The sequence below is a fragment of the Bradyrhizobium sp. HKCCYLRH1030 genome, from assembly GCF_051168395.1.
In the GTDB taxonomy this organism is placed as follows: domain Bacteria; phylum Pseudomonadota; class Alphaproteobacteria; order Rhizobiales; family Xanthobacteraceae; genus Bradyrhizobium.
Genome location: NZ_JBNPUY010000001.1, coordinates 627,340 through 850,082, shown reverse-complemented (window position 1 = coordinate 850,082; position 222,743 = coordinate 627,340). Strand labels below are relative to the sequence as shown.

Genomic DNA, 222,743 nt, shown 5'->3' with positions numbered 1-222,743 from the left:
CTCGATCAGGGCTTCCTTGCTGGGGAAGTGCCGGTAGATCACCGAATGCGCGATGCCCATGCGCTTGGCGAGCTCCCGCGTCTGGCCTTCGAAGCCGCGCTCGGCGAAAAAGCGGATCGCTTCATCCACGATCACGCGCTCGCGGTCGGCGGCGCGCATGTTGCGGCGCCTCGCCTGAGGACGGTTCTCGGACCTGCGCGGGCGTCCATCAACTCGGCCTGTTGTCTCAGCGCTCGCTGTCTTCGGGGTCCTAGCCATGGTCTCTATCGATTGCGGCGACAGCCTGCTTGATAGCCGAAAGCTGATTTGTGACCAATCGTTCGTTTCTGGTTGACCGCGGTGCCGCTGCGTGCAACTCTTTTGAGACCAGATGGTCACAAATTTGGGAATCCGGGCTGGCGAGCCCTGGCGGTGAGGAAACGGATGAAAGCGAGGGCTTTCAGCTATTTTCGTGCACACACGATCGGCGAGGCGCTCGAAGCTCATGCGGGCGCGGGCGACGATGTGCGCTTCATTGCTGGGGGGCAGAGTCTGGTTCCGGCACTGGCGTTGCGTCTTCAGGCCCCGCGAATTCTGATCGATATCAACCACATTGCAGAGCTGCGCGGCATCACGCGGGACGGCGAATGGTTGCGGATCGGCGCCTTGACCCGGCACTGCGAGATGCTGACCGATCCGCTGATCGCTGAGTTTGCGCCGCTGTTGCGCGCCGCAGCGCCGTTCGTTGCGCATCCTGCCATCCGCAATCGCGGGACCTTTGGCGGCAGTGTCGCGCTGGCCGACCCAGCCTCCGAGTTTCCGGCGATGGTGTTGGCGCTCGACGCCGAGATTGAGATTGCCGGCGCGTCCGGCCGGCGCCGCGTCAAAGCCGATGACTTCTTCATCGATCTTTTCGAGACGGCGATCGCGCCCGGCGAGATCCTCGTCGCGGTTCATGTTCCTCTCTTCCAAGCCGGCCAGCGCATTGCGTTCGATGAGCTGGCCCGCCGGCGCGGCGACTATGCACTGGTCGGTTGCGGCCTGCTCGCGACCTGCCAGGGCGATCTGATCGAGCGCATAGGCATTTCATTCTTTTCGGTCGGCGACGTCCCGACCCGTGCGAGGCATGCGGAGACAGCGCTCACCGGCAACCGGATCGATGCTGCACGGATTGCGGCGGCGCAGGCGGCGCTCGACGCCGATCTCGCGCCCGCTGACAGCGACGATGTTCCGGCGGCGATGCGTCTGCATCTGGCGCGCGTTCTGCTCGGCCGGCTGCTGGGACGGATCGGAGAAGCCGCATGAGCCCGCCGGTCGACATCGAGACCGAGGAGCAGGTCCGCATTCGCCTCATCGTCAACGGCCGCAAGGTGGCGTGTGACGTCGCGCCTCGCGACACGCTGGTGGATTGTCTTCGCCAGCAGCTCGAGCTGACCGGCACGCATGCCGGTTGCGAGATGGGGGCCTGCGGCGCCTGCCTGGTTCAGCTCGACGGCGCTGCCGTGCATGGCTGCCTGATGTTCGCCGTGCAGGCCGATGGCGCGCGGATCGATACGATCGAGGGGCTCTCGGAGAGCGGCGTGATCGCCGACCTGCAAGCCGAGTTTCATCGGCGCAATGCGCTGCAATGCGGGTTCTGCACGCCGGGCATGCTGATCACCGCTCATGAGCTGCTGACCCACGTGGCACGGCCGAGTCGCGAGACCATTCGCGACGCGCTCTCGGGCAATTTCTGCCGCTGCACCGGATATGAAGCGATCGTCGACGCCATCGCCGCGGTCGCCGCGGCACGGGCAGCAACGGCATCGCAGGGCGCGGAGGGCTCGTCGCCATGAGCCCGCCGCTGACGTCGCTGGACCGCCCGAATTCCTATATCGGCCGCTCCGTGCCGCGACCGAATGCGAAGCGGCTGCTCGCCGGACGCGGGCGCTATGTGACCGACATTCGCCTGCCGCGCATGCTGTATGCCGCCTTCCTGCGCACCCCGTATGCTCATGCACGGATCACCGGCATCGAGGTCGATGCGGCGCGGGCGCTTGCGGGCGTGCATCTGGTTGCGACCGGCGCCGATCTGGCGAAGATCTGCACACCGTGGACCGGGACGCTCGATCATTTCAAGGGCATGATGTCCGAGCCGCAGCTGCCGTTGCCATTGGATCGCGTCGTCTGGGCTGGGCAGGCCGTGATTGCCGTGGTCGCCGAGAGCAGGGCGATCGCGGAGGATGCGCTGGAGCTGATCTCGGTCGACTACGAGGAGCTGCCGGCGGTGGTCGATCTCGACGCCGCGCGTCGGCCGGGGATGCCGCTGGTCAATCCGGTTGCGGCGTCCAACATCTGTTTCCGCACGCAGCTCGACAGCGGCCGCGTCGATGAGGCCTTCGCGTCGGCCGCGCATGTGATCGAGGAAGAATTCAGCTTCGGCCGTCATACCCCGGTCACGCTCGAGCCGCGGGCCATCGTCGCGGACTATGATTCCGAGAGCGGCGCGCTGACGGTGCACCACGCCACGCAGACGCCCTACCAGTTCCAGGATCTGTACGCTCGCCACTACGGCATCCCGGAAGCCAGCGTGCGCGTGATCGCGCCCGATATCGGCGGGTCGTTCGGCATGAAGCTGCATGTCTACCACGAGGACATGGCGGTTGTCGGGCTGTCGATCCTGCTCGGGCGCCCGGTCAAATACGTCGCCGATCGCATCGAGTCCTTCGTGTCGGATATTCATGCCCGCGATCACCACGTCCGCGCGCGCATGGCCGTCGACGCCGACGGCAAGATCCTTGCCATGGACGTCCACGATGCCACGGCGATCGGCGCGTTCTCGACCTATCCGCGCACCAGCGTCGTCGAAGGCAATCAGGTCATCCGCCTGATCGGTGCGCCGTATGATTTCAAATCCTACCGCGCCGCGCTCGAGGTCGTGTTCCAGAACAAGGTGCAGACCAGCCAGTATCGCGCGGTTGGACATCCCATCGCCTGCGCGGTCACCGAGCGCATGGTGGATCTCGCTGCTGCCCGCGTCGGGCTCGATCCATTCGCGATGCGCGCCAGGAACGTGATTGTCGACAGCGCCTATCCGACGGCATCGCCGACCGGCTACAGGTTCGAGGCGCTGTCGCACGAAGTCTGCCTGCGGCGGCTGCGCGGGATCATGGACTATGACGCGCTCCGCGCCGAGCAGGCCGAGCTGCGTCGGCGCGGCATCTATCGCGGCATCGGCATTGCGACCTTCGTCGAGATCACCAATCCGAGCCCTGCGTTCTACGGCGTCGGCGGCGCGCGCATTTCCTCGCAGGATGGCGCGACCGTCAGCCTGACGCCGTCGGGCGAGGTGCGCTGCGCGATCTCCGTGACGGAGCAGGGACAGGGCACCGAGGCGATCATCGGCCAGATCGTCGCCGACCAGCTCGGCCTCGCCCAGGAGCACGTCAAGATCATCACCGGCGATACCGAGGTCACGCCACATGGTGGTGCGACCTGGGCCTGCCGCGGTGCGGGCATCGGTGGCGAAACGGCACTGCAGGCCGCGCGGAAGCTCAAGGCGAACATTCTGGAGATTGCCGCGCTGGTGCTGCAGGAGCAGCCCGCCGCGCTCGACGTCGTCGACGGCCAGATCACCTCTGTCGCGACGGGGCAGCCGCGTATCCCAGTCGCCGAGATCGCGCGCATCGCCTATTTCCGGTCCGACACCTTGCCACCGGGCACTCAGGCGCAGCTGACTGTCAGCCATCATTTCGCGCCCCAGGGCTACCCCTTTGCCTTCACCAACGGCATCCAGGGCTGCTACCTCGAAGTCGATGTCGAGACCGGCTTCATCAAGCTGCTGAAGCACTATGTCGTCGAGGATTGCGGCCGGATCATCAACCCGATGCTGGTCGACGAGCAGTTGCGCGGCGGTGTCGTGCAGGGTCTTGGCGCTGCGCTGTTCGAGGAGTGCCGTTACGGTGAGACCGGCCAGTTGCTCAACGGGTCGATGGCCGACTATCTGGTGCCGATGGCGATGGAGATGCCAGACATTACCATCGATCACGTCGAGACGCCGACGGCGGACACCATTCTCGGCGCAAAGGGCTGCGGTGAGGCTGGCACCGCGGCCGCGTCGGCCTGTGTGCTGAATGCGGTCAATGATGCGCTGATGCCCTTCGGCGCTTCCATCAACACCATTCCCGTCACGCCTGCGCGCGTGCTCAAGGCGCTCAACCGGTTCTAAGAAAAACGAATGAGGGAGGAGATCATGCCAAACTACGAGACAAGGCTGCGACGCACAGGAATATCCCGCCGTACGGCGCTGATGGGGATGTCGGCAGGTGTCGCCGCGCTCGCGATGCCGCGCCTGGGACGCGCCGCTGATGACACCATCCGGATCGGCTTTCCGACGCCGCTGACCGGTCCGTTCGCCGCCGAGGCGCGTGACCAGGTCAAGTGCGCCGAACTCGCCGTCAAGCTGGTCAACGACAAGGGCGGCGTCGCCGGCCGCAAGGTCGAGCTGCTTGTGCGCGACGACAAGCTCAACGCCGGCGAGGCGGCGACACGGACGCTCGAGCTGATCGAGAAGGACAAGGTGCATGCTATCGTCGGCGCGCTCTCCAGCGCCGTCCAGCTTGCCGTCAACGAGGTGACGCGCGCCCGCGGCGTGATCTACGTGTCGATCAGCCAGTCCGACACCATCAACGAGGCCAAGGATTTCAGCAAATATACCTTCCACGAGGCGCTGAACCCGCACATGACCACGGCCGCCGTGGCGCGGCAGACCATCAAGAAGGGCATGAAGGTCGCCCACCTCGTGGCCGACTATGCCTATGGCCATGAGATGCTGCGCGGCTTCAAGCGGGCGCAGACGGCGATCGGTGCCGAGAGCGTCGGCGAGATCCTGCATCCGTTCGGTGCGGCCGACTATTCGACCTTCATGCCGCGGCTGATGTCGCTGCGGCCGGACGTGCTGTGCATCAGCAATTTCGGCCGCGACCAGGCCAACGCGATCAAGCAGGCGGTGGATTTCGGCATCAAGCAGCAGATGAAGATCGTGGTGCCGGTGATCCTGCACAATCAGCGCCTCGCCGTCGGGCCCGACGTGTTCGAGGACGTCGTCGGCGGCGCCAACTATTATTGGGGTCTTGAGACACAGAACAAGACCGCGGCCGAGTTCAACAAGGCGTTCCGGGCCGCCAATGGCGGCGCGATCCCGACCGACTACGGCGCCTATGGCTACTCCGGCGTCGGCTCGCTGCTGCAGGCGATGCAGGCCGCCGGTGGCACCGACACCGATAAGGTCGTCGCGGTGCTGGAGGGGCTGCAATACGATATGACCAAGGGCCCGCAGCATTACCGCAAATGCGACCACCAGTCGGTGCAGTCGGTGCTTGTGCTGGAATCCAAGAAGAAGTCGGCGATGGCGAGCGAGAACGACCTGTTCGCGATCGTGGCCAGCGATCCCGGGGCGGACGAGATGCTGCGCAGCTGCGGCGAACTCGGCCACGCCACCTGATCCTGATCGCATGGACCTCTCGCTGATCATCATGCAGCTGTTTTCCGGCATCGCCCTTGGGGCGGTGCTGGTCATCACTGCGCTCGGCCTGACCATCGTGTTCGGCATGCTCGGCGTGGTCAATTTCGCCCATGGGGCGCTGTTCATGATCGGGGCCTATGCCGGTCTGTATCTGGCATCGCTGACCGGCAGCTTCTGGTGGGGCTTGCTGCTCGCCCCAATTCTGGTCGGCGCGTTCGGCATGCTGATCGAACTCGTCCTGGTCCGGCGCCTGTATGGCCGGTCGATCGATGATCCATTGCTGCTCACCTTCGGTCTCAGCTACATCCTGGTCGAGGGGGTGCGCATCGTGTTCGGCAGCGACGGTATTCCGTTTCCGACACCGTCCCAATTGATCGGCGTCGTCGATCTCGGCGTCGGCTTCTTCCCCAAATATCGTCTGTTCGTGATCGCGCTGGTCGCCGTCGTGCTGCTGGTGCTCTGGCTGATGCTGGAGAAGACCCGGGTCGGCCTGATCGTGCGGGCCGGCGCCCGTGATCCCCTGATCATGCGGGTGCTCGGGGTCGACATCGGCAAGGCGTGGCTCGCGATCTTCGGCCTGGGCGTCGGCCTTGCCGCGCTCGGCGGGGTGCTGGCGGGACCCATGCGCAGCGTCAATCCCGAGATGGGAACGCTGGTGCTGGCGGAGGCCTTCGTCGTCACCGTGATCGGCGGCCTCGGCTCGATCGTCGGCGCCGTGGTCGCGGGGCTGATGGTCGGCATCTGCATCAGCATGGTCGCGCTGTTTGCGCCCGAGATGGCGACGATCGTGATGTTCGCGCTCATGGCCGCGGTCCTGCTGATCCGGCCACAGGGTCTGTTCGGCCTCAAGGGGAGAGCGTGATGACGGTGCATTCGACCGGCGAAGCACCGCCGCTTCCTCAGGCGCAGCGCCTCTTCGCGCTTCTCGCGGATCACCGCGTGCTGGTCTCGCTGGTCGCGCTGGCGCTGCTGCCCTGGCTGCTGCCGTCGAAGGCGCTCGCCGTGAACGTCCTGATCTACGGCGTCGTGGTGATGGGCTACAACCTCCTGTTCGGCTACACCGGGCTGCTGTCGTTCGGCCACGCCGCCTTCTTCGGCACCGGCGCGTATCTGACCGGCATCGCCATCGGCCGCTGGGGCCTGCCGTGGTTTGCCGCAGTGCCGCTGGCGATCGCGGCGAGCATGGCGCTCGCCGCATTGATCGGAACGATCTCGACGCGCACCCGCGGCATCTATTTCTCCATGGTCACGCTCGCGCTGGCGCAACTCGTCTACTACGTGGCGCTGCAGGCCTCCTCCTTCACCGGCGGCGAGAACGGGCTGCGCGGCTTCACGGTCGACCACATCGGTCTGTTCGGCGCGCAGATCAACTTCCTCGATCCGGTGAACAAATATTACGTGCTGATGGTGCTCGCGGCGATCGCGATCTGGGTGCAGTCGCGCATCCTCAACTCGCCATTCGGCGCGGTCATCGAGGCGATCCGCGAGAACGAGCAGCGCGCGCGGGCCTGCGGCTACGACGTCGAGCGCTGCAAGCTGATCGTGTTCATGCTGTCGGGCGCCATCTCCGCCGTCGGCGGCTGCATGTCGGCCCTGCATTTGTCCATCGTTCCGCTCGACATCCTGCACTACCAGACCTCCGGCATGATCGTGATGATGGTGCTGCTCGGCGGCGCACGCAGCTTCTTCGGGCCGTTCGTCGGGGCCGCGGTCTTCCTGATCCTGGAGGACGTCGTGTCGTTGTGGACGCCGCACTGGCAGATCGTGGTCGGCGCCATCTTTGTCGTGTTCGTGCTGTTCCTGCCCAAGGGCATCTGGGGCACGTTCCTCGATGTGCTGCCGATCGCGAGGCAACGCCGATGAGCACCGAGCTGCTGCGCGCCGACGGGATCGGCCGTCGTTTCGGCGGCTTCGTCGCGCTCGAAGGCATCTCGGTCGCGTTCGCGGCCGGTGAGCTGACCTCGATCATCGGCCCGAACGGGGCAGGCAAGAGCACCTTCTTCAACATTCTCTCCGGCACGCTGTCGCCGAGCAGCGGCACCCTGCGGTTCAAGGGCCGCGAGCTGAACGGCCTGCCACAGCATCGCTTCGTGCATCAGGGCATCTCGCGCTCGTACCAGATCACCAACATCTTTCCCGACTTGTCGGTGCACGAGAATGTCCGGGTCGCCGCCCAGGCGATGCGGGTAAGCTACGACATCTGGCGCAAGCGCGCCGATCTTGCCGAACTCGGCGAACGCGCCGATGCGGCCCTGATGGCTGTCGGCCTGATCGGCAGGCGCGGCGAACTCGCGAAGTATCTCGCCCATGGCCAGCAGCGCGCGCTGGAGATCGCCATTGCGCTGGTCTCCGAACCGGAGCTCCTGCTGCTCGATGAGCCGACCGCGGGCATGGGGCCGGAAGAGACCAAGGAGATGGTGGCGCTGCTGGAGCGGCTGGCGGAGAAGCGCACGGTGCTGCTGGTCGAGCACAAGATGAAGATGGTGCTCGGCCTGAGCCAGCGGGTGCTGGTGCTGCATCACGGCCGGCTGCTCGCCGACGGTCGTCCTGAGGACATCCGATCCAACCCCGACGTGCGCCGGGTCTATCTGGGACAGAGTGAAGGCTATGGCTGAGACCGCGTTGCTCGAGCTCGACGGCCTCCAGGCCTGGTATGGCGCCAGCCACGTCCTGCACGGCATCTCGCTGCGCGTGAGCGAGGGCGAGGTGGTCGCGCTCGTCGGCCGCAACGGCGCCGGCAAGACCACGACGTTGCGCACCGTCATGGGGCTGATGCCCCGGGCCGCGGGGCGCGTGCGCTTTGCCGGCCATGATCTGCTGCCGCTTGCGGCCCACAAGCGCTTTCATCTCGGGCTCGCTTATGTTCCGGAGGAGCGCCGCATCGTGCCGGGCCTGTCGGTGCGCGAGAACCTGCGGCTTGGGCTGGTCGCCGCCAGCGCCGATATCGAGGAGCGCGCGGCGTTCGCCGAGGTTGCGGAGACCTTTCCACGATTGAACGAGCGGCTGGATCAGGAGGGCGTCACGCTGTCGGGTGGCGAGCAGCAGATGCTGGCGATCGCGCGGGCCTTGATCGCGCGGCCGCGCATGGTTCTGCTCGACGAGCCGTCCGAAGGCATCATGCCGGTGCTCGTCGAAGAGATGGGCGTGCTGTTCCGGCGATTGCGCGACCAGGGCAAGACGCTGCTGTTGGTCGAGCAGAACGTCGAATGGGCGCTGCGGCTCGCCGATCGCGCCGTCATCATCGACCAGGGCGAGGTCGTGCATGAGAGCAGCGCCGCGGCGCTGCTGGCCGACAAGGATATCCAGGACCGCTATTGCGCGGTGTGATGTTTCGGACTGCGCCGGCATCATGACGCGCCATCTCCATCCGGCGCCGGCAGCTGCGGCAGCCGGGCGAGGCTGACGCCGGCGGCCTGGTGGAGGAACATGCGCTGGATCAGTTCGGCCGCCTGGCTCGCCGCATCCGCCGGTGCGAGGCCGCCCTGGCGGACGTTGGAGATGCAGTTGCGTTCGGCATCGACGCGGCCCCGGCGCGGCATCCAGGTGAGATAGAGGCCAAGGGAATCGGCCGCGCTCAGGCCCGGGCGCTCGCCGATCAGGATGATCGAGGCCGACGCGCCGAACAGCTCGCCAACATGATCGGCGAGCGCGACGCGGCCCTGCGAAGCAACGATCACCGGCGACAGCCGTCGGCCGGTTGCAGCCAGGCGCGGCATCAGCGCATCGAGCACGGGCAGGGCGTTGACCTGCACCGCGCGGCTGCTCAGGCCATCGGCGACCACCAGCACGATGTCGGCCGGCGCGCGTGGCTCCGACAGCACCGCTTCCGACGCGGGCGAGAGCAGGCGGCCTGCGTCGGGGCGCTGCAAATAGGTCGCGCGATCGGCAGCGCGGCTGTGCACGGCAAGGGCCGGCCAGCCATGCGCGGTCGCCTCGGCGGCAAAGCGCTCGGCGTCGAACGGCTTCAGCACGGCATCGCGCGCTTCGGCGTGGGCAGCCTGGAAGGCGAGATGTGCCGATGTCGGCAGGCCAGGACCGCAGCGTCCCAACGCGATCCGCGCTTCGGTATAGCGTGACAGCCAGCGCCAATCGTCCGATGACGACGTTGCCGGCGAGTCGCTCTTGTCGGAGCCGCCCATCACTTGGCCTCCAGCAGCGGCAGCGCCGGCATCAGCCGCGCCGGCTCGAAGCGCAGCTCGCCTCCGGCATCGCTGAGGCCGGTGGCCGCGAGCCAGGTCTCGAACTCCGGCGCCGCGCGCTTGCCGAGCACCTTGCGCACATAGAGCGCGTCATGGAACGAGGTGCTTTGATAGTTCAGCATGATGTCGTCAGCGCCCGGCACACCCATGATGTAGGTGCAGCCGGCGACGCCAAGCAGGGTCAGCAGCGCATCCATGTCGTCCTGGTCGGCTTCTGCGTGGTTGGTGTAGCAGACGTCGCAGCCCATCGGCAGCCCCAGCAGCTTGCCGCAGAAATGATCCTCCAGGCCCGCGCGTATGATCTGCTTTCCGTCGTAGAGATATTCCGGACCGATGAATCCGACCACGGTGTTCACGAGCAGCGGCCGATAGCGCCGCGCGACCGCGTAGCAGCGTGCCTCCAAGGTCTGCTGGTCGACCCCGCAATGGCCGCCGGAGGAGAGCTCGCTGCCCTGTCCGGTCTCGAAATACATCACGTTGCCCCCGACGGGGCAGCGCTGCAGGCCTTCGGCCGCGGCGAGCGCCTCGTCGAGCAGCGACAGCGTGATGCCGAAGCCGCGATTGGCCTCCTCGCTGCCGGCCAGCGACTGGAACACGAGATCGACCGGCGCGCGGCGCTCGATCGCCTTCAGCGCGGTCGTAACATGGGCCAGCACGCAGGACTGGATCGGTGCATGCGAGGCAAGCCGCAAGGTCTCGATCAAGTCGAGCAGCCGCACCATCGTCTCGACGTCGTCGCTCGCCGGGTTGATGCCGATCGTCGCGTCGCCGACGCCGTACATCAGCCCGTCGAGGATCGAGGCCGCGACGCCCTTGGGATCGTCGAGCGGATGGTTGGGCTGCAGCCGTGTCGACATCCGGCCCGGCAGGCCGATGGTGCAGCGGAAGCGCGTCACGACCTCGCATTTCGCCGCGACCGTCACCAGGTCCTGCAGCCGCATGATCTTGCAGACCGCAGCAACCATCTCCGGCGTCAGCCCTGGCGATACGCCGCTGAGTGCATCTGCGTCGGCCGCATCCGACAGCAGCCATTCGCGGAAGTCGCCGACCGTGAGGCTTGCGACGGGAGCGAACGCCTTGCCGTCATGCTGGTCGACGATCAGCCGCGTGACCTCGTCGGTCTCGTAGGGGATGACGGCCTCGTTGAGGAAATGGCGCAGCGGCAGCTCGGCGAGCGCCATCCGTGCCGCCACGCGTTCGGCGACATCCTCCGCGGCGAGGCCCGCCAGCACGTCGCCCGAGCGCAACGGCGTTGCCTTCGCAAGCAAGGTTCTGAGGTCGTCGAACCGGTAGCGCGCGCCGCCCAGCGTGTGTGAAAAACCCATTGGCGTTCTCCTTCAATGTTCCTCGTGGTCAGCCATGCCAGCCGGATCCGGCCGATGGATCGCCATCACGGGAAAGACGGGGAGGAACATCATTCGAAGACCTTGTTCTCAGGTTCGTCCAGCGCATCATCTTGCACGATATATGTCGGCATCAGATGACCATTTTCTGTGGCGGGGGCGCTTGATGTCCACCCGGCTTGCGTCGGCCGCGCCGTTGGCTAAGGTCGCATGGCGTACGAGGCAAGCAACCGAGGGAAACACGACATGGCGCGCGTCCGCTGTATCACCGAGATGGGCATGGGCGTCGACGTCCACGGCCGCGACGCCACCAAGGCGGCCAAGCGCGCGGTGTCGGACGCGATCCGCCATTCCAGCCTCGGCTTCTTCCGCATGGTCGGCAAGACGCCGCAGGACATGTTCGTGGACGTCACCATCGGCGTGCCGAACCCGGAGGCTGTCGACACCGCTGCAGTGGCCAAGGAGCTGCCCTATGGCACGGTGACCGTGACCGCGGTCAAAGGCGGGCTGGAGATTGCGGCCGAGGCCGGCAGCGACGCCATCATCATCGCCAACGCGGCGGTGCTGGTCCATCTCGACGACGGCAAGTGACGCTCACGTGCAGGGGTCATGCGCGTGGCGTTCTGATATGAATGTCAAACAGCATGTCATCGCGATCCCGCGGCGCGTTGCGCGCCCGGGTGATGATCGTACGGTGTCCCTCTTTGAACAGAGGGCGCAGGGAAGGCCGGGTATCCGCTGATACCCGCGGCCCCCGTGCGTGAAGAAGTGCACGGGGCAGGAACCACAGGCTCAGCCGGACGATCCCGGCCTTCCCTGCGCAACGGTTTTCCGGCTTATACGTGCTCTCCTCGGGGACCGGGCTTTGTTGCCCCCGTCGCCGGCCGATCATCATCTCAGCCGGCTTGACCTCAGCATCGGGAGGCCAGGACCACACGATTTCGCCGGCGCATCCTGCCGTTCGTCCGCACGGCAAGGCCATGCTGCGGCAGAGCTGCGCCCATCGCATCCCGCCTCCACGTTCGTGACGATCGCGAAGCGCCCCTCATGGCGAGGCGGGACGGGCGGAGTATTTCACAGAATTCGGAAAAACAAAAGCGAAATTTTCGTGGACCAGGCGTGCGAACCGCGATCGCATTGCAGGGGCTGTTGAAACGAGTGTTTCGCCGCGCGCCTTTTCCCGCCGGCGGTGCGCTGCCCTGAGGTCGCGGCCACGGCCGCGGACTGATTCATTGTCACCATGGGATCAGGCGGGTGCCGACCTTCTGCGTTTGGCGCCGAAGATCGCATCGTCTCGGCGCAGACAATCTTGCCCGGGCCTGGCCCGATCGCTGTGAAAGTTGCCGGCTGGCTTGCACCCGGAACGGGGCCAGGCCAGCCGATGCGCATGTTCAGCGTCTTGGGCCTTTGCCTCGGCCGGGTCCCGTGGTGTCGAGGGCCTGGCGGCAATCCGCCGAGACTTTCTCGCGGTTGGTCTCGAGGCAGGCGCGAACCTGGCCTGCGCCGTGCTGCTTGCCGGTGCAGAAGCTCTGGATGTCAGCGGCGCATTGCGTTGCCACCGGCCCGGTTCCCTGAGCGAAAGCGGGCATGGCCACGGTGGCGGCGATGACGATGGCGAGTTGCACGGACGTCCTCATTCAAGCCTCCTTGGGGAGTGGTGTAGGCACGGTGGCGGGGTAGCGTGTGTCGTGCGTCCGTTCGTTGCGCAGGATCAAGCCGAAGGGGGAGTCCATGGCCGCGTGGGGCTGGTCTGGTGCGTCGCTGGATGTGGAACTCGAAGCTGGCTGGCATGGACAGTGCGGACCAGGGTGAGTTCATCGCGCAGGAGGAAGGACTGCACGTTCTGAGGAACGGTGCCTGGCGAACGGCGTCACTGTCGGGAAGCTGCTGCAAGATGATGATATCGTATGCCGACATCGAGAGGCAGCAGCAATACCTGCTGCGTCAGCAGCATGACCGCGATGGCTTCGATCTCCTCGAAGGCAACCGGCACATCGGTGACGATGTCAGCGGCCGGCGGAGACCAGCGCCGCCTCGCAGCGGCTTTCGCTGGCCTCGGGATAGAAGATCAGCGCCTTGCCATAGGTGAGCGCGAGCTCGCGCGGCCGCTCCGGATGCTTGTTGAGCAGGTAGCCGAGATCGGTGGCGGGCTGATGGGTGGTGGCGATGGACAGGTACATGAGGTCACTTAAACCAATGTGTGTCGTGTGATCCACTGAATGTGGAAGAAGACCCGGGCGCATCTGTGACGCGTCGGGGTCCGTTGTTGTCGGTGCAGGGTGGCGCCTCGCAGGCTCTCCTCCCGCGCCGCGATCCAGGCGATCACGGCCTCGGAGAAGCCGTCGACCCGCGTCAAACGTCGAAAATCGAGTCGTTTGATACGACGCAAGCTTTAAATGAGGGGCCGGAGCGTGGCCGAGACTTTCGACCAAACGTAAGGAGCGCTATTGGCCCGCATTGCTCTTATTCACTTGATCGATACTGCGACGAATAGACCATCGTCTTGCACTGGCTTCCTCGGCAATAGACAGAATTCTCGACCATTCTGGAGGCCTGCGCCAACCTTCACCCCAATCGCTATCGAGAAGCTGGTCCAGAGCTTCACAAGCGCCAAGTTCACGATCGCTGAGCGAGTAGAAGGCCTCTTCAGCAAGCCTCAGCTTTACTAATAAAGGATACGTGAAGGCTGCAATTATCAAGTGTTGCGGACTTGACCAATTCTGGCTGAATTTAGAATTCCTTCCTTTATGAACAATAGAACTCCGCAGTTCGTATAGTTCTTTTGCCCATTTTCGGTGAAGCGGCCAGTTCGCTTGTTCGTGTGCATAGTTCGGATCTGGCTTTACCCGCTTTGCTGCTGAGATCGTTTTTCCACAAAATGGATACCAGTGTTGGCTGACTGCTTGAGCTAGGCTCTGTGCTCCGCTATTCGGTTGAAGCATTCTTTCAAATGAAATTGCGGAAAGCATCACGCAGCTATCCGTATCTAGGTCCACAGCCTCGGCATTAGCCAGCAAGAATGGATCTAGAGATGATACGATCGCATCAGCTGCTACCGATTTCGACTCGCGTGCCGTTTGCAGTGCCTTTAGCAAGGTCTCGTTGGTGTAGCCACATTGAGTACCTTCAATCTGAGTAGGACGCTGAAAAAAGATGTCTTTGTGGCGCAGTCCGCCGATCTTAAGAGTTCCACTACGGCGAGGAAATATAGGCGAGATCTGATCGGACCCCTCGATGATCCCTTGGCCGACGATTCGAAACATCGTCGAATTCATGTGCGGACTAAAATGTCCTTCAAAGAACCGTTGTTCGGATAAGGTCGACAAAGCTAGCAGCTTTGAGGCGTCTGTCGCATGTTTCCAGTGATCACGCGGGATGTTCCATGCTTCGTTGTGTCGAGCTCGTAGCAACATCGTGCACGACTCGATCGGCTTGCCATTTCTGCCAATATAGCAGCTGAGAGCGCTTCGGACTTCTGTGACCATCTTGTCCGCGACTATTGTGTCCAATTGTTCGACATTGATGGGGCTGAAACGAAAGCGACCGACCTTAACGGCCTTCGGCAAGGTGACCCAAGGCATAAAAATGACGAAAGCCTCTCTCGGAGCGGTCATGACCTTGTGTCCGTGATTCGAAATTGGAGCTACTCTTGTTGAGCTTAGCAACGTCGTTCGGGTCCGGGCTAGTAGCGCCAAATAATCAATGCGAGCCGTAGAAGACCCGGGCGCGTCTGTGACGCGTCCGGGTCTGTTGTCGTCAGTGCAGGGTCGCGCCGCGCAGAGTCTCCTCATGCGCCGCGATCCAGGCGATCACGGCCTCGGAGAAGCCGTCGACCCGCGTCCAGGGTCCGTAGCCGACCCCGTGCTGGTACGACGCCACGTTGACCATGGTCCCGCGCGCCTTGGGCGCCGGCACCGCATCGTGACTCTGCTCGTCGGTGAAGACGATCAGGCGGTCTCCCTTGCGGTCGACCTCGCCCACCGCACGCCCGAGATAGGTCCCGGAATGCGGCTGCGATCCGAGGATCGCGTCGCGCAGCGCAAAGCCACGCCGCGGCGGCACCTTCACGACCTCATTGCTGAACGTGAAGATCTCCACCTCGTCGCAGACCTCGCGGGCCAGGATCGCCAGCCCGCACGCCGCGTCCGCGCGCGTCATCTCCGACTTCGCCGACAGCGATGCGAACATCGAGCCGGAGACGTCGATCAGCAGCCGCGTGCGGCCCGGAAGCCGCGCGTAGCCCTTGATCGACCGGAGCATCGCGGCCTCGAGCTCGGGCTCGAAGTCCGGCGCGTGCCGGGCCGCCGTGATGAACCGATACGGCAGGATCCTGTCCGTCCGCATCGTCTCGATCGCGGCCGCGATAGTCGCCCGCGACACCCCGGCCTGTTGCATCAGGCGCAGGTTGCGCAGCAACGCCAGCGCTCCGAGCCGCTTCTCTGAGAGCAGCCGCTCGAAGCTCGCACGCTTGTCCGCACCGGCCGAGAGCGCGACCTCCCAGGTGTCGGGCGACGGCAGCCCGCCATCGGCGAGCTGCTTCCACACCGCCTCCTGTGCGGCGTCCCTGGGCCGGGCGTGCACCAGGAACAGCACGTCGCGAAGCCGCACCGGTCCCTCGCGGTCATACTTCGCGAGCTGATAGGCGTCGAACTTGGCGAACGCCTTCGCCAGCCCCTTCTTGACCTGCGCCGAGACCGGCTGCCGCTTGCGCTGCTGCTGCGGACCCAGAGAATCCGCCCAGTAGATCGCCAGCAGCTCGGTCATCTCGTCCGGCCGCTGGATGATGCGCGACAGCGTCTCGGCGACCAGCGCACGGTGCGTGGGCAGCCGCGCCATCTCGCGGGCGACGAGCAGCGGCGCATGCCGCAGCTTCATCTCCTCGCGTGCACGGACCGCGAGCTGAGCCACCTCGCGCGGCTCGACCAGCGGCACCAGCGCCTTGATGCGCTCGGCGACCGCGATCCCGTCCTCGTAGAACTGGTCCTCCCACAGCAGGCAGCTCATCAGCGTGCGCTGCAGCGCCTGCTCGGGCGCGAGCTGCCGGGACGGCGCACCCTCATGGGTGAAGGCGCGCAGGAACTTGTTGAGCCTGACCATGATGGCCTCCTCTCTGGGTTGATGATGGATGGAATGGCCGGAGCTCCGGCCGTCACGCATGATCTCGTCTCGGAGACCATGCGCGGCAGGGGACCACGCGCGGGGAACGGGCGAATGCTGAGTTCCGCTCCACTCGCATGGAGCGGATAGTGCTCTGCCGCTGAGCTACCGGCGCACGGAACGCCGGATGGGAGTCGAACCCACGACCTCTCGATCCGCAATCGAAGTATCAGCACTCTTCACCACGGCGCGTGGAAGAAGGCGGCGCAGCAGGTAGCTGCGCCGTAACGACGTGACCGCCTGTTCGATGAGGGTCACCGGTTGAGACGGATCACGAGCCGGGAACAGGCGACGACTGAGACCCGGTCGCTGAGAGACCGGACAGCGCTCTGACCTCTGAGCTACCGGCAGGACACCGGGCGGGAGTCGAACCCGCGACCTCTGGCGTGCAAGGCGAAGTAACAGTCGTCTTCACCACGGCTCGTGGATACGTTCGGCGGGGAGTAGGCGATGCTGTCGCTGCCCCAATGGGGCGCTCGGTTTCAACGAAGTAACAGACATCTTCACCACCGCCTTGGCCGCCCGGCGGTCACCGAGTGGCGTTGATGGCATGCTGGGGAACGGGCGGTCTCGGCGATCAATGACGCCAACGCAGGTCATCCGAAAGAAGAACAACCGCAACCCGCGACTCGACGGCCCTCGCATGGCCGACTCCACGGTACGTGACGCCATAGGCGGGATTCGAACCCGCATCACCAATGGTACGAAGGAGCCGACACCTTCACCACCAGCAGCTCCCGGCCGCAAGCGGCCGGGAATTCAAATAGCTTGTCTGCGGCGCTCTTCGGCGCCGCATGTTGCGAGCTCCTTGAAGCTCGCTCTGCCATCGGTGTCCGGCGTTGCCGCCTCGTTCCCTCCGACAGGCCCCGCGCGCTCGGGCACGCGCATCACCTGCGCGAGCCCCGGGATCCGGGTCTCCCGTTCCGGCTGACAGCCGGGACTTCCGTTGGTTTCGCCGTGCAGCCGGTTCGCCCGAGGGCAACAAAAAACCCTCCGGAGCGGCTGGCTCGGGAGGGTCCGTGTGATGCGGACTGTTGATCTTGCCTCAAGCAAGATCGCTCCCCCGAGCATGGCGTGCGCCATCCACCGGCATGACGCCGTTGGACGTGCGGATGAAGTGTTCGTAGCCGAAGGACATCGTCTTGCTCATGTTTGAGCGCGGGCGCAGTCGCTCGCGAGGCCGCGGGACATACGCCGCTTTGTTGGTGCTGTCAACAGCATGGAGTCGATGTTCTTGCCGGCTGCCGCGGCCTTGATCTGCAACAACGCGCCGATGCGGAGCATGCTTATCGTGAGGACATCGAGGTCGCGGCGAGAATTGTGAGCGCATGGCCATGAACCGACGGCAGGTCCTGATAGGCAGCGGCGGCGCGCTTGCGGCGGCCGCGCTCGGCGCCGGCACCTGGCGCGCCGCGACCGGCACGATGCGCGCCTATGACGACTATATCGCCCGGTTGCGCGCACCGCTGTCGCCCGAGATCACCGATGTCATCCGTTACGCGACACTCGCAGCCAACGGTCACAACACGCAGCCATGGCGCTTTCGCGTGACGCAGGATGCGATCGAGATCATGCCCGATCCGTCACGGCGCACGCCGGTGGTCGATCCGGACGACCATCATCTGTTCGTCAGCCTGGGCTGCGCCGCCACCAATCTCGCGATCGCGGCGGCTGCAAGCGGCCGAAGGGGCGAGGTTGCCATCGATGGGCAGACGGTGCACTACAGCTTTATGAACGCCGAGCCGCATGACGATCCGCTATTGCCTGCGATCGTCCGCAGACAGTCGACACGTGCCGACTACGACGGACGCGCCGTGCCGTCAGGCGATCTTGCGGCGTTGCAGGTGGCAGCAGCCACGCGAGGCGTCGATCTCATACTCATTACGGATCGTACTGTGATTGCGGCCATCCGCGACCTCGTCGTCGCCGGCAATGACGCCCAGATGCGCGACGTCGCGTTCATGCGCGAGCTGAAGTCCTGGCTGCGCTTCAATCCGCGCAGCGCGATGGCAACGGGTGACGGCCTGTTTGCACCCGCGAGCGGCAATCCGTCGTTGCCGACCGCGCTCGGCGGCATCGCGTTCGACCACCTCTTCGATGCGGCGGCAGAGAACGACAAATATGCGCGCCAGATCGGCTCATCTGCCGGTCTTGCCGTGTTCGCAGCCGAGAACGCCGATCCCTCGCACTGGATCAGGGTCGGGCAGGCGTGCCAGCGCTTTGCGCTCGAGGCGACGCGCCTAGGCCTCAAGCTCGCCTTCATCAACCAGCCGGTAGAGGTGGCTGCGCTGCGTCCCGAACTGGCGCGCGTGATCGGAACGACGCGGCGGCCGGATCTCGTGTTGCGTTTCGGCTATGGTCCTACGCTGCCGTTCGCGCCGCGGCGGCCGGTCGCAGACGTGCTCGGTTCATGAGTCGTTCCTGTCAATCTTGACGGATTTGCGACTCGGTGCATTGCTTCGCTGCATGTTCGAGAACACCCGATTGGCACGCATGAGCGACGGGCATTATTGCCTGGTGCGCGACCTTGGCCTGGTCAAGGGCGGCAAGGGCATGCGCCATCACGAGGTGGTGGTGGATTTCAGCTATCGCGGCATGAAGCTGTTTGCCAGGCAGGGCGCGTCGTCGCTGATGCGCAGGGTCGCGGCGAAGCTCGCGCAGCATGATGCCACCTCGAAACTGCCGGCGCTGCTGCGCGTGCGCCTGCGCGAGCCGCAGTAGCGTCAGCGCTTCCACCGAATCTCACCGCGCTGCGGCGTAATCGGTCGTTTCGGGTCGTAGGGGCTGTCCGGATTGACGTCGAGCTCGACGTCGGCGACGCAGTGTTGCGGCTGGCGATGGCTGCCCCCGGAATGCCAGCGCCCCTGGCGCAGCTCGACCTCGCTGATGTCAGCGACATCGAAGCACTTCCATTGGCCGCCCGGCGGCAGGCCGCTGCTCGCGCCGCCCGCGAACTGGAACGCGAGCACGCGCTCGCGGCCGGCGGTGTGGCCGAGGATGATCGGGCAGATCGCGCGGGCGAAGCCGCCATACAGGCACAGCACCGGCTGGCGCGTGATCATCGCCTGCATGATCAACTGGTAGGTCGGGCTCGGCATGCTGGCTTTCTGCACGATGCAGCAACATAAGACCGTCGGCCGCATGCGGTTCCGCATCGAACCTTGCAGCGGCGGCTCACGGGCTTAGATTGAGGCCTCAGCGACAAAGCGAGCAAGAGCCACGATGTCCGATCTCTCCAGCTTTCCGATCACCACGCGCTGGCCGGCGCAGCATCCCGACCGCATCCAGCTCTATTCACTGCCGACCCCGAACGGCGTGAAGGTCTCGATCATGCTGGAGGAGACCGGCCTGGCCTACGAGCCGCACACGATCGATTTCGGCAAGGACGACCAGAAGACCCCTGAATTCCTCTCGCTCAATCCGAACGGCAAGATTCCCGCGATCATCGATCCCGACGGTCCCGGCGGCCAGCCGCTCGGCCTGTTCGAATCCGGCGCGATCCTGCAGTACCTTGCCGAGAAGACCGGAAAATTCCTGCCGAACGATCCGGCGCGGCGCTGGCAGACGATCCAGTGGGTGCATTTCCAGATGGGCGGCATCGGTCCCATGTTCGGGCAGCTCGGCTTCTTCCACAAATTCGCCGGCCGCGAGTACGAGGACAAGCGGCCGTTGCAGCGCTATGTCGCGGAGAGCAGGCGGCTGCTCGGCGTGCTCGAGGCGCGGCTCGATGGCCGGCAGTGGATCATGGACGCCGACTACACGATTGCCGATATCGCGACGCTTGGCTGGGTGCGCAACCTGATCGGGTTCTACGGCGCGCGCGACATCGTCGCCTTTGATGAGCTGAAGCACGTGCCGGCCTGGCTCGAACGCGGGCTGGCGCGGCCGGCGGTACAGCGCGGGCTGGAGATCCCGCAGCGGCCGTGATCGTCAGCGATGCCGATTTCGAACGGTGCTTGGCCGAGGTGCTGTCCGCGCCGGCCACGCCGGGCGATGCCGTGCTGCCGTCCGACAGCGTGATGTGGCGCGTGCATCGCGAGGCCGCGCTGTTTCTCGGCGCTGGCCGCGCGCTGCTTTTGCAGCTCGCCCATCCCTGGGTGGCGGCGGGCATTGCCGAGCAGTCCAAGGTGTTTGCCGACCCGCTCGGCCGTTTCCACCGCACCTTCAGCATCGTCTACACCATGGTGTTCGGCACGCGCGCGCAGGCGGTCGCGGTGGCGCGGCGGCTGTATCGGCGGCACGCCGCGGTCGACGGCGTGATGCCGGAGACGGTCGGACCGTTTACGGCCGGCTCGCGCTATCGCGCCAATGACGTCGACGCGCTGCGCTGGGTCCATGCCACCCTGGTCGAGACTGCGATGATGTCCTACGGCCTGCTGTGCCGCCCGCTCGACGATGCCGAGCGCGAGCAATATTGGCGCGAGGCGACGCGGTTCGCGGGCCTGTTCGGAATTCCACACGAGGCCATGCCGCCGGACTGGGCGTCGTTCAAGGCCTATACGGCCGAGATGATGGCGTCGGAGACGCTCACGGTCGGCCCGGCGGCGCGCGAGATCGCGCAGCGTATCTTCTCCGGCGAGGCGACCCTTATCGGACCGCCGCGCTGGTTCACGGCGTTGACGGCCGAGATGCTGCCGGAGCGGCTGCGGCTTGCGTTCGCGCTGCCCTATGGCGAGCGCGAACGCCGCAGCGCGGCGCGCGCCAGGCGGTTTCTGCCGCGCGCCTATGCGATGCTGCCGGAGAGATTGCGTACCGTCGGCCCCTATCAGGAGGCGATGGCGCGTATCGAGGGGACGACGTGTCCGCCGTTCACGCGGCTGCTCAACCGCGTCTGGATCGGACAGCCCAGCATGGCGAGCCCGTTCGAGCAGCGCGCAGAACGTGCACGGAGCGGGACGGTCTGAGTCCGGCGCGCTTGCGGCGCAGACGACGGATCATGGCCGCGGAGCAAGCCTGAGCGTGATGCCGCGAACCTCCTGCGGCGTCGGCGCGCGGCTGCCGCCGGGTTGGCTGATGCTGAGACGGATCGACAGCCGTCCACTCTTGATCGCCTCCTTCGGCACCGGAAGCGCGTAGGTGCCGGCCTCCGCACCAGTGCGAAGGCCGAATGGCGAGATGGTCCCGAGCGGCATCCCGGACGCCGTCGTCACCGTCACCTCCTGGCCTCGCCCCAGTGCGCCCAGGCTGATCTCGACGACGGGAGCCTTGCTCGCATCCAATGGCCGCGGCACGACCAGATCGACGGCTCTGAACGGCTCCGCGGCCAAGGACGAGGCCGGCCGCAGCACGGCACAGAGCAGCACGGCGCAGCTCCGCAGCGCGGCGCGCCTGCCGTTCATCGGCGCAGCGGTCCGACCGAGAGCGCTTTCAGCGTCGGCGCGGTGCCGACGCCGCCCGAGGGCACGACGCGGATGCTCAGCGGTTGGTTGGGCGCGGCCCGCAGGGCGGAGAAGGCCTCCTGCCTCGTCGGCAGCGGCACCGCGAAACTCGCATCCGTGGTCATGGCCATGCCCGGCATCATCGATCCGAAAAAGGCGATGGTGCCTGCATAATAGGGGCTGTCAGCCGTGACCTTGCTGACGTTGGCGGGCGCGTTGACCAGGACGTCGAATTCGCGCACGGTCGAATAGCCGCTCGGGCGAGGCAGCGTGATCTGCGCCATCAGCGGCTGCGGCCGCGCTGCCGCCAGATGCGCTTCGAGCGCATCGCCAGGGATCCTCACCGTGCCCACATTGGCCTTGACCGAGCCCTGCTGCGGCTTGGCCTGCGGCGCCGCGGCGACCGCGGGCGGATTGACGATGTCCTCGCCGAAGCCTGGCGCATAGTCGTAGTCGAAGCGGTCGGTCGAGATGTAGTCGCCGGCCTTGCTGGGGCCGACATAGCCGCCCTTGCCGTCGGCATAGAACAGGAACGGCTCGTCAGAGAACGTCTTCAGGTCGACGCCCTGCGGCAGATAGGGCAGCTTGAGCCGCTGCTGCTTGCGCGTCCAGACATCCCAGAGCCGGTCCATGTTCGAATGGTGCAGGAAGAAGATCGGATCGACCGGCGACAGGAAGTTGGTCATGTTGCCGTAGGGGCCGGGATCGAGCGGGCCGACGCCGCCGATGTAGTTGTGGACCTTGTTGTGCGGCAGGCCTTCCAGGGTCGAGAACTTGGTCGCGCCATTCGGCTGGGTGTTGTGCGAGGCGGTCTTCGAGCTGGTGAAGCTCAGATAGTTGTCGGGGTTGTAGAAGTCGGTCGGCAGCAGGCCCGCCATGATCACGAAGGGCGAGACGTCGTAGGTGGTCTTGGCGTCGAGCTTCGGATTGTCGCGTGACAGATAGCGTGAGGCGCAGGTGGTGGCGAAGGCCTCATTGCCGGAGATGCCGGCATTGGCGGACGGCGAGAAGCCGGTGACGTCGTTCCAGAGATCGTCGATCGACTTGTAGCCGCGGATCTCGAGCTGGCCGCGCTGATCCTTCGACAGGCTGTTCCAGTAATCCGTCAGCGCCGGCTTGATGAACGAGGTGAAGACCGCGAGATTCCCGGTGAACGGCTGATACGCCCGGTCGGTCGGTGTCAGTACGGCGTCGAACATGCCGGCGGGAATCTCCGGCAGCTCGGTCCAGTCCCAATAGGGCAGCGCGAAATTGTCGTCGCCACTGAGGGCGCGGATCGATTGCTCGAAATAGCCGAGATAGCCGCGATGCCAGACATAGAACCACCAATTGCCGTGCGGGCAGTCCATCAGGTGGATGAACGCGTTGCGGAACCAGTTCTGCGGATGGTTTGCGGGGAGCTGGAGCATGGCGGCGACGCCTTTCGCGTAGCTCGCCAGCATCTTCTGGCCTTCCGCGCTGGTGACGTTGTGGCGGCGATATTTCGCGGCGGCGCGGCTCGGCCTCGGCGAGATGACGGTGGAGGCTGCCGCCATCGCGGCCTTCGCCAGGAATGTCCGGCGGGTCTGTCGCAATCCCATGCTCATCTGAAATGAATCCTGGTTGGAAAAGCGCCATGATGCGGTCTCGCGATTGCAATCTCAAGTAGCAATTGCGTGTGATGGATGTATGATGCCACCTGAGAGGTTTGCCGATGAACGCGCTGACGCTGCTGATCATCCGCCATGCCGAGAAGCCCGACGGCGACGCGACAGGCCCGGGCCTGACCCACGAGGGCAAGCCGGACTCGAAGTCGCTGGTGATCTTCGGCTGGGAGCGGGCAGGGGCCTGGACGGCGCTGTTCGGCAGCGGACTGGGCGGCACGGATTATCCGACACCGCAGGCGGTCTATGCCGCCGATCCCGACAGCACCGAGGACGGCTCCGACCCGAGCCGCCGGCCCTATGAGACGGTGCTCGATTTGGCTGCGCGCGTCGGCCTCGACAAGCCGAACACGTCCTTTGCGAAGGGGCAGGAGGCGGCGCTGGTCGAAACCCTGCTATCGCTGTCCGGCACCGTGCTGGTGGCGTGGGAGCACAAGGCGATCATCTCCGACATCCTGCCGCGGTTGCCGGTGAGCAATGAAAGCCAGTTACCGACCCACTGGTCCGGCAAACGCTTCGATGTGGTGCTGCGGTTCGATCGCGCCGATGGCGGAGCGGAATTCACGTTCGGCGAACTCTATCCCTGCCTGATGCCGGGGGATTCCGACAAGCCGCTGAAGAGCGATCCGATGGACGGGTGAACCACCAAGCCGGAGATAGTATCCCCAGGGAAGAGGGTGCGGCGCGATGCTGCCGCCCGGATCGTGGTAAATGGGTCTGTCGAACGCGCGATCGCGTTCGCCGGATTACAATGCATGCCGCTTCCTTTCAAAAGACCCCAGGCCATCCGGTCCTTCTTCAGCCACGCCGCCTTTCAGAAGGCCGAGCATATTCAGCTTCGCGGAGCGGTTCTCGATCTCGACATCAGCGATGACGGCCGGGAGCTGGCGGCCTCGGTGCAGGGATCGCAATCCTGGCCCTATGAGGTCGAGATCAGGCTGGAGCGGGACCAGCACGGGCGCTTGGACGTATCCGGCACATGCACGTGCCCGATGCAGCACAATTGCAAGCACGTTGCGGCGGTTCTGCTCGAAGCCATCGAGCCGTCGGAGAACGACCTGGATCAGGGGACTCCGCCAAGGGCGGCGGGAAAGACAGCAGGGCAGGCGGGCACGGTGGTGCTGCCGCCAGAGATCAGCGCGTGGCTCAATAAGATCGGCGCGGTCAGCCGTGGCGATAGCTATCCTCCCGCGGTGAGGCAGAGGTTGATCTATGGCGTGCAGCCCCATTCCGAGCCGGGAGGTGCACCTTTTCCGGTCGTCCGTCTGTGGTCGGTCCGGCTGGGCAAGGACGATAGCTTTGCCTCCGCGTTCGCGAAGGTCGATCAACTGCGGACAAGTGCCGCGCATGCGCCGGCGTTCTATCGCGACATCGACATCGCGATCGCGGCGTGGCTTGGACATCAAGTCTATCTCGACGGACAATGGGCGTTCCGGATCGGCTCTGCCGCGCTGCTGAAGCGCATCGTCGAGACCGGCCGGGCGTATTGGCGCGATCATACCGGGCCGCTGCTGCGCTGGGGCGACATCCGCGGCGGCCGCATCGAATGGCAGCCGGTCGGCCTGCGAGGCATCGGCGCAAGGCTCGTGGTCGATGGTCTGACGGCCCTGCATGCCGAGCCGCCCATCTATGCCGACGAGAACAGCGGCGTCGTCGGCGAGGCCGATCCCGGTATAGATCCGCGAACCGCGCATCACCTGCTGAGCGCGCCGACGTTGCCGAAGGCGCTGATCGGCGAAGTGTCCCGGCATCTCAGCCAGCGGCTGCCCGCGCTCGATCGCGCCCTGCTGCCGTCGCCGCCGAGCGAGGTCGTCAAGATCGAGGCCAAGCCGGTGCCTGTTCTGCGCCTGCGACGCGGACCTTATCCCGGCTATGGCTTCCGCGGCGTCCACACCAGCGGGCTTCCACTCGGCGTGATCCGCCTGGCCTTTCGTTACGGTCCGATCGAAATCGAGACCAAGAGCAGCGACAACGGGATGGAGGTGTTCCACGACGGACGGGTGCACCTCGTCACGCGGGCCAAGGCGGACGAGCGAAAGACGTCCAAGCGGCTGAGCGATCTCGGCCTCGTTCCGCTCAAGAAAGTCCAGACCTACAGCTTCGGTGGCCACGGTGACGATCTGACCTTCCCCGACGAAGGTCGCTGGCTGCAGTTCATGCATCGCGAGCTCGAGGCATTGCGGGCGGAGGGATTCGAGATACGGATCGATGATGCCTTCCCGTTCCGGATGGCCGAGTCCTCCGGCCTCATCGACATGGAGATCGAAGGGAGCGGGATCGACTGGTTCGAGTTCGGCTTCAAGATCGACATCGACGGCAAGCCGCATGATCTCGCCGAGCTGCTGGCGCGGCTGCTCGCGCAGCCCGGGATCGTTGACGCGCTGGCCGACGCCGACTCCACCGAGAAGCACATGTATGTGCCGCTGCCCGATGGCCGACACCTGGCGCTCGCGGCCGGCCGCTTCCTGCCGGTTCTGCTGGCGCTGCAGACGATGCGGCTGAGCGGCGGCGGCTTGGATGCGTCGGGCAGGCTCAAGCTGTCTCGTGCGCAACTTGTGCCGCTACTGGCGCACGATCCGGGCGCATTCAAGGGGCCCGATGATCTACGCCGGCTCGCGGATCTGGTGCGGCAGCATCGGCCGGATGAATTGAAGCTGCCGGCCGGCTTCACCGCCACGTTGCGCCCCTACCAGCGACAGGGCGTCGCCTGGCTCGATCTTCTGCGGCAGGCCAACCTCGGCGGCGTGCTGGCGGACGACATGGGCCTTGGCAAGACCGTACAGGTGCTGGCACTGCTGGCGCTGGAAAAGGCGCGCGGCGAGCTGACGGCGCCGGTGCTGATCGTGGCGCCGACCAGCCTGATGACCAACTGGTGCAACGAGGCCGCCAAATTCGTTCCCGATCTGAAGGTGCTGGTGTTCCACGGCGCCGCTCGCAAGGAGCTGATCGCGCAGATTTCGGAGCACGACGTCGTGCTCACCACCTATCCGCTGATCGCGCGCGACCATGAGCTCATCCTGGGACGGGACTGGCACATGGCCATTCTCGATGAGGCGCAGACCATCAAGAATCCCAATGCCGCGACGACGCGCTGGCTCAATGCGATCAAGGCCAGCCACCGCTTCTGCCTGACCGGCACGCCGATGGAGAACCATCTCGGCGAACTCTGGTCGATCATGAGCTTCGTCAACCCGGGCTATCTCGGCGACAAGACTGCGTTCACGCGCAACTGGCGCACGCCCATCGAGAAGGAAGGCAATACGATGCGAGCGGCGGCGCTGACCCGCCGCGTCAAGCCGTTCCTGCTGCGGCGGACCAAGGAGGAGGTCGCGTCCGAGCTGCCGGCCAAGGTCGACATCGTGGAGACCATCGCGATCGACGGCAAGCAGCGCGACCTCTATGATTCGATCCGCGCGGCGATGGCGAAGAAGGTGCGCAAGGCGCTGGATGAGCGCGGCCTTGCCCGCAGCCACATCATCGTGCTCGAGGCGTTGCTGCGGCTGCGCCAGGTCTGCTGCGATCCGCGGCTGGTGAAGCTCGACGACAAGGTCGAGCGCCCCTCGGCCAAGTTGGACCGGCTGATGGAGATGGTCGAGGAACTGCTCAGCGAGGGGCGCAAGATCATCATCTTCTCGCAGTTCACCTCGATGCTCTCCCTGATCGAGGAGCGTTTCGAGACAGCTGATATCGACTACGAGCTGCTCACGGGCGACACCCGCGATCGCAAGCGGGCGATCGAGGCGTTTCAGAGGGGGGACAGCCCGGTGTTCCTGATCAGCCTGAAGGCCGGCGGAGTCGGCCTGAACCTGACGGCGGCCGATACCGTCATCATCTACGATCCCTGGTGGAATCCCGCCGTCGAGGCGCAGGCGATCGACCGCGCGCATCGCATCGGCCAGGACAAGAAGGTCTTCGTCTATCGCCTGGTGACGGCCGGGACGATCGAGGAGAAGATCGGTGAACTCAAGCTGCGCAAGCATGCGCTGGCCGATTCACTGTTCGATCGCGAGGGCAATGTCGGCAAGGCGCTGACGGAGGAGGATATCGCCGCTCTGCTGTCCTGACGACGTGTGGAGATGCGTTGCGCGTGGCATCCGTTATTTTGTGTGCGGTCAAGCCAGTGCAATGCGCTCGCGCGTCTCCTCGACCCAGGCATGGGCGGCGAACCATTCATGGTAGATGCGGCAGTGCGGGCAGTAGGCGCGCGAGAAGAACACGGGCATGCGCTGAAAGCGCGCGGCGTCCATTTCCATCCCTGTCTCGATGCTGCGGCCGGTCTGCGGACAACGGACCATGATCTTGCCCATTCGCGGTCTCCTGTTCGTGGGCCAGATACGCCGGGGATGCGAAGAAAATGTAATGCTCAGCCGACAGTTTCGTGGCAAAGGTCGGAGTGAATTCCGACCGCGGAACGCGCGGCGTCGCTGCATCAAAAGCGGGTGAATCCCGCTGCAAAATGCACGGCCGATTGTCGCAACGCGGGACATCCGCCGCGGTCGGACACGATTGTTTGAGGACGCGTGGCATGAGCATCACGATCTACGGAATCAAGAACTGCGACACGATGAAGAAGGCGCGCGCCTGGCTCGACGATCACGGCGTCGCTTACGAATTCCACGACTACAAGACCGCCGGAATCGACAAGGCTAAACTCAAGGCATGGAGCGACGAGCTCGGCTGGGAGGTGCTGCTCAATCGCGCCGGGACGACGTTCAAGAAGTTGCCCGACGCGGACAAGAACGGACTCACCGAGAGCAAGGCGATCGCGCTCATGCTGGCGCAGCCTTCGATGATCAAACGCCCGGTGCTCGATCTCGGCGGCCGCCGCGTGGTGGGTTTCAAGCCGGATCTCTACGCAAAGGACGTGAAGGCTGCGAAGTAGTTGGAGCCGCGATCGCCGCGCGCGTGCAGGAAAATGCCGGTGGTATGATTTTCTATGTCAGCGGGAAATACCGGCCGATTTCAACGCAAGGTCCGCCGGCCGCCTTGCGACGTCGTTGCCCAGCTTTCCGCCTTGCCTAACTCCCTCGATTGACGGCATATTCCGGCGCGAAGCGGTCGCGGGTGGCGACGAGGAATCGTCCAGCCGTCCGGCAGAGCCGCCGTACAGGAAGAAGCGAGGGCCAGGCGCTGAAGGCGCCGGCTTGGGGGGAATCTTTGGCTGACGAGTTCATTCTCGAGACCCACGGATTGACGAAGGAATTCGCGGGATTTTTTGCCGTTCGCGATGTTTCGCTCAAGATCCGCCGGGGCACCATTCACGCGCTGATCGGCCCGAACGGGGCCGGCAAGACCACGTGCTTCAACCTGCTGACGAAGTTCCTGACGCCGTCGGCCGGCAAGATTCTCTATAAGGGTCAGGATATTACGGCGACCGCGCCGGCCGACGTGGCGCGGCTTGGCCTGGTCCGCTCGTTCCAGATCTCGGCGGTGTTTCCGCATATGACGGCGCTGGAAAACGTCCGCGTCGCCCTGCAGCGCCAGCATGGCTCGTCGTTCGATTTCTGGCGCTCCAAGAGCGTTCTGAACCGCTTCAACAGCCGGGCGCTCGAGCTGCTCGACGACGTCGGCCTCAGCGAGTTCGCCAATATTCCGGCAGTCGAAATGCCCTATGGGCGCAAGCGTGCGCTGGAGATCGCGACCACGCTGGCGCTCGATCCGGAGATGATGCTGCTGGACGAGCCGATGGCCGGCATGGGCCACGAGGACATCGACAAGATCGCCGCGCTGATCAAGCGCATCTCCGCCAAATACACGATCCTGATGGTCGAGCATAATCTCAGCGTCGTCGCCAACCTCTCCGACACCATCACCGTGCTGACGCGCGGGCAGGTGCTGACGGAAGGGCCGTATTCTGAGCTCTCCAAGGACGAGCGCGTCAAGGAAGCCTATCTGGGAGCCGGACATGCCTGAGGTGATGACGGCCACGAAGCCAGGGCAGGCGGCTGCGACCAGCACCATTCTCGACGTCAACAACCTCGAGAGCTGGTACGGCGAATCCCACATTCTCCACGGCATGAACTTCAACGTGAATGCCGGCGAGGTCGTCACCCTGCTCGGGCGCAACGGCGCCGGCAAGACCACGACTCTGAAATCGATCATGGGGATCATCGGCAAGCGCACCGGCTCGGTTCAGTTCAACGGCCAGCAGCTGATCCGCATGACCTCCGACAAGATCGCGCGGCTCGGCATCGCGCTGTGCCCGGAGGAGCGCGGCATCTTCGCGAGCCTCGACGTGCGCGAGAACCTGCTGTTGCCGCCGGTGGTGCGGCCGGGCGGGCTGACGCTCGACCAGATCTTCGAGCTGTTTCCGAATCTGAAGGAGCGGCTGAAGAGCCAGGGCACCAAGCTTTCCGGCGGCGAGCAGCAGATGCTGGCGATCGCGCGCATCCTGCGCACCGGTGCCAGCTTCCTGATGCTGGACGAGCCGACCGAGGGTCTCGCGCCCGTGATCATCCAGCAGATCGGCCACACCATCGCGCGGCTGAAGAAGGAAGGCTTCACGATTCTCCTCGTCGAGCAGAACTTCCGTTTCGCCTCGACGGTCGCTGATCGCTACTACGTCGTCGAGCACGGCAAGGTCATCGACGGCTTCGCCAATGCCGATCTGTCGGCCAACATGGACAAGCTGCATACTTATCTCGGCGTCTGACCAGCGCTAGCGGCGCTGACCTGGCAGTTCCTTCCGCGGTTTTCTCGCGGTTTTCTAGGTAGAATCTCTTGGCAGTTCTCTTGGCAGTTTTCTTGGAAAGTTCTGGAAGTTGGAAATGAAGAGCAAATTCATCGCGTCGCTGCTGCTGGGAACGGCACTCACTCTCGCCGCTGGCAGCGTCGCTTCGGCCGGCGACAAGACCGTCAAGATCGGCGCGCTGTCCGATCAGTCGGGTCTTTATGCCGATCTCGGCGGTCTCGGCTCGACGCTCGCAGCGCAGCTGGCGATCGAGGATTCCGGCCTCACCGCGAAGGGCTGGAAGATCGACGTCATCTCCGGCGATCACCAGAACAAGCCGGATATTGGCACCTCGATCGCGCGGCAGTGGTTCGACGTCGACAAGGTCGACGTCATCGTCGACGTGCCGAACTCGGGCGTGGCGCTGGCGGTGAACAACGTCGTCAAGGAAAAGAACGGCGTCTACATCAATTCGGGCGCTGCGACCTCGGATCTCACCAACGCGCAGTGCTCGCCCAACACGGTGCACTGGACCTACGACACCTACATGCTCGCGCACACCACTGGCCAGGCGCTGGTCAAGGCGGGCGGCTCGACCTGGTTCTTCCTGACGGCAGACTACGCCTTCGGCGCCGCGCTGGAGCGCGATACCACGGCGGTCGTGACCGCCAATGGCGGCAAGGTGATCGGCGGCGTCAAGCATCCGCTCAACACCTCCGACTTCTCGTCCTTCCTGCTGCAGGCGCAGTCGTCGAACGCCAAGGTCATCGGCCTCGCCAATGCCGGCGGCGATACCACCAATACGATCAAGCAGGCGGCCGAGTTCGGCATCAATAAGGGCGGCCAGAAGCTTGCCGCGCTGTTGCTGTTCCTGACCGACGTCAAGTCGATCGGGCTCGACATCGCGCAGGGCCTCAACTTCACCGAGACCTTCTACTGGGACATGAACGACCAGACCCGCGCCTTCTCCGAGCGCTTCGCCAAGCGCATGAAGAACGGCGCGCCGCCGACCATGGTGCAGGCGGGCGTCTATGCCGGCTTGATGCATTACTTCAAGGCGCTGGAGGCGCTCGGCGAGAACCCGCATGACGGCGTCAAGATCGTCGACAGGATGAAGTCGATCCCGACCGACGATGCGCTGTTCGGCAAGGGCGAGATCCAGCCGAACGGCCGCACCATCCACACCGCCTATCTGTTCGAGGTCAAGAAGCCCTCGGAGTCCAAGGGCCCGTGGGATCTCTACAAGCTGGTCGGCTCGGTACCGGGCGACCAGGCCTTCACGCCGCTCGACAAGAGCGCGTGCGCCTTGTTGAAGAAATGAACCGCTGTGGCTCCGGCGGCTGAACGTCGCCGGGGCCGCCATCTTCTGGGAAACGCCGAGAGAAAACAGAAACAAGACGATGCAGGCCCTCTACGCACAGCTCCTGGTCGGACTGATCAACGGCTCGTTCTACGCGCTGCTCAGTCTCGGGCTTGCCGTCATCTTCGGCATGCTCAACATCATCAATTTCGCCCATGGCGCGCTCTACATGATGGGCGCGTTCTGCGCCTATTTCCTGCTGAACCTCGGCGGCATCAATTATTGGTGGGCGCTGCTGCTGGCGCCGATCATCGTCGGCATCTTCGGCATGGTCCTCGAGCGCACCATGCTGCAATGGATTGCCGGGCTCGACCATCTCTACGGACTGCTTCTGACGTTCGGATTGGCGCTGATCATCCAGGGCGTGTTCCAGAACTTCTTCGGCTCGTCCGGCCTGCCTTATGCGATCCCGGATCAGCTCCGCGGCGGCATGAACCTCGGCTTCATGTATCTGCCGGTCTATCGCGGCTGGGTCGTCATATTCTCCCTGGTCGTCTGTCTGGCGACCTGGTTCCTGATCGAGCGGACCCGGCTCGGCGCCTACCTGCGCGCCGCCACCGAGAATCCGACCTTGGTGCGGGCGTTCGGCATCAACGTGCCGCGCATGATCACGCTGACCTACGGCCTCGGCGTCGGGCTCGCGGCGCTGGCCGGCGTGTTGTCGGCGCCGATCAACCAGGTGCGGCCGCTGATGGGCGAGCACATCATCATCGTGGTGTTCGCGGTGGTCGTGATCGGCGGCATGGGCTCGATCATGGGCTCGATCATCACCGGCTTCCTGCTCGGCGTGATTGAGGGACTGACCAAATATTTCTATCCCGAGGCTTCCAACACCGTGGTCTTCGTTCTGATGGTCCTGGTGCTGCTGGTGAAGCCGACGGGTCTGACCGGACGGGCGGCCTGACATGACATCCATCACCGACGCAACCCTGCCGATCACCCCGCGCGCGATGCGCGATGAGATGATCGTGTTCGTCATCATGACAGCGCTGCTGGCGATCGTGCCGTGGACCGGGCTGTACCCGTTCTTCGTCATGCAGGCGCTGTGCTTCGCGCTGCTGGCCTGCGCCTTCAACCTCCTGATCGGCTATGGCGGCCTGCTGTCGTTCGGCCATGCGATGTTCCTGGGAACGGCCGGCTATTGCAGTGCCCACGCGCTGAAGGTGTGGGGGCTGCCGCCCGAGCTCGGCATCCTGACGGGCGTCGCCGGATCGTTCGTCCTGTCGGTGATCACCGGCTACATCTCGATCCGACGCCAGGGCATCTATTTCGCGATGATCACCCTGGCGCTGTCGCAGCTCCTGTACTTCATCTATCTGCAGGCGCCGTTCACCCATGGCGAGGACGGCATCCAGGGCATTCCGCAGGGCCGGATGTTCGGCATCCTCGACCTGTCCAAGCCGACGGTGCTCTATTACGTCGTGCTGGTCGGCTTCCTCGCCGGCTTCCTGCTGATCTTCCGCACCATCAACTCGCCGTTCGGCGAGGTGCTGAAATCGATCCGTGAGAACGAGCAGCGCGCGATCTCGCTGGGCTACAAGACCGACCATTACAAGCTGCTCGCCTTCATCCTGTCGGGGACGCTGGCGGGCCTCGCCGGTGCGCTGAAGGTGTTCGTCGCCCAGAATGCCTCGCTGACCGACGTCGAGGTCGGGATGTCCGGCCAGATCGTGCTCATGACCCTGGTCGGTGGGCTCGGCACCGTGTTCGGCCCCGTCGTCGGCGCGTTCGTGATCGTCGGCATGCAGCAATATCTGTCCGGGTTCGGCCAGTGGGTGACGGTGATCCAGGGCGTGATCTTCGTCGCCTGCGTGCTCACCTTCCGCCGCGGCGTCGTCGGGGAAATCGCCCATCTGTTCAAGCGATCCCTCTAAGCCATTGATCTGAAAAGAGATCGTCGAAAGGGCAGAAAGCGGTGGATGATCCGGCCACCGCTTCTGCTGGTGCGCGATCCGGAGTATGACAGTTCTGTGACGGGCCGGCCCTGGCCCGTTTCGGAATGGATGGATCTCGTCCCATGCTGCACTGGTTTCGCGCCGTCCTCCCGCGGGAGGAGCGGTTTTTCGATTTGTTCGCCCGCCACAACAAGGTGGTGATTCAAGGCGCCCATGCGCTGCAGGACATGCTGCAGGGCGGCGACGACATCCTCAGGCATTGCCAGCGCGTCAGCCAGCTCGAGAACGAGGCCGACAACATCACCCGCGAAGTGCTGACCGCTGTCCGCCGCACTTTCATCACCCCATTCGACCGCGGCGACATCAAGAACCTGATCACCTCGATGGACGACGCCATCGACCAGATGCAGCAGACCGCCAAGGCCGTGGTGCTGTTCGAGGTCAAGGAGTTCGAGCCGACCATGCGCGAGATGGGCACCTTGCTGGTCGACTGCGCCAACCTGATCGGAAAGGCGTTGCCGCTGTTGCAGGCGATCGGTCAGAACGTGCCGATGATCACCGCGATCACCGAGGAGATGACCAAGCTCGAGGGACGGGTCGACGATCTCCACGACATCGGGCTGAAGGAGCTGTTCCTCAAGCACCGCAACGCCAACACGATGGATTTCATCGTCGGCGCCGAGATCTATGACCATCTGGAGAAGGTCGCCGACCGCTTCGACGACGTCGCCAACGAGATCAATTCGATCATGATCGAACAGGTCTAGGGTAGGGCCGCGCCGTGGACGCTCAACTCGGCCTTCCGATCCTGGTCGGCCTCATCGCCGTCGCACTCGCCTTCGATTTCCTCAACGGCCTGCACGACGCCGCCAACTCGATCGCGACCATCGTTTCGACCCGCGTGCTGCGGCCGCAATATGCGGTGTTCTGGGCCGCATTCTTCAACTTCGTGGCGTTTGGCGTGTTCGGCCTCCACGTCGCCCAGACCATCGGCACCGGCATCATCGATCCCGCCATCGTCGACGCGCAGGTGATCTTCGCTGCCCTGGTCGGCGCCATCGTCTGGAACCTGGTCACCTGGGCCGCCGGCATTCCGTCGTCGAGCTCGCATGCGCTGATCGGCGGGCTGGTCGGGGCAGGGGTCGCCAAGGCCGGCATCTCGGCCACCGTGTGGAGCGGCCTGTCCAAGACCGTGCTGGCGATCGTGCTGTCGCCGCTGGTCGGGCTGGTGCTGGCGATGATCCTGGTCGCGATCGTGTCCTGGGCCTCGGTACGCTCGACGCCGTTCGCGGTCGACCGCGCCTTCCGCATCCTGCAATTCGCCTCGGCCTCGCTCTATTCGCTCGGCCATGGCGGCAACGACGCGCAGAAGACGATGGGCATCATCGCCGTGCTGTTGTACTCGCAGGGCCGTCTCGGCGAGCAGTTCACGGTGCCGTTCTGGGTCGTGCTGTCGTGCCAGGCCGCGATGGCGCTTGGCACCCTGATGGGCGGCTGGCGCATCGTCCGCACCATGGGCCTGCGCATCACCAAGCTCAACCCGATGCAGGGCTTCTGCGCCGAGACCGGCGGCGCCATCACGCTGTTCCTGGCGACGTTCCTCGGCGTGCCGGTGTCGACCACCCACACCATCACCGGCGCGATCGTCGGCGTCGGCGCCGCCCGCCGCGCCTCGGCGGTGCGCTGGAACGTGGCCGGATCGATCGTCTACGCCTGGATCTTCACGATTCCGGCCTCTGCCATCGTCTCGGCGCTGACGTTCTGGCTGGTGTCGGTGCTCCGGCACTGATCCGGGGCGGGCGAGGGGGCAACTCGCCGGTTGGAGTTGCGGTGCAAAACGCCTATATGGAGGGCGCGCGGCGGCCGTGATCCCGCGCCTTTCCCATCAAATCGCCCGCTCTCTGGCCCCGAAACGACGTCCGCCGCCTCATGTCCGATACAAGTTTGACGACCGAACAGCCGTCCCGCTCCGCGCTCTCCGACGAGGTCGCGCGCCGGCGCACCTTCGCCATCATCTCGCACCCGGACGCCGGCAAGACGACGCTGACCGAGAAGCTGCTGCTGTTCGGCGGCGCCATCAACCTCGCCGGTCAGGTCAAGGCCAAGGGCGAGCGCCGCAACACCCGCTCGGACTGGATGAAGATCGAGCGCGAGCGCGGCATCTCGGTCGTCACCTCGGTGATGACCTTCGAGTTCGAAGGGCTGGTGTTCAACCTGCTGGACACGCCGGGCCACGAGGACTTTTCCGAAGACACCTATCGCACGCTGACCGCGGTCGACTCGGCCGTCATGGTGATCGACGCCGCCAAGGGCATTGAGGCGCGCACGCGCAAGCTGTTCGAGGTCTGCCGCCTCCGCGACATCCCGATCATCACCTTCATCAACAAGATGGACCGCGAGAGCCGCGACACCTTCGATCTCCTGGACGAGATCGAGAAGACGCTGGCGCTCGACACCACGCCGATGACCTGGCCCGTGGGGCGCGGCCGCGACTTCATCGGCACCTATGACATCCGCGACGGCGGCGTGCGCCTGCTCGAAGGCGGCGGCGCCAAGACCGGCGCGGCGCAGCAGATCGACATCGCCGAGCTCGGCAAGATCAACGCCAATCTCGACATGAGCCAGATCACCGACGAGCTGGAGCTGGTCAAGGAGGCCTGCAAGCCGTTCGACCTCGAGGCATTTCGCGAGGGCCACCTGACGCCGGTGTATTTCGGTAGCGCGCTGCGCAATTTCGGCGTCGGCGATCTGCTCGAAGGCCTCGGCCGCTACGCGCCGTCGCCGCGCGCGCAGGAGTCGAACCTGCGCAAGGTCGACGCCGCCGAGCCGCGCATGAGCGCCTTCGTGTTCAAGATCCAGGCGAATATGGACCCCAACCACCGCGACCGCATCGCGTTCGCGCGGCTGTGCTCGGGCAAGCTCAACCGCGGCATGAAGGCGAAGCTGGTACGCACCGGCAAGACCATGCCGCTGTCGAGCCCGCAATTCTTCTTCGCCCAGGACCGCTCGGTCGCGGACGAAGCCTTTGCGGGTGACGTCGTCGGCATTCCCAACCACGGCTCGCTTCGTATCGGCGACACCCTGACCGAGGGCGAGGATCTCACCTTCGTCGGCGTGCCGAGCTTTGCCCCGGAAATCGTCCGCCGCGTCCGCCTCACCGATGCGATGAAGGCCAAGAAGCTGAAGGAAGCCTTGCAGCAGATGTCGGAGGAGGGCGTCGTGCAGGTGTTCCGCCCGCGTGACGGTGCGCCGGCGCTGGTCGGCGTGGTGGGACCGCTGCAGCTCGACGTGCTCAAGGCGCGGCTCGATGCCGAGTACTCGCTGCCGGTCGAATTCGAGATCTCCGAGTTCTCGCTGGCGCGCTGGATCTCGTGCGACGACAAGAAGAAGCTCGAGGCGTTCATCGCCGCCAACAATTCCGGCGTCGCCGACGACGTCGACGGCGATCCGGTGTTCCTGGCCAAGAACGAGTTCTATCTCGGCTACACCAAGGAACGCGCCGAAGGCATCGTGTTCTCCAACGTCAAGGACGTGAAGAAGAAGGCCTGACGCTGCTGCTCTCCGGTCATTCCGGGGCATCGCGAAGCGATGAGCCCGGAATCCATTTTGCCTCTTGTTCTGTCGCTCAATGGATTCCGGGCTCGCCCTGCGGGCGCCCCGGAATGACGCGTAGAGAGAAACAGGACTCTTCCACAGTCGACTTGGCGCATGCTGCGTGATGAGACCCGTAGCGCCGCGCGCTTTTCACCAGACGACTGGTGAGCTACGCTTCCTCTCACACCAAGCGGGGGGGAAAAGAAAATGCCAGCGGGATCTTTGGGCCGCCTTGTCCGGCGCCAGATGGTGGCACTGTTAGCTGTGTGTGGCTTGGCGTTCGCGGCGATCGGAGCGGCAGACGCCGCCGAGGTGGTCGCGCTGGGCGCCAGCAACACCTATGGCAAGGGCGTCAATCGCGGCGAGGATTTTCCGGCCCAGCTCGAGGCCATGCTCCACGGCAAGGGCGTTCGGGTCAGCGTCGCCAACGCCGGCATCAACGGTGATACCACAGCCGGGATGCTGTCCCGCTTCGACAGCGCGGTCGATGGATCAACCCGCGTGCTGGTGCTGCAGCCCGGCGGTAACGACGCCCGCAAAGGGGTCGGCGACCAGCGCGCCAGCAGCATCAGCGCCATGTTGGCCAAGGCCGCGCAGCGCCGCATCAAGGTCGTGATGGTCGAGAACGGCATGTTCCGTGGCCTGCCGCATCAGGTCGACGGTGTGCATCTGACCCCGGAGGGCTATCGCATGCTGGCCGCATCGCTGCTGCCCCGCGTGATGAGCGGCTTGCGGAAGTAGCTCGCCGCGAGGACGTGAAGCGCGCCGCGCCGGCCTGCGGTCTCACAGCTCGATGATCCCGCGCCGCGCCGCATGCGCCACCGCATCGGTCCGGCCCGTTGCATCGAGCTTGTCGAGCAGCGAGCCGACGTGGAACTTCGCCGTATGTACGGAGATGCCGAGGCTGCGCGCGATCTCCTTGTTGGAGCAGCCCTCGGCCATCAGCGCCAGGACGTCGCGCTCGCGCGCGGTGAGCTGAAAATCATCGATCGCCTGGCCGTCGATCCTGTCGTCGCCGCTGCGCGCCTCATCACTGCCATGCAACGGCGCGACGGCGACGTCGGCGCTCTCGCCGGGCGCGACCAGCGTCAGGCCCGTGACATCGCCGAGCAGCGCCGCCAGCCGGTCGGCCAGCTCGGCATCGTCGACCGCGATCGCGATCCTGATCGGCGCGCGCGCCTCCTCGCTCACGCCGGCCTCTCGCCGATGGTCAGGGCGAACTGCACCGGCTCGCCGGCACGCAGCGCTGCGACCTCGACGACGGCGCCGACGCTGTCCGGACCGAGTTCGCGCATCATCGCGCGCATGCCCCTGAACGGCTCCTTGTTGAGAGCGGTGATGACGTCACCCTGGCGCAGGCCGGCGGCCGCGGCCGGGCCGCTCTTGTCGAGGCTCATGATCATCGCACCGAGTCCATCGTCGAGCCGGACCGGCTGCAGGCCGGCGCCGAGATAGCCGCGAGCGATGCGACCATGCGTCTCGAGCTTGCTGGCGACCCGTTCGATCGTGGCCGCGGGTATCACGAGCGTCCGGCGCGGGCCGCGCACGGCCATTCCGATCGCGTGGCCCGCAGCGTCGAGCACGAGACCGCCTTCGGCGCTGTGCCGCAGCCTGGTGTCGAGCTCGATGCGCGCATCGATGTCGCCGCCGCGCAGGCTGCGCCAGGCGCCCGCCGATTGCGAGACCATCGCCAACGCCGCGGCCGGCTTGCCCTGATCGGCGGCGACGAGGATGGCCAGAGCGCCGAGCGGCGGCACGCCGCCGGCAAGCGAGGCGGCCGCGACATCCTTGCCTTGGAAGCGGAGCAGGGCAATGTCGGTGGTGTGATCACGCCCGGCGATCGTGACGGGGCGGCTCGTGCCGTCGGCGAAGGCGAGCACGATCTCGCCCTCCTCGGCGAGGGTCTCGTCCGCCGTGACGACGAGGCCCGGCTTCCAGACGAAGCCGGTGGCGCGCGAGCGGTGCGAATGGACCGAGACCAGTGATGGCGCTGCGGCGGCAACAGCGGCGGCCAGCGCGGAGGACAGTGAGGAGAGGGCGGACATATCGGGCATCGACGGCTCCATGGGTTGATCCCAATGTGGCGCGTCGATGGTCGTTGCGGAACTCCCCAGGTGGGCAGGCTACGCTCATCCGGGCTACAGGTTGAAGTCAGAGCGTCGTCCGCGCCTTCGGCAGCGGGAAGGCGAGGTCGCCGTGCTTCGAGGTCTTCAGCCCCAGCCCGACCAGCGCCTCGGCGAAGCGCACCGCTGCGGCGACGCCGTCGATCACGGGAATTCCGAGCTCGGTGGAGAGGTCGTGCGCGAGATCGGCCATGCCGGCGCAGCCGAGCACGATGGCGCCGATACCGTCCTCGCGCAGCGCCGCCCGGCATTCGCCGAGCAGCGTGCCGCGGACATTGGCTTCGGGCTTGTCGAGGTCGAGCACGGCAACGTCGACGGCGCGCACCCTGCGGCAATGCTGCTCCATGCCGTAATTGCGCACGAGGTGCTCGGCGATCACCTTGGTGCGCGACAGCGTCGTGACGATGCTGAAATGGGTGGCGACGAAGCTCGCCGCATGCATCGCAGCTTCCGCGATGCCGAGCACCGGCACAGCCGACAATTCGCGCGCGGCGAGCAGGCCGGGATCACCGAAGCAGGCGATCACATGGGCGTGGCAGCCTTCTGCGTCTCCGGCCTCGACCTCCTTGAGCATGCCGACCGCGGCAATCGCCTCGTCGTAATGGCCCTCGATCGAGGCGGCGCCGAACCGCGCGGTGCGGCCGACGATCCGCGTCGACGGGCTTGCGCTGGCCTGGGCCGCCTTGGCGATCAATTCGGTCATCGTCGCCGTCATGTTCGGGTTGATGACGTTGATCACGGTCTCGCTGTGGCGGCTCATCGTCGCGTCCGTCTGCTGTCGCATCCTGCCGTGTTCTAGCCGAGTTCCGCTGTTACGGTCGAGAGCCGTTCGCGGCGCCGAACGCGCAGACGTGAACGGGATTGAGCTTGCGAATTCTGCGATCGGATCCAGCTTGGAGTCCATCCCAGCCCGAGAGTCCCATGCTCCGTGTCGTCGTGCTCCTCCTGCTGATGGTGGCCGCTCCGGTCGCCGCCGACGCGCGCCGCCAGCAGATCAATCCGGTGCCGTTCGCGCACACGCCGTGCAGCGTGCTCGACGAGCAGCCGTGCACGCCGTCGTTCTGCAGCGTCTTCGGGCCGTGGCCGTGTATTCCCGAGATGAACTATCCCTATGGCCAGAACCTGCAACTCACGATCGAGAGCCGGCCCGCCAGGGATCAGGAAGCCAAATATCAGAAGCCGGATCACGATCTCGACACGATCGGCGATCTGTTCTCAGCGCTGCGCGCGTGCTGGACGCCGCCGCCGGAGGACAGCGCCCGCGCCGGGATGCAGATGACGGTGCGCTTCAGCTTCAAGCGGACCGGCGAGATGATCGCGCCGCCACGCGTGACCTTCGTGACCTCAGGCGCCCCGGCCGACACGCGTGCGACCTATCTGAAGACGATCAATTCCTCGCTCGACGGCTGCCTGCCGCTGAAGTTCACAAAGGGGCTCGGCGGTGCGCTCGCCGGCCGGCCGATCGCGATCCGCTATGTCGAGAATCGCGATCTGAAGAACACGTCGGAACGGTGATGGCGTCGTCCGCTGTGCTCCATCTCCCGACCGCATAGCCCGTCATGCCACTTCGGCTTTTCGAGCCGGCCCGGAACGACGGCGAGCGGGCGGGAGTGCCTGACGTTGAAATGCGCCACGTTGCGAGGCGGCCCCCGGAAATGATACCGATGCGCACGCACAGGTCGCGTGCAAGCGAAGGGGGACGCCGTGGGACTTCTGGTGATGGTGGTGGGGCTGGTGCTGTTTCTCGGCGCCCATGTGTTCACGACCCGGCGCGAGGCGCGCGCGAAGGTCATCGCGCGGCTGGGCGAGGGCACGTATAAGCTCGTCTATACTGTCGTGGCCCTTGCCGGCCTCGCCCTGATCGTCTGGGGTTTTGCCGCGTACCGCCACGACGGCGGCTGGATCCAGGTCTGGACGCCGCCGAAGGCGCTCAAAATCAATCTCGCCTTGATGCTGCCGGCGGTGATCATGATCGTCGCCGCCTACATCCGCGGCCGCATCTACACCGTGCTGAAGCATCCGATGCTGGCCGGCGTGAAGCTGTGGGCGTTCGGGCATCTGCTCGCCAATGGCGATCTCGGCGGCATCATCCTGTTCGGCTCGATCCTGGCATGGGCGGTGTTCGACCGCATCTCGCTGAAGCGCCGCGCCGACGCCGGCGGCCCGCCGATCCCGGTCGGCGGCGTTGGCAATGACGTGATCGCGGTGGTGGTCGGCATCGTCGTCTATCTGGCGCTGGCCTTCGCGTTCCATCCTGTCGTGCTCGGCATTCCCGTCATCGGGGGGTAGCGATGTCGGTGCAATCGACCGTCCGCCGCAAGACGGCTCCCGAGATTCGCGCCCGCAAGGGCGGCGAGCCGATCGTGATGCTGACGTCCTACCACGCCCATACCGCGGCGCTGGTGGATCGCCATTGCGATGTGATCCTGGTCGGCGATTCCCTCGGGAATGTGATGCACGGCTTCGAGACCACCGTGCCGGTGACCCTGGAGATGATGATCCTGCAGGGCTGCGCCGTGATGCGCGGCTCGCGCCAGGCGCTGGTGGTGGTCGACATGCCGTTCGGCTGCTACGAGGCCACGAAGGAGCAGGCGTTTCATGCGGCGGTGCGGATCCTCAAGGAGACGCAATGCGGAGCGGTCAAGCTCGAGGGCGGGGCGCGGATGGCCGAGACGGTCGCCTTCCTCAGCGAGCGCGGCATCCCGGTGATGGGCCATGTCGGCCTGACGCCGCAATCGATCAACACGCTCGGCTCGTTCCGGGCGCAGGGCCGCGACGAGGCGGATTGGGCCGCGATCGAGAACGACGCTGCGGCGATCGCACAGGCCGGTGCGTTCTCGGTGGTGATCGAGGCCGTGGCCGAGCCGCTGGCGCGCAAGATCACGCAGCAGATCGCGATCCCCACCATCGGCATCGGCGCCAGCGCCGCCTGCGACGGTCAGGTGCTGGTTTTGGAGGACATGCTCGGCCTGTCGCCGCGGGCTCCGAAATTCGTCCGTCGCTACGGCAATCTCGGTCCGGCGATCGACGAGGCGATCGAACGCTACGCGGCCGACGTGCGTACCCGTGCGTTTCCGGCGGCGGAACATGTTTACGGAATGAAGTCAAAGACCTGACGGGCGCCTCTCGCTTGATCGGCCCGTTGGCGTCGTGGTGCGCGCGGCGTCACGGGATGAATCTCCGGCGCTGGCGGAGATAGCCAAGCGCGTCATCCCTTGGTTATGTTTCAGGCTGGTCCGCGTCGCGGCGAACAACGACAAGAAGCCAAGCTCGGGGAAACTCCATGGACTGGTCGACCTATGTAACGCCGCCGATGCGGCGCGAAGCCCGTTTCGGCGATCGCGTGGTTCCGTTGTTCACGGAGCGGCCCGCGAACCTCTGGGCCATGGTCGAAGAAGCGGTGGAGCGCAACGGCGACGGCGAGGCGCTGGTCTGCGGGGCCGTGCGGCTGTCGTGGCGCGAGGTCGCCGCGACCGCCGCGCGGATCGCCGGCGGGCTGCAGGCGAGGGGCTTGCGCAAGGGCGACCGGCTGGCGCTGCTGCTCGGCAACCGCATCGAATTCGTGCTCACGTTGTTTGCCGCAGCCAAGCTCGGGCTGATCACGGTGCTCCTGTCGACGCGACAGCAGACGCCGGAAATCGCCTATGTGCTGAAGGATTGCGGCGCCCGGCTGCTGCTGCACGAGGCTGCGTTGGCGGACCGGTTGCCGGCCGCTGCGGAAACGCCGGAGCTGGCGGGGCGCATTGCCGTCGACGATCGTCCGGCGCGGTCGGATTTTGCAGCGCTGGCCGATCATGCCGCGCACGAAAATCACGTCGAGGTGGCCGAAGAGGACACCGCGATGATCCTCTACACCTCCGGAACCACCGGCCGGCCGAAAGGCGCGATGCTCGCCCATTGCAACATCATCCACTCCTCGATGGTCTACGAGACCTGCCTGGGGCTGACGCGGGCCGACCGCTCGATCGCCGCCGTGCCGCTCGGCCATGTCACCGGCGTCGTCGCCAACATCACCAGCATGGCGCGCTGCGCCGGCACCTTGATCATCATGCCGGAGTTCAAGGCCGGCGAATATCTGAAGCTCGCCGCGCGCGAGCGCGTGACCTACACGGTCATGGTCCCCGCGATGTACAATCTCTGCCTGTTGCAGCGCGACTTCGACAGTCATGATCTCTCATGCTGGCGGATCGGCGGCTTCGGCGGCGCGCCGATGCCGGTCGCCACCATCGAGCGGCTGGCCGCCAAGATCCCTGGCCTCCGGCTGGTCAACGCCTATGGCTCGACTGAGACCACCTCGCCGGCGACGTTGATGCCCTCGGATCTGACCGCGCGCCATATCGACAGCGTCGGGCTGCCGTGTCCGGGCGCCAGCATCCTGGTGATGGACGGGCAGGGGCGGGAGCTGCCGCGCGGTGAGATCGGCGAGATCTGGATCGGCGGCGGCCAGGTCATCAAGGGCTACTGGAACAATCCCAAGGCCACCGGCGAGAGCTTCACCGCCGGCTATTGGCATTCCGGCGACCTCGGCTCCGTCGATGCCGACAATTTCGTCCGGGTGTTCGACCGGCAGAAGGACATGATCAACCGCGGCGGGCTGAAGATCTACTCGGCCGAGGTCGAATCGGTGCTGGCGAGCCACCCGGCGGTGGTCGAGAGCGCGATCATCGCCCGGCCATGTCCGGTGCTCGGCGAGCGCGTGCATGCGGTGGTCGTGACCCGCGAGCCGATGAGCGCCGAAGCGCTGCGCAGCTGGTGTGCCGAGCGGGTCTCGGATTACAAGGTTCCGGAAACCCTGACCGTGACCGCGGACCCCCTGCCGCGCAACGCCAACGGCAAGGTGATGAAACGGCAGTTGCGCGAAGCCTTGACGGCGTGATAGCCGCGTTCGGACCCTGTGGCAGAACCGGGGAGTAACGCCTTGATTCGGCTGGACTCGCCTTGCCACCGCCATGCCGATGCGGTATCGGCGCCGGCGCGCGGGCAACGGGCCGCTCGCGCGGCACTTCAAACGCATGCGCGCGCGCTCGCAGCGAACCTGACGGGATGTCCTTAGGTGTCTGAATTTATTGATGAAGTAGATGAGGAGGTCCGTCGGGAACAGCTCAAGAAGCTGTGGGACCGCTACTCGATCTTTATCATCGCCCTTGCCGTGCTGATCATCGCCGGCGTCGGCGGCTGGCGCGGCTACCAGTATCTCGAAGGCCAGAAGGCGGCCGAGGCGGGCTCAGCCTTCAACAAGGCCCTCGAACTCTCCGAGCAGAACAAGCATGCCGATGCGGAGAAGGCCTTTGCCGATGTCGCGGCCAGGGCCCCATCGGGATACCGCATGCTGGCCCGCTTCCACCAGGCTGCCGAGGCCGCCATGCGCGACAAGGCGGCTGCCGTGAAGATCTACGACGAGCTTGCTGCGGACCGCAGCATCGGGGCCGAGCCGCAGTCGATGGCGCGGCTGCGCGCGGCAGGCCTGCTGGCCGATACGGCGCCTTACGCCGACCTCAGGCAGCGCCTCGAAGGCGAAACGGCGCCTGGCGCGCCGTTCCGCCACGCCGCCCGCGAATTGCTGGCGCTGTCGGCGTGGAAGGCCAACGATGCCGCGGCGGCCCGTCAATGGCTCGACATGATTGCGCTGGATGGTGAGACCCCGCCGGGCCTGCGCTCGCGCGCCGAAGCGCTGCAGGCGCTATTGCCTGCAGTCGCCAAGAGCTGATCGCGAACCTCGCGACGGCGAACCGAGTTGATTGGAACGACGATCATGCGCCGCCCCCAACGTGTCATTGCCCTCACGGTCCTCGTTGCGCTTTCCGGCGTGCTGGGCGGCTGCGCGAGCGGGGGAAGTTTCGACCCCTCGGACATGCTCGACTTCCTGGACACCAAGAAGAAGCTGCCGGGTGACCGCAAGCCGGTGTTCCCGGAGGGCGTGCCGGGTCTCGAGCAGGGCGTGCCGAAGGAACTCTACAAGGGTGCCCAGCAGCAGCCGGTGACCGACCCAGGCGCTCAGGCGGCTACGCCGCCGGCGCCTCCGGTGGAGGAGCCCAAGGGTAAAAAGGGCCGGCGGCAGGCGGCCGTGAGCAACCCGACGACGGCCGATCCGCAGGATGGCGAGGCTGCCGCGGTCGAGGAGGGCGCTGCCGCCGTTCCGCCGGCACCGAAGCCCAAGAAGATCGTGCGCCGCCGCACCACGGCACCACCGCCGGATGATGCTGCCCCGGCGCAGCAGCCGGCGGCCCAGCGATCCGGCGGCGGCTTCCCGGCGCCGATGCCGAGCGGCTCCTTCAGCCGTTAATCTCACCTGCGAATCGGCGGATCGCCCGTTCGGTTTTGCGGCCGAATGCGCTAAAGCTGCGCGCTCACGCGCACGGATCATCATGCCCTTCACCATCGCCATCATCGGCCGGCCCAACGTCGGCAAGTCGACCCTGTTCAACCGTCTGGTCGGGCAGAAGCTGGCGCTCGTCGACGACATGCCGGGCGTCACGCGCGACCGCCGCGAGGGCGAAGCGAAGCTGTTCGATCTCAACTTCACGATCATCGACACCGCCGGCCTCGACGAGGGGCCGAAGGGCTCGCTGACCGCGCGCATGCAGGAGCAGACGGAAACCGCGATCGCGCTCGCCGACGCGCTGTTCTTCGTCATCGATGCCCGCATCGGCCTGACGCCCGCCGACCGCGCCTTCGCCGATTTCGCCCGCCGCGCGGACAAGCCGGTGCTGCTGCTCGCCAACAAGAGCGAGGGCAAGCATGGCGAGCTCGGCGCCATGGAGTCGTATGCGCTGGGTCTCGGTGATCCCATCCAGATCTCGGCCGAGCACGGCGAGGGCATGGGCGAGCTCTATGACGCCGTCAGCAAGCTCGTGCCGCCCACGGACGATGAGGAGGACGAGCACGAGGAGACCGACGAGGAGCGCGCCAACAGGCCGATCCGGGTCGCGATCGTCGGCCGTCCCAACGCCGGCAAGTCGACCCTGATCAACCATCTGCTCGGCGAGGAGCGGCTGCTCACGAGTCCCGAGGCCGGGACGACGCGCGATTCGATCGCGGTCGAAATCGAGTGGAAGGGCCGCGGCTTCCGCATCTTCGACACCGCAGGTCTGCGCCGGCGCTCGCGCATCGAGGAGAAGCTGGAGAAGCTGTCGGTGGCGGACGCGCTGCGCGCGGTGCGCTTCGCCGAGGTGGTCGTGCTGATGATGGATGCGCAGAACCGCTTCGAGGAGCAGGATCTGCGCATCGCCGACCTGATCGAGCGCGAGGGGCGTGCCCTGGTCATCGCCGTCAACAAATGGGACCTGATGGACGGCAACCCCGGCCAGATCTCGATGCTCCGCCGCGATGCCGACCACTGGCTGCCGCAGGTCGCGGGCGCGCCGATCGTGGCGGTGTCGGGCCTGATGGGCGAGGGCATCGACCGGCTGATGCAGGCGATCGTCGAAGCCTACGCGGTCTGGAACCGGCGCGTGCCGACGGCGGCGCTGAACCGCTGGTTCGAGGGGGCGATCGCCGACAATCCGCCGCCGGCGGTGTCGGGCCGCCGGCTCAAGCTGAACTACATCACCCAAACCAAGGCGCGGCCGCCGAGTTTCGTGCTGTTCTGCTCGCGTGCCGACGCGATCCCGCAATCCTACTTGCGCTATCTCACCAACTCGATGCGCGAGACCTTCGAGCTGCCCGGCACGCCGGTGCGCATCACTCTGCGCGAGAAGGCCAATCCGTTCGCGCACAAGCGCAAGCGGCCGAACTGATCAGTTGCGGTAGCGGAAGCGGTCCGGCCATGGAAGCAAGTCCGCCGAGCGTCGCGACCGAAAATGCGCCGGCCCCGCGCCGCGGCGCGGTCGCCTTCATCTTCGTCACCATCCTGCTCGACATGCTCGCGCTCGGGCTGATCATGCCGATCCTGCCGAAGCTGATCGAGAGCTTCGTCGGCAACGACACCGCGCGGGCGGCCCGCATCTTCGGCCTGTTCGGCACCGCCTGGGCGCTGATGCAGTTCGTGTTCTCGCCGGTGCTCGGCAGCCTGTCCGATCGCTTCGGCCGACGACCGGTGATCCTGCTGTCGAACTTCGGCCTCGCCGCCGACTACGTGCTGATGGCGCTGGCGCCGTCGCTCGCCTGGCTGTTCGTTGGGCGCCTGGTCTCCGGCGTCACCTCGGCCAGCATCTCCACCGCCTTTGCCTACATCGCCGATCTGACGCCGCCGGATCGGCGGGCCGCGATCTTCGGCCGCATCGGCGCAGCGTTCGGTGCGGGGTTCGTGCTCGGTCCCGCCACCGGCGGACTGTTGGGTGACATCGATCCGCGGCTGCCGTTCTGGGCGGCTGCGGGGCTCAGCTTCGCCAACGCGCTCTATGGCTTCCTGGTGCTGCCGGAGTCGCTGAAGCCGGAACGGCGCAGTCCATTCCGGTGGCGGACGGCGAACCCGCTCGGTGCGCTGCGGCTGCTGGCATCGGACCGCATCCTGGCGGGGCTGTCGACCGTGAACTTCATCACCCAGCTTGCCCATGTCGTGCTGCCGTCGACCTTCGTGCTGTATGCGACCTACCGCTACGGCTGGGACACCCGCACCGTCGGCCTCACATTGGCGATGGTCGGCGTCTGCGCGATGATCGTGCAGGGCGGCGCGGTCGGGCTGATCGTCCGCCTGTTCGGCGAGCGCGGCGCGTTGATGCTCGGCCTGTCGGCGGGCATGGTCGGCTTCTTCATTTTCGGCGTGGCGCCGACGGGACCGCTGAGCTGGCTCGGCATCCCCGTGATGGCGCTATGGGGCGTGTCGGGCGCGGCCATGCAGGCTTTGATGACCCGCCTCGTCCCACCGGACAAGCAGGGCCAGCTACAGGGCGCAACGTCGAGCGTGCAGAGCGTGGCCCAGCTCGCGGGTCCCTTCCTGTTCACGCTGACCTTTGCCTATTTCATCGGAGCGGCCGCGCCGGCGCATCTGCCCGGCGCGCCGTTCCTGCTGGCGTCGGCGTTGCTGATCGTCGCTCTCCTGATTGCGGTGCGGACGCTGTCCTCGACAAAGAACAGCTAGACTAGCGCGCCGGCCTGAAGGTTCTCATCCGCTGACCCCACCGATGAAGCTCTCGCGCTCTCGCGCGGACGGGGATTGCACACGCTTCATAATAGGTCAATAATGCTGACATAAATATCCGGATCAGGGGAGGAATATTGGTGAGCTGGAAGCCCGTCTACGCGCGCCGCGCGGATCGCATGAAGGCATCGGAGATTCGCGAGCTGCTCAAGGTGCTGGAGCGGCCCGGCATGATTTCGTTCGCCGGCGGCATCCCCGATCCCGCGCTGTTTCCTGCAGCAGCGGCGGCGCAGGTCTATGCCGATGCGCTGGCATCGCCCAACGTGGCTTCCGCTGCTCTGCAATATGCCGTCAGCGAGGGCTACGGTCCGCTTCGCCAGTGGATCGCCGAGCACATGACCGCTCAGGGCATAGCGGCCTCGCCAGACAACATCCTCGTCACCGCGGGATCGCAACAGGCGCTCGATTTTCTCGGCAAGCTGCTGCTCACGCCCGCGGATACGGCGCTCGTCACCGTTCCCACCTATCTTGGCGCGCTGCAGGCCTTTTCGGCCTACGAGCCGCGTTACGATTCGATCGGTCCACGCGCTGCGAACCGCACCCCGGCCTCCTACGCGGACGAAGCCGCGAAAGAAGCTGCGGGGGCGCGCGTGAAGTTCGTCTATGTCGTGCCGGACTTTGCCAATCCGACCGGTGAGACGCTGTCGCGTTCGGCGCGCGCCGAAGTCCTGGATCTCGCCGGCGAGCTGGACGTGCCGGTGTTGGAGGACAGCGCCTATTCTGCCTTGCGTTTCGACGGCGACGAGATGCCGTCGCTGCAGTCGTTGGACGTCCGTCGCCGCGGCTCGCTCGATGCTTCCCGCGTCATCCATCTCGGAACGTTCTCGAAGACGGTCGCGCCGGGCCTGCGCATCGGCTGGGTTTGTGCCTCGCGCGCCATCATCAGCCGTCTCGTCCTCATCAAGCAGGCGAGCGACCTCAACGTGTCAGCGATCAATCAGATCGTGATGCACAGGCTCGTGAAAGACGGAGGGCATGCCGGGCTGATTGCACGGGCGCGCGCGCATTATCGGCTCAAGCGCGATGCGATGCTGAGGGCACTTGAGGCACAGATGCCGTCAGAAGCGAGGTGGACGCGGCCCGACGGCGGGTTCTTCGTCTGGCTCACCTTGCCGGACGGCGTGTCCGGTGCCGCCTTGCTCGACCGGGCCATGAATCAGGCCCAGGTGGCGTTCGTTCCCGGGGCAGCTTTCTTCCACGACGGCAGCGGCACCAACACGATCCGCCTGTCTTATTCGCTGCCCGAGGAGGCCGTGATCGAGGAAGGCATCGGCCGCCTCGCGAGCCTGCTGCGCTGACGATGACGTGATTCTGCGCAGCGAACGTCGCATCGTCTGCGCAGCGGCACTGGCGGGACGCGATGCTAATCCACCGCATCCCGCATCGGAGCTATCGGCTTACTTCTTCACCAGCGGACAGTCGCTGGCCTCGAGCGGCTTGGCGGCATCCTCAGGCGCGATCTTGGCGATCAGCTTGTAGTAGTCCCACGGGTATTTGGACTCTTCGGGCTTCTTGACCTCGAACAGATAGGCCGGGATCAGGCGGCGTCCGTCGGCGCGCAGCGGGCCCTTGCCGAACAGCGGATCGTCGGTCGGGATCTCCTTCATCTTGGCCACGACCTTGGCGCCGTCATGCGGATTGCCGCCGAGCGCTTCCAGCGTCTTGAGGTAATGCAGCGTGCCGGCGTAGTTGCCCGCCACCGTCATCGACGGCATCGTGCCCTTCGGCGACAGCTTCTGGAAACGCTTGGACCATTCGCGGGTCTGGTCGTTCAGATCCCAGTAGAACGACTCGGTGAAGGTCAGGCCCTGCGCCACCTTCAGCCCCAGCGCATGCACGTCGTTGACGAACAGCAGGAGTGCGGCGAGCTTCTGGCCGCCCTGGACGATGCCGAATTCCGAGGCCTGCTTGATCGAGTTGGTGGTGTCGCCGCCGGCATTGGCAAGCCCGATGACCTTCGCCTTCGACGACTGCGCCTGCAGCAGGAAGGACGAGAAGTCGGCGGTGTTGAGCGGGTGCTTCACCGAGCCCAGCACCTTGCCGCCGCTGCTGGTCACCACGGCCGAGGTGTCGCGCTCGAGTGCGTGACCGAAGGCATAGTCGGCGGTCAGGAAGAACCAGGTGTCGCCGCCGGCCTTGGTCAGCGCCTTGCCGGTGCCGTTCGCGAGCATGTAGGTGTCGTAGGTGAAGGAGATGGTGTTTGCGTTGCACGCTTTGCCAGTCAGGTCCGCCGTGGCGGCACCGGAGTTCAACAGGATCGAGTTCTTTTCCTTGACCAGGTTGGAGACGGCCAGCGCCACGCCCGAGTTCGGCGTGTCCATGATCACGTCGACCTTCTGCGTGTCGATCCACTGCCGGCCGATATTGACGCCGACGTCGGGCTTGTTCTGGTGGTCGCCGCTGATGACCTCGATGGTCCAGCCCTTGGCCTTCAGGCCGGAATCCTCGACCGCCATGTTGACGGCTGCGACCGAGTTGGGACCGCCGATGTCGGCGTAGAGGCTGGACATGTCGTTGAGCACGCCGATCTTGACGACCTTGTCGTCGGCGAAGGCGGAGCCGGCAAAGCTGAGCGTGGTGGCGGCAAGCAGCGCAGCCATCCGCCGCGCATGAGACGTCGTCATCAAAGTCCTCCCTGGTGTCGTGTCACGGCGGGGCTTCTTGGGCGCCCTTTGCCGTCGGATTCCCTGGATAGCCGGTCTTGTGAGTTGCGGCAATGCGCCAAAAGGCGCGAGACGCGCCCAAGGTTTGTGCGTTTCGCTTGAGCGTTAACGCAGGGCGTCCGAGGTCAGCCGGAATTTCTGGATGCGCTTACCGGTGTCGACCTCGGCGGTATAAACGTTGCCCTGCCGGTCGACAGCCATCGCGTGCACCCAATGGAATTGGCCGGCATTGCGGCCATTGTGGCCGAAGCTGCCGACCACGCTGCCGTCATCCCGCCTGATGATGCGGATCTCGTTGTTCTCGCCATCGGCAGACAGCAGGTAGGTCTGCTTCGGATCCGGCCAGATCGCGATGTCCCACACCGCGCCATTGCCGAGCGTGTTCTTTTCGAAGAACCATTCGGTCACGAATGTCCCGTCCTTCCTGAACACCTGGATGCGGTCGTTGATGCGGTCGCAGACATAGACGAGACCATCGTCGGCGATCTTCACGCAGTGCACGGGATTGCCGAACTGCTGGGCGACCGGTGCATTGGGATCATACGGTGGCTGCTTGGCATCGTCAGGGACATGGCCATAGGCGCCCCAATGCCGCTTGTAGGCGAGGGTGGTGGCATCGAACACGATGACGCGGCGGTTGCCGTAGCCGTCGGCGACGTAGATCTCGTTCGCCTCCTTGTCGATCGCTGTCTCCGCGGGCTTGCCGAGCTGGGTGGTGTCGTTGGAGCCCTTGCTCGGCGCCATCGTTCCGATCTGAGCGACGAACTTGCCATCGAGCGTGAACTTCAGGATGGCGTTGTCATTGTCGGCATTGCCGCCGATCCAGACGAAGCCGCGTTCGTCGACCTCGATGCCATGCTCGCGGCCGACCCATTCATAGCCCGGGCCCGGGCCGCCCCAGGCGCGCAAGAGATTGCCGTCGGTATCGAATTCGAGCACCGGCGGCGCCGGAATGCAGCATTTCGATCGCGGCGGATTGAGCGTAGCGCCTTTCTCGTCGTCGGTCAGCGAGCGCGGCCGGTGAATGACCCAGATGTGGCCCTGGTGATCAACCGTGATGCCGCCGACCTGGCCGAGGATCCAGTTGTTGGGGAGCTGCTTCGGCCAGGACGGCTCGACGGCGAACGCGGGCACCTCCGCTGCGGCGCTGGTGCTGCGAGAGAAGAGGACGTTGCCGGCCGCAACGGCGAACAGCAGAACGACCAGGGCAGGCATTGTCGCGCGTCCGCATCGTGCTCGCGTCATGCCGTCCTCCCCGATATATGCTGCGGTCATCCGCTTATGAGCGCAGTCAATCGCGGGCATGGCGGAGTGTCAATCGCGCGGGGGACGCCGATCGGCAGGCTCAGACCGGCGCCTGCTCCACCGCTTTCTTTTTCGGCGGCGTCCGCAACGTGGGCGGCCGCAGAAAGCGCGTCAGCATGAGCCGCAGATGCTCGCTGCTCTGCTTGACGTCGACGTTCGGATTGCGGATCGGCAGCGCGCGTGCGCCGTCGACGATCACGAACAGGATGTTCGCGGTCGCCTCCGGATCGAGGCCGGGATCGACCTCGCCGCGGCCCTGTGCCTTGGTCAGGAAGTCGACCAGCAGCGCCCGCATCGCGCGCGCATGGGCGTGGACGATGGCTGCAAAGTCGGCATTGCGGCAGGCCTCAGCCAAAGCCTCGGCGCTGAGGACCTGGGCCTGCGGCTGGTGAATGCTGGTGCTCTCGAGCTCCTGCACCAGGGCGTCGATCACGTCGGGCGAGGCCAGGATTGCCTGGAGGCGCGATGCAGCGTGGCTCAGATTCTGCTCGACCAGCGCCTGGATCATCGCCTCCTTGCTGGGGAAGTAATGGTAGAGGTGCCCCGGGCTGATCTTGGCGGCGGCGCAGATGTCGGTGGTGCTGGCGCCGTGAAATCCGTTCCTGACGAAGCACGACAGGGCGGCCTGGAGAATCTCCCGGCGCTTCTGCTCGTGCTTGACCGGATCGACCTTTCTCATCGCGTGTCCTGCCGGGCCAACTCTCGCCACATTCGTCGTTTCCGCCAACCGCTTGTAATATAAAATAATATTTCTCGCCGCTCTAATCTAGAGAATTTGATCTAGTTTCGTTGGACAAGCGCTACGGCTTGTGAGACTTAATTAGAGTGAGTTGTCTATCAATGGGTCTGACCGTTTCGATGCGTCTCGCTCCGCTGAAGTCGATGACCCTGGTTTCCCTGGCGCTGGCAACGGCCGGCTGCGCCACCGCTCCGCTCGAGCGGGCGGGCTCGCTCAAGAACTACGATCATCTCGCCGAAGCCAACGGCCTGGTGACGCGCGCGCAGATCAAGGCCAACAAGAAAGAGCTGCTCGAGGCCAAGACGATCCGGATCGAGCCGACCGCGTTTCCGCCGCGTCCCGACATCGCCCTCGACGACAGCGAGCGCAAGCTGGTGGCCAACGTCATCAGCCGGGAAATGTGCCTGCGGCTGAGCGAGCGATTCCAGATCGTCGGACCCCGCGAGGAGGCCGATCTGACGGTCAAGGCAACCGTCACCCATGCCACGGCGACCAACGCGACCGCCTCGGCCGCCTCGCAGGTGGCGTCGATCGCCAAGAGCGTCGCGCTGCCGGGCGTCCCGGCGCCGGTGCCGCGGCTGCCGGTCGGGCTTGGCACGCTGTCCGTCGAGGCCGAGGCGCGCGATTTCGCAGGGTTCCAGAAGGCCGCAATGGTGTGGGCGCGCGGCGCCAACTCGGTCTCGACTGCCCGCATGGCCAATGACGGCGACGCCTACGACCTCGCTTCCGAGTTCGGCGCCGACTTCGCGAAGCTGGTGTCGACCGGCGAGTCGCCGTTCTCAGGCGTCCCGTCGCTGGCCTCGCTGCCTTCGGTGTCGAGCGTGCCGGCCAAGCTCGGCGCCGCTCCCAAATATGCCGCATGTGAGCAGTACGGACGTTTCCCCGGCCTGAAGGGCTTCGTCGGTGCCGGTCTGGGCCTGCCGCCGGGCTGGACCGACAAGGGCGCCGAGGAAGCCAGGCCGGACGCGCCGCAGCCGTCGCCGGAGATCGCAAGCGTGGAGCAGCAAGCGTCGCGATGAAGTCCGCCGCCTCCTTCCGCGTGCTTGTCCCGCGTGTCCTGCTCGCGTGCGCCGCGTCGCTGCTGCTGGCGGCGTGCGCAGCCGTCATGCCACGCAACGCGTTGCCGGAGGCGGCGGCTGTCAGCGCCGACCCGGTCGGCTTCCGCAACGTCCGCTACTGGGGTGACGAGCCGGCGCCGCGCTTTGCCGAGGCCGCGATGTCACGCGCGTCGGCCGAACTCCCGATCTCGCGTCCGCTGAATTTCCTCGCGATCTCCGGTGGCGCCGAGAACGGTGCGTTCGGCGCCGGGCTGCTGGCCGGCTGGGGCGAGGCCGGCAACCGGCCGTCGTTCGACATGGTGACGGGCGTCAGCTCCGGCGCGCTGATCGCGCCGTTCGTCTTCCTGGGGCGCGAGCACGATGACAAGCTGCGCGAGATCTTCACCGCCTATGAGCGCAAGGACATCTTCACGGTCAACATTCCCGGCCTGCTGCAGGGCTCGGCGCTGGCCGACAACACGCCGCTGTCGCGGCTGATCGAGAAGTATGTCGATCGCGAGTTTCTCCGCGACGTCGCGCGCGAGAGCAGCAAGGGCCGGGTGCTTCTGGTTGGCACCACCAATCTCGATGCGCAGCGTCCGGTGCTGTGGGACATGGGCCGCATCGCAGCCGCCGATACGCCCGAGGCGATCGCGCTGTTCCGCCAGGTGCTGCTGGCGTCCGCGACCGTGCCGGGCGCCTTCGCTCCGGTTCGCATCAAGGTGCGGATCGGCGACAAGGACTACGACGAGCTCCATGTCGACGGCGGCGTGACGCGGCAGGTGTTCATCGGTCCATCGGTGCTGCGTCTCGTCTCCGGCCGCGGCCCGCGCCGGAGCGTGAGCGGCGCGCATCTCTACGTCATCCGCAACGCCCGCATCGATCCGCAATGGGACAGCGTCGGCGCCGACGTGCTCTCGGTGACGCAACGCTCGCTGTCGACCCTGATCAAGAACCAGGGCATCGGCGATATCTACCGCATCTACTCGGTGGCGAAGTTCAACGGCATCGACTTCAACCTCGCCAGCGTGCCGGCCGATTTCCAGGCCAAGGCCGATGGGCCGTTCGACCGCAGCTACATGACCGCGCTGTTCGATCGCGGCCACGACATGGGGCGCCGCGGCTATCCCTGGGTGAAGAGCCTGCCGGGGCTGCAAGCCAACGAGCACGGCATCACCGCGCAGATCCCGGCGCGCACGATGGCGGCTGCCGCGCGATGATCTGGCGAAGCTGCAGGTCTGTCGTGAGCTCCGCTGCGCGCGCCGTGCTGCTGATACCATTGCTGCTCGGCGGCTGCGCGACGTCGTCCACGCCGCCGCCCGACGCCACCACGCAGTTCCACAACACCTACAACTATCTCCCCGTCAACGACGTGCCGCATGACGACCAGCGTCCGGTGTTGTCGGTCGAGCAGCAGGAGAAGCTGCGTAAGGAGCTGATGGCGGTGCGCGATCGCCAGGCGCCGGCTGTGGCGAAGGCGGCTGCGGGCAAGTCGGCAGCCGCCAAACCCGCCGCGGCAGATCCTGCCGGACCGAGATAGGCGCCGGCCGCGGGCGGAGCGGCGCTGTCCGGCCCGGATCATTCACCCCGGAGAATGCGAGCCTCAACGGGGCGCCCGGCGATCAGGACGCGTCGGCCGTCTAACGTGGCCCCGCCGCATCGGGCGCGGCCGCAACGACGGACCAATCGGAGATCGCACATGGACCATCTGACCTTGCCGCGAACCGGCGCATCCGGCGAGATCGCGACCTTCGGGCCGGTGCATCTGGAGGTCACGCATCTCGAGCGCGCGATCGATTTCTGGTGCGAGACCGCAGGCCTGCGCCTGCGCAAGCGCAACGGCGCGGCCGAGCTCGGCACGGCGGGCGAGACGCTCGTGGTGCTGCATCCCGGTGCGAAACGCCCGGCGCTGCGCGGCTTCTCCGGCCTCTATCATATCGCCATCCATGTGCCCGACCAGGCGGAATTCTCGCGGATGCTGCGCCGGCTGATCGCCAGCCGCACGCCGATCTCGCCGGTCGATCACGTGATGTCCAAGGCGATCTATCTCAACGATCCTGACGGGCTCGGCATCGAGTTCACGCTGGAGACGCCGGAGCGGTTCGGCGGCTACGGCACGTTCGAGACCGATTTCACCGTGTTCGATGCCGAAGGCCGGCCCTGCAGTGGCAGGAGCCCGCTCGACGTGCGCCATGAGCTGGCGCAGGCGAAAGGACCGCCGCTGTCGGCGCCGCTCGCCGACGCCGCGCGGATCGGCCATCTGCATCTGCACGTCCCGCGCATCGAGGCTGCGCGCACGTTCTACACGCGGCTTGGCTTCCTGCCCGGCGCATTCGCGCCACAGCTGGGGTTTGCCGATCTCGGCGCCGGCGGCGCCTACACCCACCGTATCGCATTGAACGTCTGGCAGGGGATCGATGCGCCGCCAGCACCCGCAGGCGTGGCGCGGCTGCGCGGCTTCTCGATCCGCTTCGACACCCGCGCGCGCCTCGACGCCGCGCTGCGCGGCCACGACGAGGTGATCGTGCGGGGCGATCAGTACGTGCTGCGCGATCCCGCCGGCACCACGCTGATGCTGACCGCCGAAGCCTGATTCATCCGCCCATGGAGCCGACAGCGTGACCGACCAGACCGAGCCGACACCACCGCTCTCGAAGCGCACCAAGGCTGCCAAGGTGCGCAAGGCCGCGCAGCATCCGAAACGTCCGGGCGCCGGCTGCAAGGCCGAGCCGGGCAGCTTCGTGCCGGTCGTCGACCGCAACCGATGCGAGGCCAAGGGCGACTGCGTCGAGGTGTGCCCCTACAACGTGTTCGACGTTGCGCCGATCAGCGGCGACGATTTCCGAGCGCTGTCCTTCCTCGGCAGGATGCGCGTGCGCTTTCACGGCATGAAGACGGCCTACACGCCGAAGAGCTATCTCTGCCTTGCCTGCGGCCTGTGCGTGGTGGCTTGCCCGGAGCGCGCCATCGATCTCGTGGAGGTCGCGGCGGGTGACAGCGCGACGTAGGAGTGGAGCCTGCGACCGCCCTGGTGCCGTCGACGCGATAGTCTACGCCGGTGGCTGAAAGCTCTTCAGCGCGCGGGTCTTGTACTCGTAGAGCTTGCCGGTCTCTGTCCACGACGGCAGGCACATCGGCACGATCAATTCGGCGACCTGCTCGGGTGTCTCGAGCGTCATCGGGTCTTCACCTGGGAACACCGTGGCGCGCATGCGGGTGCGGATCGGGCCCGGGCTGAACAGGTTGACGCGCAGCGCCGTGCGCTCGGTCTCGTGCGCCCATACCCGAGCCAGGGTCTCCAGCGCCGCCTTGGTGACGGCGTAGGGGCCGAGATAGGCCTGCGCCTTGTGAGCGGCGCCTGAGGTGAGGAACACCGCGCGGCCGGCGTCGGAGGCCTTCAGCAGCGGCTCCATGCAGCGGATCAGCTGGAAGTTGGCGGTGAGGTTGACCGCGACGACGTCGTTCCACGGCTTGAGGTCGATATGGCCGAGCGGTGAGGAGGGGCCGGGCACGGCGGCATTGCCGACGAGGATGTCGAGCTTGCCATGGCGCTCATGCAGCGCGGCGCCGAGCCGGGCGATGCCGTCGCTGTCGGTCATGCTGAGCGGCACCAGGGTGGCGCCGCTGCCGGTCTCTTTCCGGATCTCGTCGTCGAGTTCCTCCAGCCCGCCCTGGGTGCGGGCGACGGCGACGACATGCGCACCGGCGCGCGCGAGCGCGCGGGCGGTCGCATGGCCGATGCCGCGCGAGGCGCCGGTGACGAGGGCGATACGATTGGCGAGGGGAAGGGTCATCACGATAGTCTCTCAGCCGTCGTCCCGGCGAACGCCGGGATCCATATTCCGCGGCGGTTATGATGGAGTTGGGTGGCTGTGGCTAGTCCTGCCCGACAAACGACGGCCGGTGGTCAGGGCCTCCGGCATGTGCCGGGACGACGGCCGATCGAACGCCGTCGTTCCGGGGCGAGGCCGTTAGGCCTCGAACCCGGAATCTAGAGGTCAGGCGCACAAAACAATTTCGAGATTCCGGGTTCGATGCTGCGCATCACCCCAGAATGACACCATGTGGAAAGAGCCTCAGCTCGCCTCCGCCAGGAGCGACAATTGCTGCTGGGTCGGCTCGACCAGCGACTGGTCGGTGAGGTGGGTCGGATAGCTGCCGGTGAAGCAGTGGTCGGCGTATTTCGGCGCGGCGGGGTCGCGGGCCGGCTCGCCCATGGCGCGGTACATGCCGTCGATCGACAGGAACGCCAGCGAGTCGGCGCCGATCAGCTCGCGCATCTCCTCGAGCGAATGCGTCGCCGCCAAGAGGCCGCCACGGTCCGGCAGGTCGATGCCGTAATAGTCGGGGTAGAGGATCGGCGGCGAGGCGAGGCGGAAATGCACCTCCGTGGCGCCGGCGTCGCGCATCATGCGCACGATCTTGCGCGAGGTGGTACCGCGCACCAGCGAGTCGTCGATCAGGATGATGCGCTTGCCTTCGATCGCGGCGCGGTTGGCCGAGTGCTTCATGCGCACGCCGGATTCGCGGATCGCCTGCGTCGGCTGGATGAAGGTGCGGCCGACATAGTGATTGCGGATGATGCCGAGCTCGAACGGCACGCCCGAATGCTGGCTGTAGCCGATCGCCGCCGGCACGCCGGAATCAGGCACCGGCACGACGACGTCGACGTCGGGATGGCTCTCGCGCGCGAGCTGCGCGCCGAATGCCTTGCGGACCTCGTAGACCGAGCGGCCGCCGACCACTGAGTCGGGCCGGGCGAAGTAGATGTATTCGAAGACGCAGGGACGCGCCGGCTTCGGCGGGAACGGCTTGTGGCTGTGGGCGCCGTTTTCATCGAAGATCACGACCTCGCCCGGCTCGATGTCGCGGATGTAGCGCGCGCCGATCATGTCGAGCGCGCAGGTCTCCGAGGCCAGGATCGGGCAGCCCTCGAGCTCGCCATACACCAGCGGGCGGATGCCGAGGGGATCGCGGGCGCCGATCAGCTTCTTGTTGGTCATGCAGACCAGCGAGTAGGCGCCTTCGAGCGCGCGCAGCGCCTCGATGAAGCGGTCGATGAAATTGGTGCGGCGGGAATGCGCGACCAGATGCAGGATCACCTCGGTGTCGGTGGTCGACTGCATGATGGCGCCGGCGCGCACCAGCTCGCGGCGGAGCGTGAGCCCGTTGGTGAGGTTGCCGTTGTGGCCGACAGCGAAGCCGCCGGCATTGAGCTCGGCGAACAGCGGCTGCACGTTGCGCAGGATCGTGGCGCCGGTGGTCGCGTAGCGCACGTGACCGATCGCGGCATTGCCGGGCAGGCGCTCGATCACCTCGCGGCGGGAGAAGGTGTCGCCGACGAGGCCCAGGCGGCGCTCGCTGTGGAAGCGCGTGCCGTCATAGGAGACGATGCCGGCGGCTTCCTGGCCGCGATGCTGGAGCGCGTGGAGGCCGAGCGCGGTGATCGCGGCGGCATCATTGTGCCCATAAATGCCGAACACGCCGCACTCTTCGCGCAGCGTGTCTCCGTCAAGGTCTGGGTCTCTGAGGTAGGCTTGAGGTCCGAAGTCCAGATCCGCGTGAGTATCCGCTTGGGCTTCGCCGGAAGAATCGTGGTGCAGGTCCATCGCGCCTCTCTTCTGGGCTGAGCTCACTTGGCCGCGGGTTTCTCGATCAGCTTCTTCAAGCTGTCGCGGGCAGGCTTGCTATACCCATCGCCGCCCGCTCCGGGCGACTCGGTGTCAGTCTGGTCGTCGTCCGGCTTGTTCTTCTTGAATTTCTTTAAAATGGTGTTCTCGGGATCATCAGGCAAGAGCGACATCAGCCAATCCCCGGTTCCCTGCAGGACCACGCGGGATTTGGCACCGGTGACCCAGTCCGGGCGCTGCTTGTCCGGCACCAGCCAGCTGAAGAACAGGAAGGCGACGACCACGATCAGCAGGCCGCGGCCCAGTCCGAACAGGAATCCGAGGGTGCGGTCGAGCGCGCCGATGCGCGAATCGAGAATCATGTCGGAGATTTTGACCGTGATCACCGAGACGATCAGCAGGGTGCCCACGAAAGTACCGGCGACGACGACCACGCTCGCGACGGTATCGTTGTTGAAATAGGTCTTGGCGGTCGGCAGCAGCTTGGAGAATGAATAAAGCGTGACCAGGGCGGCCGCGCCCCAGGCCGCGATCGACAGCACCTCGCGCATGAAGCCCCGGACCATCGCGAGCAGCCCCGACACCAGCATCACGCCGAGCAGGATGAGATCGAGGATCGTTATCGGCATCGGCTGCTCAGGTCCGCTTCACAGGTCCAAGGTTCGCTTCGAATCGACGGAGGACCGCCCCTCCGGGAGGAGGACAGCGAGGTTCCCCGGCAAGTCCGGACGGCTGCACGATCCCGTGTGGGCGACCGGTTGCGGCGTTGTATAGCGGCGAGTCACGCGAACGTCACGGTCCGGCTAGCCGTCCTGGCGGCGGAATCTCGCTGGTGTGGCATTTTTTTCGGCATGGCTGGGGCCGCGGCGGCCCTGGTCGCCGTCTTCGCGGCTGCTGTCGTGTCGGGCACGAGGCGTGCCGCGCGCGGCGATGTCGGCCACCAGGCTGGTCAATCCGCCGACGGTATTGAGGCTGAGCCCGGCGTCGCCGCCGGCCTCGCCGCGGGCGCGCTCCGGCAGTACCACGCGGCCGAAGCCGAGCTTGGCAGCCTCCTTCAGCCGAGCCGAGGTCTGCGCCACCGGTCGGACCGCGCCCGACAGCGAGATTTCGCCGAAATAGACCGCATCGGGCGGCAGCGGGGCGTTGACCAGCGAGGAGACCAGAGCTGCGGCCGCGGCGAGATCCGCCGCAGGCTCGTTGATGCGCAGGCCGCCGGCAACGTTGAGATAGACGTCGTGGCCCGACAGCTTGACGCCGCAATGCGCCTCCAGCACGGCCAGCACCATCGACAGCCGGCTCGGATCCCAGCCGACCACGGCGCGGCGCGGCGTGCCGAGCGAGGTCGGCGCCACCAGGGCCTGGATTTCGACCAGCACGGGGCGCGTGCCCTCGATCCCGGCAAAGACCGCCGTGCCGGGGCTGCCGAGATCGCGCTCGGACAGGAACAGCTCGGAGGGGTTGGTGACCTCGCGCAGACCCAATCCGGTCATTTCGAACACGCCGATCTCGTCGGTCGGGCCGAACCGGTTCTTGACCGCGCGCAGGATGCGGAACTGCTGCGAGCCCTCGCCCTCGAACGACAGCACCGCGTCGACCATGTGTTCGACGACGCGGGGCCCGGCGATCTGGCCGTCCTTGGTGACGTGGCCGACCAGGATGATCGCGGCGCCGGATTTCTTGGCGAACCTGATCAGCTTCTGCGCCGAGGCGCGCACTTGCGTCACCGTGCCCGGCGCCGATTCGACGGTGTCGGTCCACATCGTCTGGATCGAATCGATCACGATCAGTCGCGGCACGCCGCCTTCGGACAGGGTCGCGATGATGTCCTCCACCGACGTCTCAGCCGCCAGTTGTACCGGCGCATCCGCAAGCCCGAGGCGCTCGGCGCGCAGCCGCACCTGGGCGACAGCTTCCTCGCCGGAAATGTAGACCGCGCGATGGCCGGCGCGCGCCAGCATCGAGGTCGCCTGGGTCAGCAACGTCGATTTGCCGATGCCGGGATCGCCGCCGACCAAGAGCACCGAGCCGCGGACGAAGCCGCCGCCGGTGACGCGGTCGAGCTCGGTCATGCCCGACGACAGCCGCGGCGCGTCGATGGTCTTGCCGGTCAGCGATTCCAACTGGAAGGTGCGGCCCTTGCGCTTGGAGCGCAGCGAGACCGGCGCGGAGGTCGCGCCCGTCGTGTCTTCCTCGGCCAGCGTGTTCCACTCGCCGCAGGCCTCGCACTTGCCCTGCCAGCGCGAATAGGCCGCGCCGCAGTTCTGGCAGACGAAGGAGAGCGTGGTCTTGGCCATGAGGTGAGAATCGGTGCGGTCAGGAGTGGGTGGCGTTCCATAACATACTTAGGCCCGCGGCCAGCATGATGCCATCCATCACCACGCGGAACACATCGGGCTTCATGTGCAGCACGAAGCGCTTGGCGACGAAGGCGCCAGCCATCAGCGAGCCGCCGGCGATCAGGCCCTTGAGCAGAATGTCCGGCGTCAGCGCGCCGAAGCGCTGGAAGGTGATGGATTTCGAGACATAGAGCCCGAGCGAGCTCGCGGCCTCGGTGGCGAGGAAGGCGCCTTTCGACAGGCCATAGAACAGGAACAGCGGCACGCTCAGCGGTCCGGTCGAGACCACGATGCCGGTGAGGAAACCGATGATCGCGCCGCCGAGCGCGAGATGCCAGAGGTTGGCCTTGAGGTCGTGCCGCGTCAGCCAATGCCGTACCGGCACCATCGCCATCAGGAACAGCCCGATCGTGATATCGACCGCCTGCGACGGCAGGATCAGCAAGGTGCGCGCGCCGAGTGCGGCGGCCGGAATGCCGGTGACCGAATAGGCCGCGCAGGCGCGCCAGTCGACCTCGCGCCACCACGCCAGGATGCGCGACAGGTTCGCCATGACCGCAGCGACCGCCATGATCGGCACGGCCTCCTTCGGGCCGTACTCGTAGGCCAGCACCGGCATCAGCATGATCGACGAGCCGGTGCCGACGATGCCGGACAAGGTGCCGGCCACGAGGCCGAAGAGGAAGCCCAAGATTTTCGCGCCTTCGTGATGGCGGGCAAGATCTCTCTCCCGTCATTGCGAGCGAAGCGAAGCAATCCAGAGTCGCGCGCATGACTCTGGATTGCTTCGTCGCTTCGCTCCTCGCAATGACGGATGAGAGAAGCAGGGCCCAGGTGGTTAACGGGTGGTTCGAGCCGACTCGAAATCGGCGATGATTGTGCGTCCGCATCATTAAAAGTTGAAGCGTATTCCTCGCACGTCCGCCGATGTTCTCGGACGATGACGATGAGCAAAACGCCAATGTCCTTGCAGATGCGGCCGTCCATGACGGCAACCGCCGAGGCGGAGTTCCCCTGGTTCGCGGCCGCGATGCTGGCCATGGAAGCCGGCGAGGTCATCCGGCTCCGGCTGGAAAAATTCGCGCGCGGCGAAGCCGATGCGGGCGAGGAGGCGGAGCTGATGGTCAGCGAAAAGCTCGCCGCAGCCCTGGAGGCGACGGCGAAGCTGATGGCCGGCGCCAGCCCGGCGGCGGTCGTCGATCTCTATCGGGATTATGTCGCGGCCAACGCCGAGCGGCTGTCGGCGTAAGCCCCGCGCAGTCCGATTGCGTTGGACTGCGGATGTCGAGCAACCGTGCGCGGACGATCTGGTCGAAACGCCGCCGACTGGGCGGTTTCATGCGTTCAGGTGCGGTGTTGCCATCGCGATGAAGATCGGACACCTTCCCGAAGACACCGACTGCTGTTCACTTCCTTTCGCCGGACCGATCCAGTGCGACTGCTCATACGCCTCATGCAACGCGTGCTGGTCGCCGGGCTGGGGATCTTCACGGTCTGGCTGATCGTCTTCGTGGTGTTCGAGACCGCGAACCGCAGGCTGCCCTGGATTGTCGCAGTCGGCGTCAGCTACGCGTTCGCGGCCTATGTCGTTCTGCCACGCGTCATCCGGTTGAGTCTGAGGATTCTTCAGAAGCGGCGAGTGCCCAGCTACACGATCACGGGTGATGGATTGCCCGGCGACCCCGTCAATCTCGCCCTGGTCGGGACGCTCCAACAGCTTCGCGCAAGCTTTGCTGCGGTGGGGTGGTCTGAAGCGGACCGATTGGACCTGACGAGCTCCTGGGCCATGATCCGCGCCTTCGTCCTCGATACGCCTTACCCCACCGCTCCGTTCAGCACGCTCTATCTGTTCGGACGCGGCCAGGATATCGGCTTTCAGAAAGCCATCGGCAACAGCCCGCGACAGCGCCATCACGTCAGGTTCTGGGCTGTTGGCCTGGCACACGCAGAGCAAACCTGGAATGCAGGCGATTTCTGGTCCAACGCCGATCGGCCGGCGGTCGATGAATCCGCTCTGTGGGTCGGAGCCGGCACGAAGGACACCGGCCTATCGTTCACTCGATTGACGTTTCAGGTCACGCACGCCACCGACCCGGATGTCAACGCCGAGCGGGACTACATCATGGCCGAACTGATCAGGACACGATCGATCGAGATCGTGGAGCTGTACAAAGCCGGTCAGAGCCTCCCTGAGCGGGTCAATCACTACGTGACGGACGGTGACATTGCGTTGGCGAGCATGTTGGTCTCCACCACGGACGACGGCACATGATTGCCGTCGTCTGTCTAATGGACATGCTGACGAGCCTCTTTCGATGTCGTTCGCTCTGCTCGGGGCCGGACCAGGAAGGCGGTGCCGAGCAGGACGACCATCGCAACGCAGACGACCGTCAGGAACGCCTGATCGAAGGCGCGGTGAGCGTGCGAGGTGACGATGGCAGCGAGTTCGGTTGGCAGCCGCTCGGCGGCGATCAGCGCCTCGTCGATGCTGTCGCGCGCAACGGCGGGAATGCCGAGGCCGTCGGGCAGAACCATGAACGCCGTATAGACTCCGGACAGGATGCTCCCGAAAATGCTGATGCCGATCGTGCCGCCGAGCTCGAACGACACCTCCTCGATTGACGCGGCCATGCCTTCGCGGCCTTCAGGCGCGTGATTCATCACGGAGTTGGAGGCGGCGGCAATGGATGCTCCGAGCCCGAGCCCGTTGATCGCGATGCAGACCAATTGCAGGGCCAGATTGGCGTTGTAGCAGAGCAGGTAGCCGGCCGCGCCGATGCCGGCGATCAACAGCGCGCCGGACATCGTGGTGGCGGCGCCCACGCGACGGAGCATGAGGCTCGCGAGCGGCCCGCCGATGAATGCACCGAGCGGGGCCGGCAGGATGTACAATGCCGCCTGCAGCGGCGAGTAGCCGAGGACGAGTTGCAGGCGCTGGCTGATCGCGAGCTCCGTCCCCGCAATGGCAAGTGAAGCCACGATCGCGGTGATCACGCTGAGCGTGAACTCGACGTTTCGGAACAGGGTGAAGTCGAGCAAAGGATCCTCGAGACGCAATTGACGGCGTACGAACACCGTCAACATGATGACCGTCGCGACAGCCGTGCCGGCAAGGACGACATAGGAAGACTGGCGACTGCCGAGCTCCTCGACGACGTAGGCGAAGCCGATCAGCCCGGCCATCACCTGCACTGAACCGAGGAGGTCCCAGTCGCGCTCAGCACGATCGGCCGGTGCAGGAATCAGCAGCAGGCCGGCGACCAGCGCCAGGACGACGAGCGGCACGTTGATCAGAAAGACCGAGCCCCACCAGAAATATTCCAGCAGGACACCGCCGACCAAGGGGCCGACTGCCGCCCCGCTGGAGGCAACGGCTCCCCAGATCGCGATGGCGAGCGCCCGTTCGTGGTCATCGGAGAAGGTGATGCGAATGATCGACAGCGTCGCCGGCATCATCAGCGCGGCGCCGATCGCGAGCAGGACGCGTCCGCCAACCAGGATGGTGGCGGTCGGCGAATAGGCGGCGACGACCGAGGCCAGTCCGAAGACGATGAGGCCGGCGACGAATGTCCTCTTGTGCCCGACGCGATCGCCGAGCGAGCCGAAGCCCGGAAGCAGGCCGGCGACGACGAGCCCGTAGGCCATGACGATCCACAATTTCTCCGAGGCGGTTGCTCCGAGCTCATGGGTCAGGCTGGGCAGCGCGGTATAGAGCACCGTCATGTCGATGACGACGAGCGCCAGCGCGCTGGAGACAGTCAGGAGGATCAGCCAGCGATTACGTTTCGACATCGGCGAATCCGCCGGCGCAAGATTCTGTTCAGTCCGTGCATTCGCCATCTCGTGCACCGTCCTCATTCCCATTCAGAGTCTGTCGCGATGCGTGATCCGGCCGTTCATCATCGTCAGCTGAACGTTCACCTTGCCGATCTCGTGCGGCCCGACATCGAACAGGTTCTTCTCCAGCACGATCAGATCGGCCAGCTTCCCGACCTTGATGGTGCCGATCTTATCCTCCATGCGCATCTGGTAAGCTCCATTGATTGTGTAGCCTCGAATGAGCTGCGGCAGGCTCAGGCGTTCGGCGGCGGGCGGATGGACCAGGCCGTCGGGCTTGCCGGGCTCCTGGCGCGTATGGCCGGCCTGCACCGCCTCGAGCGGCTTGACCACGACCTTGGAGCCGGTCGCCAGGGCATCCATTCCGAACGACACCGTGACGCCTTGGTCGATGAACGTCTTGAAGCTGTACATGCGGCTCCAGCGCTCTTCGCCGTAGATCTCGCGGATGCGACGCTGGCTCGTATCCGGCACGCCCCACTGGATCTGGGTGTTCGCAATCAGGCCGAGCTTTCTGAAGCGCGCAATGTCCGAGGGCGCGGTGAGGAACGCGTGGCAGATGGTATGGCGGCGGTTGCCGGGGCCCTGCCTGCCGAACGCGGCTTCGTATCCATCCAGGCTCATGCGAACTGCGGCGTCGCCGACGGCGTGAAGGTGCGTATCGATTCCCTCCGCATGGGCTTCGCGCAGGATTCGATTCAACACGGGCGACGGCAACAATGGTTCGCCGCGCCAATCCTGGCGTCCGGCATAGGGATCCAGCAGGTAGGCGGTGCGGCTCAGCTCGGTGCCATCGACGATCAGCTTGAGCACCTCGGCCTTGACCAGCGGAGTGCGATAGCGCTTCCGATAGGCCCGAATGATCGGCAGCGGATCGACGTTGGGGTCGTTGTGATAGAGGCTGCCGATCACGCGTTGCAGCAGCTTGCCGCGGCTCTCGAGGTCGACCAGCATGTCGAAACCGTGATGCTGCTCGGTCGGCCAGGCGCTGAAGCCGGCATCGAAGAGGGTGGTGATGCCGGCGGCTGCGAGCTTGGGCTGCCATTCCTCGATGGCGGCGGCGGCCGACTTGAGGCCGAACGGTTCGATGCCGTGCTTTTCGAGCGTCTTCAGTACCGCGAACAGCGCGGGTACTTCCGAAATGAAGCCAGTCGGCTCTCCATTGGGATCCTTTTCGTACCAGGAGGAGCCGGGCACGACGTCGCGTGGGGTGTCCTTCGTGATGCCGGCCATCTCCAGCAGCTTGGAATTGACCCAGTAGCTGTGCAGATCGCAACTGACGAGCAGGACCGGCCGGTCAGGGAAGATCGCGTCCAGCGGTTCCTTGCGGGGACCCGAGGCGGGAAACGCGCCCGCGATCCATCCGAAGCCGAGAATGAACTTCTCGTCGGAATGCGTCTTGGCGTAATCGCGCAGGATCTCGGAGATGCGCTCAGGATCTTCCTCGTTGACCCAGGCGCCGCGGGCAAATGCCAGAGTGCAAAGATGCCAATGCGCCTCGACGAAGCCCGGCATCAGCATGCGGCCCTTGAGGTCGATGACCTCAGCCCCCCGTCTGGCAAACTTCATCGCTCCGGCATCGTCGCCGACATAGACGATCTTGTCGCCCTCGACGACGACGGCCGCCGCCCAGGGCTGCGAGTCTTCCACCGTGTAGACGCGCCCGCCGCGAAACACGGTCGTGCGATTGGGGGCGGCAAAAGCCGGAGCCGAGCCCGCGGCCGCGAATGCTGCGGCGGCAGCCGTTGTTGCAACCATCTGGCGACGGGTCAGTCCGCCGCCCTCCGGCTTCGACGCCGCGAACAGCGAACCGATGGCTGAGCCGCATGCGATGCACATTGTCCTGCTCCGAAAAGCCCGCGTTCCGCGTCAGCCGCATTATTCCCTGATCGAACGCTAAACTACGTTCCTCCGCGCCCGCCAGGATTGACCGCGATCAACTCGGCCTCAAAGGCGTCGAGCGTCCGCACGCAGACTGACGCTCTGGATGCTTGCTGATGGTGAAAATTCAAATCGAATGCCTTCAGACAGGATTGCAGACCGGATTGCTGCTCACGGCCACGGAGGCCGCTCGTTCCGAGCAGCGTCATTTTGGAAACAGGAAAGCCAGGCTGGCGCGAAACTGCCAATGCGATGCCTGGTCCGGCTTCAGCAGATTGTAGTACGCGCCCACCTCGGCATTGATCGGCTGCTTGTCGACCATGAAGAGCTTGCCCACGCCGACGCCGATCGGGACGACCCAGCGATCATTGCCCTTCGCGAGCCAGTTCGCCGTGATGATGGGACTCGAGCTGATGTAGGATCCGTCGGAGAAGTTGTAGGTCACGAAGTACTGCAGCATCATCTGGTTCACCGGCGCGCGGTCGCTCGGACCTGCAAACGACCAGATGTTGTTGGCGAGCACCCCGAGCACCCATGGACCCGGCATGGTCAGCGCGACAATGGTCGGACCTGCGCTCCATTTTCCCGAACCGAGGGCGGGATCGGTCGCCGACGGATAGGAAAAGGTCGGGCCGACACCCCAGATGAGGGCGTCCGAATGGGACGGGGTGAGCGCGAAGATCTGGTTGATGTCGCCGACCCCGCCGATCCGGCCCTGCTCGGGGGAAAAGCGGATCTGGGCGATGCCGGGAATGGTCGTGCGCGTCACCAGATTCCAGTCGGCATTGAGCTGGAACGGGATGACCGGCTCGATCTTGAAGACGTCGGCCGTCTGCCGGTACGGGCCCGTATTCGGCATGGCGATATTCTCAAGGCCGACGCTGATCGTGTCCGCGATCGGGTTCTGCGCCGCCTTGGCCAGATCTTCGAGCGACGGCGTCTTGGCCTGCTGTGCCAGGGCGCCGGAGTCATGGCAGAGTGCCGAGATCAGGAGCAACAGAACCACGTGTCGGAAGGCTCTCGGCGTCGTTGACCTCGCTGTCGAAGCGCCGCTCTTGCAGCCACTGTCTCGCGTCCACACCGCGTGGCGCCGCTGCATCAGGTGAAGGTCGGAAAACGCTCGCCCGCGAACAGGGACCGCCGGAGACGGGACCAGTTGGACGCGAACTGGAACGTGTCGAGATCGGTGTAGGTCTGGCCGATCACCTGCATGCCCGAGGGCATGCGGTCCTCGACCAAGCCGAGCGGGACATCGACGACCGGATAGCGGTTGAGCAGATTCCAGTGCCACGTCAGCGCCAAGCCCAGACCGGTGCCTACCCACGGGTCCACCTTGTTTTCCTTGCTCTTGAACATGTCGGCCCCGACAAGAGGCGTTGCCATGGTCGGCATGAGCAGGATGCGGTACCCCTTGCCGAACACGCGCTGCTGGACCTGGCGGTGCAGCCGCTGCAGCAGCTCTTCGGCTTCTTCGGCCTGGCGCGGTCCGACCGGGCCGACCTGGTCGAGCATTTCGGTCATGTAGGGCGAGAGCTGATCGCGATGCGCATTCGAGATCTCGATCGCAGTGCCGATGGACGTCGACATCAGCCCGCGGATGAAGACCATCTTGTGGGCCTTCGTGAAGCCGCAATCGACCTCGTCCACCGTGCAACCCGCGGCGCGCAGCGCCTCGATGCCTCTCAGCATCGCGGCCTTCACGGACGGTATGACGTCCGCAATGCCGGTGCCCCAATCCACGGCGATGCGCCACCCGGAAAGGCGCGGATAACGGGTGGGATAGTCGAGGCGAGGGCGCATCGCGGCCATCATCCGCTCGGACGGACCGACGATCGCGTTCTGGAGGCGGACGAGGTCGTCGAAGCGCCGCGCCATCGGGCCCGAGGTCGCGAACGGGATTTCCCCACCGGCCACGCGTCCGAACGGCGGCCTGAAGCCATAGAGACCACATTGCGAGGCGGGAATTCGGATCGAGCCGCCCATGTCCGAGCCCATGGCGAGCGTCGTGAAGCCTGCGGCCAGCGCCGCGCCCGATCCCGCCGACGACCCGCCCGGAGAGAATTCGAGATTCCATGGATTGCGTGTCGTGCCCCAGGCGCGGGTGGACGCGCCGAGGAAGAGGTAGAATTCCGGCACGGTCGTCTGGAACGGCATGACGGCGCCGGCTGCCTCGAGCAAGTCGGTGATGGCCGAGTTTTCCGTTGCCGGCGGCGAGTCCTTGTAGATGAGCGAGCCCTGTGTGGTCCGCCAGCCCGGCCTGGAGAATTCGTCCTTGATGGCCACCGTGATCCCTTCGAGCGGCCTCGGGTTGCCGCGCCGATAACGGTCCTCGGACAGCTTGGCCTCTTTCATCGCCTGGTCGAAGTGCTCGTAGGTGATGCAATTGACCTTCGGGTTGAAGGCTTCGATCCGCTTGATCTGCGCCTTCAAGAGATCGACCGGCGACGCCTTGCGGGCCCGGAACATGGCGGTGAGATCGGCGACCGACGCGTAGCAGAGCGGATCGGCGGACTCGGCGCGCGCGGTCGGCAAGCCGAGTTCGGACGCGACCAACGCCGCTCCCGCGCCTTTGATGAGCATTCTTCTGTCGATCATATACGCCTCCGCATGTCCGGGAATCGGTCTGAGTATGTCGATGTGGCCCTGAATGTGACGGTCCGAGACGTCGCTGGATTCAGCTTCGCTGTTCGTGCCTGACCTGACCGTTCATGACGGTCATCAGCACCTTTGTGTTGTGGATGTCGTGCGGGGCGACTTCGAACAGGTTTCTTTCAAGCACGATCAGATCGGCGAGCTTGCCGACCTCGATCGAACCGACCTTCTGGTCGAGCCCGAGCTGATAGGCCGGGCCCATGGTGGCGGCGCGGATCGCCTCTTCGAGGCTGATCCGCTCGTCGAGCGGCACCAAAGCCGGCTGATCCGGCTTGTTCAACTCGCGCCGCGTGGTCGCGATCTCGATCGCATCCAGCGGCTTGTAGGTGCTGTAATAGCCGGCGGCCGGCCAATCGGTGCCGAGCGAGATGTTGGCGCCATGACGCAGGATCGAGCCGGTGCGAAACGCCTGCTCGGCGCGCGCGCCGACGCGCGGCCGCATCACGCCCTGCCAATAGGCATCCGCCACCGACCATTGGGCGGAGAACTGCGCGGTGACGCCGAGCTTGGCGAAGCGCGGCAGATCGTCAGGTGAAACAAATATGAGATGCGCCAGCGTGTGCCGGCGATCGCGCGGCGGATTGGCCTTGATCGCGGCTTCGAACGCGTCCAGCGACAGGCGGTTGGCGCGATCACCGTAGGAATGGATGTGAATATTGAGGCCCGCCCTGTCGGCGCGGCGGATGATGTCCTTGAACTGCTCCGGCGGGACCAGCGTCTCGCCGCTCGTGCTCGGATCGTCGCTATAGGGGGCCAGCAATGCGGCGGTCCGTTGGGCTTCGCCGCCGTCGATGTTGAGCTTGAGAACGGGCGCCTGCACCAGTTCGGAATTGAAGCGTCGACGCAGGACCTTCGCGATCGGCACGGGGTCGATCGCCGGATTGTTGTGGTAGGTCGATCCGACCACACGGAACGGCAGTTTTCCTTTGCGCTCCAGATCCTGATAGAGTTCGTAGCCTGTCTCCTCGGGCAGAACGAGCAGTCCGGCATCGAACACGCTGGTGATGCCGGCCGCCGACGCCTTCGGCAGCCACTGTGCGAGCGAGTCCGCAATATAGCCGGTCGTGAACGGCGAGATCGCGTTGAGGACCGGAAACATCGCCGGTGGCTCGACCAGATAGCCGGTCGGCTCTCCCGAGGCCGGGTCCCGCTCGAAGTAGCTGTAGCCGGGCAACGGATCCTTGGTCGCCTTGGTCACCTTGGCAATCGCCAGCGTCTTGGAATTGACCCAGGCGGAATGGCCATCGATCCCGACGAGAAAGACGGGCGTGTCCGGCCAGATCTGATCGAGATCCTCCTTGCGAGGGCCGGTCGGCGGAAAAGCGTTATAGCGCCAGCCGAAGCCGCGGACGATGCCGGCCTGGCCCAGCTTGGCGCGATAGGCCTTCAGGGCGTCGAGCATCTCCTCCCTTGTGTCGTACTGAAGATCGACACCCCGAGTCACGACAGCGCCCGCTATCGGATGGATGTGTCCTTCCACGAAGCCGGGCAGCAGCATCCTGCCGGCGAGATCGACGACGCGGGTCTTCGGGCCGATGAAGGACCGGACGCCCGCGTCATCGCCGACATAGACGATGTGCTTTTGCTTGACGGCGACCGCGCGGGCCCATTCCCGGCCGCCGTTCACGGTGTAGACCGGGCCGTTGCGAAACACGATGTCGGCCTTGCCGCCGCCGGTTCGCGCCTCGGCGTTCGTCGGAGCGGACACCGAGGCAACGCCGGCTGCGGCGAACGCCGCGCCTGCCTGCAGGAGCCTGCGTCGTGACGGCTCGGCCTCGTTGACGGAGCCAAAATCAAGCTGGAGCAAACCACGGAATCTTGCCCAGTTGCATGCGATGCACATGCATTCACCCTTACACGCTCTGCGGGAAACGCATTCTTATTGATTCCGCGGATCATATGAACTCGGGGGAACTACGTAGCCCTTCGCGTGCGAAGTGTTCGCATGAGCCGTGCGTGTTCGAGACGATTAGATTCGAATGACTGTCATTTCGGGAGGAAGTACGCGACGTCCGAAGCGGAATGGCCAATTCGAAGCAAGCAGGGGCCGCATCACCTTGTCATAGACGCCGGCCTGCGCCAGTTTGCGCGTGGGTTGCGAACTCATCCGATGTGCAGAGTTCAGCTCATGGCAACGAAATCGATGTAACCTGCAAGCGTGCGATTCGTGTGGCTCTGCGAGCAAGACCCCTGATCTGGCTGCTTCCGTGTAGCAACTGGCGGTCTCGCTTCGCTCGGCAATGTGTTCTCATGATCTTGCTGCTGGCCGTGATGCTCCAGCTGAGGGGTGACGGCAGACCGACGGAGTGAAGAATGTTCACACTGGCACATGCAGGGACTTGGCTCGTCGTCGGCTTGATTGGTGGCGGCCTTGCCGGAATCCTGGTGAAGCGCCGCCGAGCCGGTTTCGGGCTCCTCACCAACATCGGATTGGGATGCGTCGGCGCCCTCATCGGTGGTGTCTTGTTCAACCTGTTCGGGTTGTTTCCAGGCATGGGCAGCATCGTCATTTCGCTGCGCGATGTCGTCGCGGCGTTCGTCGGCTCGCTGGTCCTGCTGGCGGCAATCTGGTTGTGGGGCGCAGCCCGCGAACGGAGTCCGCGCTGACCGCAGGCGGTGGTCAGCCGGAGTGACGCGCGGTCTCCGCGCGCCAGTCGCGCGGGCGCATGCCGAAGCGCTGCTTGAAGCGGCGCGTGAAGTGCGACAGATCTGAAAAGCCCCAGTCGAAGGCGATGCGGCCGATGTCGCGGCCGCATCGGGCGGGATCGCGCAGATCGCGCGCTGCGCCATCGAGCCGGCGTTCCATCACCAGGTCGGAGAAGCTGGTGCCGGCGCGGGCCAGCAGCTTGTGCACATAGCGCTCGCTGATCCCGACGACAGATGCGATGGTCGCCACCGTCAGGCCGGGCTCGCGCACCCGCTCGTGAATGGCGCGGCGTAGCGCCAAGGTCGTCGCATCGGCAAATGAGGTGGTCGCGTGCGTCTCGCGGCGGCCGCGGCGCGCCAGGCTCAGCGCCACCAGATCGAGCAGCACGCCGAACAGCGCCGACGCATCGTCCGGCGCGAGCCGCAGCGCATTGGCGTTGAGGGAGCGCGCCGTCTCCACGATCAGTGCGCCGACGCATGGATCGTCGGACAGCCGCGTCGGCGCGATGTCCGGCTCCGCCGGCAGGCGGCTGTACAGCGCATCGGCGGGGACGCGGAACGAGATCACGCCGAGCGACGGCCCGCGATCGTGCTGCAGCACGAAGGTGCGATCGCTGTCGAAGATGCCGACCTGACCGGCGGACAGGCTGACATCGCATTCGTCCTGCAGGATGGTGCAGCGGCCGGCGAGCTTGAGGTTGAGATAGAAGCAGCGCTGGGTGGAAGCGGCGATGTCCGTGCGCGAGCGGCGTACGATGTGCTCGGGAAAGCTGACGCGGTTGATGGCGCCGCTCCCAAGGCTGATGCTTTGCACCTCCGCAGCGAATCCGATGCCGCGCGCCGGCTCCGGTGTCAAGTTCATGAAGGCCTGGCAGATCGCCTCGCGGTAATACGAGAACTGCTCCTCCGGCCGCACCGCCGCCGTATTCCAGCTCCGCTGCCGTTCCGGCTCGGCGCCCATCGGTTCACTCCGAGACCAATCGGGTTCAGTTGCAGCCAAGCGCCGCGGGCGCGGTCCGGCCCATAGTCCTTGCACCGCCTTCCATCGTGCAAAGGAACGTGATCATGTCAACCTACGTCCTGGTCCATGGCGCCTGGCATACCGGCGCCGAGCTCGAGCCGGTCGCCGCGCATATTCGCTCCGCCGGCCACACCGTCCATCTGCCGACCATCCGCGGCAACCGCCCCGGCGACGCAAGGACCACCGGACTCGACGAGGCGATCGCCTCGATCTGCGACTACTTCACCGAGCATGACATCACCGACGCCGTGCTGATGGGGCACTCCTATGGCGGCATGGTCATCACCGGCGTCGCCGACCGCATCGCTCAGCGCATCCGCCGCCTGGTCTACTGGAATGCGTTCGTGCCCAACGACGGCGAGTGCCTCAACGACATGGTGCCACCGCACTATGTTGCGCTGTTCGACGCGGTCGCTGCGGAGCGCGGCGACGGTTCGGTGGTGCTGCCGTTCCCGGTCTGGCGCGAGGCCTTCATCAACGACGCCGATCTCGCCACCGCGACGCGCACCTATGAGATGCTCAATCCGCATCCCAACAAGACCTTCACCGACAAGATCAAGCTGCGCGCCAATCCCGCCGAGATGGCAATCGCGAAATCCTACATCAACTGCACCGAGGACACGGCGCTGCCGCACAGCCTGCCATGGCATCCGCGGCTGTCCGGCAAGCTCGGCCTGTTCCGGCTGGTCCAGGTGCCCGGCAGCCATGAGCTGTGCTTCTCCGATCCCGGCCGGCTCGCGCAGGCGATCATGGATGCGGGACGCGATTGACGGCGCGTGTCGCCACGCGCTCCCGGTGTGGCGCCGGGCGGTCATCATTCCAGGTTGTGATCGGCGTCACATTCGCCGGGAGCGCGATCGGCCAGACTGATCTCCGATGAATGCAGCCCGGCGGGGCATCCATCCTCGCCGCACCATCGGAGAACGCGTCATGGCCCAGCTCCATCTGACGTCCCCTCGCGGACTTGCATCCAAGGTGTCCGCCGCGAATGCGCCCGCGCGCCCGGCCGCGACCAAGGCCGGCTGGCTCGCGATGGCCGCCGGCGCGATCACGACCGTGTTCGCCGCGATCGGCGCGGTGAACAGCGTCCTTCCCGCGGCGTCGAACGTCGGCGCGGCCGTGCTCGAGGCGCTGAACGTGCCGGCCTGCCTGTCCTATGCCGATCGCTATGACGGCACGCAGAGCAGCTTCCGCAAGGAAGGCCAGCTCTGGCGCGAATATCCGCGCGGCTCGGAGACGTATAGTTATGAGTTCAAGGAGATCCGCCGCACGCGCCAGGAGATCATGCTGTGGAACGTGACGCCGCGTCCGAACGTGCCGGATGCCGCGAGCCTCGTCGTGCATCTGCCGGTGTGCGGCGGCATGGCGGTGCTGACCGAGGGCCTGCCCGAGCGCGCGACCAATCTGCAGCAGACCTGGCCCGACCGCGGCTGAGGCTCCGACGCGGACAGGCGAGTTCGGATTATTGCAGCACGATCCAGGCCGGCGCGTGGTCGCTGGCGCCGTCCTCGCCGCGGATGGCGCGGTCGACGCCGGCCTTGGCAAGGCGCGGCGCGAGTTGCGGGCTCAGCAGCAGATGATCGAGCCGCAGGCCGGCATCGCGCGGCCAGCGGTTGCGCTTGTAGTCCCAGAACGTGAACATCGGCGCGTCCGGATGCAGCATCCGGATCGCGTCGCACCAGCCTTGATCGACCAGCGCCTTGAAGGCGGCGCGGCTCTTCGGCTGGATCAGCGCGTCCTTGTCCCAGGATCGCGTCGGATAGATGTCGAGCGTAGCAGGCGCCACATTGTAGTCGCCGGCGAGCACGGCCGGCAGGTCGTCCTTGATGAAATCAGCCGCGTGTTTCTGCAGGCGTTTGAACCAGGCGAGCTTATAGTCGAATTTCGGCCCCGGCTGCGGATTGCCGTTCGGCAAATAGAGGCAGCCGACGACGAGGCCGCGCACCGCGGCCTCGATGTAGCGCGCCTCCTGGTCTCTGGGATTGCCGGGCAGGGCGGTGCGGGTCAGCACCGGCTCGGCCTTGCGCGCAAGGATCGCGACGCCGTTCCAGGTCTTCTGTCCCTGCCACACCGCGCCATAGCCGGCCTTGGCGATCGCATCGACGGGGAAATCGGCCTGGGTGCATTTCAGCTCCTGCAGGCAGACGATGTCGGGCCTGGCCGCGCGCAGCCAGCGCAGCAGATTGGGGAGCCGCCGCCGGACATTGTTGATGTTGAAGGTCGCGATCTTCATGATGCCCGTCGCCGTGGGGATGGTCCGGATGACCAAGCTCGCAATCGGCTTTTTGTTCACGCTGCAGCGTCGATGCAGCCAAGGCTGCCTACGAAAGCCCGGCCTGTCAGGCAACCCGCGTGCTTCTCGGCGGCGCGAGTCGAGAGGGCACTCGCACCTACTTCGGTCGCGACGTCACCAGCGCACGGATCTTGTCGGCATCCTCCGGCGTCGCGGGATTGTAGATCACCATGGTGAGGTCGGGCCGGCCATCGACGGCGAAGCCCGAAAATTCCATCGAGAGCGATCCGGCGACGGGATGCTGCAGGGTCTTCACGCCGTCACCGTGCCGCCCTTGCACATCGTTGTCGCGCCACATCGCCGCGAATTCCGGGCTCGTCGCGCAGAGCTCGTCGACCAGCGATTGGACATTGCGGGCCGCGCCGGCGCGGGCCACGTCGGCGCGGAAGGACGCGACCACATAGCGCGCCACGGCCTGCCAGTTGGGCTGTGCGGCGCGGACACGGCTGTCGTGGAACATCATGCGCAGAACATTGCGCTGGCCCTCCGGCAGGGTGCTGTAGTCGGTGAGGACGGCCGCAGCCGCCCTGTTCCAGGCGAGGATGTCCCATGTCGCCGTGCGAACGAAGGCGGGACTGTATTCCAGCGTATCGAGCACGCGTTGGAGTCGGGGTGAGATGCCGTCGATCGCGTGATAGCGGGCTTCGGGTGGCCGGCCGAGACCGAGCAGGAACAGATGCTCGCGCTCGGCGTCGGTCAGCATCATGGCGCGAGCAATGCGGTCCAGCACGTCGGCGGAGGGCGCGCCGCCGCGCCCTTGCTCGAGCCAGGTGTACCAGGTGGCGCTCACATTGGCGCGTTGCGCCACCTCTTCGCGCCGAAGCCCCGGCGTTCGCCGCCGCTGCAGCGGCAGGCCGAAGGCGGTCGGATCGAGCTTGGCGCGGCGATCCCTGAGATAGGTCCCGAGAGGGTTGGCGTCCGTCATCCTGTTAGCGATTATACCCGTATAAAGTCACGACTTTACCCGCATGAGCAGCCTAGCAATATCCCGGCGGTCTGAACAGGGAGTGTGTCTCATGCGCGTATTCGTCACCGGCGCCGCCGGATTCATCGGCTCCGAAACCACCAGGGAGCTGATCGCCGCCGGGCATCAGGTCATCGGCCTCGCGCGCTCCGCCGAGAACGTCCGCACGCTCGAGCAACTGGGCGCGCAGGTTCATCGCGGCTCGCTGCAGGACCTCGACAGCCTGAAGCGCGGCGCGAGGGATGCCGACGGCGTGATCCATCTCGCCTTCATCCACGACTTCGCGAAATTCGCGGAGAACGGCGCCATCGACAAGGCCGCCATCGACGCCATGGGCGAGGTGCTGGTGGGCACGAACAAGCCGTTCATCGTCACCTCCGGAACGGGGCTCGTTGCGGCCAATGTGGTGGTCACCGAAGACATGCGGCGCGAGTCGTCAGCGCATGTCCCGCGCGTGTCCGAGCAGACGGGTCTCGCCTATGCGTCGCGCGGCGTGCGCGCAATGGTGATCCGCCTGCCGCAGGTTCACGGCGCCCCCGGAAGGGCCGGGCTGATCTCCTATCTGGTGGAGCTCGCGCGACAGAAGGGCCGCGCCGCCTATGTCGGCGAAGGCACCGAGCGCTGGGCCGCGGCGCATCGATCGGATGTCGCCCGCCTCTACCGGCTCGCCCTGGAGAAGGGCATTGCAGACGCGATCTACCACGCCGTCGGCGAGGAGGGCGTCCCCATGCGCGAGGTCATCGAGGTGATCGGCCGCGCGCTGAACGTGCCGGTCGTGTCGATCAGCAAGGAGGAGGCGGGCGACTACTACGGTCCACTGGCGATGTTCGCAGGGCTGGACATGCCGGCCTCCAGCGTCCTGACACAGCAGCGCCTGGGCTGGAGACCGGACGGGATCGGTTTGATCGCCGACATTGGCCAGCCGGACTACTTCAAGGCGTGAGCGCCGGCCGCGACCGACCCGCAGCGCCCATCTTGATCGAATGATGGCGCTCTTGCGCGACCAGCCCCGCAGCCCGGATGAGCGCGGCGACATCCGGGTTTTCCGATACGGCACGTGAGACCCCCGGATATCGCTGCGCTCATCCGGGCTACAGCAGCGGGCGCTGTCGCAGCCGTGTGCCGATATCCATCAGCCCGTCATTGCGAGCGCAGCGAAGCAATCCAGGGTGGCATGTGGGATTCTGGATTGCGTCGCTTCGCCGCTGCGCTCGTAATGACGATGTGGCGCGCGCTCGGGCGCCTGAGGCGGAGGCGCTTCCTCTCACCAAAGTATGGCCCCTAGCTACATGTGCTCATTGTGCAGATTCTCGTTGTCATCCAGCCGACTTTTTAATGATTAAGATCATAGCCTCGCCCCTGGTCCGCCGAGCGGAGACCATGCGTGGAGGTTGGGTGTGAATGACGATGTGCCTTGGTACGTAAGTCTGATCATAGCCTGGTTGCCACTGATCATGTTCGTCTTGGCCGTTGCATGGAGCACCCGTCGGATTCAGACGTCTCTGACGGCCGGCGATGGTCGCTCGCTGGCGCAGATCGTCGGTGATCTGGCGGATGAGATGAAGCGGGCGAATGACAGAAGATTGTAGCCGGTCGCGCGACTCATCTGAACGAGCCGGGCGGTCTCGTAGATATTTGCAGGGAAGAAGCTGGGTATGACTAATGATGTTCCATGGTATGTAAGCCTGATTGTCTCCTGGCTTCCCTTCATCATATTCGTTGCCGCAATTCTCTGGAGTTCGCGGCAGCTGCGGAAGTCGCTCACTGCGAGTGATGGCCGCTCCCTGGCGCAGGTTGTCGACGATCTGGCGCGAGAGATGAAGCGCGCCAACGACATCCGTCATGACCAGGCACCCTAGCCAGCGTAGCTTGGCCCTAACGGGCGCGCCGAAACGCGGAATTCATCAACGATCTCAACGCGACTCACCCTGTCCAGTCCTTCCGCGAAAAATATTGTACTTCCGTTTATCAGAAAAACATGCTTCACTCCCTCCGTCCCGCCTCGGCACGAGGGGCGTATCGCGATCGTCATGACACGCGGGGTGGGATGTGGTGGGCGCTTGGGGTCGCAGCATGGCTTGAGGCCGTGCGGACGAACGGCACGAGGCGCACGTCGAAGACGTATGGTCCTGGCATCTCGACGCTGATGCTACGCTGGCGGTGATGATCCGCCGGTCACGGGGGCAAGACAGCCGATCCCCGGGGAGAGTACGCATAAGGCGTAAAGCCATCGCGCGGGGAATGCCGGTTGACCGGCTGAACCTGTGGTGACTGCCGCCTGCTTTTTTTCTGCAGGCGGGCCATGGGTGAGGCCTTCACCCGGCATTCCCTGCGCCCTCGTCTTTCGAAGAGGGTGAAAAAGAGATGCAAGCCTCGGGCGTTGTATGCCGCGAGACCGATGGCTCATGTCAGTTCACCATCATTGCGAGCGCAGCGACTTGTCCGCCGTAGCTCGAAGAGCGAAGGCGGAAGCAATGCAGGGTGGTGTGCGGGACTCTGGATTGCTGCGCTCGCAATGACGATGTGGAAGCAGCTGTATGCACGTCAGACAGAGAGCGTTGCTGCGCGCGATCAGCTTTCCGCGGCCGCCGCACCGCCCTTGTAGATGCGATGATAGCGCCGGCCGAGATTGGTCAGGACTTCGTAGCCGATGGTGCCGAAATGATGCGCGAGCTCGTCGACGGTGATGCCTTCGCCGAGCAGGGTTGCGAAGTGGCCGCGGCGGGCGGCCTTCGGCGGCAGGTCGGTGACGTCGACGGCGATCAGGTCCATCGAGATGCGCCCTGCGATCGGGCAGCGCTGGCCGGCGATGATGACGTCGGCGCCGCGGGTGCCGTCGTTGGAAGAGGCGGCGCGGAAGTAGCCGTCGGCATAGCCGGCGGAGAGGATCGCGATTTTCGTCGGCCGGCGCGCGCTCCAGGTGCCGCCATAGCCGACCGTGTCGCCGCGCGCGAGGTCGCGCAACTGCACGATGCGCGCCTTGATCTCGGCGACCGGCTGCATCGGATTGTCGGCCTCCGGCGTCGGATTGACGCCGTAGAGCGCCGCGCCGGGACGCACCATGTCGAACTGGAAGGCGGCACCGAGGAAGATGCCGGAGGAGGCGGCAAGCGCGGCGGGCACGCCGGTGAACACGCTGGCGACCTCGCGGAACGTCGCGAGCTGGCGCGCGTTCGACGGGCTGTTGATCTGCTCGGCGGAGGCCAGATGGCTCATCACCAGCGTGATGCCATGGTCGCCGCCCTGGATGCGCGGGATCATGCCCTGCGCATCGATCGGGCTGAGGCCGAGCCGGTTCATGCCGGTGTCGACATGGATGGCCGCGCCGCCCTTCCAGCCGGTGCGGCGGCAGAACATGTCCCATTCGGCGAGCTCGTTGAGGTCGCCGATGACAGGACGGCAGTTGATCGCCGCGTAGTCTTCGCCGGTGTTCTGGAAGAAGCCGTCGAGCACGTAGAGCGCGGCGCTGTCCGGCAGGGCGGCGCGGGCGACTTTTGCCTCCGCGAGCGTCGCGACGAAGAAGGTCTTGCAGCCGGCCGCGGCGAGCGTGCGCGCCACCTGGGGAATGCCGCAGCCATAGGCGTCGGCCTTGATCACCCCGGCGCATTCGGCCGGCACTGCGGTCTTTTCCAGTTTGCGCCAATTGGCGGCGAGCGCATCGAGATCGATGGTCAGCACGCCGGTGGCGCTGGCCGGGACAGCGTCGTCGACCGCCGAGACAGGTTGCTCGGCGGGTTTCTGTTCGGGAACACTCATGTGGCGCTTTTACGCGCCGCGGCGTCACGGTTCAACCGCGTCAGGTCAATAGTCGTGGTGCTGCGGCGGCAGGCCGTCATGGGCGAGGTCGCCGAAGCGGGTGACCGAGGCGTCGAAGTGCAGCTCGACCGTGCCGGTCGGGCCGTGGCGCTGCTTGCCGATGATCACCTCGGCCTTGCCGAGCGCCAGATCCATTTCCATCTGCCACTTCTGGTGCTCCTCGGTGCCGGGACGCGGCTCCTTGGCGGCCAAATAGTACTCACCGCGATACACGAACAGCACCACGTCGGCGTCCTGCTCGATCGAGCCGGATTCACGCAGGTCCGACAGTTGCGGCCGCTTGTCCTCGCGATTCTCGACCTGGCGCGACAGCTGCGACAGCGCGATGATGGGAACGCTGAGCTCCTTCGCCAGCGCCTTCAGGCTGGTGGTGATCTCGGTGATTTCCTGGACGCGGTTGTCGTTGCCGCGCTTGCCCGAGCCCGACAGCAACTGGATGTAGTCGATCACCAGCAGGTCGAGGCCCTTCTGCCGCTTCAGGCGGCGGGCGCGCGCCATCACCTGCGCGATCGAGATGCCGCCGGTCTCGTCGACATAGAACGGCAGCGACTGCAGCTCGATCGAGCATTCGCGCAGCTTCTCGAAATCGGCCTCGGTGATGCCGCCACGGCGGATGTGGCTGGAGGGAATGCCGGAGCGCTCGGCGATGATACGGGTGGCGAGCTGCTCGCCGCTCATTTCGCAGGAGAAGAACCCGACCACGCCGCCCTGGGCGGCGCGATAGGTGCCGTCCGGCTGCAATTCGGGAACATAGGCCTGGGCGACGTTGTAAGCGATGTTGGTCGCGAGCGAGGTCTTGCCCATGCCGGGACGGCCGGCGAGGATGATCAGGTCCGAGTGCTGCAGGCCGCCCATCTTGGCGTCGAGATCGCGCAGGCCCGTGGAGATGCCGGACAGCTTGCCGTCGCGCTGAAAGGCCTTGGCGGCCATGTCGAGCGCGGTCGTCAGCGCCTGGGAGAATTTCTGGAACCCGCCGTCGTAGCGTCCGGACTCCGCGAGCTCGTACAGCCGGCGCTCGGCGTCCTCGATCTGGTTGCGCGGCGCGAAGTCCACCGGCGCGTCATAGGCGACGTTGACCATGTCCTCGCCGATGCCGATCAGGTCGCGGCGCAACGACAGGTCGTAGATGGTGCGGCCATAGTCCTGGGCGTTGATGATCGTGGTCGCTTCGGCCGCGAGCCGTGCCAGATACTGCCCGACGGTCATGCCGCCGATGTCGACGTCGGCCGGCAGGAACGTCTTCAAGGTCACGGGCGTCGCGACCTTGCCCATCCGGATCAGGCTGGACGCGGTCTCGAACACGGTCTGGTGCAGCGGCTCGAAGAAATGCTTCGGCTCGAGGAAGTCCGACACGCGATAGAACGCGTCGTTGTTGACCAGGATCGCGCCGAGCAGACCCTGTTCCGCCTCGATGTTGTGAGGAGCGCTGCGATAGGCCGGCGTTGCTGCGTCAGCCGACGCCAGCTTGTGAACGTTCGAATCGGTAAGTGCCATGACCGCGTGTTTAGCAGCTTTGAAGGGGAGGGGATAAAGCGCCAGTCGCGCGCGAAGCGGAAGCGAAAGCTGAGCGCAATTCACCGTCTGGTAAATCTGGTGGATGAATCCGGACTCGCCAGATGCCGCGCTTGACGGAACCGACAGGACTCAACGCCTCGCGAGCGCGAGCGACACGCCGGTGCAATCAACCGGCGCGATCGTTCGACACGTCGGCGAGGCGGGAACGAGAGCCGGTACGGCAGGGCGTGCCAGGGCCGCGCGTGGATCCGCGCCCGGCGTCAGACCAGCAGCAGATACAGGAGGGCGATCAGGGATGCTCCCACGCCCGCGGCGATCAGCGCGTAGTCGGTGCTGAAGTCGGTCTGGGGTTCCAACATGGCTCTGGCGGGGCTCGGGGACATGCCAGGACACTACGGCCGGGCTTCCCCGGGGTCTGTGAGCCAGTTCACAGACCGCACGATTTGTTTGAAAATTTGAGTCGGATGGGCATGATCTCGCGTTTGGGATGCAAGCCGTCCACCGAGCATCTCAGAATTGAAGTCGAGACCGGCGCGGCGCAGCCGAGGGAATGCGGCCGTCCGTCTCTGCAGGACCATTGCACTGGCGCCGCCCTCCGCTGTCGTCGCGGGCCGCGCGCGCTACTCACCCGCCATCTGCAGCGCCGGGCGGCTGCCGCGCTCGCGCGCCCGCAGCCGCGTCTCCTCACGGTGGACGTAGTCGCGCGTCATCGGCACGACGCCCTGGCGCTTCGTCAGCTGGATCTGGACATTCATCAGGTTCTGCTTGCGGAACCCCATTTCCGCGGCCGCCAGGTAGAACTCCCACATCCGCGCGAAGCGCTCGTCATAGAGCTGCACGGCCTCGTCGCGCCGGGCCATGAAGCGTTCGCGCCACGCCTTCAGGGTCTCCGCGTAGTGCAGGCGCAGGATCTCGATGTCGCAGACGAGGAGCCCGGCGCGCTCGATCGCCGGCAGAACCTCCGAGAGGGCTGGGACGTAGCCGCCGGGGAAGATGTATTTGGCGATCCAGGGATTGGTCGCATCAGGGCCCACGGAGCGTGCGATCGAATGCAGCAGCATGACACCGTCGTCCGCGAGCAGCTCGGCGCTGCGGCGAAAGAAGGAGTCGTAGAAGGCGACCCCGACATGCTCGAACATGCCGACCGAGACGATGCGATCGAACGTGCCGGGCACGTCGCGATAATCCTGCAGCAGGAAGCGGGCGGAGGCGGAGAGGTGCCGTTCGGCCGCGCGGGCCTCGGCAACCTGCAACTGCTCGGCCGACAAGGTCACGCCGGTCACGTCGGCATCACACATCTCGGCCAGGTAAAGTCCAAGCCCGCCCCAGCCGCAGCCGATGTCGAGGACGCGATGGCGGCGGCCGATCAGCAGCTTGGCCGCGAGATGACGTTTCTTGGCGAGCTGGGCATCGTCCAGCGTCGCGTCCGGCGTCTCGAAATAGGCGCAGGAATATTGCCGGTCGGCATCGAGGAACAGCGAATACAGCCGCCCATCGAGATCGTAATGATGGGCGACGTTGCGGCGCGCGCGTGCCCGGATATTGAGCTGGCGCAGGTGCCGGATCAGATAGCGCAGCCACCATTGCGGCCTGGCCCAGTCGGGCACCACGGCCGGCTGGCTCATCACGATCGACAGCAGGTCCGCGATCGTTCCTCGTTCGACCACGAACGAGCCGTCCATATAGACCTCGCCGAGCGCGAGCTCGGGGTTGGCCAGAATCCGGCGCTCGGCTTCACGAGTCAGAAATCGTGCCGCCACGGGGACGCCGGTTCCATCCCCGCAGCTGAACGACGTGCCGCTGGCGGTCGTAAAGCTGATCGAGCCACGGCGAATGAAGCTACTCAACAGACTTCGCAGCAAACGGTCCATCCACACCACCCAACGAGCTATTCCCGTGAGTTGCTGACTTTCCCGGCCGTCGCACTCGACGCGTTGAGAACCGATTGGTTCCCTATCATCACGTTGTTATGTTACCCGGCGGGCACAAGCCGACGCCACTGCCATGAACACAACGCCGATATTCCGAACCGTCATTGATCGATGGACATCTCGGCGCAGGAACATCTGTGCGCTTTCATTCGCTCCGCAATCCGTTAAAAAGGCCGCGGCCGCCGGCCTTTTGGCCGGTGTCCGGCATCTGACCGCCGGACGAGGTCTGAAGGGATCGCCGTCGAAGGCGTGGAGCGACCGCAATGTCCGCTGTCACGTTCGGCTGATAGCGAGAGGAAACACGGCAGCGGATGTCGCGCGGGGCGGCGCCGTGTGGGCGAAACCATAGCTGGAGAATGAGAATGGTGGGCCGAGCGCTCAATTTGGCGACGGTGGTGGCGGTGTTCTGCATGGGCTTTGCGGGAGCCGCCGTTGCGCAGGAAAATCTCGATGCGGGCAAGAGTCCTGCGCAGATCTACAACGGGACCTGCGTGGTCTGCCACAAGTCGCCGCGCGGCCTGGCCAAGAACACCTCGGCCAGCTCGCTGCCCGGGTTTCTGCGCCAGCATTACACGACGAGCCCCGAGATGGCCGGCGTGCTCGCCAACTACCTGATTGCGAACGGCGCTGCGGATGCGCGATCAACGGGCCATTCCGGCAAGGAGACGCGATCCGAGCGCCGCGCCCGGTCGGCCGCCACCGAGCCGCCCGAGGCGAAACCGGCCGCCGCGGATGCTGCTGCGAGCCCAGGCGAGCCGCGCCGCCGTTCGGGTCATCACTCCAAGCGCTCCGCGCCGGCCGAGGCGAGGCCCGACGCGGCAGCAGATCCAGCCGCTGCGCCGGCCGACGGCGAGGGCAGCGCGCCCGCGAAGAAGGGCCGGCTCGGCAAGCGCAAGAAGCCGGCCCAGGAGGGCTCGGCTGCGGAGGAGACGCGCGGCGAGCCGACCGGTGCGACCCGCCCGTCGGCGTCGCGCGAGGACAGCGCTGCCGGCTCCGAGCCGCCGCGGGTCGAGCCGGCAAGATCGAGCGAGGCCGCGCCGGCGCTGCGCGCCGACCCGGTCCCGCCGGTGACGCCGGCGCCGGCCACGACCCAGTCGGTGCCGTCGGATCCCTCGGTTCCGTCCTCGCCCTCGCGGTGAGACGACAATGAAAAAGCCCGGCTAGGGGAGCCGGGCTTTTCCGCAAATGGGCTGGCGCGCTTACTGCTGCGCAGGCTCGCCGGCAGCGCCCTCGTCCTGGGCCTCCGGATCGAAGAACTCGCCGGCGGCCGCGATCGCTTCGGCGGCGGCGTCACGGTCCTCCTGGCGGGTCGAGATGTCCTCGCCGCGCTTGATGCGCTCGGCCTCGTCGGCGCTGCGGGCGACCGTCACGGTCACCGAGGTCTCGACCTCCGGGTGGATTGCGATGGTAATCGTCTGCTTGCCGATCGTCTTGATCGGGGCGTCGAGCCAGACCTGCGGCCGGCTCACGGTGATGCCGTCGGCGGCGAGGGCGGCGACGATGTCGCGCACCGAGACCGAGCCGAACAGCTGGCCGGATTCGGAGGCCTGGCGGATGATGACGATGTCGCGGCCGTCGATCTTCTCGGCGACCTTGGCCGCCTCGCCCTTGGCCTTGATGTTGTTGGCCTCGAGCTCGGCCTTCATGCCCTCATACTTGGCCTTGTTCTCGGCGGTGGCCCGCAGCGCCTTCTTGCGCTTCAGCAGGAAGTTGCGGGCGAACCCGTCCTTGACCTTCACGATCTCGCCCATCTGGCCGAGCTTGGCGACACGTTCCAGCAGAATGACTTCCATCGATGTTCTCCTTGTGATGTTCGGAAGCGGTTGGTGTGAGGTTGAGCTTTTACGGCACCGGCAAAGGCGGCGGCTGCCGCGGGCCGTAACGGTGACGGAGGTCGAAGGCGGCGTCGGCGAGGCCGAGGACGATCATCGCCAGCATGGGGATCGGCCAGATGAACGTCAGCATCAGCGCGTAGGCGAGGCCGAGCCAAAGCGGCCGGGTGCGCAGCGGCAAGGTCAGCGTATGCAGGACCGCGAAGCCGGTGAGCGCATAGGCGGTCAGCAGCGCTGCGGCGGCGATTCGCGCCAGCATGCCGATCAGCCCGCCCGGGAAGCAGAACGCGATGATCGCAAACAGCGCCGGCAGCGTCATCAGCGGCAGCTTGGTGTCGCGCAGGCGCGGCCATGGGCGCATCAGCCGGCCGCTGATCGCCGTGATCTTTGCGGCCGCCAGGACGTTGAGCGACAGGATCGTGGTCATGATCACCGCGGCCATCGGCGGCGCCATGAAGACCAGGATCTCGACCAGCCGGGGAATGTCGACCGCATCGGTCGACGTGACGGTATTGCTGAGCACGCGCGACAGCAGCCGCCTGAGACCCTGATTGGTGGCCGTCATGTCGGTGCCGAAGGAGAACGTGGCAATCAGCGCTGCGATCACCGCGATCCACAGCAGGATGTTGCCGGGCGGATACCATTCGATGCCATCCTGGCCGGACGGGCTGGTCGTCGGACGGCCGAGCAGGACGAGGTGGCCGAGCCACCAGGCCGGCAGCGTCACGGAGACGGCAAAGGCGAGAGCGCGATCGAAGCCGAAGATGGCCAGCACGCAAGCGGTTGCTACGAGACCGCCGATGACGGCGCAAAGCCGGCCCCAGGCGATTGCAGCGACGAGCAGCGGCACGGGCGCGAGCAGCGCAAGCACGAGCGCCGTCATCACGCCCGATCCGGTCGAGGCGAACATGACCGCGGAGGCAGCGCCTGCCGCGAGCGCGATGAGAAGCGTTCCGATCATCAGCTGTCCCGCTCCCTTCGAGCGGTTAGAGGCGCCTTCGCCCCAACCATCGGCGACCGGACGACCCGGAAGCCTTATGAGAATTCACAGAAGGAGCCGGCGGCGCGGGGCCGCCGGTCCGAGGTCCGCAATCAGCGGATGACGTAGGGCAGCAGGCCGAGGAAGCGGGCGCGCTTGATGGCGCGCGCGAGTTCGCGCTGCTTCTTGGCGGACACGGCCGTGATGCGGCTCGGCACGATCTTGCCGCGCTCAGAGACGTAGCGCATCAGCAGCTTGGAGTCCTTGTAGTCGATCTTCGGCGCGTTCGGCCCGGAGAACGGGCAGGTCTTGCGGCGGCGGAAGAACGGGCGACGTGCGGGGGCTTCAGCCATTGATCTTACTCCTCGTCCGCAGTTTCTTCGTCACGGGGCCGGCGCGGGCCGCGATCGCCACGGTCACCGCGATCGCCACGGAAGCCGCCGCCATCGCGCTCACCACGGAAGCCACCGCCGCGGTCGTCGCGCTCACGGTCGCGATCGGCCTTGCGCATCATCGCCGACGGGCCTTCCTCGAGCTCGTCGACGCGGACGCTGAGGTAGCGGATCACGTCTTCGCTGATCCGCTCCTGGCGCTCGATCTCGGCGATCGCCGCGGACGGCGCGTCGATGTTGAGCAGCACGAAGTGGGCCTTGCGGTTCTTGTTCATGCGGTAGGTGAGGGAGCGAACGCCCCAATTCTCGGACTTCGTGACCTTACCGCCGAGACCTTCGACGATACCGGTCATCTGAGCCGTCAGTTCTTCCACCTGCTGGGTGCTCGCGTCCTGACGCGCGAGGAATACATGCTCGTAAAGCGGCATGGCTGTCCTTTCCAAGTTGGCGCAAATCCCGGCGTCAAGCCCTTCGAGACCTTGTGGAAAGGACTCGCAGACGTCAGCTCAGAAGGCGGGAACACGGGACGACGGGCCGACTGGCCCTGCCACATCAAAGTCGCCTGGACAGCTTGGAGAGGTTAAATCCCCAAGGTTGAGCAAGGTGATTTGCTGGGACCGTCCGTTCAGCTCCCGGCTCGGGATCCACGGATGGCGCGCCTTATACCGATTTTCGGGGCCAAGGCAAGGGAAAGTGGTCGAATTGCGCCCGTCACGTGCTTGACATCACAGGGCCGGCCAGTGTCTTTCCGGCCAAAGTTACTCAATTCCAGGGATTTTGGAACGTTCAGGGGGCGGCCATGACGGCAGCATTCACTTTTCCGGGGCAGGGGTCCCAGGCCGTCGGCATGGGCAAGGCGCTCGCGGACTCCTTCCCGGTGGCTCGCTCGGTGTTCGAGGAGGTCGATGCCGCCCTCGGTGAGAAGCTGACGACCATCATTTGGGAAGGTCCGGCCGAGAGCCTGCAGCTGACCGAAAATGCCCAACCCGCTCTGATGGCGGTCTCGATGGCAACCTTGCGGGTACTGGAAACCGAGGCCGGATTCTCGGTCGGACGCGACGCCGCCTTCGTCGCAGGTCACTCATTGGGCGAATACTCGGCGCTGGCCGCCGCCGGCAGCCTGACGATTGCGGATACTACCCGCCTGCTGCGCACCCGTGGGCTTGCCATGCAGAAGGCCGTTCCGGTGGGCGTCGGCGCCATGGCCGCGCTGCTCGGGATGGATTATGAGGCGGCTGTCGCGGTCGCCGAAGAGGCGGCCCAGGGCGAGGTCTGCCAGGCTGCCAACGACAATGGCGGCGGCCAGGTGGTGGTGTCCGGCAACAAGGCCGCCGTCGATCGCGCCGTCGAGATCGCCCGCGGCAAGGGCGCCAAGCGCGCCATGCTGCTGCCGGTCTCCGCGCCGTTCCATTGCAAGCTCATGCAGCCGGCGGCGGACGTCATGGCGGAGGCGCTGTCCAGGGTCACCATCAAGGCGCCGGCCTCGCCCCTGGTCTCGAACGTACTCGCGGCGCCGATCAGCGATCCCAACGAGATTCGCCGTCGCCTGGTCGAGCAGGTCACGGGTACGGTGCGCTGGCGCGAATCGATCGCATATATGGCGGGCCAGGGCGTGACACGGTTCTTCGAGATCGGCGCCGGCAAGGTGCTCAGCGGCCTGGTCAAGCGGATCGCGGATGGTGCGGTCGGCGTCGCCGTCGGCGGCCCGTCGGATATCGTGGCCGCGAAGGATGCGCTGGCCGCGGCGAAAACGTCGTAAGTGGCCGCCTGGAAGCGGCATTGAGGAGAGTTGGATGTTCGATCTGAGTGGCAGGACCGCGCTGGTGACCGGCGCGACCGGCGGCATCGGCAACGCGATCGCGAAGGCCTTGCATGCCCAGGGGGCGACCGTTGCCGTTTCCGGCACCCGGCGCGAGGTGCTCGAGACCCTCGCCGGCGAGCTGGGCAGCCGTGTGCATGTGCTGCCTTGCAACCTGTCCGACGCGGCCGAGGTCGAGGCGCTGGTGCCGGCTGCCGAGCAGGCGATGGGGCAGGTCGACATTCTCGTCGCCAACGCCGGCATCACCCGCGACAACCTGTTCGTGCAGCTCCGCGACGAGGATTGGGACGAGGTGATCAAGGTCAACCTGACCGCGACATTCCGTCTCTCGCGTGCCGCCACCAAGCTGATGATGCGCAAGCGCTTCGGCCGCATCATCGCGATCACCTCGATCGTCGGCATCACCGGCAATCCGGGGCAGGGCAATTACACGGCGTCCAAGGCCGGCATCATCGGCATGATCAAGACGCTCGGCGCCGAATATGCCAAACGCGGCGTGACCGCCAACTGCATCGCACCCGGCTTCATCAAGACACCGATGACCGACGCTCTGAACGAGAAGCAGCGCGAGTCGATCCTCGCCAAGGTGCCGGCGGCGCGGTTGGGCACGCCGGAGGACATTGCTGCAGCTGCGGTGTACCTCGCCTCCAACGAGGCGGCGTATGTCACGGGGCAGACCATCCACGTCAATGGCGGCATGGCCATGATCTAGGCTCTGCCGCGGCTCGGAATGCGGCGAAAAGACGTCGCGACCACTATACCGGGCCGTGTGGTCAATGATTCGCGTGTATGGTAACCGGGCGGCTGATGGGGGCACGAAGAACGCCATTGCAGGATTTCCAAACCCTGTATATTGGCGGGGCGAGCTGCCATCGTTCGCCGGGCCTCCGTCGGCTGGTGCTGCTGATCCGGGTTCCTGTTTGAGCGCTCTGGATCGGAGGCGTACCGGCCTCATGGAGAGTGTGGATTGGAGTTTGTGAGTGGCCCCGTTTCCGAAGTTTTCGGACCGCAAGTCGTCCGCCAAATTTCGGTAAAGGGGCGCTGCGGGGCAAATCTGGTTTTGCGCGATCGCGAAGGAAGTTTAGCGGCCGGGGTGATGCGGATCATCCGGGGGTCGGGTCTTAAAGGAACAAGCACGAGGTTTGAACGATGAGTGAGATTGGCGAGCGGGTTAAGAAGATCGTGGTCGAACACCTTGGTGTCGAGCCCGAGAAAGTGGTCGACAACGCGAGCTTCATTGACGACCTCGGTGCTGACAGCCTCGATACGGTCGAGCTCGTCATGGCCTTCGAGGAAGAGTTCGGTTGCGAGATTCCGGACGATGCCGCGGAGACGATCCTGACCGTCGGCGACGCCACCAAGTTCCTCGAGAAGAACGCCAAGAGCTGACGCTCCGGCGAGAGTTGCGCGAAACCGGCCGATCCGTCTTGTGCGGTCGACCGGTTTCTTGCTGTTGGCGGCGTCGTGATGAGCCGTCATCTGGCGGCTGGCGATGGACGATTCGGACGCGCTGCCCGGCCAGAACATGTTACTCGAACAATTGACCCGAGGTGCGGCGACGGCCGTCAGCCGATGCACAAGCGCTCAAGGTCGGGTCTGGAGAAACGAACATGAGGCGGGTTGTCGTCACTGGCCTTGGCATGGTTTCGCCGCTTGGCTGTGGTGTGGAAACGACCTGGCAGCGCATCCTTCAGGGCAAGAGCGGTGCGCGCTTGATCGAGTCGTTCGAGGTCTCCGATCTTCCCGCCAAGGTGGCCTGTCAGGTGCCGCGCGGCGATGGCTCCGACGGCACCTTCAATGCCGACCAGTGGATGGAGCCGAAGGACCAGCGCAAGGTCGACGATTTCATCATTTTCGCGATGGCTGCGGCGCGTCAGGCGCTCGATGACGCCAACTGGCATCCTGCGACGGAAGAGGACCGCTGTGCCACCGGCACGCTGATCGGGTCCGGCATCGGGGGCCTCTCGGGCATTGCCGACACTGCGATCCTCCTGAAGGAGCGCGGTCCGCGCAAAGTGTCGCCCTTCTTCATTCCCGGACGTCTGATCAATCTCGCCTCGGGCTATGTCTCGATCGAGCACGGGCTCAAGGGTCCCAATCATTCGGTCGTCACTGCGTGCTCGACCGGCGCGCATGCGATCGGCGACGCCAGCCGCCTGATCGCGCTCGGCGATGCCGATGTCATGGTCGCCGGCGGCACCGAATCGCCGATTTGCCGAATTGGCATGGCCGGGTTCTGCGCGGCGCGCGCGCTGTCGACCGGATTCAACGAGACGCCCGAGCGCGCGTCGCGCCCTTACGACAAGGACCGCGACGGCTTCGTGATGGGCGAGGGCGCCGGCGTGGTCGTGCTCGAGGAGTATGAGCACGCCAAAGCACGTGGCGCGCGGATCTACGCCGAGGTCTCCGGCTACGGACTCTCCGGAGATGCCTATCACATCACCTCGCCATCTCCGGACGGCGACGGCGGTTTTCGCAGCATGAGTGCGGCGCTGAAGCGCGCCGGCATCACGGCCGCCGACCTCGACTACATCAACGCGCACGGCACCTCGACTCAAGTCGGCGACGAGATCGAACTCGGCGCGGTCGAGCGCCTGCTTGGCAATGCCGCTTCGAAGATCTCGATGTCGTCGACCAAATCGTCGATCGGACATCTGCTCGGCGCGGCCGGCGCCGTCGAAGCCATCTTCAGCATTCTCGCGATTCGGGATAACATCGCCCCGCCGACGATCAATCTGGAGAACCCGTCGGTGGAAACCGCGATCGATCTCGTGCCGCATGCACCTCGCAAACGCGAGATCAACGTGGCACTGTCGAACTCGTTTGGTTTCGGCGGCACCAACGCGTCGGTGGTTTTACGGCGCGTGGTGACCTAGTGCGGAAGGACGGATGCCGCGCGGGCCGATTGTCGCTTGGTCACGCGGATATCCGACTGCAGCCACACTAGAACCCAAGACTTCGCGTGTCTTTCGCAGGTCGGCCTTCGGCGCCGATGCGGTAAGTGGATGCGCATGGCGGTGAGGCCCGGCGAAAACACCTTTTCGCCGTATTCGATGACGAGATGACGAATCGTTAAATGGGCGTGGACTTCAGGTCGCTTGCGTTGGGGAGCGCACGGCCACGACGAGAGCGACAGGACTGAAGGTTGCATCGATGAGTGAACGGCCGCCCATCTCGCCCCGCAGCCCGCGCGCAGCGCTGGAGCCGGAACGCGTGCCGCCGCCGCCGCGCCGCTCCGACCGCGCCCGCAATCCGTTCGTGGTCGTCGGCAACGCGATCATCACCTTGCTCATCCTGGCCATGCTCGGCGTGGGCGCGGCCTACTATTATGGACGGCAGATCCTGGAAGCGGCAGGACCGCTGCAGGAGGACAAGGTCGTCAACATCCCGCAGCGCGCGGGCAAACGCGATATTGCCGACGTGCTCGCGCGTGAAGGTGTGATCGACGTCAATCCGTGGATCTTCATCGGTGGAGTCTATGCCCTGAAGGCCAGTTCCGACCTCAAGCCGGGCGAGTATGCGTTCCAGAAGAATGCATCGTTGCGCGACGTGATCGGCGTCATCGTCGAAGGCAAGGTCGTGCAGCATTCGGTGACCGTGCCCGAGGGCCTGACGTCAGAGCAGATCGTGGCCCGCCTGTCCGAGAACGAGATCTTCACCGGCAGCGTCCGCGAGATTCCGCGCGAAGGCACGTTGTTGCCGGAGACCTACAAGTTTCCGCGCGGCACCAGCCGCGATCAGGTCGTGCAACGCATGCAGCAGGCGCAGAAGCGCGTGTTGGCCGAGATCTGGGAACGGCGTAGTCCGGATCTGCCGGTCAGGACGCCGGAGCAGCTGGTGACGCTGGCTTCGATCGTCGAGAAGGAGACCGGCAAGCCCGACGAGCGCAGCCGGGTGGCCGCAGTATTCGTCAACCGGCTGAAGCAGAGGATCAAGCTGCAGTCCGATCCGACCATCATCTATGGTCTGGTCGGCGGCAAGGGCACGCTGGGCCGTCCGATCAAGCGCAGCGAGATCACCCAGCCGTCGCCCTACAACACCTATGTGATCGAGGGCCTGCCGCCGGGACCGATCTCCAACCCCGGCCGCGCCTCGCTGGAGGCGACAGCCAATCCGGCGCGCACGCGCGATCTCTATTTCGTCGCCGACGGCACCGGCGGCCATGCTTTCACCGAAACCTACGACCTGCACCAGAAGAACGTCGCCAAGCTCAGGGCGATGGAGCGGCAGACCCAGAACGACACCGTCGAGCCCGACGAGGCGCCGCCTGCCGTCGCGGGTGGCGCGGCCGATCCGGCGGCCGGAGCGACCCCACGGGCGCCCGCAGCGGCAAAGAAGCCGCCGGCCAACCGCGCCACCGGCGGAGTTGCACCGGGGGCCGCACCTGGCAACGGCGCCCGTCAGGGGGCGGCGCAGCCGAGCCCGCCGGTCGTTCAGCAATAATTTCCCACGCATGTCGGCCGCGCAGAACCGGGCTTAACATTTGCCCAAAAGGCCGTAAGGTTCGCGCACTTTCGGCGGGGGTTGAGTCTGTCCCCGTTCCCAATGTGCCGGAGACATGGACGAAATGGCGCTGTCGAGCATGACCGGCTTTGCCCGTAGCCACGGGGCAAGCGGTCCCTACTCGTTCGAGTGGGAGTTGAAGTCGGTCAACGCCAAGGGATTGGACGTCCGGGTGCGATTGCCGCAGGGCTGGGACGAGGTCGAGGCCTTCGCCAAGAAGCGCGCAACGGAAGTCCTGTCGCGTGGCACGGTCTATGCGAATCTCACCGTCAAGCGCACCGAGACCGGGTCGACGGTGCGAATCAACGAGGACGTGCTGGCTGCGGTGGTGAAGATGGCGAGCTCGCTCGCCGGCAGGATTGACGCGGTCGCACCGAGCATTGACGGGCTGCTGTCGATCAAGGGCGTGATCGAGGTGGCCGAGCCGGAGAGTGACGAGGCCGAGGACAAGGCCGCCAAAGAGGCGGCGATTGCAGGCTTCGACACCGCTCTGAAACATCTCGTCGAGATGCGCCGGCGCGAGGGCGACACGCTCGGTCAGATCCTCAATCAGCGCGTCGACGAAATCGAGGCGTTGGCGAAAAGGGCGGAGGCGTCGCCGGGCCGCAAGCCCGAGGCGATCAAGGCGCGGCTGGCCGAACAGGTGGCAGCCCTGCTCGAAACCTCCGACCGCTTCGATCCCGATCGCCTGGCGCAGGAGGCGCTGCTGATCGCGGCCAAGGCCGACGTGCGCGAGGAACTCGATCGCATCGCCTCGCACATCGCGCAGGCGCGCGAGATGCTCGGCAAGGGCGGGCCCGTCGGCCGCCGGCTCGACTTCCTCGCCCAGGAATTCCATCGCGAGGTCAACACCACCTGCTCGAAGTCGAACGACATCGAGCTGACGAACATCGGCCTGGAGATGAAGACCGTGGTCGAGCAGTTTCGCGAACAGGTTCAGAATCTGGAGTGATCCATGGCGGCTCACGACGGAAGCTTCGATGGGGTCGAGCGGCGCGGGCTGATGTTCGTGCTGTCATCGCCTTCGGGGGCAGGCAAGACGACGCTGTCGCGCCTGCTGATCGAGCGCATGTCGGGCCTGCGGATGTCGGTCTCCGCGACGACGCGTCCGATGCGGCCTGGTGAGGTCGACGGCCGCGACTATCACTTCGTCGACCGGGCGCGCTTCGAGGACATGGCCAAGCGCAACGAGCTGCTCGAATGGGCCACCGTGTTCGACAATCGCTATGGCACGCCGCGCGCGCCGGTCGAAGCGGCGCTGTCGGCGGGCCAGGACGTGCTGTTCGACATCGACTGGCAGGGCACGCAGCAACTGCGCGAGAAGGCGCGGCAGGACGTCGTCAGCGTGTTCATCCTGCCGCCGTCCGCCGCCGATCTGGAGAAGCGTCTCCACACGCGCGCGCAGGACTCTGATGAGGTCATTCGCGGGCGCATGAGCCGCGCCAGCCACGAGATGAGCCACTGGGCGGAGTACGACTACATCGTCATCAACCGCAACGTGGACGATGCGTTCGCCGAGGTGCAGTCGATCCTCAAGGCCGAGCGCCTGAAGCGCGAGCGCCGGACCGGATTGACGACCTTCGTGCGCGAGCTGCAGCGCCAGCTCGAGAGCTGAAACGCCTTCCGTCTACGCCCGCCGGCCGAGGCGCGCCAGGATGTCCTGGATGCCGTCGAGCTCATCATCCTGCTGAATGTTGCGCGGCCGCGGCCGCAGCGCCGGAGGCCGCGGAATGAAGTCGAGCGGCGGGGTCGCCGGATCCTCGAACGGCGTCGGCACGAACAGGGGACGCTGCTGCGACGGGCGCTGTGGCTGCTGCGGCGCCTGCGGTCTGTCGATGGGTGGCGCGGCGGGGATCGACGACCGCGATTCCAGGAGACTCATCAGTCGGGCCGCGGGATCATCATGCATGTGCGCGACGTCCTGCTGAGCCTCGACGGAGAACTCCTCCTCCTGCGGCTCTGCCTCCAGCTCGTCTTCGGGCAATGAAAAGCGCGACTGCAGGAGGTTGATCAGCGCCGCCGCAGGATCGTCGAGCTCATCGTCTTCGGCGGGGGCCTCCGACATCATCGCGGGTCCGCCCACGGCGATGTCATCGTCAGGCTGAGGGGCCGGTTGTCGTGCCGCATGCGCGCGAAGCGTCTCGATCAGTGCGGCCGCTGGATCGGCTGGTGCCGTTGACGGCGCGCGCGGGGAGGCAGGCTGATCGGGCGTCCCGGGAACGGGCTGAGCGACGGGCTGGCCGCCACGCGGATGGTTCGTCAGGTGTTGCGACGCCTGCGTGGTCCGGGGTGCAGCGTCCGCCTGCGTTGGCGGAGCCGTCTCAGCGAGGGCCGCTGCAGCCGGATCATCGCTAGCCTCGCCGGGTTGCGTGGCGTGCCGCTTGGCCGCGCGCGACACCAGCAGCGCGGCAATCACCTTGGCGGCGTCGATCGGAGCGCCGGCAGAGGGGGACGTGACATCGCTGCTTCGGGCCTTGCGCAGCGCCGACACGATTTCGCTGACGTCGACAGGGGCAGGTGGGGCGGCGGTCGCGGCAGCCTGCGCCGGTGGCAGGGCGGCTGGCGGCATTGCTGCGGCTGCCTGGATGCGGGTGGGATTCGCTGGTTCAACCCGCTGCGCCGCCGGCCAGGGCTCGGCGGGCGCGGTCGGTGCCGCGTAGGTCGGCGAGCGCGGCGAGGCGGCTGCAGCGGCGGCGCTCGCCTGGGCTGCTGCAATCTTGGCGGCAGCGGCCTGCGCGGCGGCCATCTGGGCAGCCGTCAGTTGTGCCTGCGCCGGAGCAGCAGGCGATGCGGCAGTTGCGGCAACCGGCGATGGCGGCGCGTTGGTCGCAGCGATCTGTGCCCCGGAAGGCTCGGCCCGGCGCACTGCTGCGCGATCCACCAAATCATCGACCGCCTGCCATACTGCGTCGGTGGACTGTGATCGTTGCATCTCCGCAGCCGCGTCCCGGTCGCGTCGGCGTGCGGCCACGGCCGGGTGATCCTGATGCTGGGGAGACGGCGCCGGTCGCTGCGCACGGGGGTCGATCTGGTCCGTTGAAGCGGACAGCCGCGCGCTGGCGAGGTCGAGCGCCGAAGCCGGCTGGGAGCCGCGGCCGCCGCCTGGATGGGATGGTGCCGCCGGCATGCTGCCGCGGCTCGCACGCATCCCGCCCTGCGGCGCCTTGGACCGTGGTTTGATGCGACTGCGGCGCATCCGTACTGCGTCCGCGTGCCAGCTGCCGTTGCGCCGTTGCCGCCGTCCCATCCGGCTGAGCCGATAGAGCGCGCTCGCCAGCAGTCCTGAAATCGCGAGTGCGCCGATCACCACGAGCATGAGCACGTGGATCGGCGCTTCGGGCTTGCTCGGCTTGGGTGCGATGATCGGCCCGTCGGCAGTCGGCGCCGCATTCGCGTCCGGCTCCGCATTGCCGTCGTCGGCCATTGCCGGTGGTGGCGCATCGGCCGCGATCGGGTCCGCCTGTTGCGGCGGGGCTGAGGGCCAGGGCGAACTATCGAGGCTGCGCGGCAGGCTGGTGTCCGATGCCGTCAGCGTCGTCGGCGTGGCGAGATTCTGCGGCTTCGGCGTGCCCCGCACGGCGAGATCGGCACGCAGCCGCGGCTGCGGCGCTTCGGCGAGGGCGTCGCTGGTGCGAGCGACCGGGCCATCGGTGCGTCTCGGCGTCAGTTTGGGTGGAGCGGGCTGGGCGAAGTCCCAGGGAGTCGGCTGCTGCGCGGCCCGCATCGGTGCCGCGGCGTCACGGGTATTGCCGTTGGCGTCTTTCAGATACCAGCAACGCCGATTGGTGCCACGATCGAAACGATAGTACCAGCGTTGCGCGTCAGACTTCTCTCCCGTCGGCTCGGTCAGACATTCCTCCGCCGCCAACACGACGCGCGGCAGCACGAGCACGACGGTGCCAGCGATTCCGGCTGCAATGGCAAACGCAACTCCTGCCGTTCGGCTTGCCATTGAAGACTCCGGATACGCTTACGCAACGGCGCGTTCTCGGAGAGAAGTTGGGTAGCAATGAGCCGCAATTCCGGATTAATTCTGTCGCGATCCTTTCGTGCCCGAGTGCGGCTTTTTTCCCACAAAAGGATCCGCATCCCGGCTCGATTTTGGCCGCGCTAGCGCGCCAAATCGGTCACATCCGTGAAGATGGACCTGACTTTTCACCCTCAGGGATCCGAGGCGCGGCGCCGACAACCTCTACGTTTGTGGACAAATGATTGGCCACGGCGGCAGCGGTGCAGCACCGCCACCGCGTGCGATGTCGCAACGGACGAGGGATCAGTTCGTCAGCACCACACGTCCGACCACATGGCCGGCGCGCAGTGCATCGATCCACTTCTGTACGTCAGCCATCGGCTCCTCGCGCATCGGCGGCGGCTTGATCTTGCCGGCGCGCGCGAGCGCCATCAACTCGTGCGCCTCAGTCAGCGTGCCGACCATGAAGCCCTCGATGGTCATGCGCTTGTACACCCATTGAACCATCGGCAGGGTGAACTGGCCGCCCATCAGTCCGGAGACGACGATCTTGCCGCCGCGTGCAACGACGGACACCGCAAAGGCCATCGACTTCTCGTTGCCGGCGAAATCGACGACCTCGTCGAAGCCGCCCTCGGTCTCCTTGAGGATGCGCTTGATCACATCCGGCTCGGCCGGATCGTAGGCCGTCGCGGCGCCATTCTTCAGTGCGGTCTCGCGCGCGGCCGCCGAGAGGTCGGCCACCGAGATCGGTTGCGTGAACATCGCCTGCGCGAACGACAGGCCCATCATGCCGACGCCGCCGAGTCCGATCAGCAGCAGATTGCGCTGGCGCGGCCGATCCACGAGGCGCTTGAGCGCGCCATAGGCCGTTACGCCGGAGCACATCAGCGTCGCGGCCTGGTTGACCGGCAGCGGATCGTATTCCAGCAGATACTTCGCATCCGGCACCAGCACGTGGGTGGCGAAGCCGCCGTCGATCGAGACGCCGAGGAAGCGCTGCTTGGCGCACAAATTCTCGTCGCCATTGGCGCAATCGCGGCATCGGCCGCAGCCGATCCACGGAAACACTGCGCGGCGCGCGCCGATCAGTTCCTTCGGCACGTCGGGTCCGACTTCGTCGACGACGCCGGCAATCTCGTGTCCGAGCGTGAAGGGCAGGGTCATGCCGCGCGTGGTGTCCAGGCGCTTGCCGCCGCCGAGATCGGCATAGCCGTCCTGGATATGCAGGTCGGAGTGGCACAGGCCGCAGCGCTCGATGCGAACCAGAACTTCCCGGCCTTGCGGCTTCGGCGTCTCGACGATGGTTTCGCACAGCGGTGCGTCGAACTTGACGAGCGACTGACGGCGCATCAACGCCATGATGAAACTCCCTGAAATGCTTGTTGATTAAGACTTGTTCGCGTCGCGACTATTGGTCAATTCGCGGGCCATGGCAACAAAGCCCGACACCGGAATGGTCTCGGCGCGGCGGGTGGGATCGACGCCTGCGGCGGCCGCGAGCCGCGCGGGATCCGCCGGCAGCGACTTCAGGCTCTGCCGCAGCATCTTGCGGCGCTGGCCGAAGGCGGCGGCGGCGACCTGCTCGAGCGCGCGGCGGTCGCAGGGTTCGGGCGACGGGCGCGGCACCAGCCGCACCACGGACGACGTGACCTTCGGCGGCGGCACGAAGGCGGATGGCGAGATGTCGAACAGGATCTTGGTCTCGCAGCGCCAGTTGGCGAGCACGCCGAGCCGGCCATAGGCGTCCTCGTTCTCGCGCGCGACGATGCGCTCGGCGACCTCGCGCTGAAACATCAGCACCATCATGTCGTACCAGGGCGGCCACGGCTCTGCGGAAAGCCAGCCGATCAGGAGATGCGTCGCGATGTTGTAGGGCAGGTTGGCGACGATCTTTGCCTTGGTGCTGCCGAGGTAGGGCCGGACGTCGAAGGTGCGGGCGTCGGTGCAGACGATTTCGAGCCGCCCCGGATAGCGCGCGGCGATCGCCTGCAGCGCCGGGATCGCGCGCTCGTCGTGCTCGACCGCGATCACGTGGCGCGCGCCGAGCGCGAGCAGCGCCCGCGTCAGGCCTCCCGGACCGGGGCCGATCTCCACCACGGTGGCGTCCTCCAGCGGGCCGGCGGCGCGCGCGATCCGCGCGGTGAGATTGAGATCGAGCAGGAAGTTCTGGCCGAGCGCCTTGCGAGCCGACAGCTGATGATCGCGAATGACCTCGCGCAGCGGCGGGAGGTCGTCGATCGCGCTCATGACGACTGGCTGGCCATGCGCGCCGCGAGCTCGAGCGCCGCGATCAGGCTCGCCGGATTGGCGGTGCCCTTGCCGGCAATGTCGAACGCCGTGCCGTGGTCGGGCGAGGTGCGGATGAAGGGCAGGCCGAGCGTCACGTTGACGCCGTCGTCGAACGCCAGCGTCTTGATCGGGATCAGTGCCTGATCGTGGTACATGCAGATGGCGCAGTCATAGCTCTTGCGCGCGGCTTCATGAAACATCGTGTCTGCCGGCAGCGGTCCCTGCACGTCGAGGCCGGCATTGCGCAAGGTTGCGATCGCGGGCGCGATGATCGTGTCCTCTTCGGTGCCGAGCGTGCCGTCCTCGCCCGCATGCGGATTGAGGCCCGACATCGCAATGCGCGGCCGCGATACGCCGAAATAGCGGTGCAGGCTCGCCGCGACGATTCGCGTCGTCGACGTGATCAGCGGGCTCGTCAGCTGGTCGATCGCATCGCGCAACGCGACGTGGATCGTCACAGGCACCACGGCGAGAACAGGCGACCACAGCATCATGACCGGCTGTGGCGTGGCTCCGCCATCCGCGGCGAGCTCGGCGAGAAATTCGGTATGGCCGGGATGCGAGAAGCCGGCACGGTAGAGCACGGCCTTGGCGATCGGGTTGGTCACGACGGCGCTCGCGCGTCCGGCCCTCACGTCGGCCACGGCCTCCCGGATCGAGCCGATGGCCGCCTCGGCACTCGTCGTGTCCGGGCGGCCCGGCAGGGCCGTCACGGCGTGCCCGGTGGGGACCACGGGCAGCGCGGTCGCAAACGCCTGCGCAGCTTGTTCGGGACGAACCTCGTCAACAGTGACGGGGAGGTCGAGCAGCTTGGCGCGCTGAGCCAGGAAGGCAGGATCACCGCGCACGTAGAAGGCGGGGAGGCCGAGCTCGGTGCGGCGCAGCCACGCCTGCAGGGTGATGTCGGGGCCAATGCCTGCCGGTTCCCCCAGGGTCAGCGCGAGCGGCTTCGTCATCAGCGATATTCGATCATCGCCGCCTTGCGGACTTCCTGCAGATAGGCCTTGGAGGTGGCCTCGTATTTCTTGGTATACATCTGCTCCTTGATCTCGCGCTTCTTCGGCGTGTCGATCGTGGTCGGAGTCCGCGAGCAGAGCGCCACCATCTGAATGCCCTGCCGCGTCGCTTCCGGCGGAGTCAGGTGGCCGATCGGCGTGTCATCGAGCAGCTTGCGCAGATTCGGCGGGATGTCGGCGGACGTCTTGACGACGATCTCCTTGATGACCGCGTTCGCCGTCGTCTTGAAGATGTTGTTGGCTTCGGCGCAGGTCTGCACCCGTGAGCGCAGCGCCTCCGCCTCCTTGTGACGTGCTTCCATCAAGCCCTGGTTCGAGGAGTTCGACACGATCAGCACGATCGGCTGCATCTTGTACTCGAACGCCTGGCCCTGCTGATCGCCGTCGCCGCCGGCGGCGGCGACGGCCGCGGCGACGTCCTTGTCGGAGACGAGCAGGCGCTCCTTGTAGCGGCCGCGCACCAGGCTGCTCCAGACGATCTCGGCCTTGATGCGGGCCTTCAGCGTCTCCGGCCGCACGCCCTGGCTCTCCAGCGATTTGGTCAACTGTTCCGGGTTGAGCCGCATGCGAGAGCCCATGCCGGCAAACGATTGGTCGACGTCGGAGGCGGTCGGCTCGACGCCGAACTTCTTGCCTTCCTTGATCTTCACCTTGTCGTCGATCAGCTCGTCGATGATCTCCTGGCGGGACTGATGCTTGCGCGTGCTCAGGAAGTTCAGCTTGGTGCGCTGCTCGATGTCATAGTCGGTGATGGGATCGCCATTGACCATGACGACGATGCTCTGGGCGCGAGCCGACATCGTTCCGATGCCGCAGGCGAGTGCGGCAAGAGTGCAGATGGCCAGGGCCCGAAGGCGAGGAGAGAACGCGATCGTCATGACCAAGCTTCGCTGTCGCTATTGATCCAACTGGAAGCCGCGCCACGGCTCCCGACGAGGGACTTTCGAACCCCACGGAGCGGCCCGTCGGAGACTGGCGCGCACTACTGAAGGCCGCCAGCCCCGGTTCCCGTCGACGAGGTCGTGGCAAGCGTCCGAAGCCCGATCTGGAGCATATAGGCATGGCTCAGAACGGGTGGAGTGGTGCCTGCCGTATAATTATACGACGTTACATAGTTGGCGGCCAGCACGAAACAGTCGTCCACATAGCCCGCGCCGATCACATACTGGTTGATCTTGTTGGCAGCGAGGTCCCACCGCGCGGCGCCCGTCACGACCCAGTTCGGTGCCACCTTGACCGAGCCGCTGCCCAGGATGCCCTCACGACGGGTGAGGTAACCGATCGCCGGATCGGCAGCATAGTTGCCGTAGGTCAGGGCCACCGACCAGCGGTCGAAGTTCGCCTTGGCTTCCGCCTCGAAGCGCTGGATGTTCAGGGTCTGCTGGTCGAACCGGCTGCGCATGCTGAACGTGTAGGTGCGGTTGGGCGAGTAGTCGACCCGCGCCACGTAGTCCGAGACGTTCTTGTCCAGGCCGGAGCCGATGGCGGTGTTGTTGGCGTCCTGCACCGCGAACGAGTTCATCCCGAACAGGTGATAGGACTGGCCGAATAGCACGTTGATGGTGCCGCCGCGGTCGAACTGCGTGGTCGCCTGGACGCCGACATTGGCGCGCCCGCCGCCCTCGACGCGGTCGTAGCCGGAGAACTTGTCGACACTGAACAGGTTGCTGGCGTCGAACACCATGCTCTGGGCGTCCTCGTTCGGCAGCCGGCCGGCATAGGTCTCGTTCGGCCGGATGATCACTTGCGCGATCGGCTCGATCGTCGTCGTGCCCCACGGCTGAACGTTGATGAACGGGTAGCGATATTCCAGGCCGACCGTCGGCATCAGCCGCAGCGCCTGGGTGTCGCCGGTCTGCAGGAAGTTGCCCACACCCGGCTGGTTCGAGACGTTGGCGTTGATCGCATCCGCGCGCAGGATCGCGAACGGCGTCCAGATCTGGCCGTAGGGATCCGTGAACGACCGCCGCCACTCCGCCTGCGCAGTCAGGCGGGTGTAGGTGCCGGGCGTGGCGCGCAGCAGGCACTGCGTCGGCAGGCGCGCAAGCGGGTCAGCCGATGTCGTCGTGCACAGGCCGTTGGTGTTGGCCGTGGTGGTGATCGGATCGAACACCGCCGTCTGGCGGCTCAGATTGACGAAGTTGGTCTTGTAGCTGAACTCGCCGCCGAACACGGGATAGTTCAGCACGTTCGAGTAATCCAGCACCGGATAGACAACCGGCACGGTCTGCTGGTTGCCCGAGAAGCTCAGATAGTGGATCGCCCTGACGTCGAAGAAGCTGCGGCTGCCAACGCCGGTCAAATACAGCTGCGAGATCGCCTCGGTCGGCAGGCTCATGAACGAGTTGAACGGGTCGCGGTACTGCGCCAGCCGGTAATCCGACAGGAACATGTAATCGGACAGCAGGATGCCGTCCCAGCCCCAGACCCACTTGTCGTTGAGCGCGAACTGGCCCTTGGTGTCGACACCGCCGCGGAACTGGCGGTCGCCCGGCTGGCCGGCGAAGGCGTTGCGGTCGAGCTGATCGATGCCGTACAGGCGCACCTGATAGCCGCCATTGCTGAGGCGCTGGCGGAACTCGGTCTGCAGCAGCACGCCCTGCTTGGAGGTGATGCGCGGCGTGAAGGTCGCGTCGTAATCCGGCGCGATCGCCCAGTAATAGGGGATGTCGACGCCGAAGCCGTAGCCGCCGGTCTGGGTGACGCCGGGCATCAGGAAGCCGCTCTTGCGCTTCACGGTCGGATCGGGCGTCGAGAAGTAGGGGATGTAGGCCAGAGGAACGCCGAAGAATTCGAGCTGGGCGTTCTCGAAATACAGCATCTTCTCGGTCTGGTCGTGGATGATGCGCGCACCCTTGACCTGCCACAGCGGCGGCTTCTTCGGATCGTCCTTGCACGGTGCGCAGGCGGTGTACACGCCGTTCTCGAAGACGGTGTAATTGCCCTTGGAGCGGTCAGCGCGGGTCGCCGCCATCCGCGTCTGATCCTCGGTCTCGACGCGCAGCGAATCGACAAAGCCGTCACGATAGTCGTCCGACAGATCGAGGCTGTTGGCGTAGGTGATCTTGCCGTCGGCGTCGGTCATGCGGATGTTGCCTTCCGCATGCAGGCGCTTGGTCTTCTGGTCGTAGATCACCCGGTCGGCCTCGACCGAGGTGCCGTTGTAGAACAGTTGCACGTTGCCGACCGCCGACACGCGCGAGTTGTTGTAGTCGTAATCGACCTCGGTCGCCTGCACCAGCATCTGGTTGTCGTTGGCGACGCGCGGCGGCGGCGCCTTGGGCGGGCGCGGATTGTAGGTGAAGCCCTGCGCGACGGCAGGGGTCGGCGCCACGACCGCGGTCGCAGCAGCGACCATCAGGCCGAGCCCGCAGGCCAAAACGAATCCAAGTACGCCAGACCCGGCGCGACGCACGCGCGCGCAACCGACGCGCGCAACGGCATGCTGCCGAAGCGCGGCGAGCGCTGTCTGACGGACGGCAACGAACGACACTAGCCGTCCTCCTGGTAGAGCAAGGCCATGAAGCCCGTGAGGCCGCCGACGAACACCGGCAGCCACGCCGCAGCGATCGGATTCATCAACTCAGCCTTGCTCAAATCTTCAGTTACTTTCGACAGAACGTAGAGCAGAAACCCGGCGCCCACGCCACTCAAAACCATTTTCTGTACGCCACCCATTCGGAAGAACCTGAGCGACACGGACGCAGCCAGCATGACCATCGCAGCCAGCAAAAACGGCTGCGCGATCAGCTTATGATACTGCAGTTTGTACCCCGCGGTCGCGAAGCCCGAGCTCTCCGACGAGCGGATGTATGTCGGAAGTTGCCAAAACGACACAGTTTCGGGGGTGGAGAAGCTGTTTCGGACCTGTGCCGGCGTCAGGCTGGTCGGAAGAATGTACGTCGGTTCGTCGACCGGCGGCGCATCGAGGGAGAATCGGCGCACGGACCGGAAGACCCACCGGCCTTCTTCCAGGGTCGCCTCGCGCGCTTCGATTCGTTCCTTGAAGTGCTTGTCCGTATCAAAACGGAACAGGGTCAGTCCGGTCAGGCGGACGCCCTGCTGCTCGCTGCGCGCGGCATTGATGATGACAGAGCCGTCGGGGTTGATCTGGTTGAGCCAGAAGCCGGCCGCGTCCTGCACGCCGCCGCCCGGGGCGGCGCCGAACAGCTCGGCCTCCATGCGCTTGGAGAGCTCGCGCAGATTTGCCGACATCGGGTTGTAGAGGGTCGTCGCCATCAGCCCGAGCACGATGGCGCTTGCCAGCGCCGGCGCGATGAACTGCCAGGCGGAGACCCCGGCCGCGCGTGCCACCACGAGTTCGAGTCGGCGCGACAGCGCGAGATAGCAGGTCATGGCGCCGATCAGGACGCAGAACGGCATCATCTTCTCGAGCAATTGCGGCACCCGGAACAGCGACGTCTCCGCCACCATCAGCGCCGAGGCCGAGGCGAGCCCGGAGGTCTTGCGTACCATCTCGATGTAGTCGACGAGCACGAGCAGGATGAAGATGCTCGCGAACACGCCGACCGCCGAGACCAGGAAGCGGCCGGCGAAATAGCGCCCGAGCGTGTTGGTGACCATGCTCATGCGGTGGCCGGCCTTCCGAACAGGCGTGCGATCCGCGCGTTCGACCGGTTGATGGCTTCCATCAGCCGCGCCGGCGGCTCGACCACCACGCCGCCGATGATGATCCAGATGCTGAGGCCGAGCACGCCGAACAGCATGAGGTACTGCACCAGCGCCGCCATCGGCGTCTTCACGGTCATGACCGAGCAGGCGAAGCCCGCCATGCGGACGCCGAACACGGCGAGAATGGCGCTGCCGAACGAGAAGTTGCGGCTCTGGCGTGTGGTCCGCGGCGCGCCCAGGAATGCGAAGGTGAGGGCAGCGAAGGCGAACGGATAGATCGGCGCCAGGAAGCGGTCGTGCAATTCCTGGCGGAATTGTCCCGGGATCTGCTTGTAGATCGGATCGTTTTCGGCGGGCGCCATCAGTTCCCACAGATAGCGCTCGCGGATGCCGAGCGTGACGTCGCGGCCCTGGTTCGAAAACTTCGACATGTCGAAGGCGTAGCGGGCGAACGCGACCATCGCCGGCTCGCGCTTGCCGAGCTCGAAGCGTTCCAGATTGCCGTCCTCCAGCACCAGGAACGAGCCGTCGGCATTCTTCACGACGGTGCCCTTCTCGGCGATGATCGTGATTCGCTCCTTGGGGTCGCGGCGGTCGTCGATCAGGATGCCGGACAGCTCACCGCCGGGCTGGCGCTCGCGGATCCGGATGGTCAGGTTCTGGTCGAGCTGCGCGAACCGCCCGGGCTGTAGGATGTTGGCGAGCACGTCGGCGGTGATCTCGGCATCCCACTGCTTGATCCGGCGCAGGCCGTCGGGGGCGAAGAAGGCGGCGATCACCGTCACCAGCACGGCTACCGCGCAGGTGGCATAGGCGAACGGCACGAACAGCCGGATCGGCGACATGCCGGCGGCGTTCATGACGATGATCTCCGAATCGGTCGCCAGCTTGTTCAGCGTGTGCGAGACCGCGATCATCAGCGCGATCGGCGCGATGACGCCGAGCAGGGAGGGAATCACGAGCCCGGTGATGCCAAGGAAGGTCAGGATCGTCTGGCCCTGGCTGGTCATCAGGTCGATGCCGCGCAACGCCTGCGTAATCCAGATCACGCCGGTGAGGCTGACCAACACCAGCGCGAACGACGCCAGCGTCGTGCGAAAGATGTACCTGTCGATGGACCCCATCGTCTGCGCTCGATCCCCAATCAGCAGTCCCGGAACGAGCGCTGCAGCCCCCCTTGAAACGGGTCCCCCAAGGCCGCTGTCGCCGTGACGTTCCAAGAGCAGTGAATATCATTACCATCTCGTTGATCCGTCGACAAAATGGCTGTGGCGTGGCGCCCCGAAAATACGGTCAAAATTTCATGATTGTGACTGGCCCGCCACGCGGCGCTTGGCAGCCGCGGTCCGGGCAGGCCATACTGCTGTCAAGTTGGGTTCCGAACTGCCGCCATCCGCGTCTGGCCCTTGAGGTTTTCGGTCGAACGTGGCGGCTCATCACGTCGAAATTTGGAGGATTGCTTGATGTCCGACGCCGTCAAGGTCGGCTTCGTCCCGCTGTCGACCGCCCCGCGTGGCATCGTGGTGGCGTTCTGCGATGACACCCTGCGTCTTGGAGTCGCGACCGAGAAGGCGCTCGGGGGAGCCTCGGACCTGATCAAGCGCGCGGCCGGGGCAGCCCGGTTCAAGGGCAAGGATGGCGCGGTGTTGGATCTGCTGGCTCCTGAGGGAATCAAGATTCAGCGCTTGATCGTCATCGGCATCGGCAAGGGATCGGACCTCAAGGACAAGGATTTCCTCAAATACGGCGGGACTTTAGCCGGAAAGCTGAACGCCGGAACTGAAGCGGTGGCGGTGCTCGCCGAGCTGCCTTCGGGACCGCTGTTGCCGGATCAGGTCAGCTCGCTGGCCGCCGGGATCCGGCTGCGGGCCTATCGGTTCGACCGTTACAAGACCAAGAAGAAGGACGAGGAGGGCGCCGTCAGCGCCAATGTCTCGATCGCCGTGGCGGACGTCGCGGCGGCCAAGAAGGCCTTCGCGCCGCGATCCCACGTGACCGACGGGGTGATACTGGCGCGCGATCTCGTCAACGAGCCGCCGAACGTGCTCTACCCGGAAGAGTTCGCCAAACGCGCTGCCGCCTTGCGCAAGCTCGGCGTCACCGTCGAGATCCTCGACGTGCCCGCGATGAAGAAACTCGGCATGGGCGCGCTGCTCGGCGTCGGCCAGGGCTCGGCACGGCCGAGCCGCACCGTCGTGATGCACTACAATGGCGGCAAGCGCGGCGAGCAGCCGGTCGCCTTCATCGGCAAGGGCGTGTGCTTCGACACCGGCGGCATCTCGATCAAGCCGGCCGGCTCGATGGAGGACATGAAGGGCGACATGGGCGGCGCGGCCTGCGTGGTCGGCCTGATGCATGCACTCGCCGCACGCAAGGCCAAGGCCAACGTGATCGGCGCCATCGGCCTGGTCGAGAACATGCCGGACGGCAACGCCCAGCGTCCGGGCGACATCGTCACCTCGATGTCGGGCCAGACCATCGAGATCATCAACACCGATGCGGAGGGACGCCTCGTGCTCGCCGACGTGCTGTGGTACGTCGCGACCAAGTTCAAGCCGAAATTCATGATCGACCTGGCGACCTTGACCGGCGCGATCATGGTCGCGCTCGGCACCGAGCATGCCGGTCTCTTCACCAACAATGATGATCTCGCCGACAAGCTGTTCAAGGCGGGGCAGGAGACGGGTGAGAAGGTGTGGCGCATGCCGCTCGGCCACGAATACGACAAGCTGATCGATTCGCAGTTCGCCGACATGAAGAATACCGGCGGACGCCATGGCGGCTCGATCACCGCCGCGCAATTCCTGCAGCGCTTCGTCAACGACACGCCGTGGGCGCATCTCGACATCGCCGGCACCGCGATGGGCGCGCCGAAATCGGAGATCAACCAGAGCTGGGGATCGGGCTATGGCGTCCGGCTGCTCGATCGGCTGGTGTGGGACTCCTACGAATCCAGATCCGACACCAAAGCTGAAGCCAAATCCAGCGCCAAGGCGTGACGCGGGGCGATGACCGAAGTCCTGTTCTACCACCTGCAGAACATGACCGTGGAAGGCGTGCTGCCGCCGCTGCTCGAGAAGTCGCTCGAGCGCGGTTGGCGCGTCGTGGTGCAGTCGACATCGGAGGAGCGCGCGGATGCGCTCGATGCGCATCTGTGGACCTATCGCGACGATTCGTTTCTGCCGCACGCCACCTGGCGGGTGGCCGATGTGGCCGACCAGCCGATCGTGCTCGCGGTGGAAGAAAGCAATCCCAACGGCGCGAACGTCCGTTTCCTGGTGGATAACGCGGCGCTGCCATCGGACTCGCACAGCTACGAGCGCATGGTGCTCGTGTTCAACGGCGATGATGCGGACGCGCTCGCGGCTGCGAGATCGGCGTGGACCGATTGCAAATCGCGGGGATTCGAGGTCACCTACTGGCAGGCGGATGAACGGGGGCGCTGGCAGCGCCGACAATGATACGGAGGCCCGTGAAGCGCCGATGATGGCAGCGCCACGTGATTAATGATAATCTGCCGATTTACCGGCAGAGCGTTGGCAAAGTCACGAACGTGCCGCAAAGTGATGTTGGGACAACACGTTAGAGTGTCCACAGGTTGCAATTCAGCAAGGTTCATCGTGCGAGACCACACCAAACAGCTGACGCGCGCTCTGGCGTTCCTTGTGCTTGCCCCGGTCGTCGCCGGATGCTCGAGCACGCCCGATTTCCTGTCCAAGGACGCCGAGTGGTTCAACCGGCCGCAGCGCCTGTTCATCAGAAACATCTCGATCGACGCGCCGCCGCTGACGCCGGACAAGCCGGTCACGGCTGAGGATCTTGTGAGCGCCGAAGGCGCATGCCCGGGCATGGCGCCTGCGGCCGATGCTGCGGGCGCGAACGCGCTGGCGAATGATCCCGCCGCCGCGACGCCGGCTGCCGGCGGCACCGTCGCACTCGGCCACACCGAATGCGACGTGGTGCGCGGCATCGGTGCACCCGACAACGTCAACATCTCGAGCAATGGCGGCGAGCGCGTGGCCACGGTGACCTGGCTGCGCGGCGCACGCGCCGGCGTCTACACGTTCAGCTCCGGCCGCCTGACCTCGGTCGAGCGCGCGCCCGATCCGGGACCGGCGCCGAAGGTGGCGAAGCCGAAGGCGAAGAAGCGGACGAGCTGACGGCGGGAGGCGGCCATGCAAATAACCGGCCTCCGTCGCGAGTTGGAGGAGGCCGGGTATGCGGTGCGCCGTGATTTTCTTCCTCGCGAATTGTTGGAGGCCGGCAATCGAATCAAGTCTCGGGCCAGTCGTGAGGCGAGAGCGGAGCCCCATCTCGGGCTTGTTGTCTCGGTCAACTTTTCGGTCGATTTCGCGCCGATCATTCTCTTCGATGCACAATATGAATTGTTGGAGCGCGCCGGATACCGGGATGCGCGCTTCTTTGCTGGATTTCTGATCTCCAAGCCGGCCGGATGTCCGAGGCTGCACTGGCACCAGGATTGGTGGGGCTGGTCGAGCGCCGTGAGTTACGGCGCCACGCCTCCAATTCTCTATTTCATGTACTATTTGACCGACACGAGTGCCGCAAACGGATGCTTGCGCGTGCTTCCCGGCAGTCATCGGCGCAAGAACGATCTACATGCATTGATCGAGGGCAGGCCGACACATCCCGATCGGGTTCTGCATGTCGACGACGTGCTGGTTTCCACAAGGCCAGACGAAGTTGATGTTGCTGTTCGGAAGGGGGATCTCATCGTTCGCGACGGCAGGCTCCTTCACGCATCCCATGCGAACAATTCGAGCGAAGACCGAGCCCTGATCGTGTTGTCCTTCGTGCCGTTCTGGTCGGATCTCCCGGAGGGGCTGCAATGCGCCTTCGACAGAAAGCGGCCCAAGATCGAAAGATCCTGGCCGTCCGCCGAGGCCGAGCGCGTGCTGGATCGAGCGACGGTCTACAACGGCGCGTCGTCGCCGATCCATCTGCAGAGGACTCCGAACTTCGGCGACGATTAAGCTGCCGCGTCCTCCGCATCCAGCTCCATCACGACATCGGTCGCGTTCAACGTATCGCCCGCTTTGCGCCTGACCTGACTGATTGTCCCGGAGTAGGGAGCTTTCACCGACAGTTGTGATTTGGCCGCCTCGATGACGTAGAGGACCTCACCGGTCTTCACCTTTTGACCGGCCTTGACGCAGACGTCGTAGAGCAAGCCGTCAAGTCGAGCGTAAAGCTGCTTGTTCATGTTTCGTCCTCCTGAATCGCCTCAATCGAACCTCAAACATCAACGTCAGCTACCAAAAGTAGAGCAATTTTGATTCTGCTACAATGGCGCTTTCAATCTTATGGATGTATGTAGTCATCGTTGCTACCTCTAGCTCTGGGCATAGCGAGGCGCGCCATGAAGTGGTTCTTCAGCAAGTATCTTTTCGCAGGCATGATTGTCGTGGTTTCGTCGATTGCTGCGCGTGCCGACGTCCTGCCGGCGCCGTCGAGATGGACCAATCAACGAGGCTCGGTTCTCGAGATCTGGTCAGTCACCGATGGGCAGGTGCGAGGGCAATTCACCAACAACGCATCTGGGTTCGCGTGCCAGGGTATTCCCTATCCGGTATCCGGCAGATCCGCCGGCAGCGCCGTTATGCTGGTCGTGACTTTTGCCCAGTGCAATTCCATCACGCGTTGGAGAGGCCAAGTCGGCGGCAATCAACTTCGGGCGAATTGGAATCTCTTCTACATTCAGCCCAACGGTGATCTCGGCAATCTGCCGGGTGCCGACCTGTTCCAGCGAACCAATTGATCCGGTCGCTCGCTCCGATCCCGCATTCAGCCGTGTTAGCCGCCGACCGCGAAGGCTTTCGACTTGGAAGCAGCTGAAAGCCGAGCTATCGGCGACTTTCGGCCGAATGCCGATCCGAGGCTCGGGGCGCTTCAGCTCCCCGCCTCGTCATGCAGCGTGCTGGCTTCCAGCCACTGCTCCTCGGCGCGCGCCAGCGCGTCGGCGGCATTGGCCCGCGCCTTCGACAATTGCGCGGCCTGCTTTGGGTCGCGCGTGAAGATGTCGGGCAGCGACAGCGCGCCGTCGATCTTGGCGATGATCTCGGTGATGCGGGCGATCTCGGCTTCGGCTGCCGCAATCTTCTGCTTCAGCCCGCTGCGCTTGTTATCGCTGCGGGGCCGCTCGGTCTTCTCGGCGACCTGAGAGCGCTCGTTGTCGCGGGCCGGCGTGCTGCGCGTCGACAAGACCATGCGCCTGTAGTCATCGAGGTCGCCATCATAGGTCTTCACGGTGCGGTCGGCGACGACCCAGAGGCGGTCGGCGCAGGCCTCGATCAGATAGCGATCGTGCGACACCATGATCACGGCGCCGGGAAATTCGTTGATCGCTTCGGCCAGCGCGGCGCGGCTGTCGATGTCGAGATGGTTGGTCGGCTCGTCCAGGATGATCATGTTGGGGCCGAAGAAGGTCGCGAGCCCGAGCAGCAGCCGCGCCTTCTCGCCGCCCGACAGGCTCTTCACCAGCGTGTCGGTGGCCTTGCCGGAAAATCCGATCGCGCCGGCGCGCGCGCGCACTTTCGATTCCGGCGCATCGCCCATCAGCTTGCGCACGTGACTATACGGCGATCCAGTCTCGTCCAGCTCATCGAGCTGGTGCTGGGCGAAATAGGCGATCGACAGCTTGTCGGCGCGCGTGACCTTGCCGGAAAACGGTGTGAGCCGGCCGGCGAGCAGCTTCACCAGCGTGGACTTGCCATTGCCGTTGGCGCCGAGCAATGCGACGCGGTCGTCATTGTCGATGCGTAAGGTGACTCTGTTGAGCACCGGTTGCGCGGGATCGTAGCCGACCGAGGCGTTGTCGACCGCGATGATCGGCGGCGACAGCAGTCGCTCCGGTGCGGGGAAGGTGATCTCGTGCACGTCCTGGGTGACGAGCGCGGTGATCGGCTTCATCCGCTCCAGCATCTTGACGCGGGACTGCGCCTGGCGCGCCTTCGAGGCCTTGGCCTTGAAGCGCTCGACGAAGGCCTGCAGCCGCGCGCGCTCCGCTTCCTGGCGCTTGACCGCCTTGGCATCGAGCATCTCGCGGGTGGCGCGCTGTTCCTCGTAGGAGGAGTAGCTGCCGCGATATAGTGTGAGCTTGCAACGGTCGAGATGCAGGATCTGGTCGACGGAGGTTTCCAGGAGATCGCGGTCGTGGCTGATCACGATCACCGTGCGCGGATAATGCGCCAGATGATCCTCGAGCCACAGCGTGCCCTCGAGGTCGAGATAGTTTGTCGGCTCGTCCAGCAGGAGCAGGTCGGGCGCGGCGAACAGCGTTGCCGCAAGGGCGACCCGCATGCGCCAGCCGCCGGAGAACTCGGCGCAGGCTCGCGCCTGATCCGCGGCGGAAAATCCAAGGCCGCTGAGAATAGCGGCCGCGCGCGCCGGGGCGGAATGCGCGTCGATGTCGACGAGCCGGGTCTGGATCTCGGCGATGCGGTGTGCGTCATGGGCGGTCTCGGCCTCCTGCAGCAGCGCATGCCGCTCGAGGTCGGCCCGGAGAACCACCTCGATCAGGCTTTCGGGCCCGCTCGGGGCTTCCTGGGCCAGGCTGCCGATGCGCCACCGCGGCGGCACGGTGATGCTGCCGGTCTCCAGCGACAGTTCGCCGCGGATCGCCTTGAACAGGGTCGACTTGCCGGTGCCGTTGCGGCCGACCAGTCCGACGCGCGCGCCGGGCGGAATCTGCACTGAGCTCTGGTCGATGAGAAGCCGTCCGGCGAGGCGGATGGAGATGTCGGTGATGGAAAGCATGCGCGCCTTGTCACCGCGCGCGCGGCCAAAGGCAACCGCTTTGTCGCGGTCTCAGCGGCCGGAGAGGCTCATCCCGGTCTCGTCGCGCTTGCGCAACTCGTTCATCAGGTCCGCAAGCTGAGCCGGCAGACGAGAGCCGTCCGGCGGCAGGCTGCGTTGCAGGCGTTCGCCGACGGCCTCGCAGATCGACCGGCTGGTCTTGCGATCGAGCGCCTCGCTGAAATCGGCGGTGCGGCCAGACATGAGGGAGTTCCACGAGCAGTTGCAGGACGATGCCGTAACAAGTCGTGACCGCTCGATTTGTTTCCCGCTCCCGACCGGAAGACCCCGAAATGAGGTTGAAAATGCACAAAAAAAGCCCCGGCGTGGGGGAGACGCCGGGGCGATGCGAGTTCGGTGCGGCGGGGGGCGGGTGCCGCGCCGAGGCTCGTATCAATAGCAGCGGTTGATCCACCGCCAGCGCGGTCCCCACGGGGTCGGAACCACGCGGCGCACGTAGCAGCCGCCATAGCCGTAGCTGTAGACCGGGCCACCGACGAAGAAGCGCGGGCCGTAGAACGGACGGTGCCATCCGCCGTAGCCTCCGTGCCAACCGCCCCCATGCCAGCCGCCATGCCAGTGAGCCGAGGCGGCAGTCGGGGCGAGGGCGGCTGCGCCGAGGGCAACGGTGGCCGCCGCGATGAGGGAGAGTTTGCGCAACATGATCGTCTCCTGGATGACAGCGCTGGTGGCGCCGAAATTGTCCGACGGATGAGGCTGGGAGAGGGCGGCCACCGGTCGTATTGCTGGCTCGTCCTCGCCCGATGCGAACACCCTAGGAGCTTCGAGCTGAACACGGGTGGCACGGAGCCTTCAGACTATGTTCAGAATTGTGAAATTGTCGTAAGGCGTCGCGCTCCGGCAGGGGCCCCGGTCGCTTGCCGTCGGCCGATCGCGTCGATATAAGCCCGCAACTCACCGAAATCCCGCACCTCCAAGGACGATATCATGGCGATTGAGCGCACCTTTTCGATCATCAAGCCCGACGCGACCGAGCGTAATCTCACCGGCGCGATCAACGCGCTGATCGAGAAGGCCGGCCTGCGGATCGTGGCCCAGAAGCGCATCCGCATGACCCGCGATCAGGCCGAGACCTTCTATGCCGTGCACAAGGCGCGGCCATTCTTCGGCGAACTGGTCGATTTCATGATCTCCGGCCCGGTCGTGGTCCAGGTGCTGGAGGGCGAGGGCGCCATCCTGAAGTACCGCGACGTGATGGGCGCCACCGACCCGTCGAAGGCGGCCGACGGTACCATCCGCAAGCTGCATGCGAAGTCGATCGGCGAGAACTCGGTGCACGGTTCCGACGCGGCGGAAACGGCAGCGATCGAGATCGCGCAGTTCTTCTCCGGCAACGAGATCGTCGGTTGATCGATCCTCGTGCGGCTGAGGGCCCCCTCAGCCGCACGACCTTCGTGCTCTGCGCTGAACTTATCTGAAAGGCCCGGCCGTGAACTGGCTATCGCAACTCGCCGATTCCGCCAGCTTCGGCCATGTGCTCGCTCAATTCGAGGCCGACCTGCAGAGCCCGGGCTTCTGGCTCGCGCTCGGCAAGATCGTCTGGATCAATGTGCTGTTGTCGGGCGACAATGCGCTGGTCATCGCGCTCGCCTGCCGCGGCCTGCACGGCAAGCATCGCTTCTGGGGCATGGTGGCCGGCTCCGGCATTGCCGTCGCACTGCGCATCGCCTTTACCGGCATCGTCGCCACCCTGATGGCGCTGCCATACCTGAAATTGATCGGCGGGCTGGCACTGATCGTGATCGCCGCCAAGCTGCTGGTGCCCGAGGACGAGAACGACGAGATCGCGGCCGGCACGACGCTGTGGCATGCGGTCCGCATCGTCGCGCTCGCCGACCTCGTGATGAGCCTCGACAACGTGATCGCGGTGGCTGCGGCCGCCAACGGCCAGGCGTCCCTGCTGATCATCGGCCTTGCCATGAGCATCCCGCTGATCATCGCGGGTGCCGCGCTGATCATGCTGGTGCTCGATCGGGTCCCGCTGCTGGTCTGGCTCGGCGCGATGCTGCTCGGCTGGGTGGCCGGCGAGGTGATCGCGACCGATCCCGCGATCGAGCCGATGCTGCACCATCTGCTCGACGGCACCGTCCTCATCAACATCGAGGCGACCTCGGCGCTGTTCGCCGGCAAGACCAATCTCGCGAGCCATGTCGATGTCATGGAGACGCTGATGTCGCTGATCGGCGCCGGTGTGGTGCTGATCGCCGGCTCGATCTGGCGCGGCCGCGCGCTGCAGCGTCAGGCCGAGAGCGAGCTGCAGCCGGTGCCGGCGCGCGGCGTCGATCTGCCGTAGCTGATCGTCAGGACGCGCCGCATCCGACCGGGCGGCGTCAGGACTCCGCATCCAGCCGATCGAGGAATTCGCGAACGGTGTGGACCGATCCCGTGGCGGCTGGCTGGTAGCCGGGCAGGGCAGCGACGGCGCGATGGAATTCGTCGCCCTTCATCACCTCGAGCACCCGCCGCATCGGGTCGGTTTCCAGAAACGATTTATGGCAGGCGAAAAAATAATCCTCGGTGAGGATACGGATGAAGTCGAGCCCGAACTGCCGCGCGGCGGCCTCGACGCCGAAGCAGACGTCGGCCATGCCGCTCGCGACATAGGCGGCGACGGCGGCATGGGTGAACTCGATCTGCTGCGCGCCATTGATGCTGGTTTCGTCGATGCCTTGTGACGCGAGCAACTGATCGAACAACAGGCGGGTGCCGGAATCATGATCGCGATTGACGAAGCGCGCCCTGCCGTCGGCAAGATCGGCCAATGAGCGGATGGACAGCGGATTGCCGCGCTTGACCATCAGCCCCATCTCGCGGGTCACGAAGCTGATGACGCAGTCCTGCTTGGGATCGAGCCAATCCCGGCAGGCCTGGATGTTCTGGGCACGCAGCTCGCCGCGCGGCAGATGCAGTCCCGACAGGTCGCATTCGCCTTGCGCCAGCGAGGCCAGCGAATGCTGGCTGCTGACATAGCGGACATCGACCCCGACGCCTGACTCGCGATCCAACAGCTCGCGCAGCTTGGCGACGGCAAAGCCGTGGCTGGCGTGAACGCGGATCACGCCAGGATGCGACTGCAGGAACGGCTTGATCTCGGTCACCAGCTCCTGCGCCAGATTGTCGAGCTGCGGGCCGAGGCGAGCCTGCATGCGCTCGCCGGCCCAGACCAGCTTGTCGCCGAACGCCGTGAGCTTCGATCCTTTGCCGCGCTGGGTCTCGACCAGCGGCACGCCGAAGAATTCAGACCACTGCTCGATCAGATTCCAGACGTGACGATAGGACAGATGCGCGTCACTGGCCGCGCTGGTGATCTTGCCCGTCCTCCCGATTTCACTGAGCACGCGGAGCATCACGACGATGCTCTGCGGGCCGTCGTCCTTGTAGAAGCGCCAGACAGGTTCGATCGCGATCCGCAACATCAGTGCCCGCTTGTGAAGTCGGCTTCATATGACCGCCGGCCATAGGCAACAGATATCATATTTACGAACAGATATTTGTTCTTACCTTCATTGGTATACAACAAACGGAGGAAATATGATGTCGATTGCATATGATTACGAGCGCGGCTCGAGGGGGACGTCCTATCTGACGAAGCCGTTCCAGCTCCTGATCGGCGGCAGGCATGTTCCCTCGGTTTCGGGACGCACCTTCACGTCGCTCAATCCTGCAACCGAGCAGGCGATTGCGACGGTCGCCGAGGGCAATGCCGAGGATGTCGATCTCGCAGTCGCCGCGGCCCGCAAGGCCTTCGAAGGGCCGTGGCGAACGATGCGTGCGGCGGAGCGCGGCGCGATCCTTCTGAAATGGGCGCAGCTGTTGCGCGACCATGCCGACGAGATCATCGAGCTCGAAAGCCTCGATGCCGGCAAGCCGGTGTCGGCGATCCTGCGCCAGGATCTTCCCGCCGCCATCGATACGCTCACCTATTACGCCGGATGGGCCGACAAGATCAGCGGTGAAGTCGTCTCCACGCGCGATGATGCGCTGACCTATACGGTGCGCGAGCCGGTCGGCGTGGTCGCGGCGATCGTGCCGTGGAATTTCCCGCTGATGATCGGGATGTGGAAGCTCGCGCCGGCGCTGGCCTGCGGCTGCACCGTCGTGATGAAGCCCGCCGAGCTGACGTCGCTGTCGGCGCTGCGGATCGGGGAGCTCGCGCTCGAAGCCGGACTGCCGCCCGGTGTTCTCAACATCGTGACCGGCCCCGGGCGCACCGTCGGCGAGGCACTGGTCAACCACCCCGACGTCGACAAGGTCACGTTCACCGGCTCGCCCGGCGTCGGCCGCGGCATCATGAAGGCGGCGGCCGGCAACTTCAAACGCGTCTCGCTCGAGCTCGGCGGCAAGTCGGCCAACATCATCTTCGACGATGCGAACATCGAGGCCGCCGCGAAGGCTGCGGCCAGCGGCATCTTCTTCAACACCGGGCAGGTGTGCTCGGCCGGATCGCGGGTGCTGGTGCACGAGCGCGTGTATGACGAGGTGGTCGAGCGCCTGACCGAGCGCGCACGGGCGCTGCGGATCGGCGATCCGCTCGATCGCGCAACCTCGCTCGGACCGGTCATCTCCGAACGGCAGATGAAGACGATCCTCGACTATGTCGACATCGGACGCAACGAAGGCGCCACGCTCGTCACCGGCGGCCAGCGCGCGGCCGCCCGCGGCTATTTCGTCAGCCCCGCCGTCTTCGCCGGCGTCACGCACGACATGCGGATCTCGCAGGAAGAGATCTTCGGACCCGTGGTCAGCGTGATCAAGTTCAGGGACGAGGCCGAGGCGCTGCGGATGGCGAACGGCACGGCCTACAGCCTGGCCGCCGGCGTCTGGAGCCGCGACATGGGGCGCGTCCATCGCTTCGCCAAGCGCCTGCGCGCTGGCACCGTGTGGATCAACACCTATGGCTACACCGATGTGCGGCTGCCTTGGGGTGGCGATCGTGACTCCGGACTGGGCCGCGAGCACGGCACGGCCGCGCTGGACAACTTCACGGAGCCGAAATCCGTCTGGATGAACCTCGCGGTGTGAGCCAGGCGTCGGCTGACGCGGACGGCCGCCATTCGCATCGGCGGCCGTCTGCGCGATCCAACGGATCAGTCGGCCTTGGCGCCGGTCGGCGGCTGGCGTGTCGGCGTCCTCCGATGGCCTGTGAGAAGCACGATGGCCGTCGTGTTTGTTGCCGTTACCGTCTTCGATCACTGAGTCGGCCAGCCATCGTCGCGGCAGGATCACAAGCCAATCGACAGCGATGCGGCACGGTGCCGCGCCTTTGCCAGGTACCGCAGGGCGCGGTCCTCTGTTTCTTATAATCTTGAACCCGTTCGCGCCGCCGCGACACCACCACGTCGAGCTCCACTGATCGGGCCATGATTGGAATTGTTTCGAATTGGACTTGCGCATGCTGACTGCAGATGAGATTGCGCACGTCAAGTCGTCGTTCGACTTGGTATTTGCCAATGCTACACAGATGACGACGACGTTCTATGACCGCGTCTTCGAGCTCGCGCCGGAATGTCGGGCGATGTTTCCCGCCGACATGGACGTGCTGAAACGGGACTTCATCGCGACCCTGGCGGTCCTCGTCGGCAGCCTCGATCAGACGACTGGTCTGTTGTCGAGCACCGACATCCTCGGCCGCAATCATGCGCGCTATGGAGTCCGGCCTGAGCACTATCCGGTGGTCGGCGAAGCACTATTGTGGAGCCTCGCCAAAGGACTTGGTCCGCATTGGAATGATGAGGTCGAGCAGGCCTGGCGCAAAGTCTATGGCGTCATCGCCAAGCGCATGATCGCAATTTCGGTCGGCGCTCGGCGGCCCTGATCCGGATCTAGCTGCGCACGATCGAGCCGGAGCGGCCGACGAGACGCGCGAGCTGCTTGAAGCGCCCGCCGACACGATCGGCGACGAGGTCGACCATCTGGTGCTCGAACACCAGCATCAGCTTGCGATCCTGGGTGCGGAAATGCGTTGCGGGCAGCACGCCGGGCCGCGCCGCCGAGATCAGATGCGCGACCCGAAACGCGGTGCCGAGCAGGCGCGCACGATCGATCTGGGCCGGGCTCAGCTGCTCGGTGAGGGCAGGCGCCGCCGCCTCGTCGCGCAGGCCCTCGTAGCGGAAGAACACCGACAGCGCGACGAAGATGCGGCCCTCGTGGTTGATCGAGCCGAAATTGCCGTTCAGAACGATGCCGTAGGTCTGCTCGCCGCGATGGTCCGGATGCATGCGCCAGCCGATATCGGACAGCAGGCAGGCGGCGTGCCGCAGCCGGCGCTCGTCCTCGGTCTCGCGCATGTGCATCACGCGGAACAGGCGGTCGGTCCAGTCGATCAGCTCGCGGGCATGCTGGGCCGAGCGCGACAACAGCTCGTTGAGGCCCTGCGCCGCGCAGAGCAGCCCGTCCTTGGCGCGCTCGGCGTCTGGAAGCTTGGAGTAGAGCAGGCCCTCGCGCACGCCGAAGGTCGAGAACACGACAGTCGTCGGCCTGGCGACGCGGATGATGTGCTCGAGCACCAGCGCAGCATAGGCAAGCAGCGGGCGCCGCGCCTCGGCGATCGCTTCGATGTCGGCCAGCATGTCGGCGGCGACGAGACGACGCAGCCGGCGCACGAAGGCCAGCGCATCGGCCGCCGGAATCGCATAGCCGTGCATCACCCCGAGCGGATAGCCGCTCTGGATGATGTGGATGCGCGCCAGCGCGCGCCAGGTGCCGCCGACCGCATAGAAGGTGCGGTTCTGGCCGGCCAGCAGTTGCGGCAGGTCGGTCAGCGCCTCGCTCGCGATCCGCTGCGCCTTCTTCAGCGATTTCTCGGCGAGATCCTGCAGCGCCAGGCTGCCGAGCGGCAGGGTGACGCCGCTGCGGACCTGGTGCCCGCGCACGTCGATCAGCTCAAGTGAGCCGCCGCCGAGATCACCGACGATGCCGTCGGGCTTGTGAATGCCGGAGATGACACCGAGCGCCGAATAGCGCGCCTCTTCGGGGCCGGTGAGGATCTGGATCGGGACGCCGCAGATCTTCTCGGCCTTGGCGATGAAATCAGCGCCGTTCGAAGCATCGCGGCAGGCGGCGGTCGCGATGGCATGCACTTGCCCCACCCGCTGCACCTTGCACAACGCGCGGAAGCGCTTCAGCGCGGTCAGCGCCTTGTCGACGGCATCGGCCGCGAGCAGGCCGGTGGTCTGGACCTCGCGACCGAGCCCGCACAGCGCCTTCTCGTTGAACACGGTCACGAGGCTGCGTTCCATCGCCTGGTAGACGACGAGACGGACCGAATTCGAGCCGATGTCGATGACACCGACGCTGGCGGACCTCGTGCCGGGCCGCTTCACCACGGCATGTCCCGTTGCAGAAGGCCCCGGTGCAGACAGCCCCTATGAAGGAGGGCGTTCATTCCGGCGCGTGAGCCGGCGCGGCGATGATTCCTTGAGCGACTTTCCACGGCCGGACAGACTCGGATTCGTCATGAAGTAATTGTGCAGGTTGAACGGCTCCTCGCCCTTCGCGGCCTTCATACGCGTTGACGACCCGTCCGGCAACAATTGCCAGCTCTGCTCGGTATCCTTCAGGTTTGCGACCATGATCTGTTCCAGGACCTGCTGATGGACGGTGGGGTTCTGAAGCGGGCACAGCACCTCGACGCGGCGGTCGAGATTGCGCGGCATCATGTCGGCCGAGGAGATGTAGACGGCGGCCTTGGCGCTCGGCAGGCCCTGACCCATACCAAAGCAGTAGATGCGGCCATGCTCGAGGAAGCGGCCGATCACCGATTTGACGCGAATGTTCTCCGACAGTCCGGGGAGGCCGGGACGCAGGCAGCAGATGCCGCGCACGATCAGCTCGATCGAGACGCCGGCCTGCGAGGCCTCATACATCGCGTCGATGATGTCTGGATCGACCAGCGAGTTCATCTTCATCCAGATCACGGCCGGCTTGCCCTGGCGGGCGAAGCTGGTCTCGCCGTGGATGTGCTCGATCATGCGCTTGCGAAGCGTGAGCGGCGACACCGCCATCTTCTCGATGTCGATCGGCTCGGCATAGCCGGTGATGTAGTTGAACACCCGCGTGACGTCGCGGCCGATCACCGGGTCCGATGTGAAGTAGGACAGGTCGGTGTAGATGCGCGCCGTCACCGGATGATAGTTGCCGGTGCCGGTGTGGACATAGGTGGTGAGGCTGCCGCCCTCGCGGCGCACGACCATCGACAGTTTGGCATGCGTCTTCAGCTCCAGGAAGCCGTAGACGACCTGCACGCCGGCGCGCTCCAGATCGCGGGCCCAGCGGATGTTGGCCTCCTCGTCGAAACGCGCCTTGAGCTCGACCAGCGCTGTCACCGACTTGCCGGCTTCGGCAGCTTCCACCAGCGTGCGCACGATCGGCGAGTTGTTGGAGGTGCGGTACAGCGTCTGCTTGATCGCGACGACGTCCGGGTCGCGCGCCGCCTGCTGCAGGAACTGCACGACGACGTCGAACGACTCGTAAGGGTGATGGACGATCAGGTCCTTCTGCCGGATGGCGGCGAAGATGTCGCCGCCATGGTCGCGGACACGCTCGGGATGGCGCGGCACATAGGGCGCGAATTCGAGGTCGGGCCGGTCGACGCGCGTCAGTTGCGACAGCTCGTTCATCGCCAGCACGCCGTCGACCAGGAACACCTCGTCATCGGTGGTCGAGAGCGCATTCTGCACGAAGCGGCGCAGCTCCTCCGGCATGTTGGCCTCGATCTCGAGCCGGATCACCGAGCCGCGACGGCGCCGCTTCAGCGCGGTTTCGAACAGCCGCACCAGGTCTTCGGCCTCTTCCTCGATCTCGATCTCGCTGTCGCGGATGATCCGGAAGGCGCCCTGGCCCTTTACGGTGTAGCCGGGAAACAGCCGGCCGATGAACAGGCCGGTCGCCTGTTCCAGGGTGATCAGGCGGATCACGCCATCCTTGGAGCCGGGGAAGCGGATGAAGCGGTCGATCTTGCCGGGCATGCGGATGAGGGCGTTCATCGGGCGCCCGTCGGCGGAGCGGATCAATTGCAGCGCCACCGTGAAGCCGAGGCTCGGGATGAATGGGAACGGATGCGCCGGATCGATCGCGAGTGGCGTCAGCAGCGGGAAGATGTTGGCGAGGAAGTGGTCCTCGATCCAGGCGCGCTCGCTCTTGGTGACGTCCTGACCGTCGACGAGCACGATGCCGAGCTCGCCGAGAAACTTGCGCAGGTCGCGCCAGATCGCCTGCTGGTCGATCGCGAGCTGCGACACCGTCTCGTTGATCAGCTTCAGCTGCTCGGTCGGCGTCAGCCCGTCGGGGCTGCGCTCGGCGATGCCCTCGCGGACCTGGGCGCGGATGCCGGCGACGCGCACCATGAAGAATTCATCAAGGTTGTTGGCGGAAATCGACAGAAAGCGCACCCGCTCCAGGGCGGGATGCCGCGGATTGACCGATTCCTCCAGAACGCGGCGGTTGAAGTGAAGCCAGGACAATTCCCGATTGATGAATCGCTCGGGGCTCGAGGCAATCTCGATGGACGGCGCGGCGACCGGTTCTTTCTCTGAGATTTCAGTAACTTGCTCGGTATCCATCGGAATTCGATCCATATCCATCCAGTCGCGAACCAGTCGCGAACGGTCGACCGTAGCCCAATCTGGGTAACCAGGGGATGACGTTGCCGGCACCATTGGGGTTCCGTGCCCGTCCGCCGTCAAGATGGCCGCGGGTCACAGCGGGCGGAGCAGCTCCGCCGCCAGCGCCCGGGTGACCGGCCGTCCGAGCCGCAGGGACTCGTCGTCCAGCAGTGCGACGGTCTGGCGGGCGGCCGCGTAGGACCGTTCGATGTGGCTTGCGAGATAGCTGACCACGGTCTCGTCGATCGCCAGTTGCCGGTCCGCGGCCAGCTTGACGATCAAGGCGCGGAACAGCTGGTCGTCGGGCGGCAGCAGCGTGACGATCGGGACGGCGCGCAGCCGCGACCTCAGATCGGCCAGGGCGATGGGCAGGGCCGCCGGGGCCTCGCGCGCCGTGATCAGCACGAACGCCTCGTCCTGGCGGGCCAGGTTCAGCAGGTGAAACAGCGCCCGTTCGTCGAGATCGGTTGCCGTCAGATCCTCCAGCACCAGCGCGCCGGTGGCGAGCGCCCCAGGGACCACGCTCGCCTCGAGGGCATGGGCGGACAGCGATCGGGCGCCAGCCCGCTCGGCCCAGATCGCGGCGAGGTGGCTCTTGCCAGAGCCGTCGGGGCCGACCAGGAACATGGTCCGCGCCGGCCATTCCGGCCAGGCGTCGACCAGAGCGAGCCCGGCCGCGTTGCCTGGACCTTCGAAGAAATTGTCCCGCGTCAGGCTCTCCGCATGCGGCAGCGCGAAGGCCAGCTGACGAGGGGGGATATGGCCGGCCAAGATCGAATTGCTCCGTATCGTGTGGTGCGTGAGGTCGGGACGGGCCCTCCGCGGAGGATCACCGGACCTCGATGGTGCTCATGTGGCGCACCCAGTCGACGAGATACAGCCCGACCGACACGAGGGTAAAGACGGTGACCAGCACCATCAGCACCACATCGTAGGGCTGGGGCTCGAAGCCGAAGCTGAGCGAGGCCAGCACGAGCGCCGCGAATCCCACCTGGGCGACCGTGTTCAGCTTGGACACCATCAATGGCTTCATCGCGACCGGCCGGTCGAACAGCCAGGACACGATCACCGCCGAGACGATCATGATGTCGCGCGAGACCACCAGGATCACGATCCAGCGCGGGATCGCGCCCCAGATGCCAAGCGTGACGAAGATCGAGACCAGCAGCGCCTTGTCGGCGAGAGGATCGAGCAGCGCTCCCAACTCGGACCGCAGGTTGAAGCGCTTGGCCAGGAAGCCGTCCACGGCGTCGCTCACCCCCGCGACCACGAAGACCAGAAATGCGATCTCCATCTGGCCGGCCGCAATGGCCCAGACGACGATCGGAACCAGCAGGATTCGACCCAGCGTGATCAGATTGGGGATACTGTGGGGAATGGTCACGCAGCGGGTCCCGACGACGACTCGATCAAAAGACAATCCGATTCCGAAACAGGGCGAACCGGTCCGTTCCTAGATAGTATGGGGACGAGCCCCTTGCGAGCCATTGCGCGCGGCCGGATTCCGACGTAACCAGCGGCCAGATTAGGGGTTTTTACCATGACCGAGCGCAAGAACGGGCTCACTTATGCAGATTCGGGCGTCGATATCGATGCCGGAAACCGTCTGGTCGATCTGATCAAGCCCATGGTGCGCGCAACCGCCCGCGCCGGCGCGGATGCCGAGATCGGCGGCTTTGGCGGCCTGTTCGACCTCAAGGCCGCCGGATTCAAGGATCCGGTGCTGGTCGCGGCAACCGACGGCGTCGGCACCAAGGTGAAGATCGCGATCGAGACCGGGCTGCATGGCGGCATCGGCATCGACCTGGTCGCCATGTCGGTCAACGATCTCGTCGTGCAGGGCGCCGAGCCGCTGTTCTTCCTCGACTACTTTGCGTGCGGCAAGCTCGACCCGGAGGCGACGGCGTCGATCGTCGCCGGTGTCGCCGAAGGCTGCCGGGAATCCGGCTGCGCGCTGATCGGCGGTGAGACCGCGGAAATGCCGGGCCTCTACAAGGACGGCGACTACGATCTTGCCGGTTTCGCGGTCGGCGCGGCGGAACGTGGGACGCTGCTGCCGTCTCCCGACATCGCGGCCGGTGACGTGGTGCTGGGGCTCGCATCCTCCGGCGTCCACTCCAACGGCTATTCGCTGGTGCGTAAGATCGTCGCCCAGTCCGGCCTCGGCTTCGATGCGCCGGCCCCGTTCGCGCCGGTCCTGACTCTCGGCGCGGCGCTGCTGACGCCGACCCGGCTCTATGTGAAGTCGTGCCTTCGCGCCATCCGCGAGACCGGTGCGGTGAAGGGGCTCGCACACATCACGGGCGGCGGCTTCACCGACAACATTCCGCGCGTGCTGCCGAAGCATCTCGGCGTCTCGATTGACCTGACGGGCCTGCCGGTGCTGCCGGTCTTCAAATGGCTGGCGGAGCAGGGTGGCATTGCAGAGCGCGAGCTCTTGCGTACCTTCAATTGCGGGATCGGCATGATCGCGATCGTCAAGGCCGAGGCCGTCGATGCCGTCATCGAGGTGTTCACCGCGAATGGCGAGCACGTCGCACGGCTCGGCGAGGTCGTTGCTGCGACAGGCGACGAGCGGGTGATCTACACCGGCGCCCTCGATCTGGCTCTGTGAGACGGGTGAGCCGATGAAGCGCCGCGTCGCCATCCTGATCTCGGGCCGTGGGTCGAACATGGCCGCGCTGATCCACGCGGCGTCGCAGCCGGATTTTCCGGCCGAGGTCGCCATCGTGATCTCCAACCGAGCCGATGCGGCCGGACTGCAGAAAGCGCAGGAAAGCGGCGTCGCGATCGAAATCATCGAGAGCAAGCCGTTCGGCAAGGACCGCGCAGGGTTCGAAGCCAGACTGCAGCAGGCGCTCGATGCACGCGGCATCGAGATCATCTGCCTGGCCGGATTCATGCGCCTGTTCACGGCGGAGTTCGTGCAGCGCTGGTATGGCAGGATGCTGAACATTCATCCGTCGCTGCTGCCGTCGTTCCCCGGCCTTGATCCGCATGGTCAGGCGCTGCGTGCCGGCGTCAAGCTGTCAGGCGCCACCGTGCATTTCGTCATTCCGGAGACGGATGCTGGTCCGATCGTGATGCAGGGCGCGGTCGTGGTCAGGGACGACGATACGCCGGACACGCTGTCGACGCGCATTCTCGGCGTCGAGCATCGCATCTATCCTGAGGCGCTGAAGTTGCTGGCCAAGGGCCTGGTGCGGCTCGAAGGCGATCTCTGCCGGACGTCGTCCGTGGAGCAGGGCGATCACGCGCTGATCTGGCCCGTCGTCCGGTAGCTGTCGCCGGACGAAAAAAATCCCCGGCGGGGCCGGGGCACATCAAGGCTGACGAAGTCTGATCATCCGCGGCGAGCGCTCGTGACGCGGAGCTCGTGAGTTGGTTTACGGACCCGCGCTGTGGCGCCCTCCGCCGGAACGATGCTCACGAGAGCTTCAGGTTCTCTGCCGACGTCTTGCCGCGGCTCTCCACCAGATCATATTCGATCGTCTGGTTCTCGTTGAGCGTGGTCAGTCCAGCACGCTCCACCGCCGAGATGTGGACGAACACGTCCTTGTCTCCGCCAGCCGGTTTGATGAAGCCATATCCCTTGGTCGGGTTGAACCACTTCACGCTGCCCTTGTAGGTCGGCATCGCTGTCTCCTCGTCTAGACGAAAAAAAAGACGCGGCCACGCTCGCGCGTGCCACGCCACAAACGGGCTTCCCGGGATCTGCTCAATTTCCGAAGTCGCGAAACGCACAGTCGAACGGCCAATCCGATTGTACGGGAGATTGCAACACGATTTTCCGCCGATATCAAGTTTGGCGGACTGATGAGAACGCGTCGCGGCGTCGCGGCGCCGGCTGCTGCAACTGCGTGGCTTGTGGCGCTGGAACCACAAATCCCTGCAGGGCACCCGCGGCATGGCAATCCTCATTGACCGCGATCGGGAACTGCGGGCAGAACATCGCTGCAATATTGAAGCGAATTTGAGCGGGCGGCGAACGGGGCATCGATGCGCGGGGCGTCTCAGGCCAGGCTGGGTTGGCGAATGCGCAGCGGCGCATGCGGGGCGATGCTGCTCATCGGCGGGCTCGGTTTGGCCGCCGCTTCTTCGCCGTGTGCCGCGCAGGCCAGCATGCCGAGCATCGCCGCAAGCCCGACACCAACGCCGAGCCCGCTGCCCAGTCCGGCACCGGGCGCGATCAGTTCCGAACGCTCGGCCGGCCGAACCGTGCTCGATCTCGGCTCGAGCTTCCTCGAACGGCTCGGTACTCAGGTCACGCAGGGCGCCACCCGGCTGCCGCGGAGCAATCCCGGCGGCGGCGGCGCGCCGGAGGCTTCGGAACAGCCTCGGTTCCGGACCTGGGGCGAGATGTATGGCGTAACCGTCCGCAGCAATGCGCAAGGCGACTTCGCCGGCGACAAGAGGACGACTTGGGGCGGCGTCGCCGGTATCGGCATGCGTCTCGTGCCGGGCGTGAATGTCGGACTATCCGTCGACCAGAGCCGGACCTGGGTCGATGTGCCGCTGGCGCTGCAAGCGGCGACGCTCGATCTCACACAGTTCGGGTTCAACGCCTCGGTCGACCAGGGACCCTGGACCTGGGCGATCGCGGTGGTCCATGGCTTCGGCGGGATCAGTGCGCGGCGCGACACCAGCCTCGGTACGGCGACGTCGGTCTACGGCGCCCACATCACGGGCGTGCTGAGCGAGCTTGACTACTACTGGAGCATCGGTGAGAGCCGGATCGTTCCGAAGCTTGCCTTCGAATACACGCGCGCCACGACGGCGGCATTCCAGGAGGCGGGCGGGCTCGATCCGCTGTCGGTCAGCGGTACCTCGCTGGAGCGCGCCCGCGTTCTCGTCGGCGCCGAGTTCGGCCGCTACTTCATTGTCGACGGCAAGATCCTCGACGTCTCGGCCTATGGCAAGCTGGTCGACAATTTCAGCCAGAATCTCGGCGCGGTGACCGTCAGCCTCGGTCCGCAGAGCATCACGCTGCAGGGCCTTGGCGAGGGCCGCTACGGCGCCGACGCCGGCGCGGCACTGTCGCTATCCCTGAATCGAACGGCACGCCTCTATCTCAACTACGATGCGAAGCTTCGCTCGGTGCTGCAATCGCATCAGGGCACGCTCGGCGTCGAGCTCAAATGGTAGCTCGTCATACGGGTTTCGGCGCGACGTAGCCGTTGAAGCCGACGACATCCCGCGCGGGCGCCATCAGCGGCACGAGATTCAGCGGATGGATGAACTCGTCCCGGAAGCAGGCATGGACCTTCGGATCGAAGATGCGCTTCAACCAGTCGATGACGACCTTGTGCCGGTCGGAGTTGCGAAACTCCTTGTGATAGGTCAGCCACAGATCCATGTGGTAGTTGATGCCGAGATCGACAGGAACGAGCGGCGCCCCGAGCGCGACCGCCGAGGTCGGCAGAAAGCCGATGCCGGCGCCGCGCTCGACCGCGTAAAGCACGGCAACGCTCGAATTGGTTGAGATGCCGACGATGCCTTCGAGGGACTCCAAGCCGAGGATGCGCGCATAGCCGGTCTCGTCGAGCTGCACGCCGTGCTGCTTGATGATGCGATGATCCTTGAGCTCCGCCAGCGATGTCGGCAGTCCATGCGCGTCGCGATAGGCTTCCGACACGAAGCCGTAGATGTGCAGACGGCCGAGCTTTGCAACGATCACGTCAGGGTTGGTCGGCCGTTCGAACTGGATCGAGATGTCAGCCTCCAGCCGCGACACGTCGGCCTGCTGCATCGCGCAGCTCAGATCGACGGTGATCCTGCGATAGGTCTTCTGGAAATCGATCAGTCGCGGCAGGATCCAGAAATTGCCGGGGCCTTCGGTCACGGCGACGCGCACCGACCCCTGAGTGTCGGTCGACAGCGAAGCGCGCCGGAAGATGTTGAAGCTCAGCCGCTCCATCTGCTCGACGTCGAACAGCAACGATCGTCCCTCGTCACTGAGCGACAAGCCGGATTGATCACGGATGAAGAGCTTGCATCCGAGCTCTTCCTCGAGCCGGTCGATCTTGCGCATCAGGGTTGTGCCGGTCAGTCCGAGAACATCCGCCGCGTTTCGGAAGCTGCGGTGACGCGTACAGAGCAGAAATGCTCTCAAATCCTCCCATGAGGGGTTAAGCGTTTCGTCAGACTTCCTGCGCTGCGTGGATGCAGCACCCCGATGCAAATGTTGCCGCATACACTCCAGCTCCGACAAGTATGATGACGTCATCAAAGCCAAGCTGGAAACATAGATGCAGAACCCTCACCGCGGAAGCACAGAATTCACGCTGCGACATCAGCTCGACGCGCTGCCGCGGACGGATCGGGTCGCGGCTCAGGCGGTCACGCCCGATCGGCTCGGCGAGCTCACGGCGCTCGCACGCCGGGAAATACCGGGCGTTCGTGCCTCAGAACACGAGCTTGCGGAGTTCTTGCGGCACGATCCGGACTCGATCTTCGCGCTCTACCGCGGCAGGAACCTGCTCGGCGGCATCGCCTTCCTCTATCTCAACTGCTCAGGCCTCGATGCGTTGCTCCTGGATGAGTTCAATTTGAATGATCCGCCGCGCAGATTTCTGGCGCGGCCGGACGAAGACGTAGCCGCCATCTATGTCTGGGCGCTCGTCGCGCAAGGGCGAGGAGCGATCGGTCTCGGCAATGTCGCGCAGGCGCTGCAAGGCGCGAGATTTCGCGCCGCCGATTACTATGCGCAACCATCGAGTCCGGAAGGGCGCGCGTTTCTCGGCGCGCTCGGCTTCACGCCGGTGCCGAGCTTTCAGCCCGATCTCTGGTGGTATCAGCGGCCGTGGAACCGGATGCCCGAGATGATCGCGCCTTCGATCCAGTCGATGAAGGGTTTCGAACAAGGGAGCATTGCGGATGCACAGCATTAGTTCGGCCAGGGCGGCAAAGACAAATCCCCGCGCGATCACGGTGCGCATCGCGCGCGATCCGAATGACCTCATGCTCGTTACCGCGATCCGCTCGGCGGTCTACCTGACCGAGCAGGATTGTCCCATGGAGGAGGAGTTCGACGGCAACGATCTGGTTGCAGCCCACTTCCTCGGTTTCGTCGGCAAGGAGCCGGCGGGATGCGTACGCGTGCGCTTCTTCGGCGACTTCGCCAAGGTCGAGCGGCTGGCGGTGCGCCATCAGTACCGGCGTTCGCGGCTGTCGTTCAAGCTGGTTCGCGAGGCTCTCGACTATTGCAGGCGAAAGGGCTTCAAGAAGGCCTATGGCCACGCGCAGGATCGTCTCGTCGATTTCTGGGCGCATTTCGGCGCCAAGCCGCTCGGCCATAATCGCAAGCTTACATTCTCCGACTTCTCCTACACGGAGATGGTGCTGGACCTCGAGCCGTGCGACGATGCGATCACGCTCGACAGCGATCCCTACATGATCATTCGTCCGGAAGGCGACTGGGATCGGCCGGGTGTGCTCGATCTCTCGGCCGGCCGGCCGGCATCGTCGCCCTTGCACGACTTCGCCGCAGCGAGACCGTGATGACGGGCCGAGATCTGTTCGGTGCCACCGAGGCGGATCCGCCTGTTCTCGTCTGCGCCGATCTGCAGTGCGAATATCTCGCCGAGGGACGCAGGCATCTGATCGCCGATGGCGACGTCGTCATGGCGCTGTGCCGGCAGTTGATCGCGCTCTGGCGCGACAACCTGTGGCCGGTCGTCCATCTCAAGCGGATCGCACAGGCAGCCTGGTTCAACCCGGCCTCCAACCTGACGAACTGGCTTCCGGACTTCAAGCCAACGCCGGGGGAGCTCGCGTTCGAGCATCCACTGCCCTCGGCCTATAGCTCGGCCCGGTTCGCCGAGTACATGGCGAACATGCGCAGCATGCGCTGCGTGCTGCTCGGCTTCTCGCTGGACGAGACGATCCTCTCGACGGTGGTGGACGGCTTTCACCGCAGTCACCGCTATCAGGTGATCGGAGACGCCGTCGCCTGCCGGCAGGCCTGCGCCGGCGACGCCGCGTTGTACAAGCTGGTTGTAACCAAGGTGATCGGCAATTTTGCCGGCGTCCTCGACAGCGCCGAGCTTATCGGCGCCGGCGGCCGGCTCGCGGTGTGACCGCGGCGGCTATTGGCGGTATCATCCTGAGGCGAGTCGTTCGGCCAGATCGATAATCATACGGCGATCGGCCGGATCGCTGATCTTGTTGAACGCGACGACGAGGCGAAGGGCCTCGACGACGTGCAGGTCGACCGGATTCTCGCTGAGCAGCCGCAGCAGCCTCTGTTCCGGCGGTTCGCAATCGTCTTTGCTCACGCGGCAGCTCCAGGACCGAGACCACGACATGACCCGAGAGGAAGAGCTCAAAGAGCTGGCGAGCAGCCTCCGGGCAGCCATCGCAAAGGCGCGCCAGCTCAATCTGCCGACCAGCGCCTACATCCTTTCGATGGCTCTGGTTGAGGTGTCCCAGACAATCGAGGCGGAGTTGAGGGGGCAGACCAGCGCCGAATGATGGGCGGCATCATGACCACCCGTGCCGCCTGCTGCAATCAACTTGGCAGACTCGGGAAGACGCAGCCGGCCAGAGCCGCTGCGACGCCGATCAGGCCCGGTCGACCCGGACGACGCGGCCCTTCTCGATGGCGAGTGCGAGCTTGCCGTGCTTTAGCGCGAGCGCGGCCTCGCCGAACAGCTCGCGGCGCCAGCCCTGCAGCGCAGCAACGTCGGCATTGTCATCGGCGGCGATCTGCTCGAGATCGTCGACGGTGGCGATGACTTTGCTCGCCACGGCGTGGCGTTCCGAGGTCATGCGCAGCAGGACCTTGAGCAGCTCGACGATCGCAGCACCGTTGGAGTTGTTGCGCGGCTTTTCCAGCTTGGGCAGGGCGGCGAGATCGCGCGCTAGGCCGCGCTGCACGGCGGCAACGATGTCGGAGCCCCATTTGGAGCGCTCGAAGCCCTTGGGCAGCGAGCGCAGATTGCCGAGCTTCTCGATCGTTGTCGGGGCATGGGTGGCGATGTCGCCGACCGCGTCGTCCTTCATCACGCGGCTGCGCGGCACGTCGCGGCTCTGCGCCTCCTGCTCGCGCCAGGCCGCGACCTCGATCAACACGGCCAATTCCTTCGGCTTGCGGACGCGGGTCTTCAGCCGCTCCCAGGCGCGCTCGGGGTGGAAGTCGTAGGTCTTCGGCGAGGTCAGGATCTCCATCTCCTCGCTGACCCAGTCACTGCGCCCGCGCTTCTTCAGATCGGCATCGAGCGCGGCGAACACGTCGCGCAGATGGGTGACGTCGGCCTCGGCGTAGTGCGCCTGCTCCTTGGTCAGCGGCCGGCGCGACCAGTCGGTGAAGCGGTGGGTCTTGTCGGGGCGATGGCCGGTGATGCGTTCGACCAGTTGGTCATAGGCGATGCTGTCGCCATACCCCAGCACCATCGCGGCGACCTGGGTGTCGAAGATCGGATGCGGCACGATGCCGGCGCGGTGCCAGATGATCTCGATGTCCTGGCGGGCGGCGTGGAAGACCTTGAGGACCTTTTCGTTCGCCATCAGCTCGAAGAAGGCTTTGAGATCGATGCCCTCGGCCAGCGCATCGATCACCACGGCCTCGTCCGGGCTCGCCATCTGCACGACGCAGAGCAGGGGATAGTAGGTGGTTTCCCGCAGGAACTCGGTATCGACGGTGACGACCGGGTGGCGGGCGAGGCGGGCGCAGGCGGCTGCGAGGTCCGCGGTGGTGGTGATCAAGTCCATGAACGATCCATGACGAGGCTCTTACGCCGTCGTCCGAAAACGCTGACAAGTCAAGGGTGTCGGCAAAGGGTACGGGACGAATTCGTGTCCGCTTGTCGGCCCAATCCGCCCCGAACGCAAGCACCGCGACGCGAGCTGATCGCTCTATGGTTGATGATAGGGCGCGTCCGGCGCCGGTCAGCGATGCCGGACGCGGCCCGCAGGCCGGCGCGCCGAGGGCACCGCGAGCACGATCAGGCACAAGGCGATCATCGCCAGACCCATGAATTCGAACACCAGCGCGTCCACGTCTCAGACCTCCCCGACTTGTTGGTTCAACTTGTCGGGGCTGCGTTGATCGTTTCTTAAGGGCCTGGGCGCTGTCAGGGCGATGGTGGACGCGAGGTTAAGACCGCGTGTCAGGTGCCGCAGAAGGTCTGCAACACCTGCTCCTCCGGCTGCGGCGGATCGGCATAATCAGCCCGGTCCGGCTGGTCGTCATAGGGCCGGGCCAGCACCGCATGCAGCTCCTCGAACGGCGCGTAGTCGTCGTTCTCGACCGCTGCCGTGATCACCGCCTCGATGCGGTGGTTGCGCGGGATGAAGGCGGGATTGACCTTGCGCATGGCCGCGCTCCGCTCCGCCGCCGTCTGCGGTTCCTCCGCCAGGCGCTGGCGCCAGCGCTGGGCCCACTCGTCGAAGCCGGTGGGATCCTCGAACAGGACGCGGACCTCGCTGAGATCGCCGCTGCCGGCGGCGTCGCTGAGACGGCGGAACGTCAGCGTGAAATCGGCTCGGGCCGCCGCCATCGCGTCGAACAATGCCTGCGCCAGCGGCTGGTCGCCCTCGGCTCGCGTGAACAGGCCGAGCTTGCGGCGCAGGCCCGCCTGGTGCGCGTCGGTAAACTGGGTGGCGAAGCCGTCGAGCGCAGCCTCGGCCTCCTTGATCGCCTGGTCCTTGTCGTCGCCGAACAGCGGCAACAGGCACTCGGCAAGCCGGGTCAGGTTCCACATCGCGATGCGCGGCTGGTTCGCGAAGGCGTAGCGGCCGAACTCGTCGATCGAGGAGAACACCTGCTTGGGATCGTAGGCGTCCATGAAGGCGCAGGGGCCGTAGTCGATGGTTTCGCCGGACACCGAGGTATTGTCGGTGTTCATGACGCCATGGATGAAGCCGACCAGCAGCCACTCGGCGATCAGCTTGGCCTGGCGGGCGATCACGGCATCCAGCAGGGCGTGGTAGGGGCGCTCGGTACCGGCGAGATCCGGATAGTGCCGGTGGATGACGTGGTCGGCGAGCCGGCGCACGGCGTCCACGTCCTGGCGCGCGGCGAAATACTGGAACGTGCCGACCCGGATGTGGCTGGTGGCGACACGGGTCAGCACCGCGCCGGGCAGGGCGGTGCCGCGATAGACCTGCTCGCCGGTCACGACCGCAGCGAGCGAGCGCGTCGTCGGAATGCCCAGGGCCGCCATCGCCTCGCTGACGATGTATTCGCGCAAGACCGGCCCCAGCGCCGCGCGACCATCGCCGCGGCGCGAAAATGGCGTCGGGCCGGAGCCCTTCAGCTGGATGTCGCGGCGGACGCCGTTGCGGTCGACGACCTCGCCGAGCAGGACCGCCCGGCCGTCGCCGAGCTGCGGCACGAAATGCCCGAACTGGTGGCCGGCATAGGCCATCGCGATCGGCTCGGCGCCCTCGGGCACGGTCTTGCCCGCCAGGATCTCGGCGCCCTCCGGCGTTTCCAGCTCGGCGGGGTTCAGCCCCAGCTCCGCGGCGAGAGGCCGGTTCAGCTTGATCAGACGAGGCGCTGCGACGGGGGTCGGCGCCACCCGGGCAAAGAAATTGTCCGGCAGCGTGGCGTAGGAGTTCTGGAAGGGGAAATGCACGGTCATGGCTCCAAGATAGCCGCGGGGCGGCCGTTTTTCGAGCCCAAACGGCCGTCGGATGAGCGTTTCGGCGCCAGCTCAATTCGGCATCGGCGCCGACGTTGCGGTGAGGCCCAGGGCGGGCGGCCTTTTCCGGCGCGAAGCCGAAAAGGCCCGTTCCTGCGGTTGCCGCGCCGGGGCGGCTCGGCTAAACCCTGCGCGCATTCGGAGCGCGCCCCTGCGGCTGCGCCGATTCCTTCTCCTCACGACGACCATTCAGGACGACCATGCATCGCTACCGGACCCACACCTGCGGCGCGCTCCGCGAGAGCAACATCGGAGAGACGGTCCGGCTGTCCGGCTGGTGCCATCGCATCCGCGACCATGGCGGCGTCCTGTTCGTCGACCTGCGCGACCATTACGGCATCACCCAATGCGTGGTCGATCCGGACTCGCCGGCGTTCAGCCTGGCCGAGAAGCTGCGCTCGGAATGGGTCGTGCGCATGGAGGGCAAGGTGCGCCGCCGCCCGGCCGGCGCCGACAACAAGAGCACCGACAATGACGATCTGCCGACCGGCAAGATCGAGCTGTACGTCTCCGACATCGAGGTGCTCGGCCCCGCGGACGAGCTGCCGCTGCCGGTGTTCGGCGAGCAGGAGTACCCGGAGGACATCCGGCTGAAATATCGCTTCCTCGATCTGCGCCGCGAGAAGCTGCACCAGAACATCATGACGCGCGGCGCGATCATCGATTCGATGCGCCGGCGCATGAAGGAGCAGGGCTTCTTCGAATTCCAGACCCCGATCCTGACCGCGTCGTCGCCGGAGGGCGCGCGCGACTTCCTGGTGCCGTCGCGCATCCATCCCGGCAAGTTCTACGCGCTGCCGCAGGCGCCGCAGCAGTACAAGCAGCTGCTGATGATGTCGGGCTTCGACCGCTACTTCCAGATCGCGCCGTGCTTCCGCGACGAGGACCCGCGCGCCGACCGCCTGCCCGGCGAGTTCTACCAGCTCGACGTCGAGATGAGCTTCGTCGAGCAGGAGGACGTGTTCGCGGCGATGGAGCCGGTCATCACCGGCGTGTTCGAGGATTTCGCCAAGGGCAAGCCAGTGACCAAGGGCTGGCCGCGCATCCCGTTCGCCGAGGCGATCCGCAAATACGGCTCCGACAAGCCCGACCTGCGCAACCCGATCGAGATGGCCGACGTCTCCGAGCACTTCCGCGGCTCCGGCTTCAAGGTGTTCGCGCGCATGCTCGAGGACCCCAAGAACCAGGTCTGGGCGATCCCGGCGCCATCCGGCGGCAGCCGCGCGTTCTGCGACCGCATGAACTCGTGGGCGCAGGGCGAGGGCCAGCCCGGCCTCGGCTACATCATGTGGCGCGAGGGCGGCGAGGGCGCAGGTCCCCTGGCGAACAACATCGGTCCGGAGCGCACGGCTGCGATTCGCAGCCAGCTCGGCACCAAGGAGGGCGACGCTGCCTTCTTCGTCGCCGGCGATCCCGACAAGTTCTGGAAGTTCGCAGGCCTCGCCCGCAACAAGGTCGCCGATGAGCTGAACCTGTCCGACAAGGATCAGTTCAAGCTGGCCTGGATCGTCGACTTCCCGATGTACGAGTACAATGAGGACGACAAGAAGGTCGACTTCTCGCACAACCCGTTCTCCATGCCGCAGGGCGGCCTGGAGGCGCTGCAGACGCAGGACCCGCTGACCATCAAGGCGTTCCAGTACGACATCACCTGCAACGGCTACGAGATCGCCTCCGGCGGCATCCGCAACCACAAGCCGGCCGCGATGGTGAAGGCGTTCGAGATCGCCGGTTACGGCGAGCAGGAGGTGGTCGACCGCTTCGGCGGCATGTACCGCGCCTTCCAGTACGGCGCCCCGCCGCATGGCGGCATGGCCGCCGGCGTCGACCGCATCGTGATGCTGCTCTGTGGCACCACGAACCTGCGCGAGATCTCGCTGTTCCCGATGAACCAGCAGGCCATGGACCTGCTGATGGGCGCGCCGTCGGAGGCCAGCACGAAGCAGCTGCGCGAGCTGCACATCAGGACGAATCTGCCGAACAAGTAGTTCGGCGGACTGAGGGTGATGCACGAATCTTCGTCATTGCGAGCGCAGCGAAGCAGTCCAGGGTGGCACGAGGACTCTGGATTGCTTCGTCGCCTGCGGCTCCTCGCAATGACGATCGTGTGGGGATCGCAGAGCGGTCGTCACGGGTCGCGCATCGTTCGCGCGGCCGATTGGCCCAGCCGCATCCGCGTCAGGATGCTGTCGCTGCGAATGGCGTGATGCAACAGCGCGGCGGTGGCGACCTGCAGGGGCCGCCACGATCCACGCGATCCATTTGCCGAGAACATCGTGGATCGCGTGAACGACCGGCTCCAGCGCCTCCCAGGTGTTCCCCGAGCGCGTCTCGACCCAGCCGAACAGCGCAATCCGTCTCGGCTCGTCGTCATCGGATCCCGAACTGCGGCATGTCGTCGCCCGGCGCGTTGTAACTCCCCGCGCAAGATGACCCGGCCTTGAAGGCGTCGCTCTGCATTTGATGTTCTCGCGTTAATGCTGGTTAAGACTGCGAACAACTTCATCCGGGTCTCCGGTCGCGTCCAGGCAGCGCCGGATGCATCGGCAGCATCGCGCTGACGTGGTCGAGCGGCCGGCCAGAGCGGTCATCGTGCCCCTACGGCAAACCGTTGATTCTGAGAACTAATCGTTCGTGCCGCTTGTTAGTTCGGCACCTTGCGCGACGCGGTGCGAAACGCGATCGAGCGGCGTGGCCCCGCTATGAGTTCCAGGCGGCACCGATCAGTCAAATGGCGGTTGCGGTGTCATGCAACCTGTCCTTAATAGAAGCCTGTCTGACTCATGTAGTGAACTTAGCCAACCAATCACAAGAAGACGGATAGTTCAAAATGACCGTTCGCTGGTGTGCGCTCCTTCTCGGAACCTGCTTCTTCGTCCCTGCCGCCTCCGCTGCTCCCATTTCCCCCGATGTCGTTCGTGATCTCGCCTCCCGTGTCGGTCCGGTCGTCGGCCAGGCCGCGACGTGCCGTGAGATCGCCCAGGGGCGCGTCCAGACCATCATCGATCAGTTCAGCGAAGTGATCCGCCAGGGCTCTTCGAACGGCGGCGAGCGCGATGGGCTCATCCGCACCTTCAACAGCTATATCGCCGAGGGTCGCGGCCGGGTCGCGTCCTCGCAGGTGACCTGTCAGACCGCAGAGCGCCAGTTGGCAGAGCTTGAGCGGTCACTCAGCCAGCAGCAGTCGGCGGCTCCCTCGCTGTCCTTCGCGCTGGCGCCGTCGACCGCGGCCGCGTCGACGCAGCCCACGGCCAACCTGCCGCCTCCGCTTCCGCACGGCGTCAGCGACACCGAGATCCGGTTCGGCACCGTCATCCCGTTCTCCGGAGTCCGCAAGGAGTCCGCGCGCCAGATGAAGCTCGGCATTGAGACCGCGTTCGCCCGCGCCAACGATGCCGGCGGCATCAACGGCCGCAAGCTGCGGCTGATCGCTGCCGACGATGGTTATGATCCCACGCGGACGCTCGGCGCCATGACGCAGCTGTACGAGAAGGACCAGGTGTTCGGCTATATCGGCAACATGGGCACGGCCAACAACGCGGTGGCGATTCCCTACGCGCTGGAGCGCCGGGCGCTGTTCTTTGCGCCCTACAGCGGCTCCGCCGTCGTCCGCCGCGATCCGCCCGACCGCTACGTCTTCAACTATCGTGCGAGCTACGCCGAAGAGACCGCCGCGATCGTGCGCTATCTGATGAAGGTCAAGCGCATCCCGGCGAAGCAGATCGCCGTATTCGCGCAGAACGACGCCTATGGCGACGACGGCGCCAACGGTGTCGCCAAGGCATTCCGCGCGAACGGCATCACCGATCCGATCATCCGCTACGGCTTCCCGCGCGGCACGCTGGATGTCGATGAGGCCGTCGGCAAGCTGAAGGCGCAGACCAAGCCTCCGATCAAGGCCGTGATCATGATCGCGACCGACCGCGCGGCGGCGAAATTCATCGAGAAGACCCACGAGGCGGTTCCAGGGCTGATCTATGCCAACATCTCGGCGGTCGGATCGTCGTCGCTCGCGGCCGAACTGAAGCTGCTCGGCTCGAAATACACCAACGGCGTCATCGTCACGCAGGGCGTTCCCTCGGTCGCCGGTTATTCGAGCCTAGTGCTCGACTACAAGACCGCGCTGGAAAAGTACTTCCCCGGCGAAGCGCCGGATTACACCTCGCTCGAGGGCTTCATCTCGGCAAGCATCCTGGTCCAGGCCCTGAAGCAGACGACGCCGCTCGAGACCGAGCGGCTGGTCGACACGCTGGAGTCGATGCAGAGCATCGACCTCGGCCTTGGCAGCAAGCTGTCGTTCGGACGCGCCGAGCACCAGGCCTCGCACAAGATCTGGGGCACCGCGCTCGACGAGACCGGCACCTACCAGGCGATCGAGCTGGAATGACGGGCGGGGGGACGCAGCCGAACTTGCCGTCCCCCGTCAACGCCGCAGTGCAAACAACGTCCCCCGGCCGCCTTGCGGGCGGCCGGGCGACACGGATCCGACCTCGAGATCATGCCGGAACTGTTCGACGGATGCTTCATTGACTTGCAGGCGCAACAACCGTGAGCGACCGCAATGTCCATGCGAACACAGATTTCGGCGATGGTCTTCATGATGGTTCAGGCCGTGCTGTTCGGTGCGGGAGTTCTGACGATTCTTCTCACGCCGCTCAGCAATCACGCGATGCTCGCAATGCCGGTCATGATTGCCCTGAGCGTGGTGCTGTCAGCCATTGTCTCGTGGCAGATCGCACCGCGGCTCCGTGCGCGATATTGGCGCCGGCGTGGAATCAAACACGACCTGATCTCGGGCTGACGCCAGAGAGCAGCCGGCGACCGCCCCGGCTCGGCACCCCCAGCTCGCTTCCGCGTCCGGCTGTCATCTGTGCGGCGCAGCACCGAAACAGGCGATGTCGTTTGAACCAACGCTGACCCGCACGGTTAGACAGCATTCCCTTGGAGGAAGAATCATGCGCGTTCCAGCAGCAGCGACCGTCGTGTTACTATCCTCTTGTCTCCTCTCCGCAGGCGCGTGGGCCCAGCAGGCCGACAGCACGCCGGGAACCAGCCAGACCCAGGCTGTTCCCGTGCAGCCGGAACGCACGCCCCAGCAGTCGGACCAGGCCCGTGAACGCGAGCGCCAGAGTGCCGAAGACACGCGGGTGAACCGCGACTGGACGGCACAACAGCGCGACGACGACCGCATGGGCATGGATCGCATGGACATGGATCGGATGCGCCAGCACCGCATGGGCCGCATGATGGACCAGGACATGGATCATCGCACCACCGGCCGAAACGCGCGAATGCAACGTGATGATGACGACATGGATCGTCGTTCGCGCAGTTCCGACGGGGAACGGCCCTACCGGCGCGTCAAGATCTGCTACGAATACGAAAATGGCGACGAGTTCTGCCGCTATCGCGACTAGCTCAGCGGGGGTGGTCGCAAAGCAGCATCGGCTCGTGCGCGCCGGCATAGCGCTGCCGGCACGCCGCGGAAATGTGCTTATGAACGTGACGACTTGGCGCCAGTCCGGTCGTCAGCTCGTGCGCCGCGCCAGCAACAGCGCGCCGCCAAGGCTGCACATGACGGCGCCAGATGACTGCCGCATCCGCGTCACGAGGCTTGGTCGGTGGGCGAGACGATGCCGCGCCTTGGCGGCCCAGAACGTCACGACCAGGTCGACGCTGGTGTTGAGCGTCACCGAGATCAGCCCGAGTACGACGAACTGCGCGGCGACGTCGCCGGCGGGATTGACGAATTGCGGGATGAAGGCGAGGAAGAACGCCGCCGTCTTCGGGTTGAGCGCCTCGACGATGATGCCGTCGCGAAACGCGCGCCGGCTGCCGGTCGTCGTCACCTCGGCCGGCTGGTCGACCCGGGCCTCCCGCCACGTCTTCACGCCGAGCCAGATCAGATAGAACGCGCCAGCGATCTTCACCACCGTGAACGCCTCCGCGCTCGCCATCACCAGCGCCGACAGCCCGAGCGCACCGGCGACGACGTGCAGGAGGCCACCGAGCCCGAGGCCGACGCTGGAGGCCAGTCCCTCGCTTCGCCCGCCGGCCAGCGTGCGCGCGACGATGTAGAAGATGCCGGGGCCGGGCGTGAACGCGACGACGAGGGCGGCGGAGAGGAATAGAAGGAAGGTGGGGAGGTTGGGCATGGGCTTTCAGGGATCATGACGCTCGTCGGCCAGCCCCGAGGATAGCAATGTGATTCGGTCTGTGTGACAGATGCTATAGGATGCGGCTGGCGCTAATGCGCCAGCCTCTGCGTGGTCTCCGGCTTGTGATGCGTGCCGAACCGTTCGACCATGGTCGCGCTCGCCTCGTTCAAGCCGACGACCTCGACCTCGGCGCCATGGCGGCGCAGTTTGAGCACGATGGCGTCAAGCGCGCCGATTGCCGTGATGTCCCAGAAATGCGCGGCGCTGACGTCGATGGTGACGCGCGGCGGCACGTCCTGATAGTCGAAGGCGTCGACCAGGCTGTTGGACGAGGCGAAGAAGACCTGGCCTGTGACGAAATAAGTCATCGCGCCGCCGTCCTCGGATCGCTGCGTTTCGATCCCCAGCAGGCGGGCGACCTTGGCCGCGAAGAACACGCCGCTCAGCACGACCCCTGTCAGCACGCCCATCGAAAGGTCACCGGTCGCCACCACGATGATGACGGTCGCGAGCATCACGACGCTCGAGCTCAGCGGATGCGCGCGCAGGTTGACGATCGACGACCAGTTGAAGGTGCTGATCGAGACCATGATCATCACGGCGACGAGGGCCGCCATGGGGATCTGCTTCACCCAATCGCCGAGCACTACGATCAGGAACAGCAGGAACACGCCGGCCAGAAAAGTCGACAGGCGCGTCCGCGCGCCCGCCGTGACGTTGATGACGGACTGCCCGATCATGGCACACCCGCCCATCGCGCCGAAGAAGCCGGTGATGAAGTTCGCGACGCCCTGGCCGACGCATTCGCGGTTCTTGTTGCTGCCGGTGTCCGTCATGTCGTCGACGATCGTGGCCGTCAGCAGCGATTCCAGCAGGCCCACCGCGGCCATCGTCAGGGAGTAGGGCAGGATGATCCGCAGCGTCTCCAGATTGAACGGCACCTGCGGCAGCGCGAACACCGGCAGGGCTGACGGCAACTCGCCCATGTCGCCGACGGTGCGCAGCTTGAGGCCGGAGATGATGGTGAAGGCGGTCAGCGCGATGATGCTCACCAGTGCCGAGGGCACGACCTTCGTCAGGAACGGAAAGCCGTAGATGATGGCGAGCCCGGCGAGCACCATTGCATAGGTTTCCCAACCGACATGCACGAGCTGCGGCAGCTGCGCCGTGAAGATCAGGATCGCGAGCGCATTGACGAAGCCGGTCATCACCGAGCGCGACACGAACTTCATCAGAAGACCGAGCCGCAGCGCGCCGGCGATAATCTGGACGATGCCCATCAGCACGGTCGCGGCGAATAGATATTGCAGGCCATGGTCGCGCACGAGGGTGATCATCAGCACCGCCGTGGAGGCGGTAGCAGCCGAGATCATCGCAGGCCGGCCGCCCACGATGGCAGTGACGCAGGCGATCGAGAACGAGGCGTAGAGGCCGACCTTCGGATCGACGCCGGCCACGATGGAAAAGCCGATCGCCTCGGGGATGAGCGCCAGGGCGACCAGCAGGCCGGACAGCATTTCGGTGGGGATGTTCGCCAGCCATTCGCGGCGAAGCGTCTGCAGGAACCTCATGATTGGAAACCAGGGATTGGCCAGCGCAGCGACGGGCAATGCCCCTTGAGGCCTCGACGTCAGGCACAGTCGCATTGCTGAGGGGTTTCCCGGGGATAGGCGCCGGGCCGAGCCACCCGATCAAATCGGGTCCGATGAAAGCCGGATGATGCCTTCGTTGCGATGCAACATCAAGAGGGAATGCACGAGGCTCAGACCGTCACATGAGGGGCGCCTTGAAATGAGGGCCCGGCGCGGCGATCGCCGGAGCTCGGGAACCGAACTTTAGCGAACGACCTGGACGCCTGTTGGCGGCAGCCGAAGCTGACGCCGCAACCGATCAGACCACCGGCAATTTGAAGCCTGCTTCTTTGAGTTGCAGCGCTTCTGCTCCGAGATGGAAGAACGAGTCCGGATCCTTTTTCAGGCACCGTCGGGTCTTCGAAATCAGCCTTTCGGACCATTTGAGGAATCCTTCGTCTTTTCTCGCAATCTGTCCATCTTGATCGAAGTAGCTATTCACGACGTAGAATCGGCCACGGCTGAGGCGCTGATCGTCCATGTAGCATCGATTGAATTCAATCACGGGGGAGCGGATCACGTCGACGCTTGAGAAATCTCCGACGTCGTTGAAAGATATTGCGTCGAGATCATCGGCTCGCACAATATAGATTGTGAGCGCCTCCTTCCCCATCTGCCGTACGGTAGACGTTTGCAGAATATCAAGCCCGCCGTCCTTGCAGCGCCACGCGACATACACGAATTGACCGGCAGGATCGAGCTTGCTCAGCAGCTCCGCTTGGTCTCTCGGCGTCAGAAAGAAGTTGACTTGGCGGCTTCGCATCGGGCTGGGCGGGACGGAGGAGCGGTTGCGGAAGGGTGGCGCTTCACGGCTGCGCGGGACCGGTCCGATGGCAAAGAACCTGACGAGCTTTGCGAGATTGACCTCCATCGTCAAGCTTCATTGTCGTTTGGTGCAAGCCCGGCCGGGTTCGCCTGGACGACAGCACTGAGGAAGAACAAGTTCGCATGTCCAGCAATCAATCTACTCCTGACAGATATCTGTTGCCGGGAACGGCGGTCCGTTACGACGGTGTCGAAAATGGTGTCCCTGAATATGGCGTCGTCGTGCACTGCTGGTTGGAGGAGATCGGTCGCTACGATTGTTATGTTGCGTTCTTCGGCTCACAGCGACCGGTGGGGAGGCTGGCCCATAAGCCCTCCATCTTGCGATACGCGTCGACATCTCTCACGCTTGTCACATGATCGCAGTCGTAACGTTGCAGCTCTGCTCGACGGGCAATTGCTGCAACTCCATCATACGCTAATTGCCCGTCGTGTTAGTTTGCCGCAGTTTTGCCCCTTGCATCGTCGGGCAAATCACCTTCACATTTCCGGCCATCCCGCCTCGATGAAGAGGGACGGTTCGCGGTCGTCACGAGACGTGAGGCGGGGAGGCGGTGGCCGCAGTCGGTCGCAACGCGTGTAAGCGCGCGGACGAACGGCGGGTTGCGGGCGGTCAAGTCGCGTGGTCCTGACACCCCGATGCTGGTGTCAAGTTCGCGTCGATGCCTTCGGGCATCGCGCGGATGACGGGGGCAAACAAGCCGGTCCCCGAGGAGAGCGCGAAGCAGCCGAAAAGCCCATCGCGCAGGGAATGCCGGATGATCGGCAGCACCTGTGGTACCTGCCGCCTGCATTTTTTTCCGCAGGCGGGCCATGGGTTGCGGCCAGCACCCGGCATTCCCTGCGCCCTCTTCGAATGAGAGGGCCGAACGATCGGACAAACTCGGGCGATCGCGCCGCGGGCTTGAGGACGCGCGTCTTGGGGTGAAGGGGACTTGCCGTGTTCATCGATGGCGTAGCGCGAGTCCCAGTGCGCAGCATCGGCGGTTACGAGCACGCTCCCTCCGCGAGTCATTCCGGGGCGCGCGCAGCGCGAGCCCGGAATCCATAACCACGACCGTGCGAGAAGGATCGAGATGCCTGCACCGTCGACTCGTTCGCCAATCATTGTCGGGAGTATGGATTCCGGGCTCGCGCTGTGCGCGCCCCGGAATGACGGAGGAGAGGAGTGCGGACTCTCTTCTCTCTCTCTCTCTCTAGATCAGGAAAGACATCACGGCGCGGTCTGCGCCTCGATCTTGAACTGCGCCAGCGCGCTCGGCGGGTCGATCGCGATGAGCTGGGCGAGCTGCAGGGCCGGCACCTTGGCGCGCGGCGAGAGCTTCAGCGTAAGGGTCTGGCGTGGCTTCTCGACGAAGCGGCTGATCGCATCGACCGCACCGGCAACATCGATGTTGTCGGCCGCGACCTGGGCGCCGATCGCCTTGATGCTGTCGACCAGGGCCTTGCGCGCGGCATCGCGCGCGATCGCATGACCGCGCGCGTAGTTGGCGACGAGCAGGTCGACCGCGCCGAGATCGCGCAGGGTCAATTCCAGCCCGGAAGCCTCGATCTGTGCGGCTGCGGTTGTCGCCTGCTGCAGATCGATGGTGAAGACGTCGCGCGGCACCTGCGACAGCGAGACGCTGGCGGAGGCCGCGATGAGGTTGCTGACCTCGAGCTTGAAGGGCTGGAGCGCGAACGCGCCGGAGCTCTCGGTCCAGCCGAGGCCGAGATCGGCATCGAACGCGGCGGTGTCGATGCCGGCGATCAGGAGCGGCAGCAAGGCCGGGTTGGACGCATCGAGCGGGCCGGCCATCTTCGCGACGAGGCGCGCCTGGGTCGGGATGGGACCGACGAACTGGCCCCAGTCGAGGCTGAAATTGTCGATCTGGACCGGCTTGGTGCTCGCCTTGTAGGAGGTCGTCAGTCCCTTCAGCTCGATACCGCCGATCAGCTTGAACAGCGCCAGCGCCTCCGCCGGACTGGGCTTGGCTCCGGGGACCGCGAATTTGGCGGTGTGGCGCAGCAGGCCGCCCATGTCGAAGCGCTTGACCGCGAAGCGGCCGAGCTTGACCGGTCCGTTCGGGGTCCGTCCGTCGAAGCCCTCGAACGCGACGTCGCCCTTGCCGTCGTCGAGGTCGAACCGCGTCAGCGCGACCTTGACCGGGCCGTCGGGCGTCTCGACCGCGAGGCCTCGGACCTCGACGTTCTTGAACAGCACGCCGTCATAGATGCTCGCGACCTTGTCGATGAGATCGGGCGTCATGGTACTCGTTCGCGGCGAGGTCGGCGTCAGGGCGGCGACCAGCGCCGGCAGTTGGATGCGCGACGGCCGTACGCCGAACTCGTCCATCGTGAGGCTGTCGATGCGCATGCGCATGCCGAGATCGGACGTAATCTCGTAGAGACCTGCCCCGGCGACGCCGCTCAGGCGCACGACACGATCGTCATGGGTGGACTCGGGCGCGAACAGGGCGGCGATGGCGTTGACGTCGATGTCCTTGGTCACGATGTCGAGCATGCGGCCGCGCACCGTCTCGACCTTGCCGTTCGGCGGTTGCGCCGCCGTGCTGAAGGTGACCTCCTGGATCTTGTAGTTACCGATGCGGCCGTCCTTGATGTCGTCCACCACCAGCCCGGAATAGCCGAACTCGGTCGGCCCGACCGAGGGGCCGCCTTCCATCGTGCCGGTGACCCGCGGCACCGTGGCCGAGGTGGCGCTGATGGTGGCGAGCTGTTGGGCAAGCGCGCGGGTGGTCTCGAGTGCACCCGCACCGGCCGGGATCGCGGCGAGCCGCGCGGGGCCGGCGTAATCCTTCACCACCAGTTGCGGCAGCTTGTAGTTCAGACGGAGCGGCGAGGGGCCGGGGATCTGGCCGGCCATGGCGATGTCGCTGATCTCGATGCTGGCGGCCGTGACATGCTCGGAATCATGCTGGCTCAGCCCGGTCGCGGTGATGGTGCCGAACGTGACGCTGGCCGGCGGCTGCGCGGCCGACTCGAGCTTGACATCGGCGATTGTCAACTTGCGGCTCCACAGGTCGAACGCGATCTTGCCATGGGTTGCCGTGGCGCCGCTCTGTCGGATCTGGGCAAAGCTTGCCTCGACCTCGCGCTCGGCGCGGCCCTGGGCGTACCAGGGCACGCCGACGAAGCCGGCGACGGCCAGCGCGACCGCCGTGACAATTCCAATCAGGATACGGGTCATTTGATGTGCTCCGCCCAAGGCTTAGGCAGCAAGTGGTGATGGTCTCAATGAAATCGATGGAGTAGGGATGTGCTTCTGCGAACTGGAGAATCGCTGGCCCGGGATGCCGGCGAGCATGGTTTCGGATGTTGCATGAAAGCCGCCCAACGTGCATCACATGCGCTTCCACCGGCCGGAAAAACCGACGTCTGACCGAGACTCAAGAGACCAAAAATCCGGGTCGGAAACGCTGGAGCACGTATGTCGTCGTCCTATTCTGAAGATCTTCGTTCCGCAGCCCTGGCCTATCACCGCCTGCCGCGGCCCGGCAAGCTGGAGATCCAGGCCACCAAGCCGCTCGCCAACCAGCGCGACCTGGCGCTGGCCTATTCTCCCGGCGTTGCCGCTGCGTGCACCGAGATCGCCGGCAACCCGGCCGAGGCCGCCTCACTGACCGCGCGGGCCAACCTGGTGGCCGTCGTCTCCAACGGGACCGCCGTGCTCGGGCTCGGCAATATTGGCCCGCTGGCCTCCAAGCCGGTGATGGAGGGCAAGGCGGTCCTGTTCAAGAAATTCGCCGGGATCGACGTGTTCGACATCGAGATTGCGGCCGACACGATCGACCGGGTGGTCGAGACGGTCGCGGCGCTGGAGCCGACCTTCGGCGGCATCAACCTCGAGGACATCAAGGGACCGGAATGCTTCGAGATCGAGGCGCGGCTCAAGGAGCGCATGAAGATCCCGGTCTTCCATGACGACCAGCACGGCACCGCGATCATCGTCGGCGCTGCGATCAAGAATGCGCTGTCCCTGGCGGGCAAGCAGCTCTCCGAGGTCAAGATCGTGACCTCCGGCGCGGGCGCCGCTGCCATCGCCTGCCTCAACCTGCTGGTGTCGATGGGCGCGCAGCGCAAGAACATCTGGGTCTGCGACATCGACGGTGTCGTCCATGAGGGCCGCAACACGCTGATGGATCCCTGGAAGGCGGTCTATGCGCAGAAGACCGACAAGCGGACCCTGGCCGAGGTGATCGGCGGCGCGGACATCTTCCTCGGGCTGTCCGCCGGCGGCGTGCTGAAGCCGGAGCTGCTCAAGCAGATGGCCGAGAAGCCGCTGATCATGGCGCTCGCCAATCCCAACCCCGAGATCATGCCGGAGGAGGCGCGCGCGGCACGGCCGGACGCGATGATCTGCACGGGGCGTTCGGACTTCCCGAACCAAGTCAACAACGTGCTCTGCTTCCCGTTCATCTTCCGCGGCGCGCTCGACGTCGGCGCCACCGCGATCAACGAGGCGATGAAGCAGGCCGCGGTCGATGCGATCGCGCAGCTCGCCCAGGACCCGCCGTCGGACGCGGTGTCCCGCGGCTTCGATACCGGCGAGACCCAGGGCTTTGGTCCGGGCTCGTTGATCCCCTCGCCATTCGATCCGCGCCTGATCCTGCGCATTGCGCCGGCGGTGGCGAGGGCGGCGATGGAGTCCGGCGTCGCCACGCGGCCGATCACCAATTTCGACGAGTACACTGCGCTGCTGGAGCGTTTCGCGTTCCGCTCCGGCCTGGTGATGAAGCCGGTGTTCGCCAAGGCAAAGACGCAGCCGGTCCGCGTGATCTATGCCGAGGGCGAGGACGAGCGCGTGTTGCGCGCCACCCAGGTAGTACTGGAGGAGAAGCTGGCGAGGCCGATCCTGGTCGGCCGTCCTTCCGTGGTCGAGGCCCGCATCAAGCGCTTCGGCCTGTCGATCAAGGCCGGGCGTGATTTCGACCTGATCAACCCCGAGGACGATCCGCGCTACCGCTCCTATGTGCAGAGCTATATCGAGGTCGCGGGACGGCGCGGCGTGACGCCGGATGCGGCGCGCACGGTGGTGCGCACGAATGCCACCGTGATTGCGGCGCTCGCTGTCGTCAGGGGCGAGGCGGATGCGATGATCTGCGGCGTCGAGGGACGCTATATGAGCCATCTGCGCCACGTCCGTGAGATCATCGGATTCATGCCGGGGGTCAGCGACTACGCGGCGCTGGCGCTCACCATCACCAGCAAGGGCGCCTATTTCATCGGCGACACCCAGGTGCGGCCGGATCCCACGGCCGAGGAACTCGCAGAGATGGCCTCGCTGGCGGCCAACCACGTCACGCGTTTCAACATCAAGCCGAAGATCGCCTTCGTCTCGCACTCGGATTTCGGCGGCTACGACACGGATTCGTCGCGCAAGATGCGGCAGGCGACGGCATTGCTGAAGCAGCATCGTCCCGACCTCGAGGCCGACGGCGAGATGCAGGGCGACACCGCGCTGTCGGCGACCGCGCGCAAGGCGATTTTGCCGCATTCGGATCTCGAAGGCTCGGCCAACGTCCTGATCATGCCGAATCTCGACGCCGCCAACGTCGCCTATCAGATGATCAAGGTGCTGGCGGATGCGGTGCCGGTGGGGCCGATCCTGATCGGTCCGGCGCGGCCGGCGCATATCCTGACGCCGTCGGTGACGGCGCGCGGCATTCTCAACATGACAGCGGTGGCCGCGGTCGAAGCCCAGGAACGGGCGGGGAGGGCGCAGCCGACGCTGTTCGCGTGACGCTGCTGGCGTGATCGAAGTGTGGCGGAATTCGTCCGGTTTCGGTCGTATTCCGCCCGCCTTTATTGTTGAAAAGCGTTCGCGACGTCACATATCCGGCCCGGTGGGCCGGCGACACAACGTTTGAAGTTGATCCGTGAGGGCGAGAATGCCGGGTTTCATTACATTCGGGCGCGTTCTGTTCGCCGTGATCTTCATCTACACGGGCGCGACCAAGCTGTTCGGCATTCCCGCCACCGCCGATCTCATCGCCGCCAAGGTCACGATTCCCACGATGCTCGCGCCCTATGCGGCGCAGCTCGAGGCCGCTGCCAAGATGCCGATGCCGCAGATCCTGGCGATCGCGGCCGGCGCGTTCGAGGTGCTCGCCGGCGTGATGATCGCGCTCAACCTTCTCGGACGTTTCTTCGCGGCTCTGATGATCGTGTTCGTCGGCGCGACCATCTTCTACTTCCATGACTTCTGGAACCAGGCCCCGCCCGACAACGCCAAGACCCTGATCGACGCGCTGAAGAACCTGTCGATCATCGGCGCGCTGTTCATGATCTTCGGCTATGGCAAGGGTCCGAAAGCGCCCGAGCAGAGCGCGTATGGAGACATCTAGAGGGAGCTCTAAGCGGTGCGTTTCCAGGCGGTCACGCTGACGTCGTGGGCAGGATCGAGCATCAGCTGATTGGCGGGCGTGTAGCCGTGGGCCGTCAGCACCTGCTGCGGCGAACGGTCGGGACCGACGCCGGGAAAGCACGGTGCGCCGCCGGGCAGGGAGACGTGGGGGGCCATTGACAGGAAGAAGGTGTCGTAGCGGTCCATGAACATCTCGAACACGACGGGACCGCCGATCACCGCCACCGTGCCAGAGCTGACGCCCGCGGCTTCACAGGCGGCTTCGAAGGAGGTCCCCGCCGGATTCCAAAGGGTGGAGAGCGGCTTTTCCGGATCCGGCGCCAGTCCCGCCACCTTCCCGGTCACGACGATGCGCCGGCGCTTCGGCGAGTTCGGCTGGTCCTCATAGGAGTTGCGGCCGTGGACGATCAGATCGGCGCCATCGAGAGCCTGGGAAAAGAATGCGGCGTCGCCGGGAAATTTCAGGGCGGGCGGCATCGCATTGCTCGCGTCGGCCAACATCCCGTCGGCCGACACGATCACGTAACCTTCGATACGAAGCTTGGTCACTGACGAAAGGAATCCCGTCTCATTCGGACACTGTCGTCACAACGCTCGACACCGGCCTTTGGCTCACCGTCGGAAGCTTCGCGACCTTGGCGAGCTGCTCGTCATATTGCGGCAGCGACTGCACCGGCGCCTTGGCGCGCATCGCGACCACCTTGTAGCCGCCGGCCTTCAGGCGGCGCAGCATCTCGGGCAGGGCCTCGGCGGTATGCTTGTGGAAGTCGTGCATCAGGATGATGCCCTTGCCGAGCTTGTCGAGCTTCTTGAAGGTGACGTCGATCACCGCCTGGGCATTGCGCGCCTTGAAGTCGAACGAGTCGAGATCGCAGGAGAAGATGCCGATGTTGCGGGTGCCGAGATAGGTCACGATCTCCGGCGGATGCTGCAATGCCGGGAAGCGGAAGAACGGCGCCGGGGAATTGCCGCCGAGCGCCCACTTCACGGCGCTGATGCCGAGTTCGATCTCTTCCTTGCGCTGATCCTCGGTCAGCTTCTTGTTGGTCAGCGTCGCATGCGACCAGGTGTGCGTGCCGACCGTATGGCCGGCATTGTAGACCTGCTTCAGGATCTCCGGATAATAGGTCGCATGCTTGCCGATGATGAAGAAGATGCCGGTGGTGCACTGGTCGGCAAGCGCCTTGAGCACGCTGGGCGTGTTCTCCGGCCACGGACCGTCATCGAAGGTCAGCACGACCTCGTGATCCTTCAGGAAGTCGAGGTCCTTGAAGTGCTCGAAGCCGAATCCCGGACCTCCGGTCGTATCGATCTCGACGGTGCGGCCGACGCCGAGCGCATCGGGGTTCATGCAGGGCGCGCGCGGCGGCTGCGTCTGGGCGGCGACGGCGGGAACAGGGGCCGGTGCGGGAGCAGCAGCGGCCGGGGTCGGCGCCGCCGCCGTGCGCTGCGCCTGGGACCAGGCCGCGCCAGACGTCAACAGCGAAGCCGCCAAAGAGCTTGCGAACACCAATCCTGCTGCAATCCGCATCGTGTTTCCTCGGGGTTGTTGCAACGGGAGCGCCAGCGTCGAGAGTCGCTCCGTCATCCGGCCGGGATACTAGCCCAGCAGCCGGAGTGGCGCCAAAAGGAAACAAGGCAAAAACACGGGGAAGTTGCCAGCTTCCGCCGCATTCCTGCCGAGTGTTGCTCAGCCGTTCGCCAGCAACCGGGCAACTGCGGTCTTGACCCGCGTATCCGTCGGCTCAACCGAGGAGGCAAACACGTCGGCGATGTAGCCGTCACGGCCGATCAGATATTTGTGAAAGTTCCAGCGCGGCGTCTCCTTGGGCCGCGCCTCGGCGGCCCAGCGGTAGAATGGGTGGGCGTTGGAACCGGTGACCACCGCTTTTGCGGTCATCGGGAAGGTCACGCCATAGTCTTTGTTGGCCTGCTCGGCGATGTCGCCGGCGATCCCAGGCTCCTGGTTGAAGTCGTTGGACGGCACGGCGATGATCGTCAGCCCGCGCTCATGGAACTCGCTCCACAGCTTCTGGAGCCCGGTGTACTGCGGGGTGTAGCCGCACTGGGAGGCCGTGTTGACGACCAGCACCGGTTTGCCCGCGAAATCGGCGAGCCGAATCGGCTCACCGGCCAGCGCCGGGAAGGAGAAGCGATAGGCGGTCATCTTGCTCGCTGCATTGTCGGCACGAGCAGCCTGCGGCGTGAGCGTCGCACCCGACAACGAGGCGCCAATGCCGAGAACAACCATCCTGCGATCGATCATGTGAATCTCCCTGAGCAGAGCCAGCCCCGTCAGCATGAATGTGCCCGCGCTCGACCGGCCGCTGCTTCAACGGCCGCCACGTTGCGCTGGATCAGACTGCGTTCCGGCACGGGGATACCCCTGCCGTGGGGCGGAAAGAGGGACGTCGTCGGTCGTCAGCGCAGCGAAAGGATGAACTCGGTGCCCTCGCCGGTTTCGCCCTGATTGATGCCTTGATCGGACACGATCAGCGAACTTCCGGTCGACAGGGCTTCGCCGAGCCACGCCATGACGTCGGCGGGAATGGTGATGCGATCGAGCGCCTCGGCCGCGCTGCTCAGCTGAACGACCTGTTTCGGCTCGGCATCGGCTCCCGCGGACTTCTTACCCCGCCGGACCGCCTTGGCAGCGCCATCGTTCGCCGCGGTGCTCCGCGCCGAGGAGGGCAGCGAGATGACCGACCAGCGCATCGTCGCCGGGTCGGCCTTGTCAGCCGTCGCGGTGAACACGTGGGTGCCGAGCGGCTTGTCGCCCGGTGCGATGGTGACCGGGGTGTTGAACACCGGAGCGAAGTTCTGCCGCACGTACAGCTTCGAATCCTTGCGGCTGATGAAGATCGCGATCTGGCTGTTGCGCTTCAATTCGGGCTTGGGCGCAATCGGCTTGTCCGGTGCGGCAACACGCGACTGATCCTTGGCGAGATCGTTGGGATCGACCGGCTTCGCCGGTGCCTCTGCCGCCGGTGTGGGCGGCGACGCAGGCTGCTCCGCGATCGGGGCGTCGGCAGGCTTGGACTCTACCGACTTGGATTCAGCAGGCTTGAGTTCGGTCGAACCGGTGGCTTCGGCATTCGCCGATGCCTCAGCCGGCTTCTCGAGAGCCGGAGCGGCCACCTGCGCAACATTCGTGGGCTCGCTCGCCGGAGCCACGTCGCCGGGGGCAGACCTTGCCTCTGCGTCGGCGGTCGCGGGCTCAATCTTGATCTCGGCGACACTGGGCTTCAGATCGGCAGTATCGCTTTGAACCTCCATCGGGAGCGAGCGCGATGGTTCGGCGCTTGGGGAAGCGTCCGAGACCATCGGAGGGAGTCCGTTGGCGTTGCTGGCATCGGCGGTCCGCACCTGGCGCGACGCGGCGGGCGATCCTTCGCCGGAGCGCGGGCTCTCGGCATGACCGATCGTGGCGCGCAGATCCGTCGTCGCGACTGTGATCGCGGTGGTGACGGCGGCGCCCTTGTCCGACTTGATCGCTGCCGGCGCAGTCGCGTCGGGTTGCACCGATGCGCTCGGCTGCGGTGCCTTCAGGGCAGCGAGCATCGGATGCGAGAAACTCGCAGGAGCCACTTCGCTCGGCGTGACCAGGACCCGGGATCCCATGCGCGTCCAGCCATAGAAGCGGGTTGCAAAGCTTGCCGGCATGCGGATGCAGCCATGCGAGGCTGGGTAGCCGGGCAGCACGCCCGCATGGAGCGCGACGCCCGACCAGGTGATGCGCTGCATGAACGGCATCGGGGCGCCGCTATAGATGTTGGAGCGATGGAATTTCTGCTTCTGAATGACGCTGAACACGCCCAACGGCGTGGAATGTCCCTTCATGCCGGTCGAGACCGGTGCTTCCGCGAACAGACCGTTTGCGTCGTAGACCTTGAGCTGCTGCTTGTTGATCGACACCGCGATCGTGACCGGTCCTTGCGGCTTGGCAGCCTCCTTCTCGGTCTTTGTCAGCTTGTCGAGGTGGCGCGCCTTGGGCTTGCGCGGCATGGCCGGGCGTATGGTCGGAGCAATGGTGACGGGCTGAGCGTCGTTCCAGTAGTAATATGACGCTGCGTCAGCCTGTGAGGTCGCTGCTATGGCAAGCGGAACTGAAACGATTGCTGCACAATAGAACCGCCCCCTGGCGGCTGCACGAACGCAGAGCATTCCGGCAAATCCTCAAGAACCATCTGGTATTTAGTGTCGCAGACGGAGTCTGCGTTCACCAGCTTGGGGCTTCTGCCCTGCGTGATTTCGTTCCAATCGTAGCAGAAAAGCCTCACATCCCGTTAAACGGGTAGTGGAAGGTCACGGGCTGGAGCGCCTTCCTTGCAGGCATTTGTGTCCCTACATGGGCGGTATGCCGAGCATCGGCGGTATAACGGAGACCGACATGTCGTTCAGAGCCACCAAACGGTTTGATCTGTGGCTGAAAACCCTCGCTTGCCTGCTGCTTATCGGATTGTCCTCGCCTGTGATCTCAGCATACGCCGCGGACGAGCCGGATCTGATCTTCCGTCGGTCGACCGTGTTCAAATTGCTCAGCCCGAATGACAAGCTCGCGACCTATGGCGTTGATGATCCAGAGGTCGAGGGCGTTGCCTGCCACTTCACGGTGCCGCAGAAGGGCGGCTATGTCGGTTGGCTGGGCCTGGCCGAGGAGGTCTCCGACATCTCGCTCGCATGCCGGCAGATCGGCCCGATCAGGTTCAAGCGCAAGCTCGAACAGGCCGACGACATGTTCCGGCAGCGGCGGTCGCTGTTCTTCAAGAAGATGCAGATCGTTCGTGGCTGCGATGCCAAGCGCAACGTGCTGGTCTACATGGTTTACTCGGACAGGCTGATCGAGGGCTCACCGAAGAACTCGACCTCCTCCGTCCCGATCATGCCTTGGGGCAAATCCGATGACGGCGCAGTCCAGAAGTGCGGTGATTTCATTCAATAAGGGACCTGCCAAGGGACGATCGGCTGCCGAAAACCTCGCTGGGCAATTTGTGCTTGGCAGGATCGTGGCAGCCGATCAGCCGGACCAGGCTCTGTGGCGTCGAGCCGGCATAGCCCTCGGTTCGCTGCTGCGCCATCGGCGTAGCCGGCGAGCTGCGGCGAGATACCTTCGGTTTGGGTGTGTGCAAGCGCCTGCCCATGGTGACCCTGCGGAGCAACGTCGGCCCCCAAACGCGCCGCGCTGCTGGGTCGCCGTAGCGATCTGGGAGGTTCTCCCTGCCGGCCACGGTTAACGCCAGGTCGTTAAGAAGCTCTCCATCGACAGATTGACGGTCGCCCCGGATCGCGCTGGCTCGGCCAAAGCAGGTGGCGCTTTAGATCACTCTCGTTTTGATTGTATTTTGTGTCGTCGGGTGGGTTGCGATGAAACGGAGCGGCGGGCCCATGAAACCATTTTGTGCCCGTGCCGCAGGCCGCTTGAAACGTGAAGCGGGTATGAAAGCGTGGGCGGCATGCGAATCGTGTCGTCGCGGCCTGCGTGGATGACATGACGAAAAACAAACACCAGCGGTCCACCATGCGTTTTCGACTGGATGCTGCGGCGCTTGCCGTGCTGCCGTGCCTCTTCTGGTCCTTCGTCGAGGCGCGGACGACGACCCGATTGCCAGATCTGCGCGGCGAGTTCGTACGGCAATGTGCGCCTCATATGCTCGACCGGTGGACGCGTCCTGAAGCTGTCTGCTCCTGCCTGCATGACCATGCGGCCGCGATGGTGGAGGATGCCGACTTGCGTGAGGCGCTGCTGCGCGGGATCAGTGAGACCGGCGTGCCGACCATCGAGATCGATTGGGTGCCCGCACCGAAGCGAGCGGAGATCGGGCCCACGTTCACCAAGATCGCGAAGCCCGCGCTGCAGTGCATGTTCGATCCGGCCAACTGATCGGCTGTCTGAACCGATGTCGATCAGCGTCCATCGTCCGCGGTGCTCGTCGTCAATCCAGGCCATATTGCGACATCAATGACTGCACGTCCGGCCGGCGCATGATGCGCGAGATCCGGGTACTGATGGCATCCTCGTCGCTGTGTCTCGACGATCTCGCAGTAGGCTTGGGCGCAGGGCGGGCCGCTGCCGCGCTTGCACGGGTTGGCTGATGTCCCGCAGGAGCGGGCTTTTCGGCGGACGACGAGGCGGCCGGTTGCGTCCCCGTGGTCTGGGTGGCCGCCGCGGCCGGCAGGCCAGACTGGGGCGGCGCGGCAACGGGAGCGGTCGCGGGGACGAGGGCCGGTGAAGCTGCGGCCGTGACGGGCGGCGTCGCGGCCGGTGCCATCGGGCGTGTTTCGGTGGTGGCGGCCACGGGCGGTGTCGCGAGCATTGGATTCGACGTCTTGGCAGCTTCAGCAACGGGGGCGGCGGCCGTGAGCGAGTTGGTACGCGTCTGCGACGAAGCTGCCTCAGGCGCCGGGACGGGCGCAGCCAGTGCGGTGAGCGCTGGGGCTGGCGGCGAGATCGGCGCCGGCGGTTCGATCGCCGGAAGCGGGGCGGCGATGGCTGCATTGCCTGCGGAGGCGGCCTCGCTGGTGATCTTTTCGCTGCGGTCCAGCTCGGGCTTCCTGATATCGCTGGGGACATTGAGGGCTTGAGTTTGCGCGTGGGCCAGCATCTGCCGCGCGGTCATCGGCGTCTCCGCCGAAGCCGAGATCGGCAATAGGACGGCGGTCGCGAAGGCCAGCTGCAGGGTCCTCGTAGAAGATGTGAACTTGATCATGGCCGGCTCCTTGCGGTGTGAGATCTGCACTGGGTTCGTTCAGGCCGCCGCGCTGGCCGTCGCCCGGTCGTGGGCGACGACGACACGCTGGCCGCGCATCTTGGCGATCACCTCGTCGCGCGGGCCGAATGCCAGCGTCTTGCCGAAGGCCATCACCATGATGCGGTCAACATGCGCCAGAAGCTGCGGGCGGTGCGTGACGACGATCACGGTTCGGCCGGCGGCCTTCGCCTGGGCCATGGCCTGCGCCAGCGCCCGCTCGCCGTCCTCGTCGAGGTTCGAGTTCGGCTCGTCGAGGATCAGGAGCCGCGGATTGCCGTAGAGCGCGCGGGCGAGGCCGACGCGCTGTCGCATGCCGCCGGACAATGCCACGCCGCCTTCACCAATCGGCGTGTCGTAGCCGTTGGGCAGGCGCAGGATCACCTCATGCGCGCCGGCGGCCTTGGCGGCAGCGACAACGGCGGCCTCGTCGACCTTCGCAAGCCGGGCGATGTTGTCGGCGACGGTGCCCGAGAACAGTTCGATGTCCTGCGGTAGGTAGCCGATATGCTTGCCGAGCCGGTTTGGGTCCCATTGGCTGTAGGCGGCGCCGTCGATGCGGATCACGCCTTCGCGCAGCGGCCAGACGCCGGCCATGGCGCGCGCCATGCTCGACTTGCCGCTGGCGGAGGCGCCGACGATCGCGAGACTCTCGCCGGCCCTGAGCGAAAAGCTGACGCCCTTGACCGAGGGGCGGCCGGCCGCCGGCGGCCACACCACCGCGTTCTCGACGTCGATGTCGCCGCGCGGCGTCGGCAGCGCCGTCGGTGCAGCCGTGACCGGCAAGGCCTGGAACAGCTCCTCCAGCCTGCGGTAGGCCGAGCGGAATGCGATGATGCGCTTCCACTGCCCGACGACCTGCTCGACCGGGGCCAGCGCGCGGCCCATGATGATCGACGTCGCCATCATCGCGCCGGGCGAGATCTGCTGCTCGATCGCGAGCCAGGCGCCGATGCACAGCAGCGAGGTCTGCACCGCCATGCGCGCGAACTTGGTGACGGAATGCATCGCCGCGCCCCGCTCGACGAGGGTGCTGTGGGCATCGACCATCGCCGACTGCCGGCAGCTCCAGCGGTCCATGACAATGTCGCCCATGCCGAGGCCGCGCACGACCTCGCCATTGCGCAGCGCCGCCGCGACGAAGCGCGAGGCCTCGTTGGCCAGCGCGTTGGTGCGCTCGACGCTGGCGCGCGTGTAGAATTCGGTGAGCAGCGCCAGCGAGAACAGCACGATCGCGCCGAGCAGCGAGAGGATGCCGAGATAGGCATGCTGCAGAAAGCACAGCGCGACGAACACCGGCGTCCACGGCAGATCGCAGGCGATGGCGGCGGTGCCGCTGGAGATGCAGTCGCGGATGGTCTCGGCGTCACGGATGATCTGCTGGCCGAAGCGATGCCGCGGCGACAGCTCCGCCTTCATCATCGTCTCGAACAGCGGGTGGCGCAGCGTGCCTTCGAACTGCACGCCGGCCCGGGCCAAAACGCCGGAACGGGCGAATTCGAGGACGCCATACAACACCAGGAAGACACCGACGATGAGCGTCAGCATGACCAGCGTGCCGAGATTGCGGCTGGTGAGGACGCGGTCGTAGACCTGCATGGAATAGAGGGGCGAGGCGAGCATGCTCGCATTGATGAAGAGGCTGAGCACGAAGGTCGCGGTGAGCGCGGGAAAGCAGGCGCGGAGCGCGGTTCCCAGCGGGCTTCGGGTGGTGCGCATGTCGGATCCCCTTGCGATGGTGCTGGGGAGCTTCGCCTGGGGCACCCGTCGTCGACCGTGACTGACCTCACATAGCTCGAGGCTGATCTGCCGGCGCTTGAGTTGGCCGGTGGCAGCCGCTACCGGATGGTTCAGTCGTGCTCAGATTTCGCAGCTTGCCTGAATCACAGTGAGCTCATGCCTGCCGTAACGTCCCAGAACATCCGGCTCATGTCCGGCCTCGTCCTGTTTGCGTTCGCCGCGACGCATTTTTTCAACCATGCGGTGGGTCTGTTCAGCCTCGAGGCGATGGACGAGGTGCAGGAATGGCGACTGGTCGTCACCCGATCGTGGCCGGGAATGATCGGGCTGTCGGCGGCATTGCTCGCGCATGTCGTGCTGGTCTTCGCCAAGACGGTTCAGCGCGGCACGTGGCGGCTGTCCTCGTGGGAGTTTGTTCAGATCGCCACCGGATTTGCGATCCCGCTACTGTTGCTGCCGCATGTCATCGAGACCCACATGGCTCATGCGCTGTTCGGCGTTCAGGATGGCTACCTCTATGCGCTGGCGTTGCTGTGGCCCAAGGCTGCCTGGATTCAGACCGCGCTGCTGCTGCTGGTCTGGATCCACGGCTGCGTCGGCCTGCATCATTGGCTGAAATTCCGGAGCTGGTACCGCCTCGTCCAGCCGCTGCTGGTTGTTCTCGCTGTCGCGGTGCCGATGGCGGCGCTGATGGGGTTCGTGGTGTCCGGACGCGCCGTCGCCGCGTTGCTCGGCAATCCCGGCATGGCCGAGCAGATGCGCCAGGTCACCCATTGGCCGAGCGAACTCGACGGAAAGTGGATCGCCCTGCTGCAGGTTTCGGCGCAGATCGCGGTCGTCGCGCTGCTCGTTGCAGGCGTGACGATCATCGTGTTCCGTCACGTCGCGTCCCTCGCGGCGCCGAAGATCGCCATTGCTTTCACGGGTGGTGCGACGGTGCGGGCCGCGGTCGGTCCGACGCTGCTGGAGATCATCGGCAGCAACGATCTTTCGCAGCGATCCGACTGCGGCGGCCGTGCCCGCTGCGGTCTTTGTCGCGTCCGCGTTGATGAAGGTGCGGAGACGCTGGCACCGCCCGGCCACGCGGAGCGCGTCATGCTCGCCGACTTGGCGGCACCGGCGAATGTGCGCCTGGCCTGCCAGATCCGTCCGGCGGCGCCGCTGACGATCACGCGTCTCCTCGGCGGCGATCAAGCGGAGAGGGCGCCCCTCGTCGACCACCTTCCCGCCGAGCGCCGTGCGGTATGCCTGGTCCACGTCCGCGTCCGTCCGCTTGCGGCCATTGCGCGCGACCGGCTGCCCTCCGACCTCGGGTTCATGATGAACGAGATCTTCGGCGCTATTGGCAGGGCGATCGAAGCTCATTCCGGGCGCATCGATCGCTTTCTCGGCAATGGCGTGCTCGCCGTCTTCGGCGAGGAGCAGGGAGCAGAACAAGGCTGCCGCGATGCGCTGCAGGCGATCGGCGCCATGGACGTGGTCATGGACCGCGTCAACGAAAAGATCGCCGCGGAGATCGGTCGGCCCGTCGAGCTGGCGATTGGTGCTCACCTTGGCGACATCGTTGTCGGGCAACTGACCCTTGGACGCACGTCGCGGGTGGCTGTGCTCGGGCTCGGGACGGAGTGGCCGGCGCTTCTGGCTGAATTGGCGGACACCAGAGGTTGGCAGCTCGCGATGTCCGGGGGCGTGGCGACAGCAGCCGGCCTTGCTGATCTGGATGGAGCGATACGTGAGAGGCTTGCCGATCCGGAACAGGGCAGCGAGCTGGACGCCATCGGCGTGCGGCGTGCCCGCGACCTTGCTGTCGTCGCGGGCGCGCCACCGGTGCCGTCGGCATAGGTGTCTCGGCTCATTTCTCCCGGAACGTCTTGGCGAGCGTGTTGAGCAGCGGGCCGACCAGATATTCGAGCACGGTGCGCTCTCCCGTGGAGATGATGACGTCGGCCTGCATGCCCGGCAGGATCTTCTCGGCGATCTCGGGCGGGATGGTCGAATAGTCGATCACGACGCGCGCCGAATAGTAGCTCTGCTTGGTCGCCTCGTCCGACATCGCGTCCGCCGAGACGCTCGAGACCTTGCCGAAGATCGTCGGCGTCGTGCGCGAGGAGAAATTGGAGAAACGCACCTCGGCCCTCTGGCCGATGGCGACGCTCTCGATGTCGCGCGGCGAGACGTGCGCCATCACGTCGACGCCTTCGCCGACCGGAACGATCTCGGCGAGCGTATCGCCGGGCTTCACGACGGCGCCGACGGTGTGGACTTTCATGTTCATGACGATGCCGTCGCGCTCGGCGCGGATGTCGACCCGGCGCAGCACGTCCTCGGCGATGACCAGCTTCTCGCGCAGGTCCGACAGCTTGGCCCGGGTGCCGTCGAGCTGCTGGCCGACTTCGGTCAGATATTTCTGCAGCGTCTGATCGATCTGCAGGCGCGTCTGCGCGGCCGTCTGCGTCAGCCGCGCGACGTCGGCTTGCGCCTGGCCGAGATCGCCTTCGACGCGGGCGCGCTCGCGTTCCAGCTCAAGGAACTTGTTGCGCGGATAATAGCCTGCGGCGACCGCCGGGCGCACGTTGTTCATCTGCGTCTCGAAGCTCGCGAGCTGCGCGGAGAGCGCGGCGCGCTGGCGGTCACGGCCGGCGAACTCCTGCTGCTGCTGGGCGATCTGCGAGTTGAGGATGTTGATCTGGCTGATCAGGCCATTGCGGCGCTCGACGAACAGCCGCTGCTGGTCGGCGATGGCAAGCGCCGCCTCCGGCACGTTCTGGCGGTTGAGCAACGTGTCGGGAAACGTGATCATCCGCACATTGCCGCGCTCGGCGAGCAGGCGCGCCTCCTCGGCCAGCGCCGCGTCCATCTGCTTGCGCAGGAGGTCGGTGTTGGCCTGGGCCTCGGTCGGCTGCAGCCGAAACAGCAGGTCGCCGCGATGCACGGCGTGAGTGTCCTTGGCCAGGATCTCCCTGACGATTCCGCCCTCACGGTGCTGAACCACCTTGTGATCGCCGGAGACGGACACGGTGCCCGGCGCGATCGCCGCGCGATCGAGCGGCGCATAGGCCGCCCACACGCCGAAGCCGCCGAACACCAGCGCGATCGACAGATAGCCGAGCAGGGCGTAACGGCTGAAATCGGCCTTGACCGGCTGCGGCCGGTCGGCCGCTTCGAAGAAGCCGTGATCCTGCACCGCTGACATCGACATGCTGCGTCCCCGCTTATCCACGGGCAGGAGCATCGTCGATGCGCGGCTGTGGGACTGTGCGGAAGGTCACGCGCCGGAGGTCGGCGGCGAGAGCCGCATCGAACGAGGTCAGCTACTTCTTCTTCGGCCCGAAGCGCGGCACGCATTTCGTGGTGCGGACAATACCGGTTTCAGCCATCTTGGAGCCGGAGACCTCCTTCACCTGGCCGGCGGGGCAGGTGCCGTCATCGACCAGCACGCGCTGGCCGAGCCGGAGATCGGTGATGTCCTGCTCGCGCCCGACATATTGCGCCTGCGCGGGTGCGGCAACCAAAAGCAGGACACCGAGGACGCCGAGAGGGCGCGCTGCGACATTCGCGAACGAGGAGATTTGAGAACGCATCACTTTCCTTCGATCTTCAGTCCGTTTGGCCCGATATTGATCTGGACACCCTCCGGCTGCTTCTTGGCCTGATAGAAATTGTAGCCGAGCACGATGATCGCCGCGCTGAGAATGCCGAGGAGGAAATAAAGGATATTGCGGTGATCCGACATGTTAAATTCCAAAGTATGTTGCGGCCATTTTCGTATGCGCGAATGTACGGGCGGCCTTGCGATTCTGAAAGCAGCGGCGAATCCGGTGCAACTCTGCATGAGATTGTGATTTGCTGCAGTCATCGGCAATTGGAACCTCGACAGGCATGATCACCCAGGACATTACGCAGCGCATCGTCGACGCCGTCGATGCCGACTTCGACCGGCAGCTTGCGACCACGAGCGACTTCGTCGCCATCCCCTCGACCCGCGGCGCCGAAGGTCCGTGCCAGGACATGTTCAGCGATCTCCTGCGCGCGCGCGGTTACGAGGTCGACGACTGGCACATCGATCTCGACGATCTCAAGGAGATGCGCGGCTACGGCCCGATCGAGCACGACTTCTCGAGAGCACGCAGCGTGGTCGGAACCTACCGGCCGGCGACGTCGGCCGGGCGATCGCTGATCCTGCAGGGCCATTGCGACGTGGTGCCGGCCGGTCCGCTCGACATGTGGGAGACGCCGCCGTTCTCGCCGGTGATCCGCGACGGTCGGATGTATGGCCGCGGCGCCTGCGACATGAAGTCCGGTACCATCGGCGCGCTCTATGCGCTCGATGCCATCAAGGCTGCCGGCTTCAAGCCGACGGCGCGCATTCACATCCAATCCGTCATCGAGGAGGAGAGCACCGGCGTCGGCGCGCTGTCGACCCTGCAGCGCGGCTACCGCGCGGATGCCTGCTTCATCCCGGAGCCGACCAGCGGCAAGATGGTGCGTTCTCAGGTGGGCGTGATCTGGTTCCGCCTGAAGGTGCGCGGCTTCCCGGCGCATGTGTTCGAGGCCGGCGTCGGCGCCAATGCGATCCAGGCGAGCTATCATCTGATCCATGCGCTGGAGAAGCTCGAGGCGGACTGGAACGAGCGCGCCAAGAGCGATCGTCATTTCAGGACGCTCACGCATCCGATCAACTTCAATCCGGGCATCATCAAAGGCGGCGACTGGGCCTCGAGCGTGCCGGCCTGGTGCGACGTCGATTGCCGCATCGCCATCCTGCCGGGCTGGTCGGTCAAGGACTGCCAGAACGAGATCCTCGCCTGCGTCGCCGCGGCTTCGCGTGATCATCGTTTTCTCTCCAACAATCCGCCGGTCGTCGAGTGGTCGGGCTTCCTGTCCGAAGGCTACGAGTTGACCAATTCGGCCGAGCCGGAGGCGGCGTTCGGCAAGGCCTTCACCGCCGTCTACGGCGGCGAGGTCCAGGATCTCGTCTTCACGGCGCTCACGGATACCCGCTTCTACGGGCTCAACTACAACATCCCCAGCCTCTGCTTCGGCGCGACCGGCGCCGCCATGCACGGCTTCAACGAATATGTCGAGCTCGACTCGCTGCGCCAGGTGACCAAGACCATGGCGCTGTTCATCGCGGAGTGGTGCGGGATCGAGAAGGTCTGAGCGGCGGCACGATCGGACCGAAGCAATGACCTCTCAGGTCATTGCTTCGGGTTCGAAGCCGGGCGCATCCAGATGCGGCGCTGACCCGCGAAGACGGGTCGTCCGATCAACGGGGGAGGGAAGGCATGACGCCACTCGACAAGATCAATGCGATGAAGATGCCGTTCGCGGAATTGAAGGGTGTGACCTTCACCGAGGCCAGTGCCGATCGCGTCGTGGCGCAGATGCAGGTGCGGCCGGATCTCTGCACCCTGCATCACACCATTCATGGCGGCGCCGTCATGGCGCTGGCGGATTCGGTCGGCGCGGCCGCAACCGTGATCAACCTGCCGCAGGACGCCAAGGGCACCACGACGATCGAGAGCAAGACCAACTTCATCGGCGGCGCCAAGGAGGGGACGGTGGTGACGGCAACCGCCACGCCCGTGCATCGCGGCCGCCGCACCCAGGTGTGGCAAACCCGGATCGAGACCGACGACGGCAGGCTGGTCGCACTCGTGACCCAGACTCAGCTCGTGCTGTGATGATTCGTACACAAACGAATCGTTAACTCACGCGATCCTTGCATGGCCGCATGTTCTCTCCGTAGAGCGCGGGGCTTGCAATGAATGTTGCGATGCACAATATAGCTCTTGTCTAGGGAAAGACGTCTGTGTGCGAGGGCTCTCGAGAGGAGTCTCAGGCAGTGTCACAGGTAGATACTTTTCGTCCCCGGCCGGGCTTCGGCTATGTGCGGACCCTCAGCCAGCACGAAGAACTGCCGTTGCTGCGCGATCATCTGTTGCGGCTCGATGCGGAAAGCCGGCACGATCGATTCAACGGCTTCCTCGATGACAGTTTCATCGAACGCTATGCGGCCCGCTGTGCGGCCGATGGCACGATCGTCGTCGCCTACATGGAAAATGGCATGGTGCGCGGCGCCGCCGAGCTGCATCCGCCGGAGCAGTCCGAGGACGGGCTTCCGGAGATTGCGTTCAGCGTGGAGGCTTGCGTGCGTCGCCGCGGGGTCGGCAGCCTGCTGTTCCAGCGCGTGATCTCGGAGGCGCGGTGGAAGGGCTATCGCAAGCTCCGCGTCACGACGGGATCGCAGAACCATGCGATGCGGGCGCTGGCGGCCAAGTTCGGTGCGCATCTGGCGTTCCGTCACGGCGAATCGACCGGCACGATCGATCTGACCGAGCAGCCCCAGGATGAGCTGGCGAAGCTCGTGATCGATGCGCCGATCGCGGCAGCGCGGGCGTTCTTCACCCTCAATCGCGCCTGCTGGAAGCTCGTGACCCGGATGTACGGCGACAAGCGCGCCGCCTGAGCCGAGCCGTTGCTGCGACGATAAAGGCGCGACAGCGATCACCGCTGCCGCGCCTTTTCGTTTGATTGCATTGCCGATGCGCCCCGGAGGGCGGCGTTCAGGTGCCGGTGCGCTTGTCGAAATTGAAGCGGCGCACGGTGCGGCGCTCGACCACGACGGCACGCTGCTGCGTGCCCTGGTCGGCCGTGATGACGCGCGTGTTGGTGCGCGCGGCAACGCGGACTGCCTTCTTCACCTCGGGGAGCACCTGCTCGAGCGGCAGACCCATCAGCGCCGACGCGATCTCGGCCTGAGCCTGCACGTCGTCGGTGATGCCTGACGCAGCGAAGATCGCTTCTTCCAGTGTCGGGGGATCACGCCTGACGCGACGCGGACCGTACTTGGTGTTCCAATCTTCGCTCATGGGGGCCTCGTGAATCGTCCGGGATACCTAGAAGCAGAATTGTTGCATTGCAATATATATTCCGCGGGACAGCCCAGCTATGCGTTCACCATGTCGCGATTGGGCAACGCTGCCTGCGTCATGTGGATATCCTGGGGCCAGCGGCGCAAGGCCGCGAGCCCGGCTTTCGTGAGGACATAGACGCCGCGCTCGGCGCGGTCGAACCAACCATAGACGTTACGCTGCAAGATCTTCGGCGCATCCGGAATGTCCGCTCGGAGGTCGCGGACGCGTTTCGGCCCGCCCGACAGCGCCGAGGCGCAGGCCAGCGCCTGCTGCCGATAGGCCGTCATGATGGGAGCACGGGTCGAGCCGCCAGCGACGGGGTCGCCCTTGCGCCGCTGATGCTCGATCACGAGACGCGAACGTTTCTTGGGGTTCTTGCGCGGCGCCGTAGTGGGCGGCTGCACCAGCACTTCGATGTCTCCGGCTGAGGTCACGGCCAGCATGCCGAAGCCGAGCCGGCGGCACAGATTGCGGTAGCGGGAGTCGCTTTCGCGGCCCTTGCCGCGTGCCGACAGGTTCGCCGCAACCCACACCTCGTCACAGGCACCGGCCCGATCGACTGCCTGCAGCAGCAGTTCCAGGTTGAAGACCTGCTTCAGCTCGCAGACGACGACTACCGGCGGGTCGTCGCCCTTGAGCGCCACCACGTCGCAACCGCCGATTTCCCCTTTGACCGAGAAGCCGAGGTTTTCGAGGAAGCGTTTGACGGGAAGGTAGAGCGCGGTTTCCAAGGGGCCGTCCGATGTGTGCGACTCAGAGCGCGCGCGAGTCTAGCCCGCCGAGTCCGGTGATGTCAGCGCCAAGTCGGGGTGAACGGCTGGCTTCGCTACACCCGGCCGACAACCGGTAGCAGCGCGCCGGTCACGCCGCTCGCGGCGTCGCTGGCTAGAAACAGAATGACCTCCGCGAGTTCCTGCGGCGTCACCCATTTGTCGAAATCGGCCTTGGGCATGCTGGCGCGGTTGGCCGGCGTATCGATCGTCGACGGCAGGACGGCGTTGACGGTGATCTTGCCCTTCCATTCGGCCGCGAGTGCTTCCGTCAGGCGATGCACTCCCGACTTGGAGGCCGCATACGGGCCCATGCCGGCACTGGCCTGGAGCGCGCCCATGGCGCCGATGTTGACGATGCGGCCCGTGCTGGAGCGGACGAGATGCGGAATCGCCGCGCGCGATGCGTGCAGCGCGGTCATCAGGTTTCGCGCATGCATCGTCTCCCAGACGGAATCGTCGCCGTCGGCAGTCGTCTCGAACGCGAACGCGCCGGCGATGTTGATCAGCGCATCCAGAGTGCCGAAGTGGGCGGCGACGGAGTCGATCGCGACCTTTGCCTGCTCGGGGTCGGAGAGATCGACGCCTCCGAGCTCGATGCGGTCGTCACTCGCCGGGATTTCGGCCTGGGCATGATCGATCCCGGCCACATGCGCGCCCCGTGCGAGCGCGAGATCGGCCACGCTGCGTCCGAGCGCCCCTTGCGCACCCGTAATGACAATCACTGCTCCGTTCATTCCGTCCCTGGTCTCCGTTGACGCGCCCCACAGCGCCGCTCGTTATACTATGGCCCTGCCGATGAGTTGCAATGGCCGGGCGGCCGGGGCATGCAATTGCAATCAGAAAGCGTGGTTCGTCAGAGGTGACCATGACCGCGACAGGCTCTCTCGAATTTCCCGACGTTTCCACCGGTTTTCCTCGTCCGATCAGACGGTTCAGGGAGAGTCTGGATGCGCAGCGCAAGACCCGGATCGTGGCGCTTGGCTCATCTTCCACCGCCGGCACCAACGGAATTGTCGCTTTTCCGGCCCGGATCGAGCAGTCGCTGCGCAAGACCAATTTCGGCTGCCTGATCGACGTCCTCAATCGGGGTGTGGGCGGACAGGAATCCCCGGAGGAGCTCTCGCGTTTCGAATGCGACGTGATTGCGGAGCAGCCCTCGCTCGTCATCTGGCAGGTCGGCACCAACGCCGCCTACAGGCCCGAGGTCTACAGTCCCGATGACGTCGAGGCGGCGCTGCGCGTCGGCCTTCGATGGCTGGCGGGGCTGGCCATCGATGCCATCGTGATGGACCTGCAATATACGGCTGCCATCGTGACGGTGCCCAGCAGGCTGGCGCGTGCCGAGGACATTCAGCGGCGCATCGAGAAGGTCACGTCTGCGGCCGACGTCAATGTCTTCAGGCGCTGGAATCTGATGAAGAGCTGGCATGAGGCCGGCCAGATTCCGTTGTCGGCGCTCGACGACGGGCACGGCGACCGCTTGCATGTGAGCGAAGCCGCCACTGCGAAGATCAGCGACGTTTTGGCCAGCGCCATCATGGCGGCACCGGTCGCGCTGGCCTGATCGATAAAATTAGCCGGACTTTCGTAAGTGGATTGCCAGCGCGGCTCGCTAGCCTGTCTCTATGCCGCTTGAGGGGCGTTGGAGCTTTGACATGATGAGACATCTGCCGGACCATGGTTTGCCGCTGGTGCAACTGAAGGAGCAGCGGCGGGATCTGGTGGTCGCCTTGCAGAACCGTGCAGGTCCGGTGACCGGCTGGGAATTGATGCAGATCGCGGCGGTTCAACAGGCGATTTCCGCATTCGAGGAGGTGATTGCCGATCTCGACGCGATGGAAGCCGCCGAGACAGCCGATATCGAAGCGGCCTGATCGCTCAAGCGTATTCGGGCCGCCCAGGCTCACAGCGTGAGATAGCGCTCCTGTATCGTCTTCCGTGCCGCGCCGTCGATGCCGAGACCGTCGCGCAGGTAGGTGTCGACGTCGCCGAAATCATCACGCATGGCGTCGAACGCAGCTGCCAGGAACGAGGCCTGGACTGTCCCGATCGTCTGGACGACATCAGCGGGAAGATCCGGGTGAGCTGCAGTCTCGCGACGATAGAGCTGGTTCGTGAGCAGGTAATCTTCCAAGATGGCGTCATCCGGAACCTCGAGCGCGTGCAAGACCAGCGCGCAGGCCACACCGGTGCGATCCTTGCCGGCCGTGCAATGGATCACCAACGGGGCGTCCTCATTGAGAACATGCTGGAATAGCGCGCGGAAGCGCGGCGTGTAGCTGCGGACGTAGTTGCGGTAGGACTCGCGCATCAGCTCCAAGGCATGGTCGGTTGTGAGCTGTCCTCGTGTCGCCAGAGCCCGCAGCGCCGGCACCACGCTCGGCTCGATCGGCACGGAATGCACGGTGATCTCGGCGATGGTGCAGAGACCGGCAGCGCGCTCGTTGCGACCGCGGAAATCGAACGCCGTCCGAACGCCAAGCTCCCGCAGGACCGCGACGTCGGGCTCGGTCAGCTGTCCGAGATGGTTCGACCGAAACAGCTGCCGCCATCGCACGTGCCGGCCGTCCCTGCTGGGATATCCGCCGAGATCTCTGAAATTGCTGGCACCGTGAAGGCCGAGATGGCGGAGCGGATGGGCAGACATCAACCCATTCTAGGGGATGCGGGCTTCGATGTGAAACGCCGTTTCATCGACGCGACGCGTATGCGTAGCCTTCGACAGGATAGGGAAGACCATGAAACGGGTCACGACGGCGGCCTGTTTGACCCTGGCACGTCGAGCCCGCCGGCGGCCGTCAGCAGCGGCGAGAGACATGCAGACAGCGGCGCAAGAAAAAAGGGCCGGAACCTTGTCGGTCCGACCCTTCAGCAAAGGCGTGCTGGCGTCACGGTACAGTCTGACATCAGCGGTCCCACACCGGCTTGGCTTCCTGGATCGCCTCGTCATGATACCAGCTCGCGCTGTAGATCGTCGGCTGGATCGACGGCGCGATCGGCCGCTCAGGCGGCGATCCGGATTGGCGAGGTGCAAGACCCGCTCGCCCTCCGCGCGGAAATTGGTAGATCCTTGCGGATCCCTCGTCCACATTGGTGCCCATTCCTCATTCTCCTTCCGTCGGCCACACATCAGGTTGCGCCCGACTCGTTCCGTTGTGGTTACCAGCGTCGATATCAGTGCTGCCCGGAGGGAATGCAACATGATCAAAACGAAATCACATGTTGCGCGTTTTGCAGGCATTTCTGCATGTGCTCCCCCAGCAGCAATGTTCATCTGACCAACACTTGGGCTGGACCAAAGGTTGCGGACAGAGCTCCAACTCTTTTCGAAAATGTCCCGTAACTGCTGACGGCTTGTTCGGCCTCTCTTGCGCGTCGCCGCAAATGCCAAGGAATCAAGCGGGTTTTCGACAAGCTCTCCGCTCCGCCATGCGCTCCGTGCAATCCCGGTCGCGCTGCTTTGCCGCACCCCTGACGTGCAAAACCGGCCGGCAGCTCGGCCCCGATCGGTCTTCGTCCATGCGACGGGACGTCGCGGGACTTGGCACATTCCATGCTTAAGAGTGCGCTGGCCGATCGTGGCCGGGTAAGCGGGGAGCCTTCGATTGCTGGGCTCCCACCTTTCGATAAGACAGAGAGGCTCAATGACGAAATACAAGCTCGAGTACATCTGGCTCGACGGCTACAAGCCGGTGCCGAATTTGCGCGGCAAGACACAGATCAAGGAATTTTCCTCTTTTCCGACCCTGGAACAGCTGCCTCTTTGGGGCTTCGACGGCTCGTCGACGATGCAGGCCGAAGGCCATAGCTCCGACTGCGTGTTGAAGCCGGTCGCCGTGTATCCCGACGCCGCCCGCACCAACGGTGTGCTGGTGATGTGCGAAGTGATGATGCCGGACGGCAAGACCCCGCATCCGTCGAACGCCCGCGCCACCATCCTGGACGATCCAGACGCGTGGTTCGGCTTCGAGCAGGAGTACTTCTTCTACAAGGACGGCCGTCCGCTCGGCTTCCCGGAATACGGCTATCCGGCGCCGCAGGGCCCGTACTACACGGGCGTCGGCTTCAAGAACGTCGGCGACGTCGCCCGCAAGATCGTCGAAGAGCATCTCGACCTCTGCCTCGCGGCCGGCATCAACCACGAAGGCATCAACGCCGAGGTGGCGAAGGGCCAGTGGGAATTCCAGGTGTTCGGCAAGGGCTCGCGCACGGCTGCTGACCAGATGTGGATGGCCCGCTACCTGATGCTGCGCCTGACCGAAAAGTATGGCATCGACATCGAGTTCCACTGCAAGCCGCTCGGCGACACCGACTGGAACGGCTCGGGCATGCACTGCAACTTCTCGACCAAGTACATGCGCGAAGTCGGCGGCAAGGAGTATTTCGAGAAGCTGATGGACGCCTTCAAGGAAGCTCGCGCCGACCACATCGCCGTGTATGGTCCGGACAACCACATGCGCCTGACCGGCAAGCACGAGACCGCTTCGATCGACACCTTCAGCTGGGGTGTGGCCGACCGTGGCGCCTCGATCCGGGTGCCGCATTCCTTCGTGAACAATGCCTACAAGGGCTATCTGGAGGACCGCCGTCCGAACTCCCAGGGCGACCCCTACCAGATCGCGTCTCAGGTCCTGAAGACGATCGCGATGGTTCCGACCGGCGCGAAAGCCGCAGCCTAAGACGCCGACCACAATACCCCGGGGCCGGGGGCTGATATGATGATCCGCCGGAGCAGCCGCTTCGGCGGATCATTCGTTTGGCGGGCTCGAACGATCGGAGGCGGCCATGGCCTTGATCAATCGCAAGTCCGGTTTCGATCGCAGCGGTATGTCTTTCCGTAGCGGTTTGTTTGGAAGCGGGGCATGGAATGAGCTATCGCAAGTGGGTTTCAGGCGTTCTGATCGCCTGTTCGGCCATCTCCCTGGCTGCAGGGCAGTCGCAGTCCAGTGCAGAACAATATCTGCCGCGGCTCGGCGACATCATGAATCTGATTCAGGTCAGACACGCGAAGCTCTGGTTCGCGGGACAGTCCAAGAATTGGGATCTCGCGTCCTATGAGCTCGCCCAGTTGAGGCAGAGCCTGACTGACGCCGCGGTCTTCTATTCGGGCCTGCCGGTGAACAATGTCACCACGCTCGGCCAGCCGATCCAGTCGATCTCGGACGCCATCGCCGCCAAGGATGGCAAGCGTTTCGCTTCCGCCGTGACCGAGCTGACGTCGGGATGCAACGCCTGCCACGCGACCATGGATCGGGGCTACGTCGCGATCCGCATCCCGACCGACAAACCGTTCGGCAACCAGGATTTTCGGCCTCCAGGCCGCTGACCGGCGCGGGGCGGACGGTGCGGGGAGGGCGCCCAAATTGCGCCTTCCACCGGCGCCGCGCATCGACTAAGAGCGGCGGCAACCTGTCCACCGCCTGAGCCCTCATGATCCGCCTCGATAACGTCAGCAAGCAAGTCGGCCACCAGATTCTCTTCATCGAAGCCTCCGCCGCGCTCCAGCGCGGCGAAAAGATCGGCTTGGTCGGCCCCAACGGGGCCGGCAAGACGACGCTGTTCCGGATGATCTCAGGCCGCGAGCAGCCCGACGAGGGGCAGGTCTCGATCGATCGCGGCGTCTCGATCGGTTATTTCAACCAGGATGTCGGTGAGATGTCCGGCCGCAGCGCGGTGGCGGAGGTGATGGACGGCGCCGGGCCGGTGTCGTCGGTCGCCGCCGAGCTCAAGGAGCTCGAGGCCGCCATGGCCGATCCGGACCGCGCCGACGAGATGGACGACATCATCGCGCGCTATGGCGAGGTGCTGGCGCGGTTCGAGGAGCTCGACGGCTACGCGCTCGACAGCCGCGCCCGCGAGGCGCTGGCCGGCCTCGGCTTCTCCGAGGAGATGATGGACAAGGACGTCGGCCTGCTGTCCGGCGGCTGGAAGATGCGCGTCGCGCTGGCGCGCATCCTCCTGATGCGTCCCGACGTGATGCTGCTCGACGAGCCGTCCAACCATCTCGATCTCGAGAGCCTGATCTGGCTGGAGCATTTCCTCAAGGGCTATGAGGGCGCGCTGCTGATGACCTCGCACGACCGCGAATTCATCAACCGCATCATCAACAAGGTGATCGAGATCGACGCCGGCCAGCTCACGACCTATTCCGGCGACTACGATTTCTATGAGCAGCAGCGGGCGTTGAACGAGAAGCAGCAGCAGGCGCAATATGAGCGCCAGCAGGCGATGCTCGCCAAGGAGATCAAGTTCATCGAGCGTTTCAAGGCGCGGGCCTCGCACGCGGCGCAGGTGCAGAGCCGGGTCAAGAAGCTCGACAAGATCGAGCGGGTCGAGCCGCCGAAGCGGCGCCAGACCGTGGCGTTCGACTTTCTGCCCGCGCCGCGCTCGGGCGAGGATGTGGTAGCGCTGAAGAGCGTGTCCAAGAGCTACGGCAGCCGCCGCATCTACGACGGGCTGGACTTCATGATCCGGCGCCGCGAGCGCTGGTGCGTGATGGGCGTCAATGGCGCTGGCAAGTCGACCCTGTTGAAGCTCGTCGCCGGTAGCGCGGAGCCCGATGACGGTTCGGTGACGATCGGCGGCAGCGTCAAGATGGGCTACTTCGCGCAGCATGCGATGGACCTGCTGGACGGCGACGAGACCGTGTTCGAGTCGCTCGAGCATTCGTTCCCGCAAGCCGGTCAAGGCTCGTTGCGGGCACTGGCGGGCTGCTTCGGCTTCTCCGGCGACGACGTCGAGAAAAGATGCCGGGTGCTGTCGGGGGGCGAGAAGGCGCGGCTCGTGATGGCCAAGATGCTCTACGATCCGCCGAACTTCCTGGTGCTGGACGAGCCGACCAACCATCTGGACATGGCGACCAAGGAGATGCTGATCGCGGCCCTGTCGAACTTCGAGGGCACCATGCTGTTCGTCTCGCACGATCGTCATTTCCTCGCCGCGCTCTCCAACCGCGTGCTCGAGCTGACCCCTGACGGTCTCCATCAGTATGGCGGCGGCTATACCGAGTATGTCGCCCGCAGCGGCCACGAAGCGCCAGGCCTGCGCAGCTGACGACGCGGCCATACTCGTCGTTCGTGCTCTGCTTGCGCTTTGTTCGCATCATCCCCGGCTAGCTCATCTGGACGTGGGTGAAGACGAACAGGAACAGCGCGCCGATCGCGATCAGGAAGATGCCGGCCCAGAGCGGCGCCGCGACGCCGCTCTTGTTTGTGGGATCGAGCACGGCCGTCTCGGGTTGTAGCGGATCGTAGTAGACGGTGACGTCGGTGTTGACCGGGTATTTGGCGGCGACGGCTTCAGCGCTCGACCTGTCGGAATGCAGCGCGGTCCAGCCCCAATTCCAATGCGTGCTGTGGAAAGAGCGACCATCCACCGTGTAGCTGTATTCGATCGTGACCCGGAAGCGCTCCTCTTCCGTTTCTCGTCCGCGATCGTCCTCACGTCGTGTGATCTCCATCGTCACGCCGGAGCGCGTGATGCGTCCCGGCGCAGTCGGCCAGGAGCGGCTCGCCAGGCGCTCCTGCCGCAGCTTCCAGTAGGAGGCGAGTGCGACGGCTCCGAAGCCGAACAGGGCGAACGGCATCAGGAAGGCGAACAGCGGCACGCCAGCCTCGGTCGTGAGCACCTTGCCGGCGAGCGAATGCGCCACCAAAACGGCGGTCACGGCCGACAGCACGACGAACAGCGCCACAAGCGCCGCCGTCCCGCTGGCATTGGTAGGCTCGAGCACCGATTGCGAGGGGCGTTTCGGATCGTAAAAAACGCGGACCTTCGCGCCTTGCGGATATTTGCCGGTGAGCTCGTCGGCTTGCAGGCGCGTGACGCGGCTCGGGCTGCCGAAACGGATGCGGCGACCTTCGTAGCTCTTGCCCGACACCTCGTAGCGGTAGCGGATGTCAGGCTTGGCATCGGTGTCATCTGCCGACCGATGCGTCGTCGCGACAGACACCGCCGAGGCCACGATCTCCCCCTCGACGACCGGCCAGGCGCGGCCGCCGCTGGTCTTCTTGCGCTGAAGCCAGAGTCCGTAGCCGGAATTGAGGGCGAGAAAGCCGAAGATGCCGGCGGCGACACGGGTCCAGAGCAGGGCGGATGCGGTGAGCATGTTGATCTCGCATGGGCCCGCCAGGGCGGGCGACATGCAGTGGTGTCCTGCGGGTTCCCCTCGGTTCAACAGTGTGCCGGTCCTCCTCAGCTCTCCACCATCTCGCCCATCGAGTTCTTCGACGGTCCGCAGGGCCCGCTGAGCGATTACGCCCACGTTGAAGCCAATCCGGCCTACGCCCTGCATGCGGGCATCCGAACGTGATCGGGCAGAAAGTCCGCGAGATGGTGCCGGCCGAGGGCTGGGTCGAGCGCTATGGCGGCGTGCTGCGCCCTGCTGACCAAGCCGTTCGACATCGAGGCGCTCGCCGCCCGCGTCGTCGCTTGCCGATACGCTTCGCACTGATGGAGCCCGCCGGCATGGCCTTGCCCCGCCAAGCATCATGGCGGGGCGCCAGTGTCGTCAGCCGCCAGCGCGTCAGCCGCCGGCCTCGCACTTCTTCATGAAGCTGGTCTTGGCCGCGCCGGCGAGCTTCTTGCCGTCGGAGCCGACCGCCTTGGTTTCGCAGGTCTCGGCCATGCACTTCTTCATGAACGAGGTCTTGGCGGCGCCGGCGAGCGCCTTGCCGTCCTTGCCCACGGCCTTGGTCTCACAGGTGTCTTGGGCGAAGGCAGATCCGGCGGCGAAGGTCGCGAGCGCGGCAATCAGGAAAAACTTCTTCATGAGTGTGTCTCCTTGGGACAAACAACGCGGCGGATGGGACCCGCAAATCTTGGCGCGATCAAGTTTCCTGTTCGGGCTCGGCACCCGAAATCCGGCCGCGGGGCAGAGTTGGTTCATTACCGTGTCAGCCCTATGAGGCCGAGATGCGCATCTGCGGTAACCGTGTGCTCATGCGGTGCTGTGCTGCAGAAACGCGAGCGTCGCCGGGTCGCGCGCACCGTCGCAATAGCGATCGAGCGCCTGCGCGAAGATCCCGTTCGGGCTGATCGAATCGAACAGCGTCATGCAGGAGCGGAATTTGGCATCGTCCGGAACACCCAGAATGTCGCGCAGCGACTTGCCCTGCACCGCGAGCACCAGTCGGGTGCATTCGACGAGTCGCGGGCCGAGCAGGGGATGCGCCAGATAGGCCTCGGCCTCGGCGCGGGAGCGGATCGCGTAGCGCTGCGCCATGGCGGACCTGCCGAGCCCCTCGACCTGGGGAAAGATGAACCACATCCAGTGGCTTTGCTTGGCACCGGCCGCAAGTTCGGCGGTCACGCGCGAATAAATCGAATCCTGTGCGTCGGCAAATCGGCCGAGATCATCCCATTCGGCGTTCATACATTCCTCCAACCGGCTGATTCATCGATATAATCGGCTTTCTGGGACGGTCGCGGCGCAGCCCGTGCGAGGCTTGGGCGTCGGTTCACGCCGGATCACTCCGGACTGGCGTTTGTCTAGATTATGCCGCACTCTTGCCATCCTATGTCATGACGGGTCGAATCGTACCCCTTGGGGTCGGTCACCTTTCCCGGGTGGTCCGAAAAGGGGGGTATATCGGGGACGTGATGGCTTCCAGTGAAGCAAGCGTAGACGTTCTGTTGTCGCAAGGCCGCTTCGGGCGCTCCGAAGCGATCGCACTCGTGCTTGCAGCACTTGCGGTCGCAGCGGGCGCGGCCGCATGGGTCGGAGCCAACAGCGATGAGACGTCGCTTGCGAGCGCGGCGATTCCGGCCGCCGCCGCGCCGTCCATGACCTTCGAAACACGTTTCGCGCCGGCCTCCGCCTCGGCCACGGCCTATTCGGAAAAAGACGCGGTTCGCGCGCTCGACCGTTTCGCCCTTCGCGGCGCGATCGACCGCCAATTGCTCGATGCCCGGGCCGCGCTGGTGAAGGGCATGGAAGCGCGTGATCCGGGCGCTCGCGACCCCAGCAACAGCGATTGGCGGCCGATGTTGACGGAGGGCAATACCGTCACGATGCCTGCACCGGGCGTGCCGCTGCCGCGCCCGCGCCCGTCCGTCGCCAACCTGCCGACCAGCCTGGTTTCGGCCAGTGCGCCTGAAGCGGTCGGACGCGTCGACGATCGCTCCATCCTGCAGAAGCTGTCCGACCTGTTGCCGAGCCCGACCAAGTTCGCCTCGCTCGGTCCGGATAGCGGCATCGTCCGATCCGGAATCGATCTCGGTGCGCTCGGCTATGACAAGACCGCCGTGTACGACATCAAGGCCAAGATGGTGTATCTGCCGTCCGGCATCGGGCTCGAGGCCCATTCCGGCATGGGCAGCCTGCGCGACGACCCCGAGCACGTCAATCAGCGCATGGTTGGCGCGACCCCGCCCGCCACCTATGACCTGAAGCCGCGCGAAAAACCGTTTCACGGCGTTCGCGCCCTGCGCATGAACGTGGTGGAAGGATCGACGCTCGGCCGGAGCGGATTGCTGACCCACCCCTATATGCTGGGTCCGGAGGGTGATTCGAACGGCTGCGTCTCGATCAAGAATTACGATCGCTTCCTGAAGGCGTATGATGACGGCGAGTTCAACCGACTCGTTGTCGTCGTCGGGCTCGAGGCTGGCACCCCGACGCGGACCGCGCAAAAGACCGAGTGACGTTTTGTTGCTGGGCCTCGGCGCGACCTCGGCGGTGACGCCCGTCGCATCTTCCGGAAGGTCCCCATGATTGATCCCGCAAACTCGGAAACGCGTCTGCGTACTACCTTCAACATCAAGGTGAACGGCAAGCCGGTCGTGATTTCGACGGTCGGGCAGGCCCATCAGTTCCTCACCAGCCTCAACGCCGTCGAGTGGATGGAGTTCAAGTCGCTGCACGACCAGGCCATGGCCGCCCTGCAGGCCGCGGCCGACAACGCCATCATGACAGTGCAGGCCACCAACGCCGTGCGAACGCTGTTCGTGAGCGCGAAGCTGTTGTGAGACTGGATCATCCCCCAGGGCACCCGCGGCCTCTGGCTCGTGTTGATGCCTGCTTTACATTCGGTGTCATCGCCCGGCTTGCCGCCTCCGCTAAAGCTGCGGCGCGCCCTGGCGCTCGTTGCCGCGTCGAAGCCCATCGGGCGAAGACGGGACCGGGCGACCCAGTACGCCGCCGCAGTCGTGATTGATCGAGAGGCCGCGGCGTAGTGGATGTCCCGCCGGAGCCTGTCCTCGGGCTCGCCGAAGGCGAGACCCGGGGGCGGGGCATGACGGCGGTGGGTGGCGCCACGGTCTCTCAACATCGTCATGCCGGGGCGCGCGCATGCGCGAGCCCGGCATCCATAACCACGAGCGGGCGTGTCGGCCAGGTGTGTCGCTCCAGCGTGCTCCATCAGTTCTGCTGCGGCGTATGGATTCCAGGCTCGCGCTCCGCGCGCCCCGGAATGACACCGAGCGATTTGAAGCACCGTCCTGCGAAGTCTCATTCACGCACGCCCTCGCGTTCTCGCCGCGCTGATGCGCCCGAGTGATCCATCCGTCTTGCCCTCCGCACAGCAGAGGGCGCGGGGAATGCCGGGATGCTGGCCGCAACCCATGGCCCGCCTGCAGAAAAAAAGCAGGCGGCAGTCACCACAGGTTCAGCCGGGCAACCGGCATTCCCCGCGCGATGATCTTAACGGCTGCTTCGCGCGCTCCCCGGTGCGCCGGGCGTTCTGGTCACCGTGCACGACAACGCGCTTTGGGCGCGCCACCGTGGGGGCATCAGCGTCGGGATGCCAGGACCACGCGACTTGACCGTACGCGACGTCAGCGTTCGTCGGCGCAAAGATGCGCTGCGCTGCCATCGCGTCCACCGCTCCTCCCGCTCCACGTCCGTGACGACCGCGAACCGCCCCTCCTGCGAGCGGGAGATGGCGCGACAAAAGCACTGAATTAGATTTAGGAAAAGCAGAATATTTTTGGCGGCGGGACTGGACAGGCCAAATCAGCTTGATGGGCCTGCGGAAAATCGTTTCCGCGCGCACCGCCGTTGCTGCCGATTCAGGCCCTGGAGGTGACGCCGCGAGATGGAAATGCGCCTTGATTTGCCCGACGGGCAGATGGTCGCTTCGTTCCGATGATCGTTGTTCGACCGAGAGCCGCGGGGCTAACATGTTTGTTAGTCGCCCGGCGCACGCTGATCGCGCGAGGAAGCGACGACAGGCCGAAGCACGCTCGATCCGCGCCACGCGAAACGACCGGGGATGGTCTTCGCCTGCATGCCGCGATGCACGCGCTGGGCCGTCCAACATCATTGCACGGGAATGGATCGGCGAGGCCCAGGCCGGGCTGCCGCTGGAGCTGTTCTACGAAGGCGGCGAGTGACTCTCGCTGATGCTGCGGCGCGGCCGCAGCGTCAGTCGGCCATCTCGGCGGCGTCGAGCGCGATCTCCTCGCGCTCGGCCTTCTCGGCCGTCGGAGCGTTGGCGGTCTCGGCCGTTTCGAAATCGTCCTCGGCGATCTCCTGGACAGGAGCCTCCTGGACCTCGGCCGTCTCGACCTGCTCGGCGGCGAGTTCGGCGGCCACGACGGCCTCCGGCCCGGCGTCGTCATTGGCCGGCGTCGAGAACAGGTTGGGGGCGGGAATGGTGGTGGGCACCACCGGCCGCTGCTTGGCCTTGTACCAGGACGAAAATTTCTGCGAGATGCCAGCTTCGAACTCGGCGAGCGGCATGCTGTTGCCGTCCTCGTCGGTGATGACGACCTGCCAGCCTTCCGCCTCCATCACCTGTGCGTTGGCGAGAACGATGAGGGCGCTTTCGCGCTGCTTGCGGATTGTCTGCTGCTCCCGCTCAGCCACCATCGTGTACGCCATGAACCTGACTCCCACACCTGAACTCGGGACACGTGATGGTCCGAAGCACCATCAGGACGCCGCCACTACGCCGTGAGAGTGTGAGCGCGGCTGGGCCGGATTGCGTTCGCCTAATGACAATTTGGCGGCGTCTCACGGGTTCCGGCAGCGCAAAAGGAGTCGAAGATGCAACAGGCCGCAAAATTGTGGTGCAGGAACGAGAGCGCTTGTTGAAGGCGCGCCGCGACGTGTCATCATTTGATTCTGCGGCGGCAACTGCTTCGCGACATCAGCGAAAGCAGCGGGTGAACCGGACAAACAGCGGGCGAATTGGGGACGGCGATGCGAACTCATCTGTTCAGGATGCGGAATTGGAATGTGGCGATGGCAGGGCTTGCGCTGGCGATGGTCGCCAGCCCGCGCGCGGGCCATGCCTTCACGGAGGACGACCAGCGGCGGCTGTGCACGGGCGACGTGTTCCGGCTGTGCTCGTCGGAGATTCCCGATCGCGACCGCATCATTGCCTGCATGATGAAGCAGCGCGCCAGCCTCAGCGACGGCTGCCGCAGCGTGTTCGGCCGGCCATCCGAGCGCTCCGCTTCGGCCACGGTGACGCGCTGAGCCTGCCTCGTCTCGTTTCTGCAACCACGCGCCGCCGGTCCATCGATCTGCGGCGTGACCATAATGACCTCCATGACATGACGGCGTGGTAGTCTGGCGCGGATCGTCCGGCCAGGAGTTGACCCGCCATGAGCTTCCGCATCCTCGTCCTCTACGGCTCCTATCGCTCCGACCGGATGGGCATCCGGCTCGCGCAATTCGTCGTGGACGGGTTGCGCGCCAAGGACCAGGACGTCGAGCTGATCGACGCCAAGGCGGTCGGCCTGCCGATGCTCGACCGCATGTACAAGGAATATCCGCCCGGCCAGGCGCCAGCGGCCATGGCCAAGCTTGCGGCCAAGATCCGTGCCGCCGACGGCTTCGTGTTCGTCACCGGCGAATATAACTGGGGCATGCAGCCGGGACTGAAGAACCTCACCGACCACTTTCTCGAGGAATGGTTCTGGCGTCCGGCGGCGATCGCGAGCTATTCCGCCGGCCGGCTCTCCGGGGCCCGGGCCGCCACTGCGTGGCACGGCACGTTGTCGGAGATGGGCATGGTGGTGGTGTCGAGCACGCTTGCCGTCGGCCCGATCGGTCAGGCGCTGTCCGCCGACGGCAGGCCGACCGGCGATTCCGGCCAGTCGCTGGAACGCGCGTTTCCGCGTTTTGCCGACGATCTCTTGTGGTGGGTCGAGGCGGGCAGGGAGCAGCGGGCGCGCCGGGCGCCACCTTACTGAGCGCGGGCATCAGTGCGGGCCGGAGCGCAAGCGCTCCGGCTCTTGCGCCACGTCCGCGAACCAGATCCGCTAACGTTGTTCGGCGCTGCCGGTCCCGTTGGTGACCGCGCGCTGACGCGCCGGGGCGCTTGCGCCCTGGCCCTGACATGGCCGCTCCATCCAGGTTCCGTCGGGGGCCTGCTGGTAGGCGCGGCACGGCAGGGACGACGTGGTCTGATCATCCGGCTTGGGCGTCTGGGAGCTTTTCGCCAGTGCGGGGGCGGCCGTCGCGACGAGGGCTGCCAGCGAACCGACGTAGATCATTTGGCTGATCCGCATCTTGGGGGTTCTCCTGCTCGAAGCACTCTCGATTCAAAGTCGAATTGTGGAAACTTTTAGGCAAATGGCGCCTGCCATGGCGGGAGGCTTAAGGATCGTTTGCGACGTGGCCTGCCTCGTGAAGACGTCCGCGGAGGTCCCGGCCGCGCGCGTGGCTTTCTCTGGGCTGGCGTTGCGCCAATGCTGACGCTAAGAGCGGCGTGACGCGCGCAAGCGCCCTCGTGACCGCGATGCGGCGCTCCGCCCGGAACGCCTTGTGCGGACAACGGACGCCGCCATGGCAGCCGGCGCTCCGACATCAGCCGCGCGATCACGGATCGCGGCGGTTCCGCTTCAGGGCGGGAGGGAGATCGCGCAGGCTGAGAACTGTGCGAGCATGACGAGACCCCGATTGCCCTCCCTGATCGCGCTGCGTGCCTTCGAGGCCGTCGGCCGCAAGGGCAGCGTGCGCGCCGCCGGCGACGAGCTCGCGGTCAGCCACACCGTGGTCTCGCGCCATCTGCAAAATCTGCAGCGCAGTCTGGGCGTGGCGCTGGTGCGGGCGGAGGGGCGGGGCCTCGCGCTGACCGAGGCCGGACGTCAGTTTCATGCCGAGGTCAGCCAGGCCTTCGACATCATCGCCCGCGCGACAATCTCGGTGCGGCCCGTGGCGCGTCCGACCCTGAACATCTGGTGCATTCCGGGCCTCGCCAATCGCCGCCTGCTGGCGCGGCTGCCCGAGCTGAGCGGCCCGCCGCGCAACTGGGACATCAATCTGCAGCCGACGCTGGCGCACCCCGATTTGCAGCGCGGCGAAGCGGATGCGGAGATCGTCTATGCCGAAGCGGTCGACCGGAGCGGCGGCCTGGTCGCTGAGGAGCTGGTGCGCCCACGCGTATTCCCGGTCGCAAGCCCGGCCTATCTGGCAAGGTTTCCGGCGATCGCGACACTCCCGGGCCTCGCCAGGGCCTCGCTGATCCACGAGGAATCCACCGCGCAATGGGAGCAATGGTTCGAGCTGGCGGGGTATCGGGAGCCGGTCACGTTGCGCGGTCAGCGGCTGTGGCACGCGCATCTCGCCATCGAAGCCGCCCGCTTCGGCCAGGGCGTCGCGCTCGCCAACGAGGTGTTGGTCGCCGATGATCTGCGCAGCGGTGCGCTGGTCGAGGTGATCCCCTCGGCACTCCACATGGGAGCCTATCAGCTCGTCGCGCTGCGGGAGCGCTGGGACGAGCCCGCGATCGTCGCGCTGCGGGCTTGGCTGAAGAATGTGCTCGCCGCGTAGCTGCGCGCTCGTCCCGCTGGGTCCGGTGCATTGCAGGCACCTGTCGTCGGGAACAAGCTGATTGATCGCGACGGCTCTCGGCGTAGCCTGCGGCTCGATTTTCCCACGAGGAGTTGAGCCATGGTTGCGAATTCGGCTGCGAACGAAGACCTGCTGGCGCGACGACACGAGGCCGTCGTCCGGGGCGTGAGCTATGCGACGCCGTTGTTTGCTGACCGCGCCCTCAACAGCGAGGTGTGGGACGTCGAGGGCAAGCGCTATGTCGACTTTGCCGGCGGCATCGCGGTGCTCAACACCGGCCACTGCCATCCGCATGTCGTTGCCGCGATCCGGGCGCAGCTCGACCGCTTCACCCACACCTGCTTCCAGGTGCTGCAATACGAGCCGTATGTGCGGCTGAGCGAGCGGCTCAACGCGCTGGCGCCGATTTCGGGGCCGGCCAAGTCGATCCTGCTGACGACCGGCGCGGAGGCGACCGAGAACGCCATCAAGATCGCGCGCGCGGCCACGGGGCGCAGCGGCATCATCGCCTTCACCGGCGCGTTCCACGGCCGCACCGCGCTCGCCAATGCGATGACCGGCAAGGTGATGCCGTACAAGAAGCATTTCGGGCCGCCGCTGCCAGGCGTCTGGCACGCGCCGTTCCCGATCTCCGGCAGCAACGTGACGGTCGAGGATACGCTGTCCTACATCAACTTCATCTTCAAGGCCGACATCGACGCCTCGCAGGTCGCGGCCATCATCATCGAGCCGGTGCAGGGCGAGGGCGGCTTCCACCAGGCGCCGCCGGACCTGATGCGCGGCCTGCGCCGCATCTGCGACAGCAATGGCATCGTGCTGATCGCCGACGAGGTGCAGACCGGCTTCGGCCGAACCGGCAAGATGTTCGCGATGGAGCACTACGACGTGCAGCCGGACCTGATCTGCGTCGCCAAGAGTCTCGCCGGCGGCATGCCGCTGTCCGGCGTGATCGGACGTGCCGCAATCATGGACGCCGCGGAGCCGGGCGGCCTCGGCGGCACCTATGGCGGCAATCCGCTGGCCTGCGCGGCGGCGCTCGCCGTGCTCGACGTGTTCGAGCAGGAGAAGCTGCTCGACCGCGCCAATGCGATCGGCGAGCGGCTGCGCGCGGCGATCGAGCGCTTCTCGCGCGCCAACAACCTGGTTCCGGTTTCCGGGCCGCGCGGTCCTGGCGCGATGGTTGCATTCGATATCCTGAAGCAGCGCGGCAGCGACGAGCCGGATTCCGAAATGACCAAGCGCGTGACCCGCGTGGCGCACGAGAACGGACTGATCCTGTTGTCCTGCGGCGTCACCGCGAGCACCATCCGCATCCTGGTGCCGCTGACCGCGTCCGACGAGATCGTGGACGAAGGGCTCGCGATCCTGGAGAAGTGCCTGGCCGCCTGACGCGTGGCCGAGGTGAACTGGAAGGCTGGAGGTTTGAGACGTGACCGACGCTGCGGCGGCTGTGCCGAATGACGTGATGGAGCGGCTCGCCGCCGCTGTCGATGCCAACTTCGCCAAGCAGGTCGCCTTCCTGCAGCAACTCGTCCAGTTCCGCAGCCTGCGTGGCGAGGAGGCGCCGGCGCAGGACTGGCTGGCTCGCGAGTTCGCGACCCGCGGCTATCAGGTCGACCGCTTCAGCCTCGAGGATGTCGACCTGATGCGCCATCCCAAGGCGGCGCCGATGGACAGCATCGCGCTCGACGGCTCGCAGCAGGTGGTGGCGACGCTCGACGGCGCGGGCAAGGGCCGCAGCCTGATCCTGCAGGGCCACATCGACGTCGTGCCGGAAGGGCCGACCGATCTCTGGGACGATCCACCCTATGAGGGGATCGTGCGCGACGGCTGGATGATCGGCCGCGGCGCGCAGGACATGAAGGCCGGCGTCTCCGCGATGATCTTCGCGCTCGACGCGATCAAGGCCGCCGGCTTCGTGCCGGACGGACGCATTCACATGGAGACCGTGACCGAGGAGGAGAGCACCGGCAACGGCGCGCTCTCGACCTTGATGCGCGGCTACACGGCGGATGCCTGCCTGATCCCAGAGCCGACCGGCCACACGCTGACCCGCGCGCAGGTCGGCGCCATCTGGTTCCGGCTGCGCGTCCGCGGCACGCCGGTCCACGTTGCCTATGCCGAGACCGGCACCAATGCGATCCTCTCGGCGATGCATCTGATCCGCGCCTTCCAGGAGCACACGAAAGAGATCAACGCGCGTGCCAAGTCGAACGCCTGGTTCGCTGCGGTCAAGGATCCGATCAAGTTCAACGTCGGCATCATCAAGGGCGGCGACTGGGCGAGCTCGACGCCGGCCTGGTGCGACCTCGATTGCCGGCTGGGCGTGCTGCCGGGCGAGACGCCGGCGCAGGCCATGGCCGGCATCGAGCAGTGTCTCGCGAAGGCGCAGGCCGCAGACAGCTTCCTGTCGGAGAATCCGGTCGAGCTGGTGTGGAGCGGCTTCCAGGCCGATCCTGCGGTGTGCGAGCCCGGCAGCGCCGCCGAGGCGGCGCTGGCCGAGGTACATGCACGGGTATTCGAGAAGCCGCTCGACGTGCGGCTCTCTACGGCGGTCAACGACACCCGCTACTATCAGGTCGACTATGGCATCCCGGCGCTGTGCTACGGGCCCTATGGCATCGGTCCGCACGCGTTCGACGAGCGTGTCGATCTCGACAGCGTGCGCAAGACCACGCTGTCGATCGCGATGTTCGTCGCGCAATGGTGCGGACTGCGGCCGGCATGATCACGGTCGCGCTCCTCAGCCGTCCCGGACTGATGGATCCGATGCAGGCGCTGCTCGCGCGCGAGCTGCCGGGCGTGACCGTCGCGTCATGGCCGGAGTCGGCGGCACGCGACGCCGACCTTGCCGTGTGCTGGAAGCCGGAGCCCGGCGCGCTGGCGGCGATGCCGAAGCTGAAGCTGATCCATTCGATCGCAGCGGGCGTCGACAACATCCTGTCCGATCCGACCGTGCCGGACGTGCCGCTGTGCCGGATCGTCGATCCCGATATCTCCGCGGCCATGACCGAGTTCGTGCTGTGGGGGACGCTGTATTTCCACCGCGATTTCGATCGCGTCGTCAGCAATGCGCGCAACGGCGTGTGGCGGCGTTACGAGCAGCGCGCCGCGAAGGACCGCCGGGTCGGCATTCTCGGTCTCGGCGAGCTCGGCTTTGCGGCGGCGATCCGTCTCGTCGAGCTGGGGTTCGCGGTGAGCGCGTGGTCGCGCTCGCCCAAGGCGCTCGCCGGTGTGCGGACCTATGGCGGCGCCGATGCGCTCGACGCCTTCCTCGGCGAGACGGAGATCCTGATCTGCTTGCTGCCGCTGACGGCCTCGACCGCGGGCCTGCTCGATGCCGGGCGCCTGGGCCGGCTGCCCAAGGGCGCCGCGCTGATCCTGTGCAGCCGCGGCGAGCACCTGGTGACGGAGGATCTGGTCGCGCTGCTTCGCAGCGGCCATCTGCGCGGCGCGGTGCTCGATGTCTTCGCGCATGAGCCGTTGCCCGCGGACCATGCGCTGTGGCGCGAGCCGGGCGTGCTGGTGACGCCGCACATGGCGGCGATCGCCTCCTGGGAGGTGATCGCGCAGCAGGTCGCGGAGAATGCGCGGCGGTTGCTGCGCGGAGAGACGTTGCGGAACGTCGTCGATCGCGCCCGCGGCTACTGATTTACCAGCGTGTCTACTCGAGTGTCTGCACCGGCGGCGCGACCGGGCCGCGCGGCGCCGGCGGAGCGACAGCGACGGTCCGTGCAGGCGGGGGTGCGCTGCGCGGCGCGGCCTGCGGCTGCTGCTGAGACTCGGTCATCGCAGCCTGGCTGTCCCTGACCGGACGCCGAACCTGCTGCGACCGGGCTGCACGCGAGCGGCGGAAGCCCCAGGAGCGCGCGATCGAAGGACCTGCGGTATAGCCGACGACGGCGCCGGCAACGGCCCCGACCGGTCCAAATACGACGGCGCCCGACAAGGCGCCCAGTGCGGCATCGCCGCCGCGGTGCTCGTCGGCCATCGCCGCCGATGCCGTCAATGTCAGCGCCAAGGCCGCGGCCGTCAGCAGTCTGGTCATGAGATGTCCCCTCCGTCGCAACAGCGCCGAAATGGCGGACAAATGTGGCGAGAAGAATGCGAGGAGCGGAACTTGTAAGGAAGCCGGTAACCCTAATGCGGACACAATGTCTCAGCGCCGGGGAGGGCGCAGTGCGCAGCTCCGTTCAATGCATCGGGCCGAGCACCGACGTGAATGGCATGGCGATGATTTCCTCGCCGAGATCGTCGGAAATGTGCAGCACCCAGTCGCGCCAATCCTCCTCGCTCTCGGACGAGATCAGCGACTGCATGACGCGCTCGGCGTGATCACAGGCCTCGGCGAGATCGATGACCGCGGTTCCACGCCGATCGACGAGGAACTCATCGGGATTGGAGCAGTGGAAGAAGACCTGCGTCATGTCCGTCTCCTCAATCGCCCTCCGGCGAATCTCAGTCAGAAGTAACAGCGTGGCGGCGCGCGCGAAATCGGATTGATCACGTAAGGTAAATTACGGGGCGCAGTCTGGGCCGGTGGAACCGGACGTGCAGTGATCCAGCTCACGGAACGCATCGGCGCAGAGGAAGTTGTCGCGGACCATTCGATCCGGCGACAGGAGCTCGACATGATGTCTGAAGTCCAGATCCACGCGATCGCCCGGCAGATGCTCGAGATGCACGGCGCCTCGGCCGTCGCGCAGGCTGCGCAGAAGGCGCAGCAATGCGAAGCCAGCGGCGAGGCCGAGGAGGCCCGCGAATGGCGCCACATCGCGGACGCCATGAGGATGATGCGCGGTCCGCATCAGAGCTGACATCGGATTCCATTTTACCGAATATCGCCGCGCGGTCCGTCGGATCCGCCGACTCTGCTCCGCACCAGCCGGCGGTGGATACGTTCCGTCAAGGGAACGTGTGCCGCATCTCATCCTGGTTTCCGACCCATTTTCCACGCAAGAATCGGGCAACATGATTCGGCAGTGGATTCGCCGCTGACCAACGTTGCCGGCGCGCCCGCCGTCCAGGGATTATTGCCATGGTCTTCTTCAAGCGTGAGCTGAGCCCCGTCGAGATCTTCGAGCGTGCGCTGAAGGACAAGCAGGCCGCGCGGCAGCGGCTGACGGACCGTCTCCGGGTGGCCGAGGCGGCGCTGGACGAGAAGCGCGTCGTCGCGGAGCGGCTCGCCAAGGCCGGCGCCAGCAACGGGCAGCTCGATCGTGCCGAATCCAAGATGCAGGCCGTCGAGCAGAAGGCCAAGGCGCTGCGCGCATCCGTCGCCGAGTGCGACGAGCAGATCATCCTGGCGGAGCGCGCCTTCGCCGACGCGGTGGCGCAGCGCGACCGCGACCGCGCCGCCAACGACATCGAGGCCGTCGCCACCGCCATCGAGCAGGCGGTTCCTCGCTTCGAAATCGGTGCGGCGGCGCTCGTCGATGCGGTCACGCGCGGCCGCGCGGCGCTGAGCGAGGCCAGTCGTTTCGCGTCCGATGTCGACGACATCCGCCGCGAGGTGCTCTCCGCCGCGGAGCTGATCTGCTGGGAGCTGCGCGCCGCCGCAAGCCGCACGCGGGCCGGCAACATCAACGTGGCCCTGCTGGCGCCGCCCGAGACGCGGCAACTGCCCGCGCCCGAGACCGACCGTCAGATGATCTATACGCTGAGCCCGCTGACCTGGCGCGAGGGCGAGGAGGTGAAGCGCGTCGCCGCGTTCACCATGACCGCGCTGCCCAAGGCCCTGTTGCCGCTGGCGCTGGCGCATCAGCACGTCGACTATCTCAACGCGCGCCGGGTCCAGACGCTGATGCACGTCCATGGCGGCGGACAGCAGCAGAGCGAGCCGATGCCCGACGATCCGGCGCTGGTCGATCTCGATGCGCTGGGTGCGCAGGCCGAGGAAAGCCCGCAGGCTGATGTCGCCTGAGCGCGTCCACGCGCGCAGGCGCGCCGGAGCGCGGCTGAGGCTTGTCGGATCGGCCGTGCTGCTGCTGATTGTCATCAGCGCTGCACGGGCGGAAAATCTCGATGCCGGCAAACCCGCTGCGCGGCTGTTTGCGGACAGCTGCGCCACCTGTCATCGCTCGGCACGTGGGCTCGCCAAGGGGCGCTTTCGCCTGACGCTCTATCTGTTCCTGCAGAAGCACTACACCAGCAGCGACGACGCCGCGTCGGCCTTGAGCACCTATCTGCAGTCGGTCGATGCGCCGGCAGCCGCGCCGGCCCGCCGTCCCCCTTCGCGGCGCCCGGCCCATCGTGGTGAGACACGACCGCCGCGGCCGCCGCTGCCGGTGCGGGGACGTTAGCGATCGCCTGCACGTCGCGCTCCGCCTCTCTCGTCACGTGAGGTGAACGGGCCGCGGCGATCGAATTTGAGCTGCTCAGGTGCAGCCGCTCGGCCCGCAGTTTTCCGGTGTGTGCCCGTCCGGGTGTGGCCGATATCCTCGACCTGGGCTATGCTCGTCGGCCAAGGTGCTCGACGCCCCCGGGAGGCCGATCTCGCGCGTGTCCGTGCGAAGCTGGCCGTCCCGAGCCGGATCATCGTGACGTCTCAGTCGTGCCACGAGCCGCGTTATCGTGATTGTGTTTTCGGGCGTTATGTCTTTTGACGTTGTGTTTGGGCTGTCTGAGGCGGGGCAGCGGCGATGATGACCTTACCGGAGCTCGCGGCAGCGGCGTTGGAGCGTTTCCTCAGCTCCTATATGCGACGCCGTTTCGGATCGTCTCATACCCAGTTGACGGAGATGCTTCCGGCAGCTGCGCGCATTGCGCTGGAATGCATCGGCAACAGCGATGCGCTGTATCACAACGTCGAGCACACCTTGCTGGTGACGTTGGCCGGCCACGAGATCCTGCGCGGCCGTGCGCTGCACAGCCACATGACGGCGGACGACTACGTCCACGTCATCCTGGCCTGCCTGCTTCACGACATCGGCTATGTCCGCGGCTTGTTCAGGGAAGACGATGTCAATGGCTTCGTCGTCGATCGCGGCGGCCGCAAGATCTGCCTGCCGCGCGGCTCCTCCGATGCCAGCCTGATGCCGTATCACGTCGACCGCTCGAAGCTGTACGTGATCAACCGCATCGAAGGCATGGCGCCGCTGGACAAGGACCGCATCGCCCGCGCCATCGAGGGCACGCGCTTTCCGCCGCTCGCCGGCCAGCAGTTCGACGAGGAGCAGTCGATCGTGCGCGCCGCCGACCTGATCGGCCAGCTCGGCGACCCCAACTACATCCGCAAGGCCAACGCGCTGTATCACGAGTTCGAGGAGGTCGGCATCAACCGGCAGCTCGGCTATGAGTCACCGGCCGACATCGTCAATCGTTATCCGCAGTTTTATTGGAACAGCGTCGCCCCGCACATCCAGACCGAGATCCGCTATCTCAACATGACATCGACGGGGCGCCAGTGGATCGCCAACCTCTATGCCAACGTGTTCCGCGCCGAACGCGACATCTCGCTGTCGGGCCCGCAGAGCTGACTGGCTGGAGTCAACGCCGGCCCCCGACCTCGTCGATGTGGTCGAGCAGGTCGGCCGGGTCCTCGTAGACGCGGATGGCGCCGGACTGGCGCAATTCCTCCGAGCCATAGCCACCACTCAACAGGCCGACGCCGAGCGCCCGGCAGCGGGTTGCGGCAAGCATGTCCCAGATGCTGTCGCCGATCACGACCGCGCGCTCGATCGGCGCGTCGAGGCGGGCGGCGGCCGCGAGAAACAGGTCGGGATCAGGCTTGGCGTAGCGGACCTCGTCGCGGGTCACGACGGCGCTGGTCTTGGGATCGACGCCGAGCGCGGCGAGATTGACGGCCGCCGTTTCCATTCTGCCGCTGGTCGCGATCGCCCAGGGGATGCCGGCATCGGTCAGGAAACCCAGCAGCTCGCGGGCGCCGGGCAGGGGCCGGACCTGGCCTCCGAGCTTCTGATAGGCCGCCGCATGCGCTTTCCGCAGCCGCTCGATCCGCTCGGGCTCGATGGCAAAACCGGTCTCGCGCAGCAGCTGGTTGGTGAACAGGCCGCCGCTCATGCCGATCTTGCGGTGGATGCGCCAGACCGAGAGCTCGATGTTCTCGGCATCCAGCGCCGTCTTCCAGGCGAGCACGTGCTGATAGACGCTGTCGACCAGCGTGCCGTCGAGGTCGAACAGGAAGGCGGTTTCGATGCGCATGGCTCGCTCCGGGCTGGATGTCTGCTGCGTAGCAGCTCAAGGCCAAGCGGCAGCGGCCATCCGGGTTCCTGCCCGCCGCCGGGCTGTGCCGTGCCCGCTATGGCTGTGCGCAGACCGACGAGCCGTGCGGTCTTTCCACTCCGTCGGTAGCCCCGAGGCCGCTCCGGGGTCAGCCCTTGGGACGGATGAAGCCGGCCAGCGTCTTCTTCTGCTCCTCGCACCAGTTCGTCATGCCGAGGCGGCGCTGATCCATGTCGATGGCCTGCGTGGCGACGGCCACCTCCGCCATCAGATCGTCGTCCTGCTTCTCGCCCATCTTGCCGCCGGTGTGCATGTAGGCGATCGCCTTGCGCACCTTCTCGGTCGTGCCGTCAGGCATCTTCATGTCCTGCGCCTTCTGGACCAGATCCTGATAGACGACATCGACGCCGGGACATTCGACCTTGGTGGCGAACGCCTCCAGTACCATGGTCGTATACATGTGGCGTGGCTCGGCGCTGCCCGGTGTCAGGGCCGCCAGCAATGCCGCGATGGTCAATGCCGCAAGGGTTGACGTGTAAAGCAGACCGTTTCGCATTCTCTGGCTACCTCCCGCTTGTTTTCGGCGAGGCTAGCCTGTGGGCGAAGCGCGGGCAACAACGAGCGCAGTGCAGCACGCGCGAATTGATCGAAGGGGTCGCCGGCTATTTGTTCAGCCGCCGCTCCTGCTCCTTGAGCAGAACGTCGAGCTCCTCGCTCTGCTGCGCGAGGCGGTCGGCGTTGCGCTCCTCGTCCGCGGCACCCGACTGCGAGGCGGCCTGCTCGGTGATCTGGCGGATGTTGTCGCGCAGGATCGCGATGCGGTCTGCGAGGTCGGAGGCGGACAGGACGGTCGGATCGGTCAGGCTCATGAACCCCTCGGGGATGCGCATTGTCAGGCGCAGTTCCTTAGCTCGGAAAGCCGCGTCGCCACAAGTGGATCGACGACATCGATCACCGCCGCGCCGATCGGCGCGGACCAGCGCGGGCGCCTGTGCGGATCCTTCAGCGCACCGGCATTGGCGGGCGCACCACGGGCTGATCCGGATCGACCGGCGCCGACGGCAGCGGCATCGGGGCGGGCGGCGGAGGGGCCATGCTGGTTGCGGCCGGCGGCGGCATGCGCGGCCGGTGCGGTGCTGCCGCACCAGGCTGTGCCGGGGTCACGGCCGCCGTTGCAGGGCGCGCGGCCGGGCGCGGCCGGATCGTCTGCTCGATGGCGCGCGGATCGAACGACCGTGCTTCCGCGGTCCGCTCGCTCGGCCGCTCGGCGGGCCTGTCGCTGGACTTGGCCTCGGCGACCCGCGCCATGTCGCGGACCATCTGCTCCTGCCCGGCCTTCAGCTGTGCGAGGCTCGTCTTCAGCTCGCCGATCTGCTGGCTCAAGGCAGCGAGGTCGTGGGCCATCGATTGCAGCAACTGCGCCTGCTCCTGCGAGGTCGCGCCAACCGCGCTCGTTGCGTGCTCCTGCACCTCGGCCGGCGCTTCTGCGGCCGCCTGCTGGGGCGCGGTCGCGGCTGGCTGTGCCGCGGCATCCTTGTCGGCGTTCGAAGCCAGCGAGATCCGCGGCATCCAATGCGCGATCATCTCCTGGGCCTGGTCTCCATAGCTCTGCCAGGCGGCTGCGGCGACGGCGCTGCCGACCGCGAACAGCACCGCCAGAATGGTGCGCACGGCCCAGGTGGCGAACGTGCTGCGCTCTCCGGTGACCGCGAAGTCGCTGGTCGCCTGCGTCCTGTAGTCAGGGTCGATCTTCGGCGAGGGCACGTCCGGTGGCCGTTGCGAGCTGCGCCTGTCCGCTTCGGCGGCAGTGCGATCGGCGCGGGCCGCCAGCACGATCTCGGGATCGATCACGGCATGAGGCTGCTGATCGCCGTCCTTGGTCGTCGTTGCAAGCATTGACGCTCCGTCCTCCGTTGTCGTCCGCCTCGCAGGCGGCGCTCGGCTCTGTTCCGATGCGTCGTCCTACCAACGCCTCGTGCACCCACGCTTCGCGTACTCACGCTGCATCGTACTGACGCTTCGTGACACCAACGTCGGATGACGACTGCGCCACGAAACGCTCGGCCTCTCCGGCCGCATCAGCACAGAACCTGGATACCGGTTGTCCCTCGTGCCCACGCATCTGCATGTTCACGGTGATCCATCTTGGCCAGAGCCGCATACTCGGGAACGTCCCATCATCGTTCCGTCGCGCCGACGCTCTGCTGATTCCCATTCTCATCGACACTTGGTCATATCCGCCCCAACCAAGGCGAAGACATGGCGGTTGCGCGACCCATGCGACCTCCACCTCTGGCCGCAGGCGGAGCATACCCCGAATGCACCGCGAAGGCTATGCCGACGGCGTTTCGCCGTGCCGGCGAGATCCTGGCCATTGTTACCGACCGGTGCCGCGAAATGAAGCGTCGATCGGCCCGTCAACGCTTGAGAATGTCGCCCGTGGGCACCCGGATCTCGCAGCAGAGGCCGCTCGGTTCGAAGCGCCGGACAACGCGGGCACCGACCTCGTACGGCAGCATCTGTTCCAGCAGCACGGTTCCAAAACCCTGGCGCTGCGCACCCAGCGGACGGCCGGACATGCCGGTCTCGGTCCAGTCGATGACCAGCCAGTCGGCCGCGTCGCGCTCATCGAGCCGCCATTCGATCCTGATGAAGCCCCGCGGCACTGTCAGCGCACCGTATTTCAGCGCATTGGTCGCGAGCTCGTGCATGGCAAGCCCGATGCTCTCGGCCGCCTTCGGCTTCAGTCGCACCTGGGGGCCCGACAGCGAGAATTGCCTGTCCTCGCGCGCGGCGCCGGCGCGCAGCTCATCGGCGATCAGTTCGGCCAGATCGAAACCGGCGAGGGGATCGCGCGTGACGACCGCCTGGATGCGCGACAGCGCTGTGATGCGGCCTTCGAGGTGACTGGCGAAATCCTCGACACTGTCGCTCGAGTCGCCCGTGCGGCGGATGATCGAGCGGATCACGGCGAGCATGTTGCGGACGCGGTGCTGCAGCTCGGCGAGCAGCAGCTTCTGGTGCTCGGAGGCCGAGACCAGCGCCGTGATGTCTTGGGTGATGCCGCCGATGCGCTGCACCCGTCCCAACTCGTCGACCATGGGAAAACTACGGATGCGCAGCCAGCGCGTGACGTCGTCCGGCTGGCTGACGATACGGACATCCAGGCTGTCGCGCTGGCCACGCCGGGCGCGCTCGAGGCTCTCGATGGCGCGGGGCCGGTCCTCCGGCAGCATGAGCTCGGTCCACGATGCCAGATGGTCGCCGCGGAGCACAGCGCTGCGCGGGACGCCATAGATCGTCTCGAATGCGGGGCTGAGATATTCCCAGCGCAGGGTCTCGGCATCGCGGATCCACACGACGTCGGAGGATGCTTCGCCGAACTGGCGGAAGCGCGCCTCGCTGTCGCGCAGCGCGGCCTCGGTGCGCTTGCGGTCGTCGATGTTCATCGCGAGCCCGACCAGGGTGCCGTCGCCGAGGTCACGGCCGGCGAACATCATCCAGGCGCGTTCCCCGTCCTTGCGAAAATACTGCTTCTCATAGGGACCGATCCGGCCGGTCTGCCGCAGCAGCTCGATCTGGTCGCTCGAGGTGCGCATCCATTCCGGGGGTGTCAGGCTCTTCCAGGTCAGCTCGCCGCTGTCGATGTCCTGGCGCGAATAGCCTGTCATCGCCAAGAAGGCCTCGTTGGCGTCGATCAGGGTGCCGGCTGCATGATCGAAGAACAGCACGCCGACCGAATCGATCTCGAGGAGGCGGCGCAGCCGATGATCGCCGGCATCGCCGCCGTTCGAATGCGGCTGCCGTGCGGACGGCCCTGCCTCCGGCAGCTCGCTGCACCCGAGGCAGACGGCAAGCTCGGGATCGGTCTGTGCGAGGGCAAGCACGTCCGAATCGATCGCAAGCAGGTGTACATCGGCCCAGAAATGGGCTGTGCGCAGATAGGCGAGGAAGGCCGCCAGCAGATCGAACCTGGTGTTGCCGAAGGCATGTCGGATTGCGCGCCGCGAGCGGTCGGAATCAGCACGCTGCATGAACAGCACCGACGCGGCCTCGAACAGGTCCGCCTCACCATCGCTGCCCGGCTCCGGGATGTCGAGCGGGGGCTGGACGAGTTCAAGCCGGTCGAGCGCCGCCGCGGCGCGCGCGGGATCCGCGAGCGGCCGCGCGAGCAGGTGACGCGCCCGATCGATCGTCTCCGGGCGAGACGTCGAGTCACCCGCGGGCTTGCCCAATCCGACCAGAAATCCGAAATGCCGGGTCAGACAATAAGGCGAGCGGTTGAGGCGCGACAGATGGACGGCGAGCCGCTCCTTGAAAAGGGCCGGAAGCGGGGTGTCGAGATAGGCGCATTTGGCGAACTGCCAGAGCTGTCGGGTCGCCTCAGGCGCCGACGGCGCCGACCTGAACAGGTTGGGCATCAGCCCGAGGCGCTGCACGATCTCCTGCTCGAAGGGTCCGTCCACCATGCGCTGTTCGACCATCGCCGTTTCCCCGGCAGAGTGCCGACACGGTCAGCATAGCGCAAGCGCCAGCGCTCCGAACCTCTCACTCATTCGCGTCGAGCTGACGGCCTTCGCGGTCCAAATGCAAGTAATTCGCGTTGAACAGGCCGGCGCTCATCAGGCGCTCGAGGTCCGGAAGTACCAGCATCTTGCCCTTGAGCACGATCAGGTTGCTGGCGCGCAGTTCCTGCAGCGTGCGGTTGACGTGGACCTTCGACAGGCCTGTCGCCTCGGCGAGATCTGCCTGGGTGAGAGGGAAGCTGCAACTGCTGTCGTCGGCCAGGCCCGCCAGCCGCAGCCGGAAGAACAGTTCGCACAACAGGTGAGCCATGCGTTCGGACGCGGTGCGTTGCCCGAGATTCATGGTCCATTCGCGCTGGATTGCGGCGTTGACCAGCGTCTCCCACCAGAACGCCGTCGCAATGCGCGGATAGCCGGCGCTGATCTCGTCGAAGAACTCGCGCGGCAGGTCGGCGATCGACACCGGCGTGATGGTGCCGATCGAATGGTCCATCTCGCGCAGGATGAAGATGTTGAGATCGCAGATATCGCCAGGCAGGAAGAACGAGACGATCTGGCGGCGGCCGTCCTCGAGCTGCTTGTAGCGGCAGGCCCAGCCGTTCAGGATCAGATGCACGTCCTTGGGCTTCTCGCCTTCGCGCGCGATGTCGGTGCGTGGCGCGAAGGTCCTTACCCGTTGAGCCGCCGCGCGGTTGAGCATCAGGCGGTCGGCCGCAGAGAGGCGGACGAAATTCTCGAGCTTGCGGACCAGATGACTCAAAGAGTGGTTCCCCCGAGTTGGTTTATTGGGGTTCCATTCGGTGCGACTTCAATAACTTATGTTAGCATGATACCGCGTTGACCGCTGATCTTTCTGCACCTGCGCGCGGAACCAAAGTGCGGCCCGCGGCCGGGGACTGCTGCGGCATCTTGGCGATGCTCCTGCCCTCAGCGATGCTCGGAGCTGGGCAACATCGCGCGAGTCCGACCAGTCCTTCGCGCCCCTGTCGTGGAACTCTCATGAAATCTGATGCGGCATCACCGTCGAAGCCCGTGAAATTACGGGACCCGATGCGTGATCGCGACGATCTGGCGCTCGGCGAAACCTGTGTAGTTAAGGCCCCCTTAGTTCCGGCTTCTGGGTTGATCAAAACAAGCAACTGGAAATGCATCAATGCGAGTCGGTCAGCTCTTTTCGGCATCGATGCTCTCGGTCACGGCGCTTGCCTGTGTTCTCGGGGGCGAGGTGCTGGTATCTCACTATCGCGCCTACGCGAGCAGAACCGAAGCGATCAAGTCCGTCGACAAGGCCGGGCAGCAGGCCGACGCCGCCTTCGCCAAAGCGAAAGCGGCCGTTGAGACGCTCTCCGACAGCCAAGCCATCTTCGACGGACTGAGCGCTGCCAAGGCAAAGCTCACCGACGTGCGCGCGATGGTCGACCGCGCCGCAAGGCCGGATCGAGGTCGATCGCGTACGGATCGAGTCGAGCATCGATCAACTCGGCAATCCTCCGTCCGCGCCGCCTGACGACGGGACTGCACGGCACAGCATCCGAACATCATGAGGGCCAGCTCGGACCGGCGCTCATATCGTTCGCTCGCTTGCCCTTGTCGAGGTTCTGCGCCATTTCGAGATGATGCTGCAGGGCCGGCAGGTTCTTGCCGGCCCATTCCTTCAGCGCCGGATTGTCGCCGCCCTTCGCATAGCGCTCGAACAGCGACACCGCGTCCTTGTGGGCGCTGACCTGCATGTCGTCGAAATCCGAGCTGAAGTCCTTGCCGCTCGCGGCCTTCAGCTTGTCGAGCTTGCTCTGATGCGCGCTGTCGAGAGCGGCGGGCAGTTGGACCTTGACCTTGCCGCTCTCGACCATGCTCTTCAGCTCGGTCGACGTCTTGGTGTGATCCTTGACCATCTGCGCGGCGAAGCTCTTCTCCTGCGCGTTGCCCTTCTGCTCGGCGAGCTGGTTCGACTGTAGTTCGAACATGTCGCTGATGGCGACCTGCTTGACGAAGTCCTCCGTGCCCGGCGACAATGCCGAGCGCCGAATTCACCCCGGTCTTTTCGCCGACGGATTGGGCGAGGGAAGGGCCCGCCAGCACCAGGCAACCGAGCGTGATGAGTGTGCGTCGCGCGGATCGTTCCTCTCGTTGGTTGCAGACCTAAACCGAGAGATGTGCACGATGTTCGGACGAGCTGGCGCGCGCTGCGCGGCCTGCCCGGTGAGAAGACGCCGCGAGCAGCCGACGTAGCCGCAGAGCGTCGGCGGGTGCCGCGCTCTTCTGGTCGTTGTCGAAATAGACGTAGACGTCGATGCCGCGCGACGCCCAGGCGCGCATGCGCTTGGCCCAGGCCTCGAGTGTCGCGTCCGGATAGTTGTCCTTGTAGCGGCCGCCCGGACCATGGCCGCGCACATAGACGAAATCGGCCGTGCGCCTCCACGGCGCCGGCGCGTCGTGATGGTCCGACAGGCAGAGCGAGATGTTCGCGTCCCTCAGCAGGCGCATGATGGCCGGTGTGTACCAGCTCGGGTGACGGAATTCGAAGCTGTAGCGCCGGTGCGTCGGCAGCAGCGGCAGAAACGACTCGAGCCGTTCTGGATTCGCTTCGAATTGCGGCGGCAGCTGGAACAGCACGGGGCCGGCCTTGTCGCCGAGCAGCGACAGCCGGCTCTCCATCAGCGCGATGCTGTTGACCGAGCGCGCAGACAGGCGCTTCCAATGCGTGATGAACTTGGAGGCCTTCCAGGCGAAAACGAAATCGGGCCCGGTCTGATCGCGCCAGCCGCGGACGGCAGCTTCCGTCGGTGTCCTGTAGAACACGCCATTCAGCTCGGTGGTCTCGAACTGGCTGGCGTAGTAGGGCAGCCGATGTCTGATCAGCAGTCCCGGCGGAAAGAACGCGCCGCGCCAGGACTCGTAGTGCCATCCCGATGTGCCTATCACGACCCGGGCCATCATCGTCCTCTCGCTGAGACAAGACCTCGAAAGCAAAGCGTCGTGATGGCGTTCGGGTTCCTTTCAGAGCCGCAGCAGACGATACGGCGCGTGGTCTAGCGCTCCGCGGCGTGCAGCACCGGCGCGCTCAACAGCTCGTTGATATGCGCCGCCGTCTCCGCCTGCATCGCCTTCTTCAGCATGATGTCGCGTTCGGGGCCTGCGGGAAGACGTGCTGCCGCCTCGCGGGCAGCGGCTGCAGCCTGCTGCAGCCGCTGGCGGAACGACACTGTCTGCTTGCGCCGGTTCCGGGTGACCTTCATGGCGAAACTCCTGTTGATCCTCCGAACATGAGTCTGCTGCCCTGCCGAGGGGCTGTCGCTAACACACGTTAGCGTGCACTTCACTATCCCTGGAGGTCCCGTCGGAACCCACGATGAGTGTTGTGGTGCTGATTAGTTGTTCGAGCGATCGGGGTCATTGCCCGGAACGCTGAGATGCACCTCGTGGCCTTGCTTGATGGCCAGCGTCGCAGCTGATGCAGCGGATTCGAACGCAGCCTCTTTGGTCGCGTAGTCGCCATGGGCGTTGCCGTCATGCAGCACGCTCCAATGATCGCCGACTGCAACGATGGCGTATTGAGCCAGTCCCATATCGTCCTCCATTCTTCGCGTCATTCGGCTGAAGGCCGTCAGCCGCCGGATGCCGTGACGCGCCAGACCGTATTGCCGACATCGTCGGCAATCAGCAGGGCGCCGGTCTTGTCCACGGCGAGACCGACCGGCCGGCCGCGCGCCTCGTTCCGATCATTGAGGAAGCCGGTCACGACGTCCTGGGCTTCGCCGTTCGGCTTGCCGCCATCGAAGGGGACGTAGACCACCTTGTAGCCGTTCAACGGCGTGCGGTTCCAGCTGCCGTGCTCGCCGACGAACGCGCCGCCGCGATAGGCCTGCGGCAGTGCGCTGGCGGTGTAGAACGTCATGCCGAGCGGCGCGACATGCGAGCTGAGCGCGTAGTCCGGGACGATGGCCTTTTCGACCAGGTCCGGCCGCTGCGGCTGCACGCGGGGATCGACATGCTGGCCGTAATAGCTGTATGGCCAGCCATAGAAGCCGCCGTCCTTCACCGAGGTCATGTAGTCGGGCACGAGGTCCGGACCGATCTCGTCACGCTCGTTCACGACCGTCCACAGCGCGCCGCTCTGCGGCTCGAAGCTCAATCCGTTCGGATTGCGCAGGCCGCTCGCGAATACCCGCCAGCGTCCCGTGGTGCGATCCACCTCGAGAATGGCGGCACGGTTCTTCTCGGCCTCGATGCCGTTCTCGGTGATGTTGCTGTTGGAGCCGACGCCCACATAGAGCAACCGGCCGTCGGGGCTCGCCACCAGGCTCTTGGTCCAGTGATGATCGATCGGGCCGCCCGGCAGCGCGGCAAGCGTCGTGCCCGCATCCTTCATCTGGGTTTCGCCCGGCGTGTAGGGATATCGAACGATGGCGTCGGTGTTGGCGATGTAGAGATCGTTGCCGACCAGAGCGATCCCGAACGGCGAATTGAGATGGTCGATGAACAGGCTCTGCTGCTCGGGAATGCCATCGCCATTGGCGTCGTGCAACAATGTGACGCGGTTGCTCGCTCCGGTGTTGCCGCCCGACGTGGCCCAGGATTCGACGAGGGCCATCACGAGATCCTTCGGCCGTTTCGCCGGCGCCGGGGGCGGCGCTTTCGATTCCACCACCAGGACGTCGCCGTCCAGCAGCGTGTAGAGCGAGCGCGGATGCTGCAGGCCGGTCGCGAGCGCCTCGATCTTCAGGCCCGGCGCGACTTTGGGAGTCTCGCCCTGTTTCCAGCCGACCACCGTGGCGACGTTCATCGGCGGCAACAGGTATTGCGTCAATGCGGGCAGCTTGACGTTGGCGCCGATCTCGGCGTTCGGATCGCCGCCTTCGTTGCACGCGGTGAGACCAAGCGCGGATATTCCGAGCAGGAGGGCTGTGAGCAGAGGCGCGAGGCGGGAGGAGCCGGACGGCGTCATCGTGCGACTCCCACCCTGTGACGATACACGAGCGACCAACCGAGCCAGCCGGTGACGGGCAGGATCAGCACCGTGACGAGCGACAGGATGAGGCCGGTCGGCACGACCGAGGTCCAGGCATCGCGTGAATGGACCAAGTTGTTGAAGAAGGCCAGCACCAGGGCGATGAGGTTGCCGGCCATGTGCGGCCAGGCCGGTGCCTGCGACCGGATCAGCCGATTGCCAAGGAAGTCGATGAGCCCGGCGATGCCGGCCAGCACGCCCATGATCAGTCCGACCAGCAGCAGCCAGGCGGAGATATCCGCCCACATGATTTCAGCGGTCCGCCAATAGGCGATGTCGGTGACGAACGCTCCGATGAAGCAGACGATAGGGAACGGCACCAGCATCGGATGGATCGGATGCCGTGCGATCTGCGCCGTTGGCTCCGGGGATGGTCGGGTGGTTTCGGCGGTCGCCACGGCGGTCTCCTCGATTGGACCTGTTGCAGCGTGGAGAACCGTCGGCCTCAACAGGTGTTCCGATGACACCGACGGATTTGGCGTGGCGCTCACGCAACGTCACGCGACGGCCGCCGCCGCCCGGGCGCCCGTGCCGGCGTGTCGGTCAGCGGTCCTGTTCAGCGGACCGGTGCCGCGCGCGCTGTCGCCGGCCGCGTCGTTGCGCGGCGCCGTCGGCGCGGGTGCGGGCGGCTGGCTCTGGCTGGGCGCCGTGCCGGTTGTCTGCCGGCTCTTGGTTTGGACCCCGGGGCGACCGTTCGCTCCCGGTGCCGTCGAACCGCGGGGCAGCCGGCCCCTTCTCAGCCCGCCGCCTTGGGTCTACCCGGCCGGCCGATAGCCTGTTAAGCAACTGCGCAGGACGGGGCGGTCCCCGCGGATACGAGACTGAGAGGAAGCGGCAATGATTCAGACGGTCGGCATCATCGGAGCAGGCACCATGGGCAACGGCATCGCGCAGGTGTGCGCCGCCGCGGGCGTTCCGGTCGTCATGGTCGACATCTCGGAGCAGGCCGTGGCGCGCGGGCTGGCGACGGTGGGCTCCAGCCTCGATCGCCTGGTCAAGAAGGAGAAGATGACGACCGCCGACAAGGACAGGGCGTTGTCGCTCATCACCGGCACCGCCGACAAAGCGAAGCTGTCGAACTGCGACCTGGTCATCGAGGCCGCCACGGAGAACGAGGAGTTGAAGCTCAAGATCCTCAAGGACCTCTCTGCCGGTCTGAAACCCGAGGCGCTGATCGCGACCAACACCTCCTCGATCTCGATCACCAAGCTGGCCACCGCCACCGACCGGCCCGACCGCTTCATCGGCATGCACTTCTTCAATCCGGTGCCGATGATGGCGCTGCTCGAACTGATCCGCGGCCTGCAGACCTCGGATGCGACCCATGCGGCCGCCGCCGATTTCGCCAAGCGGATCGGCAAGGTCGCGATCACCGCGAAGAACAGCCCGGGCTTTGCCGTAAACCGCATCCTGTGCCCGATGATCAACGAGGCGATCTTCGCGTATTCGGAAGGCATTGCCACCGCGGCCGACATCGACGAGGGCATGAAGCTCGGCTGCAATCACCCCATCGGTCCGCTGGCGCTGGCCGATCTGATCGGTCTCGACACGATGCTGTCGGTGATGGAGGTGTTCTACAACGGCTTCAACGATCCGAAGTATCGGCCGGCGCCGTTGCTGAAGGAGATGGTGGCCGCAGGCCAGCTCGGCCGCAAGACCGGCAAGGGCTTCTACGACTACAGCAAGTAGCTGCGGCAGATTGCTTCGGCGGCGGGTGGCGCCTGCACCCGCCGTGCATCAGGCGATGAAGGATTTCGTTCGGGGATATTGGTCGGGGACATTGGGAATGCGGCGATGCCGCGAGCGGGTATCTCGGCTGCCATTGGTCAACTGATTGCTGCACGCGATCGACTGATCACACGTTCCAATGTTCGCGTTGCGCAGTATCAACCCGAGTATCGGGCCTCAAGCCGCAGATAGCTACAAAGCTCGCGCTGAAGTGATCCAGATGGACGGCACAGCGCCGGGCGGGCAAGGGGCCATGCCTCGCTGATGCAGCCCACTAAGCCGCGACCCGGCGTGCCGTTCGTGATTTGCCGCTATGCGATGGTCCGAAGCGAGTCCCGTCGCACTCAGCGGATCTGGTACGGAGGTGGAGTCATAGAACCTCCCTGCAATCAGATGGTTTGTTGTCGTTCGGACATCGCGGCGTCGTCAGGAACGGCCACCGAGATTGGACGACGCGGTTATCGTCCTCCCGGCTGCCTGTGCTGTCAAGGCGCATCCTGACGCATTGATGAATTCGGCGTTACGGGGCGTCGATACTGCGAGTGCAGGAAAACTTTGATCACGCGCTGGTCTGATGACAAATCCGTGCAAATCACTACATGAGGGTGGCCGAGCCGTGTCGGTCGAAGAAGGTTCGCGATTGCGCCCGGTCGAGCGCGCGTCGTCCGCAGCGGCGGAGACGATCAGCATGTTTTATGTAGGCGTAGTGCTTGGGGGCGACAAACGGGCTGCACGGCGCATTGATGTGGCGCGTTAGACGGCCCAAAGTCGTCAGCGACGAAGCTGAAGGTTCCGGGAACCAAAGAATTCGTGGTGTTTTGTTTGCCGCGAGAAGCAAGGCAGGAGAACAGCGATGAGAGCAGTTGGCATTACTCTGGCGACGGTCGCCCTGTTTGCGGGGACTTGGCCCGCTCTGGCAGCGGAGCAAGACACGGCGGGCATGGTCACGGGGATCAACCGTCTCAACGGCACGATCGCGATCAAGCGCGTTCCCAACGGGACCGTCGGTGCCAACACGGCCGGAGCGGCCCAGGAGTTCAAGATCAAGGACAATGCCATGATCGAGAACATCCACGCCGGCGATCGCGTGACGTTCTCGACGTCCGACGCCGCCACACCGACGATCGTCAAGCTCGACCGGCAGAAATAGCCGACATAGCCGGATCGAGGGCGCGATGAGGCAGAGGCAGTGCGGTGCTCTCCGCGGTTGGGGCGTATGGCGTCTCGGGCTCTGGGCGATGATGGTCGTCGGGGCCTGCACTATTGCGAATGCGGCTCCGACCGACCTGTACCAGGCGCAGACGGTCGTGACCGGTCAGGGCGAGGACAATCGCCGGGCGGCATTTGCAGCATGTCTGGAAGACGTGCTGATCAAGGTGTCCGGTGCATTTCAGCTCAGGAACGACGCAAGGCTCGCGCCACTCGAGGCGCGGGCAGCGGAGTTCGTCACCGGCTTCGATTATCACGATCAGATGTCGGGCAAGCCGAAGCACGACGAGCAGGGCACGCGCGACCGTCCGTATGACTTGACTGTGTCATTCGATCGCGCGCGGATCGATCAGTTGCTTGCGAGCTTGAACATCAAGCCGTGGCCAGCGCCGCGCCCGTCGATTGCCGTGATCGTGGCGATGACGTCGGGCGGTCGTACTTTCTTCGTTGCATCCGACGACCGGAGGACCGATCTGCAGCGCGACGCGCTGCGCGCAGCGGCCGTCAAGCGTGGACTCGAGATCGCTCTGCCAAGCGCCTCCGAGGTCTCGAAGGCCGCCATTGAGCGGACCAAGTTGAACGATGTCCAGTCCGCGGCGGTTGCGCCGTGGTTTCCCGGCGCTGATGTCATGCTCTTTGGCGATCTCACCTGGGACGATGCCGAACTGGGCTGGGTCACGCAATGGCGCCTCGATCGCGCTGGCAAGCAAGATCGGTGGCAATTCCGTGGCGTGACGTTCGACGAAGCATTTCGCCGTGCTCTCGGTGGAGCAGCGCAACTCCTCTCCGACAACGGAGCGCCGTGAGGTTGCCGCGATAGTCTGCAACCATCCCCGTGGACCGGATGCCTGAGCCGCGCATGCGGGGCGCGAGAGTCTCGCGCCCGAGCTCGCTCGGGCAAACAGACAGGAGGGCGCCCGTGGTGAAACTCAGACCGTGTCTCGTTGCTGCGCTGTTGATTGTCACGCCCGCCTCGCTGGCGGTGGCCGCGCCGGGCCTGGTGCGCACCGCGGCCACCATGCGCGCAGGACCCGGCCCCGGTTTTCCCGTCGTCGAGCGCATTCCAGTCGGCGCCAGGATCACCATCCATGGCTGCATTCAAGGCGGCGCATGGTGCGATGTCAGCTTCGGAGGCGAACGCGGCTGGGTCGCGGCGCGGACGCTCGCCTATCTGTATCGTGAGCAGTACGTCTACCTGCCCGAATATGTCGAGTACGTGCCGACTGTCGGCTTCACGCTGACCACCTATTGGAGCAGCTTCTATTTCGGACGGCCTTGGTATCATCGGCACGCGTTCTGGAACCGCTACTGGCATCGCCATCCGCCGGTCATCGCGCAAAATCCGCCTCAGCCTGGCATGACCCCGGGGATGCCGGGTCGTGGTCCCGGCGGGATGATCCAGCCTAGCGCCGGAGCGGGCGCGGTCGCCGGCACGGGCCAACGATCCGGACCGCCTTCGGGCATGCAAGGTCGTGTGCCGCCTGCGACTGCCGCCGGCCCCGGCGCACCTCCGGTCGTGGTTGGTGCTCCCGCTCGAGCTGCAACGCCACCCATGGTGCAGCCATTGATGAGCCGAAGCAGCGGTGCGCCGCAGAGCGCCCGCGCGCAGATGGGCGGCATGCGCATGATCGGGACTTCGCCGCAAATCGGCTTGGCGCATATCGGGGGCGGCCCCGCCATGGGCGCTGCGCGTGTCGGCGTCAGCGGCCCTCGCGGCGGCGGGCGTTCCGGCCCGGACGGTGGTTTCCGTCGGCACTGAGTCATCAGCGCTGCCCTGGTGTCCGGATTGTGAAGGTGGCGTGCCGGCCGGCGCTGGCGAGGGCGGGCGCGATGACTACATGGCTGTCACTCCTCGGTGCCTCCATTGTTCTCGCCCATCGTGAAAAAGCCCGTGCTCGCTTTCCTCCTGCTCATCTTCGTGCCCATCTCGCTGTCGGCCGCGAACTATCTGCGCGGCGATCGTCGCGGCAGCTGGCAGACTGCGGACCGTTCGAGCGCGGGCCTGCTGCCATCGCCGGCGCAGCATGCCGACGCGATGGTGCGCGTATTCGCTGCGCGCACGGTGCGTTGGCGTGGCATCTTCGCGGTCCACACCTGGATCGTCGTGAAGGAGAAGGGCGGCCCGCGCTACACCCGCTACGACTACACCGCGTGGGGTGAGCCGATCCGGGTCGATGGCTTCGCGCCCGATGGTCGCTGGTTCGGTGCATTGCCGGAGACAGTGCTGGCCGTCGACGGCGATGAAGCCGAGCGGGTGATCCCGAGGATCCGCAGCGTGATCGAGAACTACCGCTTCCGCGCCTATGGCGACTACAACGCCTGGCCGGGGCCGAATTCGAACACCTTCGTGCAGGCGGCGCTGAACGCGGTTCCTGAGCTGAACGCCGTGCTGCCGCCAACCGCAATCGGCAAGGACTTCCCCTTTGACGGCTGGTGGGGGCGCACGGCCTCCGGGACCGGTCTGTTCGTATCGCTCGGCGGCTATCTCGGTGTCACCGTCGGGTGGATCGAGGGCGTCGAGCTGAACTTCTTCGGGGGAGTTCTCGGCGTCGATCTGCGTCGGCCGGCGCTGAAATTTCCCGGGATCGGCCGCCTCGGCATGCGAGCGGTCTGAGGCCCGCGATCTGCCTGTCAGGCACTGGCTGGCATGCTGCTTGCTGCGACCCTCTTCAGCGCGCCTGTGATGTCGCGGATGCGCCAAGAACGCCGGGCGAGGCGAGAAGAGGCGGATGATGAGCACGTTGTTTGCGATCTGCGCGACCTATGAGGTGGACGATGGCGCGGCGCGGGGCTTCGTTCTCCAGCGCCGCGAGCCCGACGGCAGCGCCAAGCCTTGGCCGATCCTGGTCACGCGCAAGGGCAACAATTTCTATGGCTTCGAGAATGCCTGCCCGCATCAGGGCGCCCGCCTCGACAAGCACCCGGGCGAGTTCATGGACGAGGAAGGCAATTTCCTCGTTTGTGGCGAGCATGGTGCGCAGTTCGACCTCGATACCGGACAATGCTTCATCGGGCCCTGTCAGGGCCGGACGTTGGCTCCAGTCGAGCTTGTGATCGACGACGGTGACATCTGCCTCTCCGGGATCGATCTGGACGAGGAGGACGGCCTCGACATCGACGATCCCGAGGATGACGTGCCCGAGGTGCAGATCACATCGGACTGAGGCCGAGGGCCGGCGGCCGCGGCCGGGTCAGCGCTTCTTCCGTTCGGCGCGGCTGTAGTTGCTGAGGTGCCCCTCGCGTGCTGCCTGGCTGCGCGCCGCCTTGATCAGGCCGGGGCTGCGCGCTGGCGGCGCCGGTAGCGAGGGCAGGCGGGTCAGCTTGCGACTGCCGCAGGTCGGACAGACCGGCCTTTCAGAAATCCCGATCAGCAACTCGATATCCTCTGCGCAGGCTGCGCAATGGAAGCTGTAGAACGGCATGACGTCATCCCTCATTGTCGCTGAGGGGCGTTGCACGAAGCGGGCCAGCGCCATTGCGCATCGAATTCGCCGATTCAGGGCGCGTTTGCACGCTGACGGCAGCGTTTTTTGCTGCGCATGTCCCGAATGCGACGCGACTGGGGTCGAACATTCGACAGCAGTGCAGAGCTCTTCCGCCTGGCCGGCCGGCCCCGGATATCCGGGCGCCAGCCGGACGGACAAAGCGGATCAGGCGTTGGTCTTCGGCACGTACTTGCCGGCGACACACTTGTAACTCTGCAGATGCCACTCGTGATAGGGACCCTTGGACATCCAGTCTGCGATTCCGATCTGCGCGCTGACGGCGCAGGATGTCATCGTGATGCCGGACATCTCGCTGTTGGTGACGACCTTCTCCATGCAGAGCTGGCCGTTGCATAGCATTGCGACGAGAGTGACGAGCACGTTGATTCTGCCTCCAAAGAGTGGGACCCGGTCAGGATCGGGAAAGCAGAGTTCATGCCAAGTTATGAATCCACGCCGTGCTGCTACGGAACGGATTGCTACGGGTGTCACTTCATGACCACAGAAGCGTGACGGATTCACTGCTTGGATCACGCAGCGTTCGGCAACCGGCCTGCGTTTGCTGCTCGATCAATTGGCGATTTGCCCGTGTTGTGCTGTTCGGCCTGAGTGCCGGGCCTGAGCCGGACCTGTTGCGTCAAATAACAGGCAGCGCCTGCGCAGTCCTGCGGCGCCCGCGGACATTGTTTTCGGTCTTCGGGCGGAATATCGCCGTTCATTGGGTGAATCAGAGTTCGATTCGCAAGGGTGTTTGCAGACGAACCGCCGATTCCCCGCATGATATTTGGCCGGATGCCAGACTTTCCGGTGGCGCTGATACCGACGCCCCGATGCCCAGTGCTGCGAGCCTCCGGTCCGTCAGGCCTCGTTCAATCCGGCACCTCGATCGGTCAGGATCTTCTGCCCCTTCGCCGTCAGCTCGTAGATGTCGCCGTCCTTGGCGACATAACCTTCGCGGATCAGTCCATCGAGTTCGTCCTGCCGGTCGGGCGAGAAGGCGATCGCCTGGCCGATATCCGAAAGCGTCGCGATCTGGTCGTCCGTCAGCATGGCCATCCTCCCGTTGTTGATCCGAACGCCATGGCGTCGCGAATGTTCCGGGAGCACTAGGCTCTACGCCTTGCGCACGAACTCCGACTTCAGGTTCATCTGGCCGATGCCGTCGATCTTGCAGGCGATGTTGTGGCCGTCGCTCGCCTCCTGCAGGCGGATGTTGCGCACCTTGGTGCCGCCCTTCACCACCGACGACGATCCCTTCACTTTCAGGTCCTTGATGACGATGACGCTGTCACCGTCGGCCAGAACGTTGCCGTTGGCGTCGCGGATGCTGGCGTCGTCGCCGGCCGATGCCGCAACGGCGGCGTCGCCGCTCCATTCATGGCCGCATTCGGGACAGACCCATAGCGCGCCGTCCTGATAGGCGTGCTCGGAGCGGCATTGCGGGCAGGTCATTGCGTCGGTCATCTCATCCTCGGGCGCGGGCAGAAGCGTAGCGCAGCGTTAGAGGCTCGGATGGAACCGGGCAAGGAAAATCCCGGGGAGGGCAGCGCGCGGCGCAGATGGGCTGCGCGCCGCCATCGTCGGTCGGCAGCGTCACGCCGCCTTGCGCTCGGGGGTTTTGCTGGCCGGCCCGGTCTCGGCCGCTTCCATCGCCCGGAGATAGGTGTCGAGCAGCGTCTCGTGCTCGTCGCGCTCGTCCTGGTCCTGCTTCCTGAGCTTGATGATCTCCTTCAGGATCTTGACGTCGAAGCCTTCCCCCTTGGCCTCGGCGAACACTTCCTTCTTCTGCTCGTTCAGCTCCGCCAATTCGCCATCGAGGTGCTCGATCCGCTCGATGAAGGACCGGATGCGCGCGCCGGGAATGCCGATCTCTGACATGGTGACTCCTGTACTAATGGGACGGAGAAAATGCGCGGCAGTTCGTTGCCAATGTCTTAACGGGCGCGCTTTGCCCACATCAGTGAATCCGACGTGCTTAACGCGGAACCGGGCGGGCTGCGATGTTGCCGAGCGGGCGCCATGCGCTAGCTCTGCTCCGCCGCCGAGAGCTTCTGAAACTGCTTCTTCATCGCATTGACGCGGCCGAGATAACCGGCGACCGAATGGTCGCCGCAGCGCTCGCCATCCGCCGGCTTGAAGCCACGGCGCGCGAACCCGGCCGCCGGCCCGGCGCCGCACAGATGAATGACGGCCGCGAGATCCTGCCGCTGCTGCGCGCTCGGCTTGGCGCCAGGCTGCCGCGCGAGCACGGCAGCGACCTGGCGGTCGAGCGAGATCACCGTGAGCGCCACCGCATGCGCCGGCCATGCGCGGACGTACAGGCTCGGCGACCCACAGCCGTCGCTGACCACCTCGTGATCCCGGATGCAGAACCGTGCGGCGTCGGCAAAGGCGCCGTCGGTCATCTGGAACAAGCCGACGGCGCTGGACGCCGGCTGATACAGCGCGAACGGATTCCACGCGAAGCGCCAGCGCCAATAGGTGCGCGCCACCGGATTGCCCGAGCTCTCGGTCTGCGCCAGTGCGGCGAGCAGCTCCGGCGTGATCAATCGTGTCGAGCTCTCACGGAACAGCGCGCCATATTGGCGCCAAGTCTCCTCCGGCTCCTTGTCGAGCGAATGACCCGTCACCACGAACAGCTCGGTCGGCTTGCGCAGCACGTGATAGGCCAGATTGACCAGCGCGAAGGTCACGAGCAGCACCAAGGCGCCGCAGGCGATCTTGATCCACCGCGGCGCCGCGCTCACCGTCCGGCCCAGCCACTGCGCACCGCGCCCCGCGATTCGCTTCGCATCGCGCCGCAGCGCGCGCCAGCGGCTGCCGCGTTGCGGCTTGCGCATTTTTTGTTGGCGTGGGGCAGGGGATTTCGGCAACTGATTACCTCGGCCGCCGGTGTGCCGGTCCATGGTTAAGGAAGAATTTGCGCAATCGCGTCATCCTGCCACTTTCTGGTGTGGGGCGGGGCGTGATGAAGAAATCGGTCAGTACTCTGCTGATGGTGCTGTTGTCGGTGCTGGCGGCGGGCATCCTGGTGTCCACGGCGATCCTGATGAGCGGCGCCGCGGGCCGCTATCGCGAGAGCGTCGCGACCGAGCAATTGACCGCGGCCGACAAGGCGATCTTCCAGAACGTCCTGGTCATGCGCGCCCACCGCGGCGACATCCAGAGCGTGCTGCTGAGCGAGGACGATCCGCGCGCCAAGCTCACCGAATATCAGGGCATCGAGGCCAAGGGCTATGACGGCATCGTCGCCGCGCTCGCCGGCGTCGACATGCCCGAGCGCGACGACCTCATGGCCGGGTTGAAATCGAGCTGGGACGCCACGGTTCCGCAGTTCAAGCTGTTGTTCGATGAAGCCGCGAAGCCGCGCTCCGAACGCGTGCTGGCGCGTACGCAGGCCTGGTACCAGGCAATGACCAAGACGCTGGACGTCGCCAACGCTGCCTCGCTCGCCGTCTCGAACCGCGCCTGGATGACCGATCCGGCGATCGCCAAGATGGTGCAGGCGCGGCGGCTGGCCTGGCAGGTCCGCGACCGCTACGGCCTGCAATGCTCGGCGCTGCGCCCCAACATCAACGCCTCCAAGCCGCTCGACGACGCCCAGAAGGGCGCGATCGCGCAATGGCGCGGCACCGTCGCGGCCGGCTGGTCCGGGCTCGACGACCTCCTGGCGGGGGGCGGCAGCACCGGGCTCGCCGGGGCCGTGAAGACCTCGCGCACCGAGGTCGAGGCCGCCCATGAGCGCATGGACCAGCTCACCAAGGGGTTCGACGGCAGCGGCAAGCCGGCGATGCCGGCGCCGGAATGGAACGCGTTCTGCCAGGGCCCGTTCGCCGGCATCATCGCCATCGGCATGACCGCGCTCGACGGCTCGATCGCGCGCGCCGAGGAGATCAAGACCGCGGCGCTGAGCAGCCTGATCGTCCAGTCGCTCGCCTTCATCACCGCGCTCGTGGTGGCCGGCCTGGCGCTGCGCGCGGTGCGCGTCCGCCTGATGCGCCCGGTCGGCGTCCTGATGCAGGCGATCCAGCGCATCGGCCAGCGCGACTACCAGACGCCGGTGCCGCAATTCGCTCATGCCGACGAGTTCGGCGCCATGGCTGCCGCCCTCGAGGGCCTGCGCGAGAGCGCCGCCACCGCCGAGCAGCTGTCGCGCGAGCGCGAGCTCGACCAGGGCCGCCGGCTGGAGCGCTCGCAGGCGATCGACAGCGCCTGCAAGAGCTTCGACGACACCGTGCAGGCGGTCATCGTCAGCATGGGCAACTCGACCGGCCAGCTCGATTCCAGCGCCGGCGAGGTCCGCAAGCTGGTCGATGAGTCCACCGAGCAGACGGCCGCGGTCGCCAGCGCCGCGGAGACCGCGACCACCAATCTCGAGACCATCGCCGCCGCCACCGAGGAGCTGACCGCGTCGGTCTCCGAGATCGCGGCCCAGGTGCAGGCCTCGGCGGCCGATGCGCGCCAGGCGGTGGAGAAGGCGGCGCAGACCAACGCCACCGTCGAGATGCTCGACCGCGCCGCCAACCGCATCGGCGAGGTGGTTAAGATGATCACCGCGATCGCCGCGCAGACCAACCTGCTGGCGCTCAACGCGACCATCGAGGCGGCGCGCGCTGGCGAAGCCGGCCGCGGCTTCGCCGTGGTCGCCGGCGAGGTCAAGAACCTCGCGGCGCAGACGGCGACCGCGACCGACGACATCACCCGCCAGATCGCCGAGATCCAGGCCGCCACCGGCGAGTCGGTCGAGGCGATCCGCGCCATCAGCCACAACATCTCCAGCATCGACGAGAAGATGACGGCGATCGCCGCGGCGGTCGAAGAGCAGCGCGCCGCCACCACCGAGATCTCGCGCAACTTCCAGCATGCCGCCCAGGGCACCCGCGCCGTGACCGACACGATCGGCTCGGTCGCAGCGCTCAACCGCCAGACCGGCAATGCGGGCGCGGCGATGGTCGATTCCGTCCGCCGCATGTCCACCGATGCCGATCGTTTCCGCGTGGCGGTGGAGGGCTTCCTCGGCACCGTGCGCAAGGCGTAGCATCGCCAAGCGGGCGCGATCCCGCGACGCAGATGGCGCCCGAGCCTTGCCGGTCGTCGGCCCTCTGAAGGGAGAGGGCGCGGGGAATGCCGGGCGCTGGCCGCACCCATGGCCCGCCTGCAGAAGATAAGCAGGCGGCAGTCACCACAGGTTCAGCCGAAGCATCCCGGCATTCCCCGCGCGATGGTTTTCACGCTTATGTCGCGATCTCCCCGGTGTCCGGCTTGTTAGCCACCGTCGCGCGGCGCGATCATCATCACCACCGCACTTGGCGCCAGCTTCGGGGCGCCAGGACCACGCGTCTTCACGTCCGCAAGCGTGCCGTTCGTCGGCGGGCCTCGAGCCCGCTGCGGCACACTCACAGCCACCGCATCTCCGGCCCACGTCTCGTGACGATCGCGATACGCCCCTCTCGGCGGGCCGGGATGGGCGTAGACAATCATGATTTTTGAAAAAGCGAAAGTGATTTATTTTTCACCGAAGGACTGGACAGGCCAGATCAGCTTGAGGCCGCTGATGAAAATGGCCTGTCGGCGCAGGCGGATTTTCGCGTCATTGCCAGCCGACGGGTCCGCGCCAAGGCGCAGCCCGTGGCAGGATCCGCGGCACTCCAGAATTCTCGTGCCGCCCTGGATTGCTTCGTCGCCTTCGGCTCCTCGCAATGACGAGAGTCCGTAGGGCGGGGTTTGGCGCAGCCGTAACCGCCGCCTGCGGAGGAATGGCGGATCACGCTGCGCTGATCCGCCCGACGGCTCCGTGCGCGGACGGAACAGTTCGGGCACCCCGCCGGTTGAGGCAGTTTCAGACCCATCATCAGCCATGAAGGAGACGCGTCATGCAGGACATCAGGGAACACATGGAAGTCATCGGCGCCGACGGCGCGCATGTCGGCACCGTCGACCGCGTCGACGGCAACCGCATCAAGCTGACCAGGAAGGACAGCGGCGAGGGCAGCCACAAGGGGCATCATCACTTCATCGACAAGGGTCTCGTCGCCGGCGTCGAAGGCGACAAGGTGCGGCTGTCGGCCATCGGCGCCGTCGCGGTGACGATGGAGGAGGAGACCTAGCCTGGTCGCGATGCGGAGCGCGTCGGCTGCGCCGCGAGTTGCGTGTCATTCGTTGTTCGAGCCGGGATAGGTCAATCTGTCGCCGGCTCGCACCGCACCCTCAGATAACGTCGCCGCACGAACCTCGTCGTGGCCCATGAGATGATACACGGCGCGGCCGGCATCGATCAGGTAGTCGGCGACGATGCGACGATGACAGCGCCACCACACCGCCTCCGCGCACATGATGGCCGTGCGTTGCGCGGCCGACACGGTCAGCAGGCGATCGAAGCCGCGCCGGAAGTCATCGGACAGGGCGTAGTCAGCGTAATGATGGAAGCTCTTGTTGGTCCAGAAGCCGTTCTTGTCCGGTGAAATGCCGCTCGTCTTGCGCAGGCCGCCGAGCTCGGCAATGCGCAGATGGCCGATCTGATGGCGCGCGAGCTCGGCCGGAAGCACCTCCGAATTGTACTGCGGGTTGGTCCGCGAGCGCGGGATGCGCCTGATATCGACGACGAGCTGAACCTCGCCGGCCCGCAACAGCGTGACGAACTCGGCGATCGTCCGCGTGGAGTGCCCGATGGTGAAGACGGGAAGCGCGTCGCGCGCCCGTGTCATTGCGGTCTTGGCGGGTGAGTGCTCGGTCATCCCTGCGAACCGCGAGCCTCATCGCCGCTCACCCTGGTCAAGGCGCTCTCCTTGTGAGCGGCGATGTGCTCGCTCTTGTCGCTCTTGATCTCGTATTGCGGAGAGTCCTTGCTGGCGCGGTGACGATAGCCCTTGTAGTCGAAGTCGCGCACATGCACCGCGACGATGCGTCCGGTCACGCGGCCGGCCTCCGAGTTCCAGGAGACGTGGTCGCCCTTCGCAAACTTGGTCATCTGTCTGCTCTGTAAACAGCCGCGATCCGCACTTCACCCAGGAACGGCTCAGGCAAAGGCATGTTCCATCCATCGCTGGTCAATCCGCTCCGGCGAGCCGCGATTGCCTGGTCCCGCGGGATATCTGATCCAGATCAATCCGCAGCCGTCCGCGACCTTCAGAGTGCTCCTGTCGAGGTCGCGGCCGGATGGTCGATGTGACATGCAAAGGGAGAGCTGTTCCATGCGTACTTTTGCCTTCATGATCGTCTTGCTGGCGTCAGTCAGCCTCAATCCCTTGTTCGCTCAGGGGCAAGGAAAACCTTCCCCCAATCCCGCGGAGACCAAAGCGAGTTCAGGCGTGCCGGCAAGAGAGAAGGGGCAGTCGACCAGCGAACGTCGGAAGCAGCACACGCTGCACCGGATGGGACCCGGCATCGATTGGGACCACCGTAAGGCAGGTCGCGACTGGAAGATCTCTCCTCAGCGCGAGAAGAACGACGCTCATGGCAAACGAGACGGAGCGAGCTGAACGGCTCGTTCCCTGCGACATGACGCTAGCGCTTGGTGCTCGCCTGCGATCGCTATGCCGCGTGGTGGCATCCAGCGATGACAACATCCGGCGTCTCCCGTCGGGCCGATGACGGTCCCGCATCGTGCGACGAGCTAGCGCTCGTCGTCCGCCGGGGGAGACGGACGCACGCACGATGCGCCGCCTCCGAGGCGCCGTGGGTCTTGAAATTGGCGCGTGCCTCGGTCAGCGACAGCGCTCCATTGGGACCACCACGGACGAGGTCGGCATCGTGGTCGTCCTGGCCGTCGTCCTCCCAATAGCAGACCGGGCAGATCTCGAACCCGCCGCGCTCACCCAGGGTGAGGAAGCGGCAGCACGGGCAGCGATAGCGCACCTCCGACGGCGGCTCGGTGACATCGCGATACATCAGGGCGTGATGATGCGAGTCTGAAAGACCTGCGTCAACGGCGAGCCGTCGGCGGGCCAAGTAGCGCGCATCTTTGCGAAGGCGATGCATTTGTCGTGACAACTATAGGTTGATATTTTGATCGAGATGGGGGCAAATCATCCTCGCCGAATCCGCGAGGCAAGCCTCACGCAGCGTTTCGCGTGGCTTGAGAGACGTGGCGTTTGGCCATGGTTCAGCTCCCGACCGGCTGGATTTCAATCACCAAGGAGTTTTTCATGCGCATTGGCTTTGCATTGTCGACCCTCTCCGTCGTCGTGGGATCGGCCGTTCTCGGCTGGGGCCTGACCGCGCCGCACCCCGCGCAGGCGTTCCTGGAGGACATCTGCATCCCGCGCGTGAAGGACGGCTTGAGGAATTGTCTCGCGCCGGCCAGCGCGTGCCGCAATCCGGCGGAGGCGCTCAACCGGGGCTGCCTGCTCGAGGCGGTGCAGTTCGCCGTCATTCCGCCCGGCCGCAGCATGATCCACGCCGACTCCACCTATTTCATCGCCCAGGCGCTCGGCTATCGCGCCGACGTGGCCTATTGGATCGCCGCCTACAACGAGAATTCCGACTACGCACAATATGCGCCGATCGACCAGTGCGGCGGGCAGGCGACATCGACCAATTCCGGCGCCAGCTACATCACCGCCAAGTTCAACGGCTTCCAGCGCACCAACAACACCACCGACGGGCCGCTGTATCATTACCTGCTGAACTTCTCGCCGAACGGGCAGGGCACCGACGTGCACGGCGCCAGCGGCGTGCAGGCGGTGTATCCGTTCCACTATCCGCCGCCCGGCTATCCCGTGACCATCGACAGCGTCTATCAGGGCACGCTGTACGATCTCCGGCAATGGGCGATGAAGCCCGACGACGGCCCGGGCCTGCTGTGCACCGCCGGATACACGGTGCCGAACGGCTCCTCGAACTTCAGCGGCCCGCAATGCCTGGCGAACGTGCCGATCAGCGGCAACGTGCCGCTGCTGGAGAACTACGCCATCGGGCCGGCCATCAACATCACCTCGGGACCGAAGGTGCTCGACAACAGCAACGGCGTCGTCGACTACACCCAACTCAAGTCCTGGCTGGACGACAAGAGCCGGACGACCGGCGTGCTGTTCGACGATCCCAGGAAGCCGCCGGTGCCGGTGCAGATCGCCCGGATCGGGCTCTATCTGCACTCCCTGCAGGATGCCTCGTCGCACGGCACCTTCTGTGGTGACGACGCGCCGTCGCCGCCGGGCGGCTCGGATGTCGGCAGCTACATGGCCATGAGCTCCGGCAGCATCAAGCTCAGCTTCGGCACCTATTGCGCCACGGGGCCGCATCTCGCGAGCCACGTCCAGGAGACCGGCACCGGCGACGCCAGCCTGCCGCTGCGCGACTATGTGGCGCTGAACAACACCGTCGACGAGCTGATCCTGTTCGGCAACACCGTCGCCAAGCCGCGCGGCTGGATCGTCAACCCCAGTCTGCTGCCGCCCAACGTCGTCGGCGCCAAGAGCGCCGCCAGCGACAGCGCGGCCGACCTGAAGTCCCGCCTCGTCGGCCGCATCGTGCAGGGCCAGCAATGGTCGCGTGCCGAGGTGTACAACTCCGGAGTCATCACCTTCCCCCTGCAGCGCACCGACGCGCAGGACCGGCTCAACACGATGAACGCAGCGCTGGGCGCGTATTCGAAGCGGCTGACGAATGCCAACCCCAAGCTGACGCCGTTGCGGCCGATGCCGGGCAATTCGTTCGACCCGAATGATAAGTCGGTGTGCTTCAAGTAGCTGCCGTAGGGTGGGAAAAGCGCCGCCGCAAGGCGGCGCGTGCCCACCATTGCGAATCGCCCGCACCCTACGGGGCTGTCCCGCTCGTCCGAGCCTCCTGATGTTTCGTGCGCCGCTTTAGGGGGATTCCGTCGTCGAAAGCGTCTTCCAGAGCAGATATCCGCCCAGCACGATCAGGATCATCGGCATGAGCGGCAACGGCAAGGCAAGAAGATCCCACAGGCCGGCCGCAAGAATGATGACCCCGATGACCACGCCGAACCTGTCGACCTTTAGGCTCCGCTGCGTCCGCATTATCTGTGCGCCCAGGATGAGGATGCCGACGCCCACCAGGAACCAGCCCCAGGGAAGCCCTGCGAGCATGACTACGCCGAGCCAGATGAAGAATACGGCCCAAGCGGCTGAATCGATTTGACGGTGCGGATCGGGCGCGTCGTGGGATGGGACGAGAGATGCTTGCGAGTCGGCCATGATACTGCCTCCGCTTCTCTGACGATGACAGCTTGATGCGGATTCACTTCGACGCTGTTGATGCAGGTCAACCAAAGCGCGCGGGAAGCATAGTCGTGTCCACAGCGTGGCGCCGGCAAAGCGTACGCCCGCGAGCACGACCGCCTCGTTCTCCAGCAGATGCACGCCGAACCGCGCCGCCTCGGCGCGCGCCAGCTTCAGCTCCTCGGGAAAGGTGCGGTGATCAAATTCATGGTTGCCCATCACCATGACGATCGGCACGTCATGATGTGGAGGTTCATGGCGGGCAGGGAGGTGGAGCCCAGGGCTCGCCGCGTAGGGCGCGTTAGCGAAGCGTAACGCGCCGATCTGGTCAAGCGGCGGATTACGCTCCGCTCATCCGCCCTACGCTTGCTAACGCTCCTGGTCCGGCCGATCAGCACCATCCCTTCTTCCAGTGGCCCGGCGGACAGTGATGACCGCGCCAACCCACCTTTCGGCCGCGACTCCAGCCGAAGGCCCGGTGACCGCCGCCGCGGCCCCAGCCTTGACCATGACCATGGCCATGACCGCCTCTCACCTCGATGAGATCAGATGCGCCGCGATCGACCTGAAGGGGAGCGCGAGGCAACGCGCTGGCGGGCACGATCAGCGCGGTTGAAATCGATGTTGCAAGGATGAAGATCGCTTTGCGCATGTGACTCCCTAGGATGTCTGGAAGATGAACTGAGAGGCTTACGGCTTTTCTGTGTCTTCAAGCGAAAGGGGGGGGCCGAGAAGCGGGATCGTATCCCGTTCGCGCGCCCACTACTTCCTATGCGTGCTGGAGCCGGTGGTCGTCATGCGCTGGCCGGGAGCGCTCTCGGAATGCCCCGGGCCGGCGGCGGTGTTGCTCTGATGACCGGGCGCGTACTCCGAAGCGCCGGGCGCCGTCGACGTCTTGCTACGCTGCATCTGCTGGCCGGGCGCTTTCTTCGACGCGCCGTGCGAACTTGCGCCGGTCTCTGCGGCGAACACAGGCGAAGCGGCGAACAGAGCCGCCGTCAAGACGATTGCCATCTTCATGAACGAACCTCCTTCGTTGTTGGTTCGTAGTAAACTGCGGCGTGTCGGCGATCGTTCCGCTGCACCGGGAAATCCTGGGGATCGTGTAGCGGACGCGGTATGATGTTCGGGCGGCCTGAGAGTGCATCCGTCTCGATAGCCGCGATCCCGGATGTCGCTCTCGCTCATCCGGGTTACGAACGCTCATTCATGACAGGAGCATCACCATGTCCCGCCTGCACTGGATCGACTTGCCCATCGCCGGCCGGCTCGCCATCGCGGCGCGGCCGCGGGCGGAAGACTGGCTGGCGGACGACATCGGCGCCTGGAAGGGCGAGGGCGTCGCTGTCGTCGTCAGCCTGCTGGAGCCGGCTGAGGTTCATGACCTCGGCCTTCAGCGCGAGGCCGCGCTGTGCCAGTCACACGGCATGGCCTTCGTGTCATTTCCGATCCCCGACCGTGGTCTTCCTGAGAGCCGCAGCGTAGCGTTGCAGCTCGCGCACGACGTCGCCGCGCGGCTGACGGACGGCCAGACGGTCCTGATCCATTGCCGCGCCGGCATCGGCCGCTCCGCCGTCATCGCGGCCTGCGTGATGATTCGGCTGAGCATTGATGGAGCTGAGGCCTTCGACCGGATCGCCGCCGCGCGCGGCGTGCGCGTGCCGGATACGGACTCTCAGCGGGAGTGGGTGAGGGCGTTCGAGCGCAAACAGATCGAGTAAAGTGCAGCGTCACTGTAACTCCCGCTGCGGCCGATGCCGGGGAATTCGTTCGCGGCGGGCGACAAGGCGGTGTGCTTCAAGTAGCGCCGGAGGCCGAGCCGGCAGAGGGTGCGTGTTCTCTCCCCACGTCATTCCGGGGCGCGCGAAGCGCGAGCCCGGAATCCATACTCACAGGCCGCGGGGCTGGGCACACATCGCCGCGGCCTGCATCTCGCAACTCATAGCCGCTCGTGCTTATGGATTCCGGGCTCGCGCTTTCGCGCGCCCCGGAATGACGGAGGAGAGAGCGTGCCCAGCCACGCCGAGCGGGCGACTACACCTCCACCACCAGCTCCGGATCGAAATCCGGGTTCTCGCGGCCATAGCCGTGCGGGTTGCAGATCACGCGGGTGGTGCCGACGCGATAGTCCGAGGGCGTGTGGATGTGGCCGTGGATCCACAGTGCCGGCTGGGTGGCGAGGATCAGCGCGGAGAGATCGGAGGCGAAGGCGGCGGTGGTCAGGTCGTTGTGATAGCGCTCGGCGACCGAGCCCCAGCCGGGGCCGTGGTGGGTGACGACGACGGTCGGGCCGTCGAACGGCGTCTCCAAGAGGCCCGTGAGCCAGGTGCGCGATGTCAGGTGCAGGCCGAGCGCCTCCCGCGGCGTGAACCGCAGCCACGGCTCGTCCTGCCAGATGATGCAGCGGTGGTCGTGCATCGTGTCCCCGCAGGCGGCCATGGCCTCCGCCTCGCTGCCGGGGCCGAAGATCGCATAGTCGGTCCACAGCGTGGCGCCCGCAAAGCGTACGCCCGCGAGCACGACCGCCTCGCTCTCCAGGAGATGCACCCCGAACCGCGCCGCCTCGGCGCGCGCCAGCTTCAGCTCCTCAGGGTAGGTGCGGTGATAATATTCATGGTTGCCCATCACCATGACGATCGGCACGTCCTCCGCCACGATCTCGCGCAGCCGCGCAAACCCGTTCACCGCCCCCTCGCAGACATCGCCGGCGACCACGACCACATCGACCCCGGGCAGCGCCTCGATCGGCTTGATGTCGGCCATGTCGGCGTGGAGATCGGAGAAGATGTGCAAGTGCATGTAGAGAATGAAGCCCGGGGCGCTATGCTGACCGGTCCGAGTTCGGCTATTTCAACTGGGCCAAATAGATAAACTCTTGGACCACTGTGCGAATATCACTTAGGAGTGGCTGAATGTCTCCCCGTTGAGCCACAAACCGTCGGCTATGAGCCGACTTGTCACCGATTTCCTTAAGCCTCGGGAGAGCGTGCTTTGTATTGCGTCCGAGATTCCAACTTTTCTCAGAGAGGGCTTTGTCGATAAGATCGCGCAAGTAGAGAAAGTCGCCTGATGGGTTTTTGATTTTCGTCTCGATATTGTGAAACTCAAAGGCCTCAATGATCAGGGTCTCTATAAGACGACGCAACATTACAGCGCAAGCGTCGTACCAGCCGTTCTCATATGCTCCGTTGACCTGATTGGAGATTTTCTCGATGTACCCGCGCGTGCCACGCACGAGCGACATCATGATGACCGGCTGGGTTGTAGAAGCTAGCCCTTCTTCAGGTGGTCCGAGTCGGGCAGCAACTTCAGTATGGATCGCTTGGGCTGTTGCAAAAATGTTGCGAACTGACATCAGTCACCGTTGCGGCCATAGAGATGCTTCGCCATGCTTTCGAATATTTTATCGATTTGGTCGGGCGTCGATTCTGGGGAAATATGGATTTGGATGTCGATGTGAAGTCCGGGGCCCGTGCCGTTTGCGTATGGGATGCCAGGCATCCCGTACGCGTGAGTGGCTGCTGCCGTGTGAAGCGGGCCACTTTCCATCATCGTTTGCTCCGGCTCAGATGAAGCGGGAAATTCGGCTTCCTCTACGAGCGCTTTGAATGTGGCAACTGTTTTCGCGACAACTTGGGCTCCCGCAGTCGAACTGATACTAAATACGTGAGTGAGCTCGTTGTTTGGACGAAGATGCGCATCGGGGTAAACTGCATATAGTTCAGCATATCCTTTACGAATGGCATCACCGAGCACCGTCTTATGCTTGGCCCCTCGGTAGGAAATCCACGTGGAGTTAGGGACCCCGCTTTGATCTGTAAAACCGATAAACTTCAAAACGCCGATTAGAGTGGTGTCGTTGCTCGACGTAAAGCCAATCGTCTTAAGCCATGCCGTTGTAACCTTTTGAGGTACACCTGCAGATCTAATTTTTTCCAGCAGTGCCTTAATCTTTCCGGTGACGGTCGTGTAAGCGTAGTCAACCATAAAACCTCCAAATGAAAAGATTTGCGCCGTAGCGCCGTTCGCGATCGGCTCATGCGCTACGGCGGCTCTGATGACTACTTTTCCTTCCGTACTCCTTTGAACGGCTTGTCGTCGGCTTTCTGGTCCATGAAGCGACCACTTTCGCTGTCGCGTTTGGTCCAGGTTTCGTTCTTGGGATTGTAAACTTGCGAACGATCGCGGACAGCACCATTGCGGTGTCCGTCGCCTTTGGGTGGGTTCGTAGCCATCCTTTTGGCCTTCCATCAAGCGCCAAGGCTTCGTTCAGTAAGTCTGCTGAGGTCGCTGTAAACTCCGGCGATGATCAGCCGGTAGTCCGCTTCCTCCAGAAACCTACCCCGCCAGTACCTTGGCTGGATCTCCGCGGTTCAAGGGCGGAAATTGACTCCAACCCTAGATTGCCAATTCATAAGCCTAACCAGTTCGTTGATTCACTTTTTGTTCGGTTTAGTGATCTGCGGCAAACCAAGGGCTCGCCGCAGACATTGTAGTTTGTGCTAACCGCTAACTAACCCGCGGCAGCACAGTAGTAGTCGGGTGGTTCACGAACACCCCGTCGTGCTGCCGCACGTATCACACTTCATGCAGGTGCCATTCCGCACCAGCGTGAAATTCCCGCACTCCGAGCACATCTCGCCTTCGTAGCCCTTGGCCTTGGCTTCGGCGCGGCGTTCGGCCTTGGAGGCCACTTGCGTGTTGGCCGTGCCGGCCTTGCTCCATTGCAGCGCCTCGAGCTTCTCGGTGGGCGAGAGGTCGTGCTGCGGCTCCTGCTTCAGGGCGACGGCGCCGTCGAGGGAGTCACCGGTGCGGGCGTGGGAGAGGGCGGTGAGATTCACCCCACCCCGATCGGAAGCGGAGCTTCCGATCGACCCTCCTCCTGCAGGGGAGGGTGACGACGAGCCGCCGCGCATCACCACGAGGTTGTCGGTGCGCGAGCGGGTCAGGCCGCGCGAGACGTATTTCGCGGCCTGCTGGCTCGGGCCGTCCTCCGACGGCTTGCCTTCGTCGACGCCGCGGCCGAGCGCGTCGAAATTGCTCTCGGACGGATCGACATGGGCGAGGTCGAAGCGCGACATGTAGCTGACGGCGAGCTCGCGGAACACGTAGTCGAGGATCGACGTCGCATACTTGATCGAGTCGTTGCCCTGCACGGGACCGGCCGGCTCGAAGCGGGTGAAGGTGAAGGCGTCGACATACTCCTCCAGCGGCACGCCGTACTGGAGGCCGAGCGACACCGCGATGGCGAAGTTGTTGATGAAGGAGCGCAGTGCCGCGCCCTCCTTGTGCATGTCGATGAAGATCTCGCCGAGGCGGCCGTCGTCATACTCGCCGGTGCGCAAATACACCTTGTGGCCGCCGACGACCGCCTTCTGGGTGTAGCCCTTGCGGCGATCCGGCATCTTCTCGCGCTCGCGCATCACGACGATGCGCTCGACCAGCTTCTCGACGATCTTCTCCGAGACCTGCGTGGCGCGCGCCGCCATCGGCTTGTCGTAGAAGGACTCGACCGCATCGTCCTCGTCCTCATCGTCGGCGATGAGCTGCGAGTTCAGTGGCTGCGACAGCTTCGAGCCGTCGCGGTAGAGCGCGTTGGCCTTCAGCGCGAGCTTCCACGACAAGAGATACGCCGCCTTGCAGTCCTCGACCGTGGCGTCGTTCGGCATGTTGATGGTCTTGGAGATCGCACCCGAGATGAACGGCTGCGCCGCCGCCATCATGCGGATGTGGCTCTCGACCGAGAGATAGCGCTTGCCGATCTTGCCGCAGGGGTTGGCGCAGTCGAACACCGAATAGTGCTCCGCCTTCAGATGCGGGGCGCCCTCGACCGTCATCGCGCCGCAGATGTGCACGTTGGCGGCCTCGATCTCGCGCTTGGTGAAGCCGATCGCGGTGAGCAGGTCGAAGGTGGGGGCGGCGATCGCCTCAGTGGTGACGCCGAGCTGCTTGACGATGAAGTCCTCGCCGAGCGTCCACTTGTTGAACACGAACTTGATGTCGAACGCGGTCGGCAGCGCCTTCTCGACCTTGGCGATGGCCTCGTCGGTGAAGCCCTTGGCCTTCAACGTGGTGGCGTTGACGCCGGGGGCGTTCGACAGCGAGCCGTGACCGACCGCATAGGCCTCGATCTCGGCGATCTCGCTCTCGCGATAGCCGAGCACGCGCAGGGCTGCGGGCACGGCGCGGTTGATGATCTTGAAGTAGCCGCCGCCGGCCAGCTTCTTGAACTTCACCAGCGCGAAATCAGGCTCGATGCCGGTGGTGTCGCAATCCATCACCAGGCCGATGGTGCCGGTGGGGGCGACCACGGTGACCTGGGCGTTGCGGTAGCCGTTGGTCTCGCCGAGCGCGAGCGCGTCGTCCCAGGCCTGGATGGCGTGGCTGACCAGCGAGACCTGCGGGCAGTGGGCGTGGTCGAGCGGCACCGGGGCGACCGAGAGCGCCTCATAGCCGGTCGCCTCGCCGCGCGCGGCGCGGCGATGGTTGCGGATGACGCGCAGCATGTGCGCGGCGTTCTTCTTGTAGCCGGGGAAGGATCCGAGCTCGCCGGCCATCTCGGCGGAGGTCTTGTAGGCGATGCCGGTCATGATGGCCGAGAGCGCGCCGCACAGCGCGCGGCCTTCCTTGGAGTCGTAGGACAGGCCCATGGTCATCAAGAGGCCGCCGATATTGGCATAGCCCAGGCCCAGCGTGCGGAACTCGTAGGACAGCTCGGCGATCGCCTTCGACGGGAACTGCGCCATCAGCACGGAGATCTCGAGCACGACCGTCCAGAGCCGGCAGAGATGCTCGTAGGCGCCGACGTCGAAG

At 65.5% G+C, this 222,743-nt stretch carries 223 protein-coding genes, 1 tRNA gene, 1 pseudogene and 1 other annotated feature (2 of these 226 only partly in view); of the genes and pseudogenes, 110 read left to right on the top strand and 115 right to left on the bottom strand.

The genetic code is table 11. From position 1 onward, the window contains the following. Positions 1–159: the beginning of a TetR/AcrR family transcriptional regulator gene (locus tag ACQR1E_RS03890; RefSeq protein ID WP_315749866.1), read on the bottom strand. It extends 480 nt beyond the left edge of the window; the window shows 159 of its 639 coding nt (coding positions 1–159); its start codon is at positions 157–159; its stop codon lies beyond the left edge, outside the window. Between the two features lie 264 nt (positions 160–423). Between ACQR1E_RS03890 and ACQR1E_RS03885 the strand changes: the two genes are divergently transcribed. From ACQR1E_RS03885 to ACQR1E_RS03850, 8 genes are read left to right on the top strand one after another with little or no spacing between them, the layout of a single operon-like run. Then, positions 424–1,284: an FAD binding domain-containing protein gene (locus tag ACQR1E_RS03885; protein ID WP_315712652.1), complete on the top strand. Its 861-nt coding sequence runs from the start codon at positions 424–426 to the stop codon at positions 1,282–1,284. After that, positions 1,281–1,814, top strand: coding sequence for a (2Fe-2S)-binding protein (locus tag ACQR1E_RS03880; RefSeq protein ID WP_316164653.1), 534 nt, complete (start codon positions 1,281–1,283; stop codon positions 1,812–1,814). The genes ACQR1E_RS03885 and ACQR1E_RS03880 overlap by 4 nt, the downstream gene beginning before the upstream one ends. Then, a complete protein-coding gene (locus ACQR1E_RS03875) occupies positions 1,811–4,186 on the top strand; it encodes a xanthine dehydrogenase family protein molybdopterin-binding subunit (protein WP_434842936.1) in 2,376 nt (791 codons plus the stop codon). The genes ACQR1E_RS03880 and ACQR1E_RS03875 overlap by 4 nt, the downstream gene beginning before the upstream one ends. Before the next feature lie 24 nt (positions 4,187–4,210). After that, positions 4,211–5,461: an ABC transporter substrate-binding protein gene (locus tag ACQR1E_RS03870; RefSeq protein WP_434896690.1), complete on the top strand. Its 1,251-nt coding sequence runs from the start codon at positions 4,211–4,213 to the stop codon at positions 5,459–5,461. 10 nt (positions 5,462–5,471) lie between these two features. Continuing rightward, entirely contained in the window at positions 5,472–6,344 is an 873-nt protein-coding gene (locus ACQR1E_RS03865; protein ID WP_316194097.1) for a branched-chain amino acid ABC transporter permease, read from the top strand. Next, positions 6,344–7,345: a branched-chain amino acid ABC transporter permease gene (locus tag ACQR1E_RS03860; protein ID WP_316225367.1), complete on the top strand. Its 1,002-nt coding sequence runs from the start codon at positions 6,344–6,346 to the stop codon at positions 7,343–7,345. The genes ACQR1E_RS03865 and ACQR1E_RS03860 overlap by 1 nt, the downstream gene beginning before the upstream one ends. Then, on the top strand, positions 7,342–8,097 hold the full coding sequence (locus ACQR1E_RS03855; protein ID WP_315712528.1) for an ABC transporter ATP-binding protein: 756 nt from the start codon (positions 7,342–7,344) through the stop codon (positions 8,095–8,097). Before ACQR1E_RS03860 ends, ACQR1E_RS03855 begins: the two co-directional genes overlap by 4 nt. Next, entirely contained in the window at positions 8,090–8,809 is a 720-nt protein-coding gene (locus ACQR1E_RS03850) for an ABC transporter ATP-binding protein (RefSeq protein WP_315712527.1), read from the top strand. Before ACQR1E_RS03855 ends, ACQR1E_RS03850 begins: the two co-directional genes overlap by 8 nt. A gap of 20 nt (positions 8,810–8,829) precedes the next feature. Here ACQR1E_RS03850 and eutC read toward each other — a convergent pair whose 3' ends face one another. After that, complete coding sequence (eutC, locus tag ACQR1E_RS03845; RefSeq protein ID WP_316164657.1) at positions 8,830–9,621, bottom strand: ethanolamine ammonia-lyase subunit EutC; 792 nt, start codon at positions 9,619–9,621, stop codon at positions 8,830–8,832. Continuing rightward, positions 9,621–11,006 (bottom strand): ethanolamine ammonia-lyase subunit EutB, encoded by a 1,386-nt coding sequence (locus ACQR1E_RS03840; RefSeq protein ID WP_434842938.1) that lies wholly within the window; start codon positions 11,004–11,006, stop codon positions 9,621–9,623. Before ACQR1E_RS03840 ends, eutC begins: the two co-directional genes overlap by 1 nt. A gap of 264 nt (positions 11,007–11,270) precedes the next feature. Here ACQR1E_RS03840 and ACQR1E_RS03835 point away from each other — a divergent pair, with 264 nt between their 5' ends. Further along, positions 11,271–11,615 carry a Lin0512 family protein gene (locus tag ACQR1E_RS03835; RefSeq protein WP_315712523.1) on the top strand — a complete coding sequence of 115 codons (345 nt, stop codon included), beginning with the start codon at positions 11,271–11,273 and terminating at the stop codon, positions 11,613–11,615. A gap of 800 nt (positions 11,616–12,415) precedes the next feature. Here ACQR1E_RS03835 and ACQR1E_RS03830 read toward each other — a convergent pair. The 5 genes from ACQR1E_RS03830 to ACQR1E_RS03810 all read right to left on the bottom strand — a co-directional run bounded on the left by ACQR1E_RS03830 (position 12,416) and on the right by ACQR1E_RS03810 (position 16,372). Then, a complete protein-coding gene (locus ACQR1E_RS03830) occupies positions 12,416–12,661 on the bottom strand; it encodes a cysteine rich repeat-containing protein (protein ID WP_434896689.1) in 246 nt (81 codons plus the stop codon). Positions 12,662–13,030: 369 nt separating this feature from the next. Continuing rightward, positions 13,031–13,204 carry a hypothetical protein gene (locus ACQR1E_RS03825; RefSeq protein WP_434896688.1) on the bottom strand — a complete coding sequence of 58 codons (174 nt, stop codon included), beginning with the start codon at positions 13,202–13,204 and terminating at the stop codon, positions 13,031–13,033. 264 nt (positions 13,205–13,468) lie between these two features. After that, the gene (locus ACQR1E_RS03820) at positions 13,469–14,638 is read right to left on the bottom strand and encodes a hypothetical protein (protein ID WP_434896687.1); all 1,170 of its coding nucleotides are present in this window, start codon (positions 14,636–14,638) and stop codon (positions 13,469–13,471) included. Positions 14,639–14,780: 142 nt separating this feature from the next. Further along, complete coding sequence (locus ACQR1E_RS03815) at positions 14,781–16,121, bottom strand: TROVE domain-containing protein (protein ID WP_434896686.1); 1,341 nt, start codon at positions 16,119–16,121, stop codon at positions 14,781–14,783. Between the two features lie 179 nt (positions 16,122–16,300). Then, a tRNA-OTHER gene (locus ACQR1E_RS03810) sits at positions 16,301–16,372 on the bottom strand. Positions 16,373–17,515: 1,143 nt separating this feature from the next. Between ACQR1E_RS03810 and ACQR1E_RS03805 the strand changes: the two genes are divergently transcribed. Beyond that, entirely contained in the window at positions 17,516–18,595 is a 1,080-nt protein-coding gene (locus tag ACQR1E_RS03805; protein WP_434896685.1) for an Acg family FMN-binding oxidoreductase, read from the top strand. A gap of 79 nt (positions 18,596–18,674) precedes the next feature. Then, entirely contained in the window at positions 18,675–18,902 is a 228-nt protein-coding gene (locus ACQR1E_RS03800) for a hypothetical protein (protein ID WP_315712510.1), read from the top strand. A gap of 2 nt (positions 18,903–18,904) precedes the next feature. Here the strand turns inward: ACQR1E_RS03800 and ACQR1E_RS03795 are convergent, their stop codons facing one another. Then, positions 18,905–19,279: a hypothetical protein gene (locus ACQR1E_RS03795; RefSeq protein ID WP_434896684.1), complete on the bottom strand. Its 375-nt coding sequence runs from the start codon at positions 19,277–19,279 to the stop codon at positions 18,905–18,907. 124 nt (positions 19,280–19,403) lie between these two features. Between ACQR1E_RS03795 and ACQR1E_RS03790 the strand changes: the two genes are divergently transcribed. Both ACQR1E_RS03790 and ACQR1E_RS03785 read left to right on the top strand, forming a co-directional pair. Further along, positions 19,404–20,108, top strand: coding sequence for a glutathione S-transferase family protein (locus tag ACQR1E_RS03790; RefSeq protein WP_315749889.1), 705 nt, complete (start codon positions 19,404–19,406; stop codon positions 20,106–20,108). After that, on the top strand, positions 20,105–21,085 hold the full coding sequence (locus ACQR1E_RS03785) for an oxygenase MpaB family protein (protein WP_315712506.1): 981 nt from the start codon (positions 20,105–20,107) through the stop codon (positions 21,083–21,085). Before ACQR1E_RS03790 ends, ACQR1E_RS03785 begins: the two co-directional genes overlap by 4 nt. A 30-nt stretch (positions 21,086–21,115) precedes the next feature. Here ACQR1E_RS03785 and ACQR1E_RS03780 read toward each other — a convergent pair whose 3' ends face one another. Next, complete coding sequence (locus ACQR1E_RS03780; protein ID WP_434872114.1) at positions 21,116–21,520, bottom strand: hypothetical protein; 405 nt, start codon at positions 21,518–21,520, stop codon at positions 21,116–21,118. Further along, a complete protein-coding gene (locus ACQR1E_RS03775) occupies positions 21,517–23,145 on the bottom strand; it encodes a tyrosinase family protein (protein ID WP_434842940.1) in 1,629 nt (542 codons plus the stop codon). Before ACQR1E_RS03775 ends, ACQR1E_RS03780 begins: the two co-directional genes overlap by 4 nt. 107 nt (positions 23,146–23,252) lie before the next feature. Here ACQR1E_RS03775 and ACQR1E_RS03770 point away from each other — a divergent pair, with 107 nt between their 5' ends. Then, positions 23,253–23,843 carry a histidine phosphatase family protein gene (locus ACQR1E_RS03770; RefSeq protein ID WP_434896683.1) on the top strand — a complete coding sequence of 197 codons (591 nt, stop codon included), beginning with the start codon at positions 23,253–23,255 and terminating at the stop codon, positions 23,841–23,843. A gap of 36 nt (positions 23,844–23,879) precedes the next feature. After that, a complete protein-coding gene (locus ACQR1E_RS03765) occupies positions 23,880–27,266 on the top strand; it encodes an SNF2-related protein (protein ID WP_434896682.1) in 3,387 nt (1,128 codons plus the stop codon). 48 nt (positions 27,267–27,314) lie between these two features. Here the strand turns inward: ACQR1E_RS03765 and ACQR1E_RS03760 are convergent, their stop codons facing one another. Then, complete coding sequence (locus tag ACQR1E_RS03760) at positions 27,315–27,509, bottom strand: hypothetical protein (protein ID WP_315712501.1); 195 nt, start codon at positions 27,507–27,509, stop codon at positions 27,315–27,317. Between the two features lie 218 nt (positions 27,510–27,727). Between ACQR1E_RS03760 and ACQR1E_RS03755 the strand changes: the two genes are divergently transcribed. The 10 genes from ACQR1E_RS03755 to ACQR1E_RS03710 all read left to right on the top strand — a co-directional run bounded on the left by ACQR1E_RS03755 (position 27,728) and on the right by ACQR1E_RS03710 (position 37,462). Then, complete coding sequence (locus ACQR1E_RS03755) at positions 27,728–28,084, top strand: ArsC family reductase (RefSeq protein WP_315712500.1); 357 nt, start codon at positions 27,728–27,730, stop codon at positions 28,082–28,084. Between the two features lie 275 nt (positions 28,085–28,359). Beyond that, on the top strand, positions 28,360–29,115 hold the full coding sequence (locus ACQR1E_RS03750) for an ABC transporter ATP-binding protein (protein WP_315712499.1): 756 nt from the start codon (positions 28,360–28,362) through the stop codon (positions 29,113–29,115). After that, the gene (locus ACQR1E_RS03745; protein WP_315712498.1) at positions 29,108–29,854 is read left to right on the top strand and encodes an ABC transporter ATP-binding protein; all 747 of its coding nucleotides are present in this window, start codon (positions 29,108–29,110) and stop codon (positions 29,852–29,854) included. Before ACQR1E_RS03750 ends, ACQR1E_RS03745 begins: the two co-directional genes overlap by 8 nt. Before the next feature lie 115 nt (positions 29,855–29,969). Further along, entirely contained in the window at positions 29,970–31,193 is a 1,224-nt protein-coding gene (locus tag ACQR1E_RS03740; RefSeq protein ID WP_434896681.1) for an ABC transporter substrate-binding protein, read from the top strand. A gap of 79 nt (positions 31,194–31,272) precedes the next feature. Then, the gene (locus ACQR1E_RS03735) at positions 31,273–32,136 is read left to right on the top strand and encodes a branched-chain amino acid ABC transporter permease (protein ID WP_315712496.1); all 864 of its coding nucleotides are present in this window, start codon (positions 31,273–31,275) and stop codon (positions 32,134–32,136) included. A gap of 1 nt (position 32,137) precedes the next feature. Further along, positions 32,138–33,106 (top strand): branched-chain amino acid ABC transporter permease, encoded by a 969-nt coding sequence (locus ACQR1E_RS03730; protein ID WP_315712495.1) that lies wholly within the window; start codon positions 32,138–32,140, stop codon positions 33,104–33,106. Positions 33,107–33,249: 143 nt separating this feature from the next. Continuing rightward, a complete protein-coding gene (locus tag ACQR1E_RS03725) occupies positions 33,250–33,894 on the top strand; it encodes a DUF47 domain-containing protein (protein ID WP_315712494.1) in 645 nt (214 codons plus the stop codon). Between the two features lie 14 nt (positions 33,895–33,908). Further along, positions 33,909–34,916: an inorganic phosphate transporter gene (locus ACQR1E_RS03720; protein WP_315749899.1), complete on the top strand. Its 1,008-nt coding sequence runs from the start codon at positions 33,909–33,911 to the stop codon at positions 34,914–34,916. 140 nt (positions 34,917–35,056) lie between these two features. Beyond that, entirely contained in the window at positions 35,057–36,676 is a 1,620-nt protein-coding gene (locus tag ACQR1E_RS03715) for a peptide chain release factor 3 (RefSeq protein WP_315749901.1), read from the top strand. A gap of 309 nt (positions 36,677–36,985) precedes the next feature. Further along, positions 36,986–37,462: a GDSL-type esterase/lipase family protein gene (locus ACQR1E_RS03710; RefSeq protein ID WP_316203610.1), complete on the top strand. Its 477-nt coding sequence runs from the start codon at positions 36,986–36,988 to the stop codon at positions 37,460–37,462. Positions 37,463–37,504: 42 nt separating this feature from the next. Here the strand turns inward: ACQR1E_RS03710 and ACQR1E_RS03705 are convergent, their stop codons facing one another. From ACQR1E_RS03705 to ACQR1E_RS03695, 3 genes are all read right to left on the bottom strand, one after another. Beyond that, positions 37,505–37,912: a response regulator transcription factor gene (locus tag ACQR1E_RS03705; RefSeq protein ID WP_315813207.1), complete on the bottom strand. Its 408-nt coding sequence runs from the start codon at positions 37,910–37,912 to the stop codon at positions 37,505–37,507. Continuing rightward, positions 37,909–38,775, bottom strand: coding sequence for a S1C family serine protease (locus tag ACQR1E_RS03700; protein WP_434896680.1), 867 nt, complete (start codon positions 38,773–38,775; stop codon positions 37,909–37,911). The genes ACQR1E_RS03705 and ACQR1E_RS03700 overlap by 4 nt, the downstream gene beginning before the upstream one ends. Before the next feature lie 97 nt (positions 38,776–38,872). Then, positions 38,873–39,604 (bottom strand): aspartate/glutamate racemase family protein, encoded by a 732-nt coding sequence (locus ACQR1E_RS03695; protein ID WP_434896679.1) that lies wholly within the window; start codon positions 39,602–39,604, stop codon positions 38,873–38,875. A 161-nt stretch (positions 39,605–39,765) separates the two neighbouring features. On the opposite strand from ACQR1E_RS03695, the gene ACQR1E_RS03690 reads away from it, so the two are divergent. The 9 genes from ACQR1E_RS03690 to ACQR1E_RS03650 all read left to right on the top strand — a co-directional run bounded on the left by ACQR1E_RS03690 (position 39,766) and on the right by ACQR1E_RS03650 (position 49,221). After that, complete coding sequence (locus ACQR1E_RS03690) at positions 39,766–40,359, top strand: hypothetical protein (RefSeq protein WP_434896678.1); 594 nt, start codon at positions 39,766–39,768, stop codon at positions 40,357–40,359. Positions 40,360–40,548: 189 nt separating this feature from the next. Next, on the top strand, positions 40,549–41,133 hold the full coding sequence (locus tag ACQR1E_RS03685; protein WP_434896677.1) for an NnrU family protein: 585 nt from the start codon (positions 40,549–40,551) through the stop codon (positions 41,131–41,133). Between the two features lie 2 nt (positions 41,134–41,135). After that, positions 41,136–41,960: a 3-methyl-2-oxobutanoate hydroxymethyltransferase gene (panB, locus tag ACQR1E_RS03680; RefSeq protein ID WP_315749907.1), complete on the top strand. Its 825-nt coding sequence runs from the start codon at positions 41,136–41,138 to the stop codon at positions 41,958–41,960. 167 nt (positions 41,961–42,127) lie between these two features. After that, the gene (locus tag ACQR1E_RS03675; RefSeq protein ID WP_315749909.1) at positions 42,128–43,720 is read left to right on the top strand and encodes a class I adenylate-forming enzyme family protein; all 1,593 of its coding nucleotides are present in this window, start codon (positions 42,128–42,130) and stop codon (positions 43,718–43,720) included. A 177-nt stretch (positions 43,721–43,897) separates the two neighbouring features. After that, a complete protein-coding gene (locus ACQR1E_RS03670) occupies positions 43,898–44,551 on the top strand; it encodes a tetratricopeptide repeat protein (protein ID WP_315749910.1) in 654 nt (217 codons plus the stop codon). Positions 44,552–44,596: 45 nt separating this feature from the next. Next, positions 44,597–45,127, top strand: coding sequence for a hypothetical protein (locus tag ACQR1E_RS03665; RefSeq protein WP_315749912.1), 531 nt, complete (start codon positions 44,597–44,599; stop codon positions 45,125–45,127). 82 nt (positions 45,128–45,209) lie between these two features. Next, entirely contained in the window at positions 45,210–46,580 is a 1,371-nt protein-coding gene (gene der, locus ACQR1E_RS03660) for a ribosome biogenesis GTPase Der (RefSeq protein WP_315749914.1), read from the top strand. 29 nt (positions 46,581–46,609) lie between these two features. Next, positions 46,610–47,863: a TCR/Tet family MFS transporter gene (locus ACQR1E_RS03655; protein ID WP_315826770.1), complete on the top strand. Its 1,254-nt coding sequence runs from the start codon at positions 46,610–46,612 to the stop codon at positions 47,861–47,863. A gap of 137 nt (positions 47,864–48,000) precedes the next feature. Next, positions 48,001–49,221, top strand: coding sequence for a PLP-dependent aminotransferase family protein (locus ACQR1E_RS03650; protein WP_315749917.1), 1,221 nt, complete (start codon positions 48,001–48,003; stop codon positions 49,219–49,221). A 99-nt stretch (positions 49,222–49,320) separates the two neighbouring features. Here the strand turns inward: ACQR1E_RS03650 and ACQR1E_RS03645 are convergent, their stop codons facing one another. From ACQR1E_RS03645 to ACQR1E_RS03635, 3 genes are all read right to left on the bottom strand, one after another. Next, positions 49,321–50,547: an ABC transporter substrate-binding protein gene (locus tag ACQR1E_RS03645; RefSeq protein WP_315712474.1), complete on the bottom strand. Its 1,227-nt coding sequence runs from the start codon at positions 50,545–50,547 to the stop codon at positions 49,321–49,323. Positions 50,548–50,691: 144 nt separating this feature from the next. After that, positions 50,692–51,801: a hypothetical protein gene (locus ACQR1E_RS03640; RefSeq protein ID WP_409999242.1), complete on the bottom strand. Its 1,110-nt coding sequence runs from the start codon at positions 51,799–51,801 to the stop codon at positions 50,692–50,694. 130 nt (positions 51,802–51,931) lie between these two features. Next, a complete protein-coding gene (locus ACQR1E_RS03635) occupies positions 51,932–52,570 on the bottom strand; it encodes a TetR/AcrR family transcriptional regulator (RefSeq protein WP_434896676.1) in 639 nt (212 codons plus the stop codon). Positions 52,571–52,731: 161 nt separating this feature from the next. On the opposite strand from ACQR1E_RS03635, the gene ACQR1E_RS03630 reads away from it, so the two are divergent. The 5 genes from ACQR1E_RS03630 (at position 52,732) to ACQR1E_RS03610 (ending at position 56,675) form a co-directional block, all read left to right on the top strand. Next, positions 52,732–53,649 carry a DUF3313 family protein gene (locus tag ACQR1E_RS03630; RefSeq protein WP_434896675.1) on the top strand — a complete coding sequence of 306 codons (918 nt, stop codon included), beginning with the start codon at positions 52,732–52,734 and terminating at the stop codon, positions 53,647–53,649. After that, the gene (locus tag ACQR1E_RS03625; RefSeq protein ID WP_315749922.1) at positions 53,646–54,887 is read left to right on the top strand and encodes a patatin-like phospholipase family protein; all 1,242 of its coding nucleotides are present in this window, start codon (positions 53,646–53,648) and stop codon (positions 54,885–54,887) included. Before ACQR1E_RS03630 ends, ACQR1E_RS03625 begins: the two co-directional genes overlap by 4 nt. 23 nt (positions 54,888–54,910) lie before the next feature. Next, positions 54,911–55,207: a hypothetical protein gene (locus tag ACQR1E_RS03620; RefSeq protein ID WP_315749924.1), complete on the top strand. Its 297-nt coding sequence runs from the start codon at positions 54,911–54,913 to the stop codon at positions 55,205–55,207. Between the two features lie 159 nt (positions 55,208–55,366). After that, complete coding sequence (locus tag ACQR1E_RS03615) at positions 55,367–56,260, top strand: VOC family protein (protein WP_434896674.1); 894 nt, start codon at positions 55,367–55,369, stop codon at positions 56,258–56,260. 25 nt (positions 56,261–56,285) lie between these two features. Further along, entirely contained in the window at positions 56,286–56,675 is a 390-nt protein-coding gene (locus ACQR1E_RS03610; RefSeq protein ID WP_315712465.1) for a 4Fe-4S binding protein, read from the top strand. A 42-nt stretch (positions 56,676–56,717) separates the two neighbouring features. Here ACQR1E_RS03610 and ACQR1E_RS03605 read toward each other — a convergent pair whose 3' ends face one another. The 5 genes from ACQR1E_RS03605 to ACQR1E_RS03585 all read right to left on the bottom strand — a co-directional run bounded on the left by ACQR1E_RS03605 (position 56,718) and on the right by ACQR1E_RS03585 (position 62,324). After that, a complete protein-coding gene (locus tag ACQR1E_RS03605) occupies positions 56,718–57,461 on the bottom strand; it encodes an SDR family NAD(P)-dependent oxidoreductase (protein WP_315712464.1) in 744 nt (247 codons plus the stop codon). A gap of 282 nt (positions 57,462–57,743) precedes the next feature. Further along, positions 57,744–59,276 (bottom strand): amidophosphoribosyltransferase, encoded by a 1,533-nt coding sequence (gene purF, locus ACQR1E_RS03600; RefSeq protein ID WP_315712462.1) that lies wholly within the window; start codon positions 59,274–59,276, stop codon positions 57,744–57,746. A gap of 23 nt (positions 59,277–59,299) precedes the next feature. Next, complete coding sequence (locus tag ACQR1E_RS03595) at positions 59,300–59,926, bottom strand: CvpA family protein (RefSeq protein WP_315712460.1); 627 nt, start codon at positions 59,924–59,926, stop codon at positions 59,300–59,302. Between the two features lie 174 nt (positions 59,927–60,100). After that, on the bottom strand, positions 60,101–61,591 hold the full coding sequence (gene radA, locus ACQR1E_RS03590; protein WP_315712459.1) for a DNA repair protein RadA: 1,491 nt from the start codon (positions 61,589–61,591) through the stop codon (positions 60,101–60,103). A gap of 19 nt (positions 61,592–61,610) precedes the next feature. Continuing rightward, complete coding sequence (locus ACQR1E_RS03585) at positions 61,611–62,324, bottom strand: sulfite exporter TauE/SafE family protein (protein ID WP_434896673.1); 714 nt, start codon at positions 62,322–62,324, stop codon at positions 61,611–61,613. 270 nt (positions 62,325–62,594) lie between these two features. Between ACQR1E_RS03585 and ACQR1E_RS03580 the strand changes: the two genes are divergently transcribed. Together ACQR1E_RS03580 and ACQR1E_RS03575 are read left to right on the top strand one after the other, a co-directional pair. Then, positions 62,595–62,882: a hypothetical protein gene (locus ACQR1E_RS03580; RefSeq protein WP_409998620.1), complete on the top strand. Its 288-nt coding sequence runs from the start codon at positions 62,595–62,597 to the stop codon at positions 62,880–62,882. A 204-nt stretch (positions 62,883–63,086) separates the two neighbouring features. Beyond that, a complete protein-coding gene (locus tag ACQR1E_RS03575; protein WP_434896672.1) occupies positions 63,087–63,905 on the top strand; it encodes an LssY C-terminal domain-containing protein in 819 nt (272 codons plus the stop codon). 14 nt (positions 63,906–63,919) lie between these two features. Here the strand turns inward: ACQR1E_RS03575 and ACQR1E_RS03570 are convergent, their stop codons facing one another. The 5 genes from ACQR1E_RS03570 to ACQR1E_RS03550 all read right to left on the bottom strand — a co-directional run bounded on the left by ACQR1E_RS03570 (position 63,920) and on the right by ACQR1E_RS03550 (position 71,810). Next, a complete protein-coding gene (locus ACQR1E_RS03570) occupies positions 63,920–65,425 on the bottom strand; it encodes an MFS transporter (RefSeq protein ID WP_315749931.1) in 1,506 nt (501 codons plus the stop codon). 72 nt (positions 65,426–65,497) lie between these two features. Then, positions 65,498–67,309, bottom strand: a complete 1,812-nt coding sequence (locus tag ACQR1E_RS03565) for an amidohydrolase (protein WP_434896671.1) — start codon at positions 67,307–67,309, stop codon at positions 65,498–65,500. 247 nt (positions 67,310–67,556) lie between these two features. After that, entirely contained in the window at positions 67,557–68,357 is an 801-nt protein-coding gene (locus tag ACQR1E_RS03560; RefSeq protein WP_434896670.1) for a hypothetical protein, read from the bottom strand. Between the two features lie 92 nt (positions 68,358–68,449). Then, positions 68,450–69,946 carry an amidase gene (locus tag ACQR1E_RS03555; RefSeq protein WP_434896669.1) on the bottom strand — a complete coding sequence of 499 codons (1,497 nt, stop codon included), beginning with the start codon at positions 69,944–69,946 and terminating at the stop codon, positions 68,450–68,452. Positions 69,947–70,025: 79 nt separating this feature from the next. Beyond that, positions 70,026–71,810, bottom strand: coding sequence for an amidohydrolase (locus tag ACQR1E_RS03550; protein ID WP_434896668.1), 1,785 nt, complete (start codon positions 71,808–71,810; stop codon positions 70,026–70,028). Positions 71,811–72,316: 506 nt separating this feature from the next. Here ACQR1E_RS03550 and ACQR1E_RS03545 point away from each other — a divergent pair. Further along, positions 72,317–72,610 carry a GlsB/YeaQ/YmgE family stress response membrane protein gene (locus ACQR1E_RS03545; protein ID WP_315712445.1) on the top strand — a complete coding sequence of 98 codons (294 nt, stop codon included), beginning with the start codon at positions 72,317–72,319 and terminating at the stop codon, positions 72,608–72,610. A gap of 13 nt (positions 72,611–72,623) precedes the next feature. On the opposite strand, the gene ACQR1E_RS03540 is transcribed toward ACQR1E_RS03545, so the two are convergent. Continuing rightward, entirely contained in the window at positions 72,624–73,610 is a 987-nt protein-coding gene (locus tag ACQR1E_RS03540) for a helix-turn-helix domain-containing protein (RefSeq protein WP_434896667.1), read from the bottom strand. Between the two features lie 104 nt (positions 73,611–73,714). Here ACQR1E_RS03540 and ACQR1E_RS03535 point away from each other — a divergent pair, with 104 nt between their 5' ends. Both ACQR1E_RS03535 and ACQR1E_RS03530 read left to right on the top strand, forming a co-directional pair. Then, positions 73,715–74,440: an alpha/beta hydrolase gene (locus ACQR1E_RS03535; protein WP_315749940.1), complete on the top strand. Its 726-nt coding sequence runs from the start codon at positions 73,715–73,717 to the stop codon at positions 74,438–74,440. Between the two features lie 160 nt (positions 74,441–74,600). Beyond that, complete coding sequence (locus ACQR1E_RS03530) at positions 74,601–75,104, top strand: hypothetical protein (protein ID WP_315755755.1); 504 nt, start codon at positions 74,601–74,603, stop codon at positions 75,102–75,104. Positions 75,105–75,132: 28 nt separating this feature from the next. Here ACQR1E_RS03530 and xth read toward each other — a convergent pair whose 3' ends face one another. Together xth and ACQR1E_RS03520 are read right to left on the bottom strand one after the other, a co-directional pair. Beyond that, positions 75,133–75,903 (bottom strand): exodeoxyribonuclease III, encoded by a 771-nt coding sequence (xth, locus tag ACQR1E_RS03525; RefSeq protein WP_434896772.1) that lies wholly within the window; start codon positions 75,901–75,903, stop codon positions 75,133–75,135. Positions 75,904–76,060: 157 nt separating this feature from the next. Next, a complete protein-coding gene (locus tag ACQR1E_RS03520; protein ID WP_316164698.1) occupies positions 76,061–76,888 on the bottom strand; it encodes a helix-turn-helix transcriptional regulator in 828 nt (275 codons plus the stop codon). A 91-nt stretch (positions 76,889–76,979) separates the two neighbouring features. On the opposite strand from ACQR1E_RS03520, the gene ACQR1E_RS03515 reads away from it, so the two are divergent. Next, a complete protein-coding gene (locus ACQR1E_RS03515; RefSeq protein ID WP_315826783.1) occupies positions 76,980–77,870 on the top strand; it encodes an SDR family oxidoreductase in 891 nt (296 codons plus the stop codon). 373 nt (positions 77,871–78,243) lie between these two features. On the opposite strand, the gene ACQR1E_RS03510 is transcribed toward ACQR1E_RS03515, so the two are convergent. The 4 genes from ACQR1E_RS03510 to ACQR1E_RS03495 form a co-directional block, all read right to left on the bottom strand. Then, on the bottom strand, positions 78,244–78,771 hold the full coding sequence (locus tag ACQR1E_RS03510) for a hypothetical protein (protein WP_315712435.1): 528 nt from the start codon (positions 78,769–78,771) through the stop codon (positions 78,244–78,246). 727 nt (positions 78,772–79,498) lie between these two features. After that, positions 79,499–80,683: an alanine racemase gene (alr, locus tag ACQR1E_RS03505; protein ID WP_316170407.1), complete on the bottom strand. Its 1,185-nt coding sequence runs from the start codon at positions 80,681–80,683 to the stop codon at positions 79,499–79,501. Between the two features lie 45 nt (positions 80,684–80,728). Then, positions 80,729–82,237 carry a replicative DNA helicase gene (locus tag ACQR1E_RS03500; protein WP_315712432.1) on the bottom strand — a complete coding sequence of 503 codons (1,509 nt, stop codon included), beginning with the start codon at positions 82,235–82,237 and terminating at the stop codon, positions 80,729–80,731. 641 nt (positions 82,238–82,878) lie between these two features. After that, positions 82,879–84,129, bottom strand: a complete 1,251-nt coding sequence (locus ACQR1E_RS03495) for a cyclopropane-fatty-acyl-phospholipid synthase family protein (RefSeq protein WP_316164701.1) — start codon at positions 84,127–84,129, stop codon at positions 82,879–82,881. 422 nt (positions 84,130–84,551) lie between these two features. Here ACQR1E_RS03495 and ACQR1E_RS03490 point away from each other — a divergent pair, with 422 nt between their 5' ends. Beyond that, entirely contained in the window at positions 84,552–85,328 is a 777-nt protein-coding gene (locus tag ACQR1E_RS03490; RefSeq protein WP_316170409.1) for a hypothetical protein, read from the top strand. 60 nt (positions 85,329–85,388) lie between these two features. On the opposite strand, the gene rplI is transcribed toward ACQR1E_RS03490, so the two are convergent. The 4 genes from rplI to rpsF all read right to left on the bottom strand — a co-directional run bounded on the left by rplI (position 85,389) and on the right by rpsF (position 87,820). Continuing rightward, positions 85,389–85,982, bottom strand: a complete 594-nt coding sequence (gene rplI, locus ACQR1E_RS03485; protein WP_315826786.1) for a 50S ribosomal protein L9 — start codon at positions 85,980–85,982, stop codon at positions 85,389–85,391. A 49-nt stretch (positions 85,983–86,031) separates the two neighbouring features. Then, positions 86,032–86,982: a hypothetical protein gene (locus ACQR1E_RS03480; protein WP_316173822.1), complete on the bottom strand. Its 951-nt coding sequence runs from the start codon at positions 86,980–86,982 to the stop codon at positions 86,032–86,034. 131 nt (positions 86,983–87,113) lie between these two features. After that, positions 87,114–87,353: a 30S ribosomal protein S18 gene (rpsR, locus tag ACQR1E_RS03475; RefSeq protein WP_008963441.1), complete on the bottom strand. Its 240-nt coding sequence runs from the start codon at positions 87,351–87,353 to the stop codon at positions 87,114–87,116. 5 nt (positions 87,354–87,358) lie between these two features. Then, positions 87,359–87,820 carry a 30S ribosomal protein S6 gene (gene rpsF, locus ACQR1E_RS03470; protein ID WP_315712423.1) on the bottom strand — a complete coding sequence of 154 codons (462 nt, stop codon included), beginning with the start codon at positions 87,818–87,820 and terminating at the stop codon, positions 87,359–87,361. Positions 87,821–88,191: 371 nt separating this feature from the next. On the opposite strand from rpsF, the gene fabD reads away from it, so the two are divergent. From fabD to gmk, 7 genes are all read left to right on the top strand, one after another. After that, entirely contained in the window at positions 88,192–89,151 is a 960-nt protein-coding gene (fabD, locus tag ACQR1E_RS03465; protein ID WP_434896666.1) for an ACP S-malonyltransferase, read from the top strand. A gap of 34 nt (positions 89,152–89,185) precedes the next feature. Then, positions 89,186–89,923, top strand: a complete 738-nt coding sequence (gene fabG, locus ACQR1E_RS03460; RefSeq protein ID WP_316200756.1) for a 3-oxoacyl-[acyl-carrier-protein] reductase — start codon at positions 89,186–89,188, stop codon at positions 89,921–89,923. 437 nt (positions 89,924–90,360) lie between these two features. Continuing rightward, the gene (locus ACQR1E_RS03455; RefSeq protein WP_006610957.1) at positions 90,361–90,600 is read left to right on the top strand and encodes an acyl carrier protein; all 240 of its coding nucleotides are present in this window, start codon (positions 90,361–90,363) and stop codon (positions 90,598–90,600) included. A 221-nt stretch (positions 90,601–90,821) separates the two neighbouring features. After that, entirely contained in the window at positions 90,822–92,087 is a 1,266-nt protein-coding gene (gene fabF / locus ACQR1E_RS03450) for a beta-ketoacyl-ACP synthase II (protein ID WP_315712404.1), read from the top strand. Between the two features lie 277 nt (positions 92,088–92,364). Beyond that, positions 92,365–93,654 carry an endolytic transglycosylase MltG gene (gene mltG / locus ACQR1E_RS03445; RefSeq protein WP_315767262.1) on the top strand — a complete coding sequence of 430 codons (1,290 nt, stop codon included), beginning with the start codon at positions 92,365–92,367 and terminating at the stop codon, positions 93,652–93,654. A gap of 124 nt (positions 93,655–93,778) precedes the next feature. After that, on the top strand, positions 93,779–94,666 hold the full coding sequence (locus ACQR1E_RS03440; protein WP_315712651.1) for a YicC/YloC family endoribonuclease: 888 nt from the start codon (positions 93,779–93,781) through the stop codon (positions 94,664–94,666). A 3-nt stretch (positions 94,667–94,669) separates the two neighbouring features. Further along, a complete protein-coding gene (gene gmk / locus ACQR1E_RS03435) occupies positions 94,670–95,329 on the top strand; it encodes a guanylate kinase (protein WP_172109343.1) in 660 nt (219 codons plus the stop codon). 12 nt (positions 95,330–95,341) lie between these two features. Here the strand turns inward: gmk and ACQR1E_RS03430 are convergent, their stop codons facing one another. The 8 genes from ACQR1E_RS03430 to lptF all read right to left on the bottom strand — a co-directional run bounded on the left by ACQR1E_RS03430 (position 95,342) and on the right by lptF (position 106,748). Next, complete coding sequence (locus tag ACQR1E_RS03430) at positions 95,342–97,666, bottom strand: hypothetical protein (protein WP_434896665.1); 2,325 nt, start codon at positions 97,664–97,666, stop codon at positions 95,342–95,344. A gap of 321 nt (positions 97,667–97,987) precedes the next feature. After that, the gene (locus tag ACQR1E_RS03425) at positions 97,988–99,046 is read right to left on the bottom strand and encodes an alcohol dehydrogenase (RefSeq protein WP_434896664.1); all 1,059 of its coding nucleotides are present in this window, start codon (positions 99,044–99,046) and stop codon (positions 97,988–97,990) included. Positions 99,047–99,073: 27 nt separating this feature from the next. Further along, a complete protein-coding gene (gene rsmA, locus ACQR1E_RS03420) occupies positions 99,074–99,934 on the bottom strand; it encodes a 16S rRNA (adenine(1518)-N(6)/adenine(1519)-N(6))-dimethyltransferase RsmA (RefSeq protein WP_315712399.1) in 861 nt (286 codons plus the stop codon). Then, positions 99,931–100,932 carry a 4-hydroxythreonine-4-phosphate dehydrogenase PdxA gene (pdxA, locus tag ACQR1E_RS03415; protein ID WP_434896663.1) on the bottom strand — a complete coding sequence of 334 codons (1,002 nt, stop codon included), beginning with the start codon at positions 100,930–100,932 and terminating at the stop codon, positions 99,931–99,933. The genes rsmA and pdxA overlap by 4 nt, the downstream gene beginning before the upstream one ends. After that, positions 100,932–101,870, bottom strand: coding sequence for a SurA N-terminal domain-containing protein (locus ACQR1E_RS03410; RefSeq protein ID WP_315712396.1), 939 nt, complete (start codon positions 101,868–101,870; stop codon positions 100,932–100,934). Before ACQR1E_RS03410 ends, pdxA begins: the two co-directional genes overlap by 1 nt. Before the next feature lie 104 nt (positions 101,871–101,974). After that, the gene (locus tag ACQR1E_RS03405) at positions 101,975–104,485 is read right to left on the bottom strand and encodes an LPS-assembly protein LptD (protein WP_315712394.1); all 2,511 of its coding nucleotides are present in this window, start codon (positions 104,483–104,485) and stop codon (positions 101,975–101,977) included. After that, entirely contained in the window at positions 104,485–105,582 is a 1,098-nt protein-coding gene (gene lptG, locus ACQR1E_RS03400) for an LPS export ABC transporter permease LptG (protein ID WP_315712392.1), read from the bottom strand. Before lptG ends, ACQR1E_RS03405 begins: the two co-directional genes overlap by 1 nt. Continuing rightward, positions 105,579–106,748: an LPS export ABC transporter permease LptF gene (lptF, locus tag ACQR1E_RS03395; protein ID WP_315749956.1), complete on the bottom strand. Its 1,170-nt coding sequence runs from the start codon at positions 106,746–106,748 to the stop codon at positions 105,579–105,581. The genes lptG and lptF overlap by 4 nt, the downstream gene beginning before the upstream one ends. Before the next feature lie 339 nt (positions 106,749–107,087). Here lptF and ACQR1E_RS03390 point away from each other — a divergent pair, with 339 nt between their 5' ends. The 4 genes from ACQR1E_RS03390 to ACQR1E_RS03375 all read left to right on the top strand — a co-directional run bounded on the left by ACQR1E_RS03390 (position 107,088) and on the right by ACQR1E_RS03375 (position 110,618). Next, positions 107,088–108,623, top strand: coding sequence for a leucyl aminopeptidase (locus tag ACQR1E_RS03390; protein ID WP_434896662.1), 1,536 nt, complete (start codon positions 107,088–107,090; stop codon positions 108,621–108,623). 9 nt (positions 108,624–108,632) lie between these two features. Then, positions 108,633–109,085: a DNA polymerase III subunit chi gene (locus ACQR1E_RS03385; protein WP_315749957.1), complete on the top strand. Its 453-nt coding sequence runs from the start codon at positions 108,633–108,635 to the stop codon at positions 109,083–109,085. 204 nt (positions 109,086–109,289) lie between these two features. After that, positions 109,290–109,784, top strand: coding sequence for a hypothetical protein (locus tag ACQR1E_RS03380; protein WP_315712649.1), 495 nt, complete (start codon positions 109,290–109,292; stop codon positions 109,782–109,784). 15 nt (positions 109,785–109,799) lie between these two features. Beyond that, positions 109,800–110,618, top strand: coding sequence for a phytanoyl-CoA dioxygenase family protein (locus tag ACQR1E_RS03375; protein WP_315749959.1), 819 nt, complete (start codon positions 109,800–109,802; stop codon positions 110,616–110,618). Here the strand turns inward: ACQR1E_RS03375 and ACQR1E_RS03370 are convergent. Then, positions 110,615–110,848: an acetyl-CoA carboxylase biotin carboxyl carrier protein subunit gene (locus ACQR1E_RS03370; RefSeq protein ID WP_315712384.1), complete on the bottom strand. Its 234-nt coding sequence runs from the start codon at positions 110,846–110,848 to the stop codon at positions 110,615–110,617. The two genes, ACQR1E_RS03375 and ACQR1E_RS03370, sit on opposite strands and share 4 nt — an antisense overlap. 156 nt (positions 110,849–111,004) lie before the next feature. Between ACQR1E_RS03370 and ACQR1E_RS03365 the strand changes: the two genes are divergently transcribed. After that, on the top strand, positions 111,005–111,403 hold the full coding sequence (locus ACQR1E_RS03365) for an avidin/streptavidin family protein (RefSeq protein ID WP_315712383.1): 399 nt from the start codon (positions 111,005–111,007) through the stop codon (positions 111,401–111,403). A gap of 131 nt (positions 111,404–111,534) precedes the next feature. Here the strand turns inward: ACQR1E_RS03365 and ACQR1E_RS03360 are convergent, their stop codons facing one another. The 3 genes from ACQR1E_RS03360 to ACQR1E_RS03350 all read right to left on the bottom strand — a co-directional run bounded on the left by ACQR1E_RS03360 (position 111,535) and on the right by ACQR1E_RS03350 (position 114,102). After that, a complete protein-coding gene (locus ACQR1E_RS03360; RefSeq protein ID WP_434896661.1) occupies positions 111,535–113,400 on the bottom strand; it encodes an ABC-F family ATP-binding cassette domain-containing protein in 1,866 nt (621 codons plus the stop codon). A 51-nt stretch (positions 113,401–113,451) separates the two neighbouring features. Continuing rightward, positions 113,452–113,643 carry a hypothetical protein gene (locus tag ACQR1E_RS03355; RefSeq protein WP_315712381.1) on the bottom strand — a complete coding sequence of 64 codons (192 nt, stop codon included), beginning with the start codon at positions 113,641–113,643 and terminating at the stop codon, positions 113,452–113,454. A 189-nt stretch (positions 113,644–113,832) separates the two neighbouring features. After that, positions 113,833–114,102: a sulfur globule protein precursor gene (locus ACQR1E_RS03350; RefSeq protein WP_315712648.1), complete on the bottom strand. Its 270-nt coding sequence runs from the start codon at positions 114,100–114,102 to the stop codon at positions 113,833–113,835. A 285-nt stretch (positions 114,103–114,387) separates the two neighbouring features. Between ACQR1E_RS03350 and ndk the strand changes: the two genes are divergently transcribed. Both ndk and ACQR1E_RS03340 read left to right on the top strand, forming a co-directional pair. After that, entirely contained in the window at positions 114,388–114,810 is a 423-nt protein-coding gene (gene ndk / locus ACQR1E_RS03345) for a nucleoside-diphosphate kinase (RefSeq protein WP_315712380.1), read from the top strand. A 79-nt stretch (positions 114,811–114,889) separates the two neighbouring features. Then, positions 114,890–115,753 (top strand): TerC family protein, encoded by an 864-nt coding sequence (locus tag ACQR1E_RS03340; RefSeq protein WP_315712379.1) that lies wholly within the window; start codon positions 114,890–114,892, stop codon positions 115,751–115,753. Between the two features lie 37 nt (positions 115,754–115,790). Here the strand turns inward: ACQR1E_RS03340 and ACQR1E_RS03335 are convergent, their stop codons facing one another. Further along, positions 115,791–116,876, bottom strand: coding sequence for a substrate-binding domain-containing protein (locus ACQR1E_RS03335; RefSeq protein ID WP_315712378.1), 1,086 nt, complete (start codon positions 116,874–116,876; stop codon positions 115,791–115,793). Between the two features lie 118 nt (positions 116,877–116,994). Between ACQR1E_RS03335 and ACQR1E_RS03330 the strand changes: the two genes are divergently transcribed. Beyond that, positions 116,995–118,482: an aldehyde dehydrogenase family protein gene (locus ACQR1E_RS03330; protein WP_315826800.1), complete on the top strand. Its 1,488-nt coding sequence runs from the start codon at positions 116,995–116,997 to the stop codon at positions 118,480–118,482. Between the two features lie 370 nt (positions 118,483–118,852). Then, positions 118,853–119,275 carry a globin family protein gene (locus ACQR1E_RS03325; protein WP_315777495.1) on the top strand — a complete coding sequence of 141 codons (423 nt, stop codon included), beginning with the start codon at positions 118,853–118,855 and terminating at the stop codon, positions 119,273–119,275. Positions 119,276–119,282: 7 nt separating this feature from the next. On the opposite strand, the gene ppx is transcribed toward ACQR1E_RS03325, so the two are convergent. The 4 genes from ppx to ACQR1E_RS03305 form a co-directional block, all read right to left on the bottom strand. Then, on the bottom strand, positions 119,283–120,782 hold the full coding sequence (gene ppx / locus ACQR1E_RS03320) for an exopolyphosphatase (RefSeq protein ID WP_315826938.1): 1,500 nt from the start codon (positions 120,780–120,782) through the stop codon (positions 119,283–119,285). A gap of 42 nt (positions 120,783–120,824) precedes the next feature. Then, positions 120,825–123,020, bottom strand: a complete 2,196-nt coding sequence (locus tag ACQR1E_RS03315; protein ID WP_434896660.1) for an RNA degradosome polyphosphate kinase — start codon at positions 123,018–123,020, stop codon at positions 120,825–120,827. Between the two features lie 135 nt (positions 123,021–123,155). Further along, positions 123,156–123,833 (bottom strand): DnaA ATPase domain-containing protein, encoded by a 678-nt coding sequence (locus ACQR1E_RS03310; RefSeq protein ID WP_315712372.1) that lies wholly within the window; start codon positions 123,831–123,833, stop codon positions 123,156–123,158. 58 nt (positions 123,834–123,891) lie between these two features. After that, entirely contained in the window at positions 123,892–124,446 is a 555-nt protein-coding gene (locus ACQR1E_RS03305) for a CDP-alcohol phosphatidyltransferase family protein (RefSeq protein ID WP_315712371.1), read from the bottom strand. 156 nt (positions 124,447–124,602) lie between these two features. Here ACQR1E_RS03305 and purM point away from each other — a divergent pair, with 156 nt between their 5' ends. Together purM and purN are read left to right on the top strand one after the other, a co-directional pair. Then, positions 124,603–125,676, top strand: a complete 1,074-nt coding sequence (gene purM / locus ACQR1E_RS03300) for a phosphoribosylformylglycinamidine cyclo-ligase (protein ID WP_315712369.1) — start codon at positions 124,603–124,605, stop codon at positions 125,674–125,676. A gap of 13 nt (positions 125,677–125,689) precedes the next feature. Further along, positions 125,690–126,343 (top strand): phosphoribosylglycinamide formyltransferase, encoded by a 654-nt coding sequence (purN, locus tag ACQR1E_RS03295; protein ID WP_315712367.1) that lies wholly within the window; start codon positions 125,690–125,692, stop codon positions 126,341–126,343. Between the two features lie 145 nt (positions 126,344–126,488). On the opposite strand, the gene ACQR1E_RS03290 is transcribed toward purN, so the two are convergent. Beyond that, the gene (locus tag ACQR1E_RS03290; protein ID WP_315712366.1) at positions 126,489–126,698 is read right to left on the bottom strand and encodes a cold-shock protein; all 210 of its coding nucleotides are present in this window, start codon (positions 126,696–126,698) and stop codon (positions 126,489–126,491) included. A 486-nt stretch (positions 126,699–127,184) separates the two neighbouring features. On the opposite strand from ACQR1E_RS03290, the gene ACQR1E_RS03285 reads away from it, so the two are divergent. After that, entirely contained in the window at positions 127,185–128,207 is a 1,023-nt protein-coding gene (locus tag ACQR1E_RS03285) for an autotransporter outer membrane beta-barrel domain-containing protein (protein WP_316202085.1), read from the top strand. 4 nt (positions 128,208–128,211) lie between these two features. Here the strand turns inward: ACQR1E_RS03285 and ACQR1E_RS03280 are convergent, their stop codons facing one another. Then, the gene (locus ACQR1E_RS03280; protein WP_315749972.1) at positions 128,212–129,255 is read right to left on the bottom strand and encodes a LysR family transcriptional regulator; all 1,044 of its coding nucleotides are present in this window, start codon (positions 129,253–129,255) and stop codon (positions 128,212–128,214) included. A gap of 55 nt (positions 129,256–129,310) precedes the next feature. On the opposite strand from ACQR1E_RS03280, the gene ACQR1E_RS03275 reads away from it, so the two are divergent. From ACQR1E_RS03275 to ACQR1E_RS03265, 3 genes are read left to right on the top strand one after another with little or no spacing between them, the layout of a single operon-like run. After that, positions 129,311–129,952, top strand: a complete 642-nt coding sequence (locus ACQR1E_RS03275; RefSeq protein WP_315749974.1) for a hypothetical protein — start codon at positions 129,311–129,313, stop codon at positions 129,950–129,952. Then, complete coding sequence (locus ACQR1E_RS03270) at positions 129,939–130,562, top strand: GNAT family N-acetyltransferase (protein ID WP_315826804.1); 624 nt, start codon at positions 129,939–129,941, stop codon at positions 130,560–130,562. Before ACQR1E_RS03275 ends, ACQR1E_RS03270 begins: the two co-directional genes overlap by 14 nt. Further along, the gene (locus ACQR1E_RS03265) at positions 130,562–131,140 is read left to right on the top strand and encodes an isochorismatase family protein (RefSeq protein WP_315712360.1); all 579 of its coding nucleotides are present in this window, start codon (positions 130,562–130,564) and stop codon (positions 131,138–131,140) included. The genes ACQR1E_RS03270 and ACQR1E_RS03265 overlap by 1 nt, the downstream gene beginning before the upstream one ends. 21 nt (positions 131,141–131,161) lie before the next feature. Here the strand turns inward: ACQR1E_RS03265 and ACQR1E_RS03260 are convergent, their stop codons facing one another. After that, on the bottom strand, positions 131,162–131,338 hold the full coding sequence (locus ACQR1E_RS03260) for a hypothetical protein (RefSeq protein WP_315712358.1): 177 nt from the start codon (positions 131,336–131,338) through the stop codon (positions 131,162–131,164). A 28-nt stretch (positions 131,339–131,366) separates the two neighbouring features. Here ACQR1E_RS03260 and ACQR1E_RS03255 point away from each other — a divergent pair, with 28 nt between their 5' ends. Further along, positions 131,367–131,534 (top strand): hypothetical protein, encoded by a 168-nt coding sequence (locus ACQR1E_RS03255; protein ID WP_315712357.1) that lies wholly within the window; start codon positions 131,367–131,369, stop codon positions 131,532–131,534. Between the two features lie 90 nt (positions 131,535–131,624). Here the strand turns inward: ACQR1E_RS03255 and rnd are convergent, their stop codons facing one another. Together rnd and ACQR1E_RS03245 are read right to left on the bottom strand one after the other, a co-directional pair. Then, entirely contained in the window at positions 131,625–132,773 is a 1,149-nt protein-coding gene (gene rnd / locus ACQR1E_RS03250) for a ribonuclease D (protein ID WP_315749976.1), read from the bottom strand. 398 nt (positions 132,774–133,171) lie between these two features. Beyond that, positions 133,172–134,647, bottom strand: coding sequence for a protein adenylyltransferase SelO (locus ACQR1E_RS03245; RefSeq protein ID WP_316202083.1), 1,476 nt, complete (start codon positions 134,645–134,647; stop codon positions 133,172–133,174). Positions 134,648–134,907: 260 nt separating this feature from the next. On the opposite strand from ACQR1E_RS03245, the gene aspS reads away from it, so the two are divergent. The 4 genes from aspS to ACQR1E_RS03225 all read left to right on the top strand — a co-directional run bounded on the left by aspS (position 134,908) and on the right by ACQR1E_RS03225 (position 140,124). After that, positions 134,908–136,695 carry an aspartate--tRNA ligase gene (gene aspS / locus ACQR1E_RS03240; RefSeq protein WP_315712352.1) on the top strand — a complete coding sequence of 596 codons (1,788 nt, stop codon included), beginning with the start codon at positions 134,908–134,910 and terminating at the stop codon, positions 136,693–136,695. An 842-nt stretch (positions 136,696–137,537) separates the two neighbouring features. Continuing rightward, a complete protein-coding gene (locus ACQR1E_RS03235; RefSeq protein ID WP_434896659.1) occupies positions 137,538–139,094 on the top strand; it encodes an ABC transporter substrate-binding protein in 1,557 nt (518 codons plus the stop codon). Between the two features lie 210 nt (positions 139,095–139,304). Beyond that, a complete protein-coding gene (locus ACQR1E_RS03230; protein WP_434896658.1) occupies positions 139,305–139,508 on the top strand; it encodes a hypothetical protein in 204 nt (67 codons plus the stop codon). A 154-nt stretch (positions 139,509–139,662) separates the two neighbouring features. After that, positions 139,663–140,124, top strand: a complete 462-nt coding sequence (locus ACQR1E_RS03225; RefSeq protein WP_434896657.1) for a hypothetical protein — start codon at positions 139,663–139,665, stop codon at positions 140,122–140,124. 111 nt (positions 140,125–140,235) lie between these two features. On the opposite strand, the gene ACQR1E_RS03220 is transcribed toward ACQR1E_RS03225, so the two are convergent. The 4 genes from ACQR1E_RS03220 to ACQR1E_RS03205 form a co-directional block, all read right to left on the bottom strand. After that, positions 140,236–140,862, bottom strand: coding sequence for a LysE family translocator (locus ACQR1E_RS03220; RefSeq protein ID WP_434896656.1), 627 nt, complete (start codon positions 140,860–140,862; stop codon positions 140,236–140,238). Positions 140,863–140,954: 92 nt separating this feature from the next. After that, positions 140,955–142,436 carry a SulP family inorganic anion transporter gene (locus tag ACQR1E_RS03215; protein WP_434896655.1) on the bottom strand — a complete coding sequence of 494 codons (1,482 nt, stop codon included), beginning with the start codon at positions 142,434–142,436 and terminating at the stop codon, positions 140,955–140,957. 82 nt (positions 142,437–142,518) lie between these two features. Continuing rightward, positions 142,519–142,572 (bottom strand) — a sequence feature (sul1 is cis-regulatory element that is thought to sense ions involved in sulfur or methionine metabolism; They are found in Alphaproteobacteria). Between the two features lie 183 nt (positions 142,573–142,755). Continuing rightward, positions 142,756–143,367: a hypothetical protein gene (locus ACQR1E_RS03210; protein WP_434896654.1), complete on the bottom strand. Its 612-nt coding sequence runs from the start codon at positions 143,365–143,367 to the stop codon at positions 142,756–142,758. A 1,167-nt stretch (positions 143,368–144,534) separates the two neighbouring features. Next, complete coding sequence (locus ACQR1E_RS03205; RefSeq protein ID WP_434896653.1) at positions 144,535–146,511, bottom strand: hypothetical protein; 1,977 nt, start codon at positions 146,509–146,511, stop codon at positions 144,535–144,537. A gap of 240 nt (positions 146,512–146,751) precedes the next feature. Between ACQR1E_RS03205 and ACQR1E_RS03200 the strand changes: the two genes are divergently transcribed. Together ACQR1E_RS03200 and ACQR1E_RS03195 are read left to right on the top strand one after the other, a co-directional pair. After that, a complete protein-coding gene (locus ACQR1E_RS03200) occupies positions 146,752–149,064 on the top strand; it encodes an NADP-dependent malic enzyme (protein WP_315749983.1) in 2,313 nt (770 codons plus the stop codon). Between the two features lie 148 nt (positions 149,065–149,212). Next, positions 149,213–149,668 (top strand): DoxX family protein, encoded by a 456-nt coding sequence (locus ACQR1E_RS03195; RefSeq protein WP_315712340.1) that lies wholly within the window; start codon positions 149,213–149,215, stop codon positions 149,666–149,668. A gap of 8 nt (positions 149,669–149,676) precedes the next feature. Here ACQR1E_RS03195 and ACQR1E_RS03190 read toward each other — a convergent pair whose 3' ends face one another. From ACQR1E_RS03190 to ACQR1E_RS03175, 4 genes are all read right to left on the bottom strand, one after another. Beyond that, positions 149,677–150,237 carry a dihydrofolate reductase family protein gene (locus tag ACQR1E_RS03190; protein ID WP_315826814.1) on the bottom strand — a complete coding sequence of 187 codons (561 nt, stop codon included), beginning with the start codon at positions 150,235–150,237 and terminating at the stop codon, positions 149,677–149,679. A 19-nt stretch (positions 150,238–150,256) separates the two neighbouring features. Then, entirely contained in the window at positions 150,257–151,219 is a 963-nt protein-coding gene (locus tag ACQR1E_RS03185) for a polysaccharide deacetylase family protein (protein ID WP_315712338.1), read from the bottom strand. Positions 151,220–151,378: 159 nt separating this feature from the next. Beyond that, on the bottom strand, positions 151,379–151,954 hold the full coding sequence (locus ACQR1E_RS03180) for a glutathione peroxidase (RefSeq protein WP_434896652.1): 576 nt from the start codon (positions 151,952–151,954) through the stop codon (positions 151,379–151,381). Between the two features lie 155 nt (positions 151,955–152,109). Then, on the bottom strand, positions 152,110–153,852 hold the full coding sequence (locus ACQR1E_RS03175) for a L,D-transpeptidase family protein (protein ID WP_434896651.1): 1,743 nt from the start codon (positions 153,850–153,852) through the stop codon (positions 152,110–152,112). Positions 153,853–154,078: 226 nt separating this feature from the next. Between ACQR1E_RS03175 and ACQR1E_RS03170 the strand changes: the two genes are divergently transcribed. Both ACQR1E_RS03170 and ACQR1E_RS03165 read left to right on the top strand, forming a co-directional pair. Then, entirely contained in the window at positions 154,079–154,630 is a 552-nt protein-coding gene (locus tag ACQR1E_RS03170) for a CreA family protein (protein WP_315826939.1), read from the top strand. A gap of 576 nt (positions 154,631–155,206) precedes the next feature. Further along, the gene (locus ACQR1E_RS03165) at positions 155,207–155,569 is read left to right on the top strand and encodes a hypothetical protein (RefSeq protein ID WP_315712645.1); all 363 of its coding nucleotides are present in this window, start codon (positions 155,207–155,209) and stop codon (positions 155,567–155,569) included. 52 nt (positions 155,570–155,621) lie between these two features. Here ACQR1E_RS03165 and ACQR1E_RS03160 read toward each other — a convergent pair whose 3' ends face one another. Both ACQR1E_RS03160 and ACQR1E_RS03155 read right to left on the bottom strand, forming a co-directional pair. After that, the gene (locus ACQR1E_RS03160; RefSeq protein ID WP_434896650.1) at positions 155,622–156,395 is read right to left on the bottom strand and encodes a hypothetical protein; all 774 of its coding nucleotides are present in this window, start codon (positions 156,393–156,395) and stop codon (positions 155,622–155,624) included. Positions 156,396–156,434: 39 nt separating this feature from the next. Then, complete coding sequence (locus tag ACQR1E_RS03155) at positions 156,435–158,153, bottom strand: type I secretion system permease/ATPase (RefSeq protein ID WP_434896649.1); 1,719 nt, start codon at positions 158,151–158,153, stop codon at positions 156,435–156,437. A gap of 210 nt (positions 158,154–158,363) precedes the next feature. Between ACQR1E_RS03155 and ACQR1E_RS03150 the strand changes: the two genes are divergently transcribed. Continuing rightward, positions 158,364–160,016, top strand: coding sequence for an adenylate/guanylate cyclase domain-containing protein (locus tag ACQR1E_RS03150; protein WP_434896648.1), 1,653 nt, complete (start codon positions 158,364–158,366; stop codon positions 160,014–160,016). A 10-nt stretch (positions 160,017–160,026) separates the two neighbouring features. Here ACQR1E_RS03150 and ACQR1E_RS03145 read toward each other — a convergent pair whose 3' ends face one another. The 3 genes from ACQR1E_RS03145 to ACQR1E_RS03135 all read right to left on the bottom strand — a co-directional run bounded on the left by ACQR1E_RS03145 (position 160,027) and on the right by ACQR1E_RS03135 (position 161,907). Further along, on the bottom strand, positions 160,027–161,373 hold the full coding sequence (locus ACQR1E_RS03145) for an HlyD family type I secretion periplasmic adaptor subunit (protein WP_434896647.1): 1,347 nt from the start codon (positions 161,371–161,373) through the stop codon (positions 160,027–160,029). Between the two features lie 112 nt (positions 161,374–161,485). After that, positions 161,486–161,755: a DUF6719 family protein gene (locus ACQR1E_RS03140; RefSeq protein WP_315712330.1), complete on the bottom strand. Its 270-nt coding sequence runs from the start codon at positions 161,753–161,755 to the stop codon at positions 161,486–161,488. Further along, positions 161,755–161,907, bottom strand: coding sequence for a hypothetical protein (locus ACQR1E_RS03135; RefSeq protein ID WP_315712328.1), 153 nt, complete (start codon positions 161,905–161,907; stop codon positions 161,755–161,757). The genes ACQR1E_RS03140 and ACQR1E_RS03135 overlap by 1 nt, the downstream gene beginning before the upstream one ends. A 146-nt stretch (positions 161,908–162,053) precedes the next feature. On the opposite strand from ACQR1E_RS03135, the gene ACQR1E_RS03130 reads away from it, so the two are divergent. The 3 genes from ACQR1E_RS03130 (at position 162,054) to ACQR1E_RS03120 (ending at position 164,643) form a co-directional block, all read left to right on the top strand. Then, entirely contained in the window at positions 162,054–163,334 is a 1,281-nt protein-coding gene (locus ACQR1E_RS03130) for an ArgE/DapE family deacylase (protein WP_315712327.1), read from the top strand. A 125-nt stretch (positions 163,335–163,459) separates the two neighbouring features. Next, the gene (locus ACQR1E_RS03125) at positions 163,460–163,858 is read left to right on the top strand and encodes a PaaI family thioesterase (protein WP_315712326.1); all 399 of its coding nucleotides are present in this window, start codon (positions 163,460–163,462) and stop codon (positions 163,856–163,858) included. Between the two features lie 128 nt (positions 163,859–163,986). Continuing rightward, the gene (locus tag ACQR1E_RS03120) at positions 163,987–164,643 is read left to right on the top strand and encodes a GNAT family N-acetyltransferase (protein ID WP_409977870.1); all 657 of its coding nucleotides are present in this window, start codon (positions 163,987–163,989) and stop codon (positions 164,641–164,643) included. A 97-nt stretch (positions 164,644–164,740) separates the two neighbouring features. Here the strand turns inward: ACQR1E_RS03120 and ACQR1E_RS03115 are convergent, their stop codons facing one another. From ACQR1E_RS03115 to ACQR1E_RS03105, 3 genes are all read right to left on the bottom strand, one after another. Next, on the bottom strand, positions 164,741–165,046 hold the full coding sequence (locus tag ACQR1E_RS03115; protein WP_172109527.1) for a hypothetical protein: 306 nt from the start codon (positions 165,044–165,046) through the stop codon (positions 164,741–164,743). 77 nt (positions 165,047–165,123) lie between these two features. Next, positions 165,124–165,822 carry a DUF2161 domain-containing phosphodiesterase gene (locus ACQR1E_RS03110; protein ID WP_315712324.1) on the bottom strand — a complete coding sequence of 233 codons (699 nt, stop codon included), beginning with the start codon at positions 165,820–165,822 and terminating at the stop codon, positions 165,124–165,126. A gap of 95 nt (positions 165,823–165,917) precedes the next feature. Continuing rightward, entirely contained in the window at positions 165,918–166,598 is a 681-nt protein-coding gene (locus ACQR1E_RS03105) for an SDR family oxidoreductase (protein ID WP_315749997.1), read from the bottom strand. Between the two features lie 131 nt (positions 166,599–166,729). Between ACQR1E_RS03105 and ACQR1E_RS03100 the strand changes: the two genes are divergently transcribed. Continuing rightward, positions 166,730–167,428, top strand: coding sequence for an SGNH/GDSL hydrolase family protein (locus ACQR1E_RS03100; RefSeq protein ID WP_316184904.1), 699 nt, complete (start codon positions 166,730–166,732; stop codon positions 167,426–167,428). 91 nt (positions 167,429–167,519) lie between these two features. Beyond that, positions 167,520–167,738, top strand: coding sequence for a hypothetical protein (locus ACQR1E_RS03095; RefSeq protein WP_012044361.1), 219 nt, complete (start codon positions 167,520–167,522; stop codon positions 167,736–167,738). Between the two features lie 29 nt (positions 167,739–167,767). Here the strand turns inward: ACQR1E_RS03095 and ACQR1E_RS03090 are convergent, their stop codons facing one another. Together ACQR1E_RS03090 and ACQR1E_RS03085 are read right to left on the bottom strand one after the other, a co-directional pair. Beyond that, on the bottom strand, positions 167,768–168,511 hold the full coding sequence (locus ACQR1E_RS03090; protein ID WP_316173788.1) for a tyrosine-protein phosphatase: 744 nt from the start codon (positions 168,509–168,511) through the stop codon (positions 167,768–167,770). 259 nt (positions 168,512–168,770) lie between these two features. Beyond that, complete coding sequence (locus ACQR1E_RS03085) at positions 168,771–168,965, bottom strand: DUF2735 domain-containing protein (protein WP_316172343.1); 195 nt, start codon at positions 168,963–168,965, stop codon at positions 168,771–168,773. A gap of 543 nt (positions 168,966–169,508) precedes the next feature. On the opposite strand from ACQR1E_RS03085, the gene ACQR1E_RS03080 reads away from it, so the two are divergent. The 3 genes from ACQR1E_RS03080 (at position 169,509) to ACQR1E_RS03070 (ending at position 172,917) form a co-directional block, all read left to right on the top strand. Next, positions 169,509–170,543 (top strand): glutamine synthetase beta-grasp domain-containing protein, encoded by a 1,035-nt coding sequence (locus ACQR1E_RS03080; protein WP_315712320.1) that lies wholly within the window; start codon positions 169,509–169,511, stop codon positions 170,541–170,543. 188 nt (positions 170,544–170,731) lie between these two features. Further along, on the top strand, positions 170,732–171,190 hold the full coding sequence (locus tag ACQR1E_RS03075; RefSeq protein ID WP_315751751.1) for a hypothetical protein: 459 nt from the start codon (positions 170,732–170,734) through the stop codon (positions 171,188–171,190). Between the two features lie 104 nt (positions 171,191–171,294). Then, positions 171,295–172,917 carry an ABC-F family ATP-binding cassette domain-containing protein gene (locus ACQR1E_RS03070; protein WP_315751750.1) on the top strand — a complete coding sequence of 541 codons (1,623 nt, stop codon included), beginning with the start codon at positions 171,295–171,297 and terminating at the stop codon, positions 172,915–172,917. A 58-nt stretch (positions 172,918–172,975) separates the two neighbouring features. On the opposite strand, the gene ACQR1E_RS03065 is transcribed toward ACQR1E_RS03070, so the two are convergent. The 3 genes from ACQR1E_RS03065 to ACQR1E_RS03055 all read right to left on the bottom strand — a co-directional run bounded on the left by ACQR1E_RS03065 (position 172,976) and on the right by ACQR1E_RS03055 (position 175,237). Beyond that, the gene (locus ACQR1E_RS03065) at positions 172,976–173,971 is read right to left on the bottom strand and encodes a DUF3592 domain-containing protein (protein WP_315751749.1); all 996 of its coding nucleotides are present in this window, start codon (positions 173,969–173,971) and stop codon (positions 172,976–172,978) included. 417 nt (positions 173,972–174,388) lie between these two features. Beyond that, positions 174,389–174,634, bottom strand: coding sequence for a hypothetical protein (locus ACQR1E_RS03060; RefSeq protein ID WP_315751748.1), 246 nt, complete (start codon positions 174,632–174,634; stop codon positions 174,389–174,391). 168 nt (positions 174,635–174,802) lie between these two features. Then, positions 174,803–175,237, bottom strand: coding sequence for a DUF1810 domain-containing protein (locus ACQR1E_RS03055; protein ID WP_315751747.1), 435 nt, complete (start codon positions 175,235–175,237; stop codon positions 174,803–174,805). Between the two features lie 227 nt (positions 175,238–175,464). On the opposite strand from ACQR1E_RS03055, the gene ACQR1E_RS03050 reads away from it, so the two are divergent. Continuing rightward, positions 175,465–176,508: a DUF2778 domain-containing protein gene (locus tag ACQR1E_RS03050; RefSeq protein ID WP_315712643.1), complete on the top strand. Its 1,044-nt coding sequence runs from the start codon at positions 175,465–175,467 to the stop codon at positions 176,506–176,508. A 66-nt stretch (positions 176,509–176,574) separates the two neighbouring features. After that, entirely contained in the window at positions 176,575–176,832 is a 258-nt protein-coding gene (locus tag ACQR1E_RS03045; protein WP_315712312.1) for a hypothetical protein, read from the top strand. Positions 176,833–178,228: 1,396 nt separating this feature from the next. Here the strand turns inward: ACQR1E_RS03045 and ACQR1E_RS03040 are convergent. Further along, positions 178,229–178,687, bottom strand: coding sequence for a hypothetical protein (locus ACQR1E_RS03040; protein ID WP_315751744.1), 459 nt, complete (start codon positions 178,685–178,687; stop codon positions 178,229–178,231). A 363-nt stretch (positions 178,688–179,050) separates the two neighbouring features. Here ACQR1E_RS03040 and ACQR1E_RS03035 point away from each other — a divergent pair, with 363 nt between their 5' ends. Next, a complete protein-coding gene (locus tag ACQR1E_RS03035; RefSeq protein ID WP_315712310.1) occupies positions 179,051–179,287 on the top strand; it encodes a hypothetical protein in 237 nt (78 codons plus the stop codon). Between the two features lie 128 nt (positions 179,288–179,415). Then, entirely contained in the window at positions 179,416–180,006 is a 591-nt protein-coding gene (locus ACQR1E_RS03030; RefSeq protein ID WP_434896646.1) for an NADPH-dependent FMN reductase, read from the top strand. A 69-nt stretch (positions 180,007–180,075) separates the two neighbouring features. Here the strand turns inward: ACQR1E_RS03030 and ACQR1E_RS03025 are convergent, their stop codons facing one another. Next, a complete protein-coding gene (locus ACQR1E_RS03025) occupies positions 180,076–180,324 on the bottom strand; it encodes a hypothetical protein (protein WP_315712308.1) in 249 nt (82 codons plus the stop codon). 376 nt (positions 180,325–180,700) lie between these two features. On the opposite strand from ACQR1E_RS03025, the gene ACQR1E_RS03020 reads away from it, so the two are divergent. From ACQR1E_RS03020 to ACQR1E_RS03005, 4 genes are all read left to right on the top strand, one after another. Beyond that, on the top strand, positions 180,701–181,588 hold the full coding sequence (locus ACQR1E_RS03020) for a LysR substrate-binding domain-containing protein (RefSeq protein WP_315712307.1): 888 nt from the start codon (positions 180,701–180,703) through the stop codon (positions 181,586–181,588). Between the two features lie 120 nt (positions 181,589–181,708). Next, on the top strand, positions 181,709–182,998 hold the full coding sequence (gabT, locus tag ACQR1E_RS03015) for a 4-aminobutyrate--2-oxoglutarate transaminase (RefSeq protein ID WP_316192638.1): 1,290 nt from the start codon (positions 181,709–181,711) through the stop codon (positions 182,996–182,998). Between the two features lie 40 nt (positions 182,999–183,038). Next, positions 183,039–184,337 (top strand): ArgE/DapE family deacylase, encoded by a 1,299-nt coding sequence (locus ACQR1E_RS03010; protein ID WP_434896645.1) that lies wholly within the window; start codon positions 183,039–183,041, stop codon positions 184,335–184,337. Beyond that, positions 184,334–185,260, top strand: a complete 927-nt coding sequence (locus ACQR1E_RS03005; protein WP_316164846.1) for a 2-hydroxyacid dehydrogenase — start codon at positions 184,334–184,336, stop codon at positions 185,258–185,260. Before ACQR1E_RS03010 ends, ACQR1E_RS03005 begins: the two co-directional genes overlap by 4 nt. 13 nt (positions 185,261–185,273) lie before the next feature. Here ACQR1E_RS03005 and ACQR1E_RS03000 read toward each other — a convergent pair whose 3' ends face one another. After that, the gene (locus tag ACQR1E_RS03000; RefSeq protein ID WP_315712303.1) at positions 185,274–185,657 is read right to left on the bottom strand and encodes a hypothetical protein; all 384 of its coding nucleotides are present in this window, start codon (positions 185,655–185,657) and stop codon (positions 185,274–185,276) included. Between the two features lie 145 nt (positions 185,658–185,802). Then, positions 185,803–186,036 (bottom strand): DUF6894 family protein, encoded by a 234-nt coding sequence (locus ACQR1E_RS02995; protein ID WP_315712301.1) that lies wholly within the window; start codon positions 186,034–186,036, stop codon positions 185,803–185,805. A gap of 207 nt (positions 186,037–186,243) precedes the next feature. On the opposite strand from ACQR1E_RS02995, the gene ACQR1E_RS02990 reads away from it, so the two are divergent. The 4 genes from ACQR1E_RS02990 to ACQR1E_RS02975 all read left to right on the top strand — a co-directional run bounded on the left by ACQR1E_RS02990 (position 186,244) and on the right by ACQR1E_RS02975 (position 189,087). Next, the gene (locus ACQR1E_RS02990) at positions 186,244–186,426 is read left to right on the top strand and encodes a hypothetical protein (RefSeq protein WP_315712640.1); all 183 of its coding nucleotides are present in this window, start codon (positions 186,244–186,246) and stop codon (positions 186,424–186,426) included. 221 nt (positions 186,427–186,647) lie between these two features. After that, positions 186,648–187,532 carry a hypothetical protein gene (locus tag ACQR1E_RS02985; RefSeq protein ID WP_315712299.1) on the top strand — a complete coding sequence of 295 codons (885 nt, stop codon included), beginning with the start codon at positions 186,648–186,650 and terminating at the stop codon, positions 187,530–187,532. Next, a complete protein-coding gene (locus ACQR1E_RS02980; RefSeq protein WP_434896644.1) occupies positions 187,522–187,911 on the top strand; it encodes a cytochrome C in 390 nt (129 codons plus the stop codon). The genes ACQR1E_RS02985 and ACQR1E_RS02980 overlap by 11 nt, the downstream gene beginning before the upstream one ends. A gap of 339 nt (positions 187,912–188,250) precedes the next feature. Next, positions 188,251–189,087 carry an HD domain-containing protein gene (locus tag ACQR1E_RS02975; RefSeq protein ID WP_315712295.1) on the top strand — a complete coding sequence of 279 codons (837 nt, stop codon included), beginning with the start codon at positions 188,251–188,253 and terminating at the stop codon, positions 189,085–189,087. Between the two features lie 10 nt (positions 189,088–189,097). Here the strand turns inward: ACQR1E_RS02975 and ACQR1E_RS02970 are convergent, their stop codons facing one another. From ACQR1E_RS02970 to ACQR1E_RS02945, 6 genes are all read right to left on the bottom strand, one after another. Continuing rightward, positions 189,098–189,772: an HAD family hydrolase gene (locus ACQR1E_RS02970; protein ID WP_315712294.1), complete on the bottom strand. Its 675-nt coding sequence runs from the start codon at positions 189,770–189,772 to the stop codon at positions 189,098–189,100. A gap of 169 nt (positions 189,773–189,941) precedes the next feature. After that, positions 189,942–190,349 carry a hypothetical protein gene (locus ACQR1E_RS02965; RefSeq protein ID WP_315712293.1) on the bottom strand — a complete coding sequence of 136 codons (408 nt, stop codon included), beginning with the start codon at positions 190,347–190,349 and terminating at the stop codon, positions 189,942–189,944. A 106-nt stretch (positions 190,350–190,455) separates the two neighbouring features. Then, positions 190,456–190,662, bottom strand: coding sequence for a hypothetical protein (locus ACQR1E_RS02960; protein WP_315712292.1), 207 nt, complete (start codon positions 190,660–190,662; stop codon positions 190,456–190,458). 133 nt (positions 190,663–190,795) lie between these two features. Next, the gene (locus ACQR1E_RS02955) at positions 190,796–191,689 is read right to left on the bottom strand and encodes a hypothetical protein (protein ID WP_315751739.1); all 894 of its coding nucleotides are present in this window, start codon (positions 191,687–191,689) and stop codon (positions 190,796–190,798) included. 521 nt (positions 191,690–192,210) lie between these two features. Continuing rightward, on the bottom strand, positions 192,211–194,277 hold the full coding sequence (locus ACQR1E_RS02950) for a sensor histidine kinase (protein WP_315712289.1): 2,067 nt from the start codon (positions 194,275–194,277) through the stop codon (positions 192,211–192,213). Between the two features lie 64 nt (positions 194,278–194,341). Beyond that, on the bottom strand, positions 194,342–195,079 hold the full coding sequence (locus ACQR1E_RS02945) for a Crp/Fnr family transcriptional regulator (RefSeq protein WP_315712288.1): 738 nt from the start codon (positions 195,077–195,079) through the stop codon (positions 194,342–194,344). Between the two features lie 393 nt (positions 195,080–195,472). On the opposite strand from ACQR1E_RS02945, the gene ACQR1E_RS02940 reads away from it, so the two are divergent. Next, a complete protein-coding gene (locus ACQR1E_RS02940) occupies positions 195,473–195,826 on the top strand; it encodes a hypothetical protein (RefSeq protein ID WP_315751738.1) in 354 nt (117 codons plus the stop codon). Positions 195,827–195,857: 31 nt separating this feature from the next. Here ACQR1E_RS02940 and ACQR1E_RS02935 read toward each other — a convergent pair. The 6 genes and pseudogenes from ACQR1E_RS02935 to ACQR1E_RS02910 all read right to left on the bottom strand — a co-directional run bounded on the left by ACQR1E_RS02935 (position 195,858) and on the right by ACQR1E_RS02910 (position 199,725). After that, positions 195,858–196,416: pseudogene (locus tag ACQR1E_RS02935) on the bottom strand (DUF4142 domain-containing protein). A 42-nt stretch (positions 196,417–196,458) separates the two neighbouring features. Next, positions 196,459–197,253: a DUF72 domain-containing protein gene (locus ACQR1E_RS02930; RefSeq protein WP_315826941.1), complete on the bottom strand. Its 795-nt coding sequence runs from the start codon at positions 197,251–197,253 to the stop codon at positions 196,459–196,461. A 95-nt stretch (positions 197,254–197,348) separates the two neighbouring features. Then, complete coding sequence (locus tag ACQR1E_RS02925) at positions 197,349–197,555, bottom strand: hypothetical protein (protein ID WP_315712284.1); 207 nt, start codon at positions 197,553–197,555, stop codon at positions 197,349–197,351. A 132-nt stretch (positions 197,556–197,687) separates the two neighbouring features. Then, complete coding sequence (locus ACQR1E_RS02920) at positions 197,688–197,885, bottom strand: hypothetical protein (RefSeq protein ID WP_315712282.1); 198 nt, start codon at positions 197,883–197,885, stop codon at positions 197,688–197,690. A gap of 38 nt (positions 197,886–197,923) precedes the next feature. Further along, positions 197,924–199,264 carry a PQQ-dependent sugar dehydrogenase gene (locus ACQR1E_RS02915; protein WP_434896643.1) on the bottom strand — a complete coding sequence of 447 codons (1,341 nt, stop codon included), beginning with the start codon at positions 199,262–199,264 and terminating at the stop codon, positions 197,924–197,926. Continuing rightward, positions 199,261–199,725, bottom strand: a complete 465-nt coding sequence (locus ACQR1E_RS02910; RefSeq protein WP_315751734.1) for a DUF2231 domain-containing protein — start codon at positions 199,723–199,725, stop codon at positions 199,261–199,263. The genes ACQR1E_RS02915 and ACQR1E_RS02910 overlap by 4 nt, the downstream gene beginning before the upstream one ends. Positions 199,726–200,164: 439 nt before the next feature. On the opposite strand from ACQR1E_RS02910, the gene ACQR1E_RS02905 reads away from it, so the two are divergent. The 6 genes from ACQR1E_RS02905 to ACQR1E_RS02880 all read left to right on the top strand — a co-directional run bounded on the left by ACQR1E_RS02905 (position 200,165) and on the right by ACQR1E_RS02880 (position 205,428). After that, positions 200,165–201,016, top strand: a complete 852-nt coding sequence (locus ACQR1E_RS02905) for a 3-hydroxybutyryl-CoA dehydrogenase (protein WP_315751733.1) — start codon at positions 200,165–200,167, stop codon at positions 201,014–201,016. Between the two features lie 892 nt (positions 201,017–201,908). Next, positions 201,909–202,205 (top strand): copper-binding protein, encoded by a 297-nt coding sequence (locus ACQR1E_RS02900; protein ID WP_315712278.1) that lies wholly within the window; start codon positions 201,909–201,911, stop codon positions 202,203–202,205. Between the two features lie 88 nt (positions 202,206–202,293). Then, entirely contained in the window at positions 202,294–203,070 is a 777-nt protein-coding gene (locus tag ACQR1E_RS02895; RefSeq protein WP_316170436.1) for a DUF2066 domain-containing protein, read from the top strand. Positions 203,071–203,183: 113 nt separating this feature from the next. Next, positions 203,184–204,023 carry an SH3 domain-containing protein gene (locus ACQR1E_RS02890; protein ID WP_316170437.1) on the top strand — a complete coding sequence of 280 codons (840 nt, stop codon included), beginning with the start codon at positions 203,184–203,186 and terminating at the stop codon, positions 204,021–204,023. Positions 204,024–204,155: 132 nt separating this feature from the next. Continuing rightward, entirely contained in the window at positions 204,156–204,878 is a 723-nt protein-coding gene (locus ACQR1E_RS02885) for a DUF3750 domain-containing protein (RefSeq protein WP_315751730.1), read from the top strand. A gap of 115 nt (positions 204,879–204,993) precedes the next feature. Further along, positions 204,994–205,428: a Rieske (2Fe-2S) protein gene (locus ACQR1E_RS02880; protein ID WP_316191222.1), complete on the top strand. Its 435-nt coding sequence runs from the start codon at positions 204,994–204,996 to the stop codon at positions 205,426–205,428. Between the two features lie 27 nt (positions 205,429–205,455). Here the strand turns inward: ACQR1E_RS02880 and ACQR1E_RS02875 are convergent, their stop codons facing one another. The 6 genes from ACQR1E_RS02875 to ACQR1E_RS02850 all read right to left on the bottom strand — a co-directional run bounded on the left by ACQR1E_RS02875 (position 205,456) and on the right by ACQR1E_RS02850 (position 208,589). Further along, on the bottom strand, positions 205,456–205,686 hold the full coding sequence (locus ACQR1E_RS02875; protein WP_316170438.1) for an FmdB family zinc ribbon protein: 231 nt from the start codon (positions 205,684–205,686) through the stop codon (positions 205,456–205,458). A 228-nt stretch (positions 205,687–205,914) separates the two neighbouring features. After that, positions 205,915–206,130, bottom strand: a complete 216-nt coding sequence (locus tag ACQR1E_RS02870) for a hypothetical protein (protein ID WP_316170439.1) — start codon at positions 206,128–206,130, stop codon at positions 205,915–205,917. Between the two features lie 477 nt (positions 206,131–206,607). After that, positions 206,608–206,799, bottom strand: a complete 192-nt coding sequence (locus tag ACQR1E_RS02865) for a hypothetical protein (protein WP_315712266.1) — start codon at positions 206,797–206,799, stop codon at positions 206,608–206,610. A 63-nt stretch (positions 206,800–206,862) separates the two neighbouring features. Beyond that, positions 206,863–207,213 (bottom strand): zinc ribbon domain-containing protein YjdM, encoded by a 351-nt coding sequence (locus tag ACQR1E_RS02860; protein WP_315751729.1) that lies wholly within the window; start codon positions 207,211–207,213, stop codon positions 206,863–206,865. Positions 207,214–207,342: 129 nt separating this feature from the next. Beyond that, positions 207,343–207,627, bottom strand: a complete 285-nt coding sequence (locus ACQR1E_RS02855) for a DUF2312 domain-containing protein (protein WP_315712263.1) — start codon at positions 207,625–207,627, stop codon at positions 207,343–207,345. Positions 207,628–207,773: 146 nt separating this feature from the next. Further along, positions 207,774–208,589 (bottom strand): transglycosylase SLT domain-containing protein, encoded by an 816-nt coding sequence (locus ACQR1E_RS02850; RefSeq protein ID WP_434896642.1) that lies wholly within the window; start codon positions 208,587–208,589, stop codon positions 207,774–207,776. 128 nt (positions 208,590–208,717) lie between these two features. Here ACQR1E_RS02850 and ACQR1E_RS02845 point away from each other — a divergent pair, with 128 nt between their 5' ends. Then, positions 208,718–210,787 (top strand): methyl-accepting chemotaxis protein, encoded by a 2,070-nt coding sequence (locus tag ACQR1E_RS02845; RefSeq protein ID WP_434896641.1) that lies wholly within the window; start codon positions 208,718–208,720, stop codon positions 210,785–210,787. 467 nt (positions 210,788–211,254) lie between these two features. Here ACQR1E_RS02845 and ACQR1E_RS02840 read toward each other — a convergent pair whose 3' ends face one another. Continuing rightward, positions 211,255–211,608: a hypothetical protein gene (locus ACQR1E_RS02840; protein WP_434896640.1), complete on the bottom strand. Its 354-nt coding sequence runs from the start codon at positions 211,606–211,608 to the stop codon at positions 211,255–211,257. A 14-nt stretch (positions 211,609–211,622) separates the two neighbouring features. On the opposite strand from ACQR1E_RS02840, the gene ACQR1E_RS02835 reads away from it, so the two are divergent. Next, complete coding sequence (locus ACQR1E_RS02835; RefSeq protein WP_434896639.1) at positions 211,623–211,856, top strand: DUF2171 domain-containing protein; 234 nt, start codon at positions 211,623–211,625, stop codon at positions 211,854–211,856. A gap of 45 nt (positions 211,857–211,901) precedes the next feature. Here ACQR1E_RS02835 and ACQR1E_RS02830 read toward each other — a convergent pair whose 3' ends face one another. Further along, positions 211,902–212,483, bottom strand: a complete 582-nt coding sequence (locus tag ACQR1E_RS02830; protein WP_434896638.1) for a DUF488 domain-containing protein — start codon at positions 212,481–212,483, stop codon at positions 211,902–211,904. Then, entirely contained in the window at positions 212,480–212,716 is a 237-nt protein-coding gene (locus tag ACQR1E_RS02825) for a DUF2945 domain-containing protein (RefSeq protein ID WP_315751725.1), read from the bottom strand. The genes ACQR1E_RS02830 and ACQR1E_RS02825 overlap by 4 nt, the downstream gene beginning before the upstream one ends. Before the next feature lie 223 nt (positions 212,717–212,939). Between ACQR1E_RS02825 and ACQR1E_RS02820 the strand changes: the two genes are divergently transcribed. Further along, the gene (locus tag ACQR1E_RS02820; RefSeq protein WP_434896637.1) at positions 212,940–213,227 is read left to right on the top strand and encodes a hypothetical protein; all 288 of its coding nucleotides are present in this window, start codon (positions 212,940–212,942) and stop codon (positions 213,225–213,227) included. Positions 213,228–213,279: 52 nt separating this feature from the next. Here the strand turns inward: ACQR1E_RS02820 and ACQR1E_RS02815 are convergent, their stop codons facing one another. Next, positions 213,280–213,636 (bottom strand): CPCC family cysteine-rich protein, encoded by a 357-nt coding sequence (locus ACQR1E_RS02815; protein ID WP_434896636.1) that lies wholly within the window; start codon positions 213,634–213,636, stop codon positions 213,280–213,282. Between the two features lie 257 nt (positions 213,637–213,893). Between ACQR1E_RS02815 and ACQR1E_RS02810 the strand changes: the two genes are divergently transcribed. Beyond that, complete coding sequence (locus ACQR1E_RS02810; protein WP_434896635.1) at positions 213,894–215,435, top strand: hypothetical protein; 1,542 nt, start codon at positions 213,894–213,896, stop codon at positions 215,433–215,435. Positions 215,436–215,552: 117 nt separating this feature from the next. Here ACQR1E_RS02810 and ACQR1E_RS02805 read toward each other — a convergent pair whose 3' ends face one another. The 3 genes from ACQR1E_RS02805 to ACQR1E_RS02795 form a co-directional block, all read right to left on the bottom strand. Next, positions 215,553–216,167 carry a hypothetical protein gene (locus ACQR1E_RS02805; RefSeq protein ID WP_434896634.1) on the bottom strand — a complete coding sequence of 205 codons (615 nt, stop codon included), beginning with the start codon at positions 216,165–216,167 and terminating at the stop codon, positions 215,553–215,555. Positions 216,168–216,321: 154 nt separating this feature from the next. Continuing rightward, positions 216,322–216,582, bottom strand: a complete 261-nt coding sequence (locus ACQR1E_RS02800; protein ID WP_434896633.1) for a hypothetical protein — start codon at positions 216,580–216,582, stop codon at positions 216,322–216,324. A gap of 110 nt (positions 216,583–216,692) precedes the next feature. Beyond that, entirely contained in the window at positions 216,693–216,950 is a 258-nt protein-coding gene (locus tag ACQR1E_RS02795) for a hypothetical protein (protein WP_315751721.1), read from the bottom strand. A gap of 206 nt (positions 216,951–217,156) precedes the next feature. On the opposite strand from ACQR1E_RS02795, the gene ACQR1E_RS02790 reads away from it, so the two are divergent. Next, a complete protein-coding gene (locus ACQR1E_RS02790) occupies positions 217,157–217,651 on the top strand; it encodes a protein-tyrosine phosphatase family protein (RefSeq protein WP_434896632.1) in 495 nt (164 codons plus the stop codon). 313 nt (positions 217,652–217,964) lie between these two features. On the opposite strand, the gene ACQR1E_RS02785 is transcribed toward ACQR1E_RS02790, so the two are convergent. From ACQR1E_RS02785 to ACQR1E_RS02770, 4 genes are all read right to left on the bottom strand, one after another. Beyond that, positions 217,965–218,729 carry a metallophosphoesterase gene (locus ACQR1E_RS02785; RefSeq protein ID WP_434896631.1) on the bottom strand — a complete coding sequence of 255 codons (765 nt, stop codon included), beginning with the start codon at positions 218,727–218,729 and terminating at the stop codon, positions 217,965–217,967. Positions 218,730–218,775: 46 nt separating this feature from the next. Continuing rightward, entirely contained in the window at positions 218,776–219,285 is a 510-nt protein-coding gene (locus ACQR1E_RS02780; RefSeq protein ID WP_434896630.1) for a hypothetical protein, read from the bottom strand. After that, a complete protein-coding gene (locus ACQR1E_RS02775) occupies positions 219,285–219,917 on the bottom strand; it encodes a DUF5343 domain-containing protein (protein ID WP_434896629.1) in 633 nt (210 codons plus the stop codon). The genes ACQR1E_RS02780 and ACQR1E_RS02775 overlap by 1 nt, the downstream gene beginning before the upstream one ends. 560 nt (positions 219,918–220,477) lie before the next feature. Continuing rightward, positions 220,478–222,743, bottom strand: partial view of a vitamin B12-dependent ribonucleotide reductase gene (locus tag ACQR1E_RS02770; RefSeq protein WP_434896628.1) — the 3' portion only. The gene runs 1,511 nt beyond the window's last position; 2,266 of the gene's 3,777 nt are visible here — the last part of the coding sequence; its start codon lies beyond the right edge, outside the window; the stop codon is at positions 220,478–220,480.

Bases quoted from the DNA above. Each gene is read 5' to 3' on its own strand.
- ACQR1E_RS02875 (WP_316170438.1), bottom strand. From the start codon at position 205,686: ATGCCGTTCTACAGCTTCCATTGCGCAGCCTGCGCAGAGGATATCGAG.
- ACQR1E_RS03390 (WP_434896662.1), top strand. From the start codon at position 107,088: ATGTCCGACGCCGTCAAGGTCGGCTTCGTCCCGCTGTCGACCGCCCCG.
- ACQR1E_RS03020 (WP_315712307.1), top strand. From the start codon at position 180,701: ATGACGAGACCCCGATTGCCCTCCCTGATCGCGCTGCGTGCCTTCGAG.
- ACQR1E_RS03520 (WP_316164698.1), bottom strand. From the start codon at position 76,888: ATGACGGACGCCAACCCTCTCGGGACCTATCTCAGGGATCGCCGCGCC.
- ACQR1E_RS02840 (WP_434896640.1), bottom strand. From the start codon at position 211,608: ATGGCTGATGATGGGTCTGAAACTGCCTCAACCGGCGGGGTGCCCGAA.
- rsmA (WP_315712399.1), bottom strand. From the start codon at position 99,934: ATGAGCGCGATCGACGACCTCCCGCCGCTGCGCGAGGTCATTCGCGAT.
- ACQR1E_RS03055 (WP_315751747.1), bottom strand. From the start codon at position 175,237: ATGAACGCCGAATGGGATGATCTCGGCCGATTTGCCGACGCACAGGAT.
- ACQR1E_RS02830 (WP_434896638.1), bottom strand. From the start codon at position 212,483: ATGACCGAGCACTCACCCGCCAAGACCGCAATGACACGGGCGCGCGAC.
- ndk (WP_315712380.1), top strand. From the start codon at position 114,388: ATGGCGATTGAGCGCACCTTTTCGATCATCAAGCCCGACGCGACCGAG.
- ACQR1E_RS03880 (WP_316164653.1), top strand. From the start codon at position 1,281: ATGAGCCCGCCGGTCGACATCGAGACCGAGGAGCAGGTCCGCATTCGC.
- ACQR1E_RS02950 (WP_315712289.1), bottom strand. From the start codon at position 194,277: ATGGTCGAACAGCGCATGGTGGACGGACCCTTCGAGCAGGAGATCGTG.
- ACQR1E_RS03325 (WP_315777495.1), top strand. From the start codon at position 118,853: ATGCTGACTGCAGATGAGATTGCGCACGTCAAGTCGTCGTTCGACTTG.
- ACQR1E_RS02795 (WP_315751721.1), bottom strand. From the start codon at position 216,950: ATGAAGATGGCAATCGTCTTGACGGCGGCTCTGTTCGCCGCTTCGCCT.
- gabT (WP_316192638.1), top strand. From the start codon at position 181,709: ATGGTTGCGAATTCGGCTGCGAACGAAGACCTGCTGGCGCGACGACAC.
- ACQR1E_RS02990 (WP_315712640.1), top strand. From the start codon at position 186,244: ATGTCTGAAGTCCAGATCCACGCGATCGCCCGGCAGATGCTCGAGATG.
- ACQR1E_RS03645 (WP_315712474.1), bottom strand. From the start codon at position 50,547: ATGACGACGTCTCATGCGCGGCGGATGGCTGCGCTGCTTGCCGCCACC.
- ACQR1E_RS03140 (WP_315712330.1), bottom strand. From the start codon at position 161,755: ATGCGTTCTCAAATCTCCTCGTTCGCGAATGTCGCAGCGCGCCCTCTC.
- ACQR1E_RS02825 (WP_315751725.1), bottom strand. From the start codon at position 212,716: ATGACCAAGTTTGCGAAGGGCGACCACGTCTCCTGGAACTCGGAGGCC.
- fabG (WP_316200756.1), top strand. From the start codon at position 89,186: ATGTTCGATCTGAGTGGCAGGACCGCGCTGGTGACCGGCGCGACCGGC.
- lptF (WP_315749956.1), bottom strand. From the start codon at position 106,748: ATGGGGTCCATCGACAGGTACATCTTTCGCACGACGCTGGCGTCGTTC.
- ACQR1E_RS03360 (WP_434896661.1), bottom strand. From the start codon at position 113,400: ATGCTTTCCATCACCGACATCTCCATCCGCCTCGCCGGACGGCTTCTC.
- ACQR1E_RS03630 (WP_434896675.1), top strand. From the start codon at position 52,732: ATGGGTCTGACCGTTTCGATGCGTCTCGCTCCGCTGAAGTCGATGACC.
- rnd (WP_315749976.1), bottom strand. From the start codon at position 132,773: ATGGACTTGATCACCACCACCGCGGACCTCGCAGCCGCCTGCGCCCGC.
- ACQR1E_RS03870 (WP_434896690.1), top strand. From the start codon at position 4,211: ATGCCAAACTACGAGACAAGGCTGCGACGCACAGGAATATCCCGCCGT.
- fabF (WP_315712404.1), top strand. From the start codon at position 90,822: ATGAGGCGGGTTGTCGTCACTGGCCTTGGCATGGTTTCGCCGCTTGGC.
- aspS (WP_315712352.1), top strand. From the start codon at position 134,908: ATGCATCGCTACCGGACCCACACCTGCGGCGCGCTCCGCGAGAGCAAC.
- ACQR1E_RS02995 (WP_315712301.1), bottom strand. From the start codon at position 186,036: ATGACGCAGGTCTTCTTCCACTGCTCCAATCCCGATGAGTTCCTCGTC.
- ACQR1E_RS03480 (WP_316173822.1), bottom strand. From the start codon at position 86,982: ATGATCGGAACGCTTCTCATCGCGCTCGCGGCAGGCGCTGCCTCCGCG.
- ACQR1E_RS02930 (WP_315826941.1), bottom strand. From the start codon at position 197,253: ATGGCCCGGGTCGTGATAGGCACATCGGGATGGCACTACGAGTCCTGG.
- rplI (WP_315826786.1), bottom strand. From the start codon at position 85,982: ATGGAAGTCATTCTGCTGGAACGTGTCGCCAAGCTCGGCCAGATGGGC.
- ACQR1E_RS02785 (WP_434896631.1), bottom strand. From the start codon at position 218,729: ATGCACTTGCACATCTTCTCCGATCTCCACGCCGACATGGCCGACATC.
- ACQR1E_RS02845 (WP_434896641.1), top strand. From the start codon at position 208,718: ATGAAGAAATCGGTCAGTACTCTGCTGATGGTGCTGTTGTCGGTGCTG.
- ACQR1E_RS03800 (WP_315712510.1), top strand. From the start codon at position 18,675: ATGAGCGACGGGCATTATTGCCTGGTGCGCGACCTTGGCCTGGTCAAG.
- fabD (WP_434896666.1), top strand. From the start codon at position 88,192: ATGACGGCAGCATTCACTTTTCCGGGGCAGGGGTCCCAGGCCGTCGGC.
- ACQR1E_RS02915 (WP_434896643.1), bottom strand. From the start codon at position 199,264: ATGACGCCGTCCGGCTCCTCCCGCCTCGCGCCTCTGCTCACAGCCCTC.
- ACQR1E_RS03790 (WP_315749889.1), top strand. From the start codon at position 19,404: ATGTCCGATCTCTCCAGCTTTCCGATCACCACGCGCTGGCCGGCGCAG.
- ACQR1E_RS03885 (WP_315712652.1), top strand. From the start codon at position 424: ATGAAAGCGAGGGCTTTCAGCTATTTTCGTGCACACACGATCGGCGAG.
- ACQR1E_RS03580 (WP_409998620.1), top strand. From the start codon at position 62,595: ATGTCCTTGCAGATGCGGCCGTCCATGACGGCAACCGCCGAGGCGGAG.
- ACQR1E_RS03355 (WP_315712381.1), bottom strand. From the start codon at position 113,643: ATGTCTGGCCGCACCGCCGATTTCAGCGAGGCGCTCGATCGCAAGACC.
- ACQR1E_RS03760 (WP_315712501.1), bottom strand. From the start codon at position 27,509: ATGGGCAAGATCATGGTCCGTTGTCCGCAGACCGGCCGCAGCATCGAG.
- ACQR1E_RS02815 (WP_434896636.1), bottom strand. From the start codon at position 213,636: ATGTATCGCGATGTCACCGAGCCGCCGTCGGAGGTGCGCTATCGCTGC.
- ACQR1E_RS03115 (WP_172109527.1), bottom strand. From the start codon at position 165,046: ATGAGCGAAGATTGGAACACCAAGTACGGTCCGCGTCGCGTCAGGCGT.
- radA (WP_315712459.1), bottom strand. From the start codon at position 61,591: ATGGCCAAGACCACGCTCTCCTTCGTCTGCCAGAACTGCGGCGCGGCC.
- ACQR1E_RS03545 (WP_315712445.1), top strand. From the start codon at position 72,317: ATGTTCACACTGGCACATGCAGGGACTTGGCTCGTCGTCGGCTTGATT.
- ACQR1E_RS03005 (WP_316164846.1), top strand. From the start codon at position 184,334: ATGATCACGGTCGCGCTCCTCAGCCGTCCCGGACTGATGGATCCGATG.
- der (WP_315749914.1), top strand. From the start codon at position 45,210: ATGCCCTTCACCATCGCCATCATCGGCCGGCCCAACGTCGGCAAGTCG.
- rpsR (WP_008963441.1), bottom strand. From the start codon at position 87,353: ATGGCTGAAGCCCCCGCACGTCGCCCGTTCTTCCGCCGCCGCAAGACC.
- ACQR1E_RS02970 (WP_315712294.1), bottom strand. From the start codon at position 189,772: ATGCGCATCGAAACCGCCTTCCTGTTCGACCTCGACGGCACGCTGGTC.
- ACQR1E_RS02860 (WP_315751729.1), bottom strand. From the start codon at position 207,213: ATGACCGACGCAATGACCTGCCCGCAATGCCGCTCCGAGCACGCCTAT.
- ACQR1E_RS03330 (WP_315826800.1), top strand. From the start codon at position 116,995: ATGTCGATTGCATATGATTACGAGCGCGGCTCGAGGGGGACGTCCTAT.
- ACQR1E_RS03835 (WP_315712523.1), top strand. From the start codon at position 11,271: ATGGCGCGCGTCCGCTGTATCACCGAGATGGGCATGGGCGTCGACGTC.
- ACQR1E_RS03105 (WP_315749997.1), bottom strand. From the start codon at position 166,598: ATGAACGGAGCAGTGATTGTCATTACGGGTGCGCAAGGGGCGCTCGGA.
- ACQR1E_RS03290 (WP_315712366.1), bottom strand. From the start codon at position 126,698: ATGCCGACCTACAAGGGCAGCGTGAAGTGGTTCAACCCGACCAAGGGA.
- ACQR1E_RS03150 (WP_434896648.1), top strand. From the start codon at position 158,364: ATGTCCGGCCTCGTCCTGTTTGCGTTCGCCGCGACGCATTTTTTCAAC.
- ACQR1E_RS03350 (WP_315712648.1), bottom strand. From the start codon at position 114,102: ATGTTGCGCAAACTCTCCCTCATCGCGGCGGCCACCGTTGCCCTCGGC.
- pdxA (WP_434896663.1), bottom strand. From the start codon at position 100,932: ATGACGAAGCCGCTCGCGCTGACCCTGGGGGAACCGGCAGGCATTGGC.
- ACQR1E_RS03555 (WP_434896669.1), bottom strand. From the start codon at position 69,946: ATGATCGACAGAAGAATGCTCATCAAAGGCGCGGGAGCGGCGTTGGTC.
- ACQR1E_RS03715 (WP_315749901.1), top strand. From the start codon at position 35,057: ATGTCCGATACAAGTTTGACGACCGAACAGCCGTCCCGCTCCGCGCTC.
- ACQR1E_RS02985 (WP_315712299.1), top strand. From the start codon at position 186,648: ATGGTCTTCTTCAAGCGTGAGCTGAGCCCCGTCGAGATCTTCGAGCGT.
- ACQR1E_RS02900 (WP_315712278.1), top strand. From the start codon at position 201,909: ATGAGAGCAGTTGGCATTACTCTGGCGACGGTCGCCCTGTTTGCGGGG.
- ACQR1E_RS03235 (WP_434896659.1), top strand. From the start codon at position 137,538: ATGACCGTTCGCTGGTGTGCGCTCCTTCTCGGAACCTGCTTCTTCGTC.
- ACQR1E_RS03095 (WP_012044361.1), top strand. From the start codon at position 167,520: ATGATGAGACATCTGCCGGACCATGGTTTGCCGCTGGTGCAACTGAAG.
- ACQR1E_RS03655 (WP_315826770.1), top strand. From the start codon at position 46,610: ATGGAAGCAAGTCCGCCGAGCGTCGCGACCGAAAATGCGCCGGCCCCG.
- ACQR1E_RS02895 (WP_316170436.1), top strand. From the start codon at position 202,294: ATGATGGTCGTCGGGGCCTGCACTATTGCGAATGCGGCTCCGACCGAC.
- ACQR1E_RS03840 (WP_434842938.1), bottom strand. From the start codon at position 11,006: ATGGGTTTTTCACACACGCTGGGCGGCGCGCGCTACCGGTTCGACGAC.
- ACQR1E_RS03780 (WP_434872114.1), bottom strand. From the start codon at position 21,520: ATGAACGGCAGGCGCGCCGCGCTGCGGAGCTGCGCCGTGCTGCTCTGT.
- ACQR1E_RS03440 (WP_315712651.1), top strand. From the start codon at position 93,779: ATGGCGCTGTCGAGCATGACCGGCTTTGCCCGTAGCCACGGGGCAAGC.
- ACQR1E_RS03370 (WP_315712384.1), bottom strand. From the start codon at position 110,848: ATGAACAAGCAGCTTTACGCTCGACTTGACGGCTTGCTCTACGACGTC.
- ACQR1E_RS03275 (WP_315749974.1), top strand. From the start codon at position 129,311: ATGCAGAACCCTCACCGCGGAAGCACAGAATTCACGCTGCGACATCAG.
- ACQR1E_RS02775 (WP_434896629.1), bottom strand. From the start codon at position 219,917: ATGGTTGACTACGCTTACACGACCGTCACCGGAAAGATTAAGGCACTG.
- ACQR1E_RS03090 (WP_316173788.1), bottom strand. From the start codon at position 168,511: ATGTCTGCCCATCCGCTCCGCCATCTCGGCCTTCACGGTGCCAGCAAT.
- ACQR1E_RS02960 (WP_315712292.1), bottom strand. From the start codon at position 190,662: ATGAGCCTGACCGATCCGACCGTCCTGTCCGCCTCCGACCTCGCAGAC.
- ACQR1E_RS03825 (WP_434896688.1), bottom strand. From the start codon at position 13,204: ATGTACCTGTCCATCGCCACCACCCATCAGCCCGCCACCGATCTCGGC.
- ACQR1E_RS03000 (WP_315712303.1), bottom strand. From the start codon at position 185,657: ATGACCAGACTGCTGACGGCCGCGGCCTTGGCGCTGACATTGACGGCA.
- ACQR1E_RS03510 (WP_315712435.1), bottom strand. From the start codon at position 78,771: ATGACGGATGTCGTTGGCGCGCTTCATCTCTCGCGCCAGATCGTCGAC.
- ACQR1E_RS03500 (WP_315712432.1), bottom strand. From the start codon at position 82,237: ATGGCACTTACCGATTCGAACGTTCACAAGCTGGCGTCGGCTGACGCA.
- ACQR1E_RS03270 (WP_315826804.1), top strand. From the start codon at position 129,939: ATGCACAGCATTAGTTCGGCCAGGGCGGCAAAGACAAATCCCCGCGCG.
- ACQR1E_RS03060 (WP_315751748.1), bottom strand. From the start codon at position 174,634: ATGAAGAAGTTTTTCCTGATTGCCGCGCTCGCGACCTTCGCCGCCGGA.
- ACQR1E_RS03495 (WP_316164701.1), bottom strand. From the start codon at position 84,129: ATGGACCGTTTGCTGCGAAGTCTGTTGAGTAGCTTCATTCGCCGTGGC.
- ACQR1E_RS02925 (WP_315712284.1), bottom strand. From the start codon at position 197,555: ATGAAGGTCACCCGGAACCGGCGCAAGCAGACAGTGTCGTTCCGCCAG.
- ACQR1E_RS03675 (WP_315749909.1), top strand. From the start codon at position 42,128: ATGGACTGGTCGACCTATGTAACGCCGCCGATGCGGCGCGAAGCCCGT.
- ACQR1E_RS02965 (WP_315712293.1), bottom strand. From the start codon at position 190,349: ATGCGAAACGGTCTGCTTTACACGTCAACCCTTGCGGCATTGACCATC.
- lptG (WP_315712392.1), bottom strand. From the start codon at position 105,582: ATGAGCATGGTCACCAACACGCTCGGGCGCTATTTCGCCGGCCGCTTC.
- ACQR1E_RS03045 (WP_315712312.1), top strand. From the start codon at position 176,575: ATGATTGATCCCGCAAACTCGGAAACGCGTCTGCGTACTACCTTCAAC.
- ACQR1E_RS03220 (WP_434896656.1), bottom strand. From the start codon at position 140,862: ATGCCCAACCTCCCCACCTTCCTTCTATTCCTCTCCGCCGCCCTCGTC.
- ACQR1E_RS03165 (WP_315712645.1), top strand. From the start codon at position 155,207: ATGCGTTTTCGACTGGATGCTGCGGCGCTTGCCGTGCTGCCGTGCCTC.
- ACQR1E_RS03160 (WP_434896650.1), bottom strand. From the start codon at position 156,395: ATGATCAAGTTCACATCTTCTACGAGGACCCTGCAGCTGGCCTTCGCG.
- mltG (WP_315767262.1), top strand. From the start codon at position 92,365: ATGAGTGAACGGCCGCCCATCTCGCCCCGCAGCCCGCGCGCAGCGCTG.
- ACQR1E_RS03180 (WP_434896652.1), bottom strand. From the start codon at position 151,954: ATGATCGATCGCAGGATGGTTGTTCTCGGCATTGGCGCCTCGTTGTCG.
- ACQR1E_RS03865 (WP_316194097.1), top strand. From the start codon at position 5,472: ATGGACCTCTCGCTGATCATCATGCAGCTGTTTTCCGGCATCGCCCTT.
- ACQR1E_RS03280 (WP_315749972.1), bottom strand. From the start codon at position 129,255: ATGCGGCAACATTTGCATCGGGGTGCTGCATCCACGCAGCGCAGGAAG.
- ACQR1E_RS03035 (WP_315712310.1), top strand. From the start codon at position 179,051: ATGGCAGGGCTTGCGCTGGCGATGGTCGCCAGCCCGCGCGCGGGCCAT.
- purF (WP_315712462.1), bottom strand. From the start codon at position 59,276: ATGGACCTGCACCACGATTCTTCCGGCGAAGCCCAAGCGGATACTCAC.
- ACQR1E_RS03385 (WP_315749957.1), top strand. From the start codon at position 108,633: ATGACCGAAGTCCTGTTCTACCACCTGCAGAACATGACCGTGGAAGGC.
- rpsF (WP_315712423.1), bottom strand. From the start codon at position 87,820: ATGCCGCTTTACGAGCATGTATTCCTCGCGCGTCAGGACGCGAGCACC.
- ACQR1E_RS03065 (WP_315751749.1), bottom strand. From the start codon at position 173,971: ATGCTCACCGCATCCGCCCTGCTCTGGACCCGTGTCGCCGCCGGCATC.
- ACQR1E_RS02835 (WP_434896639.1), top strand. From the start codon at position 211,623: ATGCAGGACATCAGGGAACACATGGAAGTCATCGGCGCCGACGGCGCG.
- ACQR1E_RS03730 (WP_315712495.1), top strand. From the start codon at position 32,138: ATGACATCCATCACCGACGCAACCCTGCCGATCACCCCGCGCGCGATG.
- ACQR1E_RS03640 (WP_409999242.1), bottom strand. From the start codon at position 51,801: ATGCCTGCCCTGGTCGTTCTGCTGTTCGCCGTTGCGGCCGGCAACGTC.
- ACQR1E_RS03770 (WP_434896683.1), top strand. From the start codon at position 23,253: ATGAACGCGCTGACGCTGCTGATCATCCGCCATGCCGAGAAGCCCGAC.
- ACQR1E_RS03795 (WP_434896684.1), bottom strand. From the start codon at position 19,279: ATGCCGAGCCCGACCTACCAGTTGATCATGCAGGCGATGATCACGCGC.
- ACQR1E_RS03665 (WP_315749912.1), top strand. From the start codon at position 44,597: ATGCGCCGCCCCCAACGTGTCATTGCCCTCACGGTCCTCGTTGCGCTT.
- ACQR1E_RS03855 (WP_315712528.1), top strand. From the start codon at position 7,342: ATGAGCACCGAGCTGCTGCGCGCCGACGGGATCGGCCGTCGTTTCGGC.
- ACQR1E_RS03170 (WP_315826939.1), top strand. From the start codon at position 154,079: ATGTCGTTCAGAGCCACCAAACGGTTTGATCTGTGGCTGAAAACCCTC.
- ACQR1E_RS03815 (WP_434896686.1), bottom strand. From the start codon at position 16,121: ATGGTCAGGCTCAACAAGTTCCTGCGCGCCTTCACCCATGAGGGTGCG.
- ACQR1E_RS02780 (WP_434896630.1), bottom strand. From the start codon at position 219,285: ATGTCAGTTCGCAACATTTTTGCAACAGCCCAAGCGATCCATACTGAA.
- ACQR1E_RS03605 (WP_315712464.1), bottom strand. From the start codon at position 57,461: ATGACCCTTCCCCTCGCCAATCGTATCGCCCTCGTCACCGGCGCCTCG.
- ACQR1E_RS03535 (WP_315749940.1), top strand. From the start codon at position 73,715: ATGTCAACCTACGTCCTGGTCCATGGCGCCTGGCATACCGGCGCCGAG.
- ACQR1E_RS03540 (WP_434896667.1), bottom strand. From the start codon at position 73,610: ATGGGCGCCGAGCCGGAACGGCAGCGGAGCTGGAATACGGCGGCGGTG.
- ACQR1E_RS02920 (WP_315712282.1), bottom strand. From the start codon at position 197,885: ATGGGACTGGCTCAATACGCCATCGTTGCAGTCGGCGATCATTGGAGC.
- ACQR1E_RS02855 (WP_315712263.1), bottom strand. From the start codon at position 207,627: ATGTCAGAGATCGGCATTCCCGGCGCGCGCATCCGGTCCTTCATCGAG.
- ACQR1E_RS03265 (WP_315712360.1), top strand. From the start codon at position 130,562: ATGACGGGCCGAGATCTGTTCGGTGCCACCGAGGCGGATCCGCCTGTT.
- ACQR1E_RS02980 (WP_434896644.1), top strand. From the start codon at position 187,522: ATGTCGCCTGAGCGCGTCCACGCGCGCAGGCGCGCCGGAGCGCGGCTG.
- ACQR1E_RS03315 (WP_434896660.1), bottom strand. From the start codon at position 123,020: ATGGATACCGAGCAAGTTACTGAAATCTCAGAGAAAGAACCGGTCGCC.
- ACQR1E_RS02865 (WP_315712266.1), bottom strand. From the start codon at position 206,799: ATGCTGACGGACGACCAGATCGCGACGCTTTCGGATATCGGCCAGGCG.
- ACQR1E_RS03725 (WP_315712494.1), top strand. From the start codon at position 33,250: ATGCTGCACTGGTTTCGCGCCGTCCTCCCGCGGGAGGAGCGGTTTTTC.
- ACQR1E_RS03185 (WP_315712338.1), bottom strand. From the start codon at position 151,219: ATGCGGATTGCAGCAGGATTGGTGTTCGCAAGCTCTTTGGCGGCTTCG.
- ACQR1E_RS02955 (WP_315751739.1), bottom strand. From the start codon at position 191,689: ATGCTTGCAACGACGACCAAGGACGGCGATCAGCAGCCTCATGCCGTG.
- ACQR1E_RS03245 (WP_316202083.1), bottom strand. From the start codon at position 134,647: ATGACCGTGCATTTCCCCTTCCAGAACTCCTACGCCACGCTGCCGGAC.
- ACQR1E_RS03365 (WP_315712383.1), top strand. From the start codon at position 111,005: ATGAAGTGGTTCTTCAGCAAGTATCTTTTCGCAGGCATGATTGTCGTG.
- ACQR1E_RS03575 (WP_434896672.1), top strand. From the start codon at position 63,087: ATGCAACGCGTGCTGGTCGCCGGGCTGGGGATCTTCACGGTCTGGCTG.
- ACQR1E_RS02820 (WP_434896637.1), top strand. From the start codon at position 212,940: ATGCGTACTTTTGCCTTCATGATCGTCTTGCTGGCGTCAGTCAGCCTC.
- ACQR1E_RS02850 (WP_434896642.1), bottom strand. From the start codon at position 208,589: ATGCGCAAGCCGCAACGCGGCAGCCGCTGGCGCGCGCTGCGGCGCGAT.
- ACQR1E_RS03775 (WP_434842940.1), bottom strand. From the start codon at position 23,145: ATGAGCATGGGATTGCGACAGACCCGCCGGACATTCCTGGCGAAGGCC.
- ACQR1E_RS03860 (WP_316225367.1), top strand. From the start codon at position 6,344: ATGACGGTGCATTCGACCGGCGAAGCACCGCCGCTTCCTCAGGCGCAG.
- ACQR1E_RS03425 (WP_434896664.1), bottom strand. From the start codon at position 99,046: ATGGCGTTGATGCGCCGTCAGTCGCTCGTCAAGTTCGACGCACCGCTG.
- ACQR1E_RS03255 (WP_315712357.1), top strand. From the start codon at position 131,367: ATGACCCGAGAGGAAGAGCTCAAAGAGCTGGCGAGCAGCCTCCGGGCA.
- ACQR1E_RS03050 (WP_315712643.1), top strand. From the start codon at position 175,465: ATGGCTTCCAGTGAAGCAAGCGTAGACGTTCTGTTGTCGCAAGGCCGC.
- ACQR1E_RS02800 (WP_434896633.1), bottom strand. From the start codon at position 216,582: ATGCGCAAAGCGATCTTCATCCTTGCAACATCGATTTCAACCGCGCTG.
- panB (WP_315749907.1), top strand. From the start codon at position 41,136: ATGTCGGTGCAATCGACCGTCCGCCGCAAGACGGCTCCCGAGATTCGC.
- ACQR1E_RS03040 (WP_315751744.1), bottom strand. From the start codon at position 178,687: ATGGCGTACACGATGGTGGCTGAGCGGGAGCAGCAGACAATCCGCAAG.
- ACQR1E_RS03695 (WP_434896679.1), bottom strand. From the start codon at position 39,604: ATGAGCCGCCACAGCGAGACCGTGATCAACGTCATCAACCCGAACATG.
- ACQR1E_RS02880 (WP_316191222.1), top strand. From the start codon at position 204,994: ATGATGAGCACGTTGTTTGCGATCTGCGCGACCTATGAGGTGGACGAT.
- purM (WP_315712369.1), top strand. From the start codon at position 124,603: ATGACCGAGCGCAAGAACGGGCTCACTTATGCAGATTCGGGCGTCGAT.
- ACQR1E_RS03430 (WP_434896665.1), bottom strand. From the start codon at position 97,666: ATGGCAAGCCGAACGGCAGGAGTTGCGTTTGCCATTGCAGCCGGAATC.
- ACQR1E_RS03410 (WP_315712396.1), bottom strand. From the start codon at position 101,870: ATGACGATCGCGTTCTCTCCTCGCCTTCGGGCCCTGGCCATCTGCACT.
- ACQR1E_RS03830 (WP_434896689.1), bottom strand. From the start codon at position 12,661: ATGAGGACGTCCGTGCAACTCGCCATCGTCATCGCCGCCACCGTGGCC.
- ACQR1E_RS03075 (WP_315751751.1), top strand. From the start codon at position 170,732: ATGAGCTATCGCAAGTGGGTTTCAGGCGTTCTGATCGCCTGTTCGGCC.
- purN (WP_315712367.1), top strand. From the start codon at position 125,690: ATGAAGCGCCGCGTCGCCATCCTGATCTCGGGCCGTGGGTCGAACATG.
- ACQR1E_RS03530 (WP_315755755.1), top strand. From the start codon at position 74,601: ATGGCCCAGCTCCATCTGACGTCCCCTCGCGGACTTGCATCCAAGGTG.
- ACQR1E_RS03145 (WP_434896647.1), bottom strand. From the start codon at position 161,373: ATGTCGATGTCAGCGGTGCAGGATCACGGCTTCTTCGAAGCGGCCGAC.
- ACQR1E_RS02905 (WP_315751733.1), top strand. From the start codon at position 200,165: ATGATTCAGACGGTCGGCATCATCGGAGCAGGCACCATGGGCAACGGC.
- ACQR1E_RS03740 (WP_434896681.1), top strand. From the start codon at position 29,970: ATGAAGAGCAAATTCATCGCGTCGCTGCTGCTGGGAACGGCACTCACT.
- ACQR1E_RS02940 (WP_315751738.1), top strand. From the start codon at position 195,473: ATGCGAGTCGGTCAGCTCTTTTCGGCATCGATGCTCTCGGTCACGGCG.
- ACQR1E_RS03625 (WP_315749922.1), top strand. From the start codon at position 53,646: ATGAAGTCCGCCGCCTCCTTCCGCGTGCTTGTCCCGCGTGTCCTGCTC.
- ACQR1E_RS03850 (WP_315712527.1), top strand. From the start codon at position 8,090: ATGGCTGAGACCGCGTTGCTCGAGCTCGACGGCCTCCAGGCCTGGTAT.
- ACQR1E_RS02975 (WP_315712295.1), top strand. From the start codon at position 188,251: ATGATGACCTTACCGGAGCTCGCGGCAGCGGCGTTGGAGCGTTTCCTC.
- eutC (WP_316164657.1), bottom strand. From the start codon at position 9,621: ATGGGCGGCTCCGACAAGAGCGACTCGCCGGCAACGTCGTCATCGGAC.
- ACQR1E_RS03635 (WP_434896676.1), bottom strand. From the start codon at position 52,570: ATGAGAAAGGTCGATCCGGTCAAGCACGAGCAGAAGCGCCGGGAGATT.
- ACQR1E_RS02810 (WP_434896635.1), top strand. From the start codon at position 213,894: ATGCGCATTGGCTTTGCATTGTCGACCCTCTCCGTCGTCGTGGGATCG.
- ACQR1E_RS03490 (WP_316170409.1), top strand. From the start codon at position 84,552: ATGGTGGGCCGAGCGCTCAATTTGGCGACGGTGGTGGCGGTGTTCTGC.
- ACQR1E_RS03175 (WP_434896651.1), bottom strand. From the start codon at position 153,852: ATGCTCTGCGTTCGTGCAGCCGCCAGGGGGCGGTTCTATTGTGCAGCA.
- ACQR1E_RS03285 (WP_316202085.1), top strand. From the start codon at position 127,185: ATGCCGAGCATCGCCGCAAGCCCGACACCAACGCCGAGCCCGCTGCCC.
- ACQR1E_RS03690 (WP_434896678.1), top strand. From the start codon at position 39,766: ATGCTCCGTGTCGTCGTGCTCCTCCTGCTGATGGTGGCCGCTCCGGTC.
- ACQR1E_RS03820 (WP_434896687.1), bottom strand. From the start codon at position 14,638: ATGACCGCTCCGAGAGAGGCTTTCGTCATTTTTATGCCTTGGGTCACC.
- ACQR1E_RS03210 (WP_434896654.1), bottom strand. From the start codon at position 143,367: ATGGAGGTCAATCTCGCAAAGCTCGTCAGGTTCTTTGCCATCGGACCG.
- xth (WP_434896772.1), bottom strand. From the start codon at position 75,903: ATGAAGATCGCGACCTTCAACATCAACAATGTCCGGCGGCGGCTCCCC.
- ACQR1E_RS03205 (WP_434896653.1), bottom strand. From the start codon at position 146,511: ATGACCCGTATCCTGATTGGAATTGTCACGGCGGTCGCGCTGGCCGTC.
- ACQR1E_RS03135 (WP_315712328.1), bottom strand. From the start codon at position 161,907: ATGTCGGATCACCGCAATATCCTTTATTTCCTCCTCGGCATTCTCAGC.
- ACQR1E_RS03225 (WP_434896657.1), top strand. From the start codon at position 139,663: ATGCGCGTTCCAGCAGCAGCGACCGTCGTGTTACTATCCTCTTGTCTC.
- ACQR1E_RS03230 (WP_434896658.1), top strand. From the start codon at position 139,305: ATGATGGTTCAGGCCGTGCTGTTCGGTGCGGGAGTTCTGACGATTCTT.
- ACQR1E_RS03755 (WP_315712500.1), top strand. From the start codon at position 27,728: ATGAGCATCACGATCTACGGAATCAAGAACTGCGACACGATGAAGAAG.
- ACQR1E_RS03125 (WP_315712326.1), top strand. From the start codon at position 163,460: ATGACGCCACTCGACAAGATCAATGCGATGAAGATGCCGTTCGCGGAA.
- gmk (WP_172109343.1), top strand. From the start codon at position 94,670: ATGGCGGCTCACGACGGAAGCTTCGATGGGGTCGAGCGGCGCGGGCTG.
- ACQR1E_RS03615 (WP_434896674.1), top strand. From the start codon at position 55,367: ATGGACCATCTGACCTTGCCGCGAACCGGCGCATCCGGCGAGATCGCG.
- ACQR1E_RS03155 (WP_434896649.1), bottom strand. From the start codon at position 158,153: ATGCGCACCACCCGAAGCCCGCTGGGAACCGCGCTCCGCGCCTGCTTT.
- ACQR1E_RS03130 (WP_315712327.1), top strand. From the start codon at position 162,054: ATGATCACCCAGGACATTACGCAGCGCATCGTCGACGCCGTCGATGCC.
- ACQR1E_RS03745 (WP_315712498.1), top strand. From the start codon at position 29,108: ATGCCTGAGGTGATGACGGCCACGAAGCCAGGGCAGGCGGCTGCGACC.
- alr (WP_316170407.1), bottom strand. From the start codon at position 80,683: ATGAGTGTTCCCGAACAGAAACCCGCCGAGCAACCTGTCTCGGCGGTC.
- ACQR1E_RS03030 (WP_434896646.1), top strand. From the start codon at position 179,416: ATGAGCTTCCGCATCCTCGTCCTCTACGGCTCCTATCGCTCCGACCGG.
- ACQR1E_RS03215 (WP_434896655.1), bottom strand. From the start codon at position 142,436: ATGAGGTTCCTGCAGACGCTTCGCCGCGAATGGCTGGCGAACATCCCC.
- ACQR1E_RS03875 (WP_434842936.1), top strand. From the start codon at position 1,811: ATGAGCCCGCCGCTGACGTCGCTGGACCGCCCGAATTCCTATATCGGC.
- ACQR1E_RS03335 (WP_315712378.1), bottom strand. From the start codon at position 116,876: ATGTTGCGGATCGCGATCGAACCTGTCTGGCGCTTCTACAAGGACGAC.
- ACQR1E_RS03595 (WP_315712460.1), bottom strand. From the start codon at position 59,926: ATGCCGATAACGATCCTCGATCTCATCCTGCTCGGCGTGATGCTGGTG.
- ACQR1E_RS03735 (WP_315712496.1), top strand. From the start codon at position 31,273: ATGCAGGCCCTCTACGCACAGCTCCTGGTCGGACTGATCAACGGCTCG.
- ACQR1E_RS03700 (WP_434896680.1), bottom strand. From the start codon at position 38,775: ATGCCCGATATGTCCGCCCTCTCCTCACTGTCCTCCGCGCTGGCCGCC.
- ACQR1E_RS03455 (WP_006610957.1), top strand. From the start codon at position 90,361: ATGAGTGAGATTGGCGAGCGGGTTAAGAAGATCGTGGTCGAACACCTT.
- ACQR1E_RS03570 (WP_315749931.1), bottom strand. From the start codon at position 65,425: ATGTCGAAACGTAATCGCTGGCTGATCCTCCTGACTGTCTCCAGCGCG.
- ACQR1E_RS03515 (WP_315826783.1), top strand. From the start codon at position 76,980: ATGCGCGTATTCGTCACCGGCGCCGCCGGATTCATCGGCTCCGAAACC.
- ACQR1E_RS03195 (WP_315712340.1), top strand. From the start codon at position 149,213: ATGCCGGGTTTCATTACATTCGGGCGCGTTCTGTTCGCCGTGATCTTC.
- ACQR1E_RS03080 (WP_315712320.1), top strand. From the start codon at position 169,509: ATGACGAAATACAAGCTCGAGTACATCTGGCTCGACGGCTACAAGCCG.
- ACQR1E_RS03565 (WP_434896671.1), bottom strand. From the start codon at position 67,309: ATGTGCATCGCATGCGGCTCAGCCATCGGTTCGCTGTTCGCGGCGTCG.
- ACQR1E_RS03200 (WP_315749983.1), top strand. From the start codon at position 146,752: ATGTCGTCGTCCTATTCTGAAGATCTTCGTTCCGCAGCCCTGGCCTAT.
- ACQR1E_RS03375 (WP_315749959.1), top strand. From the start codon at position 109,800: ATGCAAATAACCGGCCTCCGTCGCGAGTTGGAGGAGGCCGGGTATGCG.
- ACQR1E_RS03085 (WP_316172343.1), bottom strand. From the start codon at position 168,965: ATGGGCACCAATGTGGACGAGGGATCCGCAAGGATCTACCAATTTCCG.
- ACQR1E_RS03070 (WP_315751750.1), top strand. From the start codon at position 171,295: ATGATCCGCCTCGATAACGTCAGCAAGCAAGTCGGCCACCAGATTCTC.
- ACQR1E_RS03025 (WP_315712308.1), bottom strand. From the start codon at position 180,324: ATGCGGATCAGCCAAATGATCTACGTCGGTTCGCTGGCAGCCCTCGTC.
- ACQR1E_RS03100 (WP_316184904.1), top strand. From the start codon at position 166,730: ATGACCGCGACAGGCTCTCTCGAATTTCCCGACGTTTCCACCGGTTTT.
- ACQR1E_RS03805 (WP_434896685.1), top strand. From the start codon at position 17,516: ATGAACCGACGGCAGGTCCTGATAGGCAGCGGCGGCGCGCTTGCGGCG.
- ACQR1E_RS02790 (WP_434896632.1), top strand. From the start codon at position 217,157: ATGTCCCGCCTGCACTGGATCGACTTGCCCATCGCCGGCCGGCTCGCC.